The organism is Marivivens niveibacter (assembly GCF_002150005.2).
Classification (GTDB): domain Bacteria; phylum Pseudomonadota; class Alphaproteobacteria; order Rhodobacterales; family Rhodobacteraceae; genus Marivivens; species Marivivens niveibacter.
Window position 1 is genome coordinate 340,888 of the sequence record NZ_MSPP01000003.1, and the last position, 217,944, is coordinate 558,831.

Annotated in this window: 229 protein-coding genes, 4 tRNA genes, 1 other RNA gene and 1 riboswitch (1 of these 235 only partly in view); of the genes, 125 read left to right on the forward strand and 109 right to left on the reverse strand. The window is 55.5% G+C overall.

The window, feature by feature from the left end; genetic code table 11:
• Together BVC71_RS10420 and BVC71_RS10425 are read left to right on the forward strand one after the other, a co-directional pair.
• On the forward strand, nucleotides 1-286 hold the final stretch of the coding sequence (locus tag BVC71_RS10420) for a DedA family protein (protein ID WP_086451601.1). 299 nt of this gene lie to the left of the window's left edge; the window shows 286 of its 585 coding nt (coding positions 300-585); the start codon falls outside the window, past its left edge; it ends in the stop codon at nucleotides 284-286.
• Nucleotides 283-960, forward strand: coding sequence for a glycosyltransferase family 2 protein (locus tag BVC71_RS10425; RefSeq protein ID WP_086451602.1), 678 nt, complete (start codon nucleotides 283-285; stop codon nucleotides 958-960). Before BVC71_RS10420 ends, BVC71_RS10425 begins: the two co-directional genes overlap by 4 nt.
• Here the strand turns inward: BVC71_RS10425 and BVC71_RS10430 are convergent, their stop codons facing one another.
• On the reverse strand, nucleotides 961-1,656 hold the full coding sequence (locus BVC71_RS10430; RefSeq protein ID WP_086451603.1) for a glutathione S-transferase N-terminal domain-containing protein: 696 nt from the start codon (nucleotides 1,654-1,656) through the stop codon (nucleotides 961-963). It abuts the gene before it with no gap.
• A 143-nt stretch (nucleotides 1,657-1,799) separates the two neighbouring features.
• Between BVC71_RS10430 and mscL the strand changes: the two genes are divergently transcribed.
• Nucleotides 1,800-2,228: a large conductance mechanosensitive channel protein MscL gene (mscL, locus tag BVC71_RS10435; protein ID WP_086451604.1), complete on the forward strand. Its 429-nt coding sequence runs from the start codon at nucleotides 1,800-1,802 to the stop codon at nucleotides 2,226-2,228.
• 66 nt (nucleotides 2,229-2,294) lie between these two features.
• Here the strand turns inward: mscL and ald are convergent, their stop codons facing one another.
• Nucleotides 2,295-3,407, reverse strand: a complete 1,113-nt coding sequence (gene ald, locus BVC71_RS10440) for an alanine dehydrogenase (RefSeq protein WP_086451605.1) — start codon at nucleotides 3,405-3,407, stop codon at nucleotides 2,295-2,297.
• A 120-nt stretch (nucleotides 3,408-3,527) separates the two neighbouring features.
• Here ald and BVC71_RS10445 point away from each other — a divergent pair, with 120 nt between their 5' ends.
• Nucleotides 3,528-4,001 (forward strand): Lrp/AsnC family transcriptional regulator, encoded by a 474-nt coding sequence (locus BVC71_RS10445; RefSeq protein ID WP_086451830.1) that lies wholly within the window; start codon nucleotides 3,528-3,530, stop codon nucleotides 3,999-4,001.
• A gap of 54 nt (nucleotides 4,002-4,055) precedes the next feature.
• Here the strand turns inward: BVC71_RS10445 and rpsU are convergent, their stop codons facing one another.
• Entirely contained in the window at nucleotides 4,056-4,262 is a 207-nt protein-coding gene (gene rpsU / locus BVC71_RS10450; protein WP_086451606.1) for a 30S ribosomal protein S21, read from the reverse strand.
• A gap of 105 nt (nucleotides 4,263-4,367) precedes the next feature.
• Between rpsU and BVC71_RS10455 the strand changes: the two genes are divergently transcribed.
• A complete protein-coding gene (locus tag BVC71_RS10455; protein WP_086451607.1) occupies nucleotides 4,368-5,045 on the forward strand; it encodes a COQ9 family protein in 678 nt (225 codons plus the stop codon).
• A gap of 10 nt (nucleotides 5,046-5,055) precedes the next feature.
• Nucleotides 5,056-6,036 carry an NAD(P)H-quinone oxidoreductase gene (locus BVC71_RS10460; protein ID WP_086451608.1) on the forward strand — a complete coding sequence of 327 codons (981 nt, stop codon included), beginning with the start codon at nucleotides 5,056-5,058 and terminating at the stop codon, nucleotides 6,034-6,036.
• Here the strand turns inward: BVC71_RS10460 and BVC71_RS10465 are convergent.
• Nucleotides 6,033-6,668, reverse strand: a complete 636-nt coding sequence (locus BVC71_RS10465) for a ribonuclease T2 family protein (RefSeq protein WP_086451609.1) — start codon at nucleotides 6,666-6,668, stop codon at nucleotides 6,033-6,035. The genes BVC71_RS10460 and BVC71_RS10465 overlap by 4 nt on opposite strands.
• Nucleotides 6,669-6,800: 132 nt before the next feature.
• On the opposite strand from BVC71_RS10465, the gene BVC71_RS10470 reads away from it, so the two are divergent.
• Nucleotides 6,801-7,559, forward strand: a complete 759-nt coding sequence (locus tag BVC71_RS10470; protein WP_086451610.1) for a DUF1013 domain-containing protein — start codon at nucleotides 6,801-6,803, stop codon at nucleotides 7,557-7,559.
• Nucleotides 7,560-7,612: 53 nt separating this feature from the next.
• Here BVC71_RS10470 and recR read toward each other — a convergent pair whose 3' ends face one another.
• Genes recR through BVC71_RS10490 form a run of 4 tightly spaced genes read right to left on the reverse strand, consistent with a single transcriptional unit; the run spans nucleotide 7,613 to nucleotide 10,701 of the window.
• Nucleotides 7,613-8,206 (reverse strand): recombination mediator RecR, encoded by a 594-nt coding sequence (gene recR / locus BVC71_RS10475; protein ID WP_086451611.1) that lies wholly within the window; start codon nucleotides 8,204-8,206, stop codon nucleotides 7,613-7,615.
• 3 nt (nucleotides 8,207-8,209) lie between these two features.
• Nucleotides 8,210-8,554 carry a YbaB/EbfC family nucleoid-associated protein gene (locus BVC71_RS10480; RefSeq protein ID WP_086451612.1) on the reverse strand — a complete coding sequence of 115 codons (345 nt, stop codon included), beginning with the start codon at nucleotides 8,552-8,554 and terminating at the stop codon, nucleotides 8,210-8,212.
• Between the two features lie 3 nt (nucleotides 8,555-8,557).
• On the reverse strand, nucleotides 8,558-8,968 hold the full coding sequence (locus BVC71_RS10485; RefSeq protein ID WP_133064523.1) for a hypothetical protein: 411 nt from the start codon (nucleotides 8,966-8,968) through the stop codon (nucleotides 8,558-8,560).
• The gene (locus BVC71_RS10490) at nucleotides 8,944-10,701 is read right to left on the reverse strand and encodes a DNA polymerase III subunit gamma/tau (protein WP_086451614.1); all 1,758 of its coding nucleotides are present in this window, start codon (nucleotides 10,699-10,701) and stop codon (nucleotides 8,944-8,946) included. The genes BVC71_RS10485 and BVC71_RS10490 overlap by 25 nt, the downstream gene beginning before the upstream one ends.
• A 135-nt stretch (nucleotides 10,702-10,836) precedes the next feature.
• Here BVC71_RS10490 and BVC71_RS10495 point away from each other — a divergent pair, with 135 nt between their 5' ends.
• Entirely contained in the window at nucleotides 10,837-11,187 is a 351-nt protein-coding gene (locus BVC71_RS10495) for a DUF6404 family protein (RefSeq protein ID WP_086451615.1), read from the forward strand.
• A 14-nt stretch (nucleotides 11,188-11,201) separates the two neighbouring features.
• On the opposite strand, the gene ffs is transcribed toward BVC71_RS10495, so the two are convergent.
• The 4 genes from ffs to BVC71_RS10515 form a co-directional block, all read right to left on the reverse strand.
• Nucleotides 11,202-11,298, reverse strand: an RNA gene (gene ffs, locus BVC71_RS10500) — signal recognition particle sRNA small type.
• A 78-nt stretch (nucleotides 11,299-11,376) separates the two neighbouring features.
• Nucleotides 11,377-11,451 (reverse strand) — tRNA-Glu (locus BVC71_RS10505).
• A 54-nt stretch (nucleotides 11,452-11,505) separates the two neighbouring features.
• The gene (locus tag BVC71_RS10510; RefSeq protein ID WP_086451616.1) at nucleotides 11,506-11,934 is read right to left on the reverse strand and encodes a DMT family transporter; all 429 of its coding nucleotides are present in this window, start codon (nucleotides 11,932-11,934) and stop codon (nucleotides 11,506-11,508) included.
• A gap of 3 nt (nucleotides 11,935-11,937) precedes the next feature.
• Nucleotides 11,938-12,396: a DMT family transporter gene (locus BVC71_RS10515; protein ID WP_086451617.1), complete on the reverse strand. Its 459-nt coding sequence runs from the start codon at nucleotides 12,394-12,396 to the stop codon at nucleotides 11,938-11,940.
• Nucleotides 12,397-12,565: 169 nt separating this feature from the next.
• On the opposite strand from BVC71_RS10515, the gene BVC71_RS10520 reads away from it, so the two are divergent.
• The 3 genes from BVC71_RS10520 (at nucleotide 12,566) to rpsD (ending at nucleotide 15,421) form a co-directional block, all read left to right on the forward strand.
• Nucleotides 12,566-13,453: a lipid A-modifier LpxR family protein gene (locus tag BVC71_RS10520; protein ID WP_165767759.1), complete on the forward strand. Its 888-nt coding sequence runs from the start codon at nucleotides 12,566-12,568 to the stop codon at nucleotides 13,451-13,453.
• 117 nt (nucleotides 13,454-13,570) lie between these two features.
• Nucleotides 13,571-14,644, forward strand: a complete 1,074-nt coding sequence (locus tag BVC71_RS10525) for a Hint domain-containing protein (RefSeq protein WP_086451619.1) — start codon at nucleotides 13,571-13,573, stop codon at nucleotides 14,642-14,644.
• Between the two features lie 156 nt (nucleotides 14,645-14,800).
• Entirely contained in the window at nucleotides 14,801-15,421 is a 621-nt protein-coding gene (gene rpsD / locus BVC71_RS10530) for a 30S ribosomal protein S4 (protein WP_086451620.1), read from the forward strand.
• Nucleotides 15,422-15,479: 58 nt separating this feature from the next.
• Here rpsD and BVC71_RS10535 read toward each other — a convergent pair whose 3' ends face one another.
• Entirely contained in the window at nucleotides 15,480-16,526 is a 1,047-nt protein-coding gene (locus BVC71_RS10535; protein WP_086451621.1) for a bifunctional transcriptional activator/DNA repair enzyme AdaA, read from the reverse strand.
• Nucleotides 16,527-16,646: 120 nt separating this feature from the next.
• On the opposite strand from BVC71_RS10535, the gene hisC reads away from it, so the two are divergent.
• From hisC to BVC71_RS10550, 3 genes are read left to right on the forward strand one after another with little or no spacing between them, the layout of a single operon-like run.
• Nucleotides 16,647-17,732 carry a histidinol-phosphate transaminase gene (gene hisC, locus BVC71_RS10540; RefSeq protein ID WP_086451622.1) on the forward strand — a complete coding sequence of 362 codons (1,086 nt, stop codon included), beginning with the start codon at nucleotides 16,647-16,649 and terminating at the stop codon, nucleotides 17,730-17,732.
• Nucleotides 17,732-18,652: a prephenate/arogenate dehydrogenase family protein gene (locus BVC71_RS10545; protein ID WP_205905967.1), complete on the forward strand. Its 921-nt coding sequence runs from the start codon at nucleotides 17,732-17,734 to the stop codon at nucleotides 18,650-18,652. Before hisC ends, BVC71_RS10545 begins: the two co-directional genes overlap by 1 nt.
• Nucleotides 18,649-19,467: an extensin-like domain-containing protein gene (locus tag BVC71_RS10550; RefSeq protein WP_086451624.1), complete on the forward strand. Its 819-nt coding sequence runs from the start codon at nucleotides 18,649-18,651 to the stop codon at nucleotides 19,465-19,467. Before BVC71_RS10545 ends, BVC71_RS10550 begins: the two co-directional genes overlap by 4 nt.
• Here the strand turns inward: BVC71_RS10550 and BVC71_RS10555 are convergent.
• Complete coding sequence (locus BVC71_RS10555; RefSeq protein ID WP_086451625.1) at nucleotides 19,464-20,387, reverse strand: DUF2125 domain-containing protein; 924 nt, start codon at nucleotides 20,385-20,387, stop codon at nucleotides 19,464-19,466. The two genes, BVC71_RS10550 and BVC71_RS10555, sit on opposite strands and share 4 nt — an antisense overlap.
• A 46-nt stretch (nucleotides 20,388-20,433) precedes the next feature.
• On the opposite strand from BVC71_RS10555, the gene BVC71_RS10560 reads away from it, so the two are divergent.
• The 3 genes from BVC71_RS10560 to BVC71_RS10570 all read left to right on the forward strand — a co-directional run bounded on the left by BVC71_RS10560 (nucleotide 20,434) and on the right by BVC71_RS10570 (nucleotide 24,355).
• On the forward strand, nucleotides 20,434-20,982 hold the full coding sequence (locus BVC71_RS10560; RefSeq protein WP_086451626.1) for a gamma-glutamylcyclotransferase: 549 nt from the start codon (nucleotides 20,434-20,436) through the stop codon (nucleotides 20,980-20,982).
• A 142-nt stretch (nucleotides 20,983-21,124) separates the two neighbouring features.
• Nucleotides 21,125-22,192, forward strand: a complete 1,068-nt coding sequence (locus BVC71_RS10565) for a biopolymer transporter ExbB (protein ID WP_086451627.1) — start codon at nucleotides 21,125-21,127, stop codon at nucleotides 22,190-22,192.
• Between the two features lie 3 nt (nucleotides 22,193-22,195).
• Nucleotides 22,196-24,355, forward strand: a complete 2,160-nt coding sequence (locus BVC71_RS10570; RefSeq protein ID WP_086451628.1) for a peptidoglycan -binding protein — start codon at nucleotides 22,196-22,198, stop codon at nucleotides 24,353-24,355.
• On the opposite strand, the gene BVC71_RS10575 is transcribed toward BVC71_RS10570, so the two are convergent.
• From BVC71_RS10575 to gloB, 3 genes are all read right to left on the reverse strand, one after another.
• Entirely contained in the window at nucleotides 24,342-25,232 is an 891-nt protein-coding gene (locus BVC71_RS10575; RefSeq protein WP_240516833.1) for a M23 family metallopeptidase, read from the reverse strand. The two genes, BVC71_RS10570 and BVC71_RS10575, sit on opposite strands and share 14 nt — an antisense overlap.
• A 65-nt stretch (nucleotides 25,233-25,297) precedes the next feature.
• Nucleotides 25,298-27,634, reverse strand: coding sequence for an ATP-dependent Clp protease ATP-binding subunit ClpA (gene clpA, locus BVC71_RS10580; protein ID WP_086451630.1), 2,337 nt, complete (start codon nucleotides 27,632-27,634; stop codon nucleotides 25,298-25,300).
• A gap of 182 nt (nucleotides 27,635-27,816) precedes the next feature.
• The gene (gene gloB, locus BVC71_RS10585; protein WP_086451631.1) at nucleotides 27,817-28,578 is read right to left on the reverse strand and encodes a hydroxyacylglutathione hydrolase; all 762 of its coding nucleotides are present in this window, start codon (nucleotides 28,576-28,578) and stop codon (nucleotides 27,817-27,819) included.
• Nucleotides 28,579-28,639: 61 nt separating this feature from the next.
• On the opposite strand from gloB, the gene BVC71_RS10590 reads away from it, so the two are divergent.
• The 7 genes from BVC71_RS10590 (at nucleotide 28,640) to BVC71_RS10620 (ending at nucleotide 35,034) form a co-directional block, all read left to right on the forward strand.
• On the forward strand, nucleotides 28,640-29,407 hold the full coding sequence (locus BVC71_RS10590; protein WP_086451632.1) for a methyltransferase domain-containing protein: 768 nt from the start codon (nucleotides 28,640-28,642) through the stop codon (nucleotides 29,405-29,407).
• Between the two features lie 288 nt (nucleotides 29,408-29,695).
• The gene (locus BVC71_RS10595; RefSeq protein WP_086451831.1) at nucleotides 29,696-30,256 is read left to right on the forward strand and encodes a F0F1 ATP synthase subunit delta; all 561 of its coding nucleotides are present in this window, start codon (nucleotides 29,696-29,698) and stop codon (nucleotides 30,254-30,256) included.
• On the forward strand, nucleotides 30,256-31,794 hold the full coding sequence (gene atpA / locus BVC71_RS10600; protein WP_086451633.1) for a F0F1 ATP synthase subunit alpha: 1,539 nt from the start codon (nucleotides 30,256-30,258) through the stop codon (nucleotides 31,792-31,794). The genes BVC71_RS10595 and atpA overlap by 1 nt, the downstream gene beginning before the upstream one ends.
• A gap of 25 nt (nucleotides 31,795-31,819) precedes the next feature.
• Nucleotides 31,820-32,692 carry a F0F1 ATP synthase subunit gamma gene (locus BVC71_RS10605; RefSeq protein ID WP_086451634.1) on the forward strand — a complete coding sequence of 291 codons (873 nt, stop codon included), beginning with the start codon at nucleotides 31,820-31,822 and terminating at the stop codon, nucleotides 32,690-32,692.
• 18 nt (nucleotides 32,693-32,710) lie between these two features.
• Nucleotides 32,711-34,135 carry a F0F1 ATP synthase subunit beta gene (atpD, locus tag BVC71_RS10610; protein ID WP_086451635.1) on the forward strand — a complete coding sequence of 475 codons (1,425 nt, stop codon included), beginning with the start codon at nucleotides 32,711-32,713 and terminating at the stop codon, nucleotides 34,133-34,135.
• Between the two features lie 11 nt (nucleotides 34,136-34,146).
• A complete protein-coding gene (locus BVC71_RS10615; RefSeq protein ID WP_086451636.1) occupies nucleotides 34,147-34,575 on the forward strand; it encodes a F0F1 ATP synthase subunit epsilon in 429 nt (142 codons plus the stop codon).
• 108 nt (nucleotides 34,576-34,683) lie between these two features.
• Nucleotides 34,684-35,034, forward strand: coding sequence for an H-type lectin domain-containing protein (locus BVC71_RS10620; protein WP_086451637.1), 351 nt, complete (start codon nucleotides 34,684-34,686; stop codon nucleotides 35,032-35,034).
• Nucleotides 35,035-35,090: 56 nt separating this feature from the next.
• Here the strand turns inward: BVC71_RS10620 and BVC71_RS10625 are convergent, their stop codons facing one another.
• The 8 genes from BVC71_RS10625 to BVC71_RS10660 form a co-directional block, all read right to left on the reverse strand.
• Nucleotides 35,091-36,107 carry a ribose-phosphate pyrophosphokinase gene (locus BVC71_RS10625; protein ID WP_086451638.1) on the reverse strand — a complete coding sequence of 339 codons (1,017 nt, stop codon included), beginning with the start codon at nucleotides 36,105-36,107 and terminating at the stop codon, nucleotides 35,091-35,093.
• Between the two features lie 137 nt (nucleotides 36,108-36,244).
• Nucleotides 36,245-37,294 carry a threonine aldolase family protein gene (locus BVC71_RS10630; RefSeq protein ID WP_086451639.1) on the reverse strand — a complete coding sequence of 350 codons (1,050 nt, stop codon included), beginning with the start codon at nucleotides 37,292-37,294 and terminating at the stop codon, nucleotides 36,245-36,247.
• A complete protein-coding gene (locus BVC71_RS10635) occupies nucleotides 37,294-37,761 on the reverse strand; it encodes a YcgN family cysteine cluster protein (protein WP_086451640.1) in 468 nt (155 codons plus the stop codon). Before BVC71_RS10635 ends, BVC71_RS10630 begins: the two co-directional genes overlap by 1 nt.
• Nucleotides 37,754-38,692, reverse strand: a complete 939-nt coding sequence (locus tag BVC71_RS10640; protein WP_086451641.1) for a bifunctional riboflavin kinase/FAD synthetase — start codon at nucleotides 38,690-38,692, stop codon at nucleotides 37,754-37,756. The genes BVC71_RS10635 and BVC71_RS10640 overlap by 8 nt, the downstream gene beginning before the upstream one ends.
• 37 nt (nucleotides 38,693-38,729) lie before the next feature.
• A complete protein-coding gene (locus BVC71_RS10645; protein WP_086451832.1) occupies nucleotides 38,730-39,173 on the reverse strand; it encodes a MaoC family dehydratase in 444 nt (147 codons plus the stop codon).
• A gap of 93 nt (nucleotides 39,174-39,266) precedes the next feature.
• Nucleotides 39,267-40,139, reverse strand: a complete 873-nt coding sequence (locus BVC71_RS10650; RefSeq protein WP_086451642.1) for a TIGR01459 family HAD-type hydrolase — start codon at nucleotides 40,137-40,139, stop codon at nucleotides 39,267-39,269.
• Between the two features lie 63 nt (nucleotides 40,140-40,202).
• Nucleotides 40,203-40,676: a GNAT family N-acetyltransferase gene (locus tag BVC71_RS10655; protein WP_086451643.1), complete on the reverse strand. Its 474-nt coding sequence runs from the start codon at nucleotides 40,674-40,676 to the stop codon at nucleotides 40,203-40,205.
• 58 nt (nucleotides 40,677-40,734) lie between these two features.
• Nucleotides 40,735-41,655, reverse strand: a complete 921-nt coding sequence (locus BVC71_RS10660) for a manganese-dependent inorganic pyrophosphatase (RefSeq protein WP_086451644.1) — start codon at nucleotides 41,653-41,655, stop codon at nucleotides 40,735-40,737.
• A gap of 136 nt (nucleotides 41,656-41,791) precedes the next feature.
• Here BVC71_RS10660 and BVC71_RS10665 point away from each other — a divergent pair, with 136 nt between their 5' ends.
• Nucleotides 41,792-42,460, forward strand: a complete 669-nt coding sequence (locus tag BVC71_RS10665) for a DUF2161 domain-containing phosphodiesterase (protein ID WP_086451833.1) — start codon at nucleotides 41,792-41,794, stop codon at nucleotides 42,458-42,460.
• Here BVC71_RS10665 and BVC71_RS10670 read toward each other — a convergent pair.
• The gene (locus BVC71_RS10670; protein WP_165767760.1) at nucleotides 42,411-43,436 is read right to left on the reverse strand and encodes a TraB/GumN family protein; all 1,026 of its coding nucleotides are present in this window, start codon (nucleotides 43,434-43,436) and stop codon (nucleotides 42,411-42,413) included. The two genes, BVC71_RS10665 and BVC71_RS10670, sit on opposite strands and share 50 nt — an antisense overlap.
• A gap of 251 nt (nucleotides 43,437-43,687) precedes the next feature.
• On the opposite strand from BVC71_RS10670, the gene groES reads away from it, so the two are divergent.
• The 3 genes from groES (at nucleotide 43,688) to BVC71_RS10685 (ending at nucleotide 46,565) form a co-directional block, all read left to right on the forward strand.
• Entirely contained in the window at nucleotides 43,688-43,975 is a 288-nt protein-coding gene (gene groES, locus BVC71_RS10675) for a co-chaperone GroES (RefSeq protein WP_086451646.1), read from the forward strand.
• Nucleotides 43,976-44,016: 41 nt separating this feature from the next.
• Nucleotides 44,017-45,654 (forward strand): chaperonin GroEL, encoded by a 1,638-nt coding sequence (gene groL / locus BVC71_RS10680; RefSeq protein ID WP_086451647.1) that lies wholly within the window; start codon nucleotides 44,017-44,019, stop codon nucleotides 45,652-45,654.
• A 68-nt stretch (nucleotides 45,655-45,722) separates the two neighbouring features.
• The gene (locus BVC71_RS10685; RefSeq protein WP_086451648.1) at nucleotides 45,723-46,565 is read left to right on the forward strand and encodes a DMT family transporter; all 843 of its coding nucleotides are present in this window, start codon (nucleotides 45,723-45,725) and stop codon (nucleotides 46,563-46,565) included.
• A gap of 12 nt (nucleotides 46,566-46,577) precedes the next feature.
• Here BVC71_RS10685 and BVC71_RS10690 read toward each other — a convergent pair whose 3' ends face one another.
• The 7 genes from BVC71_RS10690 to BVC71_RS10720 all read right to left on the reverse strand — a co-directional run bounded on the left by BVC71_RS10690 (nucleotide 46,578) and on the right by BVC71_RS10720 (nucleotide 54,183).
• Nucleotides 46,578-48,047, reverse strand: coding sequence for a mannitol dehydrogenase family protein (locus BVC71_RS10690; RefSeq protein WP_086451834.1), 1,470 nt, complete (start codon nucleotides 48,045-48,047; stop codon nucleotides 46,578-46,580).
• Between the two features lie 127 nt (nucleotides 48,048-48,174).
• A complete protein-coding gene (locus BVC71_RS10695) occupies nucleotides 48,175-49,179 on the reverse strand; it encodes an ABC transporter ATP-binding protein (RefSeq protein WP_086451649.1) in 1,005 nt (334 codons plus the stop codon).
• A gap of 12 nt (nucleotides 49,180-49,191) precedes the next feature.
• On the reverse strand, nucleotides 49,192-50,022 hold the full coding sequence (locus BVC71_RS10700) for a carbohydrate ABC transporter permease (RefSeq protein WP_086451650.1): 831 nt from the start codon (nucleotides 50,020-50,022) through the stop codon (nucleotides 49,192-49,194).
• Nucleotides 50,023-50,032: 10 nt separating this feature from the next.
• Nucleotides 50,033-50,896, reverse strand: a complete 864-nt coding sequence (locus tag BVC71_RS10705) for a carbohydrate ABC transporter permease (protein ID WP_086451651.1) — start codon at nucleotides 50,894-50,896, stop codon at nucleotides 50,033-50,035.
• 117 nt (nucleotides 50,897-51,013) lie between these two features.
• Nucleotides 51,014-52,318 carry an ABC transporter substrate-binding protein gene (locus BVC71_RS10710; protein WP_086451652.1) on the reverse strand — a complete coding sequence of 435 codons (1,305 nt, stop codon included), beginning with the start codon at nucleotides 52,316-52,318 and terminating at the stop codon, nucleotides 51,014-51,016.
• A 243-nt stretch (nucleotides 52,319-52,561) separates the two neighbouring features.
• A complete protein-coding gene (locus tag BVC71_RS10715) occupies nucleotides 52,562-53,521 on the reverse strand; it encodes a sugar-binding transcriptional regulator (protein ID WP_086451653.1) in 960 nt (319 codons plus the stop codon).
• Nucleotides 53,522-53,535: 14 nt separating this feature from the next.
• A complete protein-coding gene (locus tag BVC71_RS10720; protein WP_086451654.1) occupies nucleotides 53,536-54,183 on the reverse strand; it encodes an HAD family hydrolase in 648 nt (215 codons plus the stop codon).
• A 101-nt stretch (nucleotides 54,184-54,284) separates the two neighbouring features.
• Here BVC71_RS10720 and BVC71_RS10725 point away from each other — a divergent pair, with 101 nt between their 5' ends.
• The 9 genes from BVC71_RS10725 to BVC71_RS10765 all read left to right on the forward strand — a co-directional run bounded on the left by BVC71_RS10725 (nucleotide 54,285) and on the right by BVC71_RS10765 (nucleotide 65,365).
• Entirely contained in the window at nucleotides 54,285-55,346 is a 1,062-nt protein-coding gene (locus BVC71_RS10725; RefSeq protein WP_086451655.1) for a dipeptidase, read from the forward strand.
• A gap of 184 nt (nucleotides 55,347-55,530) precedes the next feature.
• Nucleotides 55,531-56,754 carry a 5-aminolevulinate synthase gene (hemA, locus tag BVC71_RS10730; protein ID WP_086451656.1) on the forward strand — a complete coding sequence of 408 codons (1,224 nt, stop codon included), beginning with the start codon at nucleotides 55,531-55,533 and terminating at the stop codon, nucleotides 56,752-56,754.
• Nucleotides 56,755-56,841: 87 nt separating this feature from the next.
• Nucleotides 56,842-56,929: riboswitch (glycine riboswitch) on the forward strand.
• A 108-nt stretch (nucleotides 56,930-57,037) separates the two neighbouring features.
• A complete protein-coding gene (gene gcvT, locus BVC71_RS10735; RefSeq protein WP_086451657.1) occupies nucleotides 57,038-58,165 on the forward strand; it encodes a glycine cleavage system aminomethyltransferase GcvT in 1,128 nt (375 codons plus the stop codon).
• Between the two features lie 23 nt (nucleotides 58,166-58,188).
• Nucleotides 58,189-58,548 (forward strand): glycine cleavage system protein GcvH, encoded by a 360-nt coding sequence (gcvH, locus tag BVC71_RS10740; RefSeq protein ID WP_086451658.1) that lies wholly within the window; start codon nucleotides 58,189-58,191, stop codon nucleotides 58,546-58,548.
• A 93-nt stretch (nucleotides 58,549-58,641) separates the two neighbouring features.
• Complete coding sequence (gene gcvP, locus BVC71_RS10745; RefSeq protein WP_086451659.1) at nucleotides 58,642-61,482, forward strand: aminomethyl-transferring glycine dehydrogenase; 2,841 nt, start codon at nucleotides 58,642-58,644, stop codon at nucleotides 61,480-61,482.
• 224 nt (nucleotides 61,483-61,706) lie between these two features.
• Nucleotides 61,707-62,420 (forward strand): Crp/Fnr family transcriptional regulator, encoded by a 714-nt coding sequence (locus BVC71_RS10750; protein WP_086451660.1) that lies wholly within the window; start codon nucleotides 61,707-61,709, stop codon nucleotides 62,418-62,420.
• An 87-nt stretch (nucleotides 62,421-62,507) separates the two neighbouring features.
• Complete coding sequence (locus BVC71_RS10755; protein ID WP_086451835.1) at nucleotides 62,508-63,599, forward strand: carboxynorspermidine decarboxylase; 1,092 nt, start codon at nucleotides 62,508-62,510, stop codon at nucleotides 63,597-63,599.
• Between the two features lie 57 nt (nucleotides 63,600-63,656).
• On the forward strand, nucleotides 63,657-64,901 hold the full coding sequence (locus BVC71_RS10760; protein ID WP_086451661.1) for a saccharopine dehydrogenase family protein: 1,245 nt from the start codon (nucleotides 63,657-63,659) through the stop codon (nucleotides 64,899-64,901).
• Nucleotides 64,902-64,969: 68 nt separating this feature from the next.
• On the forward strand, nucleotides 64,970-65,365 hold the full coding sequence (locus BVC71_RS10765; RefSeq protein ID WP_086451662.1) for a PaaI family thioesterase: 396 nt from the start codon (nucleotides 64,970-64,972) through the stop codon (nucleotides 65,363-65,365).
• Nucleotides 65,366-65,380: 15 nt separating this feature from the next.
• Here the strand turns inward: BVC71_RS10765 and BVC71_RS10770 are convergent.
• The 9 genes from BVC71_RS10770 to BVC71_RS10810 all read right to left on the reverse strand — a co-directional run bounded on the left by BVC71_RS10770 (nucleotide 65,381) and on the right by BVC71_RS10810 (nucleotide 73,777).
• Nucleotides 65,381-65,455: transfer RNA gene (locus BVC71_RS10770), tRNA-Glu, on the reverse strand.
• Nucleotides 65,456-65,545: 90 nt separating this feature from the next.
• On the reverse strand, nucleotides 65,546-67,294 hold the full coding sequence (gene recJ / locus BVC71_RS10775; RefSeq protein ID WP_086451836.1) for a single-stranded-DNA-specific exonuclease RecJ: 1,749 nt from the start codon (nucleotides 67,292-67,294) through the stop codon (nucleotides 65,546-65,548).
• A gap of 83 nt (nucleotides 67,295-67,377) precedes the next feature.
• Nucleotides 67,378-68,340, reverse strand: a complete 963-nt coding sequence (gene glpX / locus BVC71_RS10780; protein WP_086451663.1) for a class II fructose-bisphosphatase — start codon at nucleotides 68,338-68,340, stop codon at nucleotides 67,378-67,380.
• Nucleotides 68,341-68,551: 211 nt separating this feature from the next.
• Entirely contained in the window at nucleotides 68,552-69,838 is a 1,287-nt protein-coding gene (locus tag BVC71_RS10785) for a homoserine dehydrogenase (protein ID WP_086451664.1), read from the reverse strand.
• Nucleotides 69,839-69,913: 75 nt separating this feature from the next.
• Nucleotides 69,914-70,135, reverse strand: a complete 222-nt coding sequence (locus tag BVC71_RS10790; RefSeq protein ID WP_086451665.1) for a hypothetical protein — start codon at nucleotides 70,133-70,135, stop codon at nucleotides 69,914-69,916.
• Between the two features lie 83 nt (nucleotides 70,136-70,218).
• On the reverse strand, nucleotides 70,219-71,130 hold the full coding sequence (locus BVC71_RS10795; RefSeq protein WP_086451666.1) for a pirin family protein: 912 nt from the start codon (nucleotides 71,128-71,130) through the stop codon (nucleotides 70,219-70,221).
• A gap of 99 nt (nucleotides 71,131-71,229) precedes the next feature.
• On the reverse strand, nucleotides 71,230-71,814 hold the full coding sequence (locus BVC71_RS10800) for a TadE/TadG family type IV pilus assembly protein (protein WP_086451667.1): 585 nt from the start codon (nucleotides 71,812-71,814) through the stop codon (nucleotides 71,230-71,232).
• The gene (locus BVC71_RS10805) at nucleotides 71,814-72,359 is read right to left on the reverse strand and encodes a TadE/TadG family type IV pilus assembly protein (protein WP_086451668.1); all 546 of its coding nucleotides are present in this window, start codon (nucleotides 72,357-72,359) and stop codon (nucleotides 71,814-71,816) included. The genes BVC71_RS10800 and BVC71_RS10805 overlap by 1 nt, the downstream gene beginning before the upstream one ends.
• A gap of 11 nt (nucleotides 72,360-72,370) precedes the next feature.
• The gene (locus tag BVC71_RS10810; RefSeq protein ID WP_240516834.1) at nucleotides 72,371-73,777 is read right to left on the reverse strand and encodes a TadE/TadG family type IV pilus assembly protein; all 1,407 of its coding nucleotides are present in this window, start codon (nucleotides 73,775-73,777) and stop codon (nucleotides 72,371-72,373) included.
• Nucleotides 73,778-74,120: 343 nt separating this feature from the next.
• On the opposite strand from BVC71_RS10810, the gene BVC71_RS10815 reads away from it, so the two are divergent.
• Nucleotides 74,121-75,575, forward strand: coding sequence for a Glu/Leu/Phe/Val family dehydrogenase (locus tag BVC71_RS10815; protein ID WP_086451670.1), 1,455 nt, complete (start codon nucleotides 74,121-74,123; stop codon nucleotides 75,573-75,575).
• Nucleotides 75,576-75,608: 33 nt separating this feature from the next.
• Here the strand turns inward: BVC71_RS10815 and choV are convergent, their stop codons facing one another.
• The 3 genes from choV to choX form a co-directional block, all read right to left on the reverse strand.
• Nucleotides 75,609-76,622, reverse strand: coding sequence for a choline ABC transporter ATP-binding protein (gene choV, locus BVC71_RS10820; RefSeq protein WP_086451671.1), 1,014 nt, complete (start codon nucleotides 76,620-76,622; stop codon nucleotides 75,609-75,611).
• Nucleotides 76,622-77,455, reverse strand: coding sequence for a choline ABC transporter permease subunit (gene choW / locus BVC71_RS10825; RefSeq protein WP_086451837.1), 834 nt, complete (start codon nucleotides 77,453-77,455; stop codon nucleotides 76,622-76,624). The genes choV and choW overlap by 1 nt, the downstream gene beginning before the upstream one ends.
• Before the next feature lie 96 nt (nucleotides 77,456-77,551).
• Complete coding sequence (gene choX, locus BVC71_RS10830) at nucleotides 77,552-78,469, reverse strand: choline ABC transporter substrate-binding protein (RefSeq protein WP_086451672.1); 918 nt, start codon at nucleotides 78,467-78,469, stop codon at nucleotides 77,552-77,554.
• Nucleotides 78,470-78,562: 93 nt separating this feature from the next.
• Here choX and betI point away from each other — a divergent pair, with 93 nt between their 5' ends.
• Genes betI through betA form a run of 4 tightly spaced genes read left to right on the forward strand, consistent with a single transcriptional unit; the run spans nucleotide 78,563 to nucleotide 83,775 of the window.
• A complete protein-coding gene (betI, locus tag BVC71_RS10835; RefSeq protein WP_086451673.1) occupies nucleotides 78,563-79,144 on the forward strand; it encodes a choline-binding transcriptional repressor BetI in 582 nt (193 codons plus the stop codon).
• Nucleotides 79,141-80,655, forward strand: a complete 1,515-nt coding sequence (gene betC / locus BVC71_RS10840) for a choline-sulfatase (RefSeq protein ID WP_086451674.1) — start codon at nucleotides 79,141-79,143, stop codon at nucleotides 80,653-80,655. Before betI ends, betC begins: the two co-directional genes overlap by 4 nt.
• A gap of 1 nt (nucleotide 80,656) precedes the next feature.
• Nucleotides 80,657-82,117 (forward strand): betaine-aldehyde dehydrogenase, encoded by a 1,461-nt coding sequence (betB, locus tag BVC71_RS10845; RefSeq protein WP_086451675.1) that lies wholly within the window; start codon nucleotides 80,657-80,659, stop codon nucleotides 82,115-82,117.
• Nucleotides 82,117-83,775, forward strand: a complete 1,659-nt coding sequence (gene betA, locus BVC71_RS10850; RefSeq protein WP_086451838.1) for a choline dehydrogenase — start codon at nucleotides 82,117-82,119, stop codon at nucleotides 83,773-83,775. Before betB ends, betA begins: the two co-directional genes overlap by 1 nt.
• A gap of 31 nt (nucleotides 83,776-83,806) precedes the next feature.
• Here betA and BVC71_RS10855 read toward each other — a convergent pair whose 3' ends face one another.
• A complete protein-coding gene (locus tag BVC71_RS10855; protein WP_086451676.1) occupies nucleotides 83,807-84,262 on the reverse strand; it encodes a hypothetical protein in 456 nt (151 codons plus the stop codon).
• A 170-nt stretch (nucleotides 84,263-84,432) separates the two neighbouring features.
• Here BVC71_RS10855 and BVC71_RS10860 point away from each other — a divergent pair, with 170 nt between their 5' ends.
• Nucleotides 84,433-84,681, forward strand: a complete 249-nt coding sequence (locus tag BVC71_RS10860; protein ID WP_086451677.1) for an HP1242/YdcH family protein — start codon at nucleotides 84,433-84,435, stop codon at nucleotides 84,679-84,681.
• On the opposite strand, the gene BVC71_RS10865 is transcribed toward BVC71_RS10860, so the two are convergent.
• Together BVC71_RS10865 and BVC71_RS10870 are read right to left on the reverse strand one after the other, a co-directional pair.
• Nucleotides 84,682-86,079, reverse strand: a complete 1,398-nt coding sequence (locus BVC71_RS10865; protein ID WP_086451678.1) for a helix-turn-helix domain-containing protein — start codon at nucleotides 86,077-86,079, stop codon at nucleotides 84,682-84,684.
• A gap of 52 nt (nucleotides 86,080-86,131) precedes the next feature.
• Nucleotides 86,132-87,343: a multidrug effflux MFS transporter gene (locus tag BVC71_RS10870; protein WP_086451679.1), complete on the reverse strand. Its 1,212-nt coding sequence runs from the start codon at nucleotides 87,341-87,343 to the stop codon at nucleotides 86,132-86,134.
• A gap of 182 nt (nucleotides 87,344-87,525) precedes the next feature.
• Here BVC71_RS10870 and BVC71_RS10875 point away from each other — a divergent pair, with 182 nt between their 5' ends.
• The 8 genes from BVC71_RS10875 to scpA all read left to right on the forward strand — a co-directional run bounded on the left by BVC71_RS10875 (nucleotide 87,526) and on the right by scpA (nucleotide 95,843).
• Nucleotides 87,526-89,058 carry an acyl-CoA carboxylase subunit beta gene (locus BVC71_RS10875; protein WP_086451680.1) on the forward strand — a complete coding sequence of 511 codons (1,533 nt, stop codon included), beginning with the start codon at nucleotides 87,526-87,528 and terminating at the stop codon, nucleotides 89,056-89,058.
• A gap of 25 nt (nucleotides 89,059-89,083) precedes the next feature.
• Nucleotides 89,084-89,419: a hypothetical protein gene (locus BVC71_RS10880; RefSeq protein ID WP_086451681.1), complete on the forward strand. Its 336-nt coding sequence runs from the start codon at nucleotides 89,084-89,086 to the stop codon at nucleotides 89,417-89,419.
• 13 nt (nucleotides 89,420-89,432) lie between these two features.
• On the forward strand, nucleotides 89,433-89,609 hold the full coding sequence (locus tag BVC71_RS15465) for a hypothetical protein (RefSeq protein ID WP_165767761.1): 177 nt from the start codon (nucleotides 89,433-89,435) through the stop codon (nucleotides 89,607-89,609).
• A complete protein-coding gene (locus BVC71_RS10885; protein WP_086451682.1) occupies nucleotides 89,609-89,977 on the forward strand; it encodes a hypothetical protein in 369 nt (122 codons plus the stop codon). Before BVC71_RS15465 ends, BVC71_RS10885 begins: the two co-directional genes overlap by 1 nt.
• A gap of 335 nt (nucleotides 89,978-90,312) precedes the next feature.
• Nucleotides 90,313-90,519, forward strand: a complete 207-nt coding sequence (locus BVC71_RS10890; protein ID WP_086451683.1) for a hypothetical protein — start codon at nucleotides 90,313-90,315, stop codon at nucleotides 90,517-90,519.
• A gap of 96 nt (nucleotides 90,520-90,615) precedes the next feature.
• Complete coding sequence (locus tag BVC71_RS10895; protein ID WP_086451684.1) at nucleotides 90,616-92,616, forward strand: acetyl-CoA carboxylase biotin carboxylase subunit; 2,001 nt, start codon at nucleotides 90,616-90,618, stop codon at nucleotides 92,614-92,616.
• A gap of 100 nt (nucleotides 92,617-92,716) precedes the next feature.
• Nucleotides 92,717-93,742: a hypothetical protein gene (locus BVC71_RS10900; protein ID WP_086451685.1), complete on the forward strand. Its 1,026-nt coding sequence runs from the start codon at nucleotides 92,717-92,719 to the stop codon at nucleotides 93,740-93,742.
• Nucleotides 93,717-95,843 (forward strand): methylmalonyl-CoA mutase, encoded by a 2,127-nt coding sequence (gene scpA, locus BVC71_RS10905; protein ID WP_086451686.1) that lies wholly within the window; start codon nucleotides 93,717-93,719, stop codon nucleotides 95,841-95,843. The genes BVC71_RS10900 and scpA overlap by 26 nt, the downstream gene beginning before the upstream one ends.
• Nucleotides 95,844-95,879: 36 nt before the next feature.
• Here scpA and BVC71_RS10910 read toward each other — a convergent pair whose 3' ends face one another.
• Genes BVC71_RS10910 through BVC71_RS10920 form a run of 3 tightly spaced genes read right to left on the reverse strand, consistent with a single transcriptional unit; the run spans nucleotide 95,880 to nucleotide 98,969 of the window.
• On the reverse strand, nucleotides 95,880-96,911 hold the full coding sequence (locus BVC71_RS10910) for an ABC transporter substrate-binding protein (protein WP_086451687.1): 1,032 nt from the start codon (nucleotides 96,909-96,911) through the stop codon (nucleotides 95,880-95,882).
• Nucleotides 96,908-98,305, reverse strand: a complete 1,398-nt coding sequence (locus tag BVC71_RS10915) for a sensor histidine kinase (RefSeq protein WP_086451688.1) — start codon at nucleotides 98,303-98,305, stop codon at nucleotides 96,908-96,910. Before BVC71_RS10915 ends, BVC71_RS10910 begins: the two co-directional genes overlap by 4 nt.
• A complete protein-coding gene (locus BVC71_RS10920; RefSeq protein WP_086451689.1) occupies nucleotides 98,298-98,969 on the reverse strand; it encodes a response regulator transcription factor in 672 nt (223 codons plus the stop codon). Before BVC71_RS10920 ends, BVC71_RS10915 begins: the two co-directional genes overlap by 8 nt.
• A 194-nt stretch (nucleotides 98,970-99,163) precedes the next feature.
• Between BVC71_RS10920 and BVC71_RS10925 the strand changes: the two genes are divergently transcribed.
• The 3 genes from BVC71_RS10925 (at nucleotide 99,164) to BVC71_RS10935 (ending at nucleotide 102,204) form a co-directional block, all read left to right on the forward strand.
• Complete coding sequence (locus tag BVC71_RS10925; protein ID WP_086451690.1) at nucleotides 99,164-100,150, forward strand: Bug family tripartite tricarboxylate transporter substrate binding protein; 987 nt, start codon at nucleotides 99,164-99,166, stop codon at nucleotides 100,148-100,150.
• 79 nt (nucleotides 100,151-100,229) lie between these two features.
• On the forward strand, nucleotides 100,230-100,661 hold the full coding sequence (locus tag BVC71_RS10930; RefSeq protein WP_086451691.1) for a tripartite tricarboxylate transporter TctB family protein: 432 nt from the start codon (nucleotides 100,230-100,232) through the stop codon (nucleotides 100,659-100,661).
• A 10-nt stretch (nucleotides 100,662-100,671) separates the two neighbouring features.
• Nucleotides 100,672-102,204 carry a tripartite tricarboxylate transporter permease gene (locus BVC71_RS10935; RefSeq protein ID WP_086451692.1) on the forward strand — a complete coding sequence of 511 codons (1,533 nt, stop codon included), beginning with the start codon at nucleotides 100,672-100,674 and terminating at the stop codon, nucleotides 102,202-102,204.
• Nucleotides 102,205-102,263: 59 nt separating this feature from the next.
• Here the strand turns inward: BVC71_RS10935 and BVC71_RS10940 are convergent, their stop codons facing one another.
• Nucleotides 102,264-104,453 (reverse strand): primosomal protein N', encoded by a 2,190-nt coding sequence (locus tag BVC71_RS10940; protein ID WP_086451839.1) that lies wholly within the window; start codon nucleotides 104,451-104,453, stop codon nucleotides 102,264-102,266.
• Between the two features lie 89 nt (nucleotides 104,454-104,542).
• Between BVC71_RS10940 and fsa the strand changes: the two genes are divergently transcribed.
• The 4 genes from fsa to BVC71_RS10960 all read left to right on the forward strand — a co-directional run bounded on the left by fsa (nucleotide 104,543) and on the right by BVC71_RS10960 (nucleotide 107,749).
• On the forward strand, nucleotides 104,543-105,196 hold the full coding sequence (gene fsa / locus BVC71_RS10945; RefSeq protein ID WP_086451693.1) for a fructose-6-phosphate aldolase: 654 nt from the start codon (nucleotides 104,543-104,545) through the stop codon (nucleotides 105,194-105,196).
• Nucleotides 105,197-105,377: 181 nt separating this feature from the next.
• Entirely contained in the window at nucleotides 105,378-106,088 is a 711-nt protein-coding gene (locus tag BVC71_RS10950; RefSeq protein ID WP_086451840.1) for a DUF484 family protein, read from the forward strand.
• Complete coding sequence (locus tag BVC71_RS10955; protein WP_086451694.1) at nucleotides 106,085-107,011, forward strand: tyrosine recombinase XerC; 927 nt, start codon at nucleotides 106,085-106,087, stop codon at nucleotides 107,009-107,011. The genes BVC71_RS10950 and BVC71_RS10955 overlap by 4 nt, the downstream gene beginning before the upstream one ends.
• A gap of 39 nt (nucleotides 107,012-107,050) precedes the next feature.
• Nucleotides 107,051-107,749, forward strand: coding sequence for a CDP-alcohol phosphatidyltransferase family protein (locus BVC71_RS10960; RefSeq protein WP_086451695.1), 699 nt, complete (start codon nucleotides 107,051-107,053; stop codon nucleotides 107,747-107,749).
• On the opposite strand, the gene BVC71_RS10965 is transcribed toward BVC71_RS10960, so the two are convergent.
• The gene (locus tag BVC71_RS10965) at nucleotides 107,746-108,171 is read right to left on the reverse strand and encodes a GNAT family N-acetyltransferase (RefSeq protein WP_086451696.1); all 426 of its coding nucleotides are present in this window, start codon (nucleotides 108,169-108,171) and stop codon (nucleotides 107,746-107,748) included. The two genes, BVC71_RS10960 and BVC71_RS10965, sit on opposite strands and share 4 nt — an antisense overlap.
• A gap of 62 nt (nucleotides 108,172-108,233) precedes the next feature.
• Nucleotides 108,234-111,131 carry an isoleucine--tRNA ligase gene (gene ileS, locus BVC71_RS10970; RefSeq protein ID WP_086451697.1) on the reverse strand — a complete coding sequence of 966 codons (2,898 nt, stop codon included), beginning with the start codon at nucleotides 111,129-111,131 and terminating at the stop codon, nucleotides 108,234-108,236.
• A 315-nt stretch (nucleotides 111,132-111,446) separates the two neighbouring features.
• On the opposite strand from ileS, the gene BVC71_RS10980 reads away from it, so the two are divergent.
• From BVC71_RS10980 to BVC71_RS10995, 4 genes are all read left to right on the forward strand, one after another.
• On the forward strand, nucleotides 111,447-111,845 hold the full coding sequence (locus BVC71_RS10980) for a cupin domain-containing protein (RefSeq protein ID WP_240516835.1): 399 nt from the start codon (nucleotides 111,447-111,449) through the stop codon (nucleotides 111,843-111,845).
• Nucleotides 111,846-111,883: 38 nt separating this feature from the next.
• Entirely contained in the window at nucleotides 111,884-113,116 is a 1,233-nt protein-coding gene (locus tag BVC71_RS10985; protein ID WP_086451700.1) for an MFS transporter, read from the forward strand.
• Nucleotides 113,117-113,121: 5 nt separating this feature from the next.
• Nucleotides 113,122-114,000, forward strand: coding sequence for a 50S ribosomal protein L11 methyltransferase (locus BVC71_RS10990; RefSeq protein WP_086451701.1), 879 nt, complete (start codon nucleotides 113,122-113,124; stop codon nucleotides 113,998-114,000).
• A gap of 270 nt (nucleotides 114,001-114,270) precedes the next feature.
• The gene (locus BVC71_RS10995; RefSeq protein ID WP_086451702.1) at nucleotides 114,271-114,474 is read left to right on the forward strand and encodes a hypothetical protein; all 204 of its coding nucleotides are present in this window, start codon (nucleotides 114,271-114,273) and stop codon (nucleotides 114,472-114,474) included.
• A gap of 56 nt (nucleotides 114,475-114,530) precedes the next feature.
• Here BVC71_RS10995 and BVC71_RS11000 read toward each other — a convergent pair whose 3' ends face one another.
• The gene (locus tag BVC71_RS11000; RefSeq protein ID WP_086451703.1) at nucleotides 114,531-114,761 is read right to left on the reverse strand and encodes a DUF1127 domain-containing protein; all 231 of its coding nucleotides are present in this window, start codon (nucleotides 114,759-114,761) and stop codon (nucleotides 114,531-114,533) included.
• A gap of 287 nt (nucleotides 114,762-115,048) precedes the next feature.
• Here BVC71_RS11000 and ruvC point away from each other — a divergent pair, with 287 nt between their 5' ends.
• The 17 genes from ruvC (at nucleotide 115,049) to BVC71_RS11085 (ending at nucleotide 130,241) form a co-directional block, all read left to right on the forward strand.
• On the forward strand, nucleotides 115,049-115,558 hold the full coding sequence (gene ruvC / locus BVC71_RS11005; protein WP_086451704.1) for a crossover junction endodeoxyribonuclease RuvC: 510 nt from the start codon (nucleotides 115,049-115,051) through the stop codon (nucleotides 115,556-115,558).
• Nucleotides 115,555-116,214 carry a Holliday junction branch migration protein RuvA gene (ruvA, locus tag BVC71_RS11010; RefSeq protein WP_086451705.1) on the forward strand — a complete coding sequence of 220 codons (660 nt, stop codon included), beginning with the start codon at nucleotides 115,555-115,557 and terminating at the stop codon, nucleotides 116,212-116,214. Before ruvC ends, ruvA begins: the two co-directional genes overlap by 4 nt.
• Before the next feature lie 3 nt (nucleotides 116,215-116,217).
• A complete protein-coding gene (gene ruvB / locus BVC71_RS11015) occupies nucleotides 116,218-117,234 on the forward strand; it encodes a Holliday junction branch migration DNA helicase RuvB (protein WP_086451706.1) in 1,017 nt (338 codons plus the stop codon).
• A gap of 31 nt (nucleotides 117,235-117,265) precedes the next feature.
• The gene (locus BVC71_RS11020; protein ID WP_086451707.1) at nucleotides 117,266-117,883 is read left to right on the forward strand and encodes a hypothetical protein; all 618 of its coding nucleotides are present in this window, start codon (nucleotides 117,266-117,268) and stop codon (nucleotides 117,881-117,883) included.
• Entirely contained in the window at nucleotides 117,880-118,269 is a 390-nt protein-coding gene (gene ybgC, locus BVC71_RS11025; protein ID WP_086451708.1) for a tol-pal system-associated acyl-CoA thioesterase, read from the forward strand. The genes BVC71_RS11020 and ybgC overlap by 4 nt, the downstream gene beginning before the upstream one ends.
• Before the next feature lie 142 nt (nucleotides 118,270-118,411).
• Nucleotides 118,412-119,086: a protein TolQ gene (tolQ, locus tag BVC71_RS11030; protein WP_205905968.1), complete on the forward strand. Its 675-nt coding sequence runs from the start codon at nucleotides 118,412-118,414 to the stop codon at nucleotides 119,084-119,086.
• 3 nt (nucleotides 119,087-119,089) lie between these two features.
• Nucleotides 119,090-119,560: a protein TolR gene (tolR, locus tag BVC71_RS11035; protein WP_086451709.1), complete on the forward strand. Its 471-nt coding sequence runs from the start codon at nucleotides 119,090-119,092 to the stop codon at nucleotides 119,558-119,560.
• A 4-nt stretch (nucleotides 119,561-119,564) separates the two neighbouring features.
• Nucleotides 119,565-120,725, forward strand: a complete 1,161-nt coding sequence (locus BVC71_RS11040) for a hypothetical protein (protein ID WP_086451710.1) — start codon at nucleotides 119,565-119,567, stop codon at nucleotides 120,723-120,725.
• Between the two features lie 147 nt (nucleotides 120,726-120,872).
• Nucleotides 120,873-122,198 carry a Tol-Pal system beta propeller repeat protein TolB gene (tolB, locus tag BVC71_RS11045; RefSeq protein ID WP_086451711.1) on the forward strand — a complete coding sequence of 442 codons (1,326 nt, stop codon included), beginning with the start codon at nucleotides 120,873-120,875 and terminating at the stop codon, nucleotides 122,196-122,198.
• Nucleotides 122,199-122,275: 77 nt separating this feature from the next.
• Nucleotides 122,276-122,800, forward strand: a complete 525-nt coding sequence (gene pal, locus BVC71_RS11050) for a peptidoglycan-associated lipoprotein Pal (protein WP_086451712.1) — start codon at nucleotides 122,276-122,278, stop codon at nucleotides 122,798-122,800.
• A gap of 23 nt (nucleotides 122,801-122,823) precedes the next feature.
• Nucleotides 122,824-123,645 carry a tol-pal system protein YbgF gene (gene ybgF / locus BVC71_RS11055; protein WP_086451713.1) on the forward strand — a complete coding sequence of 274 codons (822 nt, stop codon included), beginning with the start codon at nucleotides 122,824-122,826 and terminating at the stop codon, nucleotides 123,643-123,645.
• Nucleotides 123,636-124,910 (forward strand): tRNA lysidine(34) synthetase TilS, encoded by a 1,275-nt coding sequence (gene tilS / locus BVC71_RS11060; protein ID WP_086451714.1) that lies wholly within the window; start codon nucleotides 123,636-123,638, stop codon nucleotides 124,908-124,910. Before ybgF ends, tilS begins: the two co-directional genes overlap by 10 nt.
• 71 nt (nucleotides 124,911-124,981) lie before the next feature.
• A complete protein-coding gene (gene ftsH, locus BVC71_RS11065; RefSeq protein WP_086451715.1) occupies nucleotides 124,982-126,880 on the forward strand; it encodes an ATP-dependent zinc metalloprotease FtsH in 1,899 nt (632 codons plus the stop codon).
• A complete protein-coding gene (locus tag BVC71_RS11070) occupies nucleotides 126,877-127,659 on the forward strand; it encodes a methyltransferase domain-containing protein (protein WP_240516836.1) in 783 nt (260 codons plus the stop codon). Before ftsH ends, BVC71_RS11070 begins: the two co-directional genes overlap by 4 nt.
• Nucleotides 127,660-128,259 (forward strand): MOSC domain-containing protein, encoded by a 600-nt coding sequence (locus BVC71_RS11075; RefSeq protein ID WP_086451716.1) that lies wholly within the window; start codon nucleotides 127,660-127,662, stop codon nucleotides 128,257-128,259.
• A gap of 169 nt (nucleotides 128,260-128,428) precedes the next feature.
• The gene (gene folD / locus BVC71_RS11080; protein WP_086451843.1) at nucleotides 128,429-129,322 is read left to right on the forward strand and encodes a bifunctional methylenetetrahydrofolate dehydrogenase/methenyltetrahydrofolate cyclohydrolase FolD; all 894 of its coding nucleotides are present in this window, start codon (nucleotides 128,429-128,431) and stop codon (nucleotides 129,320-129,322) included.
• Between the two features lie 139 nt (nucleotides 129,323-129,461).
• Complete coding sequence (locus BVC71_RS11085) at nucleotides 129,462-130,241, forward strand: LytTR family DNA-binding domain-containing protein (RefSeq protein WP_086451717.1); 780 nt, start codon at nucleotides 129,462-129,464, stop codon at nucleotides 130,239-130,241.
• Here BVC71_RS11085 and pdeM read toward each other — a convergent pair.
• Together pdeM and BVC71_RS11095 are read right to left on the reverse strand one after the other, a co-directional pair.
• Complete coding sequence (pdeM, locus tag BVC71_RS11090; protein ID WP_086451844.1) at nucleotides 130,207-130,854, reverse strand: ligase-associated DNA damage response endonuclease PdeM; 648 nt, start codon at nucleotides 130,852-130,854, stop codon at nucleotides 130,207-130,209. The two genes, BVC71_RS11085 and pdeM, sit on opposite strands and share 35 nt — an antisense overlap.
• Before the next feature lie 42 nt (nucleotides 130,855-130,896).
• On the reverse strand, nucleotides 130,897-133,302 hold the full coding sequence (locus tag BVC71_RS11095) for a ligase-associated DNA damage response DEXH box helicase (RefSeq protein ID WP_086451718.1): 2,406 nt from the start codon (nucleotides 133,300-133,302) through the stop codon (nucleotides 130,897-130,899).
• A gap of 93 nt (nucleotides 133,303-133,395) precedes the next feature.
• On the opposite strand from BVC71_RS11095, the gene meaB reads away from it, so the two are divergent.
• From meaB to BVC71_RS11120, 5 genes are all read left to right on the forward strand, one after another.
• Entirely contained in the window at nucleotides 133,396-134,385 is a 990-nt protein-coding gene (gene meaB, locus BVC71_RS11100) for a methylmalonyl Co-A mutase-associated GTPase MeaB (RefSeq protein WP_205905969.1), read from the forward strand.
• Between the two features lie 144 nt (nucleotides 134,386-134,529).
• A complete protein-coding gene (gene rpmB / locus BVC71_RS11105; RefSeq protein ID WP_086451719.1) occupies nucleotides 134,530-134,811 on the forward strand; it encodes a 50S ribosomal protein L28 in 282 nt (93 codons plus the stop codon).
• Between the two features lie 190 nt (nucleotides 134,812-135,001).
• Nucleotides 135,002-135,346 (forward strand): hypothetical protein, encoded by a 345-nt coding sequence (locus BVC71_RS11110; RefSeq protein WP_086451720.1) that lies wholly within the window; start codon nucleotides 135,002-135,004, stop codon nucleotides 135,344-135,346.
• Nucleotides 135,347-135,385: 39 nt separating this feature from the next.
• Nucleotides 135,386-135,886 (forward strand): copper chaperone PCu(A)C, encoded by a 501-nt coding sequence (locus BVC71_RS11115; RefSeq protein ID WP_086451721.1) that lies wholly within the window; start codon nucleotides 135,386-135,388, stop codon nucleotides 135,884-135,886.
• A 111-nt stretch (nucleotides 135,887-135,997) separates the two neighbouring features.
• Nucleotides 135,998-137,131: an MFS transporter gene (locus BVC71_RS11120; RefSeq protein WP_086451722.1), complete on the forward strand. Its 1,134-nt coding sequence runs from the start codon at nucleotides 135,998-136,000 to the stop codon at nucleotides 137,129-137,131.
• Here the strand turns inward: BVC71_RS11120 and BVC71_RS11125 are convergent.
• Genes BVC71_RS11125 through BVC71_RS11135 form a run of 3 tightly spaced genes read right to left on the reverse strand, consistent with a single transcriptional unit; the run spans nucleotide 137,097 to nucleotide 138,447 of the window.
• Nucleotides 137,097-137,753, reverse strand: coding sequence for a DUF2306 domain-containing protein (locus BVC71_RS11125; protein WP_086451723.1), 657 nt, complete (start codon nucleotides 137,751-137,753; stop codon nucleotides 137,097-137,099). The genes BVC71_RS11120 and BVC71_RS11125 overlap by 35 nt on opposite strands.
• A gap of 34 nt (nucleotides 137,754-137,787) precedes the next feature.
• Nucleotides 137,788-138,000: a helix-turn-helix transcriptional regulator gene (locus BVC71_RS11130; RefSeq protein ID WP_086451724.1), complete on the reverse strand. Its 213-nt coding sequence runs from the start codon at nucleotides 137,998-138,000 to the stop codon at nucleotides 137,788-137,790.
• A gap of 3 nt (nucleotides 138,001-138,003) precedes the next feature.
• Entirely contained in the window at nucleotides 138,004-138,447 is a 444-nt protein-coding gene (locus tag BVC71_RS11135; RefSeq protein WP_086451725.1) for a hypothetical protein, read from the reverse strand.
• A 169-nt stretch (nucleotides 138,448-138,616) separates the two neighbouring features.
• Between BVC71_RS11135 and BVC71_RS11140 the strand changes: the two genes are divergently transcribed.
• Both BVC71_RS11140 and BVC71_RS11145 read left to right on the forward strand, forming a co-directional pair.
• A complete protein-coding gene (locus BVC71_RS11140; RefSeq protein WP_086451846.1) occupies nucleotides 138,617-139,909 on the forward strand; it encodes an ABC transporter permease in 1,293 nt (430 codons plus the stop codon).
• On the forward strand, nucleotides 139,902-140,579 hold the full coding sequence (locus BVC71_RS11145; RefSeq protein WP_086451726.1) for an ABC transporter ATP-binding protein: 678 nt from the start codon (nucleotides 139,902-139,904) through the stop codon (nucleotides 140,577-140,579). The genes BVC71_RS11140 and BVC71_RS11145 overlap by 8 nt, the downstream gene beginning before the upstream one ends.
• Here the strand turns inward: BVC71_RS11145 and BVC71_RS11150 are convergent, their stop codons facing one another.
• Complete coding sequence (locus tag BVC71_RS11150; protein WP_086451727.1) at nucleotides 140,580-141,017, reverse strand: CBS domain-containing protein; 438 nt, start codon at nucleotides 141,015-141,017, stop codon at nucleotides 140,580-140,582. It abuts the gene before it with no gap.
• A 192-nt stretch (nucleotides 141,018-141,209) separates the two neighbouring features.
• Here BVC71_RS11150 and BVC71_RS11155 point away from each other — a divergent pair, with 192 nt between their 5' ends.
• The 3 genes from BVC71_RS11155 to BVC71_RS11165 are packed head-to-tail and all read left to right on the forward strand — an operon-like array spanning nucleotide 141,210 to nucleotide 142,174.
• The gene (locus BVC71_RS11155) at nucleotides 141,210-141,578 is read left to right on the forward strand and encodes a c-type cytochrome (RefSeq protein ID WP_086451728.1); all 369 of its coding nucleotides are present in this window, start codon (nucleotides 141,210-141,212) and stop codon (nucleotides 141,576-141,578) included.
• Nucleotides 141,579-141,631: 53 nt separating this feature from the next.
• Nucleotides 141,632-141,841: a TIGR03643 family protein gene (locus BVC71_RS11160; protein ID WP_086451729.1), complete on the forward strand. Its 210-nt coding sequence runs from the start codon at nucleotides 141,632-141,634 to the stop codon at nucleotides 141,839-141,841.
• A gap of 42 nt (nucleotides 141,842-141,883) precedes the next feature.
• Nucleotides 141,884-142,174: a hypothetical protein gene (locus BVC71_RS11165; RefSeq protein WP_086451730.1), complete on the forward strand. Its 291-nt coding sequence runs from the start codon at nucleotides 141,884-141,886 to the stop codon at nucleotides 142,172-142,174.
• Here the strand turns inward: BVC71_RS11165 and BVC71_RS11170 are convergent, their stop codons facing one another.
• Both BVC71_RS11170 and parE read right to left on the reverse strand, forming a co-directional pair.
• Nucleotides 142,175-143,101, reverse strand: coding sequence for a restriction endonuclease (locus BVC71_RS11170; RefSeq protein WP_133064524.1), 927 nt, complete (start codon nucleotides 143,099-143,101; stop codon nucleotides 142,175-142,177).
• Nucleotides 143,102-143,111: 10 nt separating this feature from the next.
• Nucleotides 143,112-145,070 carry a DNA topoisomerase IV subunit B gene (gene parE / locus BVC71_RS11175; protein WP_086451732.1) on the reverse strand — a complete coding sequence of 653 codons (1,959 nt, stop codon included), beginning with the start codon at nucleotides 145,068-145,070 and terminating at the stop codon, nucleotides 143,112-143,114.
• Nucleotides 145,071-145,482: 412 nt separating this feature from the next.
• Here parE and BVC71_RS15560 point away from each other — a divergent pair, with 412 nt between their 5' ends.
• Nucleotides 145,483-145,773 carry a hypothetical protein gene (locus BVC71_RS15560; protein WP_240516837.1) on the forward strand — a complete coding sequence of 97 codons (291 nt, stop codon included), beginning with the start codon at nucleotides 145,483-145,485 and terminating at the stop codon, nucleotides 145,771-145,773.
• Here BVC71_RS15560 and BVC71_RS11185 read toward each other — a convergent pair.
• The gene (locus BVC71_RS11185) at nucleotides 145,736-146,608 is read right to left on the reverse strand and encodes a LysR family transcriptional regulator (RefSeq protein ID WP_086451734.1); all 873 of its coding nucleotides are present in this window, start codon (nucleotides 146,606-146,608) and stop codon (nucleotides 145,736-145,738) included. The genes BVC71_RS15560 and BVC71_RS11185 overlap by 38 nt on opposite strands.
• Nucleotides 146,609-146,740: 132 nt before the next feature.
• Between BVC71_RS11185 and BVC71_RS11190 the strand changes: the two genes are divergently transcribed.
• Nucleotides 146,741-148,093: an MATE family efflux transporter gene (locus BVC71_RS11190; protein WP_086451735.1), complete on the forward strand. Its 1,353-nt coding sequence runs from the start codon at nucleotides 146,741-146,743 to the stop codon at nucleotides 148,091-148,093.
• Here the strand turns inward: BVC71_RS11190 and BVC71_RS11195 are convergent.
• Entirely contained in the window at nucleotides 148,090-148,503 is a 414-nt protein-coding gene (locus BVC71_RS11195) for a hypothetical protein (protein WP_086451736.1), read from the reverse strand. The two genes, BVC71_RS11190 and BVC71_RS11195, sit on opposite strands and share 4 nt — an antisense overlap.
• 12 nt (nucleotides 148,504-148,515) lie before the next feature.
• Complete coding sequence (locus BVC71_RS11200) at nucleotides 148,516-149,718, reverse strand: pyridoxal phosphate-dependent aminotransferase (protein ID WP_086451737.1); 1,203 nt, start codon at nucleotides 149,716-149,718, stop codon at nucleotides 148,516-148,518.
• Nucleotides 149,719-149,795: 77 nt separating this feature from the next.
• Between BVC71_RS11200 and BVC71_RS11205 the strand changes: the two genes are divergently transcribed.
• From BVC71_RS11205 to BVC71_RS11215, 3 genes are all read left to right on the forward strand, one after another.
• Nucleotides 149,796-150,188, forward strand: coding sequence for a helix-turn-helix domain-containing protein (locus tag BVC71_RS11205; protein ID WP_086451738.1), 393 nt, complete (start codon nucleotides 149,796-149,798; stop codon nucleotides 150,186-150,188).
• Between the two features lie 2 nt (nucleotides 150,189-150,190).
• Complete coding sequence (locus BVC71_RS11210) at nucleotides 150,191-150,463, forward strand: succinate dehydrogenase assembly factor 2 (RefSeq protein WP_086451739.1); 273 nt, start codon at nucleotides 150,191-150,193, stop codon at nucleotides 150,461-150,463.
• 99 nt (nucleotides 150,464-150,562) lie between these two features.
• Nucleotides 150,563-151,075 carry a MarR family winged helix-turn-helix transcriptional regulator gene (locus BVC71_RS11215; protein WP_240516841.1) on the forward strand — a complete coding sequence of 171 codons (513 nt, stop codon included), beginning with the start codon at nucleotides 150,563-150,565 and terminating at the stop codon, nucleotides 151,073-151,075.
• 38 nt (nucleotides 151,076-151,113) lie between these two features.
• Here BVC71_RS11215 and BVC71_RS11220 read toward each other — a convergent pair whose 3' ends face one another.
• From BVC71_RS11220 to BVC71_RS11230, 3 genes are all read right to left on the reverse strand, one after another.
• Nucleotides 151,114-151,542, reverse strand: a complete 429-nt coding sequence (locus tag BVC71_RS11220; RefSeq protein ID WP_086451740.1) for a VOC family protein — start codon at nucleotides 151,540-151,542, stop codon at nucleotides 151,114-151,116.
• Nucleotides 151,543-151,606: 64 nt separating this feature from the next.
• Entirely contained in the window at nucleotides 151,607-152,911 is a 1,305-nt protein-coding gene (locus BVC71_RS11225) for a tetratricopeptide repeat protein (RefSeq protein ID WP_133064525.1), read from the reverse strand.
• Nucleotides 152,912-152,995: 84 nt separating this feature from the next.
• Nucleotides 152,996-154,030: a hypothetical protein gene (locus tag BVC71_RS11230; RefSeq protein ID WP_086451742.1), complete on the reverse strand. Its 1,035-nt coding sequence runs from the start codon at nucleotides 154,028-154,030 to the stop codon at nucleotides 152,996-152,998.
• Nucleotides 154,031-154,225: 195 nt separating this feature from the next.
• Here BVC71_RS11230 and thyX point away from each other — a divergent pair, with 195 nt between their 5' ends.
• Together thyX and BVC71_RS11240 are read left to right on the forward strand one after the other, a co-directional pair.
• A complete protein-coding gene (thyX, locus tag BVC71_RS11235; protein WP_086451848.1) occupies nucleotides 154,226-155,134 on the forward strand; it encodes an FAD-dependent thymidylate synthase in 909 nt (302 codons plus the stop codon).
• A 113-nt stretch (nucleotides 155,135-155,247) separates the two neighbouring features.
• Nucleotides 155,248-155,742, forward strand: coding sequence for a BLUF domain-containing protein (locus tag BVC71_RS11240; RefSeq protein WP_086451743.1), 495 nt, complete (start codon nucleotides 155,248-155,250; stop codon nucleotides 155,740-155,742).
• 2 nt (nucleotides 155,743-155,744) lie between these two features.
• Here BVC71_RS11240 and BVC71_RS11245 read toward each other — a convergent pair whose 3' ends face one another.
• Nucleotides 155,745-155,954 carry a cold-shock protein gene (locus tag BVC71_RS11245; RefSeq protein WP_086451849.1) on the reverse strand — a complete coding sequence of 70 codons (210 nt, stop codon included), beginning with the start codon at nucleotides 155,952-155,954 and terminating at the stop codon, nucleotides 155,745-155,747.
• Between the two features lie 179 nt (nucleotides 155,955-156,133).
• On the opposite strand from BVC71_RS11245, the gene BVC71_RS11250 reads away from it, so the two are divergent.
• Nucleotides 156,134-156,463 carry an arsenate reductase family protein gene (locus tag BVC71_RS11250; RefSeq protein WP_086451744.1) on the forward strand — a complete coding sequence of 110 codons (330 nt, stop codon included), beginning with the start codon at nucleotides 156,134-156,136 and terminating at the stop codon, nucleotides 156,461-156,463.
• Here BVC71_RS11250 and BVC71_RS11255 read toward each other — a convergent pair.
• Genes BVC71_RS11255 through BVC71_RS11270 form a run of 4 tightly spaced genes read right to left on the reverse strand, consistent with a single transcriptional unit; the run spans nucleotide 156,399 to nucleotide 158,832 of the window.
• Nucleotides 156,399-156,965: a DoxX family protein gene (locus tag BVC71_RS11255; RefSeq protein WP_086451745.1), complete on the reverse strand. Its 567-nt coding sequence runs from the start codon at nucleotides 156,963-156,965 to the stop codon at nucleotides 156,399-156,401. The two genes, BVC71_RS11250 and BVC71_RS11255, sit on opposite strands and share 65 nt — an antisense overlap.
• Nucleotides 156,952-157,653 (reverse strand): HvfC/BufC N-terminal domain-containing protein, encoded by a 702-nt coding sequence (locus tag BVC71_RS11260; protein WP_086451746.1) that lies wholly within the window; start codon nucleotides 157,651-157,653, stop codon nucleotides 156,952-156,954. The genes BVC71_RS11255 and BVC71_RS11260 overlap by 14 nt, the downstream gene beginning before the upstream one ends.
• Nucleotides 157,646-158,476, reverse strand: a complete 831-nt coding sequence (gene bufB / locus BVC71_RS11265; RefSeq protein WP_086451747.1) for an MNIO family bufferin maturase — start codon at nucleotides 158,474-158,476, stop codon at nucleotides 157,646-157,648. The genes BVC71_RS11260 and bufB overlap by 8 nt, the downstream gene beginning before the upstream one ends.
• Nucleotides 158,477-158,529: 53 nt before the next feature.
• Nucleotides 158,530-158,832, reverse strand: a complete 303-nt coding sequence (locus BVC71_RS11270) for a BufA1 family periplasmic bufferin-type metallophore (RefSeq protein WP_086451748.1) — start codon at nucleotides 158,830-158,832, stop codon at nucleotides 158,530-158,532.
• Between the two features lie 352 nt (nucleotides 158,833-159,184).
• On the opposite strand from BVC71_RS11270, the gene BVC71_RS11280 reads away from it, so the two are divergent.
• Nucleotides 159,185-159,553: a hypothetical protein gene (locus BVC71_RS11280; protein WP_086451850.1), complete on the forward strand. Its 369-nt coding sequence runs from the start codon at nucleotides 159,185-159,187 to the stop codon at nucleotides 159,551-159,553.
• An 18-nt stretch (nucleotides 159,554-159,571) separates the two neighbouring features.
• Here BVC71_RS11280 and thrS read toward each other — a convergent pair whose 3' ends face one another.
• Nucleotides 159,572-161,518 (reverse strand): threonine--tRNA ligase, encoded by a 1,947-nt coding sequence (gene thrS / locus BVC71_RS11285; protein ID WP_086451750.1) that lies wholly within the window; start codon nucleotides 161,516-161,518, stop codon nucleotides 159,572-159,574.
• Between the two features lie 154 nt (nucleotides 161,519-161,672).
• On the opposite strand from thrS, the gene BVC71_RS11290 reads away from it, so the two are divergent.
• From BVC71_RS11290 to BVC71_RS11300, 3 genes are all read left to right on the forward strand, one after another.
• A complete protein-coding gene (locus BVC71_RS11290; RefSeq protein WP_240516838.1) occupies nucleotides 161,673-162,950 on the forward strand; it encodes an MFS transporter in 1,278 nt (425 codons plus the stop codon).
• Nucleotides 162,943-163,683 (forward strand): alpha/beta hydrolase, encoded by a 741-nt coding sequence (locus tag BVC71_RS11295; RefSeq protein WP_086451751.1) that lies wholly within the window; start codon nucleotides 162,943-162,945, stop codon nucleotides 163,681-163,683. The genes BVC71_RS11290 and BVC71_RS11295 overlap by 8 nt, the downstream gene beginning before the upstream one ends.
• Nucleotides 163,684-163,787: 104 nt before the next feature.
• Nucleotides 163,788-164,495, forward strand: coding sequence for an alpha/beta fold hydrolase (locus BVC71_RS11300; protein WP_086451752.1), 708 nt, complete (start codon nucleotides 163,788-163,790; stop codon nucleotides 164,493-164,495).
• A 9-nt stretch (nucleotides 164,496-164,504) separates the two neighbouring features.
• Here the strand turns inward: BVC71_RS11300 and phaZ are convergent, their stop codons facing one another.
• The gene (gene phaZ, locus BVC71_RS11305) at nucleotides 164,505-165,794 is read right to left on the reverse strand and encodes a polyhydroxyalkanoate depolymerase (RefSeq protein WP_086451753.1); all 1,290 of its coding nucleotides are present in this window, start codon (nucleotides 165,792-165,794) and stop codon (nucleotides 164,505-164,507) included.
• 102 nt (nucleotides 165,795-165,896) lie between these two features.
• Between phaZ and BVC71_RS11310 the strand changes: the two genes are divergently transcribed.
• From BVC71_RS11310 to BVC71_RS11325, 4 genes are all read left to right on the forward strand, one after another.
• Nucleotides 165,897-167,699 carry a PHA/PHB synthase family protein gene (locus BVC71_RS11310; protein WP_086451852.1) on the forward strand — a complete coding sequence of 601 codons (1,803 nt, stop codon included), beginning with the start codon at nucleotides 165,897-165,899 and terminating at the stop codon, nucleotides 167,697-167,699.
• Nucleotides 167,700-167,867: 168 nt separating this feature from the next.
• Nucleotides 167,868-168,314 carry a phasin family protein gene (locus BVC71_RS11315; RefSeq protein ID WP_086451754.1) on the forward strand — a complete coding sequence of 149 codons (447 nt, stop codon included), beginning with the start codon at nucleotides 167,868-167,870 and terminating at the stop codon, nucleotides 168,312-168,314.
• 132 nt (nucleotides 168,315-168,446) lie between these two features.
• Nucleotides 168,447-168,998, forward strand: coding sequence for a polyhydroxyalkanoate synthesis repressor PhaR (phaR, locus tag BVC71_RS11320; RefSeq protein ID WP_086451755.1), 552 nt, complete (start codon nucleotides 168,447-168,449; stop codon nucleotides 168,996-168,998).
• A 97-nt stretch (nucleotides 168,999-169,095) separates the two neighbouring features.
• Nucleotides 169,096-170,061, forward strand: a complete 966-nt coding sequence (locus BVC71_RS11325) for a LysR family transcriptional regulator (protein ID WP_086451756.1) — start codon at nucleotides 169,096-169,098, stop codon at nucleotides 170,059-170,061.
• 43 nt (nucleotides 170,062-170,104) lie between these two features.
• On the opposite strand, the gene BVC71_RS11330 is transcribed toward BVC71_RS11325, so the two are convergent.
• The 13 genes from BVC71_RS11330 to secG all read right to left on the reverse strand — a co-directional run bounded on the left by BVC71_RS11330 (nucleotide 170,105) and on the right by secG (nucleotide 183,204).
• Entirely contained in the window at nucleotides 170,105-171,295 is a 1,191-nt protein-coding gene (locus BVC71_RS11330; RefSeq protein WP_086451757.1) for a DegT/DnrJ/EryC1/StrS family aminotransferase, read from the reverse strand.
• 82 nt (nucleotides 171,296-171,377) lie between these two features.
• Nucleotides 171,378-172,676 carry an NAD(P)/FAD-dependent oxidoreductase gene (locus BVC71_RS11335; protein WP_338036481.1) on the reverse strand — a complete coding sequence of 433 codons (1,299 nt, stop codon included), beginning with the start codon at nucleotides 172,674-172,676 and terminating at the stop codon, nucleotides 171,378-171,380.
• The gene (locus tag BVC71_RS11340) at nucleotides 172,676-174,037 is read right to left on the reverse strand and encodes a glutamine synthetase family protein (protein WP_086451759.1); all 1,362 of its coding nucleotides are present in this window, start codon (nucleotides 174,035-174,037) and stop codon (nucleotides 172,676-172,678) included. Before BVC71_RS11340 ends, BVC71_RS11335 begins: the two co-directional genes overlap by 1 nt.
• Nucleotides 174,034-174,720: a type 1 glutamine amidotransferase gene (locus BVC71_RS11345; RefSeq protein ID WP_086451760.1), complete on the reverse strand. Its 687-nt coding sequence runs from the start codon at nucleotides 174,718-174,720 to the stop codon at nucleotides 174,034-174,036. Before BVC71_RS11345 ends, BVC71_RS11340 begins: the two co-directional genes overlap by 4 nt.
• A gap of 4 nt (nucleotides 174,721-174,724) precedes the next feature.
• A complete protein-coding gene (locus BVC71_RS11350) occupies nucleotides 174,725-176,059 on the reverse strand; it encodes a glutamine synthetase family protein (protein WP_086451761.1) in 1,335 nt (444 codons plus the stop codon).
• A gap of 162 nt (nucleotides 176,060-176,221) precedes the next feature.
• On the reverse strand, nucleotides 176,222-177,028 hold the full coding sequence (locus BVC71_RS11355) for an ABC transporter permease (protein ID WP_086451762.1): 807 nt from the start codon (nucleotides 177,026-177,028) through the stop codon (nucleotides 176,222-176,224).
• Complete coding sequence (locus BVC71_RS11360; RefSeq protein WP_086451853.1) at nucleotides 177,025-177,909, reverse strand: ABC transporter permease; 885 nt, start codon at nucleotides 177,907-177,909, stop codon at nucleotides 177,025-177,027. Before BVC71_RS11360 ends, BVC71_RS11355 begins: the two co-directional genes overlap by 4 nt.
• Nucleotides 177,910-177,984: 75 nt before the next feature.
• Nucleotides 177,985-178,710 carry a transporter substrate-binding domain-containing protein gene (locus BVC71_RS11365; protein WP_086451763.1) on the reverse strand — a complete coding sequence of 242 codons (726 nt, stop codon included), beginning with the start codon at nucleotides 178,708-178,710 and terminating at the stop codon, nucleotides 177,985-177,987.
• A 121-nt stretch (nucleotides 178,711-178,831) separates the two neighbouring features.
• Nucleotides 178,832-179,602, reverse strand: a complete 771-nt coding sequence (locus BVC71_RS11370; protein ID WP_086451764.1) for an ABC transporter ATP-binding protein — start codon at nucleotides 179,600-179,602, stop codon at nucleotides 178,832-178,834.
• A 135-nt stretch (nucleotides 179,603-179,737) separates the two neighbouring features.
• The gene (locus BVC71_RS11375; RefSeq protein ID WP_086451765.1) at nucleotides 179,738-180,175 is read right to left on the reverse strand and encodes a tellurite resistance TerB family protein; all 438 of its coding nucleotides are present in this window, start codon (nucleotides 180,173-180,175) and stop codon (nucleotides 179,738-179,740) included.
• Between the two features lie 42 nt (nucleotides 180,176-180,217).
• The gene (gene rlmJ, locus BVC71_RS11380) at nucleotides 180,218-181,000 is read right to left on the reverse strand and encodes a 23S rRNA (adenine(2030)-N(6))-methyltransferase RlmJ (protein WP_086451766.1); all 783 of its coding nucleotides are present in this window, start codon (nucleotides 180,998-181,000) and stop codon (nucleotides 180,218-180,220) included.
• Between the two features lie 44 nt (nucleotides 181,001-181,044).
• Nucleotides 181,045-182,688, reverse strand: a complete 1,644-nt coding sequence (locus BVC71_RS11385) for a CTP synthase (RefSeq protein WP_086451767.1) — start codon at nucleotides 182,686-182,688, stop codon at nucleotides 181,045-181,047.
• A 171-nt stretch (nucleotides 182,689-182,859) separates the two neighbouring features.
• Nucleotides 182,860-183,204: a preprotein translocase subunit SecG gene (secG, locus tag BVC71_RS11390; protein ID WP_086451768.1), complete on the reverse strand. Its 345-nt coding sequence runs from the start codon at nucleotides 183,202-183,204 to the stop codon at nucleotides 182,860-182,862.
• Nucleotides 183,205-183,338: 134 nt separating this feature from the next.
• Here secG and BVC71_RS11395 point away from each other — a divergent pair, with 134 nt between their 5' ends.
• The 4 genes from BVC71_RS11395 to BVC71_RS11410 all read left to right on the forward strand — a co-directional run bounded on the left by BVC71_RS11395 (nucleotide 183,339) and on the right by BVC71_RS11410 (nucleotide 187,425).
• The gene (locus BVC71_RS11395; RefSeq protein WP_165767764.1) at nucleotides 183,339-183,899 is read left to right on the forward strand and encodes a GNAT family N-acetyltransferase; all 561 of its coding nucleotides are present in this window, start codon (nucleotides 183,339-183,341) and stop codon (nucleotides 183,897-183,899) included.
• 113 nt (nucleotides 183,900-184,012) lie between these two features.
• Nucleotides 184,013-185,308, forward strand: coding sequence for an adenylosuccinate synthase (locus tag BVC71_RS11400; RefSeq protein ID WP_086451770.1), 1,296 nt, complete (start codon nucleotides 184,013-184,015; stop codon nucleotides 185,306-185,308).
• Nucleotides 185,308-185,532, forward strand: a complete 225-nt coding sequence (locus tag BVC71_RS11405; protein ID WP_086451771.1) for a DUF2842 domain-containing protein — start codon at nucleotides 185,308-185,310, stop codon at nucleotides 185,530-185,532. Before BVC71_RS11400 ends, BVC71_RS11405 begins: the two co-directional genes overlap by 1 nt.
• Nucleotides 185,533-185,778: 246 nt before the next feature.
• Nucleotides 185,779-187,425, forward strand: coding sequence for a BCCT family transporter (locus BVC71_RS11410; RefSeq protein WP_086451854.1), 1,647 nt, complete (start codon nucleotides 185,779-185,781; stop codon nucleotides 187,423-187,425).
• Nucleotides 187,426-187,503: 78 nt separating this feature from the next.
• Here the strand turns inward: BVC71_RS11410 and BVC71_RS11415 are convergent, their stop codons facing one another.
• Nucleotides 187,504-189,402 (reverse strand): hypothetical protein, encoded by a 1,899-nt coding sequence (locus BVC71_RS11415; protein WP_086451772.1) that lies wholly within the window; start codon nucleotides 189,400-189,402, stop codon nucleotides 187,504-187,506.
• A gap of 150 nt (nucleotides 189,403-189,552) precedes the next feature.
• On the opposite strand from BVC71_RS11415, the gene BVC71_RS11420 reads away from it, so the two are divergent.
• Nucleotides 189,553-190,197: a thiamine diphosphokinase gene (locus BVC71_RS11420; RefSeq protein WP_086451773.1), complete on the forward strand. Its 645-nt coding sequence runs from the start codon at nucleotides 189,553-189,555 to the stop codon at nucleotides 190,195-190,197.
• On the opposite strand, the gene BVC71_RS11425 is transcribed toward BVC71_RS11420, so the two are convergent.
• Together BVC71_RS11425 and BVC71_RS11430 are read right to left on the reverse strand one after the other, a co-directional pair.
• The gene (locus BVC71_RS11425) at nucleotides 190,194-191,567 is read right to left on the reverse strand and encodes an L-serine ammonia-lyase (RefSeq protein WP_086451774.1); all 1,374 of its coding nucleotides are present in this window, start codon (nucleotides 191,565-191,567) and stop codon (nucleotides 190,194-190,196) included. The two genes, BVC71_RS11420 and BVC71_RS11425, sit on opposite strands and share 4 nt — an antisense overlap.
• On the reverse strand, nucleotides 191,567-192,241 hold the full coding sequence (locus BVC71_RS11430; RefSeq protein ID WP_086451775.1) for a glutathione S-transferase family protein: 675 nt from the start codon (nucleotides 192,239-192,241) through the stop codon (nucleotides 191,567-191,569). The genes BVC71_RS11425 and BVC71_RS11430 overlap by 1 nt, the downstream gene beginning before the upstream one ends.
• 155 nt (nucleotides 192,242-192,396) lie before the next feature.
• On the opposite strand from BVC71_RS11430, the gene rpiA reads away from it, so the two are divergent.
• From rpiA to BVC71_RS11460, 6 genes are all read left to right on the forward strand, one after another.
• Nucleotides 192,397-193,185, forward strand: coding sequence for a ribose-5-phosphate isomerase RpiA (gene rpiA / locus BVC71_RS11435; RefSeq protein WP_086451776.1), 789 nt, complete (start codon nucleotides 192,397-192,399; stop codon nucleotides 193,183-193,185).
• Nucleotides 193,186-193,274: 89 nt separating this feature from the next.
• Nucleotides 193,275-194,630 carry a glutathione-disulfide reductase gene (gor, locus tag BVC71_RS11440; RefSeq protein WP_086451777.1) on the forward strand — a complete coding sequence of 452 codons (1,356 nt, stop codon included), beginning with the start codon at nucleotides 193,275-193,277 and terminating at the stop codon, nucleotides 194,628-194,630.
• Nucleotides 194,631-194,705: 75 nt separating this feature from the next.
• Nucleotides 194,706-195,860 carry an FtsH protease activity modulator HflK gene (hflK, locus tag BVC71_RS11445; protein ID WP_086451778.1) on the forward strand — a complete coding sequence of 385 codons (1,155 nt, stop codon included), beginning with the start codon at nucleotides 194,706-194,708 and terminating at the stop codon, nucleotides 195,858-195,860.
• The gene (hflC, locus tag BVC71_RS11450) at nucleotides 195,860-196,729 is read left to right on the forward strand and encodes a protease modulator HflC (RefSeq protein ID WP_086451779.1); all 870 of its coding nucleotides are present in this window, start codon (nucleotides 195,860-195,862) and stop codon (nucleotides 196,727-196,729) included. The genes hflK and hflC overlap by 1 nt, the downstream gene beginning before the upstream one ends.
• Entirely contained in the window at nucleotides 196,730-196,927 is a 198-nt protein-coding gene (locus BVC71_RS11455; RefSeq protein ID WP_086451780.1) for a DUF2065 domain-containing protein, read from the forward strand. It abuts the gene before it with no gap.
• 161 nt (nucleotides 196,928-197,088) lie between these two features.
• Entirely contained in the window at nucleotides 197,089-198,498 is a 1,410-nt protein-coding gene (locus tag BVC71_RS11460) for a Do family serine endopeptidase (protein WP_086451781.1), read from the forward strand.
• 45 nt (nucleotides 198,499-198,543) lie between these two features.
• Here the strand turns inward: BVC71_RS11460 and BVC71_RS11465 are convergent, their stop codons facing one another.
• Nucleotides 198,544-199,077 carry a peptidoglycan-binding domain-containing protein gene (locus tag BVC71_RS11465; RefSeq protein ID WP_086451782.1) on the reverse strand — a complete coding sequence of 178 codons (534 nt, stop codon included), beginning with the start codon at nucleotides 199,075-199,077 and terminating at the stop codon, nucleotides 198,544-198,546.
• Nucleotides 199,078-199,224: 147 nt separating this feature from the next.
• On the opposite strand from BVC71_RS11465, the gene BVC71_RS11470 reads away from it, so the two are divergent.
• Both BVC71_RS11470 and BVC71_RS11475 read left to right on the forward strand, forming a co-directional pair.
• Nucleotides 199,225-199,548 carry a 2Fe-2S iron-sulfur cluster-binding protein gene (locus tag BVC71_RS11470; RefSeq protein WP_086451855.1) on the forward strand — a complete coding sequence of 108 codons (324 nt, stop codon included), beginning with the start codon at nucleotides 199,225-199,227 and terminating at the stop codon, nucleotides 199,546-199,548.
• The gene (locus BVC71_RS11475; protein ID WP_133064526.1) at nucleotides 199,548-200,243 is read left to right on the forward strand and encodes an FG-GAP repeat domain-containing protein; all 696 of its coding nucleotides are present in this window, start codon (nucleotides 199,548-199,550) and stop codon (nucleotides 200,241-200,243) included. The genes BVC71_RS11470 and BVC71_RS11475 overlap by 1 nt, the downstream gene beginning before the upstream one ends.
• On the opposite strand, the gene cobS is transcribed toward BVC71_RS11475, so the two are convergent.
• Entirely contained in the window at nucleotides 200,229-200,999 is a 771-nt protein-coding gene (gene cobS, locus BVC71_RS11480; protein WP_086451784.1) for an adenosylcobinamide-GDP ribazoletransferase, read from the reverse strand. The genes BVC71_RS11475 and cobS overlap by 15 nt on opposite strands.
• A 77-nt stretch (nucleotides 201,000-201,076) precedes the next feature.
• Here cobS and cobT point away from each other — a divergent pair, with 77 nt between their 5' ends.
• Complete coding sequence (gene cobT / locus BVC71_RS11485; protein ID WP_086451785.1) at nucleotides 201,077-202,093, forward strand: nicotinate-nucleotide--dimethylbenzimidazole phosphoribosyltransferase; 1,017 nt, start codon at nucleotides 201,077-201,079, stop codon at nucleotides 202,091-202,093.
• Here cobT and BVC71_RS11490 read toward each other — a convergent pair.
• Both BVC71_RS11490 and BVC71_RS11495 read right to left on the reverse strand, forming a co-directional pair.
• Nucleotides 202,090-204,030, reverse strand: a complete 1,941-nt coding sequence (locus tag BVC71_RS11490) for a monovalent cation:proton antiporter-2 (CPA2) family protein (RefSeq protein ID WP_086451786.1) — start codon at nucleotides 204,028-204,030, stop codon at nucleotides 202,090-202,092. The two genes, cobT and BVC71_RS11490, sit on opposite strands and share 4 nt — an antisense overlap.
• Before the next feature lie 91 nt (nucleotides 204,031-204,121).
• Nucleotides 204,122-206,359, reverse strand: a complete 2,238-nt coding sequence (locus BVC71_RS11495; RefSeq protein ID WP_086451787.1) for a hypothetical protein — start codon at nucleotides 206,357-206,359, stop codon at nucleotides 204,122-204,124.
• A 158-nt stretch (nucleotides 206,360-206,517) separates the two neighbouring features.
• Here BVC71_RS11495 and BVC71_RS11500 point away from each other — a divergent pair, with 158 nt between their 5' ends.
• Nucleotides 206,518-207,234 carry an SIMPL domain-containing protein gene (locus tag BVC71_RS11500; protein ID WP_165767765.1) on the forward strand — a complete coding sequence of 239 codons (717 nt, stop codon included), beginning with the start codon at nucleotides 206,518-206,520 and terminating at the stop codon, nucleotides 207,232-207,234.
• 29 nt (nucleotides 207,235-207,263) lie between these two features.
• On the opposite strand, the gene BVC71_RS11505 is transcribed toward BVC71_RS11500, so the two are convergent.
• Together BVC71_RS11505 and BVC71_RS11510 are read right to left on the reverse strand one after the other, a co-directional pair.
• A complete protein-coding gene (locus BVC71_RS11505) occupies nucleotides 207,264-208,253 on the reverse strand; it encodes a hypothetical protein (RefSeq protein ID WP_086451789.1) in 990 nt (329 codons plus the stop codon).
• A gap of 150 nt (nucleotides 208,254-208,403) precedes the next feature.
• Nucleotides 208,404-208,487 (reverse strand) — tRNA-Tyr (locus tag BVC71_RS11510).
• 142 nt (nucleotides 208,488-208,629) lie between these two features.
• On the opposite strand from BVC71_RS11510, the gene rlmB reads away from it, so the two are divergent.
• Together rlmB and BVC71_RS11520 are read left to right on the forward strand one after the other, a co-directional pair.
• Entirely contained in the window at nucleotides 208,630-209,403 is a 774-nt protein-coding gene (gene rlmB, locus BVC71_RS11515; protein ID WP_086451790.1) for a 23S rRNA (guanosine(2251)-2'-O)-methyltransferase RlmB, read from the forward strand.
• Nucleotides 209,404-209,613: 210 nt separating this feature from the next.
• The gene (locus tag BVC71_RS11520) at nucleotides 209,614-210,033 is read left to right on the forward strand and encodes a CoA-binding protein (protein WP_086451791.1); all 420 of its coding nucleotides are present in this window, start codon (nucleotides 209,614-209,616) and stop codon (nucleotides 210,031-210,033) included.
• Between the two features lie 76 nt (nucleotides 210,034-210,109).
• On the opposite strand, the gene BVC71_RS11525 is transcribed toward BVC71_RS11520, so the two are convergent.
• Nucleotides 210,110-210,421 (reverse strand): phosphoribosyl-ATP diphosphatase, encoded by a 312-nt coding sequence (locus tag BVC71_RS11525; protein ID WP_205905973.1) that lies wholly within the window; start codon nucleotides 210,419-210,421, stop codon nucleotides 210,110-210,112.
• Entirely contained in the window at nucleotides 210,418-211,176 is a 759-nt protein-coding gene (gene hisF, locus BVC71_RS11530; RefSeq protein ID WP_086451793.1) for an imidazole glycerol phosphate synthase subunit HisF, read from the reverse strand. The genes BVC71_RS11525 and hisF overlap by 4 nt, the downstream gene beginning before the upstream one ends.
• A 73-nt stretch (nucleotides 211,177-211,249) precedes the next feature.
• Here hisF and BVC71_RS11535 point away from each other — a divergent pair, with 73 nt between their 5' ends.
• Nucleotides 211,250-212,002: an SDR family NAD(P)-dependent oxidoreductase gene (locus BVC71_RS11535; protein ID WP_086451794.1), complete on the forward strand. Its 753-nt coding sequence runs from the start codon at nucleotides 211,250-211,252 to the stop codon at nucleotides 212,000-212,002.
• Here BVC71_RS11535 and queF read toward each other — a convergent pair.
• From queF to queC, 4 genes are read right to left on the reverse strand one after another with little or no spacing between them, the layout of a single operon-like run.
• Nucleotides 211,999-212,463: a preQ(1) synthase gene (queF, locus tag BVC71_RS11540; protein WP_086451795.1), complete on the reverse strand. Its 465-nt coding sequence runs from the start codon at nucleotides 212,461-212,463 to the stop codon at nucleotides 211,999-212,001. The two genes, BVC71_RS11535 and queF, sit on opposite strands and share 4 nt — an antisense overlap.
• A gap of 12 nt (nucleotides 212,464-212,475) precedes the next feature.
• Complete coding sequence (gene queE / locus BVC71_RS11545; RefSeq protein ID WP_086451796.1) at nucleotides 212,476-213,183, reverse strand: 7-carboxy-7-deazaguanine synthase QueE; 708 nt, start codon at nucleotides 213,181-213,183, stop codon at nucleotides 212,476-212,478.
• Nucleotides 213,180-213,533 carry a 6-carboxytetrahydropterin synthase QueD gene (queD, locus tag BVC71_RS11550; RefSeq protein ID WP_086451797.1) on the reverse strand — a complete coding sequence of 118 codons (354 nt, stop codon included), beginning with the start codon at nucleotides 213,531-213,533 and terminating at the stop codon, nucleotides 213,180-213,182. The genes queE and queD overlap by 4 nt, the downstream gene beginning before the upstream one ends.
• Complete coding sequence (queC, locus tag BVC71_RS11555) at nucleotides 213,533-214,234, reverse strand: 7-cyano-7-deazaguanine synthase QueC (protein ID WP_086451798.1); 702 nt, start codon at nucleotides 214,232-214,234, stop codon at nucleotides 213,533-213,535. Before queC ends, queD begins: the two co-directional genes overlap by 1 nt.
• 185 nt (nucleotides 214,235-214,419) lie before the next feature.
• Between queC and BVC71_RS11560 the strand changes: the two genes are divergently transcribed.
• Nucleotides 214,420-214,797, forward strand: coding sequence for a hypothetical protein (locus tag BVC71_RS11560; RefSeq protein ID WP_086451799.1), 378 nt, complete (start codon nucleotides 214,420-214,422; stop codon nucleotides 214,795-214,797).
• Between the two features lie 31 nt (nucleotides 214,798-214,828).
• On the opposite strand, the gene hisA is transcribed toward BVC71_RS11560, so the two are convergent.
• Nucleotides 214,829-215,551: a 1-(5-phosphoribosyl)-5-[(5-phosphoribosylamino)methylideneamino]imidazole-4-carboxamide isomerase gene (hisA, locus tag BVC71_RS11565; protein ID WP_086451800.1), complete on the reverse strand. Its 723-nt coding sequence runs from the start codon at nucleotides 215,549-215,551 to the stop codon at nucleotides 214,829-214,831.
• Nucleotides 215,552-215,691: 140 nt separating this feature from the next.
• On the opposite strand from hisA, the gene BVC71_RS11570 reads away from it, so the two are divergent.
• A complete protein-coding gene (locus tag BVC71_RS11570; RefSeq protein ID WP_086451801.1) occupies nucleotides 215,692-216,078 on the forward strand; it encodes a DUF2147 domain-containing protein in 387 nt (128 codons plus the stop codon).
• Between the two features lie 41 nt (nucleotides 216,079-216,119).
• Here the strand turns inward: BVC71_RS11570 and BVC71_RS15370 are convergent, their stop codons facing one another.
• The 4 genes from BVC71_RS15370 to BVC71_RS11585 all read right to left on the reverse strand — a co-directional run bounded on the left by BVC71_RS15370 (nucleotide 216,120) and on the right by BVC71_RS11585 (nucleotide 217,944).
• Nucleotides 216,120-216,422 carry a hypothetical protein gene (locus tag BVC71_RS15370; RefSeq protein WP_133064527.1) on the reverse strand — a complete coding sequence of 101 codons (303 nt, stop codon included), beginning with the start codon at nucleotides 216,420-216,422 and terminating at the stop codon, nucleotides 216,120-216,122.
• 75 nt (nucleotides 216,423-216,497) lie between these two features.
• Entirely contained in the window at nucleotides 216,498-217,139 is a 642-nt protein-coding gene (gene hisH, locus BVC71_RS11575; protein ID WP_086451802.1) for an imidazole glycerol phosphate synthase subunit HisH, read from the reverse strand.
• Nucleotides 217,136-217,723 carry an imidazoleglycerol-phosphate dehydratase HisB gene (gene hisB, locus BVC71_RS11580; RefSeq protein WP_086451803.1) on the reverse strand — a complete coding sequence of 196 codons (588 nt, stop codon included), beginning with the start codon at nucleotides 217,721-217,723 and terminating at the stop codon, nucleotides 217,136-217,138. Before hisB ends, hisH begins: the two co-directional genes overlap by 4 nt.
• Nucleotides 217,724-217,869: 146 nt before the next feature.
• Nucleotides 217,870-217,944, reverse strand: a tRNA-Gly gene (locus tag BVC71_RS11585).

Consider the following 217,944-nt stretch of genomic DNA (forward strand, 5'->3'; position numbering starts at 1 on the left):
CCGGACGTTGATCATTGGCAAACTGACCCATTCAGCGGGGGCTGCAGTATTGTTCGCCGCTGGCACAGGCAAAATGCCAATCGGTCAATTCCTATGGTACAATCTATTGGGAACCTTGCCGAAAACGCTGCTATTCGTCGTTTTGGGATATGTGTTTGGCTATGCCTATTCGACAATCGACCACTATATTTTCCGCGCCTCGATGATCCTATTGGTCGTTGCATTGGTCGGGTTCGGCATCTGGTATTACTGGGGACCGACAAAATCGCAGGAAGATGCGAAATGACGAAACTTAGCTGTATTATTCCTGCCTATAACGAAGAATCGCGGATCCGCGCCGTTCTAGATTCTGTCATTGGCCATCCGCATATCGACGAAATTATCGTCGTCGATGATGGGTCCGCCGATGGCACGGCTGAAGTGGTCGAGGCAATCGACGGCGTCCGCCTGATCCGCATGCCCGAAAACCGCGGTAAAACATGGGCTGTGACCGTTGGGATCGAACAGGCGCAGGGTAGTCACCTGATGTTTGTGGACGCTGATTTGTTGGGTTTGGAGCAGTCGCATTTGACCGATCTGATCACGCCGGTTGTTGGCGGCGATGCCGATATCTCGATCAGTCTGCGCACCAATGCGCCGCGCGTTTGGCACTGGATCGGGATTGATTACATCTCGGGCGAACGGGTCATGTCGCGCGATCTGCTGCTGCCGCGCATTTATGAAATGCGGGCTCTGCCGAAATTCGGGCTAGAGGTGTTTATGAATTCGCTGTTGGTCCGTGATCGCGCCCGCGTTGCTGTGGTGAAATGGCCTGGCGTCGAAAGCCCGTTCAAAAACGCGAAATACGGCTGGCGGGCAGGGGTCATGGCGGATGTAAAGATGATCCGCGATATGTGCCGCGCGGTTCCGCCGTGGGGTTTGGCAGCGCAAATTTATCAAATGCGCCGCCAACGCGTGTGATTACACGGTAACTTCGACGCCGCGCTGAACCGCTGGACGGTCATAAAAACGCTGTTCATAGGCGACGACGTTTTTGTAGTTGCCGTATTCCAGAACGTCTTTGGCCTCGTAAAACTCTAGCGTTTTTAGCCATGGTGCGATTGCCATATCGGCGATCGAATAGTCACCCGCGACCCAATCGCGGCCCTCTAGCTGCGTATTCAGGACGTTCAGGATACGTTTGCCTTCGCCGATGTAACGGTTGCGGGCGGTCGGATCCTCCATCGAGGCGCCAGCGAATTTGTAAAAGAATCCCAACTGGCCAAACATGGGGCCCTGACCTGCCATCTGCCACATCAGCCATTGGTAGACGGTAAATTTTTCAGATGCTGTGGAGCCTGCGAATTTGCCTGACTTTTCCGCCAGATATTGCAGGATCGCGCCCGATTCAAACAGAGTGATCGGCGCACCGTCTGGCCCGTTCGGATCTAGGATCGCAGGGATTTTGTTGTTTGGGCTGACCGACAGAAATTCAGGGCTACGCATGATGTCATCAGACAGGCCGCCAGTGGAATGGTATTCATATTTGATGCCCATTTCCTCTAGAGCGATGGGAACCTTGCGGCCGTTTGGTGTGCCAAACGCGTACACCTGCAAAATGTCAGGGTTTTGTGCGGGCCAGCGTTTGGTCACTAGGAAATCGGATAGATCAGTCATAACGCTCTCTCTTTTTAAAAATCTATACGGGGAAATAGCGCGAAAAATACTCCATAGAAATAGGCGCAGAGTGGGGTAAGGATGTGCGAACCTGCGCAGCTGCGACATATTGCGCAGGTATTGGGACATAAGGGGGCATTCAAATGCTAGAAGAATTCAAAAAGTTTATCGCCAAAGGCAACGTCATGGACATGGCCGTTGGTATCATCGTCGGTGCAGCGTTCACCGCCATCGTCAAATCCATGGTCGATGACCTGATCAACCCATTCATTGGTCTGTTCATTGGCGGTATCGATTTTTCGAACCTATACGTCGTCCTAAGCGGCGATGTACCTGAAGGTTCGAGCCTAGAAGCCGCACGCGAAGCAGGCGCAGCCGTATTCGCTTATGGTTCGTTCTTTATGGCTGTGATCAATTTCCTGATCATCGCATTCGTTGTGTTCATGCTGGTTCGCCAAGTGAACGCGATCAAAGAAAAAGCCAAAAAGCAGGAAGAAGCAGCACCAGCGGCTCCGAAGGGTCCAAGCGAGCTGGACGTTCTGTTGGAAATCCGCGACAACCTGAAAAAATAAGGTTAACGCCACTCACGGAAAAGGCCCGCCAAATTGGCGGGCCTTTTTTGTTGTCTAGGACGCTGATTACAACAGGGTCGCAGGGTCGACGGTTTCGATACCCAGCGCTTCGCCAACGGCTGCGTAGGTCAGTTTGCCGTCGTGGACGTTCAGACCGTTCAGTAGGTGTTTGTCGTCTTTGCAGGCCTGTTTCCAACCTTTGTTCGCCAGCGCGATCATGAATGGCAGCGTCGCGTTGCCCAGCGCCAGCGTCGAAGTGCGCGCAACAGCGCCCGGCATGTTAGCCACGCAGTAGTGCATCACGCCGTCGACTTCGTAGATTGGGTCTTGGTGCGTTGTCGCTTTGGATGTTTCGAAACAGCCGCCTTGGTCGATGGCGACGTCAACCAGAACAGCACCTGGTTTCAATTCGGACAGTTGCGCACGGCTGATCAGTTTTGGCGCTGCTGCACCTGGGATCAGGACCGCACCGATGATCATGTCGGCTTCGCACGCCAATTCCATGGTGTTTGCGGCCGATGCATAGGCGGTTTTAAATTCTTTGCCGAACACGTCATCCAGATAGCGTAGGCGTGGGATTGAACGGTCCAGAACGGTCACATCTGCGCCCATGCCAGCGGCAATGCGCGCCGCGTGGGTGCCGACGACACCGCCGCCAATAACAACCACGCGGCCCGGAGCGACGCCTGGCACGCCGCCCAACAGCACCCCGCGACCACCGTTTGCTTTTTGCAGCGTGTAGGCGCCGACTTGCGGTGCCAAACGGCCAGCGACTTCGGACATTGGCGCAAGCAGGGGAAGGCCGCCCCGGTCGTCAGTCACAGTTTCATAAGCGATACAGGTCGCGCCCGATTCCAGCAGGTCTTTGGTCTGCTCTGGATCTGGGGCAAGGTGCAGATAGGTGAACAACAGTTGGCCCTTGCGCAGCATTTTGCGTTCAACGGCCTGAGGCTCTTTTACTTTGACGATCATGTCAGCCTTGGCGAACACGTCTGCTGCGGTCGGCAGGATGGTCGCGCCTTCGGCGATGTAATCTTCGTCAGCAAAGCCAGCGCCAATGCCAGCGCCAGTTTCCACGATCACTTCGTGACCGTTTACGATTGCTTCGTGCGCAGCCGCTGGGGTCAGGCCGACACGGAATTCTTGGGGTTTAATTTCTTTCGGGCAGCCGATGATCATTGGAAGTCTCCTGTTGTCTTTCCAATAAGATCGCCCAGCTTTGACGCAAAAGTTTGGACATTTTCGCATTCATTGGTATTAATTTTCGAAGGATATTCGAATCATGAACGGTATGGCGCGATGAATTACCAAGAAGTCGGATTGGATTCGATAGATTGCCGAATCCTAGAGGTGCTGCAAAAGGACGGCCGCCTGTCGAACGCGGAATTGTCGGAACGGGTGAACCTATCCGCATCCGCTTGTCACCGCCGCGTCCAGCGTTTGGAAAAGGATGGGTTCATTGCGGGCTATGTCGCGCTGGTCGATCCGCGCAAAATCGGGCGCAAAACGACCGTGTTCGTGGAAATCACCCTGTCAGGCCAATCGGACGAAGTTCTGAGCGGATTTGAACGCGCTGTGGCGCTGATACCCGATGTGCTGGAATGCCATCTGATGGCGGGGTCGGCGGATTACCTGCTGAAAGTCGTGGCGGAAGACGCCGAAGATTTCGCGCGCATTCACCGCCGTCATTTGGCGGGCCTGCCGGGGGTGCAAACCCTGCAATCGTCGTTTTCGTTGAAACAGGTGCGCCAGACCACCGCGCTGCCGATCTAATAAAAAACCCCCGCTGAAAACAGCGGGGGTTAATTCATCGCAATGGGGTGCTAATTAAAGCAGACCTTCGCGTTGCAGCTTCTTACGAGCCAGTTTGCGCTGACGACGAATCGCTTCAGCTTTCTCACGGGCTTTCTGAACGGATGGCTTTTCGAAATGTTGCTTCAGCTTCATTTCGCGGAATACGCCTTCACGCTGCAGTTTTTTCTTAAGGGCACGAAGTGCCTGTTCTACGTTGTTATCGCGAACACTAACCTGCATGTGGTTTTCACCACCTTTCTAAGTTGGATTTGCAAATAGTTGCAGGAGTGGCGCGTATAGCAAACCGCCCTAGATTTGTCTAGTGTACCCCCAAAGGAGACCGCCATGACCGATTTGCAGCAGCAATTGCTAGACGCGATTATTCCAAACGTAGTGTTTGATGGCTGGACGGATGCCGCATTTGAACGCGCCGCCGAAGATGTCGGTGTGTCGGTTTCGGCTGCGCGCGCTGTCTGTCCGCGCGGCGCGACCGATCTGGCGGTGGCCTATCACAAACATGGTGACGACCTGATGCTGGCGCGGATTGCCGAAGCCGATATGTCCGCCCTGCGCTATAGCGAAAAGGTCGCCGCAGCGATCCGTTTCCGGCTAGAGGTCGCGGACAAAGAACTGGTGCGCCGCGGCACAACGTTGTTTTCGCTGCCGCATTTGGCCCTGATTGGCGGGCAGCTGATCTGGGGCACGGCTGACGCGATCTGGAATGCGCTGGGCGATACCTCGGATGATTATAACTGGTATTCGAAACGCACCATCCTATCTGGCGTTTATGGGTCATGCGTTCTGTTCTGGTTGGGCGATGATACGGGCGGCGAAGCAACCCGCGAATTCATCGACCGCCGTATTGAAAACGTGATGCAATTTGAAAAATTCAAAACCTCGGTGAAATCGACACCTATTGTGGGGCAATTTGCCAGTGGTTTGGAAAAAATGTTGTCGGGCATCAAACGCCCATCGGCAGCGGCGCGGGATGATTTGCCCGGTCGCTGGACGCTAAACGATTAAGGATATTTCCATGTCTGAAATGATGCGCGCGGTGGAAATCACCCAAGCCGGCGGTCCCGAAGTCTTGGCTCCAACTCAGCGCCCAATCCCCACACCGAATGCGGGCGAGGTTGTGATCAAGGTTGAATATGCAGGGGTAAATCGCCCTGACGCATTGCAACGGGCTGGCCTATACGCGCCGCCCCCAACTGCCAGCGATCTGCCAGGGCTAGAGGCGTCTGGCGTTGTGACCGCAGTGGGCGAAGGCGTCAAAGACGTCGAAGTGGGCGACGAGGTTTGCGCACTGCTGCCTGGGGGCGGATACGCCGAATATGTTGCAACACCAGCCGCGCATTGTCTGCCCATCCCGTCCGGCGTTTCGATGCGCGATGCGGCCTGTCTGCCCGAAACGTTTTTCACCGTCTGGTCCAACGTGTTCATGCGCGGCGGCCTAAAGCGTGGTCAAAAATTTTTGGTACATGGTGGATCTTCGGGTATTGGCACAACCGCAATTCAACTGGCCAAGGCGCGTGGCGCACGCGTTTTTGCGACCGCAGGGTCAGATGAAAAATGTGCCGCTTGCGTCGATCTGGGGGCCGAGGCGTGTTTCAATTATCGCGAAGTTGATTTCGTTGATGAAATGAAAAAGCTGGGTCGTGCTGATGTTATTCTGGACATGGTTGGCGGACCTTACATCGAACGTAATATCAAATCGTTAGCTGATGACGGCACCTTGGTTCAGATTGCGTTTTTGATGGGCGCGAAGGTCGAGGTGAATTGGGCCGCATTGATGATGCGCCGCCTGACCTTTACGGGGTCAACGTTGCGCCCTCAATCTGATGCGGCAAAGGCGGAAATCGCGAAACAGCTAAACCACCATGTGTGGCCGCTGATTGCATCAGGTCAGGTGAGCCCCGTCATTCACAAAGAATTCCCGTTAGAACAGGCCGCTGCCGCCCATGCATTGATGGAAAGCAGCGCCCACATTGGGAAAATCGTTCTGTCGGTTTAACGCACCGGATCAAATAGGGCGTCATCTAGCGAACAGTCGCGGATGACGTCGCTGCCGCAGCGGCGAAATTCCAGATCTTTGGTCATGCAGATGCGGACCTCTTGGATGTAACCGGATCGGCAGGTCACGGTGATTTCATCCGCGTCCAATTCGTCATTTTGATCCATGAACGCTTCTTCGATCAGGGATGCAGGCAGGCTGACCTGACTGGTCAGTTTGCGGAATGCCTGCGGAATGACAAAGGTTTCATAGGCTTCGCGGGCCAGGGCGTAATACTGGGTCGAATTCAGGCCCGAACATACGCCGTGTTTGTTCCACTGATACCACGCAAGACCTGACGTTCCCATGATGTCTGCCATTTCGGATGTCTGGCGGCGGGTTGGGTTGGGTACAGTCGTTGGACAATAGTCAGGCCACCCCGATTCATATTGCGGCCACAGGCCATGCAGGACCCAACCGAAATCTTCGCTTTCGTCACATTGCGGGGAATCGCGGCCGTCTCCTTCTAACGCGCACCAGTTCGGCGACCATGATAGGGCCATCACGTAGTAGTCAAAATCGCCCGCGGTCCCGTCGGCTGCTGCGGATATAGGTGCAAAGGCAAGGCCAAGGGCCGTTATCAGTCGTTTCATATTTTGTCTTTTCTTAAAGGGTCAGCGCGACTATATAGGACCAGAGTTCCCCTACAATGTGAACTGGACTGGAAAATTCCCAGTCCGCCCCTTGCGGGGCAGCGGGGAAGATTTGCGTTAGGAGTAGCTGAGATGGCTGATAAACCGATTATGGCGAAAGCCACCGCTGTTTGGCTGATCGACAACACAACGATCAGCTTTAAACAGATTGCCGATTTCGTTGGCATGCACGAACTGGAAATCCAAGGCATCGCTGATGGTGATGTTGCGCCGGGCGTCAAAGGTTTTGACCCTGTAGCGAACAACCAGCTGACCCAGGAAACCATCGATAAAGCTGAACAGGACCCGCTGTACAAGCTGAAGCTAAAGTTCAACCCGTCCGCAGCAGGCGAAGAAAAACGCCGTGGCCCACGGTACACTCCGCTGTCGAAACGTCAGGACCGTCCGAATTCGATCCTGTGGCTGGTGAAATTCCACCCAGAGCTGGCAGACGCCCAAATCGCAAAACTGGTTGGCACCACGAAACCAACCATTCAGGCGATCCGTGAACGCACGCACTGGAACATCCAGAACATGCAGCCAATCGATCCTGTTGCGCTGGGCCTGTGTAAACAGTCTGAGTTGGATGCCGCCGTTCAAAAGGCAAACGCGAAACGCGCTGCCGAAGGTACAGCAATGTCCGACGACGAACGCCGCAAATTGGTGTCGACCGAACAGTCGCTGGATATGCCTGCAGAACCTAAAATCCCAACCGCAATTTCCGGTCTAGAAGCGTTCACGCTGAGCGAAGACAACAACGACGAAGATCCGCGTGGCGATGATGAATTCGCAGATGCTGACAGCTTCTTTAACCTGCCAGGTGACGCGGGTGACGACGAAGACGACAAATAAGTTGGTTGTTAGTTGAACACAAAACGCCCTGCATTTTGCGGGGCGTTTTTCGTTTACAGGCTGCGGCGGGCGCGTAGGGCGGCTGTGATCGTGCCGTCGTCCAGATAGTCCAATTCGCCGCCCACAGGGACGCCTTGGGCCAATGACGTCACTGTCACATGCCCCAATTGATCCGCGATGTAATGCGCCGTGGTTTGCCCGTCGATTGTGGCGGATAGCGCAAGGATCACCTCGGTCACGTTTTCAGACGTCACGCGGTCGATCAGTTTGGGTATGTGCAGATCCTCGGGGCCGACAGCGTCCAGTGCGGATAGGGTGCCGCCCAGCACATGATACCGCCCGCGGAACACGCCCGACCGTTCCATCGCCCACAGGTCGGCCACGTCTTCGACCACGCAAATTTCGCCAGTCGCGCGGCGGTCATCTTCGCAGATTTTGCAAATATCGGACGTGCCGATGTTGCCGCAGTTCAGGCATTCACGGGCCGATTGACCGACGCGCATCATCGCGTCCGCCAACGGGATCATCTGCTGTTTGCGTTTCTTGATCAGATGCAAAACAGCACGCCGCGCCGACCGAGGCCCAAGCCCAGGCAGTTTGGACAAAAGACCGATCAGGTCTTCGATATCTTGCGGCCCGTCAGCCATAAATCAGAACGGCAGGTCCATACCCGGAGGCAGGCCAAGTTCGCTGGTGATTTTTTCCATTTCCTGACGCGACCGTTCGGAGGCGCGCGATTGCGCGTCTTTGATCGCGGCCAAGATCAGGTCTTCGACCATTTCTTTGTCGTCGCCCGAAAAAATCGACGGATCGATGTCCAGCGATTTCAATTCACCTTTGGCGGATGCGACGGCCTTGACCAGACCTGCGCCGGCTTCGCCTGTGACGGTGATGTTGTTCAGGTCATCCTGCATTTGCTGCATTTTGCCCTGCATTTCTTGTGCTTTTTTCATCATCTTGGCCATATCGCCAAGACCGCCCATACCTTTGAACATTGTCTAAACCCTTGGTTTTCTGATGCGCCGAATGGCGCGAATGATGGCAAACGCCGCAACGATCGCGGCAAATCCTGCAGACAAATAAGGCGGAGCAATACAGCCTTCGGCGCGGGCCAATGCCCAGATGCCATCCGTATCCGCCGCCCATAGCCGCGTTGATGTAAACATAAGCAGGAACGTCGCCGAAATCACCCCCAGCACCTGAAATGCGATGGGGCGGAAAAACGATCCGGGCAGGACTGCCAAAACCAGCAGCATTAGGATCGGATTTGCAAACGTATACAGCGGTTCGGTCCAGATCGTGACCGCGCCTTTGTCGGCGTCCCACATGGGGCGCACGTATTGGCACACTTCGGCGAATGACGCGGTCGGGATCAGGGACAGGATTAATCCTCTTCGAAGGGGTCCCATTCGTCCTCTACTTCTTCCAATGCTTCTACGGCGGCTTCTTGTTGCAGTTCTTTGGCGGTGCGGACCTTGGCGATCTTTGCCTTTGGAAACTGCGCCAGTACGGCCTGTACGATGGGCAGGGTCGCGGCCTCGGCTTTGCGGGCGTTATCGGCGGCGATGTTCTGTTCGGTGATAGACGGTTCTGCGCCTTCGCTGACCAGAGTGATCACCCAGCGGTTGCCTGTCCAGCTTTGTAGGCGAGAGCCCAGTTTTTGCACCAAATCCTGCGGCGCGTTCGGCGCCAGATCGCATTCGATCCGTCCGGGACGGTAGTTCGCCAAACGGATGAAGTTTTCAACCTCGACCAGCAACTGCACATCGCGGTGGGCGCGGATCAGATCCAGAACGGACGCAAAGGTCGCATAGCGGGCAAGCGCATGTTCCGCCATTTGCGGCGCGGCGGATGCCATGGGGCCAGATGGGCCGCTGTGGGTTGGCGCAGGCGTGCCCGAATACGCGTTGGTGCTGCCGCCGCCCGATGGGGCCATGCGGGGGCCGCCACCGCCACCACCGCCCGATGGGGGTGGGGACGCGTTTTGTAGTTTGCGCACCAGTTCGTCGGGCGTTGGCAATTCGGCCACGTGGGTCATGCGGATCACGGCCATTTCGGCGGCCATCATCGCGTTTGGCGCTTGGGCAATTTCTTCGATCGCTTTTAGCAGCATTTGCCACATGCGGGTCAGGACGCGCATCGGCAGTTGGCCCGCCATGGCCTGTCCACGAGCACGTTCATCAGGCGAAATTGTGGGGTCTTCGGCCGCGTCGGGCGTGATTTTGATGACGGACACCCAGTGGGTAATCTCTGCCAAATCGCGCAGGATCGCCATCGGGTCCGCGCCATCGGAATATTGGGCAGATAATTCGTTCAACGCCTCTGCCGCGTCGCCGCGCAGGATCATGTCAAACAAGTCAAACACGCGGCCACGGTCTGCCAGACCCAGCATCGCGCGGACTTGTTCCGCGGTGGTTTCGCCCGCGCCGTGGGAAATCGCCTGATCCAGCAGCGATGTCGCGTCACGCGCCGACCCTTCGGCAGCGCGGGTGATGAGGGCCAGCGCGTCCTCGGAAATTTGCGCGCTTTCGCCGCCGGCGATTTTCTTTAGTAGGCCGATCATCACCTCTGGTTCGATGCGGCGCAGGTCGAAACGCTGACAGCGGGACAGAACGGTGACGGGCACTTTGCGAATTTCGGTGGTCGCAAAGATGAATTTCACATGCGCTGGCGGTTCTTCCAACGTTTTCAGCAGCGCGTTGAACGCGCCGGTCGATAGCATGTGAACTTCGTCGATGATGTAGACTTTGTACCGGGCTGATGCCGCGCGGTAGTGAACGCTGTCGATGATTTCGCGGATGTTCGCGACGCCCGTGTTCGATGCCGCGTCCATTTCGATGACGTCGACGTGGCGGCCTTCGATAATCGCGGTGCAATGTTCGCACTGACCACACGGTTCGGTCGTTGGCCCGCCATTTCCATCTGGGCCGATACAGTTCATGCCCTTGGCGATGATCCGCGCGGTCGTGGTTTTACCCGTTCCGCGAATCCCCGTCATAATGAACGCTTGGGCAATGCGACCCGCGTCGAACGCGTTTTTCAGCGTGCGCACCATCGCGTCTTGCCCCACCAAATCGGCAAAGGTTTCAGGGCGATATTTGCGGGCGAGAACCTGATAGTTCTTTTGCGGGGCGTCAGTCATGGCGTCCTATGGATTCTGTCGTTGTGGGCAGAGTAGGGCTCCGCGCCGCCAAGGTCCACCACCGATCACCCATTTCGGGTTGATGTTGCGGGCAGGCGCGTCCAATCTGCGGCCAATAAAAAATAGGGACGCTGAATGACCACCTTTGACGAAAAATACGCCCGCGCCGTTGAAATTCTGGAACAGCAGGGGATCACCCGTAACGCTTATGAACCGCCCGTTGCGCGCCTGCTTCGCCGTTTTGGCAAACCTGTGCGCCCGCTGCATTTCATGGATCTGCAGCAACTGGCCATTTTTCAGGGCGCAACATTCGGCGTGATGTGGGGCCTGTTTATGTGGGTATTCATGTGGAGCCGCGGTTCCATGCCCCTATCGGTGATCATTTTCGCGATCATGGTCGCAGGCGTCACATTCGGATTGGGATCGGCCTATGTCATCCTACGCCGCGCGGCCCGCGCCGAACTGCCCAAATGGGATGACCTATAAAGAAGGGGGGGTAAGGTGAGAGGCTGGACAACGACCCAAGCGGGGCTCGTTACGGCTGCTTCCTTCCGGACCTGACCGGGTTGGCGAGGCGCTCGCCCGCGCCAACCTCTCGACGCGTCAGATATGTGACAACGCAGCCGAACGCAAGGGGCGAATTGGCAAGAAGTTTTAGCAATGTGCGGGGAAAAGTGGCAGCCCGTAGGGGAATCGAACCCCTCTTTCCAGGTTGAAAACCTGGCGTCCTAACCGATAGACGAACGGGCCACTGTGTGTGAGGCGGCTTCTAATCTTGGTCGCGCGTCAGCGCAAGAGACAAAATCAATTCTTTTTGCGTCTACCTAAAAAAATTCCTGTCAGGATCAGGGCTACGCCAGCCGTTCGGGCGATTGGGTTGCCTGCGTTGTCCAATATGATATCCAGCGCGACGCCTGATACCATTTGGCCCGCGATTACCAACACGGCGGTTTGTGCCGCGCCAATGCGGGCAATGATCCAGCTGCTGGCAGCAATGAAAACAACACCAACCATCCCGCCTGCATAGGCGATGAGCGGCACATCAAACGCGTGCTGCGTTGGCATCAGCCCGCCAAAGATCAGGACGATCACGCAAAGAAAGACAAAGCCGACCGCATGATTCCAAAACGACGATTCCATTGCGCTGGTCGATAGTGCCAATCGCCCGTTCACCTGACGGCTAAGGCCGACCAGAATACCGCCCGCAAAGGCCATGATGGAAAATAGGATCATGGGCTATCCTTTGTCTAAAAAGATAATGATCAGGCTGCCCGCCACGATACAGGCAAACGAAATCAATTCTGTTGATGTCGGCAGCCGCCGTTTGAGCCCGAAAAGCCCGACCATATCCGCACCTAGCCCGAATACCATTTGCCCCGCCAAACCCAGCGCGATGGTTCCTGAAAGGGCCAGAGGTGTATTTACGGTGAACGAGGTTAGGATGACCGTCACAGCGCCAGCCAAGCCCGCAAGATACGCCCATAGTGGCGGTTTGCTGCGCTGTTCTTTGGGTTTGCGGCCCATCGCTGCCAGCAGGATCAACGCTGTGACCGTTCCAACGCCATGTGCCAGCCAAGACGAAAACAACGGCGTTGCACCAGCTGCTGCCATGCCATTCAGCAACGTCATTATTGTCAGGAGGCCGCCGATGCCTAATGCGGCGATTGTATAAATCGGCATATTTTTTGAATTCATGGTCAAATGTCTGTCAGTCTGCCGCTCGCAATGCAACCTTTGAATGCAAGCGAGGCTGGATAATGGTCATTAACTGTTTCTTTGCCGAATTCTGGACACGATTAGCGTGTATATCAGTTCGAAATGATTCCGAATGGGTGTCGCAATGCGTTGTGTTTTTGTTGCAATAATGATGTCCGCAATAGCGGGTTCGGCCACTGCCGAAGGTGCTTGGGCTGGGTACAGCTATGCTGGTCAGGGCCGGCTGCTGAACAATGACTTTTTCGGAGACGGACATGATCGTTGGCGCACGGGTAGCTATTTGTTGGGGCTTGGTTATGAAAATCCGCAGGCCCCAGCGGCAATCAGTTCGTTAGAGCTACGCCTTCGCGGGGAATCTATCGCGCCACGTGGCGTAACCGGATCAATGGCAACCGATCGCGCCTATGCGGGGATTTGGTCCATGGGGCTGCATAGCCATCTGCGTAGCAGTGATGTTGACCTGAGTTTTGGCGCAGATTTGGTCGTGGTTGGTCCGCAGACGGGGATACTGGAGCTGCAAGAGAGCCTGCACGACATTCTGGGTGCGCAGCAAATCGATCAAACCGTCAGTGACAATCAGGTTGTGAATGGCGTCTTTCCAACCGTCACCGCCGAATTGGGTCACGACTTTGTCGTTGGGAAAGGCGTCGCTGTCCGTCCATTTGGCGAAGCGTCTTATGGCGTCGAGGATTTTTTGCGGGTTGGGGTCGATGTGTCGATCGGTGATACAGCCCAAGACGTTGTTTATGGCCGCGATCCCGTAACGGGTCAGCGGTACAAAATCGGCGAATCTGATCAAACTGGTTTCGGCGTCGTTTTGGGGGCCGATTACGCCTACGTGGACGACAGCGAATATTTCCCGTCGGATTTCGGAACAACGATGAAAAATGAACGTTTGCGCGCTCGGGCAGGGGTGGCGTGGCAATTTACGCCCGACATGTCAGCCTATTATGGCATTACATATCTATCCGAAGAATACGAAGGTCAGTCCGAAGGCCAGTTTGTGGGGTCTCTCAAACTCAATCTTAACTTCTAGCTGCAACACTCTGATATTTTTAAATCTAAAGGGTTGATTCGACAGCTTTCGCACGTCTAGATTGCCTACGTACCTGCGCGACAAAGACGCGGGACGCATTGAAGGCATGAGGCAGGCATGAAAACGGGCTATCAAGGCACGTTTGTCATTTCCTGGTCGCAAAGTGAATTAGACGGCAGCTGGGCTGCGCCGATCGACCATCTAAGAGTCGGGGCGAGCTGGGCGTGGACAGGTGAGCCCATTCGTGTGGATGGCGCGAATTCTGTTTTGCTATTAGGCGAAGCGACCGGAGAGGCGGACATTAGAAAACGCGCGGCACAGTCCGTGCGCAGATTGCTATCGGCAGCGGTGTTGCCGAATGAAAAAGGTTTGGATGAACACCTTCAAACCCCTTTGTTCGAGAAAAGTTTCAATATTACGGATGGTCGTGGCACGTGGACGGTGACCGTGATTGATTTGGGTCGTTCGCGTCCACCTTTGTTGATGTTTGTGGGCGAATTGCCTCCGAAGCATCGCGAAATGTGGGTGGTGTCGCACAATATCGATTTGGAACGTCCTGATCAGATCAGCGATGCTCCTGGCGGCGTCATTTGTTTCACGCCAGGCACCACGATCCTAACAGACAGCGGACCGCGTCTGGTTGAAACGCTGGTCGAAGGCGATCGCGTTCAGACCAAAGATAACGGCTGTCAGGAAATTTTATGGATCGGAACGCGCCGTGTTACCGGTGCGCGTCTATTCGCGATGCCGCATTACGCGCCGGTTCGTATGACGGCAGGTGCGTTGGACAAAGATGTTCCAGACGAAGGGCTGTTGGTATCTCCAGATCACCGCATGGTTCTGAAAGGGCCACGCGCCAAGGCGTTGTTCAATGCAGACGAAGTATTGGTGACGGCGCGCGATTTGGTGAATGATCACAATATATATGTAGATCGTTCCGTTCGCGAAGTGACCTATATTCACATGTTGTTGGCATCGCACGAGGTGGTGTTTGCAAACAACGTTGAAACCGAAAGTTTCCACCCAGCCAGCGCAGCGCTGTCACATCTGGGGGAAATGGATCGGACGCGTTTGTTTGATCGTTTGCCCGAGTTGGGTGGCAATCCGCAGGCATATGGTGCGTTTGCACGCCGCGTGCTGACATCCAGTGATGTTGCGATCCTTAGCCACGATTATGGGCGCCGCGTGTAATTGGATTGTTGACTCTGTCGCTCGCGCTTTTATAAGCTGCCCATTCATTGGTGTTGGTGGGCCCCGCAAGGGGATTCCTGTCATGGCTTCGGCCAAGAGGACAACGCCCTTCATAGTCGCCCATCAGGGCGTCGTCAAAATCGAAGGATATCAGCTGTGACCAAACGCACATCTGCCAAGTACAAAATCGACCGCCGTATGGGCGAAAACATCTGGGGCCGTCCAAAGTCGCCAGTAAACAAACGTGAATACGGCCCAGGCCAGCACGGTCAGCGCCGCAAAGCGAAAATCTCGGACTTCGGTCTGCAGCTGCGCGCAAAGCAGAAGCTGAAAGGCTACTACGGCGACCTGACCGAGAAACAGTTCCGCCGCATCTATGCAGAAGCTGAGCGTGTAAAAGGCGACACCGGTGAAAACCTAATCGGTCTGCTGGAGCGCCGTCTGGACGCAGTTGTTTACCGCGCGAAATTCGTTGCGACCGTATTCGCTGCACGTCAGTTCGTAAACCACGGCCACGTTCTGGTGAACGGCAAGCCAGTGAACATCCCATCCTACCGTGTCAAAGAAGGCGACGTTGTAGAAGTTCGTCAGAAGTCGAAGCAACTGGCAGTTCTGCTGGAAGCTGTTCAGCTGACCGAGCGCGATGTTCCTGACTACATCGAAGCAGACCACAACAAAATGACCGCGACTTTCGTTCGCACTCCTGGTCTGTCGGATGTTCCATACCCAGTTGTTATGGAACCGAACCTGGTGGTCGAATTCTACGCGAAGAACTAATCTTCGCCGATCTACAGAATTTCTGGCAAGGGTCGCCCAATCGGGCGGCCCTTTTCGTTTATTGGTACTGTGTTTCTATTTCGATCAGCCGTTGTTTGCGCCACAGCCCGCCCGCATAACCCGTCAACGTGCCGTCCGCCCCGATCACGCGATGACAGGGGATAATCAGCGCAATCTGATTTGCTCCATTGGCCGCAGCAACTGCACGGACGGCGGTCGGGTTGTTGATGGTGTCTGCCAAGGCACCATAACTGACGGTGTGGCCTGCTGGAATGTCGCGCAACGCGGTCCAGACCGAACGTTGAAACGAGGTGCCGTAATCGGCGGCCAAAGGAACGGTGAATTGCGCGCGCGTGCCTGCGAAATATTCACAAAGTTCGGTTTCCGTTTGATCGGCGATCGCAGTGCGTCCGAAAGATAAGCTTGCGGTTTTGGCCAGCCGTTTAAGGTTCGTTGCCAATGCCTTACGATCTGGAAATTCCAACATACGCAAAGCGTTGTCATCGGCGATGGCGATCATCGGGCCTAAAGGTGTGTCGATAAAATCTACCTTTAGGTTGCTTTCCGTTTGCATGTCTGAAGGCGCAACACCCAGCATCGCGGCAAAGCTTTTCCGAAAAGCCGTGGGGGAATCGTACCCTGCATCTAGTTGCGCTTCGATGACTTTACCGCCGCGCGCAATTGTGCCCGTTGCTATTCGCAGCCGTCTTTGGCGCGCCATCTGAATAAATGTCATCCCGAAGTGACGGCGAAATAGCCTTCGCACGGTCGAAGTATCCAAACCCATCGCGGCGATATCGGTTTCTGCCCATTTTCGATCAGGATCGGTGTCGAGTGCGTCTAACAGGCGTGCAATGACTGGGTCAGCGGCGGCGCTTGTGCCAATTGGATGGCAGCGTTTGCAGGGACGATACCCAGCCGCAGCGCAGGCCGTTGTTGAGTCAAAGAATTCGCAGTTTTCCCGCAGCGGTTTTCGTGCAGGGCAGGTTAGCCGACAAAAGATCCCCGTCGACCGCACGCCAACAAACGCACGACCCTCGTAACTGGGATCACGGGCCAGTAGGGCGTCATACAGGGTGTTATCGTCAGGTAAGGTAAACAGCATGAGGTCGGTATAGCGGCACAGTTGCACATATACCGCCTGAAAACGGGCAGCTAATCAACTGCGGTCTGGAAACAGGCCCATAGCAAGGGTAAGGAAGGGCACCAACCCAAGGGGCCTAAAATGACGAAATCGCCACAGCCACAGCCCGGCATTATGGACATCGCGCTATACGTAAGCGGTGAGAGCACGGTCGCTGGCAAATCGGATGTTCTGAAACTGTCGTCGAACGAAAATCCTTATGGATTTTCTGACTCTGTTCGCGATGCGTTTGTACGTACGGTTGGTGAATTGCATCGTTATCCAACCACGGATCACGGCCCTTTGCGCCGCGCGATTGGCGAAATGCACGATGTTGATCCCGACCGCGTTATCTGCGGCGTCGGATCGGACGAGGTGCTGCAATTTATTACGACAGCCTATGCGGGCGTGGGTGACGAAATCATCACCACCGAACACGGGTTTTCGATGTATCCGATTTTGGCGAAACAGGCTGGCGCTGTGCCTGTCACTGTCGCCGAAAAGGATCGCGTTGTAGATGTCGATGCCATTCTGGCGGCCGTCACCGACAAAACCCGTATCGTGTTTATCGCGAACCCTGCGAACCCTACGGGTACGATGGTTGAAAATGGTGAATTGATCCGATTGATCGAAAACCTGCCATCGGATGTGCTTTTTGTGCACGACGGGGCCTATACTGAATACGTCGATGAATTTGACGGCGGTAAATCGTTGGTCGATCAATACCCTAACGTGATCATGACCCGTACGTTTTCGAAAATTTACGGGTTGGGCGGTTTGCGCATTGGCTGGGGCTATGCGTCCCGCGACATCATCGATGTGCTGAACCGTTTGCGCCAGCCATTTAACCTAAGCCAGACCCAAATGGCCGCGGCTGAGGCCGCCGTGCGTGACCGCGCATTTGTTGAAAAATGTCGGACCGAAAATGCCAAATGGCGCGACTGGATGACCAACGCTCTGCGCCAGATGGGTATTGGCTGCGATGACAGCTATGCCAATTTTGTGTTGGCCCGTTTTGCGGACGCAGACGAAGCCGCTGCAATGGATGCCGCGCTGAAAGCCGACGGGATTATTGTCCGCCGCGTGGCAGGCTACGGTATCGCCGAAGGTCTGCGCATCACCGTGGGCGACGAATCTGCCTGCCGTCGTGTTATCCACACGATCGCCACCCAAAAAGGCGTGCGCTGATGGTCATGTATAACAAAGTCGCTCTGATCGGTCTGGGCTTGATCGCTGGGTCTATGTCGCTGGCCATGCGCCGTGGCAAACTGGCTGGCGAAATCGTCGGCTATGCCCGTAGCCAAGAAACGCGTAACATCGCGCGCGAAATCAATCTGGTTGATCGCGTCTGTGACACCGCAGAAGAGGCCGTGCAGGACGCCGATCTGATCGTTTTGGCCGTGCCCGTTGGCGCGATGGGCCCCGTGATGGAGGCGATTGCGCCTCATTTGAAAAAGGGCGCTGTTGTCACGGATGTTGGGTCGGTCAAACGGTCGGTCTTTGATGCTGTGATCCCTCATATGCCTGACGGTTGCCATTTTATCGGCTGTCACCCGATGGCGGGTACCGAACATTCTGGGCCGCATTCGGGCTTTGCCACGTTGTTCGATAAACGCTGGTGTCTGGTCGTCCCACCCGAGGACGCGGATCAGGCCGAGGTTGACCGCATCTGTGATTTCTGGCGCGGCATTGGCGCGGATATCGAAATCATGGAACCCGATCACCACGATCTGGTCTGTGCCGTCGTATCACACGCGCCGCACTTGATCGCCTATACGATGGTGGGCGTGGCCGACGATCTGCGCCGCGTGACGGACCAAGAGGTCATTAAATTTTCCGCCGCTGGTTTCCGCGATTTCACGCGTATTGCCGCGTCGGACCCGACCATGTGGCGGGATGTGTTTTTGACGAACAAAGACGCGACACTGGAAATTCTGGGCCGTTTTACCGAAGAATTATTTGCGCTTCAGCGGGCAATCCGGACGGGCGATGGTGATACGTTGTTTGACTACTTCACTCGCACTCGTGCGATCCGCCGCGGAATTATCGAAGCAGGTCAGGATACCTCTGCGCCAGATTTTGGCCGAACGCCGACCAAATCGGAATGATCAGAGCGGGGGCGCTGATCTGTATCGCTTTATGGGCTGGTGTCGCGAGCGCCGAAGCACCCATTAATGCGCCAGCGCCGCCGGTACGTCCGACGATTGCCCCAGATACGCTGCCCCGCCCATTGGCGCGGCCTGATGGGTTGATCCCAGCGCCATCAACGCCAGAAACAGATTTGGCGCGTGAAGCAATGGCTACTCCAGCCAGCCAATACGCGGTTCAGACATCCACCCCACCAATCGCGCGAACGGGGCGTGTCGAACGCCGTGCGGCAGAAATAATCGCGGCCCGCGCCCGTGGAATGGTGTGCAGTGACCCCGATATTCAGGGGGAGTATATCGCGCCCATTAACGGGGCAGGGGCATGCGGTGTTGATCAACCTGTTCGGTTAAGATCGGTAATGGGGATCACATTTAACGACCGGCCCACCATCGATTGCCCCACGGCAATTGCACTGAAAAACTGGCTATCGCGTAGCGCAATCCCTGTCATCGGCAGCGAAGGCGGCGGGTTAGAGCGGTTGAACCTGATGGGCCATTACTCCTGTCGCAATCGCAATGGCGCGGCTTCGGGGCGTTTATCTGAACATGCCTTTGGACGCGCTATTGATATCGGCAGTTTTCGATTGCGCGATGGTAGTGAAATATCCGTTCTAAATGATTGGGGCACCCGTGCGAATGGTCGCCAGTTGCGCGAAATGCACCGCGGAGCCTGCGGTATCTTTGGTACCGTTTTGGGACCCGAGGCAAATGCCGCACATCGTAATCATTTCCATTTCGATACCGCCCGGTATCGCAGCGGCAGCTATTGCCGTTAACGCAGGCGCGGGGCGGGGCCCAAAGGGAAAGGCCCCAGTTTGATTTGTCCATCTGCAAAGATCAGGGGCAGGTTCACCCGTCCGTTTTCGTCGGCCAAACCGCCAATCATCGCGCTGTATCCGAACACCGTGCCGCGATCGATCACCCCAGCGTCGGCCATCAATTGAACCAGCATCTGCCAACCGCTCGCGGATAGATCCAACCGTCCCGTTGGAATGCCAAAGGCGTCGATCGCCAGATCACCATTTACGGTCACATCTAATTCGCCCCAATTCATTTGAAGCGGCGCGAATTCTATGGATTGCAGCGGGTTCGGTGCCTGATCTGTAACCGACATCACACGATCAAACGTCACCTGTCCGTCGAAATCGATCAGATCGACGTTTCGCAGGATTGGGTCATTTATCATCTGGGCGGGTAACTGAATTTTGGTTCCCGATACTGACAATGTATATGTCGGCAGGTCGGCGGCCTGCATATCAACCGTCAAAGACCCAATCGCCCCCTCAAACGTGCCAGACACAACAGCGTTTTCGATTACCCCGCTGACCGAGGCAATTTCGGCGTTCGGATTGTATCGAAACCCAACGTCGATCCACAGTTCATCGGCGATTTGGGTTATGCCGCCAAATGAAACGGCGCCGTCGATTTTTGCACGAACATGATTGGGGGCCAGAAGAGGGGTCGAAATCTGAATGTTTTCGATGCTGCCGCCTTGGCGGAATGCTAGGTCCGCGGCATCCGAACCCACACGCAACGGGTTCATCATCCAGTGGGGGCCATCATAGTTCGTGACCTGACCGTTGGCCGTTAAATCGATCAGAACCGAGGTCGCCAATTTGGAATAGCCGAAGCTGCCCAGACCCCAAACCGTTGCATAGGCAATACCAAGTCCGACCACCCAACGACGTGCACCCATTTTCGGCCCCTTCACCTTTATTCCGAAACTGTTTAACCAATGAAATATGGACGCAAAAGAACAATCACCGCTGTGGGTCTTTGGCTACGGATCACTTTTGTGGAATCCGGGGTTTGAACCTGTTGAATCTGTCCCTGCAACCATGCCCGATTTTCATCGGTCGTTCTGTATGCTGTCGATCCATCATCGCGGTACTGTTGAACACCCAGGATTGGTTTTGGCGCTGGACGCGCAAGCGGGCGCACAATGCACCGGTATCGCATTTCGCGTGGCTGATAGCGATCGCGATCAAGTCATCGCGGATTTACGCGAACGCGAATTGGTTTCCTCGGCTTATCTGGAACGTGTGCTGCCGCTGACGTTGCGCGATGGGCGGGCTGTGAATGCACTGACCTACATTATTGATCCCGCGCATGAACAATATTGCCATTTTTCATTGGAAACACAGGCGCAAATGATCGCCTCGGCAGTTGGCGGTCGCGGGCCGAATACCGAATATCTGGAACGTACTGCACTGCATTTGATCGAAATGGGTATTAAAGACCCCGATATGGAATGGCTCCTGTCCAGAGTAAGACTATTGTGTACCCAATAGGGGCATAATTCATTTGCGCACCGCCCCTAGGGCTGTAATGGTTATAGGGATTGAATAAAGACGAGGAACCCAACCCGTGGTGGACATCAGGGAACCCGAGGCCGAGCCATATTTTTCGCAACCGACACGCCAGATCACCTTTATGATGATCGCGCTGGGTTTGATTGGCGCAGGCATCTATTTTGCGTTTTCGACGCTTGAATCCATTTTCCTGTCGAACCCTTATCTAAACGGTTTGATCCTGACGGTCTTTGTGATCGGTGTTGTGTCTTGTTTCGGGCAGGTGGTTCAGCTGGTTCGGTCTGTTGGCTGGATCAAAAAATTCGCGCGTGATCTGGATGTACAGGGCGCGCCTGTGTTGCTTGCGCCGTTGGCGACTTTGTTGCGGTCACGCGGGGCGCGGATGCAAATCTCTAGCACCTCGGCGCGGTCCATTTTGGATTCGGTTGCCAGCCGCATCGACGAAGATCGCGAAATCACCAAATATCTAGGCAATACGCTGATCTTTTTGGGATTGCTGGGTACGTTCTATGGTCTTGCGACGACCGTTCCTGCGCTGGTCGACACAATCCGCAGTCTGAACGCCGACGAAGGTGCATCAGGCGCGGATGTTTTTGCCAAATTGCAGGTCGGATTAGAAAGCCAGCTGGGCGGCATGGGCACCGCGTTTTCGTCGTCATTGCTGGGTCTGGCGGGATCGCTGATCGTTGGTCTGCTAGAGCTATTTGCCGGCCACGGCCAAAACCGTTTTTATCGCGAATTGGAAGAATGGTTATCGTCGATCACGCGGCTTGGTTTCGCTGCTGGCGACGAAGGCGGGATGGAGTTTGTCGGTGGCGGATCTAATGACCAATTGGTCGCCTTGATCCGCGCATCAGAAGAAGGCCGTTTGCGCACCGACGAACAAATCGCCCAACTCAGCGCGACTGTCTCGCAACTGGCGGCGCGGATGGATGATCAGGATATCAGGCCCGCTTTGGCGCAGGCCGCCGCCGCACAACAAGAAATGGCACAAAAACTGGCCGAAAGCGGCGTTGACGGGATCGATGCCGAAAGCCGTATGCGTCTGCGTTCGATAGACGTCCAGCTGCTGCGTATCCTAGAGGAGCTATCGGCAGGCCGTCAGGAAACGATCACCGAATTGCGCGGCGAATTGGGCAACATCAGTCGTGCCCTGCGTCAGATGAAACGCAATCCGGGGCAGGAGTGATCCATGGCGATCTCTCGCCGCAGTACGAATAGGTTCAACGCGTCGATCTGGCCCGGTTTTGTGGATGCCATGACGGGGCTGTTGCTTGTTCTGATGTTTGTACTGACCATTTTCATGGTCTTACAATTTGTGCTGCGCGAAAAAATCGAAGGCCAAGAGGACCGTTTAAACGAACTGACAGCTGAAGTGTCGACGCTTGCGCAAGCATTGGGATTAGAACAGGCGCGATCATCTCAGCTAGCTGGGCAAGTCGGGCAGTTGACGACCGATCTGACCGCTGCGAATGACGAACGGTCTGCGCAAGCCGCATTGATTGCCCGCCTGACACAAGAACGCGACGCGAATGCCGCCGCGTTGGTCGAGGCGCAGAACCGCATCACAGGGTTCGAAGCACAGGTAGCGGGATTGTTGTCGGATCGTTCTGATTTGCGAAGCCAAGTCGCCGATCTGGAAAATACTCGTGACACATTGATTTCGGAACAAGAGGCGCTGAACCTTGCGTTGGCCCAAGCGCGCGATGAAATCGATACCGCCGCCGAACAGGCGCGTTTAGCTGCCGCGCGGCGCGAAGCGTTAGAGGCGATGATCGCCGAGTTAGAGACCGATAAATCGGATGCTCTTGCCTCTGTCGATGCATTAGAGGCGCAGCAATTGGTTGATGCTGCTGCATTGGACAGCTTGCGCGAACGTTTGGCTAATGCGGATTCCGAAATCACCGCAATGACACTGGCGCTGGAACAACAACGCCGCCGCGCCGAAGATACGCTGACGTTGCTTGCTGCGGCAGAGGCGGCGCGTGACGATCTGGATATGCGGTTGGCTGCGGCTTTGCTGGCGAAAACCGAGCTGGAAAATGATCTAACCAGCGCGCTGAGCAACGGCCAAGATTTGGATGCACGTTTGCTGGCCGCGTTGGATTTGCAGCGCACCACCAATGCAGACCTTGCCGCCGCGCAAGAAGCTTTGGCTGCCGCCGAAGCCTCTAATCAGGATTTGACCACCCGCTTGGCTGCCGCCATAGCCGCGCAAGAACTGGCAGAAGGCGATTTGGACGCGGCACAACAGGCATTAGAGCAAGCACTGGCTGACGGCGATGCGGCGCAATCCGAAATTCAGGAACAATTGGCGGCGGCGCTGCTCGCGAAACAAGCAGCCGAGGCTGAATTGCAGGCCGCGCAAAGTGCGGGCGCAGCTGCGAATGCTGCGCGGTTGACTCTAGAGGAACGGTTGGCCGAGGCGTTGATTGCCCGTCAGGCGTTGGAACAACAGGTCCAGTCGCTGTCGGAAAATCGCAGTGAAACCGAAACTGAACGTGCCAGCCTAGAGGCGCGACTGGCCGAAGCGTTAGCCGCCCAAGCCGCGGCGCAGGCGAATTTGACCGAGCAGATGACCGAAGCCGAACGACAAGCGGCGTTGTTGGCAACGGCAAATGCGGCGCTGGCCGAAGAAGAAGCGCTATCAGCAGAAAGCCAGCGACAGATTGCGGCCCTGAATGAGAATGTTGCCGAATTGCGTGCGCAGGTCAGCCAATTGCAAAACCTTCTGAACTTAGCTGAAATCGCGGATAGCGATGCGCAGGTCCAAATATCTAATCTGTCGTCGCAGTTGAATCAGGCGCTGGCGCGCGCTGCCGCAGAAAGTCGTCGCCGCCTAGAGCTGGAAGAAGCAGAGCGCGCGCGTTTAGAAGCCGAAGCGCAAAATTTGGCGCGGTATCGTTCTGAATTCTTTGGCGAACTGCGCAGTATTCTAGAAGGCCAACAAGGCGTTCGTATCGAAGGCGACCGTTTCGTATTTTCGTCCGAGGTTTTGTTTGCCCCTGGCAGTGCGACCCTATCGGCCCAAGGCCAGCAAGAGATTGCCAAGGTCGCCGATATTTTGCGCCAAGTGTCCGATAGCATTCCCGAAAATATCGATTGGATCATCCGCGTCGATGGTCATACCGATAATCTGCCGCTGTCGGGGCAGGGGCAGTTTGCAGATAACTGGGAACTGTCGCAGGCGCGGGCGCTGTCAGTGGTGCGTTATATGTCCGAAGCCCAAGGCATCGCGCCAAACCGTTTGTCGGCAAACGGGTTCGGTGAATATCAGCCTGTGAATACAGATGACACGCCAGCCGCACGCGCCCAAAACCGCCGGATCGAGCTAAAGCTTACTGAACGGTGATGGTGACTGTCTGGGTGTCGATGACCTGATCGCCCCGCATATGGGTGACGGTTCCAGTATAAGTTCCGCCGCTCCAGCCCGTTATGGGGGCACGTTTTCCACCAGCACGGAACCACAGCGCTTGGTCGCGATCTAACACCACTGTGTTCATGAAAATCGATCCCTCTGGCCCAGTGATGTCGAACGCCATTGTATCGCCCAACAATCCGCCAAAGGCATAGCCCCACAGAACCATGTCCTGAAACGCCGATTGGGTTAGGCGGTCCGGCATACCCTGTTTAATTTCGTCGTATGCAGGGACGTTTGGTGCGAACCCTGATGTAATGATGCCGCCAGCCGATATGGGCGGTACGTCAATCCATAGCGTGTCATTACTTGTGCCGCAGGTATTGGCGTTTGGTGCAAAGGGATCAACGACTTCGCCGTCTTTTCGAACCGAAAGGTGAATATGCGGGAACTGTGTTTGACCTGACAATCCGACTTGTCCCAACACTTGCCCCATCGCAACGCGGTCGCCGCTGCGAACGGTCACGGATCCTTTGGCCAGATGACAGTACTGGGTTTCCCAACCGTCCCCATGGCTGATGACCACGCCGTTGCCGCATTCACGACCCGAAACATCAGGTGCTGATGGTCCTGTTTGCAGCACATCATCCATGTCATTGCGTACCCCGCGCACAGTACCAGGGGCAGAGGCGATGACGTCTACACCTTGGGCTTGTTGGTTCAACGATGTCAGCGCGAAATCCGTGCCTTTGTGGGTGTCATAGGTCAGCGTCCCGCAGGTGAAATCGCGAATTCCATCCGTGGTATCCAGATCAACGAACTGCTGGATGTAACAGTCGGTTTCCAGATCGCAGGCGATTGGCAGTCCCAAAAGAATGTCCCCCGCCATGACAGGCATGGCGAGGGACGAAACTATAGCAGTCGCTAAGACGCGCATTAATCGGCAGTCAAAAGCGGTGGTTTGTTGCCGGACAATTTGCCCTGTTCTGGCGGTAGGATTTGAAGATCCAGTTCACCGTCTTTGACAGCCACGCGGACAACGCCGCCTTTGGTCAATTTGCCAAACAGCAGCTCTTCGGCCAGAGGTTTTTTGATGTGTTCCTGAATGACGCGGCCCAGTGGACGCGCACCCATTTTCGCATCGTACCCTTTGTCGCCCAGCCATCCTGCGGCTTCGATCGTCAGTTCGATGTGGACGTTGCGGTCCATCAACTGCGCCTCTAGCTGCAGAACAAACTTTTCGACGACCTGTAGGATCACCTCTTTCGGCAGCGGCTGGAACGGGATGACCGCGTCCAGACGGTTGCGGAATTCCGGCGTAAAGGTGCGTTCGATTGCAGCGGTGTCTTCGCCTTCGCGGCGATCGCGGCCGAAACCGATGGCTTCTTTTGCTTGCTCTGCTGCGCCTGCGTTGGATGTCATGATTAGGATCACGTTACGGAAATCTGTGGTCCGGCCGTTGTGGTCGGTCAGTTTGCCGTGGTCCATCACCTGCAACAGAATGTTGTAGACGTCTGGGTGTGCCTTTTCCATTTCATCTAGCAGCAGAACGCAGTGTGGGTTCTGGTCGATGCTGTCGGTCAACATGCCACCCTGATCGAACCCGACATAGCCCGGGGGGGCACCAATCAGACGCGATACAGCGTGTTTTTCCATGTATTCGGACATATCGAACCGGATCAGTTCCACGCCCAGCGTATCGGCCAGCTGTTTTGCGACCTCGGTTTTACCGACACCAGTTGGACCTGCGAACAGGTAGTTACCGATGGGCTTTTCAGGTTCACGCAGGCCAGCGCGGGCAAGTTTGATCGCCGACGACAGTGCCTCGATCGCGGGGTCCTGACCGAACACAACGCGTTTCAGCGACTTTTCCAGATCCTTCAGAGTCTCTGCATCGTCTTTGCTGACGTTTTTCGGCGGGATACGCGCGATTTTCGCAACGACGGCTTCGATCTCTTTCACGCCAATGGTTTTGCGGCGGCGGGATTCTGCGACCAGATGCTGTGCGGCGCCGGCTTCGTCGATGACGTCGATGGCTTTGTCCGGCAGTTTACGGTCGTTGATGTAACGGGCTGACAGTTCAACCGCCGTTTTGATCGCATCGGCGGTGTAACGGATCGCATGGTGTTCTTCGAAGTAAGGTTTCAAACCTTGCAGAATTTTCACCGAATCTTCTACAGATGGCTCGTTCACGTCGATTTTCTGGAAACGACGGGACAGCGCGCGATCTTTTTCGAAATGCTGACGGAACTCTTTATAGGTCGTCGAACCCATGCAGCGCAGTTTTCCGCCCTGCAGGGCAGGTTTCAGCAAGTTGGATGCGTCCATTGCGCCGCCCGATGTCGCGCCCGCACCGATTACAGTGTGGATTTCATCGATGAACAGAACGGCGTCTGGGTGGTCTTCTAGTTCAGTTACCACAGCTTTCAGGCGTTCTTCGAAATCGCCGCGGTAGCGGGTGCCAGCCAGTAGCGCGCCCATATCAAGGCTAAAGATCGTGGTGCCCGACAGCACATCTGGCACTTCGTCATTGACAATTTTGCGTGCCAAACCTTCGGCGATCGCGGTTTTACCCACGCCCGGATCACCCACCAGCAGCGGATTGTTTTTGCGGCGGCGACATAGAACTTGGATACAGCGTTCAACTTCGTGATCGCGGCCGATCAGCGGATCAACGTCGCCTTTACGCGATTTTTTGTTCAGATCGACACAGTATTTCGCCAGTGCGGATTCGCGGTTTTCGCCGTTGCCTTCGGGGGATGCGGACGAGGACGAGGAGGATTCATCTTCGTCTTCCGATCCGACCACAGGGCGGCTTTCGCCGAATGCTGGGTCTTTGGCGACGCCATGCGCGATAAAGTTGACCGCGTCATAACGGGTCATGTCCTGATCTTGCAGGAAGTAGGCGGCGTTGCTTTCGCGTTCGGCAAAGATCGCGACCAAAACGTTCGCGCCCGTTACTTCGGTGCGGCCAGACGATTGTACGTGGATTGCCGCGCGTTGGATAACACGCTGGAACGCGGCCGTTGGGACAGCTTCGGATCCGTCGACATCGGTGACGAGGGTCGATAGGTCCTCTTCGATATAATCTTCAAGGTTCTTACGCAGCTCATCCAGATCCACGGCGCAGGCCTTCATCACGCGGGCTGCGTCTGGTTCGTCGATCAACGCCAGCAATAGGTGTTCAAGCGTGGCAAGTTCGTGACGGCGTGCATTTGCCAATGCCAGTGCCGCATGGATGGACTGCTCTAGAGTGGTCGAAAAAGATGGCACCTGCGTGCTCCTTTCTTTCGGGGGGTCTTTCGGGGCTGATGCCCGTCCGACCGTGGCCTCCTACCCATTAATGATTAGTTTTCCGGACCAACCTTCAAGGGCTATTTTATCAAATCCCGTATCTTTCGTCGTCTGTACCCGTTTAACGGTACGTAAAAGCGAAATGTTTGGGCACCTATTCGTTAGAAGTTGTCCTTTCGGCTACGAATGGTTGCGAAACTTTCAACGTCTGTTGCACTTTCCATGCCGACTGCACGTTTTAGGGGCAATTCATCGGCCCGTAGGAACGGATTTGTCTGTTTTTCATCCGATAAAACGGATGGAACTGTGGGGATATTGGCCGCGCGGGCCGCTTGGATGCGTTCATTTCTTTCTATCAGATGGGGATTGTCTGGCTCGATTGAAAGGGCAAAGCGCATATTCGATGCTGTGTATTCATGTCCCGAACACAATAGTGTGTTGTCGGGTAGGGCGCGGAGACGCTGCATCGTCGCCCACATTTGATCTGGAGTGCCTTCAAACAAACGACCACATCCCATCGCCATCAGGCTATCGGCGGAAAACAGGATGCCGCTGGTCGGGAAATAAAATGCGACATGTCCAATTGTGTGACCGTAGACGTCCATCACACGACACGGCTCTCCGCAGACGGTCAATTCATCACCATCGCGGACCTGTTCAGTTAGGTCGGGCAGGCGGTGCGCGTCGGCGGCAGCCCCGATAACCCGAGCTGCCCCGCGCAGGTCATCCACACCGTCGATGTGGTCATGGTGGTGATGGGTGATCAATATATCCGACAGCGTCCAACCTTGCCGTTCTAGTTCGGCTTTGATCGGGCGGGATTCTGGTGCGTCGATCAGGGCTGTTTCGCCCGTGTCGTCATTATGCAGCAAAAATGCGTAGTTATCGGTCAAACAGGGCACTGTGATCAGATTTAAAGGCATGGCATTGTCGTCGCGTTTGGGTAATCTACCTGTAGCGTGACTGATTGGACCAAGACCCGCAATGCATTTAGACGTGTTAGACCTGCGCAACTTTTATTATCGCAGCGCATTGGGGCGAGCCGCACAGAAAGTGGTGCGCGATCATTTGGTCGACCTTTGGCCCGAAGCGACCAAACAAACCGTGGTGGGTTTCGGATTTGCCGCGCCGTTGTTGCGCCCGTATTTGACCGACGCGCGCCGCGTTGTCGCGTTAATGCCTGGTCCGCAGGGCGTGATGCCGTGGCCGCCAGGGCAGCCAAATGTCAGTGTATTATGCGAAGAAGTCATGTGGCCGTTGGAAACGGGCATTGCCGACAAACTGGTTGTGATGCACGGGCTGGAAACATCCGAAAATCCCAGCGCATTGCTGGATGAATGTTCGCGCGTTCTAGGGCCGGGCGGTAAGGCTGTATTCATCGTGCCGAACCGCGCGGGTTTATGGTGTCGGTCTGATCGTACGCCTTTCGGCTATGGTCGCCCATATTCGCTGGGCCAATTGGAATCGCAGCTAAAGCAGCACAACTTTGTCGTCGAACGGGCTAGCTCTGCTTTGTATCAACCACCGTCGATCCGCAGGGTTTGGCGCAAGATGGGTGGTTTTTTGGAAAAGGTCGGCCATGACATTCCGTATTTGGCCGCTGGCGGCGTGTTGATTGTCGAGGTGACCAAACAGGTTCCCGCACAGCGCCGCCCGGGTTTGGGCGAGGCCGTGAAACGCCCACTGCGCGTTCTAGAGGGCGTAAGCCGACCCGTCAGAGAACCAGGGCTGACCAGCGGGCGTCATACTTAAGTACGATATCCACAGATTCGTTCGGTTATGGGCCATTTTGTCTCAATGTGATCAAAGCACCATAAAAACAGGCGAAAAATCGGGGCGAATGGTCGCACGATATATATATGTGTGCATTCTAACCCCCAACAATCGATTTTCTTGACGCTAAGGCGGTTGCGACACGCATACCTGTCTGCTACATCCCCCGTGATTTTGGCGCCCACGTATAACGGGGGCCGTTCAAGCTGCCCGAACTGGATGTCATTTAGGCATGTGGTGACGGCCCAAAACATCGGAAGGGTGGACGTGTCCGAACCAGCTTCGATTTCAACCAGCATCGCCTCGCGCTATGCTTCTGCAGTGTTCGACCTTGCCAAAGACGGCAATGCGATCGCTGCTCTTGAGTCCGATATTGATTCCATCGACGCTGCCTTGGCGGGCAGTGCAGAGCTGAACGCTCTGATCAATTCGCCGCTTTACAGCCGCGAAGAGCAAGCAACCGCCATTTCGGCGATTGCAGCCAAGATGGGTCTTTCGGAAATTTTTGCTAACACACTGAGCCTTCTGGCCCAGAAGCGTCGTCTGTTCGTGCTGCCGCACTTGCTGTCGTCGCTGCGTGCTCTGCTTGCAGAGGAAAAAGGCGAAGTGACTGCCGACGTGATCAGCGCAAAAGCACTGACCAAGACGCAGTCGGACAAACTAGCCAAAACTCTGTCGGCAAAAATCGGCAAAGACGTAAAAATTAATGCGACCGTTGATGACGCACTTATCGGCGGTCTTGTTGTTAAGGTGGGCTCGAAAATGATCGATACGTCGATCGCTTCCAAGCTCAGCGCTCTCCAGAACACCATGAAAGAGGTCGGATAATGGCGATCCAAGCTGCAGAAATTTCTGCGATCCTAAAGGACCAGATCAAAAACTTCGGTCAGGAAGCCGAAGTGGCCGAAATCGGCCGTGTGCTCTCGGTCGGTGACGGTATCGCACGCGTATACGGTCTGGACAATGTTCAGGCTGGTGAAATGGTCGAATTCCCAGGCGGTATCCGCGGGATGGCACTGAACCTTGAAGCTGACAACGTTGGTGTTGTTATCTTCGGTTCCGACCGTGAGATCAAAGAAGGTGACACTGTTAAGCGCACCAACTCGATCGTCGACGTCCCTGCTGGTGACGAACTGCTGGGCCGCGTTGTAGACGGTCTGGGCAACCCAATCGACGGCAAAGGTCCAATCAACGCTTCCAAGCGTCTGGTTGCTGACGTTAAAGCGCCTGGCATTATCCCACGTAAATCGGTTCACGAACCGATGGCAACCGGCCTGAAATCGGTTGACGCGATGATCCCAATCGGCCGTGGCCAGCGTGAGCTGATCATTGGTGACCGTCAGACCGGTAAAACCGCTGTTGCTCTGGACGCGATCCTGAACCAGAAATCGTACAACGAAGCTGCAGGCGACGACGAGTCAAAGAAACTGTACTGCGTATACGTTGCTGTTGGTCAGAAACGTTCGACCGTTGCTCAGCTGGTTAAAAAGCTGGAAGAAAACGGTGCGATGGAATACTCGATCGTTGTTGCTGCGACCGCTTCGGACCCTGCACCTATGCAGTTCCTGGCACCATATGCTGCAACCGCGATGGCAGAACACTTCCGTGACAACGGCCGCCACGCACTGATCATCTACGATGACCTGTCGAAACAGGCTGTGTCGTATCGTCAGATGTCGCTGCTGCTGCGCCGCCCACCAGGCCGCGAAGCTTACCCAGGCGACGTTTTCTATCTTCACTCGCGTCTGCTGGAACGTTCGGCAAAGCTGAACGAAGATTTCGGTGCAGGCTCGCTGACCGCGCTGCCAATCATCGAAACCCAAGGTGGCGACGTTTCCGCGTTTATTCCTACCAACGTGATTTCGATCACCGACGGTCAGATCTTCTTGGAAACCGAACTGTTCTATCAAGGTATCCGTCCTGCTGTGAACACCGGTCTGTCGGTTTCGCGCGTGGGCTCCTCGGCTCAGACCAAGGCGATGTCGTCGGTAGCAGGTCCTGTTAAACTGTCGCTGGCTCAGTACCGCGAAATGGCTGCATTCGCTCAGTTCGGTTCCGATCTGGACGCTGCAACCCAGAAGCTGCTGAACCGTGGTGCACGTCTGACCGAGCTGATGAAACAGCCTCAGTACTCGCCACTGACCAACGCCGAAATCGTCTGCATCATCTACGCAGGCACCAACGGCTACTTGGACAATCTGCCAGTTTCCGACGTTGCTCGTTTCGAAGACGCTCTGCTGAACTTCCTGCGCAACAAGCGTTCGGACATTCTGGAGTGGATCGCAAACGAGGATCCAAAGATCAAAGGCGACGCTGCAGACAAACTGAAAGCGGCTCTTGACGAGTTCGCAGCAGACTTCGCCTAAGTTCACCGGATAAGGAGACAAGGCAGTGCCAAGTCTTAAGGACCTCAAAAACAGGATCTCGTCGGTCAAATCGACCCGCAAGATCACCAAGGCGATGCAGATGGTCGCGGCAGCAAAATTGCGCCGCGCCCAAGACGCCGCCGAGGCAGCACGTCCATATGCCGAGCGTTTTAACGCTGTGGTATCGACGCTGGCCGCTTCGGTTGGTTCGTCCGACACTGCACCGCTGCTGCTGCGCGGCACCGGAAGCGATCAGGTCCACCTGCTGGTGGTCATGACCTCTGAACGTGGTCTGTGTGGCGGTTTCAATTCTTCGATCGTGAAGAAAGCACGCACACATGCGCTGGACCTACAGGCCCAGGGCAAAACGGTGAAAATCCTGACGGTTGGCAAAAAAGGCCGCGAACAGCTGCGCCGTGATTTCGGTGATCTGCTCGTCGACCACGTCGACCTATCGGAAGTAAAGCGTATCGACTACGCAACCGCACGCGGCATTGGTCAAGACCTGCTGAAGCGGTTCGAAGCCGGTGAATTCGATGTTGCAACGATCTTCTTTGCGCAGTTCCAATCTGTGATTTCGCAGATCCCGACTGCTCAGCAGGTGATCCCAGCAAAATTCGAAGCAGCAGAAGACGCTGTTGTCGCCGACTACGATTACGAACCGAACGAAGAGGCCATTCTGGACGATCTGCTGCCTAGCAGCGTATCGACCGCAATCTTTGCGGCTCTTCTGGAAAACGCTGCATCCGAACAGGGTGCACGGATGAGCGCGATGGATAACGCGACCCGCAACGCGGGCGATATGATCGACAAGCTAACCATCGAATTCAACCGTTCGCGTCAGGCTGTAATCACCAGCGAACTGATCGAAATTATTTCGGGCGCGGAAGCGCTCTAAGAACCGGAGTAACGAAACATGGCAAACGCAAAAGGCAAAATCACGCAGGTGATTGGCGCCGTTGTCGACGTGCAGTTCGAAGATGGCCTGCCGGCTATCCTCAACGCGCTGACCACCGACAACAACGGCAAACAGCTGGTTCTTGAAGTGTCCCAGCACCTTGGCGAAAACACAGTACGTACCATCGCAATGGACGCGACCGAAGGTCTAGTCCGTGGTCAGGACGTTGCTGACACTGGCGCACCGATCTCGGTTCCAGTTGGTAAAGCAACACTGGGTCGTATTCTGAACGTTGTTGGCGAACCAGTGGACGAAAAAGGCCCTGTAAACGCTGACGAGTTCCGCCCAATCCACGCAGAAGCACCAGAATTCGCTGACCAGTCGACTGGCACCGAAATCCTGGTCACCGGCATCAAAGTTATCGACCTTCTGGCTCCATACTCCAAAGGTGGTAAAATTGGTCTGTTCGGCGGCGCGGGCGTTGGTAAAACCGTTCTGATCATGGAACTGATCAACAACATCGCAAAAGTGCACTCGGGCTACTCGGTGTTCGCAGGTGTTGGTGAACGTACCCGTGAAGGTAACGACCTTTACCACGAGATGATCGAATCGAACGTTATTAAGCCTGACAACCTGGAAGAATCGCAGGTTGCTCTGGTGTACGGTCAGATGAACGAACCTCCAGGTGCACGTGCTCGTGTTGCTCTGACTGGTCTGACTCTGGCAGAACAGTTCCGCGACGCTTCGGGTACCGACGTTCTGTTCTTCGTCGACAACATCTTCCGCTTCACTCAGGCAGGTTCCGAGGTGTCGGCGCTTCTGGGTCGTATCCCTTCGGCAGTGGGCTACCAGCCAACACTGGCAACCGACATGGGCGCGATGCAGGAACGTATTACCTCGACCAAAAACGGTTCGATTACTTCGATCCAGGCCGTGTACGTACCTGCGGACGACCTTACCGACCCTGCACCAGCAACCACCTTTGCTCACTTGGATGCGACCACCGTTCTTAACCGTGCGATCTCCGAGCTTGGCATCTACCCTGCTGTGGACCCACTGGACTCCTCGTCCCGTATTCTGGACCCACAGATCGTTGGTGAAGAGCACTATCAGGTTGCTCGCGACGTTCAGAACATTCTTCAGCGCTATAAATCGCTGCAGGACATCATTGCCATCTTGGGCATGGACGAACTGAGCGAAGAAGACAAACTGACCGTGTCCCGCGCACGTAAGATCCAGCGTTTCCTGTCGCAGCCATTCGACGTTGCGAAAGTATTCACTGGTTCGGACGGTGTTCAGGTTCCTCTGGAAGACACCATTTCGTCGTTCAAAGCAGTTGTGGCCGGTGAATACGACCACCTGCCAGAGTCGGCTTTCTACATGGTAGGCGGCATCGACGAAGTTCTGGCCAAAGCCGAAAAACTGGCAGCTGAAGCTGCCTAAGGAGAGGCGTAATGGCTGATAACCTGCAATTCGATCTAGTGTCCCCTGAACGGAAGCTTGCTTCTGTTCAGGCCACCGAGATCCAGATCCCGGCCGCCGAAGGTGCGATGACGGCGATGGCTGGCCACGCGCCAACCATCACCACACTGCGCCCCGGCATCCTGCGGGTCGTTCATGCGGGTGGCACCGACGAATACGTCGTATCGGGTGGCTTTGCTGAAATCGGCGCGGAAAGCGTTTCGGTTCTGGCAGAACGCGCGTTGCCAACCGCTGAGGTAACTCAGGAAGCGTTCCAAGAGATGGTTGCAGAATACCGCGCCGCTCACGAGAAAGCTCTGGAGAACTTCAAGAACGAACCAGGTCCGGTTGACGATGCAGCCCGCCTGCTGGCCGATATGGTCGCAGTCGGTACGCACATGGGTCTATCCTATCAGGAGTGATCCTGAGTTACGGAATGAAATTAGAAAAGGGGCCAAATTTTGGCCCCTTTTCTCTTATAAGGTGTAGAACTTATCCGTAGTGTCCCAAAGTAAAGAGGCGCGTTGAGTATGAAAAAAATGCAAAACCACCTGATTGGTATCGATCAGGGTGAGGTGATCCTGTTTTCAGATTTTGAAACTGGGGGACCTATGTGGGCAGAAGAAGGCCCGCGTGAGGTTCGCAAGACCGTCAAATTTTCATCCGCGTTTCGTAAAGAGCCCTCTGTCACGGTTCGATTGGGCATGTTGGATATGTCCAATAAATCATTCACTCGATGGGATTTAAGGGCGCAAAAAGTCACGGAAACACAATTCGAAATCGTCTTTCAGACGTGGGCGGACAGTAAAATCGCCCGTGTACGCGTCGCATGGCAAGCCATAGGTGAAGTTGCCCATGATGATGATTGGGATATCTTCTAAACAAAACGCCCCGTTCTAATGAACGGGGCGTTTGTCATTTCAGCTATGTGATCTGATCAGGTGTTGTACAGGCCTTCGTAGATCGGAACCAAAGTGTTGTCCTCGAACAGGGACGAGACCGACGTACCGTTCCACGTGTTCAGGATCGCCTGAGTGAACATCGGCGCAGTCGGCACGATGCGGATGTTTGGCGTCGCCATAACTGCATCGGTCGGTTGGATCGAATCCGTCAGAACCAGCGTTTTCAGGTGGGAATTTTTCACGCGCTCGACGGCTGGGCCGGACATAACACCATGCGAGATATAGGCGTGCACTTCGGATGCGCCTGCGTCCATCAGGTGCTCTGCTGCTTTGCACAGGGTGCCAGCGGTGTCGCAAAGGTCATCAACGATGATACATTTTTTGCCTTCGACCGAACCGATCACGGTCATTTCGGCAACTTCACCTGGCTTTTCGCGACGCTTATCAACGATCGACAGTGGTGCATCGATGCGTTTTGCCAATTCGCGTGCGCGGGCAACGCCGCCGACATCAGGGGACACGACCATGATGTCGTCCGTTGCGCCTTTGAAATGGTGTTTGATATCCAGCGCAAAGATCGGCGCGGCATACAGGTTGTCCACCGGCATATCAAAGAAGCCCTGAATCTGCGCTGCGTGCAGGTCCATGGTCAGAACGCGGTCAACGCCAGCTTCGGCGATCAGGTTGGCGACCAGTTTCGCGCTGATGGGTGTACGCGCTTTGGTGCGGCGGTCCTGACGGGCGTAGCCGAAATATGGGATCACTGCGGTGATGCGGCCGGCCGACGAACGCTTCAGCGCGTCGGTGATGATCAGCAATTCCATCAGGTTGTCGTTTGCTGGGTTCGACGTTGGCTGAATGATGAACATATCTTCGCCGCGGACGTTTTCGTAGCATTCGACGAAAATCTCTTGGTCGTTGAATCGTTCGACGCGGGCGTCGACCAGATCAACATTCATGCCGCGGTGCATGGACATGCGGCGGGCAATAGCAGTGGCAAGAGGTTTGTTAGCGTTCCCCGAAATCAGTTTCGGTTCAGTGATCGTGGGCATGTGGCAGGGTTCCCCGGATGTGGCCCGTCTATATGACGGATTCGTGACGCAGGGGTGCCGTAGCACAGCATTGCCATTTGGCAAACATCTAGGAAATGAAATCGGTTTAAATAATGCCAAACCGCGTCATGTTAGCGTTATCTGTTTTGTAGCGCTGACAGAAATTGCTGCACATCGGCGGGCGTTGTCGACCAGCTGGTAACCAACCGCCCGATGGCGTCACCTTTCGCGTTGAAATCGGCTGTGTCGGGCCAAGGGTTATAGCGGGCACCACTAGCGATCATGTGGCGGTGCAACGAATTTGGCATCGACGCGAAAACCATGTTGGCGTCAATAGGGTGGGCCAGCGTTATACCGTCTATCTGCGCCAATCCCTGCGCCAATTCGGCGCCCATCGCGTTGGCATGTGTAGCAAGGTCAATCCACAGGCCGTCCGTAACAAATGCATCCATCTGCGCCGACAGATAGCGGTGTTTCGAAAATAGGTGTCCCCCGCGTTTGCGGCGCAGTTCAAACTCCCACGCGCGCTTAGGGTCGAATATGATCACAGCCTCGCAGCCCATCAGGCCGTTTTTCGTGCCGCCAAATGACAGGACATCTATGCCAGCCTTCCATGTCATTTCGGCTGGTGTCGCGCCAGTTGCCGCGATGGCATTGGCGAACCTTGCGCCGTCCATATGGCAGGGCAGGTCGTAGTCGCGCGCGACGGCGGTCAGTGCCGCGATTTCGGCGGGAGTATAGACTGTGCCGTGTTCGGTAACGTTGGTGATCGACACTGCGCCGCGCTGCATTCCGTGGACACCGCCGCAGCCCGTGGCGGCGATCACGCTGCGCAGGGTGTCTGGTGTCATTTTGGCGTGTTCGCCATCCACCAGCGCTAGTTTCCCGCCGTTCATGTAAAATTCAGGCGCGCCGCATTCGTCCTCTTCTATGTGGGCGTTCCGGTGGCAGAAAACGGTTTGATAGGACGCGTTCAGGATCGATAGCGACAGCGCGTTTGCGGCCGATCCCGTGGCGACCAGATAAATGGCAGCCTCTGGCGCGTCGAAAATGTCGCGCAGTTTGGTGCGGACGCTGTCCATGATGGGATCGTTGCCGTAGGACGGCATGTAGCCAGAGTTTGCCTTTGACAGCGCCTCCATCACTTTGGGGTGGACGGGGCTGGTGTTGTCAGAGGCGAAAAACATTAGATTGGCTCTTCTATTATGTGGTCTTCCCATTCATCGTCGCCGACTTCGGCTTCGGAGACTGTGCGATATTGCATCGACACGCCCGCGGTATGAACGGTGTCTGGCGACCCTGAAATCAGGGGATGCCAGTCATATAGTTTGTCGCCTTGATGCAGCAATTTATACGCGCATGTTTCTGGCAGCCAATACATATGGTCCAGAATGGTTTTGGGCGTCATCACGATGCATTCGGGCACGAATTGGTGACGAATGGGGTACTGGCTGCATAGGCAGGTTTCGTCATCCAGCAGGCGGCAAGCCACGCGGGTCAGGGCGACCTGACCGGTGTCTTCGTCTTCGAGTTTGTTCAGGCAGCATTTCCCGCAGCCGTCGCACAATGCCTCCCATTCGGGGCGAGTCATTTTATCCAGAGGGACGTTTTCCCAGAATTTTGGGCGCAGGCCGCTGCGATCGATCTTAGGCATTGCGCAGGATCTCTCGGGCCCTTTGGCAATCGGCGTCCATTTGGGTGATCAGCGCGTCCAGCCCGTCGAATTTCAATTCGGGGCGCAGGTATTCGACCAAAGCGACCGACAGATGGGTGCCGTATAGGTCGCCTTTGAAATCAAAGATAAAGGTTTCGATGTTTGGCACGTTATCTTCGCCGAACATGGGGCGCACACCGATGGATGCGGCGCCGTTATAGCTGCCGGCGTGGGGGCCCTCTAACACGTCAACTTTGACGGCATAAACGCCCAGCTTTGGCTGATGAAGGCCTGTGATCGACATATTGGCGGTAGGATATCCCAAATCGCGTCCGCGTTGATCGCCGCGGATTACGGGGCCTTCGATGCGGTGCAGGTGCCCCAGCATTCGGGCCGCGTCCTGCGGGCGTCCGTCGGCCAGCGCGTTGCGAATGTTGGTCGAGGAAACTTCCTCTTCAAAGCTCAACAACGGCGCGACGGTCACGCCGAATCCCAATTCGTCGCCCAATTCACGCAAAGTATTCACATCGCCCGCGCGTTTTGCGCCGAAATAGAAATCTTCGCCCACCACGACATGGACCAGTCCCAGACGGTTCATGATGACGTCTACCGCAAATTCACGCGGCGATAGTTTGGCCAGCGCGGCATTGAACGGCACTTCGTACAGTTTTTGAACGCCCAATTTGCGCAGGCGATGCACCTTGGCTTCGGCGTTCATCAGGCGGAACGCGGGGGCGTCGGGCGCGAAAAACTGGCGGGGGTGCGGTTCAAACGTCATCACGCCCAAAGGAGCTCCCGCATCAAATGCCGCCTTGCGCGCAAGGTCGATCACCGATTGGTGGCCCAGATGGACGCCGTCGAAATTGCCAATGGCCGCAGCAGCGCCGCGGTCATTTGGATCGATAAAGAGTGTGTCGCGGATAATACGCATGTGCGATGCGTAACGGCCCGCGCGGGCCGTTGCAAGGTCAGTCGAACTTACGCGACGGCGCAAGAACGGTTGCTTCGCCGATTAGCACCTTTTTGTTGTTCACAAGGCAACGGGTTTCCATCACGACGCGGCGTTTTGCGTGATCAATGCCTGTGACCTCTACTTCGGCCAGAACCATGTCGCCGGGGCGGACAGGAGCCATAAATTTCAGGGTTTGGCCCAGATACACTGTGCCATGACCGGGCAGCTGTTCACCAATCACGGCCGAAATCAGGCCAGCGGTCAGCATGCCGTGGGCGATGCGGCCTTCGAAAATGGTGTCTTGGGCGTATTCATCGTCCAAATGCACAGGGTTACGGTCGGTCGATACTTCGGCGAACAATTCGATGTCGCGGTCGGTCACAACCTTGCGCAACGACCGGACCATGCCGATTTCGATGTCTTCGATGCAAATCGTGCCGCGGGGGGCGTTATCCAGCATGTCGCGCTCCATAAGGTAACAAACGATCCAGTAGTTGGGTCAGGTTGAAACTTTATTACTTTGCGACTGCAGAAAAAACAACCCCCTTTGCGGTTAACGTAGGAACCCTATGGCGTAGGTTGGGTTCTGCATCTCTTTGGAAACATAGGATTTTAGCAGATCTGCGTCGGGGTGTACTTTGGTCGCAGTCTCTGCTGCAGCCAAACCGCCGGTGATAAACAGGGAATCATATCCTTCGCCTTCGGCGCCCAAGATGTCCGTTTTGATTCCATCGCCGATACACAGGATGCGGGCCTGTTCCGCGTTCGGATCGATTTGCGCCAGACGGCGGCGGGCCAGATCATAGATGGGCGGATGCGGTTTGCCGAAATACAGGCTTTCCCCGCCCATTTCGGTGTACAGCTGCGCCAAAGCGCCCGCGCACCATTCACGTTCTTCGCCGCGGTCGATGATGATGTCAGGGTTGAAACACAGCATCGGCAGGCCCTTTTGTTTGGCCAGCAGGAATTCGGGGCGCATGACGGATGGGTCGGCCTTAGTATCGAACGGGCCGCAGTTTACGATGCCTTCGGCTTCTTCCAGTGTGACGATTTCCAAATCGACAGGATTTTCGACGACATTGATTGGTTCGAACACGGTTTTGTCGCGCTCTTCGCCGATGAACCACACCTTTTTGCCAGCGGCGCCCGTATGCATGGCCACGCGCGCCGCGTCGCCAGAGGTCGAGATCGCATCATAGCTGTCTTTGGTCACGCCAAAGCCGTGCATCTGTTCGGATACCAAATGCCACGCACGCGGCGCGTTGGTGACATAGATCACTTTGCCGCCTTTGGCGCGGTAATCTTCCATGGCTTTGACAGCGTCAGGATAGGCGGTCAGGCCGTTGTGCATGCAGCCCCATAGGTCCACAAACAGCGCATCATAATTGTCGGCGATTTCGGAAAAGGTTTCGATAATCTGGGTCATTGGTCGCCCCTTTGGTCATGTTTAACCCATGCCTATAGAGCGCTAATGTAAAAGAAAAGCGTCTTAGCCAAAGGCCTGCGGATAACGCAGTTCTAGTGACTTAGCCTTGGCCGGACCCGCGACCAGAGTGTGATCGACGGGGTAGGGCGACGTCAGCCCATCGGGCGCTGCGCGAAATCCGCAGCGTTGATAGAATACTGGATCGCCCAGAACGACCAGCGTTTGGTTCGTCATTTTGGCCCATTCGGTGATCATGCCGACCATGCGGCGGCCATAACCCATGCGCTGCACATCGGGGTGGATCGCCACGGGCGCGAGGCACAGCCAGTTTTTCGGCGCGATCATTTTGGACAGGGCCAGATAGCCGATGATCCCGTGTTCGGACGGCAGCACCATCTCGCCAGCCATCGCGCGGGATTTGCGTAGCTTGGCGATCAATTTCACCTCGTCCTGACCGCCGAACGCATGGGCCAGCAGGGCGTCCACGGCGGGTTCTTCGCCGCGTTGCATTTCGCGCATGAAATCAGGTGAAAACATCAGTGCCCCCAAATGAAAAAGGCCCGCGCAATGGCGGGCCTTTGGAAATCGTCAAACCTTAGACTTTCAGGTTTGGAATGATTTGTTTTTTGCGGGACATGATGCCCGGCAGAACAACGTTGTCGCCGTTTACGGTCGCGCCGAACGATTTTTCAGCAACGGTTTTGACCAGATCGTTTGGCACGAACAGAGTTGCTTCTTCGTTCAGGATGTCGACAACGAACAGCAAAACCTGATCAACACCGTCTTCGGTCGCAACGGTGGTCATGGTGTCCATGATCGACGCTTTGCGGTCCAGAACCAGTTTCGGCGCAGTGGTTTCCAGAACGGATACGCGGAATTTGGTGCCTTCTACGGCGTATTCTTTGGAATCCATGCGGATCAGTTCAGCGTCCGAAAATTCCGAGATATCGGATTTCGCTTCGAACATTTCCGATGCGTATGCGTTCAGGTCCAGGTTCAGTTCGGATGCCAGTTTTTCGGCCAGCGCTTTGTCCACGTCGGTGGTGGTCGGGCTGCGGAATTCCAGTGTGTCGGACAGGATGCAGGACAGCATCGCGCCTTTGATGTTGTCTGGCATTTTGTCAGCGTCGTCGCCCATCAGGTCGTGCATGATGGTCGCGGTACATGCCAGAGGACGGATGGTGATGTCGATCGGACCTTTGGTTTCCAGACCGCCAACCAGTTTGTGGTGGTCGATGATCGCGGTGATGTTCGCGTCATTGATCGCGTCTGGCAGCTCAGCAGGGTTGTTGGTGTCAACGATGACAACATCCTGATCTGCTTCTACGCCGGAAATGATTTCTGGCTTTTCAAAGCCCCATTTTTCAACAACGAACGCGGCTTCGGTGTTTGGTTCGCCCAGCAGGACTGCTTTGGCGTCGATGCCTTTAATTTCGTTCAGATACCAAGCCCAGATAATAGGCGAGCCGGTGGAATCGGTGTCAGGGGATTTATGGCCAAAAACAAGCGTAGTCATGGGAGGATGCCTCTGCGGAATAATGTTTCGCGGGCCTTATAGGGGGCGGACGTGCGCTTGTCACCTGTCTGCAACGCAGCAAAGCGCGCTGAAATGGTCTAATTGCATGGATGTGTCGGCCAGTTTAGGTGGTGATATGGCTGCCATCCGCGAAACCGACCTTTATCTGCCGCTCAAGTCCTATCTTGAGGCGCAAGGCTATGAGGTAAAGGCGGAAATCGCGTCGGCAGATGTTGTGGCGATCCGCGAAGGCGACGCGCCCGTTATTGTTGAAATGAAGACTGCGTTTTCACTGGCCCTGCTGCATCAGGCGGTGGCGCGGCTATCTGTCACGGATGCGGTTTATGTCTGCGTGCCGCGTCCAAAAGGGCGGGCAGGGTACAAGGCGCTATTGGCGAATATCAAACTCTGCCGCCGGTTGGGGTTGGGCGTTTTGACGGTGCGTTTGCCTGATGGTTTGGTCGAACCGCACTGCGATCCAGTTCCCTACGTCCCGCGCAAATCCAGACCGAAATCCGCTGCGCTGATCCGTGAATTTCAGGCGCGGCAGGGAGATCCCAATCTGGGCGGAACACGCGGCGGTATCGTCACAGCTTATCGGCAGGACGCTGTGCGTTGCGCCGCGCATCTGGCCGAACATGGTCCAACCAAAGGCGCCGCAGTGGCAAAGGCAACGGGGGTCACTCGCGCCACGGCAATCATGGCAGCGAACCACTACGGATGGTTCGAACGCGTGGAAGCGGGGATCTATGCGATCACTGCGCAGGGGTTGCAGGCCCATCCTCTGCCCACGGATGCGGAGTAACCGTCCACCCGTTTTGTTCTAGCAGGTTCAAAACGCCATATTCCCCCGGCAAATGCGCCGCACCAAACAGAGCCAGCGTTTTGCCATTTGCGGCGGCGTCTTCGATGACGGGAATCCATGCGATATTGCGTTCGATTAACAATTCTTGCGTCAGCGTTTCGAATGTTTCGGTGGCTTCGGGCGTGATGCCTTCGGGTGTCACCGCCAGCGCCGCGCGCGACAACTCCCAGACGCGGGCGGTCTCACCGTTAAAATAACTGTCCAGCGTGGACATGAACATCGCGTTTTCATAGGTGCTGCCCATCAGCGAAAGTTGCATCAGGTCGATTTGATCCTCGATCGATGGAGCTGACAGAATGTCCAATGTTGTGCGCCAGTCTTCTAGGCTTGTGGTGGGAATGTCCAAAATTTGCGCATCGGACATAACCATCCCGTCCAAACCCGGCAGCCCTTTTGTGATGTCTTGCATCGCACAGGGTGGGGTTCCGATCATCACCAGCAGGTACCACGGCTGTAATCGGGCCGCCATTACCGTGGGTAGCCCGCGTGCGATGGCGGCCTCCTTTATCAATTCCCACGTTGGCTCATCCACCATTTCGATCAGGCTCTGCCCGTCGGGCAATAGCAGCTTGGTCGGATCTGCTGTTAGTTCGGTTTGCATGACCTGTTGGTCTTGCAATGTCATTTCGACCAACAGGTGATCAACGGTTTTTAGATCATGCCGAACCATGCCGTTTATGAAACTCAGGCGTGGGTCCCAGATGTGCACGGACCCCCACAGGATTACCTCGTCATCATCCCGACTCGCTTTCCATGTGATCCCATTGGAATAGGGAATGTCGGCGACGGCCTGATCTACGGCGTCTAGCGCGTCGGCGGATAGAAACGGTTCGATGCCTTCGCCGATGCACAACGCATTCACGGTTACAGGACAGGTTGAGACGAACAGGCCGAACAGGGTTGAGCGCAAGGACATCAATAAACTCCGATACTTATTGATTACGAAGCATAGGGGCCGCCCCATTGCACGGCCAGCCGCAATTTCATTCGTCGCTGCGGTCGGCAAATAAATGATGAAAATCGGCAGATTTTTTTAGTAGGGGGGCTGTTGACAGGTGCAGATACGTTGCCTAACTCTTCGTCGTTAGCACTCGAAGCGACTGAGTGCTAATAGCCCCAAAACGGGGCTTGGTAACAGAAATTACAGATAGCTAGGGAGCTACCGAAATGGCTTTTAAACCGCTGCATGACCGCGTTCTGGTCCGCCGTGTCCAAAGCGACGAAAAAACTGCGGGTGGTCTGATCATCCCAGATAGCGCCAAAGAAAAACCAGCCGAAGGCCAAGTTGTGGCTTGTGGCGAAGGCGCACGCAAAGATTCTGGTGAGCTGATCGCAATGGCTGTGAAAGAAGGCGACACCATTCTGTTCGGCAAATGGTCCGGCACCGAAGTCACCGTTGACGGTGAAGAGCTACTTATCATGAAAGAAAGCGACATCCTCGGCATCATCGCCTGAGATCGCAACTTTTCACGAAAACCTAACTAAGGATTACAGCAATGGCTGCAAAAGACGTCAAATTCGGCACAGACGCACGCAACGGTATGCTGCGCGGTGTCAACATTCTTGCTGACGCAGTAAAAGTTACTCTGGGCCCAAAAGGCCGTAACGTTGTTCTGGAAAAATCGTTCGGTGCACCACGCATCACCAAAGACGGTGTTTCCGTAGCAAAAGAGATCGAACTGGAAGACAAGTTCGAAAACATGGGCGCGCAGATGGTCAAAGAAGTGGCATCGCGCACCAACGACGAAGCTGGTGACGGCACCACCACTGCAACCGTTCTGGCACAAGCGATCGTTCGCGAAGGCCTGAAGCAGGTTGCTGCTGGTCTGAACCCAATGGACCTGAAGCGCGGCATCGACATGGCAACGTCCAAAGTTGTTGAGCAGATCAAAGCAATGGCTCGCGAAGTTGCAGACTCGGACGAAGTTGCACAGGTCGGCACCATTTCGGCAAACGGCGAAGCAACCATCGGTCGTCAGATCGCGGACGCTATGCAGAAAGTTGGCAACGACGGCGTAATCACCGTTGAAGAAAACAAAGGCATGGAAACCGAAGTAGAAGTCGTCGAAGGCATGCAGTTCGACCGTGGCTTCTTGTCGCCATACTTTGTCACCAACCCAGACAAAATGATTGCAGAGCTGGAAGACGCTGTCATCCTGCTGCACGAAAAGAAACTGTCGTCGCTACAGCCAATGGTTCCTCTGCTGGAATCGGTGATCCAGTCGCAAAAGCCACTGATCATCATCGCTGAAGACGTAGAAGGCGAAGCGCTGGCAACTCTGGTTGTTAACAAACTGCGCGGCGGCCTGAAAATCGCAGCTGTCAAAGCACCTGGTTTCGGCGATCGCCGCAAAGCAATGCTGCAAGACATCGCAATTCTGACCGGCGGTCAGGTCATCTCCGAAGACCTGGGCATGAAGCTGGAAAACGTCACCATGGACATGCTGGGCTCGGCTAAGAAAGTTCAGATCTCCAAAGACAACACCACCATCGTTGATGGCGCTGGCGAGAAGGCAGAGATCGAAGCACGCGTTGCACAGATCCGCACCCAGATCGAAGAAACCTCGTCCGACTACGACCGTGAAAAACTGCAGGAACGCGTTGCGAAACTGGCAGGCGGTGTTGCGGTTATCCGCGTTGGCGGCCTGACCGAAGTCGAAGTGAAAGAGCGTAAAGACCGCGTTGATGACGCGCTGAACGCAACCCGCGCAGCTGTCCAAGAGGGCATCGTTGTAGGCGGTGGTGTTGCTCTGGTTCAGGCTTCGAAAGGTCTGGAAGGCGTTGAGGGTGAAAACTCTGACCAGAACGCAGGTATCGCTCTGGTACGTCGCGCTCTGGAGGCTCCTCTGCGTCAGATCGCAGAAAACGCTGGTGTTGACGGCGCAGTTGTTGCCGGCAAAGTTCGCGAAAGCGACGACACCTCGTTCGGCTTTAATGCTCAGACCGAAGAATATGGCGACATGTTCAAATTCGGCGTGATCGACCCAGCAAAAGTAACCCGTACCGCGTTGGAAGACGCAGCATCGGTTGCAGGTCTGCTGATCACCACCGAAGCAATGGTTGCTGACAAACCAGCCAAAGAAGGCGCTGCACCAGCAATGCCTGACATGGGCGGCATGGGCGGCATGATGTAATCATCGCCATCCGGCAGTATAAGGACGGGGTCGCCAATCGGCGGCCCCGTTTTTCTTTAGGGGAATAGATGACTTTTGTTTTGATTTCGGCCTTTGCTATTTGTGCGTTAGCCGCCAATTCGGTCCTAATTCGTATGGCCGTTGTAGATTTCGGCGCAGACCCTGCGCAGTTTGCCGTTGTGCGCGTGGCGGCTGGCGCCTTGGTTCTGATGTCGCTCGCGACCCGCGGCCGCGCGATGGTGTGGCCCAGCCCGTTACGCGCAGCCAAAGGCGCGATTGCGCTGGCGGGGTATATCATCGGGTTTTCAATAGCGTACCGTAGTTTGGATACGGGGCTCGGAGCGTTGATCCTTTTTGGGTCGGTGCAACTGACGATCTTTGCTGTTGTCGTTGTAGGCGGTGCGTCTATCCATCGGTTGCAATGGATCGGCACGGCCATCGCGCTGGCCGGATTGGCGTATCTGTTGCGGCCCGATGGATCAGACGTGTCGTACATAGATATCGCCCTAATGATCGGGGCAGGGGTCGCGTGGGGCGCGTATACCTTGCTGGGGCGGGGGGTGTCTGACCCCATCCAGAACAACGCGGCGAATTTCGCGATTGCGCTTCCCTTGGTCGCGCCTCTGTTGTTGATTTCGAACGGTGAACTGGGGGCAGGGGGGCTAATTTGCGCTGTGCTGTCTGGCGCGATTGCGTCTGGGGTGGGCTATGCCGCGTGGTACACGGTGGTCGCGCGAATTGATGCGGCAACGGCGGGCATTGTGCAGCTATCGGTGCCTGTCATCGCAGCCTTTGGTGGGCTGTTGTTCGTGAATGAACCGATCACGCTGCGCCTGATTGTCGGGGCCGCGTTGGTGCTGGGTGGCATCGCTGTTTCAGTGATCCCACAGATGCGAAAACGGCGCCCGTAGGCGCCGTTTTATTTATGCGTTGATGTAGGCCGTTAGCGTGGCCGCGACGCCGTTTTCATACAGGCTGTTCAGTGCCTTGGTGAATTCAGCGACAAAGGTTTCGTTCTGACCCAGATCGCCGAACACAGCTGTGTTTTCCAAGAACGCGGCTGGGCGGTCTTTGGCTGCATCGGCGTATTCTTTTAGCGCGACATGGTTGTCATCGTTCGGTTCGATGACATTGCCGGCTTCGTCTACGCGGGTGCAGTAACGGCACCACAGGGCAACCTCGAGCGCCAGACCGTAAACATCTGCGCCATTTTCCAGCGCGTCGCGCAGGGTGGGCAGGATGAATTTTGGCTGGCGGTTCGATCCGTCCAGACAAAGGCGCGGGATGGTGTCGCCGACTTCGGGGTTCGAAAAACGTTCGATAATCGTTTCGCGGTATTTCTGGTAATCCACGCCGTCGATCGGTTCTAGCGTCGGGATGACTTCGCGCTGTTCCAGCGCATCCAGCCAACCGCTGATCAGTGGATCGGCCATCGCATCATGCACGAAATGGTGCCCTAGCAGCGCCGAAGGATAGGCAATCGCTGCGTGGCCACCGTTTAGGATGCGCAGTTTCATCAGTTCGTATTTTGCAACGTCTGAAACGAATTCTGCACCGACCGCTTCCAACGCAGGGCGACCTTGGGGGAAGTTATCCTCTAGTACCCACTGACGGAATGGTTCGCAGGCAACAGGTGCAGCATCACAGATGCCGAATTTGTCGCGCACCAGATGGCGTTCACGTTCCGAAGTGGCAGGGGTAATGCAGTCCACCATCGAATTCGGGAAAGCAACGTTAGCTTCGACCCAGTCCGCGAAATCTGGATCCATCAGTTTTGCCAAACCAACAACGGTTTGTTTAGCAACATGCCCGTTTTCTGGTAGGTTATCGCAGGACATGACGGTGAATGGCTGATCGCCTGCGTCGCGGCGAATGCGCAGCGCCTTTAGAATCATGCCGAAAACAGTCGATGGGCTGTCTGGGTTTTCCACGTCAGCCAAAATGTCAGGATGGTTGCCGTCAAAACCGTCCGTCAGCGCGTCGACGTAATAACCGCCTTCGGTAATCGTCGTCGATACGATTTTGATTTGCGGGTTCGCCATCGCAGCGACGGTTTTGTCTGGGCAGATTTCAACAAAGTCAGCCATCGAGCCGATGACCTGTGCTGTTAGGCCTGATGGCTCTAGTTCGACAACGGTTGTCAGCCAGTCCTGTTCGGACAGGATATCGCGCATGCGGGCATCACCTTGACGGACACCGGCGCCTTGGATGGCCCAATCATGATCGCGCCCCAAAGCGAACAAGCGGTCCAAGTAAACAGCCATATGCGCACGGTGAAAGTTACCGATGCCAACATGTAGAATACCGCAGGTCAGCGCACTGCGATCATAGTTTGGTGTTGCAACATTATCGCCAAGTTCGGCCAATGCAGCAGAGTTCAGATTGATAGCCATCGTTCGCCATCCAATTGCGGCCGCGTCAGCAAACATGCCTAGCGGTGGGGTCTAAACAAATGCGGAGGCAAAGCCGCCGCGCGGGAAGGAGAGCCGCGCCAAACACATCGGCGCGGCTCTATTGCCCTTAGGCGATACGCAGACCTGCCGCGTCAAAGCGGTGGATTTTGTCCGCTTGTGGCGTCAGGTAAACGGTGTCGCCATGACGTAGGCCGAATTCGCCGTTCACACGAACGGTGATTGTTTCTGCCAAACCAGTGTCATGAACGTGCAAGAACGTGTCGGAACCCAAGTGTTCGGAAACGCCCACTTTGCCGGTCCAAGTGCCTTCGGTCGCCGATGCGTCCAGATGCTCTGGGCGGATACCGATGGTAGCCGCGTCGTGCTTTGCCGCTTCGGCACCTTCGATAAAGTTCATTTTTGGCGAACCGATGAAGCCAGCAACGAACAGGTTGCGTGGTTCGCGGTACAGGTCCAGAGGGGAGCCTACTTGTTCGATGTTACCTGCGTTCAGAACAACGATTTTATCTGCCATGGTCATGGCTTCGACTTGGTCGTGCGTCACATAGATCATGGTGGTTTTCAGGCGCTCGTGCAGTTCCGAAATTTCCAGACGCATGCCGACACGCAGCGCAGCGTCCAAGTTCGACAGAGGTTCGTCGAACAGGAATGCCGAAGGTTCACGAACAATCGCACGGCCGATGGCCACACGCTGACGCTGACCACCAGACAACTGACCAGGACGGCGATCAATGTAGCTGGCAAGGTTCAGAACCTCGGCTGCTTTGTTCACGCGTTTGTCGATTTCGGCCTGATCCATCTTCGCCATCTTCAAAGGGAAGGCGATGTTCTTGCGCACCGACATGTGTGGGTACAGCGCGTAAGACTGGAACACCATTGCCAAACCGCGTTTCGCGGGTGGCAGTTCGGTCGCGTCGTTGCCGTCGATGCGGATCTGACCCGAGGATACGTCCTCTAGGCCTGCGATCAGGCGCAGCAGAGTGGATTTGCCACAACCCGATGGGCCTACGAATACAACGAATTCGCCGTCTTCGATTGTCAGGTCCAGCGGAGGGATGACGTTTACGTCGCCAAAGGATTTGGTGACTTTATCAAGAGTAATGCGTCCCATATTCGTATTCCCTTACTTCACGGCGCCAAAGGTCAGGCCGCGGACAAGTTGTTTTTGGCTGAACCAGCCCATGATCAGGATCGGTGCGATCGCCATGGTCGAGGCAGCAGATAGTTTTGCGTAGAACAGACCTTCGGGGCTGGAATAGCTTGCGATAAAGGCTGTTAGTGGAGCTGCTTTGGTAACGGTCAGGTTGATCGTCCAGAACGCTTCGTTCCATGCGAGGATGATGTTCAGCAGCATTGTGGATGCGATGCCCGGAATAGCCATCGGCGTCAGGATGTAGATGATCTCTTCCTTCAGCGATGCGCCGTCCATACGTGCGGCTTCTAGGATTTCACCCGGAATTTCGCGGAAGTATGTGTACAGCATCCAGATGATGATCGGCAGGTTGATCAGCATGATGACCAGAACCAGCGCAATGTGGCTGTCCATCAGGCCCATTTTGGTTGCGCCGATGTAGATCGGATACAGAACGCCAACTGCCGGCAGCATCTTTGTCGAAAGCATCCACATCAGGATGTCTTTTGTGCGTTTCGACGGGGTGAATGCCATCGACCAAGCCGCAGGAATTGCCACGATCAGGCCCAGCACGGTCGAACCGACCGAGATGATGATCGAGTTCCACAAGAAGTTCGTATAGTTCGAACGTTCCTGCACAACGGCATAGTTTTCCAGCGTCCAGTCAAAGAACAAGAAGATGGGCGGATCAGCGATTGCCTGACCTTCGGATTTGAAACTGGTCAGGATGGTCCACAAGATCGGGAAAAAGATCAGCAGACCAATAGTCCATGCGATGGCGGTATTCAGCGCTTTTTGCTGTTTGGTAACAGAACGTGCCATTGTCGCCCCCTTAGTCCAGGTTTTTGCCGACGATGCGCATCAAGAAGATCGCAACGATGTTGGCAAGAATGATTGCGTATACGCCACCTGCAGAGCCCAGACCGACAGCTTGGCTTTCGATAATGCGCTGGAAGATCAGGTAGGTCAGAGTTTTGGTGCCAAAGGCGCCGCCGGTCGTCACAAAGATTTCTGCAAAGATCGACAGAAGGAAGATCGTCTGGATAAGCAGAACGATTGTGATGGCGCGGCTTAGGTGTGGCAGGATGATGTACCAGAAACGTGCCAGCACAGGTGCGCCGTCCATTTCGGATGCTTCTAGCTGTTCACCGTCGAGCGACTGGATAGCCGTCAGCAGGATCAGCGTTGCAAACGGCAGCCACTGCCAGCTTACGATGATGATGATGGACAGCAGCGACTGTTCGGACATCCATACCACCGGCTCTGCGCCGAAAAAGCGCCACAGGTGGGACAAAAGACCATTGGTCGGGTCCATGAACATGTTCTTCCAAACCAGCGCCGAAACGGTTGGCATGACAAAGAACGGGGCGATGACCATGATGCGGACCACGCCTTGACCCCACATCGGACGGTCAAGAAGCAGCGCAAGCAGGACGCCAAAAACGATAGTGATGGCCAGAACGCCACCAACAATAATCAACGTGGTAACAATGCTTGGCCAGAAAGAGCTACTGCCAATAAAGCGGGTATAGTTTTCGAACCCAGCGAAGCCCAAATCGCCACCGCGCATAGGTCTGTAGTCGCGGAACGACAGGTACAGCGTGGCAGTCAGCGGAACGAGCATCCATCCCAGAAGGAGGGTGACCGCTGGCGCCATCATAATGCGGGCAGCTGAGCGAGAGTGTTGTGTTGCCATGATACACTTCCTCTGTTGGCAGTAATGACACCACCTGAAAATTTATTGAGTTGTGCGGAGGGGTAGTAAAATACAGGGGGCAGCCATTGCTGGCCGCCCCCTGCATTGGAGGATTGCTTAGCGGTAGCCAGCAGCTTCCATTGCGTCGTTGGTGATAGCCTGTGCTTTTGCCAGTGCTTCTTCAACAGTTTGCTGACCTGCGTAAGCTGCCGAGAACTCTTGGCTTACTTCGGTTGCGATACCTGCGAATTCTGGGATCGCTGCGAACTGAACGCCAACGTATGGCGATTCTTCAACAGTCGAGTTCAGAGGGTCAGCCGACAGGATCGAATCCAGGGTCATCTGAGCGAATGGAACGTCCATGTAGTTCGGGTTTTCGTACAGCGAGGTACGTGCGCCCGGAGGAACGTTTGCCCAACCTTCGTTAGCTGCTACCAGCTCGATGTAGTCGGTCGAGGTTGCCCATTCGATGAACTGCTTAGCAGCGTCGGTTTTCTGCGAACCTGCTGGGATCGCCAGAGCCCATGCCCACAGCCAGTTCGAACGTTTGCCCAGGCCGTTGTCTGGTGCCAGTGCGAAACCAACCGAGTCAGCTACTTCGGAGTCGTTCGGGTTGGTCACGAAGGATGCCGCAACAGTTGCGTCGATCCACATGCCACATTTGCCTTGCTGGAACAGCGACAGGTTTTCGTTGAAACCGTTGGTCGCGTAACCTGCTGGGCCGGACTCGTCCATCATGCCTTTGTAGAAGTTCAGGGTGTTTGCCCATGCTTCGGTGTCGAACTGAGCGTTCCAGTCCATGTCGAACCAGCGAGCGCCGAACGAGTTGGACATTGCAGTGATGAACGCGCCGCCTTCACCCCAGCCTGCTTTACCGCGCAGACAGATACCGTTGATGTCTGCATCACGGTCGGTCATTGCAGCTGCTGCTTCGCGGATGAATTCCCAAGTTGGTGCATCTGGCATTTCCAGGCCTGCTGCTTCCATCAGGTCGGTGCGGTACATGACCATCGACGATTCACCGTAGAACGGTGCAGCGTACAGGGTGCCGTCGTAGGACAGGCCACCAGCCATTGCTGGCAGGATGTCTGCAGCGTTGTATTCTTCGGACAGGTCATCCAGTGGGACCAGCCAGCCGTTCGCACCCCAAATTGGGGTTTCGTACATGCCGATGGTCATGATGTCGAATGCGCCACCGTTGGTCGAAATGTCGGTGGTTACGCGCTGACGCAGGACGTTCTCCTCCAGAGTGACCCACTCCAGCTCGATGCCGGTTTTCGCTGTGAAGTCGTCGTCCAGACCCTGCATGCGGATCATGTCGCCGTTGTTCACGGTCGCAATGGTCAGCGTTTCTGCATTTGCTGCAACAGCAACGGAACACAGAGCAGTCGCGCCAAGAAGCGCGCGCACAGATTTATTCATGATTTTCCTCCCAATGCCCAGGGTGGGCAATTGCTACGTTAGTGAGCAAATGTTCATCCATTGGGGGGTAATTTGTCAATACCCGTTATCCGCCGCGCTGCCGCATTTCTGTAAGGTTTTGAATTTATTGTATTATTTTGGAATTATGGAGAAGCTGTTTTTATCGTAGCCATAATAAATTTCAGGGGCTGTCGATGGTTCGACAGCCCCTGAAAGAATGTAACGGTGTGTAACAAAAGGATTTTAGGTCGCTAGAATCGCTTCGGCGGTAGATTCGTTGGTAAAGAGTCCACTGACCAAATTGCCGCGCAGCGCAGCATTGATCGCGCGCACCTTTGACGGGCCCACAGCAACAGCAAGGAAATTGCTGGGGTGCACTGTTTTAAGCGGGGCAGAAGCGACCCGAGAATTAAACGCACAATCCAGAATTTCGCCGTTGTCGTCGTAAATCCAGCTGGTGATTTCGCCCGCAGCGCCCAATGCCTGACATTCCGCCATTTCCTGATCGCTTAGGAACCCATCGACGTAAATTGGCGCTGTGGTGTCCATTTGGCCGATACCGACCAGCGTCAAATCCGCGTTTTCACATAACGACAGGGTGTTTTGGACGGCGTCTTGTTTATGCAGCATCTGCAAATCTTCGGGCGATGTCGCAAGGCAAGGCAAAGGATAGGGGTACTGAACAGCGCCAACGCGGTCGGCCAATTGGATCGTAGCGTTATAAGGCGTTGCAGACCCATCGGCCATCATGTTGCCCAAACGCGAAACGACGCGATGCTGTGGGCAATTCATGCGCGGGACTTGTTCAACCGTCGCCTTCAGCGCGCGGCCCGTACCCAAGGCGATGATTTTGCCTTCTTTCGAATTTAGGGTCCGCTCCATCACCGCAGCGGCTGCGATCGCGGCGCCGGTTAACAAATTTGGTGCGTCAGGGTCTGAAGGAACGATTTCGCAAAATTCGATGCCAAACCGATCTTTGATCGCTTGCGCCAAATCCATGCATCGCGCAATCGGGTGATCTAGACGGACCTTGACCAGTTTTTCACTGACAGCCATCGCCACCAGACGCTGTGCCGACTGGCGCGATACGCCCAGTTTGCGCGCAATTTCGTCTTGGGTGTTGCCTGCAACATAGTACAGCCAACCTGCGCGCGCCGCGTCATCCAGACGGCTGGTTTCAGGGGTAAAGCGTCCGTTCGCCATGGTGCCAATTCTTGTTAGTCTTTTTCAATCAGGTGCGCGAAATCCGACCATTTGTCAAAGCATTGAACGTCATGGGGGGGATCGTATGGCATCCCGATCAGGTGGCTGGCACCTGTGTAGGCATAGTGTTTCATTCCTGCTGCACGTGCAGCAATTAGGCCCGGCGGGCTGTCTTCGATCACCAGCGCGCGGGATGGGTCAACGCCCATTTTTTCGGCCGCAAACAGAAACAAATCTGGTGCTGGTTTCCCGTTTTGAACCTGACTAGCCGTAAACACATTGTCACCGAAAAAGGTTTTCAAACCAGTAAGTTCAAGTGACCGCGCCACACGGGGCGGGCTGGACGAGGTTGCTACACAAAACGGCACGTCCAACGCGGCCAAAACATCGGCCACCCCATCGGTTGTTTTCAGCTGTGTTTCAAATCGCTGCAACAGCGAAGTGCGATAGCGTTGTTCAAAGTCCGCAGGCAGTGGTTTGTCAAAACTTTCACGGATGTTTTTTGCAACCGTCGGAAAGCTGCGCCCCAAACATTTTGTACGCACATAGTCATAATCAATGTCGATTCCTAGAATCGCCAGCTCGTCGATCAGGGTATCAGCGCTGATGATTTCGCTATCGATCAACACGCCGTCGCAGTCAAAAATGATGAGGTCGAACATTGGGGTCTCTTGCCTTGGTCGGGTAGGGTTAGCACGATTGTTATTGCGTTGCACATGGGGATCGTCGCGTTACGGTACACAAGCAATATTTAGGTGATTAGATGACCAGCTTTTCCTTCTTCGATGGCCATAATGATTTTCTGTATCGGTACTATGCAAAATCCGCCGATCAGCGCCGCGCGATGTGGCTGACGGGCGATGGGGCCCATCATCTGGATTTGCCGTGCATTCAGATGGCGGGCTTTGCGGGTGGTTTTTTCGCCATTTGGGTGCCATCCCCCGATGATGGGTCAGGCCTCGATTTCGAGGCGATGATGACCACGCTGCCTTATGAATTGCCATTGCCGCCGATGGTTGATCAAGACGCGGCATTGCCCATTGCCATCGCCCAAGCCGCTGGTTTGCTGGAAATGGAACGACTGTCACAAGGTGCGTTGACCGTTTGCCGAACGGGTGAACAGGTATCCAAGACGGTCGCGAACCAAGGCATCGCCGCGATCATGCACATGGAAGGCGCCGAAGCGATTGGAACCGATCTGTCGCAATTGCACTTGTGGTATCAAATGGGCCTACGGTCGCTTGGCCCGGTTTGGTCCCGCCCAACCCATTTTGGCGAAGGCGTACCATTTGCCTTTCCATCGACGCCGGATCATGGCGGGGGGCTGACGCCGCTGGGCAAGGATCTGGTGCGTGAATGTGATGCGCTGGGCATTTTGATCGACCTATCGCATCTGAACGAAAAGGGTTTCGACGATGTCGCGGCGGTATCGTCGCGTCCGCTGATCGCGACGCATTCCAATGCGCATCATGTTACGCCGTCCACTCGAAACCTGACCGACCGCCAGCTGCATATGATCGCGGACAGCGACGGTATCGTTGGCGTGAATTTTGGCTGCGCGTTCCTGCGTGATGACGGTCAGCGCAATTCGGATACGGGGTTTGACGCCATTCTGCGCCACATGGATCATCTGCTATCTATCTTGGGCGAAAACCACGTTGCGCTGGGGTCGGATTTCGATGGGGCTGTGATCCCCGAGGTGATCGGCGATGTTCTGGGGCTGCAAGATTTGGCCGACGCAATGATGGCACATGGTTTCGGCACCGAATTGACGACAAAGATCACATCGCAAAACTGGATACGGTTCTTGGCCCGTAACCTGTGATTTCATGATCCATGTCAAAGTAGTGATCCGCCGCACAATGTAGCAAAGGGACGACCGCACCAAAGGACAGGCTGCAAACTTAGACCTTTTGGTGTCGTGCCGCATGACGGGCCGGTCGGTACACTACAGCCGAATGCACGTAGGGGTGAAAACCATAGCGCGCACAGCAGACGGAGACTTTGACATGGATTATCAGACCTATTTCCGGTCGGAACTGGATCACCTACGCGAACAGGGCAACTATCGCGTTTTTGCCGATCTAGAACGCGAACGCGGGAATTTTCCAAACGCTGACAATCACATCAGCAACGCCGTTCGCAAAGTCACCATCTGGTGTTCCAATGACTACCTAGGCATGGGCCAGCATCCAACCGTCCTAAACGCAATGCATGACGCAATCGACCGCGTCGGCGCGGGTGCGGGCGGAACGCGCAATATTTCGGGGACAACGCATCACCACGTCCTGCTGGAACGCGAACTGGCTGATCTGCACGGCAAAGAATCGGCGCTTCTGTTCACGTCGGGCTATGTGTCGAACTGGGCCGCGCTGGGCACCTTGGCTGCGAAAATCCCGAATTGTTTGGTGATTTCCGACAGCCTGAACCACGCATCGATGATCGAAGGTATCCGCCATTCCAAAGCCGAGCGGAAAATCTGGAAACATAACGATCTGGCTGATCTGGAACGCCTGCTGGCCGAACAGCCGCTGGACCGCCCGAAACTAATCGCGTTCGAATCTGTTTATTCGATGGACGGCGACATCGCCCCGATCCGCGAAATCTGCGATCTGGCCGATAAATACAACGCGATGACCTATCTGGACGAAGTTCACGCCGTTGGCATGTACGGCCCGCGCGGCGGCGGCATTGCTGAACGCGAAGGTCTGATGGACCGTCTAACCGTCATCGAAGGCACCTTGGGCAAGGCATTTGGCGTGATGGGTGGCTATATCGCCGCGTCCCGTGATCTGGTCGATTTCGTCCGTTCGTTCGCCTCTGGTTTCATCTTTACCACTGCGCTGCCGCCTGCTGTGGCCGCTGGGGCCTGCGCGGCGATCAAACATCTGAAAACATCGCAAACGGAACGCGACAGCCAACAGGCCAAAGTGGCTGAGGTTCGCGCACGGCTGGACGCCGCTGGCATCCCGCATATTGAAAATCCCAGCCACATCATTCCTGTGATGGTTGGTGACCCTGTGAAATGCAAATGGATCTCGGATGTTCTGATGGATCGCTATGGCATCTACATTCAGCCGATCAATTATCCGACCGTGCCCAAAGGCACGGAACGTTTGCGCATCACCCCATCGCCCGTACATAGCGATGCCGACATCGATCACTTGATCGACGCGCTGGGCGAATTGTGGGCTCAGTGTCAATCGGCGCAGATGCCAATGGCGGCCCAATAACGATGCTCCAGTCGTTTTGCGACGCAAATGAATCGTGGATAGTCGCAATTCTGCTATTTACATAGCGGAAGAAGTTTCTTATCGGAAACATACGTGCACGGGAGAGCGAGAAAAACTCGCGCCGAAGGAGCAACCGCCCCGGTAAACTCTCAGGCAAATGGACCGGCACGTGTAAAACTCTGGAGAGAGGCGCGAATGCGTCCGCCGACGGGATAACGATCTCAGGCAACACGGACAGAGGGGGCATCTTGGATCGGGTTCACGCCCGAAAGCTGTCTACGGGATGACCGATATGAAACGCACGGGGCTATACGACCTTCACGTTGAACTGGGTGCCAAAATGGTGCCTTTCGCGGGCTATGAAATGCCCGTCCAATATCCGCTGGGCGTGATGAAAGAACACCTATGGACCCGCGAACACGCGGGCCTGTTCGACGTCAGCCATATGGGGCAAGTGATTCTGCGCCCGAAATCGGGTGATGTGGCCGATGCGGCGCGTGCGCTGGAAACGCTGGTGCCGGTCGATGTGCTGGGTCTGGCCCATGGCCGTCAGCGGTACGCGTTTTTCACCAATGAACAGGGCGGCATTCTGGACGATCTGATGATCGTGAAACTGAACGACGATCACGCGCTGTTTCTGGTCGTGAACGCCGCCTGCAAAGACGCCGATATCGCCCACCTGCGCGCCCACCTGTCTGACACCTGTGAAATCGAGGTTCTGACCGACCGCGCCTTGATCGCGCTGCAAGGGCCAAAGGCGGAACTGGCACTGGCGCGTATTTATCCGCGCGTTGCTGACATGCGTTTCATGGATCACGCTTGGTTCGATGGCGATCAGGTTTGGGTGTCGCGGTCCGGCTATAGCGGCGAAGACGGCTTTGAAATTTCGGTTCCTGCTGCGGGTGCGGATGCGTTCGTGCGTCAACTGCTGGCCATGGAAGAGGTCGAACCGATCGGCCTAGGCGCACGTGATAGCCTGCGGCTAGAAGCGGGCCTGTGCCTGTATGGGTCCGATCTGGACGAAACCACGACCCCTGTGGCGGCGGATCTGAAATGGGCGATCCAGAAATCGCGCCGCACTGGCGACCGCGCTGGCGGGTTTCCTGGCGCGGATATCATCCTGAACGAATTTGAAAACGGTGCGGCCACCAAACGGGTTGGCCTACGTCCCGAAGGTCGCGCGCCGATGCGTGCGCATACGCCTCTGTTTGATGCCGCCGAAGGTGGCAACCAGATTGGCGAGGTCACTTCGGGCGCGTTTGGTCCATCCATTCAGGCACCAATGTCGATGGGCTATATCCCGTCGGAATTGGCCGCCGAAGGCACGACAGTTTGGGGCGAAGTGCGCGGAAAACGCCTGCCTGCTAAAGTGACCGCTCTGCCGTTCCGTCCATCGAATTATAAACGCTAATTTCCTGACAGGAGACCCGCCCAATGAAATACACCGAAGAACACGAATGGCTGCGCGTCGAAGGCGATCTGGTTGTTGTTGGCATTACCGAACACGCGACCGAACAGCTGGGTGATATCGTTTTTGTCGAACTGCCCGAAGAAGGCACCGAAGTCGCCAAAGATGACGAAGTTGTTGTGATTGAATCGGTCAAAGCGGCGTCCGACATTCTGGCTCCATTGGACGGCGAAATTGTCGAGGTAAACGACGTGCTGTCCGACAACCCTGCGCTGGTAAACGAAGACCCGCTGAACGATGGCTGGTTCTTTAAAATGAAGATCGAGGACCTGTCGGCCCTTGATGACTACATGGACGAAGCCGAATACAAAGATCACATCGGCTGATCCACTGACATCGCCCTCATGGGCATCTGAAATCGAATGCTGCGGCGGGGCGACCTGCCGCAAATGACCCTTTGTATCCAATAGGCTGCGATCATGTCTTTTAAACCGACCGACTACCGCCCTTATGATTTTGCAAACCGCCGTCACATCGGCCCCAGCCCTGCGGAAATGTCCGAAATGCTGGCTGTTGTCGGCGCAGAAAGCCTAGAGGATCTGATCGATCAAACGATCCCTGCATCCTTGCGTCAGGCCGAACCGCTGGATTTCGGCAAACCAAAATCTGAAGGCGAGCTGCTGTATTTTCTGGGCGAAGTTGCCAAGAAAAACAAACAGATGACTTCGCTGATCGGGCAGGGGTTTTACGGCACGGTCACGCCGCCCGCTATTCAGCGGAACATTCTGGAAAACCCAGCGTGGTATACGGCCTACACGCCGTATCAGCCTGAAATTTCGCAGGGCCGACTAGAGGCGTTGTTGAACTACCAAACCATGGTTTGCGATTTGACAGGCATGGAAATCGCCAACGCTTCGCTATTGGACGAAGCCACCGCCGCCGCCGAAGCCATGACCATGGCGCAGCGGTCCGCGAAATCCAAAGCCAAGGCATTTTTTATCGACGAAAACTGCCACCCGCAGAACATCGAAGTGATGAAAACCCGCGCTGCGCCGCTGGGCATCGAAATTATCGTAGGCTCGCCCGATGATCTGGTGGCCGAAGACGTGTTCGCCGCGATTTTCCAATATCCGGGCACCTATGGTCACGTCCGCGATTTCACCGCGCAAATGGACGCTCTGCACGGCGCCAAGGCGCTGGGGATCGTCATCGCCGATCCGCTGGCCCTGACGTTGTTAAAAGAACCGGGTGTGATGGGCGCAGATATCGCCGTGGGATCGACCCAACGTTTCGGTGTTCCGCTGGGCTACGGCGGCCCGCACGCTGCCTATTTTGCGTGTAAAGACGCCTACAAACGGTCCATGCCGGGCCGTATCGTTGGCGTGTCCGTCGACAGCCGCGGCGGCAAAGCGTTGCGCCTATCGCTGCAAACCCGCGAACAACACATCCGCCGCGAAAAAGCGACGTCGAACGTTTGTACCGCGCAGGCGTTGTTGGCTGTCATGGCGTCGATGTACGCGGTGTTCCACGGTCCTGTCGGGCTAAAGGCGATTGCCCAACGTATCCACCGCAAAACCGTTCGCATGGTGCGCGGGTTAGAGGCGGCAGGGTTCGCCGTCGAACCTGATGCTTATTTCGACACCGTCACGGTCGAGGTTGGCGCGTTACAAGCCACCGTTATGAAATCCGCGGTCGAAGAGGGCATTAACCTACGCAAAGTCGGCGAAACCAAGGTTGGCATCAGCCTAGACGAACGTACCCGTAGATCGACGATCGAGGCTGTCTGGCGCGCCTTTGGCATCACCAAACAAGACGACGACCTAACCCATCACTATGTGATCCCTGAAAACATGGTGCGTCAGTCCGATTATCTGAACCACCCGATTTTCCACATGAACCGCGCAGAAACCGAAATGATGCGGTATATGCGCCGTCTGTCGGATCGCGACCTTGCACTGGACCGCGCGATGATCCCGCTGGGGTCCTGTACCATGAAACTGAACGCGGCGGCGGAAATGATGCCGATCACTTGGCCCGAATTTGCGTTCCTGCACCCGTTTGCCCCTGTGGATCAGGCGGCAGGTTATCAACAGATGATCGCGGATCTGTCGGCAAAACTGTGCGTCATCACGGGCTATGACGATATGTCGATGCAGCCGAATTCGGGTGCGCAGGGCGAATATGCAGGCCTGTTGACCATTCTGGCCTATCACCGCGCCAACGGCGACGATCAACGCAAAATCTGTCTGATCCCAATGTCGGCCCACGGGACCAACCCTGCCACTGCGCAGATGTGCGGCATGGATGTCGTCGTGGTGAAATCGGCCCCGAACGGGGATATCGACGTCGCTGATTTCCGCGCCAAGGCGGAAAAGGCGGGCGATAAACTGGGTGCTTGTATGATTACCTATCCATCGACCCACGGCGTGTTCGAAGAAACCGTTCGCGAAGTGTGCCAGATCACGCATGATTTCGGCGGGCAGGTCTATATCGACGGCGCGAACCTGAACGCGATGGTTGGTCTGGTCAAACCGGGTGAAATCGGCGGCGATGTCAGCCACCTGAATTTGCACAAAACCTTTGCCATTCCGCACGGTGGCGGCGGCCCAGGTATGGGGCCAATCGGTGTGAAATCCCACCTTGCGCCTTATCTGCCTGGTCACCCTGAAACGGGCGGCATCACGGGGCCTGTTTCGGCGGCACCGTGGGGGTCTGCGTCGATCCTGCTGATTTCGTGGGCCTATGTGTTGATGATGGGCGGTCAGGGCCTGACCCAAGCCACCAAAGTCGCGATCCTGAACGCAAACTACATCGCGAAACGACTGGATGGCGCGTTCGGTGTGTTGTTCAAAGGATCGAACGGCCGCATCGCGCATGAATGCATTTTGGACACGCGCCCGTTCAACGACGATCACGGCGTCACCGTGGACGATATCGCCAAACGCCTAATCGACAACGGGTTCCACGCCCCAACCATGAGCTGGCCCGTGGCCGGAACCCTGATGGTCGAACCAACGGAATCCGAAACCAAGGCTGAACTGGACCGTTTCTGCGATGCAATGCTGTCCATCCGCGCGGAAATCGACAAAATCGCATCGGGGACTTGGCCGGCGGATAACAACCCGCTGAAACACGCGCCGCACACGGTCGAAGACCTGATTGGCGATTGGGACCGCCCCTATTCCCGCGAAGAGGCATGTTACCCCGCAGGATCATTCCGCGTGGATAAATATTGGGCGCCAGTGAACCGCGTTGATAACGTTTGGGGTGACCGCAATTTGATGTGTATCTGTCCGCCCTTGGCCAACTACGCATCCTGATTTTTTTTGTGAACCCCGGTGGCAAAATGCATACTGGGGTTTACCTTTGGGTGAAGTTGACCTTACGTAAATTAAATCTTAGCGTGGGGGTATTCCCCACTATGATATCTTGAACAAACCTGTTCAATTTAAGGGGTAGTGATCTATTTAAATGTTTTCATGGTGTCTGATTTGTACGGGGACGATCGGATGCCATACGTGTAATCAAGTATTAGGGGTTTGATATGGTTGCATTAACCGCGATGGGAGCGGCGCAATTGAAGGGTCTGAAAAACACGCAACGGTTCCCGCAAATCATGCGTGCGCCAATTTTGGACGGCTTCACTGATTCGGAAAAATACGAAATAATAAATGAGGCGCGCCTATTATTTTTCCGCGAGGCAGGCGATTTCCTGCATCAAGACGTGGTTCCAGATGCGATGTATATTGTCGCACAGGGGCAGGCAGAAGTGGTTTTCATAACTGATCGTGGTGCGCGATCTCCTGTCCTTTTGGCAAATGTCGGAATGACGCTGGGCGTAACGGAAACGATTGGCGATTTGCCCTGTGCCGCATCCTGCCGGGCAAGCGCGGGCAGCTGTTTGTTGATGCTCGAAAAATCCACCGTTCATCGCCTGATCCGCGATTTGCGGTTCCTTCGTAATATTGCCCGTAACATGCACGAGGTTATGATCCGCTATAATAATTTCCGTGCTGCGGAAAAGGATCTGCCTGTGTCGCAACGTGTTGCCCATTATCTGCTGGAATTACGTAGCAGCGACAATTCCATCCGCCACAGTCAGGCGTTTTTGGGCGAAGCTGTGGGCTGTTCACGTCAAACGATCAATAAAATCCTCGGGCGTATGCGCTCAAGCGGGGTGGTTACAATCGAAAAGGGTGTCATTCACATCGAAGACCCCGATGCCCTGAAACACTGGGCTGACCACGACGAAGGTTAAACGCGAAACAGGGTTGTCGGGTAGGGGCAAAGGCCCTATGTGGCGTGGTTCTAGGTTGCGTTTTTCTACGCCAGTGGGGGACACATGATCGACACGCCATATTACCTGATCGACAAAGCACGCCTGACGCCAAACATGGAAAAAATCGCGTGGCTACGCGAAGAGTCGGGTGCCAAGGCACTGCTGGCTCTGAAATGTTTTGCGACTTGGTCGGTGTTTGATTTCATGTCCGAATACATGGACGGCACCACCTCCAGTTCGCTGTTCGAGGTAAAGTTGGGCCGCGAAAAATTCCCCGGCGAAACCCATGCCTATTCGGTGGCGTGGAAAGACGATGAAATCGACGATGTTCTGGCCAATTCGGACAAGGTGATTTTCAACACCGTCGGCCAATTGTCCCGTTTCAACGACGTCAGCCGCAATCACACCCGCGGTCTGCGCGTAAACCCCGGTGTATCAACATCGGGTTTCGATCTGGCCGACCCTGCGCGCCCGTTCAGCCGTTTGGGCGAACATGATCCTGCGAATATCGAACCTGTTCTGGATCAGATCACAGGTTTCATGTTCCACAACAACTGTGAAAATGCGGATTTCGAACGCTTTGACGCGATGCTGAACAGCATTGAACAGCGTTTCGGCCACCTGATCCGCCAGATGGATTGGATCAGCCTAGGCGGCGGGATTCATTTCACCGGCGAAGGGTACCCGCTAGCCAAACTGGCCGAACGTCTGAAACGTTTTGCTGGTCAAAACGAAGTGCAGGTCTATCTGGAACCAGGTGAGGCAGCGATCACAAAATCGACGACGCTGGAACTGACCGTTCTAGACACGCTGCACAACGGTAAAAATCTGGCCATCGTGGACAGCAGCATCGAGGCGCACATGTTGGACCTGCTGATCTATCGCGAAAGCGCCAAAATGAACGAATCCGGCGATCAGGATTGGATGATCTGCGGTAAATCCTGCCTTGCGGGCGATATTTTCGGCGAATTCAAATTCGACGCCCCGCTAAAGGCCGGTGACCGCATCAGCATTCAGGACGCGGCTGGATACACGATGGTGAAAAAGAACTGGTTCAACGGCGTAAAAATGCCTGCGATTGCCATTCGCGAATTGGACGGATCGACCCGTCTGGTCAAAGATTTCACCTATGATGATTTTTCGGCAGCTTTGTCGTAAAACCTTGCCCGTGTGGGCACAAACTCACTGAAACTGGACTGTAGGAGGTCTCTTGAGTTGAAACAGAACGTACTCATCATCGGCGCCGGTGGCGTCGCTCAGGTCGTGGCGCATAAATGCGCGCAAAATAACGATGTGCTAGGCGATATTCATATCGCGAGCCGGACCGTTTCCAAATGCGAAGCGATCCTTGAGTCCGTCCGTGAAAAGGGCGCAATGAAAAATGATGGCGTTCTAAAGGCTCATCAGGTCGACGCGATGGACACTGCCGCAGTGGCGCAGCTGATCCGCGACACAGGCGTTGAAATCGTAATCAACGTGGGTTCGGCGTTTGTGAACATGTATGTTCTGGACGCCTGCATCGAAACGGGCGTTGCCTACATCGACACCGCGATCCACGAAGATCCTGCAAAGATTTGCGAAACCCCGCCATGGTACGCAAACTACGAATGGAAAAAACGCGATCTATGTGCCGAAAAAGGCGTGACCGCGATTTTGGGCGCAGGTTTTGATCCGGGCGTTGTGAACGCGTTCGCGCGTTTCGCCATTGATCTGATGGACGAAGTGAAATCCATCGACATCGTGGACATCAACGCAGGCAGCCACGGTAAATACTTCGCGACCAATTTCGATCCCGAGATTAACTTTCGCGAATTCACCGGCGTCGTCTACTACTGGGAAGACCAGCAGTGGAAAGAAACCACCATGTTCGCGTCGGGCCACGATTGGGAACTGCCTGTCGTCGGCACTTGCCGCGCGTATCAGTCGGGCCATGACGAGGTGCATTCGCTGGCGGCGAACTACCCGCAGGCGGACGTGCGTTTCTGGATGGGCTTTGGCGATCACTACATCAACGTGTTCACCGTGCTGAAAAATCTGGGCCTGCTGTCCGAACAGCCTGTTGTCACCGCCGAAGGCCAAGAGGTCGTTCCGCTGAAAGTGGTCAAGGCTGTCCTGCCTGATCCTGCATCGCTGGCGCCAAACTACACTGGTAAAACCTGCATAGGTGATCTGGTCAAAGGTACCAAAGACGGCGAAGATTACGAAGTCTTTGTCTACAACGTCGCCGACCACAAAGAGGCGTATGAAGAGGTGGGCAGCCAAGGTATTTCCTACACTGCAGGTGTGCCGCCAGTGGCTGCCGCTATGCTGGTTGCGACCGGTGAATGGGACGCAAAGACGATGAAAAACGTCGAAGAGCTGGACCCCAAACCGTTCTTTACCATTCTGGACCGTATCGGCCTGCCGACCCGCAAACGCATCGGCGGGTTGCACGGTGTCGACACCGCTTGGAACGAATAATTACGAAAGGCGGGCCATGGCCCGCCTTTTTCGCTTGTGGTCGCTGGGGTCGCTGACATTCTGGCTCCATGGAAAAATTCGGTAGCGACAGTCCCTTTATTTCATTTCTTGGCCCTGACCTGATCGAATGGCGGGACGGGTATATTCAGGTCGGGTTTGACCTGCGGCCTGAATTGATGAACCGCGCGGGTATTTTGCATGGCGGCGTCACCTCGGCCATTTTGGACCACGTGGGCGGCATGTGCGGCCTGTACAGCGATGATCCCGCAAAACCCGTCTACGGCGTCACATTAAACCTGAACGTCAATTTCCTATCACCAGGCGGGACGGGGCATGTGACTGCAACGGGCACCCGCGTGAAATCGGGGCGGTCTGTATTCTTTTCGGAAATGACATTGATGGACGGCGAAACGATGATCGCAACGGCAACGGGCGTGTTCAAATTGAACAAGTCACATCGTTGAAATGTCAGGGGAAAGTGGCAGCCCGTAGGGGAATCGAACCCCTCTTTCCAGGTTGAAAACCTGGCGTCCTAACCGATAGACGAACGGGCCACTGTTGGTGTGAGGGGGCTTTTATTGTTGGTTCGGCCCAAGCGCAAGAGGGCAAATCATCTTTTTTCAAAAAATAATGAAATGGCCCGATTAGTCGTGCGCTGGGGCGGCGTCCTCTAGCCGTAATTGCACGGATTGGCGGCCTTGCCAGATGTTGATGTCCAGTTTGCCCGCCAGATGGAACCGTTTGCCGTTGTGCTGTTCCAACATCGGCCCCATTGGCCCGTCAAACGCACCAAAAGCGATTCCGTCGATCCGCGCACCCAGACCGTCACCGAAGGTAATTTTCAGGTGGTTTGCGCCAACCCGTTTCGCGAAATGGATCTGCATATCGGGAAACGCGAATCTGGGGGCAGAGGCAGACGCACCAAAAGGCCCTGCTTGTTCAATCTGATTGACCAATTCCACAGTCGCCGCACCTGGCATCAACACGCCGTCCAGACGCAGATCAGCAGGGCCGATTTTATCTGCGCCCTGTTTTGCCAATAGCTCGGCCAGACGTTCCATCGCGGGTTCCAGTTTGTCGCGTGCAACGGTCAGGCCAGCGGCCATTTTGTGCCCTCCGCCTTTGATCAGCAAACCTTCCATGGCTAGTTTCTGGATCGAAGCGCCCAGATCAATGCCAGCAACCGAACGACCCGACCCTTTACCGATGTCGCCGTCGAAACCGATGACGATGGCGGGGCGGTTTGTGGCCTCTTTCATGCGGCTGGCGACAATGCCCACCACGCCGGGGTGCCAGCCGTCTTCGGCGGCCCAGACCAGCGGCGCGTCCAGCCCGCGCGCTTCGGCTTGGGCCATAGCCTCTTCTCGAACAGCGGATTCAATTTCGCGGCGGTCGCGGTTTAGCTGGTCCAGCTGTTCGGCCAATACCTGCGCCTCGCGCGGGTCGTTGGTGGCCAACAGTTTCGCGCCGATATCGGCCTGACCAATACGCCCGCCTGCATTCACGCGTGGCCCAAGTAGGAACCCAAGGTGATAGGACGTAGGCGCGTTATCCATACCTGCCACATCGGCCAACGCGGTCAGGCCAATCCGATCGCGGTTCGCCATGACCTTTAGCCCCTGACGCACGAACGCGCGGTTCACCCCGATCAGAGGCGCAACATCAGCCACAGTCGCCAGCGCGACCAGATCAAGGAACCCCATCAGGTTCGGCCCCTGTACGCCCTTTTCGCGCAGCAGGCGGTTTACTTCGACCAGCATCAGGAACACGACGCCAGCGGCGCACAGGTGGGCCAATTCGCCCGTTTCGTCCTGACGGTTCGGGTTCACGACGGCCACGCAGTCGGGCAGGGTTTCGCTGCCCAAATGGTGATCCAAAACAACCACATCCGCGCCTTTGGCGGCGGCAATCGGGCCGTGGGATAAGGTGCCGCAGTCGACGCAGATGATCAGGTCGTGGTTGGCGGCCAGTTGGGCCATCGCTTCGTCATTTGGGCCGTAGCCTTCGTCGATGCGGTCGGGGATGTATAGCGTGGCGTTGCGGCCCATCGTGCGAAGCCAGACAATCAGCAGCGCAGCCGATGATCCGCCATCCACGTCATAGTCGCCAAACACAGCGATCCGTTCGTTGCGGTCCAGCGCCTGAATAAAACGTGCGGCGGCGCGGTCCATATCCAGCATGGAACGCGGATCGGGCAGCATTTCGCGCAAGGTGGGGTTTAGGAACCCGTCGGCTTCGTGTGGTTCGACACCGCGGCGGGCCAAGGTACGGCACACAGGCGCGGGCAGGGCGGTGGCCTGTTCGATGGCTTCGGACAGGCGGTCAACCTCGATCGTGGGACCAACCCAGCGGCGCCCTGTGACAGAGCAATCTACATTCAGAAAAGACGTCATAGCCTGCTTATCCGCCATTCGGTGAAACTGTGCAACGGATAGCAAAAGGGCCGGTGAATGAACACCGGCCCCGTTTGGCAACGTTAGACTGGGTTGCGGTATGTCATGCGGCGGATCGACCCTGTTTTCGACCGCATTAGGATCGTTTCAGTGGTCAGGAAACCCGGTTCGCGTTTGATGCCAGCCACCAGCGATCCGTCGGTCACGCCTGTCGCGGCAAAGATCACGTCGCCTTTGACCAATTCGTCGCGGGTGTAGACGCGGTCGAAATCGGTGATGCCCGCTTTGGTCGCGCGGCCGCGTTCGTCGTCGTTGCGGAACAATAGTTTGCCATAGAACTGTCCGCCCATGCATTTCAGGGCAGCTGCTGCTAGAACGCCTTCGGGTGCGCCGCCGGAACCCATGTACATGTCGATGCCGGTTTTGTCCGCATCCGCGCAGTGCATAACGCCAGCAACGTCGCCGTCGGTGATCAGGCGGATTGCAGCGCCAGTGGTGCGCAGTTCGGCGATCATGGCGTCGTGACGTGGACGTTCCAGAACGCAAACGGTGATGTCTTTCGCGTCGCAACCTTTGGCCGCGGCCAGTGCGTTCACGCGTTCGGCTGGTGTCATGTCCATTGTCACGGTGTCAGCGTCATAGCCTGGGCCAATCGCCAGTTTTTCCATGTAAACGTCAGGCGCGTGCAGCATGGTGCCGCGTGGGCCCATTGCGATGACGGTCAATGCGTTTGGCATGTCTTTCGCGGTCAGGGTGGTGCCCTCTAGCGGGTCCAGCGCGATGTCGACGGCCGGGCCTTCGCCCGAACCGACCTCTTCGCCGATGTACAGCATTGGGGCTTCGTCGCGTTCGCCTTCGCCGATGACAACAACGCCTTGGATCGCCAGTTTGTTCAGCTGGTCGCGCATCGCGTTAACGGCGGCCTGATCTGCCGCTTTTTCATCGCCGTGGCCGATCAAGCCAGCCGATGCAATGGCCGCCTGTTCCGATACGCGGGCAAGGCCCAGCGACAGCATGCGGTCGTGAAATTCAGGAATGGTCGCCATAATAGTGTCCCCAAGGTCTAATTTGGGGCCATGTAGGCGCAACGGTTTGGGGGGCTCAAGTCTGGTGGCGCTAACGAACGCATTGTTCGCGCTAACGAAAATCAAAACCTGTCAAAGAATATCAAAACGAATACAAACTGCATCAAAAATGATGTTTGTTTGATCCCAGCGCCGCAAAACGAAAAGGCCGCCCGTAGGCGACCAATTATTTTTAGACTCGTTCAATGCGCAGGGCGATCGGCGTTCCATCGACAACGCCTGTGGCGGCGAACCCTTCGATGGCTTGGTCCAATGCCTGACGCGTGATTTTATGCGTCACGATCACAACGGGGGCGTAGGTGCCTTCTTCGTGATCGTGCTGGCGCATGCGGTGGATCGATACGCCTGCATCACCCAAGGCCGACGCGACCTTGCCCATTGCGCCGGGTTTATCCAGTAGGTTCAAACGGATGTAGTATGGCGCAGGAACAGCCGCGCGTGCCGATGGCGCCCGACGCAGGGTGGTCGCAGGCTGACCAAAGGTCGGCATCATCAGGCCGCGCGCGATATCGCAGACGTCGCCCATCACCGCGCTTGCTGTTGGGCCTTCACCAGCGCCAGCGCCGCGTAGAACGATCTGGCCCACGGCGTCGCCCTCAAGCACCACCATGTTCGTACCACCCACCAATTGGCCCAACGGAGATGTCGCAGGCACAAGGCACGGTGACATGCGCTGTTCCAAACCGCGGCCCGTCATCTGCGCAACGCCCAGCAGTTTGATTTTGTAACCCATATCGGCGGCGTTACGGATATCTTCGATGGTGACGTTGCCGATGCCTTCCAGCTCGACCCCGTCGAAATCGACCTGAGTGCCAAAGGCAATCGCCGACAGGATCGACAATTTGTGGCCCGCATCAATACCGCCTACGTCCAGATTTGGATCAGCCTCTAGGTAGCCCAGACCGTCTGCTTCGGCGAAGGCTTCGTCGTAGGACAGGCCAGCGTCTTCCATGCGGGTCAGGATGTAGTTGCAGGTGCCATTCATCACGCCGATGACGCGTTCGATACGGTTTGCAGCCAGACCTTCGGTCAGGGATTTGATCACGGGGATGCCGCCAGCAACGGCTGCCTCATAACGCACGGCAACACCTGCGGCTTCGGCGGCTTCGGCAACGGATTGACCGTAATGGGCCAGCAGCGCCTTGTTTGCGGTGACAACGTGTTTGCCAGCGGCAATGGCTGCTTCGATCGACGCTTTGGCGGGGCCATTTTCGCCGCCCATCAGTTCGACGTAAACGTCAACATCATCGCGGGTGGCCAGTGCAACGGCGTCGTCTTCCCATGCGTAGCCGGACAGATCGACACTGCGATCTTTTTGGCTACGGGCGCAGACGGCGGAAATCGTGATGTCGCGGCCAGTGCGTGCAGACAGCAGTTCAGCCTGATTTTGCACGATGCGGATCACACCGACACCAACAGTGCCAAGACCAGCAATACCAAGGCGAAGAGGCGACGACATATGAGGCTCCGTAGAATTCTTTGAACGGTCCGCTGTTACCCCGTCCGGCGACGTGGTGCAACGCGAACTACGTAATTAGGGGGTGGTATTGCGCAATGCTGCAGCGCGGGCACGTAAATTTGCGGCACGCTGTTCTAGCGTTGTTGCCGCTGTCGTGTCGGTTGGCGTCGATATTTGGTCAAAAGGAATGAACGACGGATAATCAGGCACGACAATGGAATCGTTCAGCGCATCCAGTTGTGGGAAATCCGCACAGGCCGTTAAAGACAAACAGGACAGAAGGAGAAAGATGCGCATGAACCTGATACCAATGTAATGCGCGGACAATAGACGTTGGGTCAGGGCGGTCGCAAGGGGCGCAGAACGCGCCCCCGCAGATTTTAATGGGCAGGTTTAATAAAGGTGCCGTTGCGCAGCTCTTTGACCGCTTGTTGAATTTCGGCCTGCGTGTTCATCACAATTGGGCCGTGCCAAGCAACGGGTTCTTCGATCGGCGCGCCCGAAATCAGCAGGAACCGAATGCCTTCTTCGCCGGCCTGAACAGTCACTTCGTCGCCTGTGCCGAAACGGATCAGGGTACGGTTGCCCGACATGTCGCGGATGTTCACCTCTTCGCCCATGACCTCTTTTTCCAGCAGAACGCCAGACGGGGTCGAGGCATCGGCAAAGGCGCCTTTGCCTTGGAAAACATAGGCGAACGCGCGGCGGTAGGTGTCGACCTTGAAGGTCTTTTTCACACCCGCTGGCACGAAAATATCCAGATACTGCGGATCAGCGGCGATCCCATCAACAGGACCACGTTTGCCCCAGAATTCGCCCACGATGACTTTGACGCGAGTGCCGTCGTCATCAATGATCTCGGGGATTTCTTTGCCTTTGACGTCTTGATAACGCGGCGCGGTCATTTTCAGATCGCGTGGCAGGTTCGCCCACAATTGGAACCCGTGCATTTGGCCGGCAATGTTACCTTTGGGCATTTCTTGGTGCAGAATACCTGACCCTGCGGTCATCCACTGAACATCACCCGCACCCAAAGTGCCTGTGTTTCCCAAACTGTCGCCGTGTTCGACGGTGCCGTTCAGAACGTAGGTGATGGTTTCAATGCCGCGATGGGGGTGCCACGGAAACCCGCGAATATAGTCGTCAGGATGATCGCCGCGGAAATCGTCGAACATCAGGAACGGATCCAATTCGCTGGGATCTTGAAACCCGAATGCGCGGTGCAATTTTACGCCAGCGCCTTCCATATGTGGCATGGCCTTGCGTGTTTCTAACGTTGGTCTGATGGACATGGCTGTGTCTCCTTTGCCTATTAGACATAGGAAAACAAAAATGCACCGGCAATTGGTCAAACCCTTCGCCGGTGCACAGAATGTATGCGTTAACGCGCCTTAGCAGGTCGCCGAGGATGTATTTCCAGTTTCGCTGTCGTTCCAGCAAACTTGCGCTGAATTGAAACGAGGGCGGGTTACGATCAGGTTTTCAAAGGTGAAATCACCCAAACCAACGTTGAACGCAGGCTCATACGCCAACCAGTTTTCGACAACCAAAACCACTTCGTTATTTGGCATAACAGGCAGTTGGTCTTCGACGTTGGACAATGTGGTTGCGTCCATTGGTGTTACGTTCCCACGCGTTTTCGACCAGCGAACTTCGTAACCATCGTCATCGGTGTAGCGCACAACCGTGACACGCAGATCAGTGTCCTGATTGGATGTGGTTAGGAATTCGTGCAGACGATATACCGCGTCCAGATAGCTGGGCGTGACATAGTTGGTTTCGCGGCTTAGCTGATCGCTGATGGTATAGGCGGCTTTGGCTGTCGTGCTTTGGATGCGGAATGCATCAAAATACACGAACGTCGCCAGATATGCCCAACATAGGATCGGGAAAACCAGAACGGTTTCGACTGCGATGCCGCCGTCTTCGTTCGACAGGAACCGGCCCAGAAACGGGATGTTTTTCAGGCGTTTCATTATAGCGGCTCCTTCACGAATGCGGACATGGCAACCAGCGCGTATTCATCGCCGCTTTCGCGCGGGATCTTTGCGCCTAGACCGATTGTTGGGAACACTGGGTTGAACAGCGCACAGGCGCGAACAACAACCATTTGGTTCGCGCCGCCTTCGTTAAAGGCGACCAATGGCGCTGCAGGGTCATCACGGTCGATACAGTCAGGTGCGCCCGGAATATCTGTCCAGTTTTTCAGATCGACAGGGCGCATTTCGATTTTCAGCGACGTTTCGCATTCAGGTAGCATACCAGCATAATCGCAGATCGCGTCACGCAAGGTGGTATAATCAACCGTAGCCATAGTGCCGATACGAACATCGCGGATAGCCATGTCTACACCGCGTTCCAGCATGACCTGACGGGTCATTAGAATACCGGATTCAAACGCGGACAGCATAAGGGTCAGGTAGATAGGAAAGACGAGCGCGAATTCGACAGTTGCCGAACCGCTTTCGTTCCGGGCGAACCGCCCAAAGGGGCGTGCCAAGAGTGAAAGGATATGGGTCATATTACGTCTCATTAGCGTGTCAGTTTCAGGTTGTTGATCTGCGTTGCGATCGCCGAGAATGCGGACGAAATTTCAACGCCGTCTACGTCAAAGAAGTGGCTGGGCGAGGTGGCGCAATTACGCAGCACGGTGTTGCCCGCATCGGATGGAACCTCGAACCCGATAGTCCAGATGATGATGCCGTTGTCTTTGGCCGCCGAACAGATGTTGTGTGTCAGCTGGTTCATCGTGGCAGAGTCGTATTTCCACCAGTAAAACCGCGAATGGTAACGGGAATCTACATAGTGCTGTAGGTAGTACTGCAGGTTGTAGTTGTTCCAGTGGTTACGGTCGCTGTCGCTGTCGTAGGCCCAGTCTTGCAGACGCAGGGACGACGTGTTTTCGCCGTCAGACATCAGGATGATGAACTTTAGCGTCTCATTGTCGTCATAGCTCGCCGGACGACCTGCAAATGCGGAGTCAACATCGCCTTGACCGATCAGACCGTTCAGTTGCGGACGTGTCGACGGGTCCAGTAGGCCAGCGCCCCATTTCATACCCAGATGGATCGAGGTCTGAATGGTGCCGTTCAGTTGTGAAATCTGGCTTAGCAGAGCGTTACGATCTTGGCTCCACGGAGTGATGGTTTGGTTCGAATAGCGAGGGCAGACGGTGCGGGTACGGTCGTTGTTGCGGCCATCGTACGCCCACTGGAAATGCTGAACCTGATCATAGTCGGATCCGCGCGACATCGAAGTGGTCGAAAAATCGCCGTTCTCGAATTCAAGGCAATACGAATAGCCATGCGTCTGGTTCGTATTGAATTGCCCGAACAAATCTTCGCCCGCGCTAACGTGTTCCGAATAGGGAACCAGCGAAACGGAGATAAGGTCTTCGTTGGAATCGGCAAGAACAGTATTTACGAATTCAGATGCTGCGTTACGCAGGTTGCCGATCCGGTTGTTGCTGTTCATCGATCCGGAGATATCCAACACCATCGAAATTTCGACCTTCGCAACACGCTCTTCTGCGGTGGCGCTGGCCGGAACGGTCAGGCTTTCGTGATAGGACGAACCAGGGTTAGTGACAGCTGCTAGGCCCGAGAACAGCATCGGCACTTCGACCGCTGCGGACGCAGACACTTCACTATAATTTAGGCCTTCGTCGACTGTAGGGTCCCCCACCAATGCATCCGCAAGGTCTGCTTTGGTCATGTAGTCGGCGACGACCTCGTCGCGTGGCAATGTTTGATCCAAATCTGCCGCAGCCAAAACTGCGCGGTCCAGCGTTGCTTGTACGCGTGTTCGGGTGGTTTCAACACGCATGAAATCTACGGCCATGCCGGTGACCAATAGGATCATGATGAACACAAAAACCGCAAAGATGACCATGCTGCCATCTTCACGCTGACCAAACAACGTGAGCCGTTCCCGGATCATCCGGTTCCACCGGATAAGCTGAGCGCCCTTTTTTTCCATCTTCGAACCTTTCTTGGTCGATGTCAGTCTCAATTTGGTGGTTTTCCCACCTTATTGGGTCCCGTTATACCTATCGGAGAATGGCGAAAATGGGGCAGGATCGTGCCCATATTGGTTTGTTTGTGTGTGGTCCGTCTGTAATCGCGCCTAACGGGTAGGATTGTTCATGCGAACGCGACAAAACCGCCGCTGCTAAACTTATCCACACCCTTTGCCGTCTAGGACTATACGGTGCCGCCAACAGGAATAGGCGGCCCGAGTCGGCCCTGCGAATCTGGTCCGGCGTACCACCGCAGTGGGCTGAATGGAGGTTTTGGCCGTGAATGTTAATAATACGTTAAATGAACCAAGTTTTCGTGAATCTGTAGAGATTATGTTCAATCGCGCGGTCGCGTTGATGGACCTGCCAACTGGCATCGAAGAAAAAATCCGCGTTTGTAATTCAACCTATACCGTCCGTTTTGGCGTGCGTTTGCGCGGCGAAATGCACACGTTTACGGGCTATCGTTCGGTTCATTCGGAACATATGGAGCCGGTCAAAGGCGGTATCCGTTACGCCTTGGCTGTGGATCAGGACGAAGTAGAGGCGCTGGCCGCGCTGATGACCTATAAATGTGCGCTGGTCGAGGCTCCGTTTGGTGGATCTAAGGGCGGCCTATGCATCGATCCGCGCGAATGGAACGAAGTCGAACTGGAACAGATCACTCGCCGCTTTGCGTTCGAACTGATTAAACGCGACCTGATCAACCCGTCGCAAAACGTTCCAGCCCCCGATATGGGTACGGGCGAACGGGAAATGGCGTGGATTGCCGATCAGTATCGCCGCATGAACACCACCGACATCAACGCCGCCGCTTGCGTCACGGGTAAACCTCGCAACGCGGGCGGTATCGCTGGCCGAGTCGAGGCTACGGGCCGCGGTGTGCAGTACGCCTTGCGCGAATTTTTCCGCCACCCCGAAGACATGGCAATTGCCAAACTGTCGGGTACGCTCAAAGACAAGCGCGTCATTGTTCAAGGCCTAGGCAACGTGGGCTATCACGCAGCTAAATTCCTGCAAGAGGAAGACGGTTCTATTATCACCGGTATCATTGAACGCGATGGCGCCTTGTTTAATCCCAATGGATTGAACGTCGAAAAGGTCCGCGAATGGATCGTTAAACATGGCGGCGTTTCCGGCTATCCAGATGCCACACACCACGCCGAAGGCAGCGACGTGTTGGAAGAGGAATGTGATATCCTAATTCCCGCCGCCCTAGAGGGCGTGATCAATATGGGGAATGCTGACCGCATCAAAGCGCCACTGATCATCGAGGCCGCGAACGGCCCCGTCACAGCAGGGGCGGACGAAGTTTTGCGTAACAAGGGCGTCGTTATTATACCCGATATGTACGCGAACGCGGGCGGTGTGACGGTGTCGTATTTTGAATGGGTGAAAAACCTGTCGCACATCCGTTTCGGCCGCATGGGCCGCCGCCAAGAAGAGGCGCGCCACCAGCTGGTTATCGATGAACTGTCACGTCTGGACGAATATCTGGGTGACAAATGGTCGATGACCCCAGATTTCAAAGAAAAATATCTGCGGGGTGCAGACGAGCTGGAGCTGGTGCGATCGGGTTTGGACGACACCATGCGAACCGCTTATCAGTCGATGCGCGAAATTTGGCACAGCCGCGATGATGTGCAGGATCTGCGCACCGCGGCCTATCTGGCGGCCATCGACAAAGTGGTCCAAAGCTATCGGGCCAAAGGTCTGTAATAAAAAAGGGGCCGCTGATGCGGCCCCTTTGTTTTAGCGTGACAGGCGGGTCAAAACGGACCCTTCTGTAATCACCCCGATGGGGGTGCCTGCCTCGATCACGGATAGTTCTTTTTCGGATTGCAGCTGTTCAATGATCGTTTTGATCGGGGTTTCCACGTCAACTGTCGATCCCGCGCTGGAACCCGTCGTCATCACGTCGCGTGCCGTCAGAACGCCCAGCGGGTTCATATGCGCGACGAAATCCTGCACATAGTCGTTCACAGGGTTCGCGATGATTTCGCGGGCGGTGCCCGTTTGCACGATACGGCCGCCTTCCATAAGGGCGATGCGGTTGCCGATTTTGAACGCTTCATCCAGATCGTGGGACACGAAAATGATGGTGCGTTTCAGTTTCGACTGAAGGTCCAGCAGTTCGTCCTGCAATTTCGCACGGATCAGCGGGTCCAACGCCGAAAACGGTTCGTCCATCAAAAGGATCGGCGCGTCGGTCGCAAAAGCACGGGCAAGGCCGACGCGCTGCTGCATACCGCCCGACAATTCGCCCACTTTGCGTTCTGCCCAATCGGCCAGACCAACCAGTTCTAGCTGAGTGTCCACGGCGTCTTTGCGTTCGGCTGGCGTTTGACCTGCCAGTTCCAAACCCAGACCCACGTTTTCACGCACGGTCCGCCACGGCAGTAGGCCGAATTGCTGGAACACCATCGCCACGTTTTTCTGGCGAATGCGGCGCAGTTCGGCAGGTTTGGCGTGGGTGACATCGACATGCGATTGCCCGTCCCAAACCTTGACCGATCCGCGGACGACTGGGTTCAGAGCATTCACGGCCCGCAGCAGGGTGGATTTGCCCGACCCCGAAAGGCCCATCAGCACAAGGATTTCACCTTCGGCCACGGACAGCGAACAATTATGCACGCCCAGCACTTGGCCTGTCGCCTCTTGGATGTCGGGGCGACTTTGGCCTTGGTCCATCAGCGGCAAGGCTACGTCAGGTTTTTCACCGAAAACGATGGAAACGTTATCGAATTCTACGGCTGTTCTAGTCATTATTTACGCTCCATCCGCAGCATACGGTCCAGAATGATCGCGACAACCACGATAACCAGACCCGATTCAAACCCTAGGTCGGTACGTACCTGACCCAGCGCGCGCATCACAGGAACGCCCAAACCGTTTGCACCAACCAGAGCGGCCACAACAACCATCGACAGCGATAGCATGATGGTTTGGTTCAGACCTGCCATGATTTGCGGCAGGGCAGAGGGCAGTTCGACTTTCCACAGAACCTGACGGTTCGTTGCACCGAATGCCCGTGCGGCCTCTAGCAATGCCTGAGGCGTGGACGAAATGCCCAAGTGTGTCAGGCGGATCGGAGCGGGTAGAACAAAGATCACAGTCGCCAGCAGACCCGGAACCATGCCGATGCCAAAGAATACGATCGCAGGGATCAGATACACAAACGCAGGCAGCGTCTGCATCAGGTCCAACACAGGTGTCAGATAGCGATAGAATTTAGGACGGTGCGCAGCATAGATGCCGATCGGCACGCCAACGCCCATACAAACTACACAAGACGACAGGACCAGCGTCAGGCTTTCTAGTGTTTCGTCCCAATAGTCTTGGTTCAGAATAAACAGGAACCCGATTGCGACGAACAAGCAGGTTTTCCAGCTGCGCTGAAGAACCCAAGTCAGCGCGACAAACACGGCAATAATGATCAGCGGGTGGGGCCATTCCAAAACGGCCAGAATGCCGTCGATCAGGCTCTCCATCAGCCACGCAAGCCAATCAAAAACAAATTCAAAGTTATCTTGCAGCCAATCAAAGCCAGACTTGGCCAGTTTGCCTACCGGGATTTTATTGTCGGTCAACCAATCCACGTTTGGGTCTCCGTTGATGAATGCAGCCATCCCGACGGCAATGTCCATCGGGCGTAAACGAAAGGCCCCGCGAACGGGGCCTTTGTTAAGAGTGGATTAGTAACCGAACGCTTCGGTCAGGGCAGCGGTCGCGTCGCCGCCGTCCATCGTGGTCACGCCGTCAACCCATGCCAGAACAGCTTCTGGGTTCGACTGGATCCATGCCATGGTAGCTTCATCAGGGTCCATGCCTTCGTCCAGAATCTGGCCCATGATCATGTTTTCCATTTCCAGCGTGAAACCGATCTGGCTGAACAGTTTGCCGGTGTTTGGGCATTCTTCGGCGTAACCTGCGCGCGACAGGGTTTGAACGGTGCCGATGCCGCCAAAGAATTCTTCGCCGCCTGGCAGGTAGGACAGTTCAAAGTTTGCGTTCATTGGGTGCGGAGCCCAGCCCAGGAATACAACGTCTTCGCCTTTGTCATATGCACGTGCGACTTGCGCCAGCATGCCCTGTTCGGACGATTCGATGACTTCCATACCGTCTAGGCCCGAGCCTTCTTTTTCGGTCAGCGATACCAGATAGGCGTTGCCTTCGTTGCCTGGTTCGATGCCGTAGATTTTTTCGTCCAGTTCATCAGCGAATTTATTGATGTCGGCAAAGCTCTGCAGACCTTTTTCAAAGGTGTAGGTCGGAACGGCCAGCGTGTAGACGGTGCCTTCTAGGTTGGTCGCCAGAACGTCGATTTCGCCTGCTTCAACATATGGGTCCAGGTTGCCCGACTGTGCAGGGATCCAAGCGCCCAGGAAAATATCCAGATCGTCCGATTCCAGCGACGCGTAGGTAACAGGCACGGACAGAATTTTCACGTCTACGTCGTAACCCAGTGCTTCTAGCACGTGTTTCGCGGTCGATGTGGTGGTGGTGATGTCGGTCCAACCCACGTCGGACATGGTAACGGTGCCACAGTCAGCGAATGCAGGTGCAGCAGCTGCGCACAGCGCGACGACGGATAGTGCAGATTTAATCTTCATTTTTGTCTCCTGTTGGTCGTGATGGTTTTTTGTTGATTGACGAGTCAATAAACAACCACCTAGGTTCGAATAGCAAGCAGTTTTGGAGATACTATGCCCAAAGTCGGGATGGAACCTATCCGCCGTGCGGCCCTTGTTCAGGCAACGATTGATGAAATCGGGGCCTCAGGCTCTTTGGATGTTACGGTGTCACAGATTGCCAAACGGGCTGGTATGTCGTCGGCGCTTGCGCACCACTACTTCGGTGGGAAAGAACAGATTTTTCTAGCCGCTATGCGACATACTTTGGCTGTTTACGCCGCCGAAGTCCGCGGCGCGCTGGGCATGGCCGATAGTCCCCGTACCCGGATCGAAGCGATCGTGCGCGCGGGCTTCGGCACGACGAACTTCCGTCGAGAGGTCGTTTCCGCATGGCTTAATTTTTACGTACTTGCACAAACTTCAGGCGAAGCGGGGCGGCTGCTGAACGTCTATCAGCGCCGTTTGCATGCGAATCTGTTGTACAACCTGCGCCCCTTGGTGGGCGACAAAGCCGAAGAGGTCGCCCAGCGGATCGGCGGCCTGATCGACGGAATTTATCTACGCGAAGCATTGGGTACCAAAACAACAAACGGGTCCAAAGCGACCGCCATGGTTCTGGCGGCGCTGGACCTTGAATTAGGACAGGGAAAATGACGAAACCAAATATTCTGATCATCATGGTCGACCAGCTGAACGGTACGCTGTTCCCAGATGGCCCTGCGGATTGGCTGCATACCCCGCACATCAAAAAGCTGGCCGAACGGTCGACACGTTTCCAAAATGCCTACACCGGATCGCCGCTGTGCGCCCCTGCACGCGCAGCATATATGGCGGGTCAATTGCCCAGCCGCACGCGCGTCTACGATAACGCGGCTGAATATGCGTCGGACATCCCGACATACGCGCACCATCTGCGCCGCGCGGGATATCAAACCACGCTATCGGGCAAGATGCATTTCGTCGGTCCTGATCAGATGCACGGGTTCGAAGAGCGCCTGACCACAGACATCTACCCCGCCGATTTCGGTTGGACCCCTGATTACCGCAAACCCGGCGAACGGATCGATTGGTGGTATCACAACATGGGGTCGGTCACTGGCGCTGGCGTTGCCGAAATTTCCAACCAGATGGAATATGATGACGAGGTCGCCTATAACGCGACCCGCAAACTGTATGATCTGGCGCGTGGCCATGATGAACGTCCGTGGTGCCTGACGGTGTCTTTCACGCACCCACATGACCCTTATGTGGCCCGCAAAAAATACTGGGACCTGTACGAAGATTGCGAACATCTGGAACCTCAGGTCGGCCCGATCCCTTACGAAGACTTGGACAATCACAACAAACGCATCATGGATGCGAATGATTGGCGCAGCTTTGATATCACGGCCGAAGACGTGCGTCGTTCGCGCCGCGCCTACTTTGCCAACATCAGCTATCTGGATGATAAAGTTGGCGAAATCATGGACGTGCTGGAACGCACGCGCATGGCTGATAACACGATTGTTGTGTTTGTTTCGGACCACGGCGACATGCTGGGCGAACGCGGCATGTGGTTCAAAATGTCATTTTTCGAAGGTTCGGCCCGCGTTCCGCTTATGATCGCCGCGCCGAATATGGAACCGGGTCTGGTTACCGCGCCTGTGTCCACCATCGACGTCTGCCCAACCTTGTGCGATCTGGCTGGCGTGTCGATGGAAGAGGTCGAACCATGGACCGACGGCGAAACGCTGGTGCCATTGGGGCAGGGCGTGGAGCGCGTGTCACCTGTTCTGATGGAATACGCCGCCGAAGGGTCCTATGCCCCGCTCGTGTCGATCCGTGAAGGTGACTATAAATATACCCGCTGCAAATTGGACCCTGATCAGCTGTTCAATTTGGCCGATGACCCTAACGAATTGCACAATTTGGCGGACGACCCTGCGCATTCTGAAACTCTGGCGAAATTGCGTGAAAAATCGCTGCTGCGCTGGGATTTGGATGCCTATGACGCCGCCGTTCGCGAAAGCCAAGCCCGCCGCTGGGTTGTTTACGAAGCTCTGCGGAACGGCGCGTATTTCCCTTGGGATTACCAGCCGCTGCAACAAGCATCCGAACGATACATGCGCAACCACATGGACCTGAATGTGGTCGAAGAAAACCAACGCTTTCCGCGTGGAGAATAATATGCCTTACGATACCCAACCCATCGCATCCCATTTTATTGACGGCGAATACGTCGAAGACACCGCAGGAGACGTGATCGAGGTCATCTATCCCGCAACTGGTGAAGTCATCGCCAAAGTCCACGCCGCAACCCCTGCAATCGTGGACCGCGCGCTGGCGTCCGCCAAGGTGGCGCATGCCGAATGGGCCGCAATGTCGGGCACCGAACGTGGCCGTATCCTGCGCCGCGCGGCGGATATTATGCGTGAACGCAACCACGACCTGTCGATCTTGGAAACCTACGACACGGGCAAACCGATGTCGGAAACCACCATTGCGGATGCGACCTCTGGCGCGGATGCGTTGGAATACTTCGGCGGTTTGGCTGGCGCGTTGACGGGCGAACACATCCCGCTGGCGGGCGGTGATTTCGTTTACACCCGCCGTGAATCGCTGGGCGTCTGCGTTGGCATCGGTGCGTGGAACTATCCAACCCAGATCGCATGCTGGAAAGGCGCGCCAGCGCTGGCTTGTGGCAACACCATGGTTTTCAAACCATCCGAGGTCACGCCGCTATGCGCACTGAAAGTTGCTGAAATTCTGGTCGAGGCGGGCGCACCCAAAGGCGTTTACAACGTGATCCAAGGCATGGGCGCAGTCGGCGCATCGTTGGTCACTGATCCGCGCGTTGCCAAGGTATCGCTGACGGGATCGGTCCCGACGGGCAAAAAGGTATACGCCGCCGCTGCCGCAGAAATGAAACACGTCACGATGGAACTGGGCGGGAAATCCCCTCTGATCGTCTTTGATGACGCAGATATCGAAAGCGCGGTTTCGGGCGCGATCAACGCCAATTTCTATTCCACGGGTCAGGTCTGTTCCAACGGCACCCGCGTGTTCGTGCAAAAAGGGATCAAGGAAAAATTCCTGTCCCGCATGGCCGAACGCATGGGGGATGCGGTCATTGGCGATCCGATGGATATGGAAACCACCATTGGCCCAATGGCGTCAGACCGTCAGCTGCAAATCGTCGAAGGTTACATCGCCAAAGGCATCGAGGAAGGCGCGCGTTTGGTCAAAGGCGGCAAACGTCTGGACAAAGACGGTTATTGGATCGAACCGACCCTGTTCGCCGATGTGACCGATGACATGACCATCGCCCGCGAAGAAATCTTTGGCCCTGTTCTGTCCGTTCTGGATTTCGAAACCGAGGGCGACGTGATGACCCGCGCTAATGCCACCGATTTCGGTCTGGCGGCTGGCGTCTTTACCGCCGATCTGACCCGTGCCCACCGCGTTGTTGCAGGGTTCGAGGCAGGCACTTGTTACATCAATACCTATAACCTTGCCCCTGTTGAGGCGCCTTTCGGCGGGTCCAAAGCATCGGGTGTTGGTCGCGAAAACTCCAAAGAGGCGATCAACCATTATTCCGAGGTTAAAACCGTCTACGTGTCGATGAACCCATGCGAGGCACCGTTCTGATGCAAGCTGATTATGTAATCGTCGGGGCCGGCAGCGCAGGCTGCGCCATGGCCTATCGCCTGTCTGAGGCTGGCAAATCCGTCATCGTTATCGAATACGGCGGCACCGATGCGGGTCCGTTCATTCAGATGCCGGGTGCGTTGTCGTATCCCATGAACATGAAGATGTACGACTGGGGTTTCCAATCCGAACCCGAACCACACCTAGGCGGTCGCCGCATGGCCACCCCGCGCGGCAAGGTGATTGGCGGATCGTCGTCGATCAACGGCATGATCTATGTGCGCGGTCACGCCAAGGATTATGAAACATGGTCCGATATGGGCGCTGCTGGTTGGAACTATGCCGACGTGCTGCCCTATTTCAAACGCATGGAAAACTGGGACAGCGGCGGACATGGCGGCGATCCTGATTGGCGCGGTAAATCGGGCCCTCTGCATGTGTCCCGTGGTTCGCGCAAAAACCCACTAACCCGCGCCTTTGTCGAAGCTGGCCGTCAGGCGGGCTATCCCGTCACGGGCGACTATAACGGCGAACAGCAAGAGGGCTTTGGCCCTTTTGATTCCACGATCTACAAAGGTCAGCGTTGGTCGGCGGCGAATGCCTATCTGAAACCTGCGCTAAAACGAGACAACTGCACGTTGGTACGCGGTATGGCCGAAAAAATCGTGATCGAAAATGGTCGCGCGGTTGGCGTTCAATTGAACAAAGGCGGCAAATCCGAAGTGATCCGCGCCAATGCCGAGGTGATCATCGCCGCGTCTTCGATCAATTCGCCGAAACTGTTGATGCTGTCGGGCATCGGCCCTGCGGCACATCTGGCCGAACACGGGATCGACGTCGTCGCCGATCGCCAAGGTGTGGGTAAAAACCTGCAGGACCATTTGGAAATGTACATCCAGATGGCCGCAACCCAACCTGTGTCGCTGTTTAAATACTGGAACCTGTTTATGAAGGGCGTGGTAGGCGCTCAATGGTTGTTCACCAAAACGGGTGTCGGCGCATCGAACCAGTTCGAAAGCGCGGCTTTCGTTCGGTCGCAGGCGGGTGTGGAATATCCTGATATCCAGTATCACTTCTTGCCCATCGCAGTGCGCTATGACGGCAAAGCCGCCGCCGAAGGCCACGGTTTCCAAGCGCACGTTGGCCCTATGCGGTCGCCGTCACGCGGTGAAATCACCCTGCGCAGCGCGAACCCCGCCGAAGCGCCGAAAATCGTGTTCAACTACATGTCCCACGAAAAGGATTGGGAAGATTTCCGTAAATGCATCCGACTGACCCGCGAAATTTTCGCTCAGGATGCGTTCAAACCCTATGCGGGTAAGGAAATCCAACCGGGCAAAGACTGCCAGACCGACGACGAATTGGATGATTTCACCCGTCAGCACGTCGAATCCGCCTATCACCCATGCGGCACTTGTAAAATGGGCGCTAAGGATGATCCGATGGCGGTGGTTGATCCGGAATGCCGCGTGATCGGTGTGGATGGTCTGCGCGTCGCTGACAGTTCCATTTTCCCGCAGATCACCAACGGCAACCTGAATGCGCCGTCGATCATGACGGGGGAAAAAGCATCCGACCATATTCTGGGCCGCACGCCTTTGGCTGCTGAAAATGCGATGCCTTGGATCAACCCGAATTGGGAAACATCGCAGCGATAAAGAAAAAGGGCCGCGTTTGCGGCCCTTTGATTTAGTAGGTTTCGACCAGCAGTTTGGCCTCGCAATAGCTGCCGTCGATGGTGCCGACCCAGATGTTGTACAGGCCATCCAGACCGATCAGGTCCAGCATCGGATCAACGGTCATAACCGCCACATTCGCGTCGTCGTTGTAGTGCCATTCGCCCATCGGATCGTTCACCAATAGCACAGTGTCACAGTCGCTTACCGCGCTGAAATTGATGGTTAGGCCGTCCATTTCTTCGACGTTGAAACCAAAATCGGACGGTGTCGCAACCCAGCCCAATTCACCTGGGCCACAGTTTTCCAGATTGTTTTCGCCGCCGGCGATAACGTCAAACGCTGCCTCTACGCCCAGATCATATCCGGTGAACCAATGCGTCTCAGAGGATGGTGAAAAATCGGGGCAATCGGCCAGTGCAGTGGTGCCAAGGGCGCAAAATGCGAACGTCAGGATTTTAGAATACATATTTTACTACTTACTTTGATATTGAATGCGGGCAGATTAAGAATTCACGCTGTACCCGTTTAAGGGGAATTAATTGATTAGTTGGTCAAATATGTGACTTTGATCAGGATCAATGCGGTAACCGGCATTGGGCCTAGTCTGATCTCAACGATTGGATAAAGGAGAGACCCATGTCCCACACACCGCATCAACTGCCAGACGAATTTCCAGAATTTGCAAAAACACTGCAGGCGCTAAAGCTGGTAGACGCACATTTCGCCAAACTGGTGGATCAATATGACGAGGCGAACCAGAAAATCCATCTGGCAGAAACCAACGTTACTCCGATGGATGACATCGGGATCATTGAACTGCGCAAAGAACGTTTGGCGCTCAAAGACGATATAGCCGCACGTTTGAAATTAGCTGCAGAGGCCTGATTATTCGACCTTATAGGGTAGAGTAGAGCGCAAATTCGGATCAACGGTCAGGCGTCGTTCCAAAGGCGGCACTGACCGTTGGTGGCAATCTTTGCGTTCGCAGATACGGCAGGAAATGCCGATCGGCTCGTATGCTGCGGCTGAATCGATATCCATGTGGTCTGCATAGACCAGCGATTTTGCGTGTTTGACTTCGCAGCCTAGGCCAATTGCAAATCGACGGGTGGGTGCGTGATAGGACCCGCCCGATTTTGTTGCGTCCCGCGCAAGGCAGAAAAACCGCACGCCGTCGGGCGTTTCCGCCAATTGGCGCAGCCAGCGGTTAGGGCTTTCGAACGCGCGGTGGACGTTCCACAATGGGCACGCGCCGCCATATCGGGCGAACTGTAGCTGCGTTGATGAATGTCGTTTGGTGATCGTCCCCGCAGGATCGACACGCACGAAATAGAACGGAATCCCTTTGTTCCCTGGGCGCTGCATCGTCGATAGGCGGTGGGCGACCTGTTCGACGGACGCGCCAAACCAATCGGCCAATCGTTCCAAATCGTGGCGGCAATCTTTGGCCGCGTCCAGAAATCGGCCATAGGGCATCATGGCGGCCCCTGCAAAATAGTTTGCAAGGCCTAGTTTGGCGATTGAACGGGCCTCGGGGGTTTGGAAACGGCCCAAATCCAATGTCGCCTCTAGCAGCGGATCTTTGGTCAGCAGGGCCATTTGCAGGATCAATTGGAACGTCTGCGTTGCGACCGTCTGGCGCCGCGACAGGGTCAGGCGGCGGCTTTCTTTGTCATAGTGGCGGATGGCATCGGTGTCGGCAAAGACGATGGATATGCCCCGCGCCTCTAGCGTTTTTATCGCCATGTCGCGGATATTCAGCCCGCCCGCCTGCTGTGCGAAAATCTCGGCGGCGCGATCCACGGCGTCGATGTAATTGTCGCAATAGTGAAAGAAGTCGCGCACCTCTTCCCATGGGGATGGTTGCAATCTTGCGTCTTCTCGGCCCAATGCTTCGTCCAAGCTAGCAAGGCGTTCGTGGGTTTGGCGGTAGGCGGAATGTAGGTCCAAAAGGGCACGAGCCAGCGCGGGTGCATTACTGGCCGCAAGTCGCAAATCTGATAGCGACGGCGCGCTGCCTGTGAACACCGGATCGGCCAGCGCCTCTTTCATGTCCGATATCAGGCGGGCTTCGTCGCCAGATTGCAATTCGGTCACGTCGAACCCGAATTCTTGGGCCAGTGATAAAACGACCGCCGTGGAAATCGGGCGGTTGTTGTTTTCCATCTGGTTCAGATAGGGCAGGGACACGCCCAGTTTTTCGGCGAACGCCTTTTGCGTCAGGCCAAGCCGTCCGCGCAATTCCCGCAGTTTCACACCAGCGTATAATTTCTGAACGGCCATGGGCGCACCTTTGCAGAATGGGTTAGCTGCAAAGTTACGTTTGCAAAGTCATTCAGGCAAGTGTGGCTTCGCGCCGCATGACCAATAGAATGGACAGTAATGACAAGGCGCCACAAGTCACCATCAGGATCGAAAGGGGCAATTCGCCATAGTCGGGGTTCAGCATAGACCCCGCAAAAGCCGAAATCGCAGCCCCGCCGCCCATCATAATCGCTGCGCCCAAACCTGATGCGGTGCCCGCTAATTCGGGGCGTACGGACAGCGATCCCGCTGTGGCGTTTGGCATGGTCAGTCCATTGCCCAGCCCCATGAATGTGATCAGGCCGAAAAACACCAGCGCGCTGGAAAGGTCGAGGATGGAAAGGATCATCGACACGACCAGTCCGAACAAAGTGACACTGCAGCCGATCAAGATCAGCAGATTGATCCCGGCCCGAACGGAATATCGCCCTGACAGGAAATTCCCGACCAAATAGCCGGTTGTTGGTGCGGCTAGTGCGATCCCCGTTTGCGTCGGGGTTAGGTTGAATACTACGCTTGCTACGAACGAAGCACCACCCAGCAGCGCATAGTAAGCCCCCGCGGTGAAGGTCGTGCATGCGACGTAGCCCCAGAAACGAACCGATCGGAATAGTTCGGGGTAATTTGCCGCTTGTTGGCGGAACGTCAGGCCGGTGCCTTTGGCGGTTTCGCCCTGATCAAAATAGCTCAGCGTCCAGATGCCGATTGCGCAGGCCGCAAGGAACGTAAAGCTGGCCTGCCATCCCGCGATCTGATCCAACGCGCCGCCAATAATCGGGCCGACCATTGGGACAACAGCCATACCCATCGTCACATAGCCCAGTTTAGATGCGGCCTGATCGGTTGGGTAAATGTCGCGGATAACAGCGCGGCTGATCGTCATACATGCGGCGACGGATGCCTGCATCATGCGGCAAAACAGGAAAATCCAAACGTTTGGCGCAAAGATTGCGGCAACAGTCGCGGCAATGAACATCCCCAGAAACCACAAAACGATCGGGCGTCTGCCATATCGGTCTGACAACGGCCCGACGAACAGCATCAAAATTGCAGTCATCAGGAAATATCCCGACACTGCAAACTGCATCACGCTGTAATCTGTCGCAAAGTACTGCGTCATCCCATTTAGGGACGGCAGAAAAATCGACATGTTCAAGGCGGAAATGCCCGTCAACAGAATGAGTGTGGACACATGCGGCGGGGTGCTTCGGTCCAGTAACTTTATGGGTGCTGAAGTGGTCATGGGGGATCGTTAGACCGTTTGATCAAATCTGTCTATCGTGCGGGTTTCGCAAACGCGAATTTGCATTTTTGCAAAAAATAAATGCTGCAAATGCAAAAATTTGCAAATTTGCCCAATTTCATTTGCTCGGTAATTTTATTGCGTCTACAACACCATTAACGATCGTTCGGAAGGGAACCAATATGACCGATATTCTGGCTGAACTCCAAAACCGCCGTGACGTGGCCCGTTTGGGTGGTGGTCAAAAAAGGATCGACGCGCAGCACGCCAAAGGCAAGCTGACCGCGCGTGAACGTATCGAACTGCTGCTGGATGAAGGCAGCTTTGAAGAGTTCGACATGTTCAAGTCGCACCGCTGCACCGAATTCGGCATGCAAGACCAGCAAATTCCGGGCGATGGCGTTGTGACTGGTTGGGGCACGATCAACGGCCGTATGGTTTACGTATTTTCGCAGGACTTCACTGTTTTCGGCGGTTCTCTGTCGGAAACCCACGCTGAAAAGATCTGCAAAATCATGGATATGGCGATGCAGAACGGCGCGCCTGTCATCGGTCTGAACGATTCCGGCGGCGCACGTATCCAAGAAGGCGTTGCATCGCTGGCAGGATACGCGGACGTATTCCAGCGCAACATCATGGCGTCGGGCGTTGTTCCACAGATTTCTGTGATCATGGGGCCATGTGCGGGCGGCGCGGTGTATTCGCCTGCGATGACCGACTTTATCTTTATGGTGCGCGACAGTTCTTACATGTTCGTGACCGGTCCTGACGTTGTGAAAACCGTGACCAACGAACAGGTCACCGCCGAGGAATTGGGCGGCGCGTCGACTCACACCAAAAAATCGTCGGTGGCGGATGGCGCGTTTGAAAACGACGTAGAGGCATTGGCCGAGGTCCGCCGTCTGGTCGATTTCCTGCCGCTGAACAACCGCGAAAAACCGCCCGTTCGTCCGTTCTTTGACGAAGTGGACCGTGTCGAGGAATCGCTGGATACCCTGATCCCCGATAACCCGAACACGCCATACGACATGAAGGAACTGATCCATAAAATCGCAGACGAAGGCGATTTCTTTGAGATCCAAGAGGACTACGCCAAAAACATCCTGACCGGTTTCATCCGCATGGAAGGTCAGACCGTCGGCGTCGTTGCGAACCAACCTATGGTTTTGGCCGGCTGTCTGGACATCGATTCGTCGCGCAAAGCGGCGCGTTTCGTGCGGTTCTGTGATGCGTTCGAAATCCCGATCCTGACTCTGGTCGATGTTCCCGGTTTCCTGCCAGGCACCAGCCAAGAATATAATGGTGTTATCAAACATGGCGCGAAACTGCTGTTCGCCTATGGCGAAGCGACCGTACCAAAAGTCACCGTGATCACGCGTAAAGCGTACGGTGGTGCATATGACGTTATGGCGTCCAAACACCTGCGCGGCGATTTCAACTACGCTTGGCCAACTGCGGAAATCGCGGTGATGGGTGCCAAAGGTGCGGTTGAAATTCTGTACCGCAACGAATTGGGCGATCCTGATAAAATCGCGGCCCGCACCAAAGATTACGAAGACCGTTTCGCCAACCCGTTTGTGGCTGCCGAAAAAGGTTTCATCGACGAGGTGATCCAGCCGCATTCCACACGTCGCCGCGTTTCTCGTGCCTTCGCCAGCTTGCGCAACAAAAAGCTGACGAACCCGTGGAAAAAGCACGACAACATCCCGCTGTAAAATAATGGCACAGCGGGCATGGAAAATGATGCGGGATGGCGACGCGCTGGTTTACGGGCGCCGCTTTCCTGCACGTTTCGATGTCTCGGCGCAGTCGTCGTTTCCGATGCTGCGTCGCGGTCGACTGGCGATGCAAATCCGTCAGGACCTGTGGCGAGAGCTGCAATCCTTGCGTGGATTTTCCCCAGCGATCGAAGTCCGCACGATGGACGGAGGGGTTATCGTGCGGGCAGGAGGGTCGGTCGATGGCAGGTTCCCGAAATCTTCCACGGCCGACCGTATCCAACAGCTGTTGGATGACCCGAAAAAACGCGTGCGATGGATCAACAACGCGCGACTGACTGAACAAACCGAAACTTGAATTGATTGACCCAATGATTGCCCTGATGACCATAGCCACACTCACCGCGCTGATCGGCGCGGGCTATGCCATGGCGATTTGGTGCGATGGTGTTTCACAAATCCGCATTGATGCGGCATATGGAACCAGAACAACCACCAAACATGGGGCAATTATGACCAAGTTTACACAAAACGGGGGGCGTATCTGATGATCAAACATCGTGGTTTCCCATCCCGTTTCCCAGGCACTGAACATCAGTTCACCATCCGCCGCGCCAACCCCAAAGGCGTCACGCCGCTAAAGGCGCGCGAACGTTATCGCGACCGCAAATCCGTCGACAAAAAGGTCGATGGGGCGTTCATGGCTGCGCTATGGCACCATTTCGGTGATCAAGAATTCGAACGGGGCAATCTGGACGCTGGTCGTCTGAATTGGCTGCTGGGCCGCGAAGTCGTGGCCGCAGACCCAGAAAACTTTGACCCCGAAGATTACGAAGCGCTGCTGCGCATCGATGTAGACAAAGCGATGGTTTCGTTCCCCGAAGCCTTCGACCCAGACAACCCTATGTTCGACTAAGGGGCCTTTGGGATGGTTTTGATCGGCACGAAATTGCGCAGCGCATCGCCAGTTTGGCAGGAATTGGCCCACATTGGCCAGCTTGCAAACGATGGCCTTTGCGGCGGCGTATTTTCGTGTCACGACGCAGGTATTCCGATGTCGGCTTACCTCGTGTCGGAATGTTTTGGTTCAGACCAAACCCCTTCCTCATGTCGGTTCGGGCATCCCCAGACCGAACCGGCAGCGGGGAAGGCACATCATGTGCGCCCGCGGATCACGCGTATTTTTGTTGCAACCAAGGGTCAGAAGGCGAATTCTGAACCCAATGATAATGTAACAAAGGGCAGCACATCATGTTCAAAAAATTCTGGATCCTTCCAATCGTTGCAATCACGGGTCTGTCGGCCTGTCTGGACACCGATTTGGAACGCGGCTTTGCAGGTGCGGCCGCAGGCGCACTCACCGCTGACATTCTGGGCGCAGACCCAATCGTCGGCGCAGCGCTTGGCGGTACTGCGGGTGTCGTTTGTGACGACATGCGCGTCTCTGCCTGCCAATAAAACATTCGGCCCCGTTTCGGGGCGATCAAACCATCTGGACCGCCGTCGGGTGCATTGCGCCCGCACGGCGGTTTTGCATTCAAAGGACCCTTGCAGATGTTCAAAAAGATCCTGATCGCTAACCGCGGCGAAATTGCCTGCCGCGTGATTAAGACCGCCCGCAAGATGGGCATCCAAACGGTTGCCGTCTATTCGGACGCGGATAAGAACGCTCTGCACGTGCGCATGGCGGACGAGGCTGTTCACATCGGCCCAGCCCCTGCGAACCAGTCCTACATCGTGATCGACAAAATCATGCAGGCGATCAAAGACACCGGCGCCGAAGCTGTTCACCCCGGTTATGGTTTCCTGTCTGAAAACGCCAAATTTGCCGAAGCGTTGGAAGCTGCTGGCGTTGCATTCATTGGCCCACCAGTTGGCGCAATTGAATCGATGGGCGACAAAATCACGTCGAAAAAGATCGCTCAAGAAGCCGAAGTAAACACCGTTCCCGGCTACATGGGACTGATCGAAGACGCGGATGAGGCCGTGAAGATTTCCAACGAAATCGGCTATCCTGTGATGATCAAAGCGTCGGCAGGCGGCGGCGGTAAAGGTATGCGTATCGCATGGAACGACCAAGAGGCTCGCGAAGGTTTCCAGTCGTCCAAAAACGAGGCTGCAAACAGCTTTGGCGATGACCGTATTTTCATCGAAAAATTCGTCACGCAGCCGCGCCACATCGAAATTCAGGTTCTAGCCGATACCCATGGCAACGCGGTTTACCTGCACGAACGCGAATGTTCGATCCAGCGCCGTAACCAAAAAGTCGTCGAAGAAGCGCCTTCGCCATTCTTGGACGAAGCCACCCGCAAAGCCATGGGCGAACAGTCCGTCGCGCTGGCCAAAGCGGTGGGTTACGCATCCGCAGGCACCGTGGAATTCATCGTCGACGGCGACCGCAATTTCTATTTCTTGGAAATGAACACCCGTCTGCAGGTGGAACACCCTGTGACCGAATTGATCACGGGTATCGATCTGGTCGAACAAATGATCCGCGTCGCGGCTGGTGAAAAGCTGCCGATGAAGCAAGAAGACCTGAAAATCAACGGCTGGGCGATTGAAAACCGTCTGTACGCCGAAGATCCATATCGCAACTTCCTACCGTCGATTGGTCGTCTGACCGCCTACCGCCCACCTGTCGAAGGCAAAACCGCAACTGGCGGCATCGTGCGTAACGACACGGGCGTGTTCGAAGGCGGCGAAATTTCGATGTATTATGATCCGATGATCGCGAAACTGTGTACTTGGGGCGAAACCCGCGCCGACGCGATCGAAGAAATGCGCGTCGCTTTGGATACGTTCGAGGTAGAAGGCATCGGCCACAACCTGCCGTTCGTTGCGGCCGTCATGGATCACGAACGTTTCACCAGCGGCAACATGACCACCGCGTTCATCGCCGAAGAATATCCCGAAGGTTTCGAAGGCGTGACCTTGCCGAAAGAGGCGTTGGTTAAACTGGCGGCCGCCGCCGCTGCGATGAACCGCGTTGCTGAAATCCGCCGCACGCAGGTTTCGGGCCGTCTGGGTAACCACGAACGCCGCGTAGGCACCGATTGGGTTGTGTCGCTGCAGGGCGAAGAATTCGCTGTGTCGATTGACGCTGATCGGGATGGTTCGACCGTGTCTATCGATGGTCAAACCCTGCGCGTGGAATCGGATTGGACGCCTGGCGATAGCCTTGCCCGTCTGACCGTTGGCGGCGAACCTTTGGTCGTTAAGGTCGGCAAAATCACCCAAGGTTTCCGCATGCGTTTCCGCGGTGCCGATCTTAAGGTTCACGTTCGCAGCCCACGTCAGGCCGAATTGGCAAAACTGATGCCGGAAAAACTGCCGCCGGATACGTCGAAACTGCTGCTGTGCCCAATGCCGGGTCTGATCGTGAAAATCGATGTGGCTGTTGGCGACGAAGTGCAAGAAGGTCAGGCCCTGTGCACCGTTGAAGCGATGAAGATGGAAAACATCCTGCGCGCAGAACGCAAAGGTGTTGTGAAATCGGTCAACGCTGCGGCGGGCGACAGTCTGGCTGTGGACGATGTGATCATCGAATTCGAATGATCGCATCGGGTGCTCATATGCACCTGAATTCACCAAACGAATGCGCGGCATTTGTTGTGAATTTTAGGGTTAAACCCTTGGAAACAAAGGGGTGGTGAGGATGGCTTATGCAATCCACACCGCGCCCCTATGCGCGGCCCTGATAGAAAAGGTTTCGCGCATTATGGACAAGGTGCTGCATTTGGGTGCCCATCGCACGGGTACGACGTCGTTCCAAACCTTTTTGAAACGCAATCGCGCGGCGTTGTCGCGGCGCGGGATCGCGGTTTGGGAACCAGATCAAATTCGGTCGGGGCTGTTTCAGGGCGTTTTGCACGACCCTGCGCAGATCACAGCGGATGTTGCGCGTCTTTCTGAACGGTCGCGCGGACGGATCAAAATCGAACAGTCGCGACTAGTCAAAACGGGTGCCGATACGTTGATCATCAGCGATGAGAACTTCATCGGGACTCCGATGGGAAATCTGCGATCGGGACGTTTGTACGACGACGCGATCCTGCGGCTGATGCGGTTGCGCACGGCAATTGGGCGGGTGCGGTCGGTGACGCTGACGGTGCGGTCCTATGACAGCTATTGGTCGTCGATCCTGTCGTTCGGTCTGATGCGCGGCAAAGGTATTCCGACCAACGACGATCTGGATCGTTTGGTCACGCAGCCGCGCCGCTGGCGGGATTTGATCGCGGATGTGGCGCAGGTATTTCCAGATGCGCGGCTGATCGTTGCGCCATTTGAAACATTTGCGACCGCACCCAAGGCCTTGGCTGGACAGATTGTGAACGCAGACCTATCCGGCGCTGATATCGACGATGCGCCGATTTGGAAAAATGCCTCGGCCAATTGTGGGCGGCTGGCTCAGGTCATCGAAGATCGCGGATGTGGCGGCACTGTCGCGGGCGCTGCGAACGAACGCTGGATGCCGTTTGATGCGCATCAACGCGCCGCATTGGCAGGCCAATATGCTGATGATCTGATGTGGTTAAAGTCGGGCGCGGATGGCGTGGCCGAATTCATAGATACCGCTGACGCGCCTTTGCGTCGGCACAACAAATTGACTGGGATCGGGGCCATGCATTGGTCACCGACAATCGGAGGAACCGAGGATGGCAAACAAAGATATCTGGTCTGAACTGGCCGCCAAAGAATTGCGTGGTCGTTCGGTCGAAGATCTGGAATGGACCACGCTAGAGGGCATCAAGGTCAAACCTCTGTACACAGAGGAAGACACCGAAGGACTGCCGCATCTGGGCACCGTACCGGGCGAGGCACCGTTCACGCGTGGCCCACGCGCCACCATGTATGCGGGGCGCCCTTGGACGATCCGCCAATACGCAGGTTTTTCGACCGCCGAAGAATCCAACGCGTTTTATCGCAAGGCTTTGGCCGCAGGTCAGCAGGGCGTTTCGGTCGCGTTTGACCTTGCCACCCACCGTGGGTACGATTCTGATCACCCACGCGTCGAAGGTGACGTTGGCAAGGCTGGCGTTGCGATCGACAGCGTCGAAGACATGAAAATCCTGTTCGACGGTATCCCGCTGGATCAGGTGTCTGTTTCGATGACCATGAACGGCGCGGTTATCCCGATTCTGGCGAACTTCATCGTGACGGGCGAAGAGCAAGGCCACGATAAATCGGTTCTGTCCGGCACCATCCAGAACGACATTTTGAAAGAGTTCATGGTGCGCAACACGTATGTGTATCCGCCTGAACCGTCGATGCGCATCATCTCGGATATCATTGGCTATACCTCTGATAACATGCCGAAATTCAACTCGATTTCGATTTCGGGCTACCACATGCAAGAGGCTGGCGCGAACCTAGTTCAAGAGCTGGCATATACATTGGCCGATGGCCGTGAATACGTGCGCACCGCGATTGCAGCGGGCATGGACGTGGATAAATTCGCGCCGCGCCTGTCGTTCTTTTTCGCGATCGGCATGAATTTCTTTATGGAGGCCGCGAAACTGCGCGCCGCGCGTCTGCTGTGGCATCGCATCATGTCGGAATTCAACCCGCAGAAACCGGGATCGTCGATGCTGCGTACGCACTGTCAAACGTCGGGCGTATCGCTGCAGGAACAGGACCCGTATAACAACGTTGTCCGCACCGCGTACGAGGCGATGGCCGCTGCATTGGGCGGCACCCAGTCCCTGCACACAAACGCATTGGACGAAGCAATCGCGCTGCCAACCGAATTTTCTGCCCGTATCGCCCGTAATACTCAGCTGATCCTGCAAGAGGAAACAGGCATCACCAACGTCGTCGATCCGCTGGCTGGTTCGTACTACGTTGAAACCCTGACCCATCAGTTGGCAGAAGAGGCGTGGAAACTGATCGAAGAGGTCGAAGAAATGGGCGGCATGACCAAGGCGGTTGCCTCGGGTATGCCGAAACTGCGGATCGAAGAATCCGCCGCCAAACGTCAGGCCAACATCGACCGCGGTGATGAGGTGATCGTCGGCGTAAACAAATACCGTCTGACCAAAGAAGACCCGATCGACATTCTGGACATCGACAACAACGCCGTTCGTGAATCGCAGGTCGCGCGCATCAACAAAATCCGCGAAACCCGCGACAACGACGCGTGTATGGCCGCTCTGGCCGAAATCACCCGCCGCGCCAAAGAAGGCGGCAACCTGTTGGAAGCCGCAGTCGAGGCCGCCCGCGCCCGTGCAACCGTCGGAGAGATCAGCATGGCAATGGAAGAAGAATTCGGTCGTCATCGCGCCGAAGTGAAAACATTGGCCGGTGTCTACGGCGCAGCCTACGAAGGCGACGAAGGGTTCGCAGCGATCCAGAAATCGGTCGAACAATTCGCCGAAGAAGAAGGCCGCCGCCCACGTATGTTGGTCGTAAAAATGGGCCAAGACGGTCACGACCGCGGGGCCAAGGTAATCGCGACAGCATTCGCCGACATCGGTTTTGACGTGGACGTAGGCCCGTTGTTTCAAACCCCAGACGAAGCGGCCCAAGACGCGATTGATAACGACGTGCATGTTATCGGTATTTCGTCGCAGGCAGCGGGTCACAAAACGCTGGCGCCTCAACTGATCAAAGCGTTGAAAGAGGCAGGCGCAGAAGATGTCATCGTGATCTGTGGCGGCGTTATCCCGCAGCAGGACTATCAGTTCCTGTACGACGCAGGCGTCAAAGCGATCTTTGGTCCAGGCACCAACATCCCATCAGCCGCGCAGGACATCCTGAACCTGATCCGCGAAGCGCAGGGTTGAAAATTTGGGGCGTCGGGGAAACCTGACGCTCTTTTTCTATGGTAGGAACAGCAGCGCGGCAAAGGTATCGCGCCAGTAGTCGATGAACCGTTCTTTGGCATGTTGATCTACAGCGACCAATAGGGGCAGGGACAGCGGGATAAACCGTTTCGCACTGGGCAGGAGCCCATTTTCCGCTGGATCGTCTGGATAGATTAGGCCCATCCGCGATATGACCCTTTGGCCTGTGTTAGATAGCAGAAAATCCAGCAATCTTTGCGCGGCGTCGGTCTGGCGGGCCTGTTTCGGGATCATATATCCGCGCGAAAGGAATAGTGTGTAATCTTCGGGCAGAATAACACCAACATTCGGAATGTTTGCGTTTTGCACGTAGGATCCCAACACGTTATAAGCAATAAGAAATTCACCTTCGGATACGGCGCGGATAATGCGGGCAGAACAACAGGTCGCAACAGCCCCAGATCGCGCAAAACCTTCGAGCATTGCGCCGAAAGTTGTGGCTTCGGTACTGTCAGAAAAGGCGAACAGATACCCCAGACCAGAGGCTTCGATGTCATAGGTTGCGATGCGGCCCAGATAGTCATTTGGATTCTGGCGCATCAGATCTAGAAATTCAAAACGGCTTTTGGGAACGTTTTCAGGATCAAGAAGATCGTTGTTGTAAATGATGACTGCGGGTTCTTCGGTTAGTCCCCATAGTTCATCGCGCCAACGGCGTGTGTCGGGCAATCGGGCGGTTAATTCCGATTGATAGCTGTGCGCGCAGTTGCTGTTCACCAGATCGACCAATTGATGCACGGCGGACGATAGTATTGCGTCGGCGGGCGCGATGCCAGAGCCGCAGTCAGATAGGCTCTGACTATACAGATCGTTCGATCCCCACTGTTCATAGACCACGGACAGGTCGGGATTTGACGCAACAAACGATTCAATGACCGGTCCAAAAATGGCCATGTCGGTTGTTGATCTGAATACCAACTCTGTCGGGCCAGCGCCGAATGTTGCGGTGGCTTCTTGGGCGGAAACAGGTGCTGCGAATAGCGCCAGCGCGGCGATCAGGCGTTTCATGAAAAGGCCTCGTAGCTGCGGGGGAATACGAGCGCGGCGCGGAACCCGTCTGCAGTTTTTTCATATTTTAGTTCGCCATCGAATGCTTGGGCTACGGCGATGACGATCGACAGTCCAATACCTGCGCTGTCTTCTTTGGATGATGTGGTGCGTTCAAACCGCGATCCTAGTCGGGCTAAAACGGCATCGTCGGGGCCGTTTCCTGCGTCCTTGATCCACAATGTGGCGTGGGTCGGCGAGTGGCTTACGCCTATTTCAACGGGTGGTACGCCGTGTTTCAGGGCGTTCGACAGCAGGTTTTTGGCCGCTTGGGTCAGCGAAAATTCGTCGCCCAGCACATAGACGGGATCTTCGGAAATGTTCAGCGATACTTCGACATTTGGGGCAAGCAATTCGTGGTCGCGGGAATCCAGAATATCCAAGGCTATATCGCGCAGATCGACCATCCGGCGGGGGATACTGTCGGACCTATGAATGACCATGGCGCGGTTTAGCATTTGATCCAGCAGTACGCCCAGCGAACGGGTCCGCGATAAAAGCCGTTCTAAGGCTGCGCGGCTGCGATCTGTGTCGGGCTCTGCCGTTACCATTTCAGCCTGCGCACGGATTACGGCCACGGGGGTACGCAATTGATGCGCCGTGTCGGAAATCAGATTTCGCATCGAATCCATCTGCCGTTCGGAGCGCTGCATGAAACGGTTAACTTGCCGCAGCACAACGTCGATCTCGGCGGGGGTGCCTTTGGTGTCCATAGGGGTAAGGTCATAGGGATCGCGATCTATCAACGCTTGCGTCATGTCCTCTAACCGCCGCATGGACGAACGAATGAGGATGAGCGCAACGACCAAAAGACCCAGACCGACAAAGGCGGCGGGTACCAGCGTGTCGACAATGACATCCCATGCCATCGCATCCCGCGCTAGGCGCGTCTGCCCGACGGTTACGGATACAACGCCTGAAAATTCACGTTCCGAAAAACGACGCAAAACCGTGACGAACCGCGCGGGCGCATCGTGCATGGTGCCATCATGAAAAAAGGGACCAGATCCGCGTAGCGAATTGGGTAGGGGTGCGTCGTCATGCCCGGTTAGCAGCGTACCATCCGACCCGCGCACTGCATATAAAACGCGGTCATTTGTGGCTAATGACAGAAGTTCAAACGCTGAGACAGGTAAATCTGCAATCGGGCGACCGTTCACGATGCGGATAGATTCTGCGATGTCGATCGCAGCCCCTTGGATTAGCCTGTCGTATGATTGCCGCGCGGCTTGACGTCCGTTTTCAAACGACGCCAAGGCCACCAATAATCCACCCATCGCCATGATGGTCAGAACGCCGGCCAGCACGCGAGAAAACAAGGACATGCCTTGGATTTTGCGTAGCAGATTAATCATCCAGCGCGATCCGATATCCAACGCCGCGGCGGGTCGAAATGTTTACATCTGACCCGCTTAGTTTTTTTCGTAGCCGCGCGATATATAGTTCGATCGCGTTCAATCCGACATCCGCATCGTTGAAGGTGAAAAGGCCATCATACAGACGTTCTTTGTTCAGGTATTGTCCCTGATTGCGTAACAAAAGGCCCAGCAATGCGGCTTCGCGGCGGGTGAGGTCCAACCGGTTTCCATCTAGTTCGGCGGTTAGCTGGGCAGGGGAAAATCGCAACGGGCCCAGTGTGATATGATCGGATTTCTGATCGGAATCGCGCCGTACAAGGGCGCGTAGGCGCGCCTCTAATTCGCGTTGATCAAAGGGTTTTACCAGATAGTCGTCCGCCCCTAAATCCAGCGCACCCACACGGTCATCAACTGACAAAAGCGCGGTCAACATCATGACCGGAGTGCGGTCGCCTTTTGCGCGCAAACCACGGAGCAAATCGGTGCCCGTTCCGTCGGGCAAATTGATGTCCAGAACCAGCGCATCATAGGATTGAACGGCCAAAAAATCTTTGGCAGTTTCGACACCCTCAGCCCAATCGCAGGCCATTCCGGACCGAGTCAATCCGGCTGTTACGGCTTCGGCCAGATCGGCGGCGTCTTCGACCATCAATACGCGCATTGTGTGATTCTCCTCCCTCAAGCCCATGAATTTGCGACACAAATCTTATGACAGGTTCGTGACAGCTTATGGCTCTAGGGTCTTGTCTTAACCCGCAAGGAGGATGCTGCATAGGGTAGCATAAGAAAGCGGGGAGAAGACGTCGGGTAGGTCAGACTATCGAAATTTGCCCGACACCTGTGGAGGAAAACAGAATGATTAAAGCAACCCGTTTGACCGCGGCAGCAATCCTGATGGGCGCATCGGCTCTGTCCGTTTCGGCCGAAGGTTTCACACCAGAAAACCCAGAATGTATCGCACCTGCAAACCCAGGTGGCGGTTGGGATTTCACCTGCCGTCAGGTTGGTAAATCCATGCAGGATCTGGGTCTGATCGATCAGACCATGCAGGTTGTGAACCTGGCTGGTGGCGGCGGCGGTGTCGCATTCGCCGAAGTCGTGAACAAGCGCGGCGATGACAACGACCTGATCGTTGCAGCATCCACTGCAACCGCGACCCGTCTGGCACAGGGTGCATACCCTGGTAACACCATGGATCAGGTCCGTTGGTTGGCCACGATCGGCGCTGACTACGGCGTGATCGCAGTTGCTGCAGACAGCGAAGTTGACGACCTGCCAGAGCTGCTGGACATGATCAAAGCAGACCCAGCATCGGTTTCGGTTGCAGGCGGTTCGGCTGTTGGCGGCTGGGACCACCTAAAGGTTCTGATCGCAGCAAACGCATACGGCATCGAAGACGTTCGTACCGTGAAATACATCGCATTTGATGGCGGCGGCGAAGCTGTAACTCAGCTGCTGGGCGGTTCGGTTCAGGCATTCACCGGTGACATTTCCGAAGCCAAAGGTTTCGTAGATTCCGGCGATATCCGCGTGATCGCAGTTCTGTCGCCAGAGCGTCTGCCAGGCGAATTCGCTGCATTCCCAACTGCACGTGAACAGGGCGTCGAAGCAATCGGTGCAAACTGGCGCGGTTTCTACGCACCAGGCGATATGTCGGACGAAGCATATGATGCTTGGGTTGGTCAGATCGCAGCGCTGTACGCATCGGACGAATGGAAAGACATCATGGCAAACAACGGTCTGGCTCCACTGGACCTGCAGGGCGCTGAATTCGAATCCTTCGTGTCCGACTCTGTTGCACAGATCCAGTCGATCTCTCGCGAAATCGGCATCATCCAGTAATTTTACTGAACACCAATCACAGGGCGCCGCACTGGCTGCGGCGTCCTGACTTTATCCGCTTGTTGAATAGGAGATCCCAATGAGTGATCGTATATTCGGCATCGTCGGAATTATCCTTGCTATTGCTTTCGCCATGTCGGCCTTTGCAATTCAGGAAAGTTTCCTATCTGACGCTGTCGGCCCCAAAGCATTTCCTTTGATCATCGCGACCATTTTGGGTCTGTCGAGTCTGGTCATTGCCATCAAACCTGATCCCGAACCCCATTGGCCGCCGTTCGCGCGCATGGCCGAAGTGTTCGCGGCAATCGTTGTGATGGCGCTGTATGCGCAAATGTTGCCTGTAATTGGTTTCGTCATCGCGACTGCAATCGCAGCTGCATATCTGTCGTGGCGTTTGGGTTCGTCTGTCGTCGCTTCTGTTCTGACGGGCGTTGGCACGTCGGTCGGCATCTACGCCATTTTCCATCTGGTTCTGGGCCTGTCATTGGCCAAAGGCCCATTGGGTTTCTAAGGGGGCAAAAATGGAAATCCTTGCACAACTTGGTGACGGTTTTGCCGTCGCGCTGACCTGGGAAAACCTGCTGCTGGCACTGCTGGGCTGTTTTCTGGGCACCATCATGGGCGCATTGCCGGGCCTTGGGCCGTCTAACGGCGTTGCAATCCTGATCCCGCTTGCGTTCACCTTGGGTCTGGGCGCGACCCCGTCGTTGATCCTGCTGACGTCCGTTTATTACGGCGCGATGTACGGCGGGCGGATCAGTTCGATCCTATTGAATATCCCCGGCGATGAACCCGCCATGATGACCTGTCTGGACGGGCATCCCATGGCGAAAAAAGGCATGGCAGGCGAAGCGCTATCCCTATCCGGTATCGCGTCATTTGTTGGTGCGTTCCTTGCGACTTGGGGTCTGATCCTTCTGGCGCCTCAGCTGGTGAAAATCGCACTGCTGTTTGGTCCTGCTGAATATTTCGCGCTGTTCGCGCTGGCGTTTATGACGCTGGGTGGCGTGTCGTCGACCAATCAGGCGAAATCGGCTTTCGCTGCTGCGCTGGGTCTGGGTCTGGCGATGATCGGTGTGGATACACAAACCGGCGTGCCACGTTTCACCTTTGGCGAAGTTCACCTGTACGACGGTCTGGATTTCCTAGTTGCCATTGTTGGTCTGTTCGCCCTGTCCGAAGTGTTCATCTTTCTTGAAGAACGCCACGGCAATTCCAGCGCCGACAACAGCAAGCTGAAAGTAAAACGCCTGACGCCACCACTGTCGATGATCAAAGCCTGTACGCCAACCATGCTGCGCACGTCCTTCTTAGGCTTTATCGCGGGTGTTCTGCCGGGTGCGGGTGCGTCGCTGGGGTCTTTCATCAGCTATTCGATGGAAAAACGTCTGGTTGATAAAGAGGGCACATTCGGTACGGGCGACCCACGCGGTGTAGCTGCACCAGAGGCTGGTAACAACGCGGCCGCAGGTGGTGCATTGGTGCCAATGCTGGCGCTGGGTGTTCCGGGTTCGGGTACCACTGCTGTTCTGTTGGCAGTTCTGCTGTCGCTGAACATCACCCCTGGTCCGCTGCTGTTCACCCAAAACCCTGATGTGGTATGGGGCCTGATTGCTGCGCTGTTCATCGCGAACTTTATGCTGCTGGCGATGAACATCCCGATGGTTGGTCTATTCACCCGTCTGTTGATGGTTCCACCAAAGATCCTGATGCCAATCGTGGCGATGGTCAGCTTTGTCGGTATCTACGGCATTTCGGGTTCGTCGTTCGACCTGATGGTGATGATCGGTTTCGGCATCATGGGCTGGATCCTGCGTAAACTGGATGTTCCGCTGGTGCCAATCATTCTGGGTACGCTGCTGGGTAACACCATGGAAAACAACCTGCGTCGCGCAATCACCATTGATAATGGCGATTGGTTCACCCTGATCGATAGCCCGTTGGCTATTGGCCTATGGGCGATTGCGATCATCGGTTTCATCCTGCCGCTAATCGTGGGCCGTCGCGTCAAAGCGAAAATGCGCCGCGACGAAGAGGGCGCAATCAGCGACTAATCCCCCGCTGACAACGTTTCCTCCAGAGAAGGGGCCGGTGCGCTACGCCGGTCCCTTTTTTAATAAAAGCTTTGCGGATCGATATCGATTTGCAGGCGCACGTTATTCGGCAGCCGCAGGTTCGACGTCCACCGTGACAGCGCCTGTTGGATCGGGGCCGCCTTTTCCGCCTTTACCAACAAACGTACGCGGTGACGTCCGCGCACCCGCGCTATAGGGGCAGGGGCAGGGCCAAAGACCTGCGCGCCGATCTGTTGCAAGGGCCCCGCGGTGCGGGCCAGATGGTTGGCCAGATCGAACACCTCTTCGATGTTTGGGCCTGACACGACGATACCCGCCATACGGCCAAAGGGCGGCATACCTGCGGCCTGACGTTCGGCGGCCTCTGCTGCCCAAAATTGTTCTTCGTCGCCTGACAGGATCGCGCGGATCACATGATGTTCAGGCTGATAGGTTTGCAATAGCGCGACACCGGGTTTGTCGGCGCGGCCCGCGCGGCCCGCGACCTGACGCATCAATTGGAATGTCCGTTCGGCTGCCCGCAAATCCGACCCTTGCAGGCCCAGATCCGCATCAATCACACCGACCAACGTAAGGCGCGGAAAGTTGTGACCTTTGGCGACCAATTGGGTGCCGATGATGATGTCGATGTCGCCGTTTGCGATCTCTTCTATCTTTTCTTTGATCGCACGGGCGGACCCGAACAGGTCAGACGACAACACGGCGATTTTGGCATCGGGGAATAGCTCGGCGACCTCTTCGGCCATGCGTTCCACCCCGGGGCCAACGGGGTTCAGTTTGCCTTCAACCTCGCATTTTGGGCAGGTTTCGGGCATCGGTTTGGTTTCGCCGCATTGGTGGCACATAAGGCGTTTGAGGAACCGATGTTCCACCATCCGCGCATCACAATGGTCACAGGCAATCTGATGCCCACAGGCGCGGCAGATCGTCAGCGGCGCGTACCCACGGCGGTTCAAAAACACCAGCGATTGTTCGCCTTTTGCAATCCTGTCCGTGATCGCGGCGCGTAGCGCGGGCGAAATCCAGCGGGCAGACGGCACGTCCTGATCGCGCATGTCGATCGCCTTCATATCCGGCAGAACGGAGTCGCCGAAACGGGACGTCAGAGTGATGCGGCTGTATTTGCCCTGTTCGGCGTTTGCCCAGCTTTCCAAGCTAGGCGTGGCAGAGGCCAAAACGACCTGCGCCGCGTTTAGTGACGCCCGCAGCACCGCCATATCGCGCGCATTATATAGAACGCCATCATCTTGTTTATAGGACGTGTCGTGTTCTTCATCGACGATGATCAGGCCCAGATCGCGATAGGGCAGGTACAGCGCCGATCGCGCCCCGACGATCAGCTGTGCGTCGCCATTGCCGACCATTTTCCAACACCGGCGGCGTTCGGTCATAGTCACGCCCGAATGCCATTCGGCGGGCTTCATCCCGAACCGTGCCTCGACCCGTGTGATGAATTCGGAAGTCAGCGCGATTTCGGGCAGCAACACCAGCGCCTGACGGTTTTGGCGTAGGCATTCGGCGACGGCTTCTAAGTACACCTCGGTTTTGCCGGACCCTGTTACGCCCTTTAGCAATGTGGTGCCGTATTGGCCCGAACGGATGCCTGTCCGCAGTTGTTCGGCGGCGGCGGCCTGATCGTCGGACAATTCTTTGCCGCCGTAGTCTGGGTCCAACTGGGGGTAGGGCAGATCGCGGGGGGTGTCCTCTTCGCTGACGGCGCCTTGTTTCACCAACCCTTTGATGACGGACGACGACGTGCCCGCCATTTCGGCCAGTTCTGACAGAGTGAACGACAGCCCGCCATATTCATCCAGCACGTTCAGCACACGTTGGCGGGCGTCAGTCATGCGGTCGGGATCACGGTCGCCCAAGCGGTAGACTTTACGCATCGACGGCGCATCGCCCAATCCCGGTGCGCGGGTCGCCAGCCGCATCATCGCGTTCATCGGCGTAAGGGTATACGCGCCGACCTTTTGCAAAAATTGGCGCATTTCATCGCGCATCGGCGCCACGTCCAGCACGCGATTGATCGACCGCGCCTTGGATAAATCGAATCCGCCGATGCCGTCACCCCAAACGCAGCCCAGTACCTTGCGCGGGCCCAAAGGCACCTCGACATAGGCGCCCAGCCAGCAACCACCCTCTGGCGCCTTGTAATCCAAGGGCCGATCTAGGGGCTGCGCCGTTAGAACGCTGACCAATTCACCTTCTGCGTAGAATTCTGCCACGGGGGTCCGTTGTTTTGGGTTTTCGTATCTTACCTTCTGAGGTAAACGCTGACCCAAGCAACGCCAACCCACAACATGAGGCAATTGTCATGAAATTCTTCCTAGATACCGCCGAAGTCGACGCAATCCGCGAACTAAACGATCTGGGCATGGTCGACGGCGTCACCACCAACCCGTCGCTGATCCTGAAATCGGGCCGTGACATTTTGGAAGTCACCAAAGAAATCGCAGACATGGTCGAAGGCCCAGTTTCCGCCGAAGCCGTTTCGATGGATTTCGAATCCATGCTGGCCGAAGGCGAAAAACTGGCGAAAATCGCAGACAACATCGCGGTTAAGGTGCCTCTGACTTGGGCAGGTCTGCAGACCTGTAAAATCCTGTCGTCGCGCGGCATCAAGGTCAACGTGACCCTGTGTTTCTCGGTGAACCAAGCGATTCTGGCTGCAAAAGCAGGCGCAACATTCATTTCACCATTCATCGGCCGTCTGGACGACATCAACCTGGATGGTCTGCAGCTGATCGAAGACATCCGCACCGTTTACGACAACTACGGTTTCGAAACCCAGATTCTGGCGGCATCCGTACGTAACGCAAACCACATTTCGGAATGCGCGAAAATCGGTGCTGATGTTGTGACCGCGCCTCCTGCGGTTATCAAAGCGATGGCAAACCACGTCCTTACCGACAAAGGTCTGGCACAGTTCGAAGCTGACTGGGCAAAAACCGGCCAGAAAATCGTCTAATCGATTTGATTGTTCGAAGAGGGGGCGGCCGGTTTCGGCGGCCCCCTTTTGCGTTTTTTACAGGGGCCTGTTTCCGCCTATGGGGGCGTCGATTGGGCGTTTTTCTTGCGGGAATCTAAGGCGTGTGTCATTGTCACCGCATATTATTTTTTAGGTGATTACGAGTATGGGCGAGGAAGAAATGAAATCCGGTTCGCAAATTGATCCGAAATTGCGCGACATGATCCTGTCCGATCCTGAAATTTTGCTGGACGATACCGATGTGATGAGCGCGCTTGTCACCGCCAATGAAAAGGCGATGGGGACCAATATTGTGGACCTGCGCGGTATCGCGATGTCTCGGCTGGAAAACCGTCTGGATCGCCTAGAAGACACCCATCGCAACGTTATTGCAGCGGCCTATGACAATCTGGCCGGGACCAATCAAATCCACCGCGCCGTTTTGCGCATGATGGAACCCGTTCAATTCGAAACATTCCTGTCGGATCTAGGCGGCGAAGTTGCCGAAATTCTACGCGTTGATGCGATGCGTTTGGTTCTGGAAACCGATGACGCTGAAGACGGGCAAGCCACCGCACGCCGTGTGGGCGAGGTGCTGCATATCGCCAGCCCCGGATTTGTTCAGGATTACCTAACCCAAGGCCGCAATGTTCCACTGCGTCAGGTCACACTGCGCCAGACCCAAGGTGCTGACGATACACTGTACGGCGATAAAGCTGATTACATCCGATCCGAGGCTTGTCTTCGTCTGGATTTTGGACCGGGTCGCCGGCCTGGCATGTTGGTTATGGGTGCCGAAGATCCGCACCAGTTTTCTCCGCAACAGGGCACCGATCTGCTGGGGTTCTTTGCAGGTGTGTTTGAGCGCGCTATGCGCCGCTGGCTCGAGTGATTTCGCCTGCTCTGACAGATGCGCTGGCGCGTTGGCTCGACCATGTGCGCGCAATTGACGGGGCGGCCGAAAATACGGTCAAAGCCTATCAAACAGACGTTTTAGCGTTTCTAGCATTTTTGCAGACCCATCACGGCGATTCCCAAGGCATCAATGCAATCAAATGCCTGACTGTGTCGGATATGCGTTCATGGATGGCGCATGAACGGGGCAGGGGCGTTGCTGCGCGATCATTGGCGCGGATGCTATCGGCGGTCAAATCGTTCATTCGCTACATGGCAGAGCGGCATGATTTTGACCCCTCTGCCGTGCTGATGACTCGCGCTCCGAAATTTCAGAAAAAACTGCCCCGCCCACTGGCTGTTGATGCGGCCAAAGCGATGATTGAAACGGCAGAGTTTCAGGCACGCGAACATTGGGCGGCGTTGCGTGATGTGGCAGCGATTACGCTGATGTATGGCTGCGGCCTGCGTATTTCTGAAGCGTTGGGTCTAAAGGGCCGCGATGCGCCGTTGGCGGATGTGATCCGCATCACTGGTAAAGGCGGCAAAGAACGTATCGTCCCCGTGGTCCCTGCCGCCCGCGACGCGGTCGAGGCGTATCGCGGCGCTTGCCCGCATGATTTAGCGGACGATCAGCCGCTGTTTCGCGGCATTCGCGGCGGTGCATTACATGCGGCGCAGTTGCAGAAAACGGTTGCGCAGACGCGGATGCAATTAGGGCTGCCCGCAACTGCGACGCCCCATGCACTGCGCCACAGCTTTGCCACGCATCTGCTGAATGCAGGCGGCGATTTGCGATCCATTCAGGAACTGCTGGGCCATGCGTCTTTGAATACGACGCAAATGTACACCGCCGTCGATACAGCGAGACTGATGGAAGTCTACAAATCTGCCCACCCGCGCGCATCTGGGCGCAAATAAACGGTTGAGCGGGTCGTCTTAATACGCCATGAACGTCGGATGAAACTTGCACACAAGGCTCTTGGCGTTCACTTGCTGACCGCATCCGGAGCGATCTTCGCCCTTCTTGCTATGCTGGCCGCTGTCGATGGACGATGGAGCGTTATGTTCCTGTGGCTGGTCGTTGCCTTCTTTGTGGACGGGATCGACGGGCCGTTGGCGCGGAAATACGACGTTAAAAAGAACAGCCCCGTGTATGACGGGGTTCTGCTTGATCTGATCATCGACTACCTGACCTATGTGTTTGTTCCCGCAATCGCGTTGTTCAAACACCCCGAAATGCTGCCTGGTTGGAGCGGATGGGCTGCGATTTTGGTGATCGTGTTCACATCGGCGCTGTATTTCGCGGATACACGGATGAAGACCAAAGACTATTCCTTTTCAGGTTTTCCAGGATGCTGGAATATGTTCGTTTTGGTCGTTTTCGCGATTAAGCCCGATTATTACGTGATCTTAGGACTGGTCGTTGCGCTATCGGTCGCGATGTTCCTGCCTATCAAATTCATTCACCCAACCCGCACCCGTCGTTGGCGCAAGGTATCGCTACCCATTGCCATGGCGTGGACAGCCTTTGCCGGCTGGGCGGCTTGGGTCGATTTCCATCCAGAAAGCTGGGCCCATTACGGGCTGGTCGTCACGTCCGTTTATCTGATCGCGGTCGGCGCGGTGCAGCAGCTGATCTACGGCAAAGAAGGTTAAAGAGCCTTAATCATCAGGCGATGCTGGATGCCGGCATCGTCGAACTCTGGGCCCGTCGCCTCATACCCCAGCTTTTCATAGAACGGGATCGCGGTTAGCTGCGCATCCAGTCGCGATTCTGTAAATCCGTTGGCGGCAGCATAGTCCAACAATGCTATCATTAGATCACGGCCAATGCCCGTGCCCCGTGCATCACGCAGGACCGCAACGCGCTGAACCTTGGCGTACCCTTTGTCTAGTAGCCGCGCGGTGCCCATCGGGAAACCGTTAACCCGTGCCAGAAAATGCACGCAGGCGTCCTCTAGATCGTCCAGTTCCAATTCGGGCGGAACGTTCTGTTCGTTCACAAAAACAGTAGTGCGGATGTCATAGCAGGCTTCGCGATCCTGCGGCGTGTCGACGATAGTGATGGTATTGGTCATGCGCTAATCTGTGACACCAGTTCACGCAAAAGAAAAGGGCGCCCGAAGGCGCCCCTAACTGTTTAGCCCAGTGCCGCGTCACAGCGTCCACAGACGCCCGCGTGGCTGTGGGTGCCAACGTCGGGCAGGATTTTCCAGCAGCGCTGGCATTTTTCGCCTGTAGCTTTGTCGAACACGACCGCAACGCCCTCGATGTCGTTGAGGCGGAACGCATCTTCGGGGGCTGCGGCATCTGTCAGGGTGATGCCCGATGTGATGCACAGATCCTCAAATTCGACGGTTTTCAGCGCCTCTAAGATCGCAGTGTCCGCCACGTAAACGATCGGAGCCGCCTCTAGCGATGCACCGATCACTTTTTCACGACGCTGGATTTCCAATGCTGCGGTCACGACGCGGCGCACCTTGCGGATGCCTGCCCATTTCGCGGCCAGCTCTGGGTTTTTCCAGTCTACTGGCGTGTCTGGGAAATCGACCAGATGGACCGATGCACCGTCTTCTTTGTGACGCTCTAGCCAGACCTCTTCCATCGTAAAGGTCAGGATCGGTGCCAGCCACGTTGTCAGGCGGCTGAACAGGATATCCAGAACGGTGCGCGACGCGCGGCGCTGTAGGGTGTCGCCATCACAGTACAAAGCGTCCTTGCGGATGTCGAAATAGTAGGCCGACAGATCCACGGTGGCAAAGTTGAACAGCGCTTGGAACACGCCTTGGAAGTCGTATTCGGTGTAACCCTTGCGAACGACTTCGTCCAATTCGGCCAGACGGTGCAGAACCCATTGTTCCAGTTCTGGCATGTCTTCTGGCGCGGTGCGGTCGGATTCTGTGAAATCGTTCAGCGATCCCAGCATGAAACGCATGGTGTTACGCAGGCGGCGATAGCTGTCCGCCACGCCTTTGATGATTTTGTCACCGATGCGCAGGTCAGTCGTGTAATCGGACTGCGCCACCCACAGACGCAGGATGTCTGCGCCGAACTGGTTGCACACGTCCTCTGGTGCGACGGTGTTGCCGATGGATTTGGACATCTTCATGCCCTTTTCATCCAGCGTGAAACCGTGGGTCAGCACGCCTTTGTAAGGGGCGCGGCCTTTGGTGCCGCAGGCCTGCAACATCGACGAATGGAACCAACCGCGGTGTTGGTCGGTGCCTTCTAGGTACAGGTCCGCGATGCCGTCTGCCGCGCCATCTGGGCGGTCACGCAGAACGAACGCGTGGGTCGAACCAGAATCGAACCATACGTCCAGAACGTCGAACACTTGTTCGTAGTCATCAGGGTTCGCCGCGTTGCCGAATACCTTTTCCTTGAAGCCGTCGGTGTACCAAACGTCCGCACCGTGCTCTTCGAATTCGGCCGCGATGCGCGCGTTGATTTCTGCGTTGCGCAGCAGGAAGTTTTCGTCGGTCGGCAATGCGCCTTTGCGAACGAAACAGGTTAGCGGAACGCCCCATGCGCGTTGACGCGACAGAACCCAATCTGGACGCGCTTCGATCATCGAATACAGACGGTTACGGCCCGTTTGCGGGGTCCATTTCACCAGCTGGTCGATGGATGTCAGCGCACGTTCACGGATGGTTTTGCCATAGGTGTCTTGGCCATCGTTCACGTCTTTGTCGATCGCGGCGAACCACTGCGGGGTGTTGCGATAGATCACAGGCGCTTTGGACCGCCACGAATGCGGGTACGAGTGTTTCAGCTTTGCCTTACCGAACAGGGCGCTGGCGTAAGCCATCTGTTTGATGTTCGCGACGTTTGCTGGGCCTTCTTTGCCGTCTGGCGCAACAACGTGCATGCCAGCAAAGATCGGCAGATCCGAACGATAGCTGGAATCTTCGGTGATGTTATAGGTCATTTGCAGACCGTATTTCAGACCGACCTGATAATCGTCGTCACCGTGGCTTGGCGCGGTGTGAACGAAACCTGTACCTGCCTCTTCGGTGACGTGATCGCCCGGCAGCATAGGTACGTCATAGTCCCATTCGCCATTGCCGTTTTCGACGCCGCGATATGGGTGCGCTAGGATCATACCGTCCAGCGCGTCCGCTGCAACATCGCCCACGCGTTCGAATGCGGTAACGCGAACGCCCTGCATCACGCTTTCGGCCAGTGCGTCAGCCAGCAGAACGATTTCGCCAACAGTCGCTGCCGAATGTTCGTGGACTTCGGTCACGCGGTACAGGCCGTAGTTGATCGACGGGCCAAAGCAGACTGCGCGGTTTTGCGGGATGGTCCATGGGGTGGTGGTCCAGATCACAACGCTGAAGTCGTCAGCGGATACTTTTTCGCCGCCTGAGACAGGTTTGAAGCGCACCCAAACCTGATGGCTGGTGTGGTCGTGGTATTCAACCTCTGCCTCTGCCAAAGCGGTTTTTTCGACAGGCGACCACATCACAGGTTTCGAACCTTGATACAGGGTGCCGTTCATCAGCAGTTTCATGAACTCTTCGGCGATCACGCGTTCTGCGTGATAATTCATGGTCAGATATGGATCAGCCCAGTTGCCGGTGATACCCAGACGTTTGAATTCGTCGCGCTGGATGTCGATCCAGCCTTCGGCGAATTTGCGGCATTCCTGACGGAAGTCGATGACGGGAACTTCGTCTTTGTTTTTGCCTTCGGCGCGGTATTTTTCTTCGATCTTCCATTCGATCGGCAGACCGTGACAGTCCCAACCCGGCACGTAACGCGCATCGCGGCCCAGCATCTGCTGCGAACGGACGATAAAATCCTTTAGGATTTTGTTCAGCGCGTGGCCGATGTGCAGATGGCCGTTCGCATAAGGAGGGCCATCGTGCAGGATGAATGGCTCGCGGCCTTCCTTTTCACGCAGGCGGTCGTAGATGCCGATTTCGTTCCAACGAGCCAGCCACTCAGGCTCGCGCTGGGGCAGGCCCGCGCGCATTGGGAAATCGGTTTCAGGTAGGTTCAGTGTATCTTTGTAGTCAGGCGTATCGGCGCACATAGGGGCGTCCTTTGTCACGTGTATATCTGGGAATGGGTCGGTGCGAAGCGTCATACACCTTTGCCCGGCGTCTCTGGTCGTCAGAGCGCCGGGGATATAATTCGAATGATGATCGGGTTGCGTGACATCATGGGGCGCTTATAGGCCTTGTAAAATTGGGCGTAAACCCGTCTGAGCGTGGTCAGAACGCCCAAGGCCGCCAACAGGCTGTAAAATTCGTTCGTATAGTGCGTAATTTTTGTGCAAATGCGACCTGTGTAGGTCGAAAATAGCAAAGCGACTCGGGTGTTGTCGGCGCAGCGTTGGCTCATGGACATGAGCTTTATCAAACCGTTTATGGTCGATGCGACCCAAGTCCCGCAGGACAGCGGGGATGCGGACGTTTTCGGCACGGTCAAATGGCGCACCCTGATTTGCGGCGATGTCACGCCGGCAGCAGGGACCGTCATGGGGATCGCAGAGTTTGATGCTGGCGGAACGCTTCGCCCGCATCGGCATGAACCGTCCGAAATTTATTTCGGATTGTCTGGGTCGGGCATCGTGACAATTGACGGCATCCCGCATGAAATCCGCGAGGGTGTTACGATCCTAATCCCAGAGAACGCGTTGCATGACACGGTCGCGGGGCCGGGCGGATTGAGTTTTCTCTATACCTTCCCAAAGGATCGATTTGCGGACGTTAAATACAGGTTTGCGGAAAATAGTAGCGAATAAATCTGTGCAGGTGGCACATATTTTCGTATCGATGCCGCATGACTAAAATCGTACCGCTTGATTCCGCCCATGAATTGCCAGTTTGGCGTCGCCCTATTGCGCTGTTGTTCCTTGTTGCAATGGCCCTGCCTTTGGCTTTTTCCACCTGGCAGGCGCTGCTGAATAACTTTGTGATCGAAGTCGCCGATTTCCAAGGTGACGATATCGGCCTGTTGCACACAGTCCGTGAAATCCCAGGGTTTCTGGCGATTGGCGTGATCGTTCTATTGCTGTTCGTGCGCGAACAGCGATTGGGATTGCTGTCATTGTTGTTGTTGGGTGTATCCACCGGCGTTACGGCATGGTTTCCCACGCTGGGCGGCATTTTGATGATCACGACCTTTAGTTCGATCGGGTTTCACTATTTTGAAACGGTGAACCAATCATTGCAGTTGCAGTGGATCGACAAAGCAAAAGCGCCACAAACTTTGGGCTGGATTTTGGCGGCTGGATCCGGTGCGACCTTTGTGGCCTACGGTCTGCTGGTACTAACGTGGAAAACGCTGGGGCTGTCCTATAACACTGTTTACATGATCTCGGGCGGGACGACGGCACTGATCGCGCTGTTCTGCCTGTTCGCCTATCCGCAATTCGAAGCGCCAAACCCGCAGCTAAAATCGTTCGTCCTGCGACGCCGCTACTGGCTGTATTACGCGTTGCAATTCATGGCAGGCGCGCGTCGCCAGATTTTCGTGGTGTTCGCAGGTTTTATGATGGTCGAACGGTTCGGATTCGAGGTGCATGAGGTCACAGGCCTGTTTCTTTTAACCCTGATCGTTAACATGCTGGTCGCCCCGTTTCTGGGAAAAGCGGTCGCAATCTGGGGGGAACGCCGCGCGTTGATGGTGGAATACGTCGGGCTTGTTGTCGTATTCCTGTGCTACGGCGGTGTCTATTTCTTTGGCTGGGGCGTGCTGATCGCTGGTGCATTGTACGTGGTCGATCACATCTTTTTCGGGTTGGCATTGGCGCTGAAAACCTATTTCCAGAAAATCGCAGATCCGGGTGATATCGCCCCGACGGCGGCGGTGGCGTTTACGATCAATCACATAGCAGCGGTGGTTCTGCCGGTGCTTTTGGGGCTGCTATGGCTGCAATCGCCGCTCTTGGTCTTTTTGCTTGCGGCTGGTATGGCAGCGGTATCCTTGTGTTTGGCGATGCTGATCCCGCGTCACCCGACCGAAGGGTATGAAACAATTTTGACGCGCCCTCGGGCTGCCCCTGCCGAATAAAGCTTATGACCGATCTGACCTATTCCGCCATTGCCGTTGTCCCATCTCTTGATCAGGCGGAGGCATTGGCGCTGGCTTGTGAAAATCTGTACCCAGAGCCCACAGGCGTAGGTAGTTTCGAAATCGAAGATGGGTCGGGGTTGTTCGAGGTTGCCGCCTATTTCGTGGAAAAGCCTGACCAAGCGGGTTTGGCGCTGTTGTCCACAATGCACGGAGCCAAAGACTTTGTAATTTCTGAGGTGCCGCAAATCGATTGGGTCGCGCATGTAAAACGCGAACTGGCCCCGGTCGAGGCTGGTCGTTTCTTTGTTTACGGTAGCCATGACGCCGACAAAGTACCCGATGATAAAATCGCGCTGTTGATCGAGGCGGCGATGGCATTCGGTACAGGGCACCACGGAACCACTTTGGGGTGCCTGCGCGCGCTAGATCGGATCGCGAACGAAGGCGCTGCGCCGAAAAAGGCAATTGATGTTGGCTGCGGCACGGCTGTTTTGGCGATGGGCGCAGTACGCGTTTGGCCAGATGCAACGGTTTTGGCGTCGGATATTGATCAGGTCGCCGTAGATGTTGCTGAGACCAATTTGGCGGCGAACGGAATGTCTGGATCTGTTTTGTGTCTAGAGGCCGCAGGTTTCGATGCGCCCGAGATCGGGCAGGCAGGGCCATACGACCTGATTTTCGCGAATATCCTGAAAGGCCCGCTGATTTCGATCGCGCCGGATATGGCCGATCACGCAGCGCCCGGCGCGCATGCGATTCTTTCGGGAATTCTGAACGAACAGGCCGATAGCGTACTTTCTGTCTATAACGCACAGGGGTTTACCCTAAAGTATCGCGAAATTGTCGGTGATTGGACAACATTAACCCTGACCTACGGATAATGTTTCTTAATCAGGGGACTCTGCCCTGATTTTGTCATGGATTTTTGACAAAGTTGAACAGTTGGTTAAAGCCCGTACCGGTACGGTGGGGGCTGTACGCGTAAGGTTTATGTTATGGGTCAGAATGAGAGTACGTTTGAGGCCCGCGTTGATAGAATTGAACGGTCTTATGAAATGCGCACTGCGAATGGTGTAAGGCACGAAATTCTAAGTGACGGGTTAATAGTTGCACGGCCGCGCAGACGTGCGCCGCGGTTTCCTTGGAAAGGGTTGGCCATTTCCGGGATCGCATTGATCGGGTTCAAGGTTTTGATGCTGATGAACTTGGGTCCAAATGTGTATGCGCAGCGTGTTGAAATGTTGGCTGACGGCACGGTGTTTGAACAGGCCGGTGCATGGTTCATGCAGGTTGATGTGGTCACGAAATGGACCGCTGAAAACCTGACAGCGCTGATAAAGACGGCGCTAAGATAACAAAAAGGACCGCCCGATTTGGGCGGTCCTTTTGCATTACATTCGATGGCACTGGATCAGTTGAATGCGCCCTTGCGCGCGATTTCAATAATCTGACCGCGGGTCAGGCCGATGTCGTTCAATTCGTGATCCGACAGTTTATCCAGCAAGGCCAGTGTTTTGCGCAGCTCGATCCAGTTCTGGATGCGTGCGATCTGGTCGTAAACAAACGATACCGCCTGATATGCGGCGCGGGACGATGCTGCGGTGTCTGGCGACAGCGCAATCGGTGCAGCAACTAATGCCATGTTAATTCCTCATTACTCTGTTGCCGCAATGCGGCATGATCTGTGTTCTGAGGCCCACGTAATCTGCCCGAAATGCAAAAACCATCGCCAGTTTTGCATAGTAATTATGCGTTTTTGGAATGGCTAATTTTTGTGCAAATAGGTCACAATTTAATCACTCGATCTGTCGTAATTTGCATCTGCCTGTTCGCTTTTGGGGCAATGTGCGTTGGGTGATCGTAAAAGCGGCTTGGCGTTTGTTCGCGTTTTGTGCTATTTGTCGAAAAAGAGCAGAATAAGGCACAGCAATGCGCGTGATCGGAATCGATCCGGGGCTGCGAAATATGGGCTGGGGAATCATCGATGTATCGGGATCCCGACTGGCGCATGTGGCGAACGGAATATGTAAATCTGACGGCAAAGCCGATCTATCGAACCGATTGCTGGATCTGCACGATCAACTGACTGCCGTTTTTTCTGAATACAAACCTGACGCCGCTGCGGTCGAGCAAACGTTCGTTAACAAAGACGCGGTTGCGACCCTGAAGCTGGGGCAGGCACGCGGGATTGCTCTGCTGGTGCCTGCGCAGGCGGGGCTGACTGTCGGGGAATATCTGCCGAACGCGGTGAAAAAAGCCGTCGTTGGCGTCGGTCACGCGGACAAAAAACAGATCGACCACATGGTGCGCCTGCAATTGCCGGGCGTAAAGATCAACGGTGTCGATGCTGCGGACGCGCTGGCGATTGCCATTTGTCATTCACACCACTGTCAATCTGCGGGGCATCTGTCGCGCGCAATCGCAAAGGCCGCGGGATGATTGGGAAACTCTCTGGGATAGTCGATTACAAAGGCTTGGATCACGTTATGATCGACGTGCGCGGTGTGGGTTACATCGTCTATTGTTCCGACCGTGTCATGGCCGCCATCCCGCCCGTGGGCGAGGCGGTCGCGCTATATACGGACCTATTGGTGCGCGAAGATCTGATGCAGTTGTTCGGATTTTCGACGCTGGTTGAAAAAGAATGGCACCGCCTGCTGACGGGCGTTCAGGGCATTGGGCCAAAGGCGTCATTGGCGATCCTTGGCACGCTTGGCCCCGAAGGCGTCAGTCGCGCGATTGCGCTGGGCGATGCTGCGGCTGTGGCGCGTGCCAAAGGGGTCGGCCCGAAAACGGCGCAGCGCGTGGTGCTGGAGCTAAAGAACAAAGCGCCGTCCGTCATGGCCATGTCTGGGCAAGAGGCGGCCGTTTCGGACGACGTGATTGACACCGAAACGCCCGTGAAAAAGCCGCGCAAGACGGCCCCGCCCAAACAGAACACCGCGCAGCCAGAGGCGCTATCGGCGCTGCAAAACCTAGGCTACGGTCCGTCGGATGCGGCATCGGCTGTTGCAACGGCGCTAGAGTCGGAGCCTGATTTGGACACCGGCGCGTTGATCAAAGCGGCGCTGAAACTACTGGCGCCGAAAGGGTAATCGATGGACCGAACCGAAGATCTGTCGCCCGAACGGCAATCATCAGACAACGATCGCGCGTTGCGTCCGCAGGGGTTAGATGAATTCATCGGTCAGGCCGAAGCGCGCGCCAACCTGCGCGTGTTCATCGAATCCGCCAAGCGGCGGGGCGAGGCGATGGACCACGCGTTGTTCCACGGCCCGCCCGGATTGGGTAAAACGACGCTCGCGCAGATTATGTCGCGCGAATTGGGCGTGAATTTCCGCATGACCTCGGGCCCTGTGTTGGCCAAAGCGGGCGATCTGGCCGCGATCCTAACAAACCTAGAGGCGCGGGACGTTCTGTTCATCGACGAAATTCACCGCATGAACCCCGCGGTCGAAGAGGTCCTGTATCCCGCGATGGAAGATTACGAACTGGACCTTGTTATCGGCGAAGGTCCAGCCGCGCGAACGGTGCGGATTGAATTACAGCCCTTTACGCTGGTCGGTGCAACGACGCGTTTGGGTCTGCTGACTACGCCGCTGCGGGATCGTTTTGGCATTCCGACGCGGCTCGAATTCTATAATGTTGATGAATTGCATCAGATCGTCACGCGGGGCGCACGGTTGTTGGGGGCGCCTGCTGATGACGATGGCGCGCATGAAATTGCGAAACGTGCTCGGGGAACGCCGCGTATTGCGGGCCGATTGCTGCGCCGTGTCGTCGATTTCGCCGTAGTCGAAGGCGACGGTCGCGTGACCCAAGCCATCGCTGACCGCGCATTGACTCGTTTGGGCGTAGATAGTCTGGGGCTGGATAGCGCCGACCGCCGATATATGCGCCTAATGGCCGAAAGCTATGGCGGCGGCCCTGTGGGGGTCGAAACCCTATCGGCGGCCCTATCCGAAAGCCGCGACGCGCTAGAGGAAGTGATCGAACCCTATCTGCTACAACAGGGTCTTATCCAGCGCACGCCGCGCGGACGGATGTTGGCCGCTGCGGCGTGGCGGCATCTGGGATTGGACGCACCGCGCAGCGAACAGGATTTGTTCGGTTGAATCGCGGGGCAGGGGCGGTTATCGAAACGGCATGACACCTGAACAGATTACACAGCTATTCACCCGCGCTGACGGTACGTATTTATGCGCCCGTTGGGGCCGTCCCATTGTGCCCGTTGTTTTCGGAGTGGAAGAGGAAACTCTGAAAATCCTGAAAGGCGCGATCGAGGCGACCGTCGGCATGGCAGGCCACAAGATGGCCGAAACGGATACCGAATTGGGTGCGAACCTGATGATCTTTTTCTGCCGTGCTTGGGATGACCTGCTGGGCGTTCCCAATCTGGAAAAGCTGTTGGATGGGCTGCCTGATCTGGTGTCACGCCTGAACGGGTCGAGTGCGAACCAGTACCGCACCTTTCGTTTCGACAAAGATGGCGCAATTAATTCTTGTGTTGTTGTTCTGCGCATGGATGGCGATCTGGCGAAACAACCCGCCGCAGATATCGCACTGGCCCAAGCTGCGCAGATGTTGCTGACCTGGGGCGATGGCGCGTTTGCGGAACAATCGCCACTGGCAAACGCTGGTGAAACGACCGTTTTGCGTCCTGATATCGGGGCGCTGATCCGTGCGGCCTATGATCCTGTTCTGCCCGCATGTGATCGCGATGCGTCCCATAGTTACCGTTTATTTGCACGGATGTCCCAATGACCCACCGTTTTGAATGCCACGTTTATTACGAAGACACCGATCTGGCCGGCATCGTCTATTATGCGAATTACATGAAATTCATCGAACGGGCCCGCACGGAATGGGTGCGTACGCGCGGCGTGGATCAGGTGGCGCTGAAAGAAAACGAAGGTATCGTTTTCGCCGTACGCCGGGTCGAGGCAGACTATCTGCACCCCGCGAAATTCGATGACGATCTGGTGGTTGAAACCAAGGTCGACTCCATGACTGGTGCGCGGATCACCTTGCAACAGGATGTTCTACGCGACGGAGAGCTGCTGTTTACGTCGCACGTCACGTTGGTTGCGATCGGCCCGAACGGGTCACCAGCGCGTTTGCCGCAGGAATTGCGCCGCGCTTTGCATTGATTATCGGCTAAACAGGCTGAAAATCGCGTATTTCAGTCCTGAAACGCAAGCGTGAACGCAAGACGCTTGGCAAATCGCCTGTGGATAATGTATTTCGGTTCGCAACAGCGGGAAAAACCGCGCGACAGTACAGAGCAGGCACATGGAAGCAGCAACCGACTACACGATGTGGGCGTTATTCGCCCGCGCGACGATCCTTGTTAAACTAGTGATGATCATGTTGGTCCTAGCATCCGTTTGGTGCTGGGCTGTGATCGTTGATAAGATCGTCCAATACCGCAAGGCGCGCGCAGAGGCCGCTGTTTTTGACCGCGCGTTTTGGTCTGGCGAGCCTCTGAATGATCTGTTCGACAAAATCGGCACGACTCCGACTGGCCCCAGCGAACGTATTTTCGTCGCGGGCATGATGGAATGGCAGCGTAGCATCAAAGGCGACGGTGGCTTCATCGCAAACGCTCACGCGCGCATCGACCGTTCGATGGATGTCGCCATCGCGAAGGAGGCGGCAAAGCTGCAAAAAGGTCTGCCCGTTTTGGCGACCGTCGGTTCGACCGCGCCGTTTGTTGGTCTGTTCGGTACCGTTTGGGGGATTATGAATTCCTTCATCGAAATTGCCGAAGCGCAAACAACCAACCTTGCCGTTGTGGCCCCTGGTATTTCCGAAGCGTTGCTGGCAACCGGTCTGGGTCTGCTGGCCGCGATCCCTGCGGTTGTGTTCTATAACAAGCTGACCAACGACAGCGATCACGTCGTCGCTGGGTACGAGGCTTTTGCCGATGAATTTTCGACCATCCTTGGTCGTCAGTTGGATAGTTAAACGATGGGTGCGGGCGTTACCCCAAAGGCATCAGGCGGCGGATCTCGTCGCCGTCGCCGCGTACGCGGTGGCAGTGCTGCGATGTCTGAAATCAACATCACGCCTTTCGTAGACGTGATGCTGGTTCTGCTGATTATTTTCATGGTTGCTGCACCGCTGATGACGGTGGGTGTGCCTGTTGAATTGCCGAAAACGCAGGCCTCGGCGCTGCCAACAGATGACGAAGAGCCGCTGACCGTGACCATCACCGCCGAAGGTCAAGTGATGATCCAGAATTCGGAAACGGATCAGGCTGAATTGGTGACAAAACTACAGGCGATTGCGGCGGAACGGTCCAGCGACCGTATTTATCTGCGCGCGGATGGTGCCAACAATTGGAACCGCGTGGCCGAGATTATGGGCCTGCTGAACGCGGGTGGGTTTTCGAACATCGGTCTGGTGACCGATATTGCGACCTCGGGGTCGAACGGATAACGCCGTGGATTTTCAACGCTACAGCGTCGGAACTTGGGTATCTGGGGTTGGCCATGCGGGGCTGATCCTATGGCTCGTCGTCGGCTGGGGAATGAATAACGAACCGATGGAGTTCGAAGTGGCCGATGTGTCGGTCATTTCGGGGGCGGAATATGATGCTTTGGTTGCTGCGACGTCGCCGCAAACCACGACGGACCCTTTGCCCGACATGATCGCCCCCACGGTCGAAGACACGCCGCCAGATGCCGTCCCGTTAGAACCAGAACCCACGCCAGTCGAACCTGCGCCCGCTGCGCCTGCAGCCCCGGTCGAGGACACGCCGCCGCCAGCGCCGCCCGCGCGTCCCGAACCTGTTGAGCCGCCCGTCGAAACCGTGGTCGAACCAACCCCTCCATCGCCCGAGGTTGGCGCGCAAGATTTGCCCATTTCGCCGCGCCCGATGGAACGGCCCGCCGATCGTATCGCGTCCGTGCCCACGCCGTCGCAGCCCGAATTGGACGTTGCGCCCGAACCTGTCGCGCCTGTCACCCAAGCCGAGGCTGATCAAACGCCCGAAGTGGTCGAGGAAGAACGCGACGCGGCAGCACCCGAAGAAACCGCAGCCCGCATTGTGTCAGCGGATGAAACACCAGCGGCTGCTGCGCCGACATCGTCGCCGCGACCGCCTGCGCGCCCATCGGCTTTGCGCACGCAGCCAGAACCTGAACCTGCTGAAACGCAGACCGCCGCTGCGCCCGAACCCGCCGAAGAGGCCCCCGCACGTGATGCCGAAGCTGACGCAATCGCAGCCGCGTTAGCCGCCGCGACGGCTTCTACGGCGGCAAATCAGGGGCCGGCTACCGCTGGTCCGCCATTGTCTAGCGGCGAAGAAAGCGCATTCAAAAACGCTGTCAGCGCCTGTTGGGTTGTCGATAGCGGTGCGCAATCTGCGAATGTGACGGTGACGGTTGCGTTTTCGCTAACCCGCGAAGGCCGCGTTGATGGGGATGTCCGTCAGATCGGAGCAACAGGCGGCGATAGCGCTGCGGTGCGTGCAGCATTCGATTCTGTACGCCGCGCAATTTTGCGTTGCCAATCATCGGGCTATCCGTTGCCCGCAGAAAAATATGAAACGTGGAAAGATGTCGAACTGACATTTGATCCAGTTTCCATGAGTTTACGGTGATTGCGGTGCCAATAGTTCGCAGATTTGTGATCCGGATGTGGCACCTTTTCGCCCAATTTCCCCATGTTTATGGGGGCAATCTGGTAAATGACGTATCAAATATTCCATGCTGCCGTTCGATGGGAACGCCCGCTTATGAGGACCTGAATGTTTAAGAAACTGTTGATCCTTCTGTCAGCTATTATTCTGGCTGGCCCAGTGGCAGCGCAGCCTTTGCGTTTGACCATTACTGATGGTGTGATCGAACCATTGCCCTACGCGTTGCCGTCGTTTGACGCCGAAACCGCAGGATCCGAGGTGATGGCCGCACAGATCAGCCAAGTGATTGCCGACGATCTGTCCGGCACGGGACTGTTTCGTCAAATCCCATCGTCTGCGTTCATCAGCCGCCATGTGTTCAACACCACGCCTGCCTATGCGGATTGGCGTGCGATTAATGCTCAGGCGTTGATTACGGGCGCTGTTGCTGTGACCGGTGATCAGGTCGTTGTGAAATTCCGCCTGTTCGACGTGTTCACGGGCGCTGAAATGGGCGACGGTCAGCAATTGGTTGCCAGCGCCACAGGTAACGGTTGGCGCCGATTGGCCCACAAGGTTGCAGACCAAGTGTACAGCCGCATCACGGGCGAGGCAGGTTATTTTGATAGCCGCGTCATTTACGTCGCTGAAAGCGGCCCCAAAGATAACCGCCGCAAGGTCATTTCGATCATGGATTATGATGGGCGCAATGCAGAGCCTTTGACCGCAGGCGGCGACATTGTATTTTCCCCGCGTTTTTCGCCGTCGGGCGACCGTGTTTTGTATACATCGTTGGTGCCGGGCATCGGGACGAGCATCGTGATGCTGGATGTGAATTCGGCTTCTGCACGGCCCATCACCACTGCGCCTGGTAACATGGCGTTTTCGCCGCGTTTCAATCGCGACGGAACCAAAGTGATCTATTCCCTAGAAAGCGGCGGTAATACCGATATCTGGATGACCGACATCGCCTCTGGCCAACATACACGCCTGACCAACGCCCCGTCGATTGAAACCGGACCCAGCTTTTCGCCAGATGGATCGCAGATCGTTTTTGAATCGGATCGTTCGGGTGGTCAGCAGCTGTACGTCATGTCCGTCAATGGTGGCGAAGCGCGCCGTATCTCATTCGGCGACGGCCGCTATGGTACGCCCGTTTGGTCGCCGCGCGGTGACATGATCGCCTTTACCAAACAAAACGCGGGCCGTTTCCACATTGGCGTGATGCGCACCGACGGATCGAACGAACGTCTGCTGTCGTCGGCTTCGGGTGGATATCTGGACGAAAGCCCGACATGGGCGCCGAATGGTCGCGTCATTATGTTCTTCCGCGAAACGCTGGGAGAAAACGGCGGTCCATCGCTCTATTCGGTTGATATTTCGGGCCGAAACTTGCGTCAGGTTCCGCTGGGCGGTTTTGCCTCTGACCCGTCATGGGGCCCATTGCTACGCTAATCTTTCGGGCGGATTCCCAACTGGGGCCGCCCGTGTTATAATCTGACCAAGAGCAGTCAAAATTAGGATAAACATCCATGCACACCCTAACCAAAGCCGCAGCGATCATCGCCCTGATGACCACCGCCGCCTGTACCAATCCAGACCGTTTCGGCGCTGGTAATGCCAACTCTGTCGATTTGAATGCAAATGGCGCTTTTGGCGCGGATGCGATGAATAATCCGTCCAACCCCAATAGCCCTGCCTATTTTAACCAGACGATCGGTGACCGCGTGTTGTTTGCGGTGGATCAATCCACACTGTCGACCGACGCGATGATGACGCTAGACGGTCAGGTCGGTTGGTTGATGGCGAACACAGACTACACTGCTGTGATCGAAGGCCACGCCGACGAACAAGGCACGCGCGAATATAACCTTGCATTGGGCGCGCGCCGTGCGAATGCGGTTTACGAATACCTGATTTCCAAAGGTATCCCAGCATCGCGTATCCGTACCATTTCCTATGGTAAAGAACGCCCGATCGCGACCTGTGCGCAGGCCGCTTGCTATGAACAAAACCGCCGAGCTGTGACTGTGATCAGCATCGGTTCAATGATGTAATCTGAATTTTGGGGGCCGTTACAATGCGCAAGGCTTTGCTATCTTTTGCTGTTGCAGTCACGCTGCCGTTTCAGGCCGCGGCGCAGGATCAGACGCTGGCGGATATTCGTCAGCAGTTAACGGCCCTTTATGTTCAGGTTCAGCAATTAAATACCGAACTATCAACGACAGGGTCCGCCATGGGCGGAGCCTCGGTTGGCGGTTCGGCGTTAGAACGGTTGAATGCGATTCAGACGGAATTGCAGCGTTTGACCTCAAAAACCGAAGAGCTCGAATTCCAGATCACGCAGGTTGTGCGCGACGGCACCAATCGTATTGGCGATCTAGAGTTCCGTTTGTGTGAATTGGAACCGAACTGCGATATCGGATCGTTGGGGGACACGCCGTCTTTGGGCGGTGTAGATACGGGTTCGGCGGCTATTCCAACGCCTGTTACGCCAACGGTGGTTGGTCCACAGTTGGCTGTGGGCGAACAGGCCGATTTTGATGCGGCGAAAACCGCAATGGAAAGCGGCGATTTCCGAACCGCTGTGTCGGGCTTTGATAATTTTGTAATGGCGTACCCCGGTAGCCCTTTGGCGCAAGAGGCCCATTACCTAAGCGGCGAAGCGTATGAATCTTTGGGTGAAGTGACGAACGCGGCCCGCGCGTATTTGGGCAGCTTTTCGGCAGATCCCGCAGGGGCAATCGCGCCTGATGCGTTATTCAAACTGGGCTTTTCGTTAGGAGCGTTGGGTCAGACCCAAGACGCCTGTACGACCCTGATGCAGGTTGGCGTGCGGTTCCCGAATACTGATGCCGCTTTGGATGCTCAAAGCGCGATGCGCAATTTCGGATGTTCCTAGATCATGAATGGTTGATGCAGCAGGGGCCTGACGCCATGCTGCTGCACGCCGTCGGAACGGCATTTGCGCGGCGACCAGATACGGTCGCCGTTGCGGTATCTGGTGGCGGCGATTCAATGGCGTTGTTGGATTTGGCGATCCGTGCAGCCGCCCAACAAAACCAAACGGTGCTGGCTGTCACGGTCGATCACGGATTGCGACCCGAAGCCGCTGATGAAGCTCGCATGGTCGCCACATTCTGCGCCGAACGGGGTATCCACCATGACACGTTGCGATGGGACGGGCAGGCCGATGGTAACCTCATGGCTGCCGCGCGCGAGGCCCGATATCGCCTGATCGCCAAATGGGCACGGGATCACGATTGCGCGCATGTCGTTCTGGGCCACACTCAAGATGACGAGGCCGAAACATTTCTGATGTCTTTGGCGCGCGGGGCGGGTGTAAACGGTCTGGCGGGTATGGATCTTTTCCCTACGTACGGTAGGGTCCAATGGCGGCGCCCATTGATGTCCGTGTCGCGGGCAGAACTGCGCGAATATCTGATGCGTCGCAACATCGGTTGGGTCGATGATCCGACGAATGACAACGATAAATATCTGCGCGTGCGCACCCGCAAATTATTGCCGCAGCTCGACGCCATCGGCCTGAACGCTGGCCAGATTTCATCCTCTGTTCACGCTATGAAAATGGCGCGCAGCGCGTTGGAATATTACACCATCAAAGAGGCAGAGGAGCACGTCGTCGTCACGGGCGGTGATGTGACATTGCCGCGAAATTTCAATCGGGTGATGCCAGTTGAAATTCAACGGCGGCTTTGGGTTGCGATTTTGCAGTGGATCGGCGGCGGGCAATATGCGCCGCGCACTTCGGCGCTGTTTGAATTGGATACGGCGATTTTGGACGGGCGAAACCACACGCTGAACGGCTGCGCGATCATCGTGAAAGATGACAAAATCCATGTGACGCGCGAATTGAATGCCGTGCACGATCTGACATGCCCAACCGATGAAATTTGGGACCGTCGCTGGCGATTGGACGGACCGCATGACCCTGCATTGACCATCGCACCGGTTGGCGAACTGGGGATTCGCCAGTTAGATGACTGGCGGGCGGCAGGTTTTTCCCGTGCATCGATTATTTCGTCACCTGCCATTTGGGATGAAAAAACGCTAATTGCTGCACCATTGGCTGGTTTTAATGACAATTGGACGGCGCAGATCGTCGCGCCATGGCATCCTGTTGCGAAACACGCATTGAACCTCTGACATTACTGCCTATTTTAAGGGGAAATCTGCCACCAGCCGAACTGGTGGCATGAACGTCAGAGGAGTCCCCCTTGGGCAACGCACGCAATATCGTATTTTGGGTCGTCCTGTTTTTGCTGGTCGTCTCGCTTTTCAACGTATTCTCGTCGGGTACGTCGAGCCTGCAATCCACAACACAGAGCTATTCGGATTTCATCCAAGCAGTTGAGAACGACGAAGTTCAGTCAGTTACGCTGGACGGTGAAAAAGTGTTCTATACTGGCACCGACAGCCGCGAATATCTGACCATTCGTCCAGATGACGCCGAAGTGACCGCGCTGTTGATCGCGAATGACATTCCAGTCACGGCTGATGCACAGGAACAATCCACGTTCCAAGCGATCCTTTTGTCGCTGTTGCCATTCCTGCTGCTGATCGGTGTGTGGATCTATTTCATGAACCGCATGCAGGGCGGTGGCCGTGGCGGTGCGATGGGTTTTGGTAAATCCAAGGCGAAATTGCTGACCGAAAAACATGGTCGCGTTACCTTTGACGATGTTGCTGGCATTGATGAAGCCAAAGAAGAGCTGCAAGAGATTGTAGAGTTCCTGCGCAACCCGCAAAAATTCAGCCGTTTGGGCGGTAAGATCCCTAAAGGCGCATTGCTGGTAGGCCCTCCAGGTACTGGTAAAACATTGCTAGCACGCGCGATTGCGGGCGAAGCAGGCGTTCCGTTCTTTACCATTTCGGGTTCCGACTTTGTTGAAATGTTCGTGGGTGTTGGTGCGTCCCGTGTCCGCGACATGTTTGAACAGGCGAAAAAGAACGCGCCATGTATCGTTTTCATCGATGAAATCGACGCTGTGGGCCGCGCTCGTGGTCAGGGTTACGGCGGCGGTAACGACGAACGCGAACAGACGTTGAACCAGTTGCTGGTTGAAATGGACGGCTTTGAAGCGAACGAAGGCGTGATCATCGTTGCGGCAACCAACCGCCGTGACGTTCTGGACCCTGCGTTGCTGCGTCCAGGCCGTTTCGACCGTCAGGTCACCGTTCCGAACCCAGACATCAAAGGCCGTGAAAAAATTCTGGCAGTCCACGCCAAGAAAACCCCATTGGGCCCAGATGTGGACCTGCGTATTATCGCACGTGGTTCCCCCGGTTTTTCGGGTGCTGATCTGGCAAACCTAGTGAACGAGGCCGCGTTGATGGCCGCACGTGTTGGCCGCCGTTTCGTCACCATGGTCGATTTTGAAAACGCCAAGGATAAGGTGATGATGGGCGCAGAACGTCGTTCGATGGTTCTGACACCTGATCAAAAAGAAAAAACCGCTTACCACGAGGCTGGCCACGCTGTTGTTGGTCTGGCTCTGCCGGAATGTGATCCTGTTTATAAGGCGACGATCATTCCACGCGGTGGTGCGTTGGGTATGGTTGTGTCCTTGCCTGAAATGGATCGCCTGAACTGGCACAAATCCGAATGTCAGCAAAAACTGGCTATGACGATGGCGGGTAAAGCGGCCGAGATTATCAAATACGGCGCTGATCACGTATCGAACGGCCCAGCAGGCGACATTCAGCAGGCCAGCCAATTGGCCCGCGCGATGGTTCTACGTTGGGGTATGTCGGACAAGATCGGTAACGTCGATTATTCCGAAGCCGCCGAAGGCTATTCGGGTAACACCGCTGGTTTCTCGGTTTCTGCACAAACCAAAGAGCTGATCGAGGAAGAAGTTCGCAACTTTATCCAAGAAGGCTACGACACCGCCTATCGCATCCTGACTGAACAGAATGCCGAATGGGAACGTCTGGCCGAAGGTCTGTTGGAATACGAAACTCTGACAGGTGCCGAAATCCAACGCGTGATGAAGGGCGAACCGCCCCAAGGCGATGGCAAAGAGGAAGAAGACACCTCTGTCACTCATATGCCGACGGTCGGCAAAAAGGCGAAACCAGCTGCCGAAGAGCAGCCAGAGGAGCCTAAAGAGTGAGCCCCGCTCAATCAAAAGATTGGAACCCCGAAACCTACGCAAGGTTTCGGGGTTTGCGTTTGCGCCCTGCGATTGACCTGATCCACCAAGTCGGCGTGATCCCTGAGGGCGATATTATTGACCTTGGCTGCGGTAATGGCGCCGTGGGCGAGGCGTTGGCCGAACGGTTCGACGGCCACAAACTGATTGGCGTCGATAGTTCTGAGGCGATGTTGGTTAAGGCATCCGAAACGCGCAACTACGATGATTTGGTGCATGCCGACATCACGCACTATCAGCCCAGCAAACCGCCTGCGGTCATATTTTCCAATGCCGCGCTGAACTGGTTGCCTGACCATGAAACGTTGATGCCGATGATTGCAGGTCAATTGGCGGAGGGCGGCGTTTTGGCTGTCCAAATGCCGGGGCAGCACGACGGGCCTAGCCACGCGTTGGCGCGGTCGGTCGCCGTTGAGATGTTCCCAGATCGGTTCGCGGATGGCGGCTGGAACGCAGATGTTCTGGACCCTGCTGATTATTATCGTATCCTGTCGCCGCATGGCGACGTGACCGCGTGGGAAACGTCTTACCTGCAACCGCTTGCCCCAGCCGAAGGTCATCCCGTGCGCCATTTCACGCAGTCTACGTATCTGCGGCCAATTATGGCGAAGATGGATGAAACCGAACAGGCCGATTATCTGCAACGGTATGAAGCCGCACTGCATTCGGCGTATCCTTTGGCGGATGACGGATCGGCCATGTTCACGTTCCGCCGCGTATTCTTTGTACTGAGAAGATAAATGCCCGCCCTGAAACGTACCGATTATACCGCCCGCATTGTGCATCTGGGCTATATGCCCGCCACGTCTGACGATAGCGGATTGGTGGAATCCCATGCGCTGGACGCTATGACGCTCGAATTTGGTGGCAACCGCCAAGACGCGCATTTCGGCATCACCCGCCCATCGTGCAGCCGCGTTACTCAGCAATATGAACGTGGCACCGAAATCGGCAATGTGCGGCAGCTGTCCATTTTGTCCGCCGAAGAAATGGCTCAGATCGCTGGCGGTTTGGATTTGGCGCAGCTGGATCCGCTGTGGTTGGGCGCGTCAATCGTGATCGAAGGCATTCCCGATTTCAGCCACACCCCGCCGTCATCGCGCCTGCAATGCGAACGCACGGGCGCGACGGTCGTGATTGATATGCAGAACCGTCCCTGTCATGTGGTTGCGAAAACCATTGAACAGGTCGAACCGGGCCATGGCAAATCGTTCAAGTCCAAAGCGAACGGAAAACGCGGCGTGACGGCGTGGGTTGAGCGCCCCGGTGATCTAGTGCTGGGCGACTCGCTGCGGCTGCATGTTCCAGACCAACGGGCTTGGGCGCCGACTTTGCTGTGAATTCGCGTTCCTATCGGCGGAATTCGTTCCTTATCGGTCGCATTCACGTAGATATTGCGCATTTAAATTACCTAGCGTAGCGCCAACAGAGGGGGCGGGGCTGTGCTTTGGCCCCAATACGGTGTACGAGGCCCGCAAAAGCGTGGACATCAGCAAAGGGGATTGGCCGATGACAGCCAAGGTGATCGACGGCAAAGCGTTCGCAGCAACCGTTCGGGAAAAGGTCGCAGGCCATGTGGCCCGCCTGAAAGAGGAACACGGTATCACTCCGGGTTTGGCGGTGGTTCTGGTTGGCGAAGATCCAGCAAGCCAGGTTTACGTGCGGTCGAAAGGCAAACAGACCATCGAAGCAGGCATGAATTCCTATGAATACAAACTGCCAGCCGAAACGACCGAAGACGAACTGCTGGCTGTTGTCGAAAAACTGAACAACGATCCACAAGTCCACGGTATTCTGGTTCAGCTGCCTTTGCCGAACCACATGAATTCCGATCTGGTGATCAACGCGATTGATCCTGCCAAAGACGTTGATGGGTTCCACATTTCAAACGTAGGTCTGTTGGGCACGGGGCAGAAATCGATGGTGCCTTGCACGCCGCTGGGCTGTTTGATGATGCTGCGTGATCACCACGGGTCGCTGTCGGGTCTGAACGCCGTTGTCGTGGGCCGTTCGAACATCGTGGGCAAACCGATGGCGCAACTGCTGCTGGGCGATAGCTGTACCGTGACCATCGCGCACAGCCGCACCAAAAATATCCAAGACATTGTGCGCAGCGCCGACATCGTTGTCGCCGCCGTTGGCCGCCCAGAAATGGTGACAGGCGATTGGATCAAACCGGGCGCGACTGTGATCGACGTAGGCATCAACCGCATCGATGCAGGCGAAGGCAAAACCAAACTGGTTGGCGATTGCGAATACTCATCCTGCGCCGAAGTCGCTGGCGCTATCACCCCCGTACCGGGCGGTGTTGGCCCGATGACCATTGCCTGCCTCTTGGCAAATACAGTCACGGCCTGTTGCCGCGCAAATGGTCTACCAGAGCCGAAAGGCCTGACTGCGTAAATTACGTAACGGCGCTACACTCTAGCGCCGTTTTTTTCACTGTTCACAATCTAAAGTTTAATTGCGACACTCGGCTGGTGTTGGTTGCCCGTAGTATTTTGTTTGATCATCCCTAGCCAAACTGTTCGAGTTATAGCCAATGGATCGTCAAGAACCGAATTTACCCATTCTGTTTATGGGGATTGGCACCGGTTTAACCGTGTTGCTGGCCTTTCTGGGGCCTTTTGATACCTACAGCGACTTTAGTTTCGGTCGCCGTCTGTTCAGCTGGGGCGTTATTGTTGCGCTGTCGATGGGGGGCGTCTATGCCTTGCGCCGTTTTTTCGCGGAACGGATTGACCATTTCGTTCTACGCGAACTGGTGGTTTTCGCGTTGTTCAGCCCGATTGTCAGCGCCGCGTCGTGGGTATTGTTTTTACGGGATCAGGAAACGGATTCAATCTGGCAAAATAGCCCACTGTTTGTTGTTAAAGTCTTTGCCATCGCGATCACCGTTGCCTTTGTCCGGCATTCGATTACCGCTGGCTTGGGGCTGATCCATCCATGGCAAAAGATTGACGAACAGCCGCGTCTATTTGATCGGCTAACAGAACGCGGCGATGCCGATCTGATTTACCTAAGCAGCGACGATCACTATGTGATTGCGGGCTATTCAAATGGTCAAAGCGAACGCGTTCTTATTCGGATGGCTGATGCGATAGCCGAGCTGGACGATTACAAAGGCCTAAGGGTCCACCGCAGCCACTGGGTCAATGTAGCCGCAATTGACGGGTTTGGCCGAAAATCTGGCCGCGAATATCTGGTTATGACAACTGGTGATCTGGTGCCTGTTTCGCGCAGTTATCGTGACAGCGTGTTGGCTTTGTCACCGCAAGACGTGGACATTACAAAGGAACGGCTAGACATAGCCGCCCAGTAACGACCGCAAAGGCGCGTTGGTCAAATAGCGGCCGAATTGGGTCTTTGGTCGCGGGAATGCCCCCCGTGTAGGTGCCATATGCAGGCATGATCAAACGGCGATCATCATAAACGAAACAGGGGCGCGGTGCGCCTGTGATCGCATGTTTTGGATGGTAGTGGCCTGACACTTCGCCAGCTTCGGTAGTTTCCTCGGCAATGTGGCGGAAGGTCAGATTGCCAACCCGTGTTTCCGCGACGTATTCCCCGCCCAGCTCAACTGGGCCCGCGTCATGGTTGCCCGCGATCCAAATCCATTCGCGGCCCGCCTGCATCCGCGCAAGCCACAGTTTTTCGGCGTCGCCCATGTGTTCGATGGCTTCGACATCATCGAAACTATCACCCAAACAGATCACCCGCGCTGGCGCCAGATCTGTCAGGTCCTGATCCAGACGGGTCAGCGTGTCGCGGGTTTCATAGGGCGGCAGCAAAGCGCGGCCCTTGCGCGCAAACCGTTCCGATTTGCACAGGTGCAGGTCTGACACGATCAGCGTTTGGTCCGCCGCGATCCACAATCCGCCCGATGGCAGAGCCGTCAGTTCGGTTTCGCAAAAGGTAAAAATATGGGTCGTCATGGGCGTTTCTTTGGCCCCGACCGCAGGCAGGGTCAACCCCCGCTATTGGGTTTTGACGCCAGCCTTTTGCATCAATTCGGCGGCCTTTTCGGCCTCTAACCTGTCGCGGCCTGACCCCAGGACGGGGATCTTTCCGACCTCTAACAACAAAGGCGCGGCCAAGGGCGGCAGGCGATCCAGCGCGACGTGATCAATCGCGCCGCCTGTGCGGGTCAGCATATCCTCGATCCGCGAAAAATCGACCAGACCTTGCATGGCTTCGACTCGCGTGATCCGCATCATCAGGTGGTCGGGGTCGTACCGCAGCAGGGTGTCGTACAAGATGTCCGATGAAAAGGTCACCTGTTTGCCGGATTTGCGGTTTCCGGGGCTGTTGCGTTCGGTCAGCATGGCGATGTTGGCGGCAGTGCGGAACGTGCGTTTCATCACCATGTTGCCGGCCAGCCATTCGTCCAACCCATCGCGCAACCCATCGGGCCGGAGCAGCGCATGGGGATCGGTGACAGGTTCCAGCCCCCATAGCAGCGTTGCATAGTCGGTCGACACAAATCCCAGCGGGTCCAGCCCCGCCTGTTCCATCCGTTGCGACAGGATCAGGCCCAGCGTCTGCTGCGCGTTGCGCCCTGCGAACCCGTAGACACAGGTGTAATGGCGGCTGTCGTGCGGGAATGTTTCAACCAGAATGCGGTCACGCTCGGGCAGCTTGGATACCTCGCTTTGCAGTGCCAGCCAGTCTGCCGTGTGTGCGGGCAGGTCGGGCCATTCGCCCATGGCGAACATAGACAGGATGCGATCTGACAACTGGGTCGAGGTCGCGAATTTCGTGCCGTTGAACGTTGCGACCTTGGGCGTTTGGGAGGCTGATTTTGTGACCTCGACCACCAGATCGCGGATGCCCTGATACCGCACGATTTTGCCGCCGATCAGAAACGTGTCGCCTGCGGTCAGCGTGCTGGCAAAGCCTTCTTCGACCTCGCCCAACGGTTTGCCCGCGCCGCGCATCCGCACCTTGAGCGTATCCGTGTCCTGAATCGTCCCGATGTTCATCCGTATCCGCGCCGCTGATCGTGGATCGCGCAACTGCCATTGGCCGTCGGGCCGCCGCATCAGGCGTTGCCATTTGTCATAAGCCCGCAGGGCGTAGCCGCCCGTCGCCACGAAATCCAGACAGTCATCGAATTCAGCGCGGGTCAGGTCGGCATAGGCGCCGACGCTTCGAATTTCCGCCAGCAGATCATTTTCATCAAACGGGCCTGCGCAGGCGCGGATCAGGATGTGTTGGCACAAAACATCGCGCGGCCCGCTGTTTTTGCGGGTCTCGTCCAGATCACCGGCTAGGGCCGCGTCAATCGCGGCTTGGCATTCGATCACCTCGAACCGGTTGGCAGGGACCAGCATTGCCTTGGACGGGGCGTTGTAGCGGTGGTTGGCACGCCCGATCCGCTGGACCAAACGTTTGACGTTTTTCGGTGCGCCGACTTGGATCACCAGATCGACGTCGCCCCAGTCGATCCCCAGATCCAAACTGCCCGTGCAGACCACAGCCCGCAGCGCGCCTTGGGTCATGGCGGTTTCGACCGCCTCGCGCTGGTCGCGTGATAACGATCCGTGGTGAATGCCGATGGGCAGGTCGTCGGTGTTTTCCAGCCATAGGTTATGGAAAAAGATTTCGGCCTGCGCGCGGGTGTTGTGAAAGATCAGCGTGGTTTTGTGTTTCTTGACCTGTTCCAACACCGCAGGGATCGCGTATTTCGCGCCGCCGCCCGCCCAAGGGGGCGGGGTATCCGTGACCAGCATTGAAATATTAGGCGCGGGGCCGGGGTCGGCATGAATGATGTCGCAGGCCGTGCAGCTAGGGGCCAATTCGCGGCCGATGGCATCAGGATCATCAACTGTGGCCGATAGCCCGACGCGGCGCAGGTTTGGTGCCATGGCCTGCAGACGGGATATGGCCAGCATCAGTTGATCGCCCCGTTTGCTTTCGCTTAGTGCATGGATTTCATCCACGATGATGCGGCTGACGCCTGCGAACATGCGCGGGGCGTCTTCGTATGATGTCAGCAGCGAAAGGCTTTCTGGGGTGGTCAGCAGGATATGGGGTGGGTCCACGCGCTGGCGGCGTTTCTGGGTGTAGGACGTGTCGCCCGTGCGGTCCTCGATCCTGATGGGTAGGTCCATTTCCTGAACGGGGCGGGTCAAGTTGCGGCGAATGTCTGCGGCCAAAGCCTTGAGCGGGGACACATAGATCGTGTGCAGGCCCTTGTGCGCGCCATCGGCCAATTCGACCAGTGTAGGTAGAAACCCCGCCAAAGTTTTGCCGCCGCCCGTCGGTGCGATCAGGACCAATGCGGCGGCATCCTTGCGGTCGAACATATCGCTTTGGTGGGGGTGGATGTCCCAACCTTGGCCGTTAAACCAATCAATAAATGTCTGAGGTAGCGCGCTCATACGCCCAATCTGTGCGGAACGGGCGCGGCGTCAAGCCGATAGGTGACACCCTGTCGCGCTGGACAGAACCCAAACACACGTTAAGAAGGTGCCATGAGCCGAAAGATCGACATTCCCGCCACCGCTGCCGCGCTGAAAAACGGTGAACGCCGTGCGCTGGCCCGTGCCATCACCTTGGTCGAAAGCTGCCGCGCAGATCACCGCCAGCAGGCGCTGGAATTGATCGACGCGTTGGGATCGGATCGTCAGGCATTGCGCATTGGTTTGTCGGGCACGCCCGGTGTGGGCAAATCCACATTCATCGAAACCTTTGGCCTTTTTCTAACGGGGCAGGGGCTGCGCGTGGCCGTTTTGGCGGTCGACCCGTCATCTGCACGGTCGGGCGGATCTATCTTGGGCGATAAAACGCGGATGGAGCATCTGTCGCGTGACCCCAACGCCTTTATCCGCCCGTCGCCATCGCAGGCGCAAATGGGCGGCGTTGCCCGCCGGACGCGCGAAGCCGTTGCGCTGTGCGAAGCTGCTGGTTTTGACGTGGTTCTGATTGAAACCGTGGGCGTTGGGCAATCGGAAACGATGGTTGCCGAAATGTGCGATATTTTCACTCTGCTATTGGCGCCCGCGGGCGGTGACGAATTGCAGGGCGTGAAACGCGGAATCATGGAAATCGCCGACTTGATTTTGGTGAACAAGGCGGATGGCGATCTGAAACCTCCGGCCACGCGAACCTGCGCGGATTATGCGGGTGCGCTGCGGCTGCTGCGCAAACGCCCCCAAGACCCCAGTGATTTCCCCAAGGCGATGACCGTTTCAGCCTACGAAGGCGCGGGTGTTGAGCAAGCGTGGAATGAAATGTGTGCGCTGGCGGAATGGCGCAAAGAAAACGGTCATTTTGCGGGCCGCCGTGCCGAACAGGCGCGGTATTGGTTCCACGAAGAGGTTCGTTTGCAGTTGCTGGAACGGTTATCGGCGGATGCAGCATTGTCCGCGCAATTGGCGAAGGCAGAGGCCGCGTTATCACGGGGAGAGATTACCCCAGCCAGCGCTGCGGCGCAGGTTCTGGACGGGTTTATGGCAGGGTAATTCCTGAAAAGCTTGACCGATGTGGGGAATCCGACTAAGGGCTGCCCATTCGTTTCGCGCACGGTGCACGATGCGATCGGGCGAAAGCCCACAAACACCGATAACCGGCCCTGGTGGCTGGATACAATAACGAAGGAAATTCCTATGTCGCGTAAATGCGAATTGACTGGCAAAGGCCCGATGTCGGGCAACAACGTAAGCCACGCAAAAAACAAAACTCGCCGTCGCTGGCTGCCAAACCTGCAAGACGTAACTCTGGCCTCTGATGTACTGGGCCGTTCGTTCCGTTTCCGCATCTCGTCGGCTGCGCTGCGTACTGTTGACCACCGTGGCGGTCTGGACGCTTTCTTGCTGAAAGCAAAAGACGCTGAGCTGTCCAACGCAGCTCTGAAGATCAAAAAAGAGGTTGTTAAAGCTTCGGCTTAATCACCCCCTTTCGATCACCGGAATACGAAAGCCCAGAGCGATGCTCTGGGCTTTTGCTATTAAAAGGTGCGCGGGCTGTGGCCCGCGCGTCGTTATAGTTGGCACCAAGGTGAGGTGTTGCGCCTTTTGCTGATTGGCGGGGCAAATTGACCACTTTCGCTGTGCAAACAACTTTGATACGCCGCGCCTTATGACGATTGGTCGGATCATAGGCTTTTTGCTGGTTTTGCTGGTGGTGGTGACATCACAGCAAATGGCAGTTTTGCGTGGTCAAACGCAGCCCGTTGGAATGGCTGTTCTATGTATAGGCCAAACAGCGGTTGAGGTGCCAGTTGGCCCAGATGGGGAACCCGTTGGGCATCCGCATATCTGCCCTGACTGCGCATTGAACGTTATTGTAGCGGTTGATCAACCAACTATGGCCTGCCGTGAAATCGACGGTCAGACCATCGCCTTTGGTTACGGTAAAGATGCCGAACCTGCATTTGTGCGAACCTTGCGGGCGTCGGCGCGGGGGCCGCCCGTGTTTGGATGAATTGAATTTCTGACATCTCCAAACACAAAGGTACACACTATGTTTAAAAAGACCGTTTTTGCTGGCCTTATGGCGTCAGCTGTATTTGCATCGGCTGCAACTGCCGAAAGCAACATTGAAATTCACGATGCCTATGCGCGCGCATCGGGTATGTCGGCAGTTGCCGGCGCGGCGTTTATGATGATCCACAATGCCGGCGATCAGGATGATCAACTGATTGATGCGCGGTCAGATGTTTCGGCGCGTGTTGAACTGCACACCCACATCATGGAAGACGGCATTGCGAAAATGCGCCGTGTCGAAGGCGGTTTCACTATTCCGGCCGGCGGCGGTCATATTTTGGAACGCGGCGCTGATCACGTGATGTTCATGGGATTGACCCAACCATTCGAACAGGGCGCGGAAATTCCCGTGACTTTGGTTTTCGAGCATGCCGGAGAGATCGAGATCATGATCCCTGTTGATCTGGAACGCACGGCTGGTGAGATGAACCACGACCATGACCACGATCACGGCGACGCAGGGTCCATGAACCACTAATTTGCAAATCCGCTTTTGAAACGGCCCGTGTCTATCGCGGGCCGTTTTTCGTTGCAAAGCGCTTTGGAAAGCTGTTTTGGTCTTCTGTAACGATTTAGGGAGGTCGGAATCATGCTGTTGCGTGCATGGGGCGCCATTATGGCGATGTTTTTCTTTAGCGGTGGGGTCTTTGGTATTTGGGCCGCGCGGATTCCAAGTTTTGTCGACAAATTCGACCTGAGCCCTGGTCAGTTGGGCATCCTTCTTTTGCTGATTGCGGGGGGGGCAATTATTGCGTTTCCGGTTGCGGGGCGTTGGGTCGATCGTTGGGGCGCACGTACGGCATCGTTAATTTTGATGTGCGGTGTGATTATTGTCGCGGCGCTGTTGCCGCTGATGCCAAATGTCTGGTTGTTGGGGGCAACGTTATTGGTGCTGGGTGCGTCGTTCGGTGCCAAAGATGTCGCCATGAACGCGTGGGGCGCCGAAGTTGAAAAACGGATGGAGCGGGCGGTCATGTCTGGGTTCCATGCAAGCTTTTCGTTGGGCGGGGCACTTGGGGCGTTGTCCGGATATTGGGCGCTGCAGATGGAAATGGGGATCGCCATGCATTTCTGGCTGGCGCTGGCTGTGATGGTGATTATCTGCGGTCCGCTGGTCTACATCCCGTGGGACAGCAAAAAATCGGCCCCGCAGGGTAAGGCCCAATTGTTCGCAATTCCGAAAGGCGCGTTGCTGTTCGTAGGTATCGTGGGTTTTTCATCTGCCTTGGGTGAGGGGGCTATGATCGACTGGTCTGCCCTTATTATGCATGATTTAAAAGGTGCAGACGCTGCAACGGCGGCCTTGGCTGTCACAGCGTTTTCCGTGGCGATGGTCGTAACGCGGTTATCGGGTAGCGTTATAATCAAAATGGTCGGACCCGTAGGGACCGTGCGGCTGTCCGCTGTGATGGCGTTTTGTGGCGGTTTGACGGTCCTATTTGCGCCCGATATTGTGATTTCCTTGGTTGGTTTTTGCCTGTTCGGGTTGGGCTATGCGATGATTGTGCCCTTGGCCTTTTCCCGTGCTGCTAATGACCCCGAAGTATCAGCAGGGGTCGGGATCGCCAGTGTGGCGACCCTGACCTATGGCGGGATGCTGATGGGCCCGCCCATCATCGGCGCGGTGGCGGAACTGACGTCCCTCGCGGGCGGGGTGTGGTTGCTGATCGCGCTGTCGTTGGTGACGTTCAGTTTTGCTGGGGCGTTAAAACCACAGAGCTGATGGCCGGCCGTTTGCCACGGATGACCCGTTCGGCAATCGCGATGTTGATCCCCCACGCCAGAATGAACAGCAAGTCCGAGGCATAGCCTGTTTCCTCGGACCCTGTGATCAGCACGTAGGGGATAAAGAAAAACACAGCGGTCGACGAACCCATTCCGACCGCGTAGGCACGGATCATCCACGCGCGGTGTGCGGGCAGGTTGCGCCGCATAATCGCGCGAATGGCAATCGCTAGGCTGCCGATCACGGCAAAGGCGGCGACAAAACGGGCGGAATTCAGGATCACGGTCGCTGTATCCGTATGCGTCAGCAGCAACGACAAAGAGCTAAGCGACAGCCCGACGCCCGAAACCACGAAAACGTATCCCAAAACTTTGTGCAAACAGCCATAGCGGCGTTTCAGAACGTTGGTGAATTGTAGCGGCCCGATGATGCCGAAGGCCGCGCCGCCCAAGCTGTGCAGCCATAACGAAATGGGCGTGTCGATTAGGTGGCTGCCTTCAGTCGGGACACTGCCCGTGGGAACCTGAACCACGCGCATCAGACCTACAATGATCGGGATGGCAGTCAGAAAGAACAGTAAAAAGGCAAGCCGGTTGGGCGCTGCAGTCATGGGTTTCATGGCAGATACTCTTTAATAATAGGGGTTAAGGTCGTTATTCGGTGTAGGTGAAAACGTCTTCTAATGGTTTGTCGAACACACGCGCGATTTTAAAGGCAAGCTCTAGCGTGGGCGCGTATTTCGCATTTTCAATTGCGATAATGGTTTGCCGCGTGACACCGACTTTCTCGGCCAGCGCCTTTTGCGTCATTTCGTCTGCGTCAAACCGCAGCCTGCGGATCGTATTGGTGATCTGGATTTTGGCCACGGGTTAAATCAATCCTCGGTATGATGCGAATTTATGCAGGTTCCCGATCAGGTCACCGATGGCATAGGCGTAGAACACAAAGATAAATCCGAAAACAGGGGCAAATCCCATTGCCATCATGATCATCGCAGCGACAAATCCAGCTCCGCCGGCGACCATGACAAACATATTGCCGCGATTGGTGAATAGCCGGTCCCGTTCGTCCGTTCGGAAATCTGTGTCGCCGGTGATGATCGCCATGATGATAATGAAAAGGACCGTCAAAACAATCGTCGCGACGATCGTGATGCCCATCGCCCATAGGGTCGATTTCGCCCAGATCATAACGCCGCTTGGGCCCAGCAACGTGCCGTCCGACCACAGGCCAAACAGTTTGCTTGCCAGCATTCCGTTTACGATCAGGTTCACAATAATCGAAACGATCGTACATTTTTCCTCTTGTGACATCACTCTTATCCAAATTCGAGTCGTGTTTATATGACATTGGGTAATTGATTCTATACTTTGTGTAAAGTATCTTTTACACAGTGTAAGGTTTTCAATACGTTAGGCGGGTTTGCGCTGCTTGACGTTTGGGGGGGATGTCATAATGTCCGCTCAAATCGTAGGAGCAGTCATGTCAAACTCTGGATCAACGCCGCCGTTTTCACGGTTCGAATGGATGATCGCTTGGCGCTATGTCCGTGCCAAACGCGCCGAAGGTGGCGTGAGCGTGATGACATGGATCAGTCTGATCGGGATCACCTTGGCCGTGTTTGCATTGGTTGCAACGATGTCGATCCGCGCGGGATTTCGCACCGATTTCGTAGACACCATTTTGGGCGCGAATGCCCATGTGACCGTTTACCAAACACTCGTCGCCGATGACCGTGGGAACGTGTCGCGGGTGATTGAAAATCCAGATGACATGGCCGCCGCCCTGCGCGCTGTTGACGGAGTGACGCGCGCCGCGCCGTTAGTGCGTAGTCAGGTGATGGCAAACCACGCCTCCGCAAACGCAGGGGTTGAGGTGTACGGGATTTCCTACGACGACCTAATGACCATCCCCCGCATCGTCGAACCCGAAGAGTCGTTGGGCGATATCACGCAATTCGAAAACGGGATCGCGATCGGATCGGGCGTCGCACGTGAATTGGGCGTGACATTGGGCGATAAGATCAAGATCATTTCGCCAAACGGCACGCGTACTGCGTTCGGCACCAGCCCACGGGTCAGCGCCTATGATGTGGTCTATATCTTTACCGCGGGTCGCTATGATATCGACCGCACCCGCGTCTACCTGCCGATGGCCGAAGCGCAGCTATTTTTCGACAAAGACGGCGTTGCCGACGAAATCGAGGTTATGGTCGAAGACCCAGAAGCGGTTGATGATTACCTGCGCGATATACTGCTCGCGGCGGGTGATCGCGGTCTGGTCTGGACGTGGCGCGACAGCGCCGGATCTTTCCTGCGCGCTTTAACGGTCGAAGACAATGTGATGTTCGTTCTTATGTCGATCCTTGTTCTGATCGCGTCGATGAACATCATTTCGGGCCTGATTATGTTGGTAAAAAACAAAGGTCGCGATATTGGCATCCTGCGGACCATGGGTCTGACCGAAGGTTCGGTTTTGCGCGTGTTTTTCATCTGCGGCGCATCAATCGGCACCGCTGGCACGATTTTGGGCGTGATCGTTGGTTGTTTGTTCGTGATCTACATCGATCCGATTTTCAGCCTGATTAACTATTTTTCAGGCGGGGGCGTTTGGGATCCGTCCATTCGCGGCATCTATCATTTGCCTGCTGAGCTGAATTTGAAAAACGTATTGGCGTCGATGGCGCTGTCATTGGGACTTTCGTGGACAATCACGTTGCTACCCGCGCGCCGTGCGGCCCGCATGAATCCGGTCGAGGCTTTGCGCTATGAATAACACTTTGTCCCTGACCAATATCCGCAAAGGCTATAACCACGGTAAACCGAACGAAGTTCAGGTGCTGCGCGGCGTCGATCTGACCGTGGGGCAGGGCGAAGTTGTCGCCCTCGTCGCGCCATCGGGTGCGGGTAAATCGACCTTGCTGCATATCGCGGGGCTGCTGGATACCGCTGATGAAGGCCGCGTCGAAATCGCGGGTCAAGACGTTACGGATTTGCCTGACCGCAAACGCACCGCTATGCGCCGCGCGGACGTTGGGTTTATCTATCAGTTCCACCACCTGCTGCCCGAATTTTCGGCAGCAGAAAACATTATCCTGCCACAGCTGGCGAACGGCGTATCGCAGACAGATGCGCACGCCCAAGCGATTGCGCTGATGGATACGGTCGGGGTCGCGCACCGCGCCGATCACCGCCCTGCCGCGCTGTCGGGCGGCGAACAGCAGCGCGTCGCATTTTGCCGCGCCTTGGCTAATAAGCCGCGGTTATTGTTGGCGGATGAGCCAACCGGCAATCTAGACCCTGATACATCGGACCGAGTGTTCGACGCATTGATGACGCTGGTGCGATCTACAGGGTTGTCTGCCCTGATCGCGACCCACAATCTGGATCTAGCCGCGCGCATGGATCGCACGGTGAAACTGGACGCTGGTCAGATCGTCGTGTGATTATTCAGCTGCGATCCCTAGGATCGAAGTTTCCAAACCGCGACGGTATTCTTCGACAACGCGGCGGATGGACACCATGCCCAGCACCTTTTCACGCTGCATAACGGGTAGGTGACGGATGCCGTTTTCGATCATCACCATTGCGGCAACGCCAATCGACATATTGCGATCAATCGTAATAGGCGGGGCTGACATGATCTGGCGCACCCAGCTGGTGTCAGGGCTAAATCCATCACGGGCAACGCAGCGACGTACAATGTCGCGTTCACTGACGATGCCGATCAAACGATCTTCCTCAATCACGGCCAGCGCGCCGATATCCTCTTTCAGCATCAATGCCGACGCTTCGGCTACGGACACCATCGGCCCGATCCAAACCAAATCGCGCTCTCCGATCAGGTGTTTGATTTTCGTCGTGGAAATTTTGTTGAACTTCATCTTTAGACCCTCACTCGTGGTACGCAAACTAGCTAACGGCTGAGTTAACGACCGAACGGATACGCGGTGTTAGGCGCAAATTAGCGGATCTACCCCATCGACATTCGCGCCTATCCCAATGGTCTGTAAATTTTTCAACTGGACCTACGCACGGCAGGGTGGGAATATCATCCCAATGATAGGAGAGCAGTCATGCGCGCAACGATCGTGTTAGCCACTCTGGCCCTAGCGGCCTGCGTAGAACAAAAGCCCGTGGACGGTGCGGCGTTATTCGCCGAAAACTGTGCGTCCTGCCACGGGGCAGACGCCAAAGGCGACGCCGAAATGGCCGCTGCTTTGGGCAAATCCATTCCCGACCTGACAAAAATCGCGGCTCGCAACGGCGGCGTGTTTGACCACGATGCGGTCATGAGCACGATCGACGGCCTGCACCGCGGCGACGACAACCCGATGCCCGAATTTGGCGACGGTGATCTGGGCGAAACGATCATGGTGGGCCGCACCCCGATCCCGGCAGAGCTGTTCGCGCTGGCGAATTACCTGCACAGCATTCAGGAATAACGTGCCTTTGGCCATGCGCGTCCTATCTAGCGGATTACACCAGAAAGGACGCCATGACCGACACACTGACCCAAGCCGACCGCAGCGCGATCATCGAAATGGCGCTGTCCGATCACGTTAGCTTTGCCGATATTGAAACCGAATTTGGCCTGTCGGAAAAACAGGTCAAAGACCTGATGCGCACATCCCTAAAACGGAGCAGCTATACTGCGTGGCGCAAACGCGTGCGGCAATTCAGCGACCGCCGCGAACATTACAAATAGCCGTTTAACCATTCGCTAACCAAGTTCTGAGACGCTCAGGACATGAGATATGTGATTGTTTTGATCCTGCTGTGCCTGACCGCCTGTTCAGGCCCCACCGTGGCATTCATGGGCGCCCAAGGCACGTCTATCGACGTGAACGGCAGCACCTACACCATCTACCAAAAAGATAACCGGATCGAATCCGTCCGCACCGGCCCCGATTGGCGCCCAAACCTGATCAGCGTGGCCGCAGATTCGATCTACGCGATAGAGACCGTCACAGGCTGCAAAGTCGCCGACGGCACCTTTGACGGAGACGCCGCCGTCCAGAGGGCGCGGGTGAGATGCTAATTAGTCGTCACTAAAAAAGCTCTCATCAATAGACTTCAGCGCAAAATTGCTGATGGTCGTTACGCCAACGTTGTGTTGAATAAGCAATTTTGCGAGTTCGTCACCGTTAATCAGGACAACCCTTTGCTGAACGCGATGGATGTATTCGCGGGCTTCTCTGGAGAAGTCAGAAGTTGTGACAAACACACCCTTGGTTGCGCTTTCACCTGTCAGTGAACCAACAAACCTTTGTATATCGGGGCGGGATACTTTGTTATCGGGGCCATAGCGTTTGGCCTGAATATACACAGCATCCAAGCCCAAAGCATCCTCATTAATAATTCCGTCAATTCCACCATCACGGCTTAGGCTTGTCACCTCTGATCTAGAAAGCTTTCCAGAGCCAAATCCCATCGCGTTAAGTAGCGTAACAATCAAATGTTCAAAACGTGACGGAGTGACTTGATACAAGGCCTCTAAGACTTCGTCTTTGAGAGTCCTTTGATAGAGCTTGAAGGTCTCTTCAATCTGCTGTTCTGGCGTTAACGAAGTTGGCTCGTTTAAAGCATGCCCGTTGTCTCTGACTTCTCCGTTTGGAGATTGATAGCTATCAGCTATCCAAGTGCTTAAATTGCCAAATTGTTTCAATGTTTCATTCGAAATTTCGGTTGGTTTCTGAGCAAGTATCTCTTTTCCCACATCAGTAATTTTGTGATGGCCACGTTTGACGGACTCCAACGCTCCTGCTTTTCCTAGGTAGGTTCGTGCCCAATGAATGCGATTAGCTATCACTGTTTGAGTTCCGCTGGGGATGAGCTCTTGTCTTTCCATTTCGGAAAGCTCGAACTGATCAGCAATGATCGGAATACACTCTTTAACTGTTGTCCTCCCTTCGTTGATTAACTTCAACAAAGGGAGCATCACTTCCTGATAACTGGGAATCGTCACTCAAATTTCCTTAAACATCCAACTCTTCAACAAATTTCGCGTTCTCTTGGATGTACTGGAACCGTAGCTCTGGTTTTTTGCCCATTAGGCGTTCGACCAGATCTCCGGTTTCGCCGGGTTCGTCCTCGTCAATCGTCACGCGGATCAGTTTGCGGGATTCGGGGTCCATGGTGGTTTCTTTTAGGTCTTTGGCGTCCATTTCGCCCAGACCTTTGAATCGGGACACATCCATGCGGCCTTTGCCGCCCAGACCTTTTTCCAGCACCGCGTTCTTTTCCGCCTCATCCAGACAATAGACGCGTTTCGCGCCTTGGGTGACGCGGAACAGGGGCGGGCAGGCCAGATACAAGTGGCCCTGATCGATCAGAGGGCGCATCTGCGTGAAAAAGAACGTCATCAGTAGCGACGCGATGTGCGCCCCATCGACGTCCGCATCGGTCATGATGATGATTTTGTCATAGCGCAGATCATCGATTTTGAATTTCGCGCCCAGACCCACGCCCAAGGCTTGGGCCAGATCGTTGATTTCTTGGTTCGATCCCAATTTGCTGGACGCCGCGCCCAACACGTTCAGGATTTTACCGCGCAGCGGCAACAGCGCCTGCGTTTTACGGTCGCGCGCCATTTTCGCCGATCCGCCCGCCGAGTCGCCCTCGACGATGAACAATTCGGTGCCCGCGCGGTTGGACGCAGAACAGTCCACCAATTTACCGGGCAGACGCAGTTTCTTCGTCGCCGACTTGCGCTGCGTTTCTTTTTCCTGACGGCGGCGCAGGCGTTCTTCGGCGCGCAGGACGAGGAAATCCAGAATCGCGCCCGCGGATTTCGTGTCAGCCGCCAGCCAGTTGTCGAAATGGTCACGGACCGAATTTTCGACCCACTTGGTCGCTTCTTCGGTGGAGAGGCGGTCTTTGGTCTGGCCAACAAAGGACGGTTCGCGGACAAAGATCGACAGCAGCGCAACGCCGCCTGTGATCAGGTCATCGCGGGTGATTTGCGACGCTTTTTTGTTGTTCACCAATTCGCCGTAGGCGCGGATGCCTTTTAGGATCGCGGCCCAGAAACCCGTTTCATGCGTGCCGCCTTCGGGGGTGGGAACGGTGTTGGTGTAGGACAGGATCGACCCGTCGCGCATCGGCGTCCAGTTGATCGCCCATTCGACCGACCCAGGCACGCCGAATTTTTCTTCAAAGCTGACTTTGCCAGCGAATGGTTTTTCGGAATAAACGCTGACGTCTTTGAGCGTTTCGTTCAAGAAATCCGCCAGACCGTTGGGGAAATGGAACGACGCTTGGGTCGGAGTTTCGCCGTCATCGATGGCTGATTTCCAGCGGATTTCAACGCCAGAAAACAGATACGCTTTGGACCGCACCATTTTGAACAGGCGCGCGGGTTTCAGTTTTTGGGATCCGAAAATTTCGGGGTCAGCGTGGAATGTCACGGTTGTGCCGCGGCGGTTCGGGGCCGCGCCAATCACCTCGATCGGGCCCAGCGGTTTGCCACGCGAAAAACGTTGTTCGTACAGCTCTTTGTTGCGGGCCACCTGCACGACCATCGAATCCGACAGCGCGTTCACAACGGACGAACCCACGCCGTTCAAACCGCCCGAGGTCGAATAGGCTTTGTTCGAAAATTTACCACCCGCGTGCAGCACGGTCAGGATAACCTCTAGCGCGGATTTGTCGGGAAATTTGGGGTGCGGATCCACTGGCATACCGCGACCGTTATCGCGCACGGAAATGGACAGGTCTTCGTGCAGTTCAACTTCGATCCGGTTGGCGTGGCCTGCGACGGCTTCGTCCATCGAGTTGTCGAGGATCTCCGCCACCATGTGGTGCAGCGCGCGTTCGTCGGTGCCGCCGATATACATGCCTGGGCGTTTGCGAACGGGTTCTAGGCCCTCTAGCACCTCGATCGAGGAAGCATCGTAATCGGTTGGCTCTGCGCCGGAAAGAAGATCGTCGGACATATGTGCTGCTCTGTCTTGTTTGGCCTATATTGTGGCGCAACGCAGCGTTAGGGGCAATCTCTGGATTGATTTTTTCAATGCTGTGGATAACCTTGTGGACAGGGGGTGGGAAACGTAATTTCGGAGGAGCCGGAGGCAAAAATTGGACCCCAAAGACCAACATTTGTTAAAACATAGGCACGAACACTTTCATCCGACAGAAGACATGCTTGTCGCTGATGAAAAGGATCTATGCATGTTAGCGGTATTGGGGTCACAATTGCCAGGTCCCATGACCGCGTTTCAAGTTTGGTCGATTGCGGCATCGGTTTCATCCCGTCAGCTTAGGCGCCTGCTTCGTTTCCGGAACTTTTTTAGCCGACTGCTGGGGGGGAAAGCGTCCCGTAGTTTTGAAAACAATATAGAAGTAAACATGCAAGCGCGTCCGCCAAAGGTTGGGGATACCGTTTTGGGTTTGCGCGTGGTCGAATGTAATGATCACGTTTTAAAATTAGTGACCGAAGACAAACTACGCAAAGCGATGGTCTATGTTGCTATGTCGCGTGATCAGCTGAACGCGAATGTCATTATTTCCGGCATCGGCAAAGGCAAAGTTGGCTGTGCTTTTATGACCTTGTCGGGCAAAGTTTTCGAAGGTCCTATTGTTGATCACATGGTTGAGCGTTTCAAAAACTATGGGCTAACCCTAACAACGCGTTTGTAAGTGGTGGTAGCGGGTCACGATCAGGAACAATCAGTCCGACCCGCTGTGTTTGCGATCCTTTTAGGGCGATCTGAACGATGGGGCGGCCTGTTGTTAAAAATTCGGCCATATGCGTGGGCAACACCGTGACCCATCGTCCCGTTTCCACATGAGACGCCAAGACCACTGTTGAATTGCTTTGCACGGTTGGGGTCGGCGTGACGCCAGCGGCAATCAACATTTGATCAATGATCTGCCGATTTTGCATGTTAGGTGTCAGAAGGCATAGATTTTCCTGCGCCAATTCGGCCCATTGGATCGTGGCATTCTGGGCAAGTGGCGCATCTTTGTGGCAGATCACTGCATAATCTTCGTCGAATAGGGGCACAGTTTTGACCCGCCCCAACGGTGCGTGATCCAAATATGTGATCCCAGCGTCAATTTGTAGATTGTCCATCATCGCCTGCATTCCCGCAGATGATTGAGACAAAATTGAAAATCTGACGTTCGGATGTTTTGCATAAAACTTTTCAGTCAGGTCCGCGACCATAGGCAAGGCCGTAGGGATGACGGCCAGTTTGATTTCGCCGCTTAACCCTTTTTTAGAGCTACGCATTTCTTGTTTGAATGTGCGCGTGTCGCCGACGATGCGCAGTGCCCATTCCAAAGCGCGTTCGCCTTCGGTCGTTAATCCGCCAAAGCGAGAGCCGCGGTTCACAAGTTGGACGCCCAATTGAGATTCAAGTTGTTTGATGCCTGCTGAAAGCGAGGGCTGGGTTATACCCAATTCTTCGGCGGCGCGGCCAAAATGGCGGATACGCGAAAGAGCTATGAACATTTCAAGCTTATCAATCATTTCGCAAACCTGACTTTGCCCATGTGTTCTGTGTCGCGTAGGCGATGATGGTTGTAACTAAAGTCGCTGTCCAGACGTGATAAAAATTTGATCATATAGACAGAAAATCAATTCGCAGGTATTGGCCAAAGTATGAACAACAAGATGACCATACGCGGCGATATGCTGCCCCTGATCAAATTAGGCCTGCCGCTGGTCGGTAGCAGTGTCGCAGGGTTCCTGATCCACATGACCGACACGATGATGTTGGGATGGTACGATGTGACCGCCTTGGCGGCGGTTACATTGGCGACTTCTGCATGGTTCGTCGTGTTTATGCTGGGCGCAGGTTTTGGTTTTGCGGTTGTTCCGCTGGTGGCCTCTGCCCATGCGGCAGGGGATGAAACCCGCGCGCGCCGTGTGACGCGAATGGCGTTTTGGCTATCGATTTTGTATTTCGCGCTGGTAATGCCGTTGTTCTGGTGGTCTGGACCTTTGTTCCGCATGATCGGACAAGAGGAGATCATTAGCGCCGAGGCGCAGCTATATTTGCGTATCGCGGCCTTTGGGACTGCGCCCGCATTGTTGACGATGGTGCTGCGTAGTTACTTGTCGGCGCTGCAATACACAGCTGTTCTGTTGCTGGTGACCTTGGGCGGTGTCGTTGTAAACGCCGTGCTGAATTACACATTGATTTTTGGCAATCTGGGCCTGCCTGAGATGGGCATTCGTGGCGCGGCGGTTGCGTCCATTATCGTTGAGGGTGGCACCATGCTGGTTTTGGGTATTTATGCCCACGCGAAAATGCCCGAAATCCATCTGTATCAACGGATTTGGAAACCCGATTGGGAGGCATTTTTACAAGTGCTGCGCATGGGGATCCCCATTGGTTTGACCTCAGTGGCCGAAGGCGGTCTGTTTTCGGCATCCGCCGTGATGATGGGCTGGATCGGCGAAATTGAATTGGCTGGCCACGGTATCGCGCTGCAATTGGCGGCCTTGGCGTTTATGTTCCACGTTGGGATGAGTCAGGCCGCAACCATCCGAGCGGGCGGCGCCTATGGTCGCAAAGATGAACTAGAGCTGCGCCGGACGGCTTGGGCGTCGATTACCATCGCGTTGTCATTTGGCGTTTTGGTGATCATAACGTTCTTATCCGTACCCGATTTCCTGGTCGGTCTATTCGTGGACGTGAACGACCCTGAACGCGATGCTGTGATTGCTGTCGGCGCAACCCTATTGGTCTATGCGACGCTGTTTCAATTCGTGGATGCGGGGCAAATTGTGGCCGTTTCGCTATTGCGCGGTGTTCACGACACCACGGTTCCGATGTGGTTGGCAACGATCAGCTATTGGATCATCGGCCTACCAGCCAGCTATGTCTTTGCCTTTGTAATCGGATGGGGTGCCAGCGGTCTATGGCTGGGATTGGTTGTCGGATTGGCGATGGCAGCATTGACACTGATGACCCGTTTCTGGACCAAAGGCGTGAAAATCGGCGCTTAGTCTTCTGACTTTTGATTGGCTAACATCCGGTCCGCTTTTTTCCGAACCAAAACAGACCGAAGGTCATGCATCGCCAGCAATAGGGCGTCGGTGACATCCTCTAGCTGTTCGTCGGTTGCTTTGGATTGGACCCATTGCGTGGTGATGTTCATGTAATCAACCGCGCGGTGGATGTCATCGATATCGCGCTTGGCCAACAAAGCGATACGATTTTCCAACCAGGTTTTGATCTCTTCGAATTCGTCAGGCAGCAGTTCACGACCGCCATGCGGTTTGATTTCGCCGTTTTTGACGTTCACGACAGCGATCTGGTTCATTTCGATCCGCCGCTGTCGATTTTCAGTATCAACACGAAAAACCACAGCACCATTTTCGCGGATGCGGAAATAGAATTCAGGTAATTCGGTCATAGACGGTCCTGTTTACTTCAGGCCTGCGCAGAATGTTTGAATGCGTGTGCAGGCATCGGTGAGTTCGCTTTCTGATGTAGCGTAGCTGACCCTAAAGTTAGGCGAAAGCCCAAATGCCGCACCAAAAACAACGGCAACACCTGTTTCTTCTAGCAGGGCGATGGCGAAATCTTCGTCGTTGGTGATAGTTTTTCCGCCCGCGCTGGTTTTGCCGATACAGGCCGAGATATCTGGGTAGACGTAGAACGCGCCTTCGGGCGTCGGGCAGGTGATGCCGTCGGCATCGTTCAGCATCGCCACGACCAAATCGCGGCGTTTTTGGAACAGCGCCTTGTTTGGATCAATGTAATCTTGGGTGCCGTTCAACGCCTCGACCGCAGCCCATTGGCTAATGGTGCAAGGGTTCGACGTGGACTGCGACTGAACCTTGCGCATGCCTTTGATGATTTCTTCGGGTCCGCCTGCGTAGCCGATGCGCCAGCCCGTCATGGCATAGGCTTTGGACACGCCGTTCACGGTTAGGGTGCGATCATACAATTCGGGTTCGACCTGCGCGGGGGTGCAGAATTCGAAATCGTCAAACACCAGATGTTCATACATGTCGTCGGTCATCACGTAGACATGCGGATGACGCATCAACACATCGGTCAGCGCCTTTAGTTCGTCCCATGTATATCCCGCGCCCGATGGGTTGGACGGAGAGTTGAACAAGAACCATTTGGTTTTTGGCGTGATCGCGTTTTCCAGCTGTTCGGCGGTGATTTTGAAACCGTTGTCCATGGACGTTTCAACCACCACAGGCGCGCCGCCGCCCAGCAGGACCATATCAGGGTAAGACACCCAATAGGGGGCGGGGATGATCACCTCGTCGCCGGCATTCAGGGTCGCCATAAATGCGTTGTACAATACCTGCTTGCCGCCGGATGCGACGCTGATCTGGTCTACCGTGTAGGTCAGATCATTGTCGCGTTTGAACTTGGCGCAGATCGCCTGTTTCAATTCGGGGATGCCGTCGACCGCCGTGTAACGGGTTTTGCCTTCGGTGATGGCGCGGATACCAGCGTCTTTGATGTTCTGCGGCGTGTCAAAATCAGGCTCGCCCGCAGACAGACCAATAATGTCGCGGCCTTGGGCCTTTAGGTCTTGGGCGATTGCTGTCATCGTCATGGTCGGCGATGGTTTCACGCGTGAAAGTGTCGTTGATAGAACGGACATGCCGCCTCCGATGGTCTAATTGGACGGATGTGTCATAAGGTGGGCCTAGAACCTGTTCAAGCAGCAAGGAGATTACGATGGATCAATCGATCGAAGAAAACTGGTACAGCGACGATCAAGCCACATTCGGCGACCGACTGGCTGGTGCGCGCGATGCCGCGTCGATGACCCAAAAAGAATTGGCTGCAAAGCTGGGCATCAAATTGAAAACGCTCAAGGCGTGGGAAAACGATCTGACGGAACCGCGTGCCAATAAACTGTCGATGGTCAGCGGTCTGTTGGGCGTATCTATGACTTGGCTGTTGACCGGCGATGGCGAAGGTCCAACAGAGCCTTCTGAAAATGCAGATATTGCCCCCGACGTGCTGAACCTGCTATCCGAAGTCCGAGACCTGCGCGTGCAGATGACCCGCAATGCGGAACGTCTGGGACAGTTGGAAAAAAGGCTTCGCGCGGCCCTGAAGGAATAGTGATGCAAGAACCCAGAGACGTCCGTATCAAACGTTTGGCCATGCGGTCTATGCGCCGCGGGATCAAAGAAATGGACCTGATCCTGTCGGATTTCGCCAACCGCGAATTGCAGGGCATGACGGACGCCGAACTGGATCACTACGAAACCTTCATGGACGAAGCCGATCTGGACCTGTACCGCTGGATCAGCGGGCAGGATACCGCCCCGGCTGAATTCAGCGCGCTGGTGGCGAAAATCGCATCGGGCGCAAAGGGCCTAACGGCTCCAAACTAAGAAAGTTTGATTTAGGCTGATGCTATTAACGTTTTCTTCGGGTCTGGGACGCTACACATAGTCCCAGATGACCGAAGAGGAGCCAATGGCATGAGCCTAATGTCCGAACTCGGGGTCCAGAAGGAAACCTCCACCAAACCCGCGCAGAATGCCGCATTTATGTCCAGCTATCTGGATTCATTGACTATGGTCGAACGATTGCATCGACTGTTGCTCGATGTGATCAAAGATGAATTCGAACGGCTGGGTATCCTAGAGCTGAACTCTGTTCAGGCGCTGTTGTTATTCAATGTGGGTGACAACGAAGTCACCGCAGGCGAATTGAAATCGCGTGGGTACTATCAGGGATCGAACGTCAGTTATAACCTGAAAAAACTGGTCGAAATGGGGTTCATGCATCATGAACGCTGTCATGTGGATCGTCGTTCCGTCCGCGTGCGCCTGACCGAAAAAGGCCGCAAGATCCGCGATATCGTGTCGAACCTATTCATGGCCCATGCCCAAGGTTTGCAAGACCGCAGTGTCGTTGATCTGGATGGCATCGACCATATCGCGACGACCTTGCGACGGATCGAACGATATTGGGCGAACCAAATCCGATACATTTATTAAAAAACGGGCTGCGACCGAATTGGTCGCAGCCTTTGTTTTTACCAGTGTCCAGTGTTTTCCATGCTGGCCCATGGTTCTGCGGGGGGCAGGGCATCGCCCTCTTGCAGCAGTTCGATCGATACGTTGTCGGGTGAACGAACAAAGGCCATGTGCCCGTCGCGCGGTGGGCGATTGATCGTCACGCCAGCGTCCATCAATTTTTGGCACATGTCGTAGATATTTGGGACGCGGTAGGCCAAATGGCCGAAATGGCGACTATCGGATGGCAAACCTTCGTCGCCGTCCCAATTATAAGTCAGTTCAACAGGGCATTCTTCTTGGCCTTCTGGGGCCATGAATACCAACGAAAATCGACCGGCGTCATTATCGATACGGCGCGTTTCGTTGAGGCCCAAAAGTTTGAAAAAGTTCATGGTGGCGTCCAAATCTTTGACGCGGACCATTGTGTGTAAATAACGGATTGGCATGATCGCCCCCTTTCGTTTCTGACCGAATGGTAGAAGTTTTCGAGCGATCTGCCAGCCTATTCGATCAGAAAGTCGACCGTAGCCCGAATTCGATACCCGAGGCCGACCGATCAAAGCGGCTGACGTTGCTTTCTGTCCATTGGCCTGTGACCGTTAGGACAGGTGCAAACCCAGCAAAGGATTGGTCAGGGAACGTGAAATCAATCGACGCAAAGGTTGTATCGTCGCTGCGCCCACCCGGGACAGGCACAATGATTGTATAGTCAGGGTAGTCTGCCCAGCTGCGTCCCAACTGCGCTGTAATCTGAGCGGGGCCAACACGATTGGCAAAGCTATAGTTCATCGAAATGCCACGAACGTCGCCATTACGGTTCGAGTTGGAGCTTTCGGTTTCCGATTGCGAAAACGTGAGCCGCCCCCGACCCGCTAGCGGGCCGTCTGAAAACCGTTTGTGCAAGCTAACCGCGTATGACGTGACTTCATCGGACCAATCGCTGTCATTGCGGCCAAACCGGTTTTCACGGCTCGCGTCTAGGCCAACACCGAACCCATTGTCGGATCGCCAATCCAATCCGCCGCCATATTGTGCAAAATCGTAATATGGATCGCCCGCCGCAAATCGGCGGCCCGTCTTGAACTGCCATGATGTGCTGACGTCGCCGATATTTTGGCGGTAGGTCGCCCCCAACGTGACCCGCGCTGACGAAAAGTCGCTGTTTTCACTGTCAGGAGAGGCTTCTTTCGCCTCGTTCGATAGGAATACTGACGTACCATCGACATGACCGTTTAGTTCAAACAGCGTGTCTGATGTTTGCGCAACGCGGTATTTGGCGGTCACTGCATATCCAACCCGAAACCCTGATAAGGCCTGCGCATCAGGGCTAAGTGTACCAATCGCCGTCAATCCGTCGATGATGTTGTATTCGCTTTCCGACCCGCCGTTCACATTGTCTGATTGGGAAAATGACAGATCAAACTGCAGTCGCAGCGGGTTTTGCTGGGCGATGCGTCTATAGTCTTGCGCGATCTGCGCCTCGGTCTGCGGCGTAGGGGCGTGAATTGCCGCGCGACGCAGCCACAATTGGCTGGCAGTCAGGCGACCATTTTGAAACGCAGCGATGGATGCAATCCGTGCCAGGGCCAGATGCTGTGTATTTTCCGTCGCGGTTCGGTATCCCAATCGGGCGGCGCGGTAGGCGGCTTTGGTGTCGCCCGATTTCAAAAGAGAGCTGGCAAGAATGGCGTGCGCTTCGGTGTCGTCAGGGTTGGCGCGCAGCAGTTGCGTTGCAATATCAATGGCAACTTGCGTATCACCTACACGCACAGCTTGGGCCGCGATGTTTCGGGCGGATTGGAAATCGAGTTGCATCAGTTGCTGCGCGTGAATAGGCGCAGAAGTCATCAGCCAAAAAGAGGCCGCACAGGTTAAAACAGATTTGAACATAGCTGTGATTTACGGGTTCACGATGTCACAAATCGCGGCATCATCGGGCAATCCGCACTGGGTCAGTACAAAGATGCCGTATTCTTCCTCTAATTCGATCTCTCTTCCATCGATTGGATCAATATGGTTTGAGACGAACAACCCGCCAGCCATACCAGTCGCGCCATCACCGGCAAGAACGCCCCCGTATGTGCCTTCGCCGACTTCGTAGCTTTCGACTGTGATTGGGTCGGTCCCAACCTCTTGAATAACTTGTCCAACGACGGTCCCTGTAAACTGGCCACTTTCGTCGACGGTGCCCGGCTGCAAGATCAGGTCATTCACCCCGTAAGTTGTGCCTTCAAAGGCGTCTTCGGGGTAGCCGCTCATTAACGTAAATTGACGATTGACGATTGCGCCGTTGATTGCGTTGTCGCCAAAATCGACATTTATGAATGCCTCTCCTTCGACAATGATTGGCTGAGTTGGCCATAGCGATGCATATTCGTCGCTATTGTAAGGGGCGGGTACCACCAAAAGTTCATCGCCATAATACGTCAAATTGGTAATTCCGACATAATCGCCAGCGTAGCTCACCAATCCGACCTCAGGTCCTGCACTATATTCCTGCCGCGCGAACATTTGGGTGCCACCAAAATATTCGGTAAATTGGCCGCCATCCGCAACGATTGTGCCTTGTGCGGTACCGTCAGGTGTTTGAGCGACATAGGCGATAAAATACCGGTCGAGCGGATCATCCTGGTAGTTGAAGGCATAGTAACCAGGCACATCCAGATCCGCAGCGCGGTTGTATTCGACCAGAGGGTAATCATTCCCAACCCGATCCAGCGCATACATATCGACATAGAGCGTTTCGGTGTCTGGATCATAAACCGCAGTGGTAAGGTTGTTTTCCAGATCGCTTAGATCAATCGCGGTCTCTTCAACGGTCTCTTCGGTTGTTTCTTCTACAACCTCCTCGGGATCGTTGAAATACAGCGGGTTTTCGCCTTGGCATCCTGCCAGCATAGCAAAAACAATGGATGCGGCGGCGTACCGGTACATGAAATAACCCTGCTCTTTGACTGCTCTTTGTTGGGGTGAAAATCCAACGTCTGCGTGGGTGTGTCAACTATTGGTATAGCGGCATTAGCAATTTGTCGTAATTGCGCCACGAGGCGGCGAAGGCAAAATCTGGGGCTGTCCACGGCCGCGATGGCGTATATAGTCCCCGCGAAACGAGTCCAACAGGAGATGCAGATGCCCGTAACGCCCGAACAAGAAGCCGAGATTGCAGAGCTTCGTGCGACCCCACGCCAAACATTGCGTGCCGTGTCCGAGGGCATGGAAAAACATCTGTACGAAGTGAAGCCGGTTCTGGACCACGGGTTTGTGCGCGTCATTGACTACATGGGCGATGATGCCGCGATCTGTCAGGCTGCGCGCGTGTCCTATGGTAAGGGTACAAAATCGGTTCAGAATGATGCGGGCTTGATCCGTTACCTGATGCGCCACTGGCATTCGACCCCGTTTGAGATGTGCGAAATCAAACTGCATGTGAAACTGCCTGTGTTTGTTGCGCGTCAGTGGATTCGTCACCGCACGGCTAACGTGAACGAATATTCGGCGCGTTATTCGATCATGGACCGCGAATTCTATATCCCCGAACCCGAGGTTCTGGCGGCTCAGTCCGTCGTGAATAACCAAGGCCGCGGTGAAGTGCTGCAAGGTGAAGAGGCCGCGCGCGTTCTGGAATACCTGAAAACCGACGCTGCGCGGGCATATGACCATTACGAAGAAATGATCAGCCAAGATGGCCAGCAAGGTCTGGCGCGTGAATTGGCGCGTATGAACCTGCCTGCAAACATCTATACCCAGTGGTATTGGAAAGTGGACCTGCACAACTTGTTCCACTTCCTGCGCCTACGCGCGGACAGCCACGCGCAGTACGAAATCCGCGTTTACGCAGACGAGATTTGCAAAGTGGTCGCCGATTGGGTGCCAGCGGCATACCAAGCGTTTGAAGATTACCGGATGGGCGGCGCAAACCTGTCGGGCAAGGCGCTGGAATGCATCCGCCAAATGCTAAAAGGCGAAGAGGTCACCCAAGAAAGCAGCGGAATGAGCGCCGGGGAATGGCGGGAATTCCAATCTGTCCTGAACGGATAAGTCTGCGAAACGATTAAGAAAAGCTCCAAATCGAGAGGTCGGTTTGGAGCTTTTAGCTTTTGCTGCTATACTTAACGGTAGCCGCAGCGTTTCCGCCTAAATTGCGGCTAGGCATGACCGTTACCTCCTCCAACACGGACCCGCGCAGCGCGGGCGCACAGGAGGATTCTTTGGGAAGTATCGTCAGGCTGATTTATGTCAGCATCGCTAATGCAGATCTAAACGCTGATGACGTTGTCCATATTCTGGATAACGCCAAACGCCGAAACGAGGTCAATGGCCTGACGGGCATGTTGTTGTTCGATGAAGGACAGTTCTGGCAAGTGCTAGAGGGCGAGGCGTTATTCGTTCAGCGGACATACGAACGGATTTGTCTGGATAAACGGCATACCAACATCACCACGCTTTCGTTTGAAGAAAACATAGAGCCGAAATTCAAAGATTTCAGCATGGGGCATCCTGTGGATCTGACGATGATCCATGAACCTGTTTTGTCAGAAACGTTAAAATCTGCAGGGGATAGCGACAAAGATGCTGCAAAAACCGCGAGTGATAAGATCCTCCGCGGTTTCCAATCTGGTGGTAAATGGCGTGGGCTACTGACCTAAGATCAGTCGCCTTTGGCTAAATTGCCTGCCATTTTGCGGCCGTCGCGGCCTTCGATTAGTTCAAAAGAAATTTTTTGATTGTCGGCTAGCCCTGTCATGCCGGCCTGTTCGACTGCTGAAATGTGAACGAAAACGTCGCTACCGCCGGTATCAGGTGCGATAAAGCCGTAGCCTTTGGTGGTGTTAAACCATTTTACGGTGCCTGTCGGCATCTTGAAAACTCCTTCTACGTCTTGGCCCGCGTTGAGGCCGATGCAGGTTTGCAAGCCCCAGCCAAAATCACTGCGATCCCGATACCTGTTAGGCAAACGTTAGCACGATTCCCTAAAATCCAAATCACAACCTTGCCCTGCGGCCAATTTCTGCGACAAATGCCAAAAAAGGAGGCATCATGAAGGTCTATTCCCTGAAAACCTGCGATACCTGTCGCAAAACGATCAAAGAACTGGCAGGCGCTGGGTATGAATTTGACGTCGTAGATATCCGCGCAGATGGATTAAACGATCAGGATATTGCAGACATTGTTGCCGTATTTGGCGATAAATCGGTGAACAAAGCCTCGTCCACATGGCGTAATTTGTCCGACGTGGACAAGGCAAAATCGCCTGCTGAATTGATCGCAGAACACCCCACCGCGATGAAGCGTCCTGTCATTATCAAAGACGGGCAGTTTTATCAGGGTTGGACCGCAGCAACCAAATCGGCGCTTTTGCCCGGCTGAACCAACGATCGACCGAAATTGGCCCTGCACCGGTCAGGGCCAAACTGAACAGGACAAATACCCACATCAGGCGCTGATCTAGGATGATCCCGTCCGGCATACGGTCAAACAAGGCACCTAACGTTGCTGCATCAATGCCGTGGCCGACTATGTCGGTCAGGCTTTGCACGATAATAAAAACAATCATGCCAATCGCAGCTGGGCGCGTCGCAGCGCCGATAATGATAAGCGCGGGCAATACAAATTCGGCCAATGTTCCCGCAATGACGATAAACGTCGGAACGATGCCCAAAGCGCTGGGGTCATAGCCTGCCTGTTCGATCAAGCGTGGGAATATCTGAAAATAGGCACCTGCGCTGGGCGTGAATGGCCCCAAAGGTGCGCCGACTTTGGTCATAGCAGAGGCCCAAAAATAGGGGGCAAGCGTCGCAGCAAATACCAACCGCGCCAATGTGCCAATGCTGGGCGCAGCGATGCGATTAATAGGGTCATATATGGTCATGTGACAGGCCTGTAATTGCGTTTCGGGAAATCAATAGGCGTAGCAAATCGGGTAGATCGGTCGCGTCGCCAGCCATCAAAACCCCCAACGGTTTGCCCGCGGCCATTGGGTCGATCATGTCGATTTGCTGGGAACTGATTGGATCAACCATTGGATCGAACTGTGGCCTGCTAATCAGTGCATTCTGTGCAGTGCGTCCGATCACCTGATCCGGTGCGCCTGTATTTTTGCGCCAGATATCAACGATTGGGTACTCTGATCTGACCACATGCACTGCTGGAGCAAGCTGGATTTTAAGACTGTGAAGGTTGATCACCTGATCCATCGTAACAGGTTGTGCATCTGCAGCGTGATAGGCGCGCCGCTGCATAAGTTCGATCAGCGCGACATCGGGCAGATACGGCAAATGCGCAACGGGCTGAAACCTGCGCAGAAATTGCGGAAATTCAACGCCGTATTCCATCATGATTGGTGATTTCGGCAGATGAATGCGGACAAAGGCCCCAGCCATTGCGCGGAAAAACGGGATGCCGACAATGCGTTGAACGGCTGGAAACCCTGTGGCCAGCGCGTCAATTAGGCCGACGACGATATTGTTGCGGTAAACGTTAAACCGTCCTGATTGGTCGGGAATACCTACGGGTGGCTGATCTGGGTTTAGGGCGGCGGTGACAAATTCGCTATGCATCGATCATCAACGCCTGTTCTGCGCGAACCGCTTCGGCGCGCAAGGTTGCCCAGTCAGGAATTTCGTTATCCCATTCGACCAAAATGGGCTGTGCCCCTGTTTGGCGCAGCGTGTAGTCCAGCAATTCCCAGACAGGTTCGGACGTCGGGGCGCCATGGCTGTCGATCAGCAAAGGGTTGCCCGCATCATCGTGGTCATGGGCGTGACCAGCGACATGGATTTCGCGGACGTGTTCCGTTGGGTATTCGTCAATATAGTCGCGCGGTGAAAACCCAAGGTTATTGGCCGAAACAAAGACGTTGTTCACATCCAACAACAGGCCGCAGCCCGTGCGACGCGCGATCTCGCTGATAAACTCTGGCTCTGACATGTCAGAAGCGTCAAAGCTTAAATAACTGGATGGATTTTCCATCAACAGCGGGCGGCCTAATGCCTCTTGGGCCTGATCAATGTGGTCGATGACATGGTTCAGGGTTTGCGCAGTATAGGGCAGGGGCAACAGATCGTTTAAAAATAGATCGTCATGCGTGGACCATGCCAGATGTTCGGAAAATTGGGCGGGTTGCAGCCAGTCCAGCAATTTGCGTAACCGCTGCAAATGATCTTTGTCTAGTGGAGCAGCGGCGCCCAGCGATAGGGCGACGCCATGGACCGAAATCGGAAACCGTTCGGCCAGCGCCCGCAATTGCGCCAAGGGGCGACCGCCGTCACCCATGTAGTTTTCGGCGTGAATTTCGATCCAACGAACAGGAGAAGGATGAGACATCAGATCGGTGAAATGTTGGGGTTTGTAACCAACACCGGGGGCTGCGGGCAGGGACATGGGATTTCCTTTCGGTTAGGCAGATGCGCGCCTTTTCAGACGCGCAACCGTCATTAGCTGGCCATGTCGCGCTCTAGCGGCATAAGCGAACCCATGCGTTTCATATCGCCGTCCATCATGCCGACTTCCATGGTTTCACAGGTGCCAGCTGGAACCAGGCTCCATGCGTTGCCTTGGTAATCGACGGTGGATGTGCCTGCGCAGGTCGTGCCTGGACCAGCGGCGCAATCGTTTTCACCTGCCAGCGCAACGCCATAACATTTTTCCATTTCCTGCGCGGCTGCCTGATGGGCGATGCCGGTCAGCGCGGTTGCAACAGCAGATGCGATAACGACGGATTTCGAAACTTTGGACATGAGTTAACCCTCTGATAAAATTTGTTTTCTGCCGATCTTGGCTTCGGCACCAACAGGTTAAATTCAGGTCGGGTCATTGATCCATTCACAGGATCGTTGTTAACAGACGCGTGAGGTTTCGTGATTTGGGCGGCCTGATCTATCTGCGAAATTGCACGTTTCGATACGTCAATGTTTCAGTTTCTGCGCCTGCGAAATCCGTTATTTGGTCGGTTTTGTTTCAACTGATCAGTGTGAAATTGCGGGCTGTAACATTTCCAGACGGGATATTTCGCCCAATTTTCCCCGCATCATGTTTGTTGGAATCCGCCGTGATCGTTATTAGGTGATGCCTGAACGACAGGAGGGCGCCATGCGAAACGCGGCAAAAACTTTGGGTATTATCGGCGGGATCATCGGGATGATCGTCGGGTTTTTCAGTTTTGGTTATATCACGCTGACAGAAAACCATCGCGAAGTTGCTGAATTTTTTGGTGCGGTAACGAACCCTGAATTCATCAAAATCGCCAGTTTCCTAGGCCCTATTCTGGCAATCGCGGGCGGCGCAATGGCGGTGCATCGCGCGTTGGTTGGCGGGATTTTGATGCTGGTGTCGGCAGGCATGATGTATGCCGCGTTCGGTTTTGGCTTTGCCACGATGTTCCCGATCGGAATGGTCGGGCTGGCCGGTGTTCTGGCGTTGGCTGCGGGCAAGCCAGATGAAGAAAAGGCCCACTTTTAACAGCGGGCCTTTAAAATTTTATTTCAGGTCTGGCGCTTGGGCTTCGTCCTTTAGCTGGGCGACGATGTCATCCAAGCTAATGGTCGAGGTGCGGTTTTCACCCAAACGTCGGGCGGAAACGGTACGTTCCTCGACCTCGCGGGCGCCGATGGCCAGAATGACAGGCACCTTGCCCAGCGAGTGTTCGCGGACCTTGTAGTTGATCTTTTCGTTGCGTTTATCCGCCTCGGCGCGGACGCCAACGGCGCGTAGGGCTGCAACGACTTCGTCTACGTAACCATCCGCTTCTGACACGATGGACGCCACAACTACCTGACGCGGTGCCAGCCAGAACGGCAGTTTGCCTGCGTGTTCTTCGATCAGGATGCCGATGAAACGTTCAAACGATCCCAGAACCGCGCGGTGCAGCATAACAGGGCGGTGTTTGTCGCCATCTGCGCCGATGTAGGTTGCGGACAGGCGTTCAGGCAGGTTGGGGTCAACCTGCAAGGTGCCGCATTGCCACTGACGGCCGATCGCGTCGGTCAGCGTGAATTCCAGCTTTGGACCATAGAATGCGCCTTCGCCTTCTTGGATTTCGTATTCGTATCCAGCAGCGTTACACGCGTCGCCCAATGCCTTTTCAACGCGGTCCCAGCTTTCTTCGGAGCCGATGCGTTTTTCAGGACGGGTCGATAGTTTGATGGTCCAGTTGTGGAACCCAAGGTCAGCATAGATTTTCGCCAAGAATTCGATGAATTTCTTGGTTTCCGCTTCGATCTGATCATCGGTGCAGAAAATATGCGCGTCGTCTTGGGTGAATCCGCGCACGCGCATGATGCCGTGCAGCGCGCCCGATGGTTCGTAACGGGCACAGGACCCGAATTCAGCCATACGCAGCGGCAGATCACGATAGGATTTCAGGCCCGAGTTGAACACCTGCACGTGGCACGGGCAGTTCATCGGCTTCAGCGCGTTGATCGCTTTTTCGCGGGCATGCTCTTCGTCGACTTCGACGATGAACATGTTTTCCTGATAGTTGTCCCAGTGACCCGATTTTTCCCACAGTTTGCGGTCAACAACCTGCGGAGTGTTTACTTCGACGTAACCGTCTACCTCTTGCATGCGGCGCATATAGTCCTGCAGCGTGGTGTAGATTTTCCAGCCGTTCGGGTGCCAGAAGATTTGGCCAGGGGCCTCTTCTTGCATGTGGAACAGGTCCATTTCGCGGCCCAGTTTGCGGTGATCGCGTTTGGCCGCTTCTTCCATCATGGTTTCCCATGCTTTCAGGTCTTTGCGGTTTTTGAACGCAACGCCGTAGATACGCTGCAGCATCGGGCGCGAGCTGTCGCCAAGGAAATACGCGCCAGCCACGTGGGTCAGTTTGAAACCGTCCGCAGGGACCTGACCGGTGTGCTGAAGGTGCGGGCCGCGGCACAGATCCTGCCAGTCACCGTGCCAGTACATGCGCAGGTCTTCGTCTTCGGGGATGCGGTTCACCAGTTCGATTTTATAAGGTTCGTTATTGTCCTCATAATATTTGATCGCATCGGCGCGGGACCAGATTTCGGTTTTCACCGCGTCGCGGGCGTTGATGATTTCTTTCATCTTCGCTTCGATTTGGCCCAGATCTTCGGGGGTGAATGGCTCTTGGCGGTCGAAATCGTAGAACCAGCCGTTGTCACGAACAGGGCCGATGGTGACTTTGACGTCGGGCCAGATTTCCTGAACAGCGCGGGCCATGATGTGCGCCAGATCGTGGCGGATCAGTTCCAGCGCAGGTTCATCGTCCTGCATGGTGTTGATGGCGATTCTGGCGTCTTCATTGATCGGCCACTGCATATCCCAATGCGCGCCATTCACGGTCGCAGAGATTGCTTTTTTCGCTAGAGAAGTTGCGATGGATGCAGCGACTTCGGCAGGGGTTACGCCTGCGTCGTAGTCACGCGAATTGCCATCAGGGAAAGTCAGGGAAATTTGGCTCATCTTGCCAGTCTCCTCGTCAGTTTGGCGCCCACGGAACGCCCGGTTGCGGGTTAATATGTTCGGGCTTTGTTTGAAACTGATGCGGCGGTGGTGTCAACCCAAACTGCCGCGCTATATGCGAGTTATTGTTTTATAGGTTTCACAAGGCACAGGCATGACCACACTGGTTGATCGCGCGTTTATTGCATTGGTTGCGGACAGCAGCAAAAAGGGCGGGTTGTCTGATGCCGAACATCAGGCAGAGCCCGCGAATTTTTTCCGCCATGTGGGTGCGTTGACCGCCAGTAAAATCGCGGACGGATTGGTTGACCCTAAACTGGTGCTTAGCTGGCTGTTGACCCATCTGGGGGCGGGCGCGGGCGTTACGGGGATGTTGGTCCCGATCCGCGAATCCGGCGCGCTGCTGCCGCAGTTATTCACCGCAGGCTATGTCGCGCAGATGCGGCACCGCAAATGGGCGTGGGTCGCGGGCGCGACGGGGCAGGCGATTGCGGCAGCGGGTATGGTGTTGGCCGCGCTGACATTATCAGGCGCAGCGGCAGGGTGGACCATATTGGCGCTGCTCGCGCTGCTGGCAGTTTCGCGGTCGGTCTGTTCGGTCAGTTTCAAAGACATCTTAGGCAAAACCATTGGGTCCAGCCGTCGTGGCACCGTCGCAGGCGCGGCAGCGACTGTGGCATCATCGGTCGTCATCATATTTGCGCTGCTGCTGATCTGGGATGGTTTTGATCGGTTTGCTTTGGTCGTGTCCGCATTGGGGATCGCGGTGATCGGCTGGATCGTTGCGTCGATTTCGATGGCGTCCCTGAATGAAATGGATAGCGACACCGGCGACCGCCCGATGATCCCGAACCCTTGGGCCGTATTGAAAAACAGCCCGCAACTTGGGTGGTTCGTCACCGCCCGGAGTTTGATGGTCGGGACGGCGTTGGCGCCGCCATATTTGGTTCTGCTATCGGCCAACGGCACCCAAGAGGTCGCAGAAATCGGTGGGTTGGTCCTCGCCTCGGCGGTTGCATCGTTTTTGTCGTCCTATGTCTGGGGACGTTTTTCCGACCGATCATCGCGTCAGGTTTTGATCGTTGCGGGGATCGCTGCGGCCATCGCGTTGGGGCTTGCGCTGGGTCTGGAATGGCTGGGCATCGCGGACACTGTTTGGGCCATGCCCGTGGTGCTGTTCGGCCTGATGATCGCCTATCATGGTGTGCGTCAGGGCCGTTCGACCCATCTGGTCGATATGGCCGACGAAAAGGACCGCGCCGATTTCACAGCCGTTTCCAATACGGTGGTTGGCCTGTTCCTGTTGGGGGCAGGGGCGGTTTGTTCCGCGATCGCGACGATCAGTGTGCCTCTTGTCATTTGGGTATTTATCGTGATGTCTATTGCCGGATCTATCGCCGCATATCGACTACACGAGGTTCAAAGTGACTGAATATCTGACCACGCCGCAAAATCGCCGCATCGCCTATAACCTGACCGCAGGCAAAGGGCCGACTGTCGTGTTCTGTGGTGGTCTGAAATCCGATATGGAGGGCACCAAAGCCATCGCGTTAGAAGAATGGGCCAAAAAAACGGGCCACGGATTCCTGCGGTTTGACTATTCGGGTCACGGCATCAGCGACGGCAAATTCGAAGACGGCTGTATCGGCGACTGGTTCGAAGACGCCAGCGCAGCCATCGATCTGATCGATGGGAAGGTCCTGCTTGTCGGATCGTCGATGGGCGGGTGGGTGTCGCTGCTGCTGTCCCGCGAACGTGCCGATAAGGTTGCGGGTCTAGTCACCATCGCAGGCGCTCCAGATTTCACCGAAGACGGCTATTGGGCCAGTTTTTCGGACGCGGAAAAAGATCAGGTCATGACCCAAGGCCGCATCGAAATCCCGAACGAATATGTCGAACCCTATGTCATTACCCGCCGCCTGATCGAAGACGGACGCGACCGTTTGATCCTACGCAGCCCGCTGGCGTTCGATTTTCCTGTTCGCATACTGCAAGGTAGCGCAGACGACGTTGTGAAACAGGACGTTGCCGAACGTCTGTTTGCCCATGCCGCGGGCAATGACATTCAGCTAACGGTCGTCAAAGGCGCGGATCACCGGTTTTCCGATGACACCTGTTTGGCCGTTATCGAACACGCGGTTAGCGATATTTTGCAGCGGGTGTAAAACAGACTTTTCCTATGCGAATGGATAGGCCATGATGCCGTAAAAGCGTGCCAAAGACGCGCTAAATCGAGCTATCGGCCCAAATTTCGGGTTACAGGACAAATATGTTTGAACCATTGGTTTTATTGCCCGGCATTCTGTCGGACATGCGGTTGTTTTTGCCGCAGATTACAACGCTTAGCCGTGAAATGCCGGTCATGGTTGCGCCTACGATGTTGGGTGAACGTGTCGATGAAATCGCATCTGGCCTATTACCGACCTTGCCGCAGAAATTTGCGCTGATGGGACATGGGTTTGGCGGGATCATCGCGATGGAGCTGGCCCGCCGCGCGCCCGAACGCATTACGCGTTTGGCGTTGTCCTCGACCTCGCCTTTGCCTGAAACGCCCCAAGATTCAGGAGAACGCGAATTGCGGATTGTTGGTGCGCGGGCAGGGCGGTTTGACGATGTGATTGCAAAAGAAATCCCACCCGAGGCTTTGGGGGCAGCGCAGCGGGCAACCGTTTACCCCAAATTGCAAACAATGGCCCGAACCGGTGGTGCAGAGGCCTATGTCCGTCAGTCCCGTGCGATGCAGCGTCGGCGCGATCAGCAATCAACGATGCGCCGTCTGAAAATGCCAGTCATGGTGATTTGCGGTGAACATGATCCGATTTTTCCGGTCAAACGCCACGGATTTATGGCGTCTTTGATCCCCTATGCGGAACTGTCGGTCATCCCCGGCGCTGGTCATTTACCAACGCTCGAGGCGCCGACCGCGATGACAGATGTCATCCGTAAATGGATGGCGCAGCCCTTGGTGCTGCGCTAGGCGCGGCGGTTATTTAACCGCCACGACCTTTGGTTTCATTGGTGTGGTTTTGGGCGCAGGTTTTTCATCGGTCGCGTTATCGTCGATGAAATCCAGTACCAGCGGACGGATATTATCGCGCCAGCTGCGGCCTGCAAAAATACCATAGTGTCCAGCGTTCGGTTCGACGTGGAACGCTTTTTTGCTGTCTGGCAGGCTGGTCAGCAGATCCAGCGCGGCTTTGCATTGGCCTGGGGCCGAAATATCGTCTTTTTCGCCTTCGACCGTTTTCACCGCCACGGTGGTGATTTTGCTGATGTCGACCTTTTTGCCATCCACGACGAATATATTCTGGGCGATTTCGCGGTTCTTGAACACGCGTTCGACCGTCGACAGGTAAAACTCTGCCGTCATATCCATCACAGCAAGGTATTCATCATAAAAGATGTTGTGCTTGTCATGATCCGACGCTTCGCCTTTGGCGGCGCGGAAAATTTGATCTTGGAACGCGGTAGCGTGTGTTTCAGCGTTCATCGAAATGAATGACGCCAATTGCAGCAGACCCGGATAAACCAGACGACCAACACCGCTATATTTGTAACCGACGCGCTGGATCATGGTCTGTTCCAGCTGACCCATCGTCACCGAACGGCCGAAATCAGTAACTTCGGTGTGGTTAGCTTCGGGGTCGATTGGGCCGCCGATCAGCGTTAGCGTTTTGGGCTGCGCATCTGGCTCTTCTTCGGCCAGATAGGCTGTCGCGGCCAAGGTCAGCGGTGCCGGCTGACAGATAGCGATCACGTTCAGGTCGCTGCCCAGATGTTTCATGAAATCGACCAGATACAATGTGTAATCTTCGACGTCGAATTTACCTGCGCTGACTGGGATGTCGCGGGCGTTGTGCCAATCGGTGATGTAAACTTCGCAATCAGGCAAAAGGCTGATGACGGTTTTGCGCAGCAACGTGGCGTAGTGGCCAGACATTGGCGCAACCAATAAAACGCGGCGTTTCATTGGTTTGCGGCCTACGACCGAAAAATGAATCAGATCACCGAACGGGCGCGAAATTTCGGTTTCGATGCGCACGATGTGGTCTTTGCCATCTTCCATGGCAATGGACGGAATGCCCCAGTCGGGCTTTGCCACCATACGCGCGAAAGTCCGTTCGGTCACTTCGCCCCACGCGCCGATCCATTGTACCAATGGGTTAGCGGTTGCAGCCATCGCAGGGTAAGCGGCAAATGCGCGCGCAGACGCGCCGAGCCACTGATTAGTGTTACGAACGCTTTCCATAACGTCATATGTGTACATATACTTCATTTGGCGTCTCCTGTTCGCGGACAGCTGGATAGCGAGGCACCGGCATATTTTAAGTGAATAAACCGATGCTGCATGTGCAAAGGTTACGGGGAGGGCGAGAATATGACAACTGAAGAATTAGTCGTAAATGACGCAGGTAAGGCGGAATTGGCGAAATTCGAAGCGAACATGGCCCGAATAGAGGAACTTACTCAGCGGATTTTGGCCGCTTTTTCCCATAAAAAACAGGTTCCTCAGGCCCTACAGGGGCCAGGTTCGGATTTATACATGAAGGCCGCGACCGCCATGTGGGCCGAATGGTTGAACCACCCGTCCAAGATTTTTGAACAACAGATTGAATATTGGGGCAAAACCCTAAAACACTTTACCGAAGCCCAAGAAGGACTGGCAAAAGGCACGTTTCAGGTGCCCAAAGATGAAACAGGCGATGATCGCCGGTTTGCGAATCCTTTGTGGAAAACGAATCCTTATTTCAACTTCGTCAAACAACAGTACATGATGAACGCGGAAGCGATCATGAAAGGCGTTGACGATTTAGAAGGGTTGAGCGAGCTGGAGCGTGGCCGCCTGCGGTATTTCAGCGGTCAGATCGTGGACATGATGTGCCCCACGAATTTCCTTCCAACAAACCCGGATGCATTACAGCGCGCAATCGAAACCGAAGGCCAAAGTCTGGTTGATGGTTTGGAAAACCTTGTACGCGATCTAGAGGCGCACGACGGCGAATTGGTCGTATCACTGGCAGACGGAACCGCGTTTCAGTTAGGAAATAATATCGCTACCACCAAAGGTGACGTTGTATTCCGCAATGAACTGTTCGAACTGATCCAATATGCCCCGACCACAGATCAGGTGCATAAGACGCCATTGGTTCTGTTTCCGCCATGGATCAACAAATTCTACATTCTTGATCTGAAAGAACAGAACAGTCTGGTGAAATACATCGTGGATCAGGGGTTCACTTTGTTCGTTGTGTCGTGGGTCAATCCAGATGCATCGATGGCTGATACGGGGCTAGAAGACTATATCGCCAAAGGGTACCGCACCGCGATTAACGAAGTAAAAGCGATTTGCGGCACCGAAACGGTGAATGCGGTTGGCTATTGTATTGCGGGTACGACATTGTCTGTGACCCTGTCGCAGATGGAACAAGAGGGCGATAGTTCGGTAAATTCGGCAACCTTCTTTACCACGCTGACTGATTTTTCCGATCAAGGTGAATTCCGTGTGTTCCTGACCGATGACTTCGTTGATGGCATCGAAGAGGAATGTAACCGCACCGGCATTCTGGAATCGTTTTATATGGCGCGCACGTTTAGCTATTTGCGGTCGCGCGACCTGATCTACCAGCCAGCGATCAAAAGCTACATGATGGGCGAAACGCCACCCGCGTTTGATCTACTGTATTGGAACGGGGATGGAACCAACCTGCCAGCCAAAATGGCGGTGCAGTATCTGCGGCACCTGTGTCAGAAAGACGAATTCGCCCAAGGCGTTTTTGAATTGGACGGCATGACCCATTCGGTTGCCAATGTGAAAGTGCCAGTCTGCGCGATTGCCTGTGAAACGGATCACATTGCAGCATGGAAATCGTCATTCCAGGGTGTCCAGAAAATGGGATCCAAGGACAAAACCTTTATCCTGTCGGAAAGCGGGCATATCGCGGGCATCGTCAATCCACCATCTAAAAAGAAGTACGGGCATTGGACCAATCCCGACCTAGGATTGGACCCCGAAGACTGGAAAGACAGCGCCGACAAACACGAAGGGTCGTGGTGGCCCCGTTGGGCAAAATGGCTGTCGGCACGATCTGGAGAGATGGTCGAGGCAAGAAAACCGGGCGATTCGTCCCATCCATCGCTATGCTCAGCACCGGGAACCTATGTGCAGCGGATTTCGCTATAAGAAAGTCGACTTACGACTTTCGGCTAAGTCCCTGATTTTGCTGCGTCGCAAAAAATTCATATGCTGCACCGCAGAAAAAGCTTGAAATGCTGCGGTGCAGCATCCATAGTTTATGTATCAGATTTAAAAGCGGCCAAGGTGGTCGCGTACTGTTGAAAGGTTAAGACTATGGCTACCGCTACCGACTTCACCGCTGTGTTCAAGGACATGATGGGTTCCTTCCCTGTAGACACCAAATCCATGGAAGACGCTTACAAAACTCAGACTGATCTGGCAGAGAAAATGTCGGCTGTGGCAATTGATGCCGCAAAAAAATCGACCGATCTGTCGGCGAAATGGACCCAAGACACTCTGGCTAAACTGACCGAGATGTCCAAAGCCAAATCCGAACCAGCTGATTACGCAAAATCGATCACCGATTTCGCAACCGCATCGGCTGAAACCGCTGCAGAGCATATGGCTGCTTTCGCTGAGATCGCGAAAAAAGTTCAGACCGAATCCATCGAACTGATGATGGCTGCTGGCAAAGCTGCGGGCGAAGACATGACCGCCGCTGCTAAGAAAGCAACCGAAACTGCGACTGCGACCGCGAAAAAAGCAACCGCATCGAAGTAATCGACCCTTACCGACCTTCCTCCTCCCTCTGGTCGGAAAAATGAGCGGGCTGCCTAGTGCAGCTCGCTCTTTCTTTTTGCTGCAACCCGTCTTAGGCTTTCTGCATTGCCGCACTCGTTCTGGGAGGATTACGTGGCCGAAGCAAATAAACCATTACTCATCAAACGGTATGCAAGCCGTCGGTTGTACAACACTGAAACCAGTGACTATGTCACTTTAGAAGATATCGCCGTGTTCATTCGCGAAGGCCGCGAGGTCCAGATCGTGGACCTGAAGTCGGGCGATGATCTGACACGCCAATATCTACTGCAAATCATTGCAGAACATGAAAGCCGCGGCGAAAGCGTTCTGCCGGTCGACGTTTTGACTGATCTGGTGCGCAGCTACACGACTCAAGCGTCTTCGGTTGTGCCTCAGGTACTGGCCGCATCTTTTGAAATGCTACGTCAAAGCCAGACCCAAATGATGGAAAATATGGCCAAAGCGTCGCCCGTCGCATCTATGCCGGGTCTAGAAGCAATTCAGGCGCAGCAAGCAGCATTCCTAAAAGCGATGACAGGCGGTTTGATGGGCAGTTCCGGTCCAACGCCTGAAATGGCCGAAGATGCCAAAGGCGATGATCTGGACACGATCAAAAAACAGCTGGCCGATCTACAGGCTAAACTGTCTGCGATGACCAAATAATTGATTTGGGTCGCGGTTTGTCGCGGCCCGATTTTACGAAAATGGGCGGGCATTGCCCGCTTTTTACGTGTCTACACCTGTGAAAGGACGATCAGGTATGGCGGCGACGGCTGGACGTATCACGTTATGGGGTGTCGAGGTTTTTGTAGCGACCGCAGAAGAGGCATCAATCTCTGCGGCAGCGCGGCGATTGGGCGCGTCGGCTGCGACTGTTAGTCAGCAACTGACCAATCTGGAAACGAATATTGGCGCGACGCTGCTGAACCGCAGCGAACGCCCAATTACAAAAACCGCGGCTGGCGAAATGTTTCTGCGCCGTGCCTATGCCATTTTGAACGAAGCCGATCAGGCCCGATTGGAATTGGCGACCGCCGATATGGGGCTAACACGTTTGCGGCTGGGCATGATCGAAGATTTCGAAACAGACGTCACGCCGCGATTGTTGGCTGGAATGGGGGATATGCTGAAATCCTGCCAGTTCTTGCTGGAAACTGGCGCATCCCATCGTTTGCACGACTTGTTAGAGGCACGCGCGTTAGACGTGATCGTTGCAGCAGATGTGGGGCCGCCAGCCGAAGGGATCGAACATTTCCCACTGATGGAAGAACCGTTCATTATCGCAGCGCCGAAAGGCATGATTGATCCGTCCACGATCAAATCGGATTTGCGGAAAATTCCGATGATCCAGTACACAACGCGCCACCACATGGGGCAGGTCATCGCGACCCATCTGGCACGCGAAGATTTCACGCTGTCTCATCGGTTTGAACTGGATAGTTATCACGCGATTATGGCGATGGTCGCGAACGGGGCTGGATGGACGATCCTGACGCCATTGGGATGGCTGCGTGCGCAGCGTTTCCGCGATGCGGTAGATGTTTTCCCGCTGCCTTTCGCTCCATTAACGCGGCGCATTTCGCTGTGCGCGCGGCGTGGTGCATTGGGGGAAAAACCAGCAGAGATCGCGATCCATTTGCGCGGGCTATTGCGCGCATCTATCGAACAACCCGTCGCTGATCTATTGCCATGTCTGCAAGAGCAGTTGTCCGTTCTAAATAAATAACGCCGCCCAATAGGCGGCGTTACAAATTCAGAATCTGCGTAATTTATTCGGCAGCAACACCTGCCGAATTTTCCATAACTTCGGCTGCGGCAGCGGTTAGGGCGCCCGCAACGATGTCGCATTCTTCTAACGTTAGGCGCGCCGGCAAACGTACATCACAGGCGTTCATGAGCATTTCGCGTGTCTGCGGCAATTCAGGAACATCGCCGATAAATTGCCAGTTCCAATAGGCGCGTGCATTGTCTTGGCTACGGCCAAAGACCTGAACCTTGATCCCGCGTTTTGCGGCGGCGTCTACGAATGCTTTGACAGAATTGTCGCCCATCCCAACCAGATTGAACTGGATCGAGTCTGGTGCGCGTTCTTCTGGAGCCAGCTTTTCAGGGACTTGGATCCAGTTGGATTGGTTCAATTGATCGGCAACGTGATCATGGTTGCGGCGACCATCGGTGATGCGGCGTTCAATTTCGGGGATCTGCGCACGGATCAACGCAGCGGATAGATTGTTCAGACGCACGTTGTACAGAGGCAGTTTGTTTTGCCAGCGTTCGAATGCTGCCTGCAAACCCATGTTTTTCTTCCACATGTGTTCATAGGCGCCGGACATGATCACAGCACGGGCGATCAGGTCGTCATCATCGGTGATCAAAATGCCGCCTTCGCCTGAATTCAGCATCTTATAGCTTTGGAAACTAAAGCAACCGATCTGGCCCAATGTGCCGATCTTTTTGCCGTGCCATTTGGTGCCTAGGCTGTGCGCTGCATCTTCGACAACTGGGATGCCAGCTTCATCACAGGCTTCCATGATGGCGTCCATGTCGCTGGTGTGACCGCGCATGTGCGAAATGATTACCGCCTGAACACCTGGGAGTTTGGCGCGGAAATCATCCATGTCGATGCGATAGTTGTCGCTGCATTCGCACAGGACAGGCACGCAGTCGGCGTGAACGATCGACGATGGAACAGCTGCAAAGGTGAACGCTGGGATCATAACGCGGCTATCGCGCGGCAGGCCCAACGCCTTGAGCGAAATAAACAGTGCCGCCGAACAAGACGACACAGCCAGCGCGTATTTTGCGCCCATATGTGCCGCGAATTCTTGTTCCAACAACTGGGCAGGGGACCCTTCGTTTGTGTAGCGGAACAAATCGCCAGTCTCTAACAGACGTTTGACTTCGTCCATCGCCGAGGCAGGGATTGATTCAGCGTCGTATACGTTTGGTGGTAGGGTCATTTTAGGTTTCCCGAAAACTGCTTTCGGAAACGCCTAACATATTTTGTATGACAAATCTATGAATGCGTTAACCATTTAGCAATTAAATGCCGATCCGGTCCCGCAGCGAAAACCACGCCATTGCCAGTGGCAGCATAGCGCTTTTTCCATAGGGGCCTAATGGCATCGGCCATTGGGGAAAGGACGATAGGGTTTCGAACCGGCTTGCTTGTCCTGCGACCGCTTCGGCCATGACGCGGCCAGCTAGGCCCGCCAGTGCAACGCCGTGTCCAGAATAGCCGCCTGCTGACAAGACATTAGGCGCGATGCGGCGCACAACAGGCAAACGGTTGACCGAAATGCCCAAGGTGCCGCCCCATACGTGTCTGAACGGCACATGGGCGATTTGCGGGAACATTTCCCCCATGCGTTTGTGCAATGCACTGCCCATATCCGCAGGGAACTTGAGTGAATAATTTGCGCGGCCCCCAAACAGCAAACGCCCGTCATGTGTCATGCGAAAATAGTTCACGACATTTGAAGAATCGCAGACGGCGATATCATCACGAATAACCGCAGCTTGATCGCCCAACGGCTCGGTCGCGCCGATGAAACTGTTCACAGGCATGACGCGCGCATCGTTCGCGCGCGCAAGTCCGCGTATGTAACCGTTTCCTGCTAGAATTACATGATTAGCCGTCAGGACAGATTGCGGCGTGGTCAGCTTGACCTTAGCGCCATGTTCAATCGCGGTAACCGGGGTGGTTTCGGATATCTGTGCACCCAGCGCCTCGGCCCGATAGGCGAGTGCGATGACATATCGCAGCGGATGCACATGACCCGCACGCATATTCAGTGTGCCGCCCTGATACAGGTTTGTTTTGACTAGATCGCGGAACGCGTCCCGATCCAAAACTGTCGTACGGTGGTCTGGATAGTGTTTATCCATATGGTCGATCAGCCGGCGTTCGTCGTCCAGATCGTCGGCTGAAATATCCCCATGCGCGATGCCATTTTTGAACATCGCATCAGGGGCGTGGTCGGCGCAAAAACCTGCGACCATATCGGTCGCTTCATGAGCCAGCGCCCATAACGATTGAGCCGTCTCGCGCCCCAATCGTTTTTCGATCCAGAGTTGAGATTTGTTGAAATCGCTGCCCACCTGACCGCCGTTACGCCCAGACGCGCCCCAGCCCGCGCGGTGTGCGTCGACCACCGCCACAGACAGGCCCAGTTCGCGCAGGGTGATTGCAGCATTTAGTCCTGTGAACCCCGCGCCAACAATCGCAACGTCAACGGACGTGTCCTGTTCCAGCGCCGCGCGGGGCCCTGGTAGGTCGGTGGTTGCCGCGTACCACGATTTGGGAAATTCCCCGACGGCGTCGTTGCGGTACAGCGGCATCAGACGTTCAGCAGCAGGTGTTCACGTTCCCAAGGAGAGATCACTTGCAGGAACTCTTCGTATTCCGACCGTTTGACGATGGAATATACGCGGGCGAATTCTGGTCCTAGCACTTCGTGCAGTGCGGTTGCTTCGTCGAATATTTCCAACGCCTCGCCCATAACGCGGGGCAGATCGTTTTCACTGTCCTCGTAGGCGTCGCCTTTGAATGACGGGCCTGCACGGTGTTCTTCCATCAGGCCCAGATAGCCACAGGCCAGCGATGCGGCGATGCCCAGATAGGGGTTGCAATCCATGCCCGCCAAACGGTTTTCGACGCGGCGTGATTGCGGACCAGACAGCGGCACGCGAATGCCCGTCGTGCGGTTGTCGCGACCCCAATTCAGGTTAATCGGCGCTGCGTGATCGCGCACGTAACGGCGATAGCTGTTCACATATGGCGCAAGCACGGCGATGGCTGGCGGCAGATATTTCTGCATACCGCCGATAAAATGGTAGAACGCATCGGTTTCCCCACCCTGCGGTCCAGAGAATATATTTTCGCCCGTTTCGATATCCATCACCGAATGGTGGATGTGCATCGCGCTGCCGGGTTCGTCCGCAATCGGTTTCGCCATAAAGGTCGCGAAACAGTTGTGGCGAATGGCGGCTTCGCGGATCAGGCGTTTGAAATAGAACACTTCGTCCGCCAGTTTCACGGGGTCGCCGTGGCGAAGGTTGATTTCCAACTGGCCTGCGCCGCCTTCTTGGGTGATGCCATCGATCTCAAACCCTTGGGCTTCGGCGAAATCGTAGATGTCATCAATCACAGGGCCGAATTCATCGACCGCCGTCATGGAATAGGCCTGACGCGCCGCCGCCGGACGGCCCGAACGGCCCATCATCGGTTCGATCGATTTGGCAGGGTCCAGATTGCGTGCAACCAGATAGAATTCCATCTCTGGCGCGACCACGGGTTCCCAGCCCTGTTTGCGATACAGTTCAACCACGCGTTTCAGGATGTTGCGTGGCGCAAATTCGATCGGTTTGCCTTTGCGGTCATAGGCGTCGTGGATCACCTGTAATGTCCAGTCACCTGTCCATGGTGCGGCGGACGCCGTTTCCATATCTGGTTTCAGGATCATATCGCGTTCGATGAATCCGTCGTCCCCTGCGGCTTCGCCCCATTCGCCAGTGATTGTCTGGTAAAAGATGCTGTCGGGCAGGTGGAAATATTCCTGTTTCGCGAATTTCGATGCTGGCACCGCTTTGCCGCGGGCAATGCCGGGCATGTCAGAGATGATGCATTCCACCTCGTCCAGACGATGATCGCCTAGGTATTCATGCACAGCTTCGGGGAGTTTGGATAACCAGTCGGTCATGCCGTCCTGTCTTTCTTTTTGAAAAATGCGCCAATGCGGCGGGCCAAGACACCGTTATCGGTGGGGCGGTTCAAATTATCTAGGGCGACCTTTAGCTGATCATCAGGCACAACGCCCGGACCGCGAGTCGTCGCAAGGCCGTGGATGAAATCGGGGCCGAATTCGGGGTGCGGCTGAACGGTGAAAACGCGGTCGCCGTAGACCAAGGCTGCGTTTTCGCAGAATGGCGAACTACCAACGGTTTCGGCATCGGCGGGTTTTTCAACCACCTGATCCTGATGCCAAGCGTTCAGCGCGATCTTTTCGCCGCCGAAATCATATTCGGTGCGGCCCACGGACCAACCGTTTTTGAATTTTTCGACCTTGCCGCCCAATGCTTGGGCAATGATCTGGTGGCCGAAACAAATGCCGACTTGCGGAATATCCGCAGCATAGGCGGCGCGGATGAAATCCTCTAGCGGGGGGATGAAAGGATGATCTTCGTAGGCGCCGTGGCGCGACCCTGTGATCAGCCAGCCGTCCGCGTCATTCACGCTATCGGGGAATTCCATATCGACGACGTTGTAGGTTTCGAACGTGAAATCCTGTCCACCCAATAGGCGGCGGAACAGCGCGTCATAGTCGCCTGTTTCATGAATGATGCTGTCAGGCGCGTGGCCGGTTTGCAAAATGCCGATTTTCATGGGGTCACACGGTATCCAGATATAGGTCCAGCTTTTCCTGTTCGGATAGCTCGCCCAAGTAATGAAGCTCTTGGCGTTTGGTTGCCACCAAATTGTCGATCAACTGACGTGGAAAAATGCGTTCCGTCATAAAGCTGTTTTCGAAACGGTCGATAGCTTGGGCCCACGTGTCGGGGATCTGCGCCATTTCCTGTTCGTATGCGTTGCCCGAAATCGGGGGCGGGGGGACCAATTGGTCTTCGATGCCTGTCAGGGCCGACCCCAGTACGGCCGCAAGGAACAGATACGGGTTCACATCGCCGCCAGCAACGCGGTGTTCGATGCGGCGCGCCTTTAGGCTGCCGCCAGGGACGCGGATCGATGCGGTGCGATTTTCATAGGCCCAGCAGATGCCCGTTGGCGCATGGCTTTCGGGAACCAGACGGGCATAGCTGTTTTCGTGCGGCGCAAAGATAAGCGCCATATCAGGAATGCCGCGCAGGCAGCCCGCGATGGCATGGCGCAGCATGTCGGTTCCTTCGAAGGTGTCATTGGCAAAGACGTTGTTGCCGTCTGTGTCCTGTACCGAAAAATGGACGTGTAGGCCGTTCCCTGCGTAATCTTCGTAGGGTTTTGCCATGAATGACGCCGCCATGCCGTGTTTGCGGGCCAAGCCGCGTACCAGCATTTTGAACAGATATGCGTCATCGGCGGCCTTTAGGGCGTCTTCGATATGGCAAAGGTTGATTTCGAACTGGCCGATGCCGACCTCGGAAGTCGCGGCTTCGGTATCGATGTCCATGGCGTCACAGGCATCATACAGGTCGTTGAAAAAGTTATCGAACGCATCCAGCGCCCGCAGGGACAGAATTTCACCGCCCATGCGGCGTTTGCCTGAACGGGGGCTTTTTGGTTGTTGGATTTCTTTGCCGCTGTCATCGACCAGATAGAATTCCATCTCGAACGCAACGACGGGTTTCAGGCCCATTTCGTCATAGCGTTTGACGACTCGAGCCAGCGCGTGACGCGGATCGCCATCGAATGGCACGCCGTCTTCGGTGAACATCCACAGGGGCAGCAGCGCCGATGGGCTGTCCAGCCACGGCATCGGAACATAACCGCGTTCGGTGGGATACAGAATGCCGTCGGGGTCGCCGACTTCGAACACCAGTGGGCTGTCTTCGACGTCTTCGCCCCAGATGTCCAAATTCAGCGCGGACTGAGGAAACCGCATGCCGTCTTTTTCGATTTTTCGGGCAAAACGAACAGGTACGCGTTTGCCGCGCGGTTGCCCGTTTAGATCAGCCGCGCCTGCACGGATGCTGCGGATATGTGTGTTTTCGTCCAGCCAACTGCTCATTCATCACCTGTTTTGCAGGCCATAGGCAGTCAAAGCGGCGCGTGAATGCGCAGAGTGAACCATGCCCTTGGCCCAAAATATTCCGATCCAAATTTTCTGAAACCAGGCCTGTAGCGACCGCGAATGCGGGATGGGCCAAATAATTTGATCAAAAATTTTATACTACCGGATCAAATTCAAACGCAAGCGTAATTTGCCGCGATTTTGCTGGGGCAGGTGACGGTTTAGGCGTGCGTTCACCAAACCGAAAATTCCGATCACAATCAGGGTCAGAATGATGAAATAACAGGCAAGGATTGGATAAGGCACGAAGGGGTTAAATGTTTTGTCCGCGAAATAGTTCGCGTAATACAGCGCATCGCCCATCTGCCCGCGCGACGGAAAGCCCGAGAAAAACACCAGCGTCGTTGCGTGAAACAGAAAGATAGCCTCGTTCGTGTAGCTGGGCCACGCAAGGCGCATCATGGTCGGGAATGTGATGCGGCGGAATCGTTTCCATCCCGTCATGCCGTATGCGTCGGCGGCCTCAATGTCACCCTTGGGGATCGACATTAGCGCGCCATAGAAAATCTCTGCCGAATAGGCGGCGGTGTTCAGGAACAGAACGATCACCGCACCCAGCCACGCCGCCGTCAGCCCGCCCAGCGCAGGAACCGCACCTTTGAGCGATACAAAGGCGAAATAAGCGAAAAAGAATTGGATGAACAACGGCGATCCGCGGAACACGAAAATGAACCATTCCGCGGGTTTGCGGATTAACGGGTTTGCAGACGCTTTGGCAACGGCCGTACCCACCGCCAAAAAGAAACCCGCCAGCAGTGCAACCGTGCCGAAATACACGTTCCAGATCATGCCCGAACCGATCAGAACGACCTGTTTGCAGATCGTGAAATCATCACGTGGCAACAACCGTTCACCAAAGCCCAAGCTGCGCAGGCCGTAATCAGAAATAACGTCCCAACAGGTCATGCGGCTGCCTTTCTTTGGGCTTCGCCAGCGGCGGTGGCCTGACCCAAAGTCAGGCGGCGGTTGATACGGTCCAGAACGATTTCAGACAGTTTGGTAAAGCACAGGTAAAACACCAGCAGAGCGAGGAAATACCACATGCGCCAATCGCCGTGCGGATAGTCGGTGAATTTCGGCGTCTTGGTCGCGCCCAGATCACGGGCCCAGTAAACGATGTCCTCGATCCCCAGTAGGAACAACAAAGGGGTCGCTTTGATCAGGACCATCCATAGGTTCGACAGACCGGGCAGGGCATAGACCCACATTTGCGGCACCATGATACGCCAGAACGTTTGGCGTTCGGTCATGCCATAGGCTTCGCCCGTTTCGATCTGCGCACGCGGGACGGCGCGCATTGCGCCGGTCAGCACGTTGGCCGCAAAGGCACCGAACACGATGGAAAACGTCAGAACAGCAAGGAAAAACGCATAAGTATCGTGAACCCACGCAGCAGCATTGCCCAAGGGTAGTTTTGCCTCAGTACAGACGACGAAATCATTGCCCTGACGAATTGGGTCGGTCCAGTCGGGGCATTTCACCTCGTGCCGGATCCATTCGAACAGCTGGTCTAATGCGATGACAAAAAATAGGAAGAATGCGATGTCAGGGACGCCGCGGACGATGGCGGTATAGCCTTTGCCGATCCACGATACAGGCGCGATGCGTGACCGCGCGGCCGTCGCTCCAGCAAACCCGAATGCCAAAGCGGTGGGCGCGGTGATGGCCAGCAGCAATAGCACGGTGCCAAAGGACCAATACATGCTGATGTGTTTGCCTGTGGTCAGATAGCACGACAGCCATTTGAGGCCTTCGATTGTGCTGGGATCGGAACAATAGCTAAAAATGGTCGCCCCCATCGGGTCTTGTGCGAAACGGGGCGGAATGATCCGCCCCGTTCGTTTTGGTCAGTTAACCGGCGGTTAGAACAGTTCGCCGATTTCCCATTCTTCGATCAGTGCGTTCAGCGAACCGTCGGCTTTCATCGACTGGATCGCAGCGGTGAATTTGTCGCGCAGTTCGGTGTCCGACTGACGGATACCCATGCCAACGCCGCCACCGATCAGAACGTTTTCGCCGGTGAATGCCAGATCGGCCTCTGCTTCGGCGAGTGGGGCCAGATATGCGCGGTCAGCCAGAACTGCGTCTGCTTCGCCTGCGCGAACGGCGGCTACGGATTCTTCTGGTGTTGCGAATTCCAGAACAGTCATGCCTTCGCCAGCGGCATAGGACGCCTGAATGGTCGCTGCCTGTGCTGCGATCACAGCGGACGACAGATCAACGTCAGCGTCCGCCAGTGCCAGATAGGCAGATGGATCAGGCTGGGTGTAGTTTTCGGTGAAATCGATCACTTCTAGGCGTTCGTCGGTGATCGACATGCCCGCGATGATCGCGTCATAGTTGCCCGAAACCAGGTTAGGGATGATCGAATCCCAGTCGTTGGTGACCCATTCACAGGTCAGTTCAGCGCGTGCGCACAGCTCGTCGCCCAGTGCGCGTTCGAAACCGTCAACTTCGCCAGCGTCGTTGATAAAGTTGTACGGAGGGTAAGCGCCTTCTGTGCCCAGACGGACAACGGAATGGCCTTCGGCCAGCGCAGCGCCGGCGGTCAGCGCGGTGATCGCGGTGCCTAGAATTAGTTTTTTCATCGTTTTCTCCCGAAATTGGTGACCCCGCTAGGGTCATAGAATCGCCTGATTGGTTCAGGCTTGGGGTTTGTGAGCGTATCGTGACAAAATTGACCTGTTGGTCAATCGATTTCACGAACCGCTAGTGAACAGAGTGCGACAGGAATTGCTGCAAACGTTCGGACTTGGGTGCGCCGAATACCTGATCGGGCGATCCTTGTTCTTCGATCAGGCCCTGATGCAGAAATACGACATGATCGGATATATCGCGCGCCATGCGCATGTCATGGGTCACGATCATCATTGTGCGGCCTTCGGCGGCTAGGCCTTTGATAACCTTTACAACTTCTTGTTCTAATTCTGGGTCCAGCGCGGATGTGGGTTCGTCGAACAACAGGGCCTCAGGCTCCATGCACAGGGCGCGGGCAATTGCGGCGCGTTGCTGTTGGCCGCCGGACATTTGCGCCGGATAGACATCGCATTTGTCGCCGATGCCGACCTTAGCCAGATATTCGCGAGCTTTGGCTTCGGTTTCGGATTTATCGCGGCCCAGAACGGTGATCGGGGCCTCCATCACGTTTTCCAAAATGGTCATGTGGGACCACAGATTGAACTGCTGAAACACCATCGACAGGTTCGTGCGGATGCGCAGTAGTTGTTTCTGGTTCGCAGGACGGCGGTTCAGACCGCTGCCTTTCCATTCAACGGGTTCACCAGAAAACAGAATGTCGCCTTTCTGGCTGTCCTCTAACAGGTTGGCACAGCGCAGCAGCGTGGATTTACCCGATCCTGACGACCCGATCAGCGAAATCACCTGACCTTTTTCGGCAGAGATACTGACACCTTTCAGAACCTCCAACTGCCCATAAGCTTTGTGAAGGTCGCGGATTTCGATAACAGGAGTGTTTGACACGTCAGTTAGGCCCAGTCTGTTTAGTCAGGTAATAGGCCTAAAATCGCCGCCCGATGCAACGGGTTGGCGGGGAAAATGATCAAAAAATTTGACGATTTGTTCAAATATTAAGCGAGCGGAGCGATATCATGCAGCTTAGGATTGAGAAAGTTCGATCCTGATACGGTTGCTGTCCTGATCCGTCAGACCCAGCAATGGGGCGACCATGCGCATCAACGCGTCTTCGTTTTGGTCGCGATGGCCGTCGGTCATAACAACCTGCCACATGGCGCGAACAATAGCTTCGCGGTCGTCCAGCGAAACGGCATCTTTGATCGCGCGGGTGAAACGGACGGTGTCTGGGGCTTCGGCTTCGATGCCTTCGCATTCTGCGCGCAGTTTGGCGGCTTCGACCACGTTCAGGTCGAAACGGTTGGCCAAAATGCGGTCGATGCGTGCGATCTCTTCTGGTGCGTAATGCCCGTCTGATTTCGCGATCCGAACCAATAATGCCCCAATTGCGCGGCGCGCATCAGTTTCATCCAGAACATCTTTGGTCGGGGCGGTCAGGCGCCGCAGAAAATCAGCAAACATAAGAATGGTATAGGCTGCGATCTGCCGTTGGAAAAGACCCGTTCACGCCAAAGTGCGAAACAGGCGCGACAGGCGATCCGCCTCGGATTGCAGGCCATAGGGCGGATTGACGATGAACATGCCCGACCCGATCATACGGTGTTCTTTGCGGGCAGGGGGGAATGTCACCTCGTGCCGGATGGCATCAGGAAATGCGCCGGATAGTTTCGACATCATCGGTTTGTGGGTGCCATCCCGCAGGATCGGATACCACAGCATCAAAACGCCCACGTTCCATTTGCGGTTCACCTGAATGAACAGATCCGCCATCGTTTTGTAGTCGTCCTTTACCTCATACGGGGGATCTACCAGCAAAACACCTCGGCGCGGTTCGGGTGGCAGGACGGAACGCGCGTAATCAACGCCGTTGCGTTTCACACGGACAGCGCGGCCCGCCATGACCTGATCCAGCGCGGCAAATTCCTGCGGGTGCAGTTCGGCCAGCAACAGATTGTCCATATCGCGCAGCGCGTTTGCGGCGACCAAAGGCGATCCAGGGTAGGCGTTTTTGCCGTGTTCCGCGCGAACGGTTTTCAGAACGCGGGCATAGGGGTGATCGGGGGCAAACCATTTGGCGTTTTCAGCAACCGAAATCCCTGCGGCGGCTTCACCCGTTTTCAGGGATTCAAAAGATTCCAGATCGTACAAACCGCGCCCTGCGTGGGTTTCCACATAGGTGATCGGTTTGTCCTTGCGGGTCATGTAATCCAGAACCCACGCCAGTAGCGCGTGTTTTTGCACGTCGGCCAAATTGCCCGCGTGATAGGCGTGTTGATAGCTAAGCATCCCGATCCCCAAAACAAAGCGGCGCCCGCAGGCGCCGCAATCGATTATACCAAACGCGAGGTTTCAACCGCCGCGCGGACGAAATCCGCGAACAGTGGGTGCGGTTCGAACGGTTTGGATTTCAGTTCTGGGTGGAACTGAACGCCGATGAACCATGGATGGTCTTTCCATTCCACGATTTCAGGCAAACGACCGTCTGGCGACATACCCGAGAAACACAGGCCAGCCGCCTCTAGCTGTTCGCGGTATTTGCCGTCGACTTCGTAACGGTGACGGTGGCGTTCTTCGATTTCGGTGCTGCCGTAAACGTTCGCAACGCGCGAACCCGACATCAGTGCCGCATCATAAGCGCCCAAACGCATGGTGCCGCCTTTGTCGTCGCTTTCTTTGCGTTTCACGGTGTGGTTGCCCTGAATCCATTCTTTCAGGTGGTACACAACAGGTTCGAAACGTTTCTGGCCTGCTTCGTGATCGAATTCTTCGGAACCTGCTTTGGCGATGCCAGCGACGTTACGCGCGGCTTCGATAACGGCCATTTGCATACCTAGACAGATGCCTAGATACGGGATTTTCTTTTCGCGCGCGAATTGAGCCGCTTTGATTTTACCTTCGGTGCCGCGTTCGCCGAAACCGCCAGGAACCAGAATCGCGTGATAGCCAGACAGGTGTTCGCCAACGTCTTCGCGGTCGAAATCTTCGGCGTCGACCCAGTTTACGTTCACTTTGACACGGTTTGCCATGCCGCCGTGAACCAAAGCCTCTTTGATCGATTTGTAGGCGTCTTCTAGCTGGATGTACTTGCCGACGATCGCGATGTTCACTTCGCCATCGGTGTTGTGAATGCGGTCCTGAACGTCCAGCCAACGATCCAGATTTGGTTTTGGTGCAGGTGCGATGCCGAAACAATCCAGAACGGCCTGATCCAATCCTTGATCATGGTAGGCTAGCGGCGCTTCGTAGATCGATTTCAGATCGTAGGCGGCCACAACGTGTTCTTTGCGCACGTTACAGAACAGAGCGATCTTTTCCCGTTCGCGTTCTGGGATTTCCTGTTCGGAACGGCAGACTAGGACGTCAGGTGCCAGACCGATGGATTGCAGTTCCTTGACCGAATGCTGCGTCGGTTTGGTTTTCAATTCGCCCGAAGCCGCCAGATAAGGCAGCAGCGTCAGGTGCATCAAAATGCATTCGCCGCGTGGTTTTTCGTGAGTGAACTGACGGATCGCTTCGAAGAAGGGTAGGCCTTCGATGTCGCCAACGGTGCCGCCGATTTCACACAGCATGAAATCAACTTCATCTTCGCCGATACGTATAAAGTCTTTGATTTCGTTGGTGACGTGCGGAACCACCTGAATGGTTTTGCCCAGATAATCGCCGCGGCGTTCTTTTTCCAAAACGTTGGAATAGATGCGGCCCGACGAAATAGAATCGCTGTTGCGTGCAGGAACGCCGGTGAAACGTTCGTAGTGACCAAGGTCTAGGTCGGTTTCCGCGCCATCGTCTGTCACGAAAACTTCGCCATGTTCAAACGGGGACATCGTACCTGGATCGACGTTCAGATACGGATCCAATTTGCGCAGACGGACAGAATATCCACGCGCTTGCAGCAACGATCCCAGCGCAGCAGAGGCCAGGCCTTTGCCCAGCGACGATACCACACCACCAGTAATGAAAATGAATCGCGCCATCGGCAGGCAACCCCCGTGAGTTTGGTCAGTCTACAAAGAAAAAAGCGTTTCAGATAGCAGCACCCAAAACGCATCATCACGGGGTTTAAGTATAACCGGATTCGCCCCGCGAACGCAACCGGATACGCAAGATGGTGTTGGGGCAAATGCCCCATCGCCTATACGTTGTGATTAGTTGTCCAGCGAAGGTGGCGGCAGAAGGTCGCCGCCAAGACCAGGAACTTCTGGTGTTGCATCTTCTTCGGCAGCAGGAGGCAGCAGGTCAGTTGTGTCTAGTGCGGACGACACGCCGGCCTCTTGTTTCGCGATGATGGTCAGCGCCAGCGACGTGATGATGAACGCGATCGCCAGACCCCAGGTCACTTTGCCCAGTGCTGTTGCAGCGCCGCGTGCGGATACCGCACCGTTGCCGCCGCCCGACATGCCCAGACCTCCGCCATCGGATTTCTGCATCAGAACGACGCCAATCAGCGCCAGTGCAAGGATCATGTGGATGACTAGGACAATGCTTTCCATCGGGCTCTTCTCTGCCTTTTATGAACGGTGGGTGTCTAAAAGGTCATAGGGCTGCCCGCAACCCCCTTTACCAGATGTGGGCCATGTTTTTCCTGCGGCTTGTACCTAGGCCGCTGGTCGTTCAAAAGCAGGGCATGACGAATTCCTACAATATACGTACCACCGTTGCGTCCGACGCCGCTGCCATCGCCGAAGTTCAGGTCGCTAGCTGGCAGTCCAGTTATAAAGGTATCGTTCCTGATCCTTTGATCGAACAGCTGACGATCCAAAATCGGACCCAAGCGTGGGAACGGATTATTCCAGCACTGGCAGAAAACGGGCAGGGCGAAGTATTCGTCTGGACGTTGGATAATCGAATCGTCGGATTTGCCAGCATGGGCCCACAGCGCGAAACCGAATTGCGCGATATGGGATATGTGGCAGAGGTCACAGCTATATACATCGTCGATGCAGCAAAACGCCGTGGGGGTGGCCGCGCGTTGATGGCGGCCTGTGCCGGAGCGGCGGTTGCGCGCGGCCATAGACAGATGTCGGTGTGGGTATTGACCGAAAATTGGGGCGGGCGTGGGTTCTATGAATCCATCGGCGGACAGGAATTGATCCAGCGCGAATCCGAAGATCGCACCGCACCAATCGACGAAACTGCCTATGGCTGGACGGATTTGCAGGCGCTGATCGCGAATAATCCACAGTAAATCGCGGCCCAAGGCGCGTCTGTTACGAAAACATGACAGTTTGCGGTTTCCTGCCCGCGCATGGGTCGCTATACGGGCGCGGGTTTTACGCCAGAAATCGAGGAGACTCAGATATGGCCAACGTTGTTGTCGTCGGCGCCCAGTGGGGTGACGAAGGTAAAGGCAAGATTGTAGACTGGTTGTCGGAGCGCGCAGACGTCATCGCGCGTTTCCAAGGCGGTCACAACGCGGGCCATACGCTCGTTATTGATGGTAAAGTATATAAGCTGCATGTGCTGCCTTCGGGTGTTGTGCGCGGCGGCAAGCTGTCGGTGATCGGCAACGGTGTGGTTCTGGATCCTTGGCATCTGGTCAAAGAGATCGCCACCGTGCGCGAACAGGGCGTCGATATTTCCAAGGAAACGCTGATGATCGCGGAAAACACGCCGCTGATCCTGCCGATCCACGGCGAACTGGACCGTGCCCGCGAAGAGGCCGCGTCCAAAGGTACCAAAATCGGCACCACCGGCCGCGGTATTGGTCCATGCTACGAAGACAAAGTCGGTCGCCGCGCGATCCGCGTTGCTGACCTAGCTGACCCTGCTACCTTAGAGGCTCGCGTTGATCGCGCGCTGCAGCACCACAACCCGCTGCGCAAAGGTCTGGGTATGCCAGAGGTCAACCGCGAAGAGCTGATCGCGCAACTGGCAGAGATCGCGCCTCAGGTTCTGGAATTCGCGGCACCGGTTTGGAAAGTTCTGAACGAAAAGCGCAAAGCCGGTAAACGCATCCTGTTCGAAGGTGCGCAAGGCGCGCTACTGGACATCGATTTCGGTACCTATCCGTTCGTAACCTCGTCCAACGTGATTGCAGGTCAGGCGGCAACGGGTGTTGGAATCGGCCCAGGTTCGATTGATTATGTTCTGGGTATTGTCAAAGCCTACACCACTCGCGTTGGCGAAGGTCCGTTCCCGACCGAACTGGACGACGCTGATGGCGAACGTCTGGGCACCCGTGGCCACGAATTCGGCACCACCACTGGCCGTAAACGCCGCTGTGGTTGGTTTGACGCGGCTTTGGTTCGTCAGACCTGCGCGACGTCGGGCATCACTGGTATTTCGCTGACCAAACTAGACGTTCTGGACGGTTTCGAGACGCTGAAAATCTGTGTCGGTTATGAACTGGATGGCGAACGTCTGGATTACTTGCCAACGGCTGCGGATCAGCAGGCGCGTTGCAAACCGATCTACGAAGAAATGGACGGCTGGTCGGAATCGACCGAAGGCGCCCGTTCGTGGAACGACCTGCCAGCAGCGGCAATCAAATACGTTAAACGCGTAGAAGAGTTGATCGAGTGCCCAGTTGCACTACTTTCCACCTCGCCCGAGCGTGACGATACAATTTTGGTAACAGACCCTTTTGCTGACTGATGACCTATAAGACGCGAAAACGACTGGCTTTGCTTATCCTCGTTGTGGGTATGCCTGCCTATGTCGTATTTGCTGTCACGGTTATGTCGAACATAGACCGGCTGCCTAAATGGTTAGAGCTGCCGGTCTACATCGCCCTTGGCGTCGTATGGATTTTGCCATTCCGCTGGGTGTTTTTGGGGATCGGACAAGAAGATCCCGATGCGAATTCAGACGATTCGTAAGAAAAATTCACAAATAATTTGATCAAAAATAGACGCGCCCTAGATGGGTTCGTCATGGGTAATCTGCGCACGTTTTCGTGATGTGTGACGGATTTATGTCGGTGTTTGGGGATACAGTGTCTGTATCAGCCGATGGGATTACCCTGCGCCCGCTACGCTGTTCTGGCGTATAGGCGCTGCGATTGGGGCTATGCGCTGCAATTTTGCAAAAATCAAAAACGAGGAAAAGAGGAAGGGGGACTGCCGATGGCAGACGACGAACTCAATCCCGGGATCCCTGCGCCCGAAGGCAATGCAGGTCTGATCGATACCGATTACGAGGTTGGTCAGGATAATATTGAAAAGCGAATTGCCGGTTTTGGGATGGATATCCACAATCCGGTTTTTGCTATTTCGGCGATCGCGGTCGTCGCATTTGTATTTTACACACTGGCGCTGCCCGATCAGGCAGGCGCCGCGTTTAGCTGGATGTTTGCCAAAGTCACCAAGGGCTTTGATTGGTTCTTCCTTGGTGCGGCGAACGTGTTTGTTCTGTTTTGTTTGGCGCTAATCGTTTTGCCCGTGGGCAAAGTCCGTCTGGGCGGAACCGAGGCAACGCCGGACTATTCCTATGCTGGTTGGTTCGCGATGTTGTTCGCGGCGGGCATGGGTATTGGCCTGATGTTCTATGGCGTGTCTGAACCGCTGTCGCATTTCGCATCGTCGCTGGCTGGCACCAGCGTAGGCGAAGACGGCGTTCGCACCGACTGGGCGCCGTTGGGTGCTGCGGGCGGTAACGAAGAACAAGCCATCCGTCTGGCTATGGCGGCAACCATTTTCCACTGGGGTCTGCACCCTTGGGCGATTTACGCGGTTGTTGCACTGGCGCTGGCTCTGTTCAGTTATAACAAAGGTCTGCCTCTGACGCTGCGGTCTGCGTTCTATCCGATCTTGGGCGAACGCGTTTGGGGCTGGCCCGGTCACGTGATCGATATTCTGGCTGTATTTGCGACCCTGTTCGGTCTGGCAACATCGCTGGGTTTCGGCGCGACACAAGCTAACGCAGGTCTGAACGAATTGTTTGGCGTACCAGTTGGGCCAACCACAGAAGTCATCCTGATTTCGTCCATCACAGCCATCGCGCTGGTATCGGTTGTTCGTGGTCTGGATGGCGGCGTTAAAGTACTGTCGGAAATTAACATGGGTCTAGCGCTGTTGTTGTTGCTGTTCGTGCTGATCGCAGGCCCGACCTTGGCAATCCTGACCGGCTTTGCCGACAATCTGGGTGCGTATCTGCAATATCTGCCTGCTTTGTCGAACCCAGTTGGCCGCGAGGACGTGAACTTTAGCCAAGGTTGGACATCGTTCTATTGGGCGTGGTGGATCAGCTGGTCACCATTCGTGGGTATGTTTATCGCGCGTGTTAGCCGTGGCCGTACCGTCCGCGAATTCGTGATATGTGTTCTGCTGATCCCATCGTTGGTTTGCGTTTTGTGGATGTCGGTATTCGGCGGTGTGGCAATCGAACAGATGCTGCGTGATGGATACACGGCAGCTGTTGATGCAAGCCTAGAATTGAAGCTGTTCAAAATGCTGGACGCGCTACCGCTGACGCAGATTACCTCGATCGTTGGTATCGTGTTGGTCATCGTGTTCTTTGTCACGTCTTCGGATTCGGGATCGTTGGTCATTGATACGATCACCGCAGGCGGCAAAGTCGATGCGCCGCTGCCGCAGCGCGTGTTCTGGTGCGTGTTCGAAGGCGCAGTTGCCATTGTTCTGCTGTTGTCGGCTGGGGGATTGGGATCGCTCCAGTCGATGGTCATTTCGACAGGTTTGCCATTCACCGTGGTTCTGTTGGTGATGTGTTGGGCGATCTATCGCGGACTACAGTCCGAACGCCGCGCAAAATAATCAGTGCCGGTTATAAAAAGGAAAAAGGCGGAGCATTGCTCCGCCTTTTGCTGTTTTTGTTTGATTGGCGCTGGCCGATCAGGCGCGGCGCAATTCTGGACGGAACCGCGTTTGGTTCGACACTTGGAACCGGCCGTTGCGGACCTTGGAAATGCGGCCTTCGCGCAAGAGCGTGCCGAAAACGCGTAAACCGTCTTCGCGGTTAAAGTCGTCTTCGTAGATTTCACGCACTTTTTTCATCACCTGTGGGCGCGAGAAATCCTCTAGGCCTTCGACAAAGGACGTATACGCGGCAGCAGCTTCGAGAAGTTCTGGCAGGCTGTGAGCACCCATGCCTTCGGCGAAATCGGCAAAGCTTTGTGCGTTTTGTGCCGCGGGTGTCGCAGCCAATTCGGCAGAAGCGATACGGCGCGGACGAACCGGCGCAGCAGGTTCCGCGGGCTTTGTTGGTGCGACGTCGATGCGTTGCGATGCGACCAGTTTCAAAGGCGCGGGACGGGGACGTTCAGTGCGGCCAGTAGGCGCCGCACGACGCGGCTGTACCGGTTCACCTTTCGGAGCGTCGTCACGGACAACTTTGGAAAGGTCGTCGCGAAATCGGGTCTTTTCTTCTTCCGCCTTTTCCTGTTCGTCGTCGCCCATGCGGCGTGCCGCTTCGGTTGCTGCAACAGCTGCCTTTAGGTGGCTCAGGTTGTTGCGGCGCTGGTTGGTTTCTGGCGCGCTGAGGTGTTCGTCTGTACGGTCCATCAAACGCGAGACATCTTGGTCATGCGACAGACCATTCAGCACATCGCGACCTGGTTTTTCAGCGCGTTCGGTCGGGGTTTGTTCGACGACTGGTTCGTCGTCGTCCAGAATGTCCTCTAGATCGAAATCATCATCCAACGAAAATGCGTTTTCGTTGGTGTCTTCGGTTTCGATTTCATCCGAATCTTCGTCTAGGTCAGCCAGATCAGCCAGAAGTTCGGCTTCTTCCTCGTCTGAAAGGGTGCTTTCAACCGCGTCGAATTCATCCAAACCATCAAGGTCTGCTACGTCTTCGACTTTGTCTTGAACCTGTTCTGGTTCTTCGGCTTTGGCTTCTGGCTTTGGCTCTTCGATTTCTTCGATGTGGCCTTGTTTGACCGCATCTGCAATTTGCGAACGTTTCGCGCGGATCACGCGGATGGTGCGTGGCGCAGGACGCGGTGCGGTTTCTTCGGCGGCTTCAACCTTTGGTTCCGCTGGCGTTTCCGGTTCAGAAGGTTCGACAGCTTCGTCCGATTGATCCAGAACCGACGACACATCAATTTCGTCCGCTTCGGCCTCTGCGACAGCTTGCTTGGGTTCGGTCGGCAGTTCGATTTCTGCTGTGACCGGTTCGTCGTCGATGATGTCGGCAGCGTCCAGAACAGCGCCTAGATCGAAGTCGTCGCTGACGTCATTTGCATGCGCATCTTCGATGAAATCCGCTGTGGGTTCTTCGTCAGTTTTGCCAACGACCGCGCGAATACGCTGCAGTTTTGCCGCGACGCTGTCAGTTGGCGCTGCGGGTGCAGGGGCAACGGGTTCTGCGACGGGTGGTGGCATGACAGGATCGGCAGGTGCTGTTTCTGCAACAACTTCGGGCTCTGGCGTTTCGGCCAGTTCTGGTTCTGCGGGCTGTGACTGTTCGGCTTTTGCCTGCGGCGCTGGTTCGACCTGCGTTTCTGGCGTTTCCAAACCACGTTCAGCCGCTATTGCGGCAGCAGGGCGCAGAACAATGCCCGACGATTCCATGTGCGCCTCTACACGGCGCGCAATTTCTTTCTCAGCGATGCGTGCAAGCATCTCTGCGTCTGGTGTCGGGGGTTCCGCCCCGAAGTACCGGTCGTCTGCGGCCAAATCACGGAAATATTCCGCAATCGCCTTCATCGTATCAAAGGATTCATCGAACCCCTCAAGTGTACACGAGAAGGTGCCGTAGCCGACGGTTAAAATCTTGCTCGATCCAACCATATCAACAATCGCTCACTTTCTTACTCGGTCTGACTTTGAGTCATTGTCCCTTATTGGTTCGCAATCCGGAACGAAAACAGGTTATGGACGGTATTATTTCGTGACCCTTTTGGGGCATGTTCTGCCATATTGCCACATTTCGGGGACAAGATGCACATCTTTGAACATCAACAACCAGTGACTTTGGTTGGCGGCGCTGACTGCGACATCGCCCTTATTCACAAGGCTTTGAGGATGGCGCCTGTTTGCATTGCTGCTGATGGCGGGGCAGGGCGCGCGATGGATGCAGGTGTTAGGCCAACGCGCGTTATCGGCGACATGGACAGCCTGTCGCCCGATTTGGTCACAATTCTGTCCGATGTGATCGAATCTGTTTCGGAACAGGAAACGACCGATTTTGAAAAATGCTTGATGCGGGTGCGCAGCCCCAAGGTTTTGGCGGTCGGTTTTATGGGCGGGCGCATTGATCACCAATTGGCGGTGTTGAATGTGATGGCGCGCTATGCGGATCGCAAATTGGTCATGCTTAGTGATGATGACGTGGCGATGATGGTGCCAGAGGGCGGTATTACTGTGGATATGACGGCGGGCAGTCGTTTTGCGATCATGCCATTGGCCGAAGCCCGCGTTTGGTCCAACGGACTGCGGTGGAATTTGGATGGGCAGGTTATGGCACCAACGGGCCTGATCAGTAGCTCTAACGAAGCGACGGGCCCCGTGACTGTCCGCGCAGAGGGTCCGGTTTTAATGGCCGCCCCTGCGCAGGCCCTCGCCGCGTTTTGGGACGCGATCTAACAGTTCGGCACGTTCACGGCTAAACCGCCCAGCGACGTTTCTTTGTATTTGGCGTTCATGTCTTCGCCCGTTTGGCGCATCGTTTCGATTGCGGCGTCCAGTGGCACCAGATGGGTGCCATCCCCGCGCAGGGCCAATGACGCGGCAGAGACCGCCTTGATCGCGCCCAGACCGTTGCGTTCGATGCAGGGCACCTGAACCAATCCTCGCACGGGATCGCAGGTCATGCCCAGATGGTGTTCTAACGCTATTTCTGCAGCATTTTCGATTTGTTCGGGTGTTCCGCCTAGAACGGCGGCCAGACCAGCGGCAGCCATGGCGGATGCGCTGCCGACCTCTGCCTGACACCCGCATTCGGCGCCTGAAATGGACGCGTTGTATTTAATCAGGCCCCCGATGGCGGCGGCAGTCAGTAGGAATTCGGGGATTTTATCGGTGGTCGCCCCGCCGATGTGGTCCAGCCAATACCGGATGACCGCAGGCATCACGCCCGCCGCGCCGTTTGTGGGCGCAGTGACAACCTGACCGCCTGCTGCGTTTTCTTCGTTCACGGCCATGGCATAGGTCGCCATCCAGTCATTGATTAGATGCGGCGCGGCAAGGTTCACGCCGCGTTCGGCCTGTAGGGAATCGTGGATCGCCTTGGCCCGCCGTTTGACGTGCAGCCCGCCCGGCAATTCGCCGTCAGTGACCAACCCGCGTTCGATGCAGTTGTTCATGACCTCCCAAATGCGGGTCAGGCCGCGGTCTAGATCGTTGAACCCACGGCGCGACAATTCGTTTTTGCGTTTCATTGCGGCGATGGACAGACCGCTTTCGGCGGCCATGTCCAACATCTGTTTGGCGGTCTGGAATGGAAACGGAACGGCTGGGCCGTCATCAACCGCTTTGCCATTTGCCAATTCTTCGGCGGTTAGGACGAAACCGCCGCCGACGGAATAATAGGTCACCTCGGTCACCACGTCGCCTTGGGCGTCTAGGCCGCGCAGGATCAGGCCGTTCGCATGACCGGGCAGGTTGGGGCCATAGTCGAATTGCAGATCGTTCGCGGGATCGAACGCCAAAACGGGCAGGCCATCAGGCGCTATGTTTTTTTCGGCCTTGATACGCGCCAGTTCGGCCTCGGCCTTGTCGGCGTCGTATTCGTCAGGCGTAAACCCAGCAAGGCCAAGGATCACCGCACGGTCCGACGCATGGCCCACGCCCGTAAATGCAAGCGATCCATGTAGTGACGCACGAACGCCCGCAACATTGAACGGCTGGGCGCGCAGGTGGTCCAGAAACAGACCGCCCGCAACCATCGGGCCCATTGTATGGGACGACGACGGGCCAACGCCCACTTTGAACATATCAAAGACAGATAGAAACATTAGATCGCTACCCCTTCGGGTGGGTTTGGATATTGAGGATTTGAAAAAGGAGTATTGCCTAAACCTTCGGCTTGGGCGGCGCGGATGGCGCTGGGCCGAACGTCCATTATTTCACAAAACGTTTTCAGACGTGGCCAATCATTCAGTTGAAACCACTCTGTATGGCCGACTGGATGCAGTGCCAGCCAACGTAAAATCGGTGCCATATAACACTGCAACACGCTGACTTGGGTCAGTTCCATCTGGCTTTCGGCAATGTCCAGAAGGTCCTTTAGCCGCTCGATATTCTGGTTTCGCAGTTCGTCGGGCGCGGCTTGGCAAAACTTTTCGGGATAGCAGGTCATCCTAAGCGTGAGCTGCAAAGCGTTTGAAATCCAGAACATCCATTTTAGAAAATCGCCGCGCGTTGGGGCATCATGCGCGGGTGCAAGTTTCCCATGTTTGTCCGCAAGCCATAGCAAGATCGCACCGGTTTCAAAGATGACCCCATCCGCGGTTTCCAGCACAGGTATCAAACCGTTCGGGTTTAGGGATAGATAGTTTGACGAACGCTGAGCTTGCGCGGTCCGATCGACCAATACGGTTTCGTAAGGCAGCTCCATTTCCTCTAGTGCGAGCCGCACGCAGAGAGATGCATTATCGGGGGCGTAATAGAGTCGGTATCCAGTCGTCATATTGTGACTGTAGTGGTGATAAATGCAGCGCTCTTTCTGAAACCGACATGGATTCCGTTTTTTCCGCCTTCAGTTGCTTGGATTTTGCGCGGACCCTCTCGCGCTTGCGGGACGAAGTGCCTATAAGTCGGGCAACCATATCTAGGAGCTGCCCGATGCCTATTGATCTGTCGCCTGTCGAAAAGGCGAAATTCGTTTGCGCCAAACGTGCCACCCAATTTGTCGAAAGCGGCATGAAAGTCGGTTTGGGGACCGGTTCGACCGCCAGCTGGTTGGTCAAATGTCTGGGCGAAATGGTCCGCGAAGAAGGCCTGAAAATCAAAGGCGTTCCCACGTCGACCCGCACCGCTGAACTGGCCCGCGAAGTCGGTATCGAAGTCATCACATTGGACGAAGCCAAATGGCTGGACGTCACAATTGACGGCGCCGATGAATTCGATCCGAACCTGAATCTGATCAAAGGCGGCGGCGGCGCGCACCTGCAGGAAAAAATCGTCGCAACAGCGTCTGACCAGATGATCGTGATCACCGACGCGTCGAAATCTGTCGAAACGCTGGGCGCATTCCCTTTGCCGATCGAGGTGATCCCATTCGGTTGGCAGACCACTAAAAACATCGTCGAAGAGGCGCTGGTCGGCATGGACGTTATGGGCCGCGATGTGACCCTGCGCATGAACGGCGATCAGCCTTTCATCTCGGACGAAGGTAACCACATTCTGGATCTGCACCTGAAACGCATCGGCAATGCCCGCCAGATTTCCATGGTGCTGAACCAGATCCCAGGCGTTGTTGAAAACGGTCTGTTCCTAGACATTTGTGATGCGGTCGTAATCGGCTACGGCGATGGCCGAGTTGAGGTGCGCGACATCAACAACGGGTCCGTTGAAGAGGAAAAATACGATTTCCTAGACAACGACAACCTGTTCACAAATATCGCTGATTAAGCGTCTGGCCTGTGCGCTGGGGCAGGTTGACCCTGCCTTGGCGCTGGCCCACATATTCCGCGACAACCTATTAAAACCGGAGAATTTTCATGTCCTTTGACTACGATCTATTTGTAATTGGGGGCGGTTCCGGCGGCGTGCGCGCGGCGCGCGTGGCAGCGGCAACAGGCGCCAAAGTTGCCTTGGCCGAAGAATACCGCATGGGCGGCACCTGCGTGATCCGTGGCTGCGTTCCCAAAAAACTGATGGTTTTCGCATCCGAATTCCCGAACGCAGTGCAGGATGCAGCAGCCTATGGTTGGGACGTGTCGAACGGCGATTTCAACTGGACCGATTTCCGCGGCAAAATGCACGCTGAACTGGACCGGTTAGAAGGTATCTACCGCCGTCTATTGGATGGGTCCGAAGTGACCGCCTATGATGCACGCGCAACGATCAAAGACGCGCACACCGTGACACTGTCCACGGGCGAGGACATCACCGCGAAACATATTCTGGTTGCTGTTGGTGGCCGCCCGACCGTGCCTGATCTGCCGAACGCACATCTGGGCATTACCTCGAACGATATTTTCCTGCTGGATGAACTGCCCAAATCGATCCTGATTATCGGCGGCGGTTATATCGCTTGTGAATTTGCCGGCATCCTGAACGGTCTGGGCGTCGAAGTGACCCAATACTACCGCGGCGAACAAATCCTGCGCGGTTTCGACGGCGAAGCTCGCGGCCTGATCGCCGATCAGATGCGCGAAAAAGGCGTCGATCTGCATTGCGGCACCAACATCGTCGAGATGGAAGAACGCGACGGCAAAATCTGGACCAAAGCGACCAACGGCACCGAACAGACGTTTGACAAAGTGATGTTGGCGACAGGCCGCAGCCCGAACACTGACGGTTTGGGTCTGGAAAACGCGGGCGTCGAAATGGGCCGCTATGGTCAGATCATTGTTGACGAATATAACCAGACAAACATCCCATCGATATATGCTGTAGGTGACGTGACTGACCGCGTTCAGCTAACGCCAGTTGCGATCCGCGAGGCGATGGCCTTCGTTGAAACCGTGTTCAAAGGCAACCCAACGCCTGTCGACCACGACCTGATCCCGTCTGCTGTGTTCACTCAACCTGAATTCGGCACCGTCGGCCTAAGCGAAGAGGACGCCCGCGAAATCGAACCGATCGAGGTTTATTCGACCTCGTTCCGCCCAATGCAGACTTTGTTCGCGGGCCGTGATGATCGCGTGATGATGAAATTGATCGTGTCCCAAGAAACCCGCAAGGTTTTGGGATGTCATATCGTCGCGCCGCAAGCAGGCGAAATGATCCAAATGGTCGGTATCGCAGTAAAAATGGGTGCAACCAAAGAAGACTTTGATCGCGTCTGCGCGGTGCACCCCACGATGGCCGAAGAACTGGTTACGATGAAATCTCCGGTGCGGACGTCTTGAAATACTAGGCAAACTGCCCAAATCTGAACGAAAGCCCCCAGGGGAGGGGGCGCAACACAGGGAATATTACGGCGTATGGCTGGAAATAACGGAGGCCCTTGGGGCGGCGGCGGAAACAGAGGTGGCTCTGGCGGAAGCGGCAATGATGACCGCAATAATCGACCGAATAACGGCGGACCGCGTCGCCCCGGGGATAACCAAATCCCCGAAATCGATGAACTGCTGAACAAAGGCCGCGAACAGTTTCGCGTGCTGATGGGCGGCGGCAATGGTGGTAACGGCGGTAATTCGGGCGGCGGTCAAGGCCCTAGCCTGAACCGCAGCACCATTGGTCTGGCGGCGCTGGCAGCCGTTGGTCTGTGGGCCTACGCTTCGTTCTATACCGTGAAGCCTGAAGAACAGTCTGTTGAACTGTTCCTTGGTGAATTCAGCCAGATCGGCAACCCCGGTCTGAACTTTGCGCCTTGGCCGTTGGTTACGCGTGAAATCGTGGCGGTTTCGACCGAACGTAACATCGAAATCGGCACATCCAGTTCCGGCACGGACGCAGGTCTGATGCTGACGGGTGACGAAAACATCGTCGACATCGATTTCCAAGTTGTTTGGAACATCAATGATCCGCAGAAATACCTGTTCAACCTTGCTGACCCAGGCGCGACCATTGCGGCGGTGTCTGAATCGGCGATGCGCGAAATTATTGCGCAATCCGAACTGGCGCCGATCCTGAACGTTAGCCGCGAAGCCATCGCGCAGCAGCTGACCGATTTGGTTCAGACCACATTGGATAGCTATGACAGCGGTGTGAACATCATCCGTATCAACTTTGACCGAGCTGACCCGCCAGAACCCGTGATCGAAGCGTTCCGTTCGGTACAAGACGCCGAACAAGAACGCGATCGTGTTCAGTCGGTTGCTGATGCTTACGCAAACCGCGTTGTCGCAGAAGCCCGCGGTCAAGCCGAACAGATCCTGCAAGGTGCCGAAGCGTACCGCGCAGAAGTGGTCAACGCCGCAAAAGGTGACGCAAGCCGATTCACTTCGATTTTGCAGGAATATCAGGCAGCCCCTGACGTGACCCGCCGCCGTATGTATCTGGAGACTATGGAACAGGTTCTGGGCGGATCGGACATCACGATCCTTCAAGGCGAAGATGCGGGCGTCGTCCCGTACCTGCCGCTGCCAGAGGTGCGCCGCACCACAACTGACACTTCGAACGGAGGAGCAAACTGATGCGTTTTTCCGCTTTTGCTATCCCCGCTGTTGTTGCGCTGGGCGCGATTGGCCTATCGTCGCTGTTTATCGTTGATGAACGCGAAAAGGCGCTGGTTCTGCAGTTTGGTCAGATCGTCCGCGTGCAAGAGGAACCAGGACTGGGTTTCAAAATCCCATTCATCCAAGAGGTCGTTTCCTATGACGACCGAATCCTTAGCCGCGATATGGCCAGCCTAGAGGTCACAGCGTCCGATAACCGCCGCGTTGTAGTGGATGCCTTTGCCCGTTACCGCATCATGGATGTGGAAACGTTCCGCCGTGCGGTAGGTGCTGGCGGTGAACGTGCTGCTGCATCGCGTCTGGATTCGATCTTGCGCGCTGAAACCCGTCAGGTGCTGGGTTCGGTGACATCGAATGACATCCTGTCGTCTGACCGTGCCGCGCTGATGCTGCGTATCCGTAACGGCGCCATCGACGAGGCGCGCGCCTTAGGCCTGCAAATTATCGACGTGCGTTTGAAACGGACCGACCTGCCGCCAGAAAACTTGGCTGCGACATACGATCGTATGACAGCCGAACGTGAACGCGAAGCTGCCGACGAAATCGCCCGTGGTAACGAAGCTGCCCAGCGTATTCGCGCGACCGCAGATCGTCAACGGACTGAACTGGTGTCTGACGCCGAACGTCAGGCGCAGATCATCCGCGGTGAGGCTGACGCAGAACGCAACAACATTCTGGCCGAAGCCTATGGTGCTGATCCTGAATTCTTTGAATTCGAACGCACCATGAATGCCTATAGCCGCATGTTGGAAAATGGCCGCCCTGCGATGGTTCTGTCGCCAGACGGTGAATTCCTGCGTTACCTGAATTCGGCGACGGGTGAATAAATGCTTAACACCCTGATCTATTGTCTGGGTGTTGTGTGTGTTGTGGAGGGGCTGGCCTATGTGCTGGCCCCTTCGTTTGTGAAAAGACTGATGATGGCGTTCAATGAAATCCCGCGTCCGCAGCGGCGGTTGATTGGTGCGGTGATATTTTTAGCGGGTATTGTCCTGATCGGTGTTTCTACACAGCCTACACACTAACCTTCACAGCTGATTGAACGCGCCCAGCGAAGGGTTGTGTTCAGCAATTCGCTGTCTAATGTTTAAGGCATACTTACGTCCTGCCTGAAAGAGGAGAGGCCAACGTGAAATCCCAATCTGTTGCTATTGCCCGTGATAATCGTCGCGAAACAGGAATTGTAATGGCGCTGATGTTGTCGGCGATCATGGTTCTGATGTCTGCGCTAGGTGCTGCGGCCCAAGAGCGACCGACAAGTTTTGCCGATTTGGCAGAGAAAATTAGCCCCGCGGTGGTGAACATCACCACCACCACAGTCGTATCCACGAACGCCGGCCCTCAGGGCATGGTGCCCGAAGGTAGCCCATTCGAAGATTTCTTTCGCGATTTTCAGAACCAAGGCCCGCGTGAATCATCCGCGCTAGGGTCCGGTTTTGTTATTTCGGACGACGGTTATATCGTGACGAACAACCACGTCATCGAAGGCGCGGATGAAATCCTGATCGAATTTTTCCCAGGTGGCGGCACCCCAATGGAAGCTGAACTGGTCGGCACCGACCCGAACACTGACATTGCATTGCTAAAAGTCGACGCCACGGACCTGCCATTCGTTGAATTTGGCGACAGTGACACTGCGCGCGTTGGCGACTGGGTCATGGCGATGGGTAACCCTCTGGGCCAAGGTTTTTCGGTATCGGCTGGTATCGTTTCGGCTCGCAACCGTTCGCTGTCGGGCACCTATGATGACTATATCCAGACCGATGCCGCAATTAACCGCGGCAACTCAGGCGGTCCGCTGTTCAACATGGACGGTGACGTCGTCGGCGTGAACACCGCGATCCTTTCGCCAAACGGCGGTTCGATCGGTATTGGCTTTTCGATGGCGTCCAACGTTGTAACCAAAGTTGTCGATCAGCTGCGCGAATTCGGCGAAACCCGCCGTGGATGGTTGGGCGTACAGATCCAGGACGTTACCCCCGATATGGTCGACGGTATCGAAGGTCTGGACGTGGCAACTGGCGCTTTGGTCAATGCTGTACCTGATGGCCCTGCAAAAGACGCGGGCGTGATGGCTGGCGATGTGATCTTGTCGTTCGATGGTGCTGAAATTGAAAACACCCGTGAACTGGTTCAGATCGTGGCAGAGGCACCAGTAGGACAAGAGGTCATTCTGGACATCCTGCGCCGCGGTGAAACTGTTGATATCACCGTGACCTTGGGTCGCCGTGAAACCGCGCAGGCATCCATGCCAGGGAACGAAGCCCCGATGGAGCAAGAAGCCCCAGCTGCCGAAGAAACCGAACTGTTGGGCCTGACCCTGTCGGAAATCAGCAAATCGGTGATTGCGGAATATGGTCTGGCGCCAAACGCGACGGGTCTGGTCGTTCTGGACGTTGCGCCCCTGTCGGATGCCGATAGCAAAGGCCTGATGGCTGGCGACCTGATCACCCAAGTAAACCAACAGGACGTCAATTCCATCGCGGATTTCAGCGCGATTGTTGAAGAGGCCAAAGATGGCGGACGCAAATCCGTGCTGGTGTTTGTGAACCGCGAAGGCGTGAACCGCTTTATGTCGCTCAGCCTTGTGGAATAACCCCGCTACAATCAAACGAAAGGGCGCCCATTGCGGCGCCCTTTTTTATTCGATGATGCCTAATTGTTCGGGCGTCAGGGCGACCAATCCTAAAATGCGGGCGGTTTGAATGGCTAGCAGCGGGCTATCAATGTTGGTTTGTTGCTGTTGGTACAAACGCACCGCGCTTTTGGTATGGGCATCCAGAACACCCGTGATGCGGGCCTGATAATAGCCGCGCGTCGCTAATGCCCTCTGCAATGAAGCGATAAATTCCGGCGTCATCTGATCGGGGCAAACGGTTTCAAACAATACCTCACGTCGTTCGCGCAGGATCGTTTGGTTGGTGACCGTCTGATAGGTTGCTTGTTGTATCACAGTCCCATCCGCACCAACGATTTCGGGGCCAGTCTGCAGCTGGTTGGTTTCTGTGTTCGTCAGGGCAGGGGTCACATCGCGCCCGTAGCAATTGCCATAAAAATCGCGTTCAATATCGGCGGCAATAAATTCGGGTGGATTGGAATAGGGCACATCATATCCGGTCGTGCATGCCGTTAGCATCACGCCCCATAGGGTGACGGAAATGATCTGCCTCTGCATTAGGCTGCTCTGCCCATATTGTTTTTTATTTTCTATCGCATTTTTCTGCCCATCGCGCAAATTTTATGGTTTCTGGTCAATGTAAACTGGAACGGTGGTGCCGAACCGCCTAAATATGCGCAAAAGTCAGAGATAAGAGGGCGGACAATGGCCAAAATCACCTATGTCGAATTTAACGGCACCGAACACACCGTAGACGTAAAACCTGGCATGACCGTCATGGAAGGCGCGCGCGACAACGGCATTCCGGGAATCGAAGCAGACTGCGGCGGCGCTTGTGCCTGTTCGACCTGCCACGTCTATGTACCTGCCGATTGGTCCGCCAAAATCCCATCGATGGAACCAATGGAAGAGGACATGCTGGATTTCGCCTATGAGGTAAAACCAGACCAGTCGCGCCTGTCGTGCCAGATCAAAGTGACAGACGATCTGGATGGCCTAAAGGTGAACCTACCAGAGCGTCAAATCTAATGCGGCTTTGGCCTCTTTTAGCGCTGCTGCCCATGGCAGCATGTGCCGAACCCATCGCGTGGTTCGAGGGGCCAACCGATTACTACGGCCACGGCGCTGTTGCGGACGGTGAATACAGCACCTTGCGGTATCAATCCGGTGTCTTCGATGAAGCGATCCGTTTGCAAAACGCTGTATTCGAAGACACGCACCCGCGTCTGGTCGATATGAATGGCGACGACCTGTTGGATGTCGTGACCGTCGTGTCCGATCATGAGGACGGTGCGAAGATCACGGTTTTCGGCATGAACCAAGGCCGTTTTGAAACCTTTGCGATGGGCACGCCGACGGGCCGGAAAAACCGCTGGTACGCCATCGCGGGCATTGCGGATTTTGATAACGACGGCAACCCAGAGGTCGCCTATGTCGACCGCCCGCATCTGGCGAAAATCCTACGGTTCGAAGAATTCGTTCAGGATGGCGCGAATTGGCACGTCACGATCGAGGCCGAAGTGCAGGGTCTGACCAACCATCACTATGGATCCCCCATAATCGAAGGCGGCGTGCGGGCCTGCGGCCAGCCCGAAGTGGTGACCGCAGATGCGGATTGGCAGCGGATTATGATCACCCGCTATCACGGTACAGGCTATGTCACCCGCGATGCGGGGCCATATACTGGCCCCGATAGTTTGCAGGCTGTGTTACACTGCAATTGACGCCAGAACGCCTAAAATTGTGATTTCGGCCAATTGTTGGGTCGCACCTAAAATATCACCCGTTTGCCCACCGATTTTGGTTTGTGCGATCCACATCGCTTTGATCGTGGCCAAGCCGACAAAGATAAAGATCGGAATGATCATCCAGCCTGTGATCAAAGTGGTAACGGCAAGACCGATGACAATCGCTGTTGCGACTGCCTGACGATCTGGGTGACCGACCGAACGGGCCAGACCACCGGCGCGTGCGAACTGCAATTTGTTCATTAGGATCGTCATTGGCACGCGTGATAGGACAGCGGCCGCAATAACGGCGCACCACATCCAGCCTGCCTCTATCAATGTGGTCAGGGCCACCCAGCGGACAATCAGCGACAGACCCAAGGCCAAAACGCCGTAGGTACCTATGTGGCTGTCTTTCATGATCTCTAGTCGTTTTTCGCGGTTCCAACCGCCCCACAGACCATCGGCGCTATCGGCTAGCCCGTCTTCGTGCATCGCACCTGTAAGTATGATCTGCGCGGTAAGAACGACGGCGGCGACCAAACCGACAGGCAGTCCGAACCATGACCAGATGGACGCGATCACCGAAACGATAATGCCGATAATTAGCCCCGCGATTGGATAGGCCCAAACAGCCTGACTGCTGCGTTCGCCCGCACGATCGTGATCAATCGGTAGGGGAATGCGGCTAAGCAAGGCTAGCGCGGTGTACACATCGTGTAATTCGTAGCGTCCTTTGACGGAATTTGGCATCACTGCGACCTTTCTGACCTTTCATTCTTTGATACGAGGGGTATGCAAGGAAAACTAAAAACGCAACGAGGACTGAAATGACTGCGCCTTTTTCGACAATAGATGGTTTTCGCGACCTACTTGGGGCCATGCCATCTGTAAACCAAACGGCTGTTAACGGCGCTGCTGAACGTAATGGTCAGTTGACCAAACCCCCTGGTGCGTTGGGCCGGTTAGAGGACCTTGCGAGCTGGTACGCAGGATGGCGGGGAAATCCGCGTCCTGAACTGACTGCGCCTCAAGTGATCATCTTTGCGGGCAACCACGGCGTTTGTGCACGCGGCGTTTCTGCATTCCCAGCCGAAGTGACCCATCAGATGGTCGCGAATTTCGAACACGGCGGGGCGGCGATTAACCAGTTGTCCAAAGCGTTCGGTGCCTCCATGTCTGTTGTGCCGTTGGATTTGGACACGCCCACCGCAGATTTCACTCAAGCGCCCGCAATGACCGACGATGAACTGATTGCGGCATTGGCGGCTGGCTGGACATCTGTCGATCCTTCGGCAGACCTGTTGGTGGTCGGCGAAATGGGCATCGGGAACACGACGGCGGCAGCAGCGATTTCGGCGGCGATCTATGGCGGCGATGCAAGCAGTTGGACAGGTCGCGGTACTGGCGTTGATGATGACGGCCTAGCACGCAAAACCGAAGCTGTGGAATTGGCGCTGGAACGTCATGCCGATTTGCTCGACGATCCTTTGGCCGTTTTGGGCGCAATGGGCGGGCGCGAATTGGCGGCGATGGCTGGCGCGATTGCAGCCGCACGTCACCATTCGATCCCTGTCATTTTGGACGGCTTTATCTGCACAGCATCCGCCGCGGTACTAGAGGCCGTGCAGAAAGGCGCATTAGACCACTGCGTTGCGGGCCACGTCAGCGCAGAAAACGCGCATATCCGTTTGCTGGTTCAGTTGGACAAAGAACCGCTGCTGAAACTAGGCCTGCGTCTAGGCGAAGGATCGGGCGCCGCATTGGCGATCGGCATTCTGAAAGGTGCGGTAGCCTGTCATTCGGGCATGTCGACCTTTGCCGAAGCAGGCGTGAGCGACGGTTAATCGTCGCCCTCATCCCCCTTTTTCAGTAGGGCGCTGTCGCTTTGGCGGCGCCCTAATCCCAGATTGCCGCGTTTTTCGACCTCGCGCTGGGCGTCTTCACGGGATGCCAAAGACAGCTCTAGGTCAGAGTTCAATTCACGCGCCCGTTTGAGATAGGCTTCGTTTTGGGCGCTAGGAATATCCGCGCGCCAAAGATCGGCCAGTTCTTTCATCGTGCCTCGGTCGTGGTGATAGAACATAGTCTCGGCCTCTGCGGCCTCGTATTCGCTCATCCCCAGATTTTCCAACGCATAACGCCCCGCACGCAGCGAACTGTCGAACAATTCGCGCACGATGTCATTCGCGCCAGCGGCATAGAGTTCGTAGACGTGTTGGCGATCCCGCGCACGCGCGACGATGTGAATGTCAGGGCGCAGCTTGCGGGCGTATTTCACCAGCGTGGTGGCTTTGTCTTTGCCATCGACGGCGACGACCAGAACCTTGGCTTTGTCGATCCCGGCGGCCTTTAGCAGATCAGGGCGCGTTGGGTCGCCAAAGAACCCTTTGAACCCAAATTTGCGCATCGTCTGAACGGTTTCTAGGTTCGCATCCAATACAACCGTGCTGAAACCAGCCGATTGGACAAGACGATTCACAATCTGCCCGAACCGCCCAATTCCCGCGATAATCACGGTGCCTGTTTCGTCAATTTCGTCGGCTGGCGTGTCGTCGGATTTGCCCGATTTTTTGCGGCGATGTTCGTAGTAAATGAACAGCAGGGGCGTGATCAGCATCGACAACGCGATGATCAACAACAGCTTTTGTCCCAAGGCAGGGGACAATCCACCCAGACCCAAGGCAAAGGAAATCAGCACGAACCCGAATTCACCTGCCTGACCCAAGCTGAGCGTGAACAGCCAGCGGTCATTTGCAGGCAGCCGCCACAGACGGGCCAGTACATACAAGATACCACATTTGACAGCGATCATCAGCACTGTCAGCGCGACGATACGGAATGGATCGGCAAAGAACGCGGCGAAATCGAAACCCGCGCCAACGGTGATGAAAAACAGGCCCAATAGCAGGCCCTTGAACGGTTCAAGGTCGCTTTCCAATTCATGGCGGAATTCGCTGTTGGCCAATACCACGCCCGCTAGGAATGTACCTAGTGCAGGCGACAGGCCGACCATTTCCATTAGGACCGCAATGGACACGACCATTAGTAGCGCAAGCGCCGTGTACATCTCACGCAGCTTGGCCTGATGGATATAGCGGAATACGGGACGCGTTAGGAAAACGCCGACCAGAATGATTGCGATGACAGCCGCCAATGTCACCAATGTCACACCCCAGCCTGGCAGACCCTCAACCAGCGAAAAACTACCGTGGTGTTCTTCGATCGGGTTCAGGTTAATTGACCCGTCTGGCATAAAGCTCATTGGGGTGGCTGTAACCAGCAGTGGCAGCACGGCCAACATGGGGATCACTGCAATATCTTGGGTCAACAGAACGCTGAAGACATTGCGCCCGCCTTGGGTCTGCACCAGTCCCTTTTCCGATAGGGTTTGCAGAACGATTGCCGTCGACGATAACGCGAGGATCATACCAATTGCGATAGAATCCTGAAGCGTTTCATTCATCATGTAGGACAGCCACGTAATCGCTGCCATCGATAGGACAACCTGCGCACCGCCAAGGCCCAAGAGTTTGTGCCGCATTTTCCAAAGAGTTTTGGGCTCTAGCTCTAGACCGATCAGGAACAGCATCATCACAACGCCGAATTCAGCGAAATGTTGGATGTCTTTTGATTCAGATCCGACAAGCCCAAAGATCGGGCCAATGACAATACCGGCTAACAAATAGCCCAGTACCGAACCTAACCCCAATCTGGATGCCAAAGGCACCGCAATGACGGCTGCACCTAGATAAATTGTCGCCTGAAATAGAAAACTTTCCATTGTCCCTGTCGATTCGTACGCATTTCTTCTTATCCTCCATTAGATGGGGCTAATTCGAAAATATGCCACAGGGAAAAACGGGTTTAGACCGTCAAGGCATGTCCAGAGTGATCACACGCCCGCGTTTTGAATAATTGAGAGACCGTTCACTGATGGCGGTCACCTGACCACCGTCAAGGCTATCACCGACGCGGACGCTTTGGACGCTGCCATTACGGAAACGAACGATCGCGGTTCTGTTAGAGCTGCTGCCGGAAATCCCAATAAGGGCGACCTGACGCAAACTGATGACGTTGCGGTCGGTCGCTGCTGTGGCGACGCTGTTCGGAACAGGCCCAGTTGGCTGAACAACAGCATTTCGCGCCGTGGGGGCGACGGTGTTTGCGTCGTCCGTGCGCGATACCACACGATCGAAATTCCGCGGACGAACGGGCGGCACAGGCGATTGTTCGACAGCTTGGGGCGTTGCGTTTTCGACCGGCACGCGGGGTGCAGCAGATGCGACTGCGGCTGCGATTGCCGCAACATCCGCCTGAGGGATGACAACGGATTCTTGGATTGCTGCCGCTGCGCTTTCTTCCACCGCCGCAGGGCGCAGGCGCGGACGCAGGCCAGCCAGTTCATTTGCAGTAAAGCCGCCGAGCGCGTCCCTTTCGATCTGTTCTGCCAGCCCATCGGGCCGCGCCGTTGGCCTCACAGAAGACAGCGCGACACCGCTGCTGGTGGTCAGGGTGCTACCGTCTGGGATGGTGCCTTGGGCTTCGGGCTCTGTTTCAAAGGGCCGGTTTGGTGCAACAGGGGATGGGCGACCAGCATATACTACGACACCCGATGGCAGCACCGTACCTTCGACGGTTGCCGCGATGAAACCGCGTGCGTCACGCTGAAATTCAGTCCCCGGAGTTGGGGGTGATAAAGGCGAAATATAGGACAGATCGGGTTGCATTGCCGCGATATTTGGCAATGCAACCGCATCTGTCCCAAAGGTCACCGGATCAATCGCAGCGATCGTCACGCTATCCGATGTTTCGGGCTGCGGGATGTAGGCAAAGGCCGGGGATTTTTGCCATACACCTGTCGCTGCATACAGGCGTTGTGCCTCGGCCGGTGACATGACTTGGCCAGTTGGTAGATCCGTTGGCGGCAGCAATGTTCCGTTTTCGGCCAATAGCGTGTCCATGACCGGATCGGGTTCAGACATTTCCACGTCTTCGATGAGGTCGGCCAGCATTTCATCGGTTTCGGTTGGCAGGTCTTCGTCAACCAGATCAACCTCTGTCACCACGATGTCGCTGTCGTTTGATCCGCCCCATAGGCGCGACACGTCAAAATCAGCGACCGAAGCCCAAACCGCGACCGCCGCCATAAAGGCAATCAAAAGCCCCATCAGGATCAACAATAAGAATCGCGGTTTCTTTCGTTGGTCGTCTATCGCGACTTGCACTTTGGAAGCTGCGTCGGCCGTTTTGGTTTCCGGTTTCGGCGGCTTAGGCGCAATCACAGGTTCGGGCGGCGTAACTGGCGCTGCGATGGTTGGCGTTACAACGGCGGCTGGAGCGTCGGATGGAACGATGGACGAAATGCGCGATTGCACCGTCGATACCGTAGGCGCAATCGCCGAAAATTCTGGCAGCTTTGGCCCATCTTTGGGCGCGCTTGTTTCAAAAAGAACCACATCATCTGCGGGTTCAGCGGGCGGTGCTGGTGGCGGCGCAAGTGGAACGGAAATGTCGGAAAAATCTGTTTCCGGTTCGGATGGTTCATCTTGCGGTTCGGGTTCATTCACAGCTGTTTGCAGGTCTGCAATGCCGATAACCGCAACGGCCTGTGTTTCGCGCTCTGCCGAAATATTTTGTGTTTCAGCCAGTTTTGAACGGCCAAAGAAAGGTTCGCCAATGAACGTTCCCGCTGTCGGAACAGCGGCAAAAGATAGAGGAGAGAACCGGTATTCGTTTGCGAAATCTTCGGCCTCTTGCAAGGTGTCGTGGGCGACTGCTGCTACATAGGTGCGGTCATTGTCACGGCTATAATCATAGGCCAGTTCGGATGCACGATACGGTGTTTCGGCCTCTAGCGCGGCTTCGATTTCATCGATCCCAGCCTGTGGGTCGTCCAAAGTCATGTATTTGATCTGGTCGTTCGGGATCAATAGTTTCGACCAAATGGGGCTACTGTCCAAAATGACAGCGGCATCCAGCATTTTGTTCAATTCATTTGGTAATTCAGGATTGTCGAGCGCAGTTTCCGACACAAGCAACCACCCGTCCGGCGCCCGTTTCAGAAAACGGATACCTTCGTGTGATAGTGAAAGCGCAAAATTCGATAGCATAAACCGGCACTAGCATGATTTCATTAGGCGTGGAATGTAGCGACACGTTCCGACCGCGGCTATAGCAACTTCCCGCCCATAGACAAAATGTGTTTTCGCAAACGCGCGTAAATAGGCGACAACCTTTCCAAATGCATTCGATCCGAAAGGTGATTTCGATGACCCCTAATTTTATCCGCGCAGCCATGATTGCCACGGCTCTATGTGCCTCCGTACCTGTTTTTGCACAAACAGTGACGCAGCCAACGATTATTGTCACAGGAGAGGCAGAGGTCACGGCCCCCGCAGATATGGCAACAGTGACATTGGGTGTGCGCCACGATGCGCCTACCTCGGCCGAGGCGATGGATGCAGCAAGTATGGGCATGCAAAACGTATTGGCCACGCTAGAAGCCGCCGCCGTTGCCCCCGGTGGTATTCAAACGGGCCGCGTTAATCTGATCCCGCAATATGGGCGCACGATGACGGGGCAGATCGATTACGAAAAGATCGAATCCTTCACTGCAACGGTTCAGATCAGTTTTGAATCCCATGATTTGCCGCGTTTGGGTGGGCTGATTTCCGATTTGATCGCGGCGGGGGCAAATACGGTCAATGGTGTCAACTTTGGCCTAAGCCACCCTGACCAGCTGACAGACGAAGCACGCACATTGGCCGTGGCGGATGCGCGTCATCGCGCAGAGGTGTACGCGCAGGCGGCAGGCCAAGACGTTGGAGCGGTTCTGATGATCATCGAAACAGCGGGGGGCGGATACCAGCCCATGTTCGCAATGGCAGAGGCGCGAATGGGCGGACCTGAAATGGATGTGCCTTTGGCGCCTGGATCTATTTCGGTGAACGCATCCATAACGATGCATTTTGCCATCGCTGAATAATGAAAAGGCCCGCAATTTGCGGGCCTTTGTTATCGCATCCAGAAACCGTTGGATTTGATCCGATTTCTGATCTGTTTTTCGCGGCGTGGTAGGTCGTTCTGATCAAACAGCTCGCGCACTTTTTTACCGCGGCCTTGATACACCATTCGTTTGATCGGTTCGTATTGTTTCAGAACCTTTTTCACCTTGTTCGGGGCGGCAACGGTTTCCAGTGCATTCACAACGTGATCCGATTCACGGGCATATAGCATCGGGAACAGGCGATAATGGCAGGACACGTTCCCATCCAGCCCGTCCAATTCTGGACCCGGACGTCCGCCGCCGAACGAATGAATGACAAGCGGTAAAACGATTTGATCTAGCCATGGATCGATTGACTGAACAACCATTTCTTCGGGACGATCATCGCGGACCTGCACGGCCCAGTCTGTGAACCGTTTTCCGAATTCTGCGGGGTCTTTGTAGAAAAACCAGCCAGCATTGAAATACAGATATCGCTGCCAGTATTCGTCGGGTTTGCTCAGGTCCAAGCTGGATTCGAATTCCAACCCGAATTTGTCATACAGCGATTTCCAAATCTCTGTATAACCAGGCCAGTACAGCTCTTCTTCGGGCCAAGTGCCTTCGCGGCGCATGGATGCGGCGGGTTTGTCGAAATCAAACGGGACTTTGGTGATGTCGCCCGTGATTAACGTGTCCGTGTCAAAAAAAACAAAAGGTTCGCCAGCGGGCAGGGCGCTGATCGCCTCGATTTTGTTGCCGTATGGGTAATAGGCGCCAAAATGACGGTTTTCAAAAGGTAGGATCGTCGCGCCCAGTTCGGCCAACGCCTCTTTTACTGGTGTCGGCATGCGCGGATCGTTTGGCCAGCGATCGTTGGGTTGGGGTTCCGCGACATATAACGTGCCGCTGAATTTCGGCGAATAATGCCGAAGAGAGGCTGCAAACAAAACAGCCTCGTAGCCTAATCTCCCAGATTGGCCGATAATCAAAATATTAAATTTTTGCTTTTTGCTCATGGCGTTATGTTTGTTGCCTGCACGATATAATATCGCAGACTATAACAGCGTATCGACCAGACAAAACCCATAGGCTGACAGATGGCGGAAAAACGCAGAATAAAGCACACATGATCAATGTGTGACCACCAGTTCCGTAATGTGAGGAAGTGGTGGGCGACCCTGGAATCGAACCAGGCATGGGTCTCCCCGGCGGAGTTACAGTCCGCTGCCGCACCTTGCAGCACGTCGCCCAAACGAAGCGTTGTTTCGTTCGTGAGGGGGTGAATATGGCGAACCCGCTGGGGCGTCAACAGGAAAATCGCACTTTTTTACGCCACTTGTGCTGACGGCCCTTTTCGCGCATTGAAGGGACGTCATTTAAGGAAAGCCTGTCATGAAAAAACCAAAGTGGGTGGTCGAAAAAGAAAAAGCCAAACGTGCGGCAGCAGCCGAAACCGTCTGGCTGTTCGGTCTGCATGCGGTGCGTGATGCGCTGATGAATCCGGCGCGGGAAAAATTGCGCTTGGTTGTTACCAAAAACGCTTTTGACAAGCTTGAAGACGCAATCAATCAAAGCGGTGTGGACCCCGAAATTGTGGATCCCCGTAAATTTGACGTGCCGATTGATGCGCAATCGGTCCACCAGGGCGCAGCGTTAGAGGTAAAGCCGCTCAATTGGGGCGACTTGAAAGACGTTGCGCTAAACGGCGGTGTTGATCCCGCACGTATTATTTTGCTGGACCGCGTGACGGACCCGCACAACGTGGGCGCAATTTTGCGATCGGCCGAAGTTTTTGGTGCCCGCGCAGTGATTGCGGTTCAACGGCATAGCGCTCCTGAAACAGGTGCCTTGGCCAAAACCGCAAGTGGCGCGTTGGAACGTCAACCTTATCTGCGGATTCGCAATCTGGCCGACACAATGGAAGAGTTGAAAGAGCTGGGATATATCGTGTTGGGCCTTGCCGGCGAAGCCGAGCAGACCATCGAACAGGCGTTAGAGGGCCGCAAAGATCGCCCCGTTGCGTTGGTTCTGGGCGCTGAAGGGCCTGGTTTGCGAGATAAAACACGCGATACATGCGATGCATTGGTGCGTATCGATTTCGCGGGTGGTTTTGGATCATTGAACGTGTCTAACGCCGCTGCGGTTGCGCTATACGCGTCGCGTTAGGCTGGGGCGCCTGCGCCTGCGGCGACACCCGCCCACCCAGCCAACGCTGATCACGAAATCATGAGCGGGGGTTTTCGTGACAAAATTCGCACCTATTTCATTTCGTGAGGCAAGGCACTGGAACTGTCTTGCAATTACTCACTGTCCCTCGTTCCATTCCTACGCCCGAGTGAGAAAATCCTCGGGCGTTTTTTTATGTAGAGAAAAGCAATGATTTATAGCGATGATACTTTGAAGGATATTTTTGCGAACGTGAAAACTATTTCGTTGGTGGGCGCGTCGGCCAAGCCCGAGCGTCCGTCGCATCAGGTGATGGCGTTTTTACAAAGCAAAGGGTTTCGCGTTATTCCGGTGAACCCCGGTTTGGAAGGGCAAGAGTTGTTGGGTGAACGCGTTTTTGCGGACGTATCGGCCATTGAAGGACAAGTCGACATGATCGACATCTTTCGCAATTCGGACGCGGTGCCCGAAATTACGGATGCTGCGCTGAACGCATTTCCAAAACTAAAGGTGATCTGGATGCAGTTGGGTGTGACACATTCCGCGGCGGCAGAAAAAGCCGAGGCCGAGGGTGTTATCGTCATTCAGGATCGTTGCCCGAAAATCGAAATAAACCGTTTGGGTTTGTAAAAATGGGCGGCATTTGCCGCCCGTACGTTTTGTTGTTGATCTGAATAGGGGCGTATTGCCCATCAGTTTTTGCGCGTTAGCCGCGGGATGCTTTTTCTGCGATGCCTGATTGGCCGGTGCGTTTGTCCAATTCGGCTTCGATATCTGACAGGGTGATATCGCGGGCCGCGCACATGACCAGCAGGTGGTACAGGCTGTCGGCTGCTTCGCCTATCAGTTTTTCTCGGTCGCCTTTGACGGCTTCGATGATCGCCTCTACTGCCTCTTCACCGAATTTTTCGGCGCATTTTTCAGGGCCTTTGGCGAATAGTTTCGCGGTCCACGAACTGTCAGGATCAGCCGTTTTGCGCGACTGGATCGTTTTATCTAGATCATACAGCGACATCAGAGCCTCATTGGGATGCCAGCATCCGCCATGTATTGTTTGGCTTCGCCGATGGTGTAGGTGCCAAAGTGGAAGATGGATGCCGCCAGAACAGCCGATGCGCCGCCTTCGGTCACGCCTTCGACAAGGTGGTCCAGATTGCCAACGCCGCCCGATGCGATCACGGGGATGTCGACAGCGTCCGAAATGGCTTTGGTCAGGGGCAGGTTAAAGCCCGCTTTGGTCCCGTCGCGGTCCATCGATGTTAGCAGGATTTCACCAGCGCCTTTTTCCATCGCGGTGATGGCGAATTCAACGGCGTCAATGCCTGTTGGTTTGCGCCCGCCGTGGGTGAAAATTTCCCAGCGGCCCTGTTCAACCGTTTTGGCGTCTATTGCGCAAACGATGCATTGCGATCCGAAACGCATTGCTGCGTCGGTCAGCACATTCGGGTCCGCTACAGCGGCCGAATTGAACGATACCTTGTCCGCGCCAGCCAACAGCAAAGCGCGCACGTCTTCGTGGGTGCGCACGCCGCCGCCAACGGTCAGGGGCATGAAACAAGCCTCGGCCGTGCGGGTAACCAGATCGAACATCGTGCCACGGTTTTCATGGGTTGCATGAATGTCCAGAAAACACAGTTCGTCTGCGCCAGCAGCATCATAGGCTTTGGCGGCTTCGACAGGATCGCCAGCATCAACAAGGCCAACGAAATTGACGCCTTTGACAACGCGGCCGTCGGCTACATCTAGGCAAGGTATGATACGGGTCTTTAGCATGGGGCCTGAATACGCGGGGAAAGGTTGCTGGGCAAGCGATCCTTCGCGCAAGATATGAAAAAGGGAGGCAGTTATGAATTTCGCAAACTATCCAAGCCTAAAGGACAAAGTTGTCTATATCACTGGCGGCGCGTCGGGCATTGGCGCCGAGATGGTACGCGCCTTTGCGCAGCAGGGCGCCCGCGTTGGATTTGTGGATCGCGATGTGGATGCGGCGATAGCGCTGATTGATGATGTTGATGGCGATGTCACCTTTGCCGATGCGGATCTGACGGATATCGACGCACTGCGCGGGGCTCTAGACGCGCTGAAATCCGAAGTCGGGCCAGCGGATGTGTTAGTCAACAACGCCGCCCGCGATGATCGCCATAATTGGCGAGAGGTGACGCCCGAATACTGGGATGAACGTCAGGCCACGAATCTGCGCCATATGTTTTTCGCCATTCAGGCAGTCGCCGATGACATGATCGAAAAGGGCGCGGGATCGATCATCAACATGGGGTCTAACAGTTGGTGGGAATCCGCTGGTGGCATGCCGTCTTACACAACGGCGAAATCGGCGGTGCATGGATTGACGCGCGGGATGGCGCGCGATCTGGGTCAACACCGTATTCGCGTGAACACGGTTGTCCCTGGGTGGATCATGACCGACCGCCAGAAACAGCTGTGGGCCACGCCCGAGGCGTTAGAGGCGCACCGTGCGAACCAATGCCTGCCCGATCTGATCGAACCGGTCTATGTTGCTCGCATGGTGCTGTTTTTGGCGTCGGACGATGCCGCGATGTGCACCGCCCAGAATTTCTTTGTCGAGGCAGGGTCGGTTTAACCGCGGCCACGGTAGGGCGGTACGCCTTGATCGGGGATCCAAACGCCGGCGGGCATTTCGCCCGTCTGCCAAAAGACGTCGATCGGGATGCCGCCGCGTGGGTACCAGTATCCGCCAATGCGCAGCCATTTCGGGTCAAGGAATTCGACCAGACGGCGGGCGATTGAAATGGTGCAATCTTCGTGGAATGCGCCGTGGTTGCGGAACGATCCCAAAAACAGTTTCAGGGATTTCGATTCCACCAGCCATTCGCTCGGCACGTAGTCGATGCACAGATGCGCGAAATCGGGCTGGCCGGTCATCGGGCACAGCGACGTGAATTCAGGCGCGGTAAAGCGCACGTTGTATTCGATATCTGCCTGAGGGTTCTGAACGCGTTCCAGAACGGCTTCTTCTGGGGATTGGGGCACGACCGTCGCGCCGCCCAGTTGTTGCAGGTTGCTATAGATGCTGTCAGTCATGTCAGTTTCCTTTCAAACGCCGCGTTTATTGCCCCAGATCAGGACATGTAGCTGCGGCAGGATACGGGGCGCGAACCAATTGTCGCCCATTGTTTTTTCAGTGAGCCATAGCAGGCGATCCGCCAGCCCTTGGGGATCGACGGGCACGTCTGGATCAACCTCGGGGTTGCCGGGTTGTAGGTACAGCGCCATGTCGGGATAGCGTGCGTGCGCATCTTTGGCCCATGCGTAATCGGTGTCGTCGAAAATGACGATCTTCATCACGGTTTGGCCTGCTGATTGGCCTGCCGTAACGCAGGCATCGAACGCGTCCCAATCCACGGTTTCGCCGCTGCTGGGCGGTTTTGGCGACAGAACCAGAGTGTCCAAGTCGCCGAACCATGGTTTTGCCAACGACCCTTGGGTTTCGCAGGCGAATTTGTAGCCTTCGGATTTGCCGCGCGCGATGACGCCGCTGAAATCCTGAATAGCGGGGTTGCCGCCCGAAATGGAAATCGTCAGGGGCGTGCCGCCCGTCAGCGCGGTCACCTGATCCCAAACCTGATCGTCGGACAAGGGTTTCCACGTGTGGCGAAATTCGCTGTCTACAGCATGAAGGCTATCGCACCAGCTGCACCGATAATCACAGCCACCCGCGCGGATGAACACGGTCGGTTCCCCGATCAGGGCGCCTTCGCCTTGGATCGTGGGGCCGAAAATTTCGACGATGCGCAGGGTCATGGACGGTACTCTGCCCATGTTTTCGGGGTTTCCGATACCTTAACTGCAGACGTTTCAGGCCAGCGCGCTTTGCACCAGTCATAGAAATGTTTCGCCATGTTTTCGGCGGTCGAATACCCTTCCATCACGTCGTTCAGGTGACGGTGATCGAAATTGTCGTCGATATAGGACTTGAGCGGTTTGAGCTCGTGGTAATCGCGCACAAACCCGTCGCTGTTCAGTTCGGCCCCCGACAGTTCCACAACGACGATATAGTTGTGCCCATGCAGACGGGCACATTGGTGATCATCGGGCAGGTGGGTCAATTGGTGAGAGGCCGAAAAATGGAACTCTTTGCTGATGCGAAACATCAGGCGTTCCCCCGTTCGGCAATCGCTTGTTTCCAATAGTCGGGATCGTCGTAAACCGTTGGGTCGGTGACGCCGGCCAGATCGAATGCCTCGCGGCGTTCAACGCAGGTGCCGCAGCGGCCGCAGTGGTTTTCGCCGCCTTTGTAGCACGACCAAGTATCCGCGAACGGCGTGTTCACTGCCGCGCCTGCGGTCACGATGTCAGCTTTGGACCCGTGCACAAATGGCGTGTACAGCGTCACGTCTGCATATCCGTCCAATGCGGCCTTTTGCATGGCGTTGAACGATTCTGTGAACGCGGGGCGGCAGTCTGGATAGATGAAATGGTCGCCGCCATGAACGGCGGTTGCCACGGCGTCATCCTGATTGGCCGCAGCAATCCCGAATGCAATCGTCAGCATGATCGCGTTCCGGTTCGGCACCACGGTGATACGCATGGTTTCTTCGGCATAGTGACCGTCTGGCACGTCGATATCATCCGTTAACGCAGACCCCGTTAGGGTCGCGCCGATATTGCGCATATCGATGACAGTGTGCGGCACGTTCAGCGCCTGCGCCGCGCGCGCGGCATAGTCGATTTCTTTGGCGTGGCGCTGACCGTAGTCAAACGACACAAGGCGGGTCAGAGTATTCTCAGCCGCGACTTTGTAGGCAAGCGAAACAGAATCCAGCCCGCCCGAGCAGATAACGATAGTCTTCATAATGTGTCCCTTGTTTTGATGACCGGGTAGGCTGCGACCGGTTGAGGGCCTGATAGACCCGCATAGTTTTTACCGCAAGGAAAAATCATGAAACGCAAAGGTATTGAAAGCTTGTCTTAGGCTATTGAATAAAATTAGCGTGTGTAGCATGGTTTCCTGCAATCTATGGAGGAAATTTACAAAAAATGTTTAGACAAACTGCCTTTGTTATCGCAGCAGCGATCGGTCTTGCCGCATGTATGGGGCCAACATTGCCTGCGGATGATCCGCGTCAGATCGCCCTGGTTAAAGGCGAGTGCGAAATTTATTTTGCTGCTGAACGCCAACTTGGTCAGGCTGGCACTTCGCTGACCCAAGGTTGCGATCCATCTTATGCGTCGTCGACTGCGGATATTGCGGGTACTTACGGTTACCCAGAAAATGGCGGCACTGCTTATAGTGAAACGTTGTACCGCCGCATGATCGCACGTGGCATGCCCAATGAAATGGCTATGCAGATTTCCAAATCCAAAGCGTTCTGGGATTTGGTCGCGCTGCAAACTCAAATCTATTCGACACTTTGAGATAAATAAGAGGCCGAAAGGCCTCTTATTATTATGATTTCAGAACACTCAGGGCCTCGGCCAGATCAATCGCGCCATCATATAGCGCACGGCCCGAAATCGCGCCGTTCAGCGCCGCACCACAGTTTTTCAGATTGTGCAGATCGTCCAACGACGACACACCGCCCGAAGCAATCACAGGGATGGATACCGCGTTTGCCAGCTCTGCCGTTGCTTCGACGTTCGGGCCCTGCATCGCGCCGTCACGGTTGATGTCGGTATAGATGATCGCCGAAACGCCCGCGTCTTCGAAGGATTTCGCCAGGTCGATCACCATAACATCGGTTTCTTCGGCCCAACCTTTGGTCGCGACGCGGCCATTGCGTGCGTCGATGCCAACAGCCACGTGACCTGCGAATTCTTTGCATGCCTCGCGCACCAGATCAGGGTTTTCGACAGCAACGGTGCCTAGGATCACGCGCGACAGACCTTTGTCCAACCAACGTTCGATCGTCGCCATGTCGCGGATACCGCCGCCTAACTGAGCAGGCACTTTGCATTGCTTTAGGATTTCTTCGACAGGGGCTGCGTTCACAGGTTCGCCCGCAAATGCGCCGTTCAGGTCCACAAGATGCAGCCATTCGCAGCCCGCATTCACAAATTCTAACGCTTGCGCGGCTGGGTTTTCGTTGAAAACGGTCGCCTGATCCATTTCGCCTTTGTACAGGCGAACCGCGTTACCATCTTTTAAATCAATCGCAGGATATAGGATCATCTGGGCACCTTTGTTGTCTGGTTGCCGCCCTTATGCACGGGCAGGGGGCAATTGCAACAAAGTGGACCCCGACCCAACGTCAATGTTGCGCGGAATCAGACAAGAAGCGCAGGATAAATTCAAAGAAATGGGAGGATTTCATGAAAAAACTACTACTTGGTGCTGCATTCGCTGTTCTGTCCGCTGGCGCGGCAATTGCTGACCCGCTCGAAGGAAACTGGCGCACGGCTGCTGATGATAATGGCAATTCGGGTCTGATCACTGTGGAGCCTTGCGGCGCTGCGCTGTGCGGAACGCTGGTAAAAGCTTTCGATGCCTCTGGTGCTGAAATCGCAACGGAAAATGTGGGGCGCCAGTTGATCTGGGACACCACCGCAAATGGCGACGGCACCTATTCGGGCAAAGTCTATTCGCCAGATCGCGATAAAACCTACAATTCGAAACTGGTCCTTTCGGGTAACAGCCTGTCAGTATCAGGCTGTGTTTTGGGTATCTGCCGCGAAGGTGGCGTCTGGACCCGCAACTAAAAACGATAAAGGGGCGCAATCAGCGCCCCTTTGCAATTTAATTATTTGCCCTGGTGCGTTAGCGCTTCGGCGGCGGCTAGGTCGCTGACCAATGTGATGTCTGCGACTTCGGCCATGCGGACGGACAGTGCCCTGAAATCTGGATGGTGCATGGCGCGTTCGCTATTATCTGCCGACCATTCCAGCGTTTCAATCATCGTGCGTTGATCTGACCAGCGCTGCTCAGATCGGTCTGTGACGTACCCTAGTCTGCGTAATATAGGCAGCCGACTTTGGGAAAGTTCATGCATTCGGGCGCGCATGCCCGGTCGTGCGCGGTATACCGCGATCTCTATATGTTGCATTGATCTCCTCCTGCTAGTGCAACGTAGCAGTTTAGAAGATTCGTTCCAAATAGCCGTTCCGCAGGTGCAGAAAGATCAGGGTTTCCAGCGCAGGAAATTGGCGATGATCCGCAGGCCGGTGGCTTGGGATTTTTCGGGGTGGAATTGAGCGCCGACGATGTTGTCACGACCGACCAAAGCGGTGATGTCACCTGCATAATCCACGTGGGCAATGCGGTGGGCAGGGTTGGCCACTTTCATCTGATACGAGTGTACGAAATACGCGTGATCACCTGATTGGACGCCGTCCATAATGGGGTGCGGATTGTCGATCACCAAATCGTTCCAGCCCATATGCGGGATCTTCAGGGACTTATCCGATGGGGCGATTTTGACAATCTCGCCACCGATCCAATCGAACCCTGCGGTTTCTTCGTATTCGTGCCCAACGGTTGCCAGCATCTGCATGCCGACGCAGATACCCATGAATGGTTTCCCATCCTTTTCAACGGCTTGGGTGATCGCTTCGGCCAACCCGCCCGCGTTAGACAGGGCCGCACGGCAATGCGGGAACGCGCCGTCACCAGGCAGAACGATGCGATCTGCCTTGGCAACGACGTCAGGTTCTGTGGTCACGACAACAGTGCCGGTGCCGACTTCGGCGGCCATACGTTCGAACGCTTTATGCGCCGAATGTAGGTTGCCGCCGTCGTAATCGACTAGCGCGATCAGGCTCATAGTGCACCTTTGGTCGATGGCAGGCTGTTCGCCATACGCGGGTCTGTTTCCACGGCCATGCGCAGCGCTTTGGCGACCGCTTTGAACGCGGCTTCGGCGATGTGGTGGCTGTTGACGCCGTGTACCAAATCGATGTGCAGCGTGATGCCGCCATGCAGCGATAGGGCCTGAAAAAATTCACGCACAAGTTCAGTGTCAAAAGTGCCAATCTTCTCTGCGGTGAAGGGGCAATTCCAGACAAGGAACGAACGGCCCGACAGATCCAGTGCTGCGCGTACCTGCGTGTCGTCCATCGCCAGCGCAAAGTGGCCGTAACGGTTGATACCTTTTTTGTCGCCCAACGCTTTGACCAATGCCTGACCGATGGCGATACCCGTGTCTTCGACGGTGTGGTGATCGTCGATGTGGTAATCGCCTTTGGCGCGGATTGTCATATCGATCAGCGAATGGCGCGACAGCTGATCCAGCATGTGGTCAAAGAAACCAACGCCGGTTTGGTTGTCGTATTTGCCGGTGCCATCAAGGTTCAGTTCAACCTCGATTGACGTCTCGTGTGTGTTACGCGTGATCGATGCGGTGCGCATGGGGCCTCCGATTAAAGTCACGGCTTTATAGGCGGGAGGGCAGGGTAGGCCAAGCCGCGAAAATAACGCGGCGACATTCGGTTGTTAGGCTGCATCAGTCACAAACAAAAAAGGCGTCCCGAAGGACGCCGTTTTTTGTTACTTACTGGAGCGGGCGAGGCGATTCGAACGCCCGACCCTAACCTTGGCAAGGTTATGCTCTACCCCTGAGCTACGCCCGC

Coding starts and splice junctions, on each gene's coding strand:
- BVC71_RS10800 (WP_086451667.1), bottom strand. CDS start 71,814: ATGAAACGCCTGAAAAACATCCCGTTTCTGGGCCGGTTCCTGTCGAAC.
- BVC71_RS11505 (WP_086451789.1), bottom strand. CDS start 208,253: ATGAGCAAAAAGCAAAAATTTAATATTTTGATTATCGGCCAATCTGGG.
- hisB (WP_086451803.1), bottom strand. CDS start 217,723: ATGCGCACCGCATCGATCACGCGTAACACACACGAGACGTCAATCGAG.
- ybgF (WP_086451713.1), top strand. CDS start 122,824: ATGCGCAAGGCTTTGCTATCTTTTGCTGTTGCAGTCACGCTGCCGTTT.
- thyX (WP_086451848.1), top strand. CDS start 154,226: ATGCCCGTAACGCCCGAACAAGAAGCCGAGATTGCAGAGCTTCGTGCG.
- BVC71_RS10705 (WP_086451651.1), bottom strand. CDS start 50,896: ATGGCAACACAACACTCTCGCTCAGCTGCCCGCATTATGATGGCGCCA.
- hisA (WP_086451800.1), bottom strand. CDS start 215,551: ATGATCCTATATCCTGCGATTGATTTAAAAGATGGTAACGCGGTTCGC.
- ruvA (WP_086451705.1), top strand. CDS start 115,555: ATGATTGGGAAACTCTCTGGGATAGTCGATTACAAAGGCTTGGATCAC.
- BVC71_RS11365 (WP_086451763.1), bottom strand. CDS start 178,710: ATGAAAAAACTAATTCTAGGCACCGCGATCACCGCGCTGACCGCCGGC.
- gloB (WP_086451631.1), bottom strand. CDS start 28,578: ATGCCTTTAAATCTGATCACAGTGCCCTGTTTGACCGATAACTACGCA.
- BVC71_RS11400 (WP_086451770.1), top strand. CDS start 184,013: ATGGCCAACGTTGTTGTCGTCGGCGCCCAGTGGGGTGACGAAGGTAAA.
- BVC71_RS10470 (WP_086451610.1), top strand. CDS start 6,801: ATGGCTGATAAACCGATTATGGCGAAAGCCACCGCTGTTTGGCTGATC.
- betB (WP_086451675.1), top strand. CDS start 80,657: ATGCCTTACGATACCCAACCCATCGCATCCCATTTTATTGACGGCGAA.
- BVC71_RS11280 (WP_086451850.1), top strand. CDS start 159,185: ATGCGAAACGCGGCAAAAACTTTGGGTATTATCGGCGGGATCATCGGG.
- BVC71_RS10455 (WP_086451607.1), top strand. CDS start 4,368: ATGACCGATTTGCAGCAGCAATTGCTAGACGCGATTATTCCAAACGTA.
- BVC71_RS11185 (WP_086451734.1), bottom strand. CDS start 146,608: ATGATTGATAAGCTTGAAATGTTCATAGCTCTTTCGCGTATCCGCCAT.
- BVC71_RS11315 (WP_086451754.1), top strand. CDS start 167,868: ATGGCTACCGCTACCGACTTCACCGCTGTGTTCAAGGACATGATGGGT.
- BVC71_RS11340 (WP_086451759.1), bottom strand. CDS start 174,037: ATGACCGACTGGTTATCCAAACTCCCCGAAGCTGTGCATGAATACCTA.
- BVC71_RS10890 (WP_086451683.1), top strand. CDS start 90,313: ATGTTCAAAAAATTCTGGATCCTTCCAATCGTTGCAATCACGGGTCTG.
- queE (WP_086451796.1), bottom strand. CDS start 213,183: ATGACCCTGCGCATCGTCGAAATTTTCGGCCCCACGATCCAAGGCGAA.
- BVC71_RS11160 (WP_086451729.1), top strand. CDS start 141,632: ATGACCGACACACTGACCCAAGCCGACCGCAGCGCGATCATCGAAATG.
- BVC71_RS10690 (WP_086451834.1), bottom strand. CDS start 48,047: ATGGCTATCAATCTGAACTCTGCTGCATTGGCCGAACTTGGCGATAAT.
- BVC71_RS10545 (WP_205905967.1), top strand. CDS start 17,732: ATGGTCATGTATAACAAAGTCGCTCTGATCGGTCTGGGCTTGATCGCT.
- BVC71_RS11165 (WP_086451730.1), top strand. CDS start 141,884: ATGAGATATGTGATTGTTTTGATCCTGCTGTGCCTGACCGCCTGTTCA.
- BVC71_RS10460 (WP_086451608.1), top strand. CDS start 5,056: ATGTCTGAAATGATGCGCGCGGTGGAAATCACCCAAGCCGGCGGTCCC.
- BVC71_RS10815 (WP_086451670.1), top strand. CDS start 74,121: ATGGAGGTTTTGGCCGTGAATGTTAATAATACGTTAAATGAACCAAGT.
- ileS (WP_086451697.1), bottom strand. CDS start 111,131: ATGTGCGCCGATACGCCTGACTACAAAGATACACTGAACCTACCTGAA.
- BVC71_RS11220 (WP_086451740.1), bottom strand. CDS start 151,542: ATGCCAATCCGTTATTTACACACAATGGTCCGCGTCAAAGATTTGGAC.
- BVC71_RS10885 (WP_086451682.1), top strand. CDS start 89,609: ATGATCAAACATCGTGGTTTCCCATCCCGTTTCCCAGGCACTGAACAT.
- gcvT (WP_086451657.1), top strand. CDS start 57,038: ATGACCGATATGAAACGCACGGGGCTATACGACCTTCACGTTGAACTG.
- BVC71_RS10565 (WP_086451627.1), top strand. CDS start 21,125: ATGATGATCGCGCTGGGTTTGATTGGCGCAGGCATCTATTTTGCGTTT.
- BVC71_RS11155 (WP_086451728.1), top strand. CDS start 141,210: ATGCGCGCAACGATCGTGTTAGCCACTCTGGCCCTAGCGGCCTGCGTA.
- BVC71_RS10990 (WP_086451701.1), top strand. CDS start 113,122: ATGACCGATCTGACCTATTCCGCCATTGCCGTTGTCCCATCTCTTGAT.
- BVC71_RS10560 (WP_086451626.1), top strand. CDS start 20,434: ATGGACGCAAAAGAACAATCACCGCTGTGGGTCTTTGGCTACGGATCA.
- rlmJ (WP_086451766.1), bottom strand. CDS start 181,000: ATGCTTAGCTATCAACACGCCTATCACGCGGGCAATTTGGCCGACGTG.
- BVC71_RS10645 (WP_086451832.1), bottom strand. CDS start 39,173: ATGCTGGATAACGCCCCCCGCGGCACGATTTGCATCGAAGACATCGAA.
- BVC71_RS10980 (WP_240516835.1), top strand. CDS start 111,447: ATGAGCTTTATCAAACCGTTTATGGTCGATGCGACCCAAGTCCCGCAG.
- BVC71_RS10750 (WP_086451660.1), top strand. CDS start 61,707: ATGGTTGCATTAACCGCGATGGGAGCGGCGCAATTGAAGGGTCTGAAA.
- BVC71_RS11270 (WP_086451748.1), bottom strand. CDS start 158,832: ATGTCCAAAGTTTCGAAATCCGTCGTTATCGCATCTGCTGTTGCAACC.
- BVC71_RS11375 (WP_086451765.1), bottom strand. CDS start 180,175: ATGTTTGCTGATTTTCTGCGGCGCCTGACCGCCCCGACCAAAGATGTT.
- BVC71_RS10570 (WP_086451628.1), top strand. CDS start 22,196: ATGGCGATCTCTCGCCGCAGTACGAATAGGTTCAACGCGTCGATCTGG.
- tolQ (WP_205905968.1), top strand. CDS start 118,412: ATGGAAGCAGCAACCGACTACACGATGTGGGCGTTATTCGCCCGCGCG.
- BVC71_RS11335 (WP_338036481.1), bottom strand. CDS start 172,676: ATGCCGCTGTACCGCAACGACGCCGTCGGGGAATTTCCCAAATCGTGG.
- BVC71_RS10615 (WP_086451636.1), top strand. CDS start 34,147: ATGGCTGATAACCTGCAATTCGATCTAGTGTCCCCTGAACGGAAGCTT.
- betC (WP_086451674.1), top strand. CDS start 79,141: ATGACGAAACCAAATATTCTGATCATCATGGTCGACCAGCTGAACGGT.
- queC (WP_086451798.1), bottom strand. CDS start 214,234: ATGAAGACTATCGTTATCTGCTCGGGCGGGCTGGATTCTGTTTCGCTT.
- rpmB (WP_086451719.1), top strand. CDS start 134,530: ATGTCGCGTAAATGCGAATTGACTGGCAAAGGCCCGATGTCGGGCAAC.
- pdeM (WP_086451844.1), bottom strand. CDS start 130,854: ATGACGACCCATATTTTTACCTTTTGCGAAACCGAACTGACGGCTCTG.
- BVC71_RS10785 (WP_086451664.1), bottom strand. CDS start 69,838: ATGTCGTCGCCTCTTCGCCTTGGTATTGCTGGTCTTGGCACTGTTGGT.
- BVC71_RS11410 (WP_086451854.1), top strand. CDS start 185,779: ATGGCAGACGACGAACTCAATCCCGGGATCCCTGCGCCCGAAGGCAAT.
- tilS (WP_086451714.1), top strand. CDS start 123,636: ATGTTCCTAGATCATGAATGGTTGATGCAGCAGGGGCCTGACGCCATG.
- tolR (WP_086451709.1), top strand. CDS start 119,090: ATGGGTGCGGGCGTTACCCCAAAGGCATCAGGCGGCGGATCTCGTCGC.
- recJ (WP_086451836.1), bottom strand. CDS start 67,294: ATGACGTCTTTTCTGAATGTAGATTGCTCTGTCACAGGGCGCCGCTGG.
- betI (WP_086451673.1), top strand. CDS start 78,563: ATGCCCAAAGTCGGGATGGAACCTATCCGCCGTGCGGCCCTTGTTCAG.
- BVC71_RS11560 (WP_086451799.1), top strand. CDS start 214,420: ATGTTTAGACAAACTGCCTTTGTTATCGCAGCAGCGATCGGTCTTGCC.
- BVC71_RS11240 (WP_086451743.1), top strand. CDS start 155,248: ATGACCGTTACCTCCTCCAACACGGACCCGCGCAGCGCGGGCGCACAG.
- BVC71_RS11325 (WP_086451756.1), top strand. CDS start 169,096: ATGGCGGCGACGGCTGGACGTATCACGTTATGGGGTGTCGAGGTTTTT.
- BVC71_RS11215 (WP_240516841.1), top strand. CDS start 150,563: ATGTCCGAACTCGGGGTCCAGAAGGAAACCTCCACCAAACCCGCGCAG.
- BVC71_RS11405 (WP_086451771.1), top strand. CDS start 185,308: ATGACCTATAAGACGCGAAAACGACTGGCTTTGCTTATCCTCGTTGTG.
- BVC71_RS10660 (WP_086451644.1), bottom strand. CDS start 41,655: ATGACTACGCTTGTTTTTGGCCATAAATCCCCTGACACCGATTCCACC.
- BVC71_RS11210 (WP_086451739.1), top strand. CDS start 150,191: ATGCAAGAACCCAGAGACGTCCGTATCAAACGTTTGGCCATGCGGTCT.
- hisH (WP_086451802.1), bottom strand. CDS start 217,139: ATGAGCCTGATCGCGCTAGTCGATTACGACGGCGGCAACCTACATTCG.
- hemA (WP_086451656.1), top strand. CDS start 55,531: ATGGATTATCAGACCTATTTCCGGTCGGAACTGGATCACCTACGCGAA.
- BVC71_RS11475 (WP_133064526.1), top strand. CDS start 199,548: ATGCGGCTTTGGCCTCTTTTAGCGCTGCTGCCCATGGCAGCATGTGCC.
- BVC71_RS10665 (WP_086451833.1), top strand. CDS start 41,792: ATGGCTGCCATCCGCGAAACCGACCTTTATCTGCCGCTCAAGTCCTAT.
- BVC71_RS11150 (WP_086451727.1), bottom strand. CDS start 141,017: ATGAAGTTCAACAAAATTTCCACGACGAAAATCAAACACCTGATCGGA.
- BVC71_RS10535 (WP_086451621.1), bottom strand. CDS start 16,526: ATGCTGTTTACCTTACCTGACGATAACACCCTGTATGACGCCCTACTG.
- atpD (WP_086451635.1), top strand. CDS start 32,711: ATGGCAAACGCAAAAGGCAAAATCACGCAGGTGATTGGCGCCGTTGTC.
- groL (WP_086451647.1), top strand. CDS start 44,017: ATGGCTGCAAAAGACGTCAAATTCGGCACAGACGCACGCAACGGTATG.
- betA (WP_086451838.1), top strand. CDS start 82,117: ATGCAAGCTGATTATGTAATCGTCGGGGCCGGCAGCGCAGGCTGCGCC.
- BVC71_RS11135 (WP_086451725.1), bottom strand. CDS start 138,447: ATGTCACAAGAGGAAAAATGTACGATCGTTTCGATTATTGTGAACCTG.
- BVC71_RS11415 (WP_086451772.1), bottom strand. CDS start 189,402: ATGGTTGGATCGAGCAAGATTTTAACCGTCGGCTACGGCACCTTCTCG.
- BVC71_RS15560 (WP_240516837.1), top strand. CDS start 145,483: ATGCAAGCGCGTCCGCCAAAGGTTGGGGATACCGTTTTGGGTTTGCGC.
- pal (WP_086451712.1), top strand. CDS start 122,276: ATGCACACCCTAACCAAAGCCGCAGCGATCATCGCCCTGATGACCACC.
- BVC71_RS10520 (WP_165767759.1), top strand. CDS start 12,566: ATGATGTCCGCAATAGCGGGTTCGGCCACTGCCGAAGGTGCTTGGGCT.
- cobT (WP_086451785.1), top strand. CDS start 201,077: ATGACTGCGCCTTTTTCGACAATAGATGGTTTTCGCGACCTACTTGGG.
- BVC71_RS10725 (WP_086451655.1), top strand. CDS start 54,285: ATGACCAGCTTTTCCTTCTTCGATGGCCATAATGATTTTCTGTATCGG.
- BVC71_RS11075 (WP_086451716.1), top strand. CDS start 127,660: ATGCCCGCCCTGAAACGTACCGATTATACCGCCCGCATTGTGCATCTG.
- BVC71_RS10640 (WP_086451641.1), bottom strand. CDS start 38,692: ATGCGTATTATCCGCGACACACTCTTTATCGATCCAAATGACCGCGGC.
- BVC71_RS10790 (WP_086451665.1), bottom strand. CDS start 70,135: ATGCGCATCTTTCTCCTTCTGTCCTGTTTGTCTTTAACGGCCTGTGCG.
- BVC71_RS11420 (WP_086451773.1), top strand. CDS start 189,553: ATGCACATCTTTGAACATCAACAACCAGTGACTTTGGTTGGCGGCGCT.
- BVC71_RS10880 (WP_086451681.1), top strand. CDS start 89,084: ATGATGCGGGATGGCGACGCGCTGGTTTACGGGCGCCGCTTTCCTGCA.
- BVC71_RS11230 (WP_086451742.1), bottom strand. CDS start 154,030: ATGTACCGGTACGCCGCCGCATCCATTGTTTTTGCTATGCTGGCAGGA.
- BVC71_RS10655 (WP_086451643.1), bottom strand. CDS start 40,676: ATGTTTTCACCTGATTTCATGCGCGAAATGCAACGCGGCGAAGAACCC.
- rpiA (WP_086451776.1), top strand. CDS start 192,397: ATGCCTATTGATCTGTCGCCTGTCGAAAAGGCGAAATTCGTTTGCGCC.
- bufB (WP_086451747.1), bottom strand. CDS start 158,476: ATGTCCCTGCCCGCAGCCCCCGGTGTTGGTTACAAACCCCAACATTTC.
- BVC71_RS10490 (WP_086451614.1), bottom strand. CDS start 10,701: ATGACTGACGCCCCGCAAAAGAACTATCAGGTTCTCGCCCGCAAATAT.
- BVC71_RS10465 (WP_086451609.1), bottom strand. CDS start 6,668: ATGAAACGACTGATAACGGCCCTTGGCCTTGCCTTTGCACCTATATCC.
- BVC71_RS10795 (WP_086451666.1), bottom strand. CDS start 71,130: ATGTCCATCAGACCAACGTTAGAAACACGCAAGGCCATGCCACATATG.
- atpA (WP_086451633.1), top strand. CDS start 30,256: ATGGCGATCCAAGCTGCAGAAATTTCTGCGATCCTAAAGGACCAGATC.
- BVC71_RS10685 (WP_086451648.1), top strand. CDS start 45,723: ATGACTTTTGTTTTGATTTCGGCCTTTGCTATTTGTGCGTTAGCCGCC.
- BVC71_RS11460 (WP_086451781.1), top strand. CDS start 197,089: ATGGCGCTGATGTTGTCGGCGATCATGGTTCTGATGTCTGCGCTAGGT.
- BVC71_RS10710 (WP_086451652.1), bottom strand. CDS start 52,318: ATGAATAAATCTGTGCGCGCGCTTCTTGGCGCGACTGCTCTGTGTTCC.
- BVC71_RS11125 (WP_086451723.1), bottom strand. CDS start 137,753: ATGAAACCCATGACTGCAGCGCCCAACCGGCTTGCCTTTTTACTGTTC.
- BVC71_RS10430 (WP_086451603.1), bottom strand. CDS start 1,656: ATGACTGATCTATCCGATTTCCTAGTGACCAAACGCTGGCCCGCACAA.
- rpsU (WP_086451606.1), bottom strand. CDS start 4,262: ATGCAGGTTAGTGTTCGCGATAACAACGTAGAACAGGCACTTCGTGCC.
- BVC71_RS15465 (WP_165767761.1), top strand. CDS start 89,433: ATGATTGCCCTGATGACCATAGCCACACTCACCGCGCTGATCGGCGCG.
- BVC71_RS11020 (WP_086451707.1), top strand. CDS start 117,266: ATGACACCTGAACAGATTACACAGCTATTCACCCGCGCTGACGGTACG.
- queF (WP_086451795.1), bottom strand. CDS start 212,463: ATGACTGACAGCATCTATAGCAACCTGCAACAACTGGGCGGCGCGACG.
- hisF (WP_086451793.1), bottom strand. CDS start 211,176: ATGCTAAAGACCCGTATCATACCTTGCCTAGATGTAGCCGACGGCCGC.
- BVC71_RS10870 (WP_086451679.1), bottom strand. CDS start 87,343: ATGACCACTTCAGCACCCATAAAGTTACTGGACCGAAGCACCCCGCCG.
- BVC71_RS10625 (WP_086451638.1), bottom strand. CDS start 36,107: ATGCCCACGATCACTGAACCGAAACTGATTTCGGGGAACGCTAACAAA.
- BVC71_RS10860 (WP_086451677.1), top strand. CDS start 84,433: ATGTCCCACACACCGCATCAACTGCCAGACGAATTTCCAGAATTTGCA.
- BVC71_RS11085 (WP_086451717.1), top strand. CDS start 129,462: ATGGATCGTCAAGAACCGAATTTACCCATTCTGTTTATGGGGATTGGC.
- BVC71_RS11520 (WP_086451791.1), top strand. CDS start 209,614: ATGATTTATAGCGATGATACTTTGAAGGATATTTTTGCGAACGTGAAA.
- BVC71_RS11535 (WP_086451794.1), top strand. CDS start 211,250: ATGAATTTCGCAAACTATCCAAGCCTAAAGGACAAAGTTGTCTATATC.
- BVC71_RS10630 (WP_086451639.1), bottom strand. CDS start 37,294: ATGTTTTTCGCCTCTGACAACACCAGCCCCGTCCACCCCAAAGTGATG.
- thrS (WP_086451750.1), bottom strand. CDS start 161,518: ATGAGCCAAATTTCCCTGACTTTCCCTGATGGCAATTCGCGTGACTAC.
- BVC71_RS10950 (WP_086451840.1), top strand. CDS start 105,378: ATGAAATCCGGTTCGCAAATTGATCCGAAATTGCGCGACATGATCCTG.
- BVC71_RS10700 (WP_086451650.1), bottom strand. CDS start 50,022: ATGGCACGTTCTGTTACCAAACAGCAAAAAGCGCTGAATACCGCCATC.
- ruvB (WP_086451706.1), top strand. CDS start 116,218: ATGGACCGAACCGAAGATCTGTCGCCCGAACGGCAATCATCAGACAAC.
- BVC71_RS11430 (WP_086451775.1), bottom strand. CDS start 192,241: ATGACGACTGGATACCGACTCTATTACGCCCCCGATAATGCATCTCTC.
- BVC71_RS11145 (WP_086451726.1), top strand. CDS start 139,902: ATGAATAACACTTTGTCCCTGACCAATATCCGCAAAGGCTATAACCAC.
- BVC71_RS11395 (WP_165767764.1), top strand. CDS start 183,339: ATGACGAATTCCTACAATATACGTACCACCGTTGCGTCCGACGCCGCT.
- BVC71_RS11205 (WP_086451738.1), top strand. CDS start 149,796: ATGGATCAATCGATCGAAGAAAACTGGTACAGCGACGATCAAGCCACA.
- BVC71_RS10495 (WP_086451615.1), top strand. CDS start 10,837: ATGACCACCTTTGACGAAAAATACGCCCGCGCCGTTGAAATTCTGGAA.
- BVC71_RS10525 (WP_086451619.1), top strand. CDS start 13,571: ATGAAAACGGGCTATCAAGGCACGTTTGTCATTTCCTGGTCGCAAAGT.
- glpX (WP_086451663.1), bottom strand. CDS start 68,340: ATGGCGACCATTCCTGAATTTCACGACCGCATGCTGTCGCTGGGCCTT.
- queD (WP_086451797.1), bottom strand. CDS start 213,533: ATGTTTCGCATCAGCAAAGAGTTCCATTTTTCGGCCTCTCACCAATTG.
- BVC71_RS11345 (WP_086451760.1), bottom strand. CDS start 174,720: ATGAAAATCGGCATTTTGCAAACCGGCCACGCGCCTGACAGCATCATT.
- BVC71_RS10515 (WP_086451617.1), bottom strand. CDS start 12,396: ATGAATTCAAAAAATATGCCGATTTATACAATCGCCGCATTAGGCATC.
- BVC71_RS11350 (WP_086451761.1), bottom strand. CDS start 176,059: ATGAGCAGTTGGCTGGACGAAAACACACATATCCGCAGCATCCGTGCA.
- scpA (WP_086451686.1), top strand. CDS start 93,717: ATGGCAAACAAAGATATCTGGTCTGAACTGGCCGCCAAAGAATTGCGT.
- BVC71_RS11355 (WP_086451762.1), bottom strand. CDS start 177,028: ATGACCTGTTGGGACGTTATTTCTGATTACGGCCTGCGCAGCTTGGGC.
- ald (WP_086451605.1), bottom strand. CDS start 3,407: ATGATCATCGGCTGCCCGAAAGAAATTAAACCCCAAGAATTCCGTGTC.
- meaB (WP_205905969.1), top strand. CDS start 133,396: ATGAGCCGAAAGATCGACATTCCCGCCACCGCTGCCGCGCTGAAAAAC.
- BVC71_RS10910 (WP_086451687.1), bottom strand. CDS start 96,911: ATGAAACGCCTGATCGCCGCGCTGGCGCTATTCGCAGCACCTGTTTCC.
- hflC (WP_086451779.1), top strand. CDS start 195,860: ATGCGTTTTTCCGCTTTTGCTATCCCCGCTGTTGTTGCGCTGGGCGCG.
- BVC71_RS10720 (WP_086451654.1), bottom strand. CDS start 54,183: ATGTTCGACCTCATCATTTTTGACTGCGACGGCGTGTTGATCGATAGC.
- BVC71_RS10925 (WP_086451690.1), top strand. CDS start 99,164: ATGATTAAAGCAACCCGTTTGACCGCGGCAGCAATCCTGATGGGCGCA.
- BVC71_RS10915 (WP_086451688.1), bottom strand. CDS start 98,305: ATGATTAATCTGCTACGCAAAATCCAAGGCATGTCCTTGTTTTCTCGC.
- BVC71_RS10550 (WP_086451624.1), top strand. CDS start 18,649: ATGATCAGAGCGGGGGCGCTGATCTGTATCGCTTTATGGGCTGGTGTC.
- BVC71_RS15370 (WP_133064527.1), bottom strand. CDS start 216,422: ATGCAACATATAGAGATCGCGGTATACCGCGCACGACCGGGCATGCGC.
- BVC71_RS11250 (WP_086451744.1), top strand. CDS start 156,134: ATGAAGGTCTATTCCCTGAAAACCTGCGATACCTGTCGCAAAACGATC.
- BVC71_RS10865 (WP_086451678.1), bottom strand. CDS start 86,079: ATGGCCGTTCAGAAATTATACGCTGGTGTGAAACTGCGGGAATTGCGC.
- BVC71_RS11330 (WP_086451757.1), bottom strand. CDS start 171,295: ATGACCCTACCACCAAACGTATACGACGCTGAATCAATCCCTGCCTCG.
- parE (WP_086451732.1), bottom strand. CDS start 145,070: ATGTCCGACGATCTTCTTTCCGGCGCAGAGCCAACCGATTACGATGCT.
- BVC71_RS10965 (WP_086451696.1), bottom strand. CDS start 108,171: ATGACCAATACCATCACTATCGTCGACACGCCGCAGGATCGCGAAGCC.
- BVC71_RS10670 (WP_165767760.1), bottom strand. CDS start 43,436: ATGTCCTTGCGCTCAACCCTGTTCGGCCTGTTCGTCTCAACCTGTCCT.
- BVC71_RS10445 (WP_086451830.1), top strand. CDS start 3,528: ATGAATTACCAAGAAGTCGGATTGGATTCGATAGATTGCCGAATCCTA.
- tolB (WP_086451711.1), top strand. CDS start 120,873: ATGTTTAAGAAACTGTTGATCCTTCTGTCAGCTATTATTCTGGCTGGC.
- BVC71_RS10875 (WP_086451680.1), top strand. CDS start 87,526: ATGACCGATATTCTGGCTGAACTCCAAAACCGCCGTGACGTGGCCCGT.
- BVC71_RS11300 (WP_086451752.1), top strand. CDS start 163,788: ATGTTTGAACCATTGGTTTTATTGCCCGGCATTCTGTCGGACATGCGG.
- BVC71_RS11225 (WP_133064525.1), bottom strand. CDS start 152,911: ATGCAACTCGATTTCCAATCCGCCCGAAACATCGCGGCCCAAGCTGTG.
- BVC71_RS11000 (WP_086451703.1), bottom strand. CDS start 114,761: ATGGCATTAGTTGCTGCACCGATTGCGCTGTCGCCAGACACCGCAGCA.
- BVC71_RS11120 (WP_086451722.1), top strand. CDS start 135,998: ATGCTGTTGCGTGCATGGGGCGCCATTATGGCGATGTTTTTCTTTAGC.
- BVC71_RS11255 (WP_086451745.1), bottom strand. CDS start 156,965: ATGACCATATATGACCCTATTAATCGCATCGCTGCGCCCAGCATTGGC.
- gcvH (WP_086451658.1), top strand. CDS start 58,189: ATGAAATACACCGAAGAACACGAATGGCTGCGCGTCGAAGGCGATCTG.
- choV (WP_086451671.1), bottom strand. CDS start 76,622: ATGACTAGAACAGCCGTAGAATTCGATAACGTTTCCATCGTTTTCGGT.
- BVC71_RS10985 (WP_086451700.1), top strand. CDS start 111,884: ATGACTAAAATCGTACCGCTTGATTCCGCCCATGAATTGCCAGTTTGG.
- BVC71_RS10620 (WP_086451637.1), top strand. CDS start 34,684: ATGAAAAAAATGCAAAACCACCTGATTGGTATCGATCAGGGTGAGGTG.
- BVC71_RS11200 (WP_086451737.1), bottom strand. CDS start 149,718: ATGTCCGTTCTATCAACGACACTTTCACGCGTGAAACCATCGCCGACC.
- BVC71_RS11195 (WP_086451736.1), bottom strand. CDS start 148,503: ATGACCGAATTACCTGAATTCTATTTCCGCATCCGCGAAAATGGTGCT.
- BVC71_RS11140 (WP_086451846.1), top strand. CDS start 138,617: ATGTCAAACTCTGGATCAACGCCGCCGTTTTCACGGTTCGAATGGATG.
- BVC71_RS11115 (WP_086451721.1), top strand. CDS start 135,386: ATGTTTAAAAAGACCGTTTTTGCTGGCCTTATGGCGTCAGCTGTATTT.
- BVC71_RS10765 (WP_086451662.1), top strand. CDS start 64,970: ATGGAAAAATTCGGTAGCGACAGTCCCTTTATTTCATTTCTTGGCCCT.
- choX (WP_086451672.1), bottom strand. CDS start 78,469: ATGAAGATTAAATCTGCACTATCCGTCGTCGCGCTGTGCGCAGCTGCT.
- cobS (WP_086451784.1), bottom strand. CDS start 200,999: ATGCCAAATTCCGTCAAAGGACGCTACGAATTACACGATGTGTACACC.
- BVC71_RS10960 (WP_086451695.1), top strand. CDS start 107,051: ATGAAACTTGCACACAAGGCTCTTGGCGTTCACTTGCTGACCGCATCC.
- hflK (WP_086451778.1), top strand. CDS start 194,706: ATGGCTGGAAATAACGGAGGCCCTTGGGGCGGCGGCGGAAACAGAGGT.
- BVC71_RS10555 (WP_086451625.1), bottom strand. CDS start 20,387: ATGGGTGCACGTCGTTGGGTGGTCGGACTTGGTATTGCCTATGCAACG.
- BVC71_RS11095 (WP_086451718.1), bottom strand. CDS start 133,302: ATGAGCGCGCTACCTCAGACATTTATTGATTGGTTTAACGGCCAAGGT.
- BVC71_RS10900 (WP_086451685.1), top strand. CDS start 92,717: ATGGCTTATGCAATCCACACCGCGCCCCTATGCGCGGCCCTGATAGAA.
- BVC71_RS10590 (WP_086451632.1), top strand. CDS start 28,640: ATGCATTTAGACGTGTTAGACCTGCGCAACTTTTATTATCGCAGCGCA.
- BVC71_RS11570 (WP_086451801.1), top strand. CDS start 215,692: ATGAAAAAACTACTACTTGGTGCTGCATTCGCTGTTCTGTCCGCTGGC.
- BVC71_RS10920 (WP_086451689.1), bottom strand. CDS start 98,969: ATGCGCGTATTGATGGTCGAAGACGCCGCCGATCTGGCCGAAGCCGTA.
- BVC71_RS11465 (WP_086451782.1), bottom strand. CDS start 199,077: ATGCAGAGGCAGATCATTTCCGTCACCCTATGGGGCGTGATGCTAACG.
- phaZ (WP_086451753.1), bottom strand. CDS start 165,794: ATGAAGTATATGTACACATATGACGTTATGGAAAGCGTTCGTAACACT.
- secG (WP_086451768.1), bottom strand. CDS start 183,204: ATGGAAAGCATTGTCCTAGTCATCCACATGATCCTTGCACTGGCGCTG.
- groES (WP_086451646.1), top strand. CDS start 43,688: ATGGCTTTTAAACCGCTGCATGACCGCGTTCTGGTCCGCCGTGTCCAA.
- ybgC (WP_086451708.1), top strand. CDS start 117,880: ATGACCCACCGTTTTGAATGCCACGTTTATTACGAAGACACCGATCTG.
- BVC71_RS11500 (WP_165767765.1), top strand. CDS start 206,518: ATGACCCCTAATTTTATCCGCGCAGCCATGATTGCCACGGCTCTATGT.
- BVC71_RS10895 (WP_086451684.1), top strand. CDS start 90,616: ATGTTCAAAAAGATCCTGATCGCTAACCGCGGCGAAATTGCCTGCCGC.
- gcvP (WP_086451659.1), top strand. CDS start 58,642: ATGTCTTTTAAACCGACCGACTACCGCCCTTATGATTTTGCAAACCGC.
- BVC71_RS10715 (WP_086451653.1), bottom strand. CDS start 53,521: ATGGCGAACGGACGCTTTACCCCTGAAACCAGCCGTCTGGATGACGCG.
- BVC71_RS11310 (WP_086451852.1), top strand. CDS start 165,897: ATGACAACTGAAGAATTAGTCGTAAATGACGCAGGTAAGGCGGAATTG.
- BVC71_RS10650 (WP_086451642.1), bottom strand. CDS start 40,139: ATGACCCAGATTATCGAAACCTTTTCCGAAATCGCCGACAATTATGAT.
- BVC71_RS11385 (WP_086451767.1), bottom strand. CDS start 182,688: ATGGCGCGATTCATTTTCATTACTGGTGGTGTGGTATCGTCGCTGGGC.
- rlmB (WP_086451790.1), top strand. CDS start 208,630: ATGAAAAAACCAAAGTGGGTGGTCGAAAAAGAAAAAGCCAAACGTGCG.
- BVC71_RS11470 (WP_086451855.1), top strand. CDS start 199,225: ATGGCCAAAATCACCTATGTCGAATTTAACGGCACCGAACACACCGTA.
- BVC71_RS10805 (WP_086451668.1), bottom strand. CDS start 72,359: ATGACCCATATCCTTTCACTCTTGGCACGCCCCTTTGGGCGGTTCGCC.
- BVC71_RS11190 (WP_086451735.1), top strand. CDS start 146,741: ATGAACAACAAGATGACCATACGCGGCGATATGCTGCCCCTGATCAAA.
- recR (WP_086451611.1), bottom strand. CDS start 8,206: ATGGCTGACGGGCCGCAAGATATCGAAGACCTGATCGGTCTTTTGTCC.
- BVC71_RS10485 (WP_133064523.1), bottom strand. CDS start 8,968: ATGGGACCCCTTCGAAGAGGATTAATCCTGTCCCTGATCCCGACCGCG.
- BVC71_RS10935 (WP_086451692.1), top strand. CDS start 100,672: ATGGAAATCCTTGCACAACTTGGTGACGGTTTTGCCGTCGCGCTGACC.
- BVC71_RS10855 (WP_086451676.1), bottom strand. CDS start 84,262: ATGTATTCTAAAATCCTGACGTTCGCATTTTGCGCCCTTGGCACCACT.
- BVC71_RS11245 (WP_086451849.1), bottom strand. CDS start 155,954: ATGCCGACAGGCACCGTAAAATGGTTTAACACCACCAAAGGCTACGGC.
- BVC71_RS11495 (WP_086451787.1), bottom strand. CDS start 206,359: ATGCTATCGAATTTTGCGCTTTCACTATCACACGAAGGTATCCGTTTT.
- BVC71_RS11110 (WP_086451720.1), top strand. CDS start 135,002: ATGACGATTGGTCGGATCATAGGCTTTTTGCTGGTTTTGCTGGTGGTG.
- hisC (WP_086451622.1), top strand. CDS start 16,647: ATGACGAAATCGCCACAGCCACAGCCCGGCATTATGGACATCGCGCTA.
- mscL (WP_086451604.1), top strand. CDS start 1,800: ATGCTAGAAGAATTCAAAAAGTTTATCGCCAAAGGCAACGTCATGGAC.
- gor (WP_086451777.1), top strand. CDS start 193,275: ATGTCCTTTGACTACGATCTATTTGTAATTGGGGGCGGTTCCGGCGGC.
- BVC71_RS10930 (WP_086451691.1), top strand. CDS start 100,230: ATGAGTGATCGTATATTCGGCATCGTCGGAATTATCCTTGCTATTGCT.
- BVC71_RS11260 (WP_086451746.1), bottom strand. CDS start 157,653: ATGCATAGCGAATTTGTCACCGCCGCCCTAAACCCAGATCAGCCACCC.
- BVC71_RS10635 (WP_086451640.1), bottom strand. CDS start 37,761: ATGCCTAAGATCGATCGCAGCGGCCTGCGCCCAAAATTCTGGGAAAAC.
- BVC71_RS10695 (WP_086451649.1), bottom strand. CDS start 49,179: ATGGGACGCATTACTCTTGATAAAGTCACCAAATCCTTTGGCGACGTA.
- BVC71_RS10510 (WP_086451616.1), bottom strand. CDS start 11,934: ATGATCCTATTTTCCATCATGGCCTTTGCGGGCGGTATTCTGGTCGGC.
- fsa (WP_086451693.1), top strand. CDS start 104,543: ATGAAATTCTTCCTAGATACCGCCGAAGTCGACGCAATCCGCGAACTA.
- BVC71_RS11425 (WP_086451774.1), bottom strand. CDS start 191,567: ATGTTTCTATCTGTCTTTGATATGTTCAAAGTGGGCGTTGGCCCGTCG.
- ruvC (WP_086451704.1), top strand. CDS start 115,049: ATGCGCGTGATCGGAATCGATCCGGGGCTGCGAAATATGGGCTGGGGA.
- BVC71_RS11290 (WP_240516838.1), top strand. CDS start 161,673: ATGACCACACTGGTTGATCGCGCGTTTATTGCATTGGTTGCGGACAGC.
- BVC71_RS10810 (WP_240516834.1), bottom strand. CDS start 73,777: ATGATCCGGGAACGGCTCACGTTGTTTGGTCAGCGTGAAGATGGCAGC.
- folD (WP_086451843.1), top strand. CDS start 128,429: ATGACAGCCAAGGTGATCGACGGCAAAGCGTTCGCAGCAACCGTTCGG.
- BVC71_RS10425 (WP_086451602.1), top strand. CDS start 283: ATGACGAAACTTAGCTGTATTATTCCTGCCTATAACGAAGAATCGCGG.
- BVC71_RS10480 (WP_086451612.1), bottom strand. CDS start 8,554: ATGTTCAAAGGTATGGGCGGTCTTGGCGATATGGCCAAGATGATGAAA.
- BVC71_RS11455 (WP_086451780.1), top strand. CDS start 196,730: ATGCTTAACACCCTGATCTATTGTCTGGGTGTTGTGTGTGTTGTGGAG.
- BVC71_RS11490 (WP_086451786.1), bottom strand. CDS start 204,030: ATGGAAAGTTTTCTATTTCAGGCGACAATTTATCTAGGTGCAGCCGTC.